This is a genomic window from Planctomonas deserti, from assembly GCF_003067705.1.
In the GTDB taxonomy this organism is placed as follows: domain Bacteria; phylum Actinomycetota; class Actinomycetes; order Actinomycetales; family Microbacteriaceae; genus Planctomonas; species Planctomonas deserti.
This window is the reverse complement of sequence record NZ_QANL01000004.1, coordinates 1-230,686: the sequence shown is the minus strand read 5'-3', so window position 1 is coordinate 230,686 and position 230,686 is coordinate 1. Positions and strand designations below refer to the sequence as shown.

198 protein-coding genes, 2 tRNA genes, 3 pseudogenes and 1 riboswitch (1 of these 204 cut by a window edge) are annotated in these 230,686 nt (G+C 70.8%); of the genes and pseudogenes, 131 read left to right on the top strand and 72 right to left on the bottom strand.

Going from position 1 to position 230,686, the window contains the following annotated elements:
• From carB to DAI20_RS14395, 27 genes are all read left to right on the top strand, one after another.
• On the top strand, positions 1–2,666 hold the 3' portion of the coding sequence (carB, locus tag DAI20_RS14525; RefSeq protein ID WP_108252094.1) for a carbamoyl-phosphate synthase large subunit. The gene continues 628 nt to the left of window position 1, outside the view; 2,666 of the gene's 3,294 nt are visible here — the last part of the coding sequence; the start codon falls outside the window, past its left edge; it ends in the stop codon at positions 2,664–2,666.
• Positions 2,663–3,595, top strand: coding sequence for an orotidine-5'-phosphate decarboxylase (pyrF, locus tag DAI20_RS14520; RefSeq protein WP_438501988.1), 933 nt, complete (start codon positions 2,663–2,665; stop codon positions 3,593–3,595). Before carB ends, pyrF begins: the two co-directional genes overlap by 4 nt.
• A complete protein-coding gene (gene gmk, locus DAI20_RS14515) occupies positions 3,592–4,491 on the top strand; it encodes a guanylate kinase (protein WP_108252092.1) in 900 nt (299 codons plus the stop codon). Before pyrF ends, gmk begins: the two co-directional genes overlap by 4 nt.
• 79 nt (positions 4,492–4,570) lie before the next feature.
• Positions 4,571–4,834 carry a DNA-directed RNA polymerase subunit omega gene (gene rpoZ / locus DAI20_RS14510; protein ID WP_108252090.1) on the top strand — a complete coding sequence of 88 codons (264 nt, stop codon included), beginning with the start codon at positions 4,571–4,573 and terminating at the stop codon, positions 4,832–4,834.
• A gap of 39 nt (positions 4,835–4,873) precedes the next feature.
• Positions 4,874–6,163 carry a bifunctional phosphopantothenoylcysteine decarboxylase/phosphopantothenate synthase gene (locus DAI20_RS14505; protein WP_108252088.1) on the top strand — a complete coding sequence of 430 codons (1,290 nt, stop codon included), beginning with the start codon at positions 4,874–4,876 and terminating at the stop codon, positions 6,161–6,163.
• Between the two features lie 28 nt (positions 6,164–6,191).
• Positions 6,192–7,385, top strand: a complete 1,194-nt coding sequence (gene metK / locus DAI20_RS14500; protein ID WP_108252086.1) for a methionine adenosyltransferase — start codon at positions 6,192–6,194, stop codon at positions 7,383–7,385.
• Complete coding sequence (locus DAI20_RS14495) at positions 7,382–9,550, top strand: primosomal protein N' (protein WP_108252084.1); 2,169 nt, start codon at positions 7,382–7,384, stop codon at positions 9,548–9,550. The genes metK and DAI20_RS14495 overlap by 4 nt, the downstream gene beginning before the upstream one ends.
• 25 nt (positions 9,551–9,575) lie before the next feature.
• On the top strand, positions 9,576–10,496 hold the full coding sequence (gene fmt, locus DAI20_RS14490; protein WP_108252082.1) for a methionyl-tRNA formyltransferase: 921 nt from the start codon (positions 9,576–9,578) through the stop codon (positions 10,494–10,496).
• Positions 10,493–11,881 (top strand): RsmB/NOP family class I SAM-dependent RNA methyltransferase, encoded by a 1,389-nt coding sequence (locus tag DAI20_RS14485; protein WP_240606091.1) that lies wholly within the window; start codon positions 10,493–10,495, stop codon positions 11,879–11,881. The genes fmt and DAI20_RS14485 overlap by 4 nt, the downstream gene beginning before the upstream one ends.
• Before the next feature lie 5 nt (positions 11,882–11,886).
• On the top strand, positions 11,887–12,555 hold the full coding sequence (gene rpe / locus DAI20_RS14480; protein WP_108252080.1) for a ribulose-phosphate 3-epimerase: 669 nt from the start codon (positions 11,887–11,889) through the stop codon (positions 12,553–12,555).
• 110 nt (positions 12,556–12,665) lie between these two features.
• The gene (locus DAI20_RS14475) at positions 12,666–13,040 is read left to right on the top strand and encodes an FKBP-type peptidyl-prolyl cis-trans isomerase (RefSeq protein WP_108252078.1); all 375 of its coding nucleotides are present in this window, start codon (positions 12,666–12,668) and stop codon (positions 13,038–13,040) included.
• Positions 13,041–13,481: 441 nt separating this feature from the next.
• Positions 13,482–13,745 carry a phosphoribosyl-ATP diphosphatase gene (locus DAI20_RS14470; RefSeq protein ID WP_108252076.1) on the top strand — a complete coding sequence of 88 codons (264 nt, stop codon included), beginning with the start codon at positions 13,482–13,484 and terminating at the stop codon, positions 13,743–13,745.
• 63 nt (positions 13,746–13,808) lie between these two features.
• A complete protein-coding gene (hisG, locus tag DAI20_RS14465; RefSeq protein ID WP_108252074.1) occupies positions 13,809–14,666 on the top strand; it encodes an ATP phosphoribosyltransferase in 858 nt (285 codons plus the stop codon).
• A 115-nt stretch (positions 14,667–14,781) separates the two neighbouring features.
• Positions 14,782–15,537, top strand: coding sequence for an imidazole glycerol phosphate synthase subunit HisF (gene hisF / locus DAI20_RS14460; RefSeq protein WP_108252598.1), 756 nt, complete (start codon positions 14,782–14,784; stop codon positions 15,535–15,537).
• 5 nt (positions 15,538–15,542) lie between these two features.
• On the top strand, positions 15,543–15,905 hold the full coding sequence (gene hisI / locus DAI20_RS14455) for a phosphoribosyl-AMP cyclohydrolase (protein WP_168927694.1): 363 nt from the start codon (positions 15,543–15,545) through the stop codon (positions 15,903–15,905).
• Positions 15,902–17,473 (top strand): anthranilate synthase component I, encoded by a 1,572-nt coding sequence (locus DAI20_RS14450; protein ID WP_108252070.1) that lies wholly within the window; start codon positions 15,902–15,904, stop codon positions 17,471–17,473. The genes hisI and DAI20_RS14450 overlap by 4 nt, the downstream gene beginning before the upstream one ends.
• A 2-nt stretch (positions 17,474–17,475) precedes the next feature.
• A complete protein-coding gene (locus DAI20_RS14445; RefSeq protein WP_108252068.1) occupies positions 17,476–18,075 on the top strand; it encodes a Trp biosynthesis-associated membrane protein in 600 nt (199 codons plus the stop codon).
• Between the two features lie 40 nt (positions 18,076–18,115).
• A complete protein-coding gene (locus DAI20_RS14440; protein WP_108252066.1) occupies positions 18,116–18,346 on the top strand; it encodes a DUF6704 family protein in 231 nt (76 codons plus the stop codon).
• Positions 18,347–18,350: 4 nt separating this feature from the next.
• The gene (gene trpC / locus DAI20_RS14435) at positions 18,351–19,121 is read left to right on the top strand and encodes an indole-3-glycerol phosphate synthase TrpC (protein ID WP_108252064.1); all 771 of its coding nucleotides are present in this window, start codon (positions 18,351–18,353) and stop codon (positions 19,119–19,121) included.
• A gap of 1 nt (position 19,122) precedes the next feature.
• Complete coding sequence (gene trpB / locus DAI20_RS14430; protein ID WP_108252062.1) at positions 19,123–20,334, top strand: tryptophan synthase subunit beta; 1,212 nt, start codon at positions 19,123–19,125, stop codon at positions 20,332–20,334.
• Entirely contained in the window at positions 20,331–21,143 is an 813-nt protein-coding gene (gene trpA / locus DAI20_RS14425) for a tryptophan synthase subunit alpha (protein WP_108252060.1), read from the top strand. Before trpB ends, trpA begins: the two co-directional genes overlap by 4 nt.
• 58 nt (positions 21,144–21,201) lie before the next feature.
• A complete protein-coding gene (gene lgt / locus DAI20_RS14420) occupies positions 21,202–22,236 on the top strand; it encodes a prolipoprotein diacylglyceryl transferase (RefSeq protein ID WP_108252058.1) in 1,035 nt (344 codons plus the stop codon).
• 147 nt (positions 22,237–22,383) lie between these two features.
• On the top strand, positions 22,384–26,958 hold the full coding sequence (gltB, locus tag DAI20_RS14415; protein ID WP_108252596.1) for a glutamate synthase large subunit: 4,575 nt from the start codon (positions 22,384–22,386) through the stop codon (positions 26,956–26,958).
• The gene (locus tag DAI20_RS14410) at positions 26,951–28,408 is read left to right on the top strand and encodes a glutamate synthase subunit beta (protein ID WP_108252056.1); all 1,458 of its coding nucleotides are present in this window, start codon (positions 26,951–26,953) and stop codon (positions 28,406–28,408) included. The genes gltB and DAI20_RS14410 overlap by 8 nt, the downstream gene beginning before the upstream one ends.
• An 89-nt stretch (positions 28,409–28,497) precedes the next feature.
• Complete coding sequence (gene pyk, locus DAI20_RS14405; protein WP_108252594.1) at positions 28,498–29,916, top strand: pyruvate kinase; 1,419 nt, start codon at positions 28,498–28,500, stop codon at positions 29,914–29,916.
• 134 nt (positions 29,917–30,050) lie between these two features.
• On the top strand, positions 30,051–32,174 hold the full coding sequence (locus DAI20_RS14400) for an acyltransferase family protein (RefSeq protein WP_159085077.1): 2,124 nt from the start codon (positions 30,051–30,053) through the stop codon (positions 32,172–32,174).
• 87 nt (positions 32,175–32,261) lie between these two features.
• Entirely contained in the window at positions 32,262–33,656 is a 1,395-nt protein-coding gene (locus DAI20_RS14395) for an MFS transporter (RefSeq protein WP_108252053.1), read from the top strand.
• A 115-nt stretch (positions 33,657–33,771) separates the two neighbouring features.
• On the opposite strand, the gene DAI20_RS14390 is transcribed toward DAI20_RS14395, so the two are convergent.
• Positions 33,772–33,857, bottom strand: a tRNA-Leu gene (locus DAI20_RS14390).
• A 39-nt stretch (positions 33,858–33,896) separates the two neighbouring features.
• Here DAI20_RS14390 and DAI20_RS14385 point away from each other — a divergent pair.
• Positions 33,897–34,502: an ANTAR domain-containing response regulator gene (locus tag DAI20_RS14385; protein ID WP_159085076.1), complete on the top strand. Its 606-nt coding sequence runs from the start codon at positions 33,897–33,899 to the stop codon at positions 34,500–34,502.
• 182 nt (positions 34,503–34,684) lie between these two features.
• Here the strand turns inward: DAI20_RS14385 and DAI20_RS14380 are convergent, their stop codons facing one another.
• On the bottom strand, positions 34,685–35,113 hold the full coding sequence (locus tag DAI20_RS14380; protein ID WP_108252048.1) for a PaaI family thioesterase: 429 nt from the start codon (positions 35,111–35,113) through the stop codon (positions 34,685–34,687).
• Between the two features lie 109 nt (positions 35,114–35,222).
• Here DAI20_RS14380 and polA point away from each other — a divergent pair, with 109 nt between their 5' ends.
• From polA to uvrB, 6 genes are all read left to right on the top strand, one after another.
• Positions 35,223–37,907: a DNA polymerase I gene (gene polA, locus DAI20_RS14375; protein WP_108252046.1), complete on the top strand. Its 2,685-nt coding sequence runs from the start codon at positions 35,223–35,225 to the stop codon at positions 37,905–37,907.
• 62 nt (positions 37,908–37,969) lie between these two features.
• Positions 37,970–38,452 carry a PTS mannitol transporter subunit IIA gene (locus tag DAI20_RS14370; RefSeq protein ID WP_240606090.1) on the top strand — a complete coding sequence of 161 codons (483 nt, stop codon included), beginning with the start codon at positions 37,970–37,972 and terminating at the stop codon, positions 38,450–38,452.
• A 128-nt stretch (positions 38,453–38,580) separates the two neighbouring features.
• On the top strand, positions 38,581–40,269 hold the full coding sequence (locus DAI20_RS14365; RefSeq protein ID WP_108252590.1) for a DUF885 domain-containing protein: 1,689 nt from the start codon (positions 38,581–38,583) through the stop codon (positions 40,267–40,269).
• 480 nt (positions 40,270–40,749) lie between these two features.
• Positions 40,750–42,207: a 30S ribosomal protein S1 gene (rpsA, locus tag DAI20_RS14360; protein WP_108252044.1), complete on the top strand. Its 1,458-nt coding sequence runs from the start codon at positions 40,750–40,752 to the stop codon at positions 42,205–42,207.
• Between the two features lie 301 nt (positions 42,208–42,508).
• Positions 42,509–43,111 (top strand): dephospho-CoA kinase, encoded by a 603-nt coding sequence (gene coaE / locus DAI20_RS14355; protein WP_108252042.1) that lies wholly within the window; start codon positions 42,509–42,511, stop codon positions 43,109–43,111.
• 154 nt (positions 43,112–43,265) lie between these two features.
• Positions 43,266–45,332 (top strand): excinuclease ABC subunit UvrB, encoded by a 2,067-nt coding sequence (gene uvrB, locus DAI20_RS14350; RefSeq protein WP_108252040.1) that lies wholly within the window; start codon positions 43,266–43,268, stop codon positions 45,330–45,332.
• 18 nt (positions 45,333–45,350) lie between these two features.
• On the opposite strand, the gene DAI20_RS14345 is transcribed toward uvrB, so the two are convergent.
• On the bottom strand, positions 45,351–46,466 hold the full coding sequence (locus DAI20_RS14345) for a hypothetical protein (protein WP_108252038.1): 1,116 nt from the start codon (positions 46,464–46,466) through the stop codon (positions 45,351–45,353).
• Positions 46,467–46,542: 76 nt separating this feature from the next.
• On the opposite strand from DAI20_RS14345, the gene uvrA reads away from it, so the two are divergent.
• From uvrA to DAI20_RS14295, 10 genes and pseudogenes are all read left to right on the top strand, one after another.
• The gene (gene uvrA / locus DAI20_RS14340) at positions 46,543–49,410 is read left to right on the top strand and encodes an excinuclease ABC subunit UvrA (protein WP_240606089.1); all 2,868 of its coding nucleotides are present in this window, start codon (positions 46,543–46,545) and stop codon (positions 49,408–49,410) included.
• A gap of 3 nt (positions 49,411–49,413) precedes the next feature.
• Positions 49,414–51,318 (top strand): excinuclease ABC subunit UvrC, encoded by a 1,905-nt coding sequence (gene uvrC, locus DAI20_RS14335; RefSeq protein ID WP_108252034.1) that lies wholly within the window; start codon positions 49,414–49,416, stop codon positions 51,316–51,318.
• Between the two features lie 83 nt (positions 51,319–51,401).
• Positions 51,402–52,278, top strand: a pseudogene (gene rapZ / locus DAI20_RS14330) (RNase adapter RapZ).
• Between the two features lie 31 nt (positions 52,279–52,309).
• Positions 52,310–53,287 (top strand): DNA-binding protein WhiA, encoded by a 978-nt coding sequence (gene whiA, locus DAI20_RS14325; protein ID WP_108252032.1) that lies wholly within the window; start codon positions 52,310–52,312, stop codon positions 53,285–53,287.
• A 109-nt stretch (positions 53,288–53,396) separates the two neighbouring features.
• The gene (locus DAI20_RS14320; protein WP_108252030.1) at positions 53,397–54,023 is read left to right on the top strand and encodes a superoxide dismutase; all 627 of its coding nucleotides are present in this window, start codon (positions 53,397–53,399) and stop codon (positions 54,021–54,023) included.
• Positions 54,024–54,113: 90 nt separating this feature from the next.
• On the top strand, positions 54,114–55,121 hold the full coding sequence (gene gap / locus DAI20_RS14315) for a type I glyceraldehyde-3-phosphate dehydrogenase (protein ID WP_108252028.1): 1,008 nt from the start codon (positions 54,114–54,116) through the stop codon (positions 55,119–55,121).
• 21 nt (positions 55,122–55,142) lie between these two features.
• Positions 55,143–56,360 (top strand): phosphoglycerate kinase, encoded by a 1,218-nt coding sequence (locus DAI20_RS14310; protein ID WP_108252026.1) that lies wholly within the window; start codon positions 55,143–55,145, stop codon positions 56,358–56,360.
• On the top strand, positions 56,348–57,142 hold the full coding sequence (tpiA, locus tag DAI20_RS14305; protein ID WP_108252024.1) for a triose-phosphate isomerase: 795 nt from the start codon (positions 56,348–56,350) through the stop codon (positions 57,140–57,142). Before DAI20_RS14310 ends, tpiA begins: the two co-directional genes overlap by 13 nt.
• 131 nt (positions 57,143–57,273) lie before the next feature.
• Complete coding sequence (secG, locus tag DAI20_RS14300) at positions 57,274–57,525, top strand: preprotein translocase subunit SecG (RefSeq protein ID WP_108252022.1); 252 nt, start codon at positions 57,274–57,276, stop codon at positions 57,523–57,525.
• Positions 57,526–57,587: 62 nt separating this feature from the next.
• On the top strand, positions 57,588–57,956 hold the full coding sequence (locus DAI20_RS14295; protein ID WP_108252020.1) for an RNA polymerase-binding protein RbpA: 369 nt from the start codon (positions 57,588–57,590) through the stop codon (positions 57,954–57,956).
• An 82-nt stretch (positions 57,957–58,038) separates the two neighbouring features.
• On the opposite strand, the gene pgl is transcribed toward DAI20_RS14295, so the two are convergent.
• From pgl to tkt, 6 genes and pseudogenes are all read right to left on the bottom strand, one after another.
• Positions 58,039–58,809, bottom strand: a complete 771-nt coding sequence (gene pgl / locus DAI20_RS14290; protein ID WP_108252018.1) for a 6-phosphogluconolactonase — start codon at positions 58,807–58,809, stop codon at positions 58,039–58,041.
• Positions 58,810–58,812: 3 nt separating this feature from the next.
• Positions 58,813–59,803, bottom strand: a pseudogene (locus DAI20_RS14285) (glucose-6-phosphate dehydrogenase assembly protein OpcA).
• Positions 59,800–61,341, bottom strand: a complete 1,542-nt coding sequence (gene zwf / locus DAI20_RS14280; protein ID WP_108252016.1) for a glucose-6-phosphate dehydrogenase — start codon at positions 61,339–61,341, stop codon at positions 59,800–59,802. Before zwf ends, DAI20_RS14285 begins: the two are co-directional and overlap by 4 nt.
• 52 nt (positions 61,342–61,393) lie before the next feature.
• Positions 61,394–62,989 (bottom strand): phosphoglucose isomerase-related protein, encoded by a 1,596-nt coding sequence (locus DAI20_RS14275; protein ID WP_108252014.1) that lies wholly within the window; start codon positions 62,987–62,989, stop codon positions 61,394–61,396.
• On the bottom strand, positions 62,986–64,104 hold the full coding sequence (gene tal, locus DAI20_RS14270) for a transaldolase (protein WP_108252012.1): 1,119 nt from the start codon (positions 64,102–64,104) through the stop codon (positions 62,986–62,988). Before tal ends, DAI20_RS14275 begins: the two co-directional genes overlap by 4 nt.
• A gap of 50 nt (positions 64,105–64,154) precedes the next feature.
• Positions 64,155–66,248 (bottom strand): transketolase, encoded by a 2,094-nt coding sequence (gene tkt, locus DAI20_RS14265; protein ID WP_108252010.1) that lies wholly within the window; start codon positions 66,246–66,248, stop codon positions 64,155–64,157.
• A gap of 252 nt (positions 66,249–66,500) precedes the next feature.
• Between tkt and DAI20_RS14260 the strand changes: the two genes are divergently transcribed.
• Positions 66,501–67,421 (top strand): heme o synthase, encoded by a 921-nt coding sequence (locus DAI20_RS14260; protein WP_108252008.1) that lies wholly within the window; start codon positions 66,501–66,503, stop codon positions 67,419–67,421.
• Between the two features lie 671 nt (positions 67,422–68,092).
• Here the strand turns inward: DAI20_RS14260 and DAI20_RS14255 are convergent.
• The gene (locus tag DAI20_RS14255; protein WP_240606088.1) at positions 68,093–69,100 is read right to left on the bottom strand and encodes a COX15/CtaA family protein; all 1,008 of its coding nucleotides are present in this window, start codon (positions 69,098–69,100) and stop codon (positions 68,093–68,095) included.
• A 293-nt stretch (positions 69,101–69,393) separates the two neighbouring features.
• Here DAI20_RS14255 and sufB point away from each other — a divergent pair, with 293 nt between their 5' ends.
• From sufB to DAI20_RS14230, 5 genes are read left to right on the top strand one after another with little or no spacing between them, the layout of a single operon-like run.
• Positions 69,394–70,812 (top strand): Fe-S cluster assembly protein SufB, encoded by a 1,419-nt coding sequence (gene sufB / locus DAI20_RS14250; RefSeq protein ID WP_108252004.1) that lies wholly within the window; start codon positions 69,394–69,396, stop codon positions 70,810–70,812.
• Between the two features lie 49 nt (positions 70,813–70,861).
• Positions 70,862–72,133, top strand: coding sequence for a Fe-S cluster assembly protein SufD (gene sufD / locus DAI20_RS14245; protein ID WP_108252002.1), 1,272 nt, complete (start codon positions 70,862–70,864; stop codon positions 72,131–72,133).
• Positions 72,133–72,453: a non-heme iron oxygenase ferredoxin subunit gene (locus DAI20_RS14240; protein WP_108252000.1), complete on the top strand. Its 321-nt coding sequence runs from the start codon at positions 72,133–72,135 to the stop codon at positions 72,451–72,453. The genes sufD and DAI20_RS14240 overlap by 1 nt, the downstream gene beginning before the upstream one ends.
• A gap of 9 nt (positions 72,454–72,462) precedes the next feature.
• Positions 72,463–73,227 carry a Fe-S cluster assembly ATPase SufC gene (gene sufC / locus DAI20_RS14235; RefSeq protein ID WP_108251998.1) on the top strand — a complete coding sequence of 255 codons (765 nt, stop codon included), beginning with the start codon at positions 72,463–72,465 and terminating at the stop codon, positions 73,225–73,227.
• 10 nt (positions 73,228–73,237) lie between these two features.
• Positions 73,238–73,567, top strand: coding sequence for a metal-sulfur cluster assembly factor (locus DAI20_RS14230; RefSeq protein WP_108251996.1), 330 nt, complete (start codon positions 73,238–73,240; stop codon positions 73,565–73,567).
• A gap of 68 nt (positions 73,568–73,635) precedes the next feature.
• Here DAI20_RS14230 and DAI20_RS14225 read toward each other — a convergent pair whose 3' ends face one another.
• Both DAI20_RS14225 and DAI20_RS14220 read right to left on the bottom strand, forming a co-directional pair.
• Positions 73,636–74,658: a ScyD/ScyE family protein gene (locus tag DAI20_RS14225; protein ID WP_159085075.1), complete on the bottom strand. Its 1,023-nt coding sequence runs from the start codon at positions 74,656–74,658 to the stop codon at positions 73,636–73,638.
• Between the two features lie 411 nt (positions 74,659–75,069).
• Positions 75,070–75,693: a biotin transporter BioY gene (locus tag DAI20_RS14220; RefSeq protein ID WP_108251993.1), complete on the bottom strand. Its 624-nt coding sequence runs from the start codon at positions 75,691–75,693 to the stop codon at positions 75,070–75,072.
• A 114-nt stretch (positions 75,694–75,807) separates the two neighbouring features.
• Between DAI20_RS14220 and DAI20_RS14215 the strand changes: the two genes are divergently transcribed.
• Positions 75,808–77,406 (top strand): ABC-F family ATP-binding cassette domain-containing protein, encoded by a 1,599-nt coding sequence (locus DAI20_RS14215; RefSeq protein ID WP_108252588.1) that lies wholly within the window; start codon positions 75,808–75,810, stop codon positions 77,404–77,406.
• A gap of 450 nt (positions 77,407–77,856) precedes the next feature.
• On the opposite strand, the gene DAI20_RS14210 is transcribed toward DAI20_RS14215, so the two are convergent.
• Genes DAI20_RS14210 through DAI20_RS14200 form a run of 3 tightly spaced genes read right to left on the bottom strand, consistent with a single transcriptional unit; the run spans position 77,857 to position 79,444 of the window.
• Positions 77,857–78,696 carry an SURF1 family cytochrome oxidase biogenesis protein gene (locus DAI20_RS14210; RefSeq protein WP_108251991.1) on the bottom strand — a complete coding sequence of 280 codons (840 nt, stop codon included), beginning with the start codon at positions 78,694–78,696 and terminating at the stop codon, positions 77,857–77,859.
• Complete coding sequence (locus DAI20_RS14205; RefSeq protein ID WP_108251989.1) at positions 78,693–78,968, bottom strand: hypothetical protein; 276 nt, start codon at positions 78,966–78,968, stop codon at positions 78,693–78,695. Before DAI20_RS14205 ends, DAI20_RS14210 begins: the two co-directional genes overlap by 4 nt.
• Positions 78,965–79,444, bottom strand: a complete 480-nt coding sequence (locus DAI20_RS14200) for a DUF3099 domain-containing protein (RefSeq protein WP_240606087.1) — start codon at positions 79,442–79,444, stop codon at positions 78,965–78,967. Before DAI20_RS14200 ends, DAI20_RS14205 begins: the two co-directional genes overlap by 4 nt.
• A gap of 105 nt (positions 79,445–79,549) precedes the next feature.
• Here DAI20_RS14200 and fabG point away from each other — a divergent pair, with 105 nt between their 5' ends.
• Together fabG and DAI20_RS14190 are read left to right on the top strand one after the other, a co-directional pair.
• Positions 79,550–80,260, top strand: a complete 711-nt coding sequence (gene fabG, locus DAI20_RS14195) for a 3-oxoacyl-ACP reductase FabG (protein ID WP_108251987.1) — start codon at positions 79,550–79,552, stop codon at positions 80,258–80,260.
• Positions 80,261–80,272: 12 nt separating this feature from the next.
• Positions 80,273–81,184 carry a phosphotransferase enzyme family protein gene (locus DAI20_RS14190; protein ID WP_108251985.1) on the top strand — a complete coding sequence of 304 codons (912 nt, stop codon included), beginning with the start codon at positions 80,273–80,275 and terminating at the stop codon, positions 81,182–81,184.
• Positions 81,185–81,297: 113 nt separating this feature from the next.
• On the opposite strand, the gene serB is transcribed toward DAI20_RS14190, so the two are convergent.
• Both serB and DAI20_RS14180 read right to left on the bottom strand, forming a co-directional pair.
• Positions 81,298–81,969, bottom strand: coding sequence for a phosphoserine phosphatase SerB (gene serB, locus DAI20_RS14185; RefSeq protein ID WP_108251983.1), 672 nt, complete (start codon positions 81,967–81,969; stop codon positions 81,298–81,300).
• Positions 81,966–83,207, bottom strand: a complete 1,242-nt coding sequence (locus DAI20_RS14180; RefSeq protein WP_108251981.1) for a glucose-1-phosphate adenylyltransferase — start codon at positions 83,205–83,207, stop codon at positions 81,966–81,968. The genes serB and DAI20_RS14180 overlap by 4 nt, the downstream gene beginning before the upstream one ends.
• A gap of 49 nt (positions 83,208–83,256) precedes the next feature.
• Between DAI20_RS14180 and glgA the strand changes: the two genes are divergently transcribed.
• From glgA to DAI20_RS14160, 4 genes are all read left to right on the top strand, one after another.
• The gene (glgA, locus tag DAI20_RS14175) at positions 83,257–84,441 is read left to right on the top strand and encodes a glycogen synthase (RefSeq protein ID WP_108251979.1); all 1,185 of its coding nucleotides are present in this window, start codon (positions 83,257–83,259) and stop codon (positions 84,439–84,441) included.
• Between the two features lie 48 nt (positions 84,442–84,489).
• Positions 84,490–85,272 (top strand): ABC transporter ATP-binding protein, encoded by a 783-nt coding sequence (locus DAI20_RS14170; protein WP_108251977.1) that lies wholly within the window; start codon positions 84,490–84,492, stop codon positions 85,270–85,272.
• 172 nt (positions 85,273–85,444) lie between these two features.
• On the top strand, positions 85,445–85,696 hold the full coding sequence (locus DAI20_RS14165) for a type B 50S ribosomal protein L31 (protein WP_108251975.1): 252 nt from the start codon (positions 85,445–85,447) through the stop codon (positions 85,694–85,696).
• 214 nt (positions 85,697–85,910) lie between these two features.
• The gene (locus DAI20_RS14160) at positions 85,911–87,068 is read left to right on the top strand and encodes an SLC13 family permease (RefSeq protein WP_108251973.1); all 1,158 of its coding nucleotides are present in this window, start codon (positions 85,911–85,913) and stop codon (positions 87,066–87,068) included.
• Between the two features lie 104 nt (positions 87,069–87,172).
• Here DAI20_RS14160 and treS read toward each other — a convergent pair whose 3' ends face one another.
• Entirely contained in the window at positions 87,173–88,888 is a 1,716-nt protein-coding gene (treS, locus tag DAI20_RS14155; protein WP_108251971.1) for a maltose alpha-D-glucosyltransferase, read from the bottom strand.
• Between the two features lie 133 nt (positions 88,889–89,021).
• On the opposite strand from treS, the gene DAI20_RS14150 reads away from it, so the two are divergent.
• Together DAI20_RS14150 and DAI20_RS14145 are read left to right on the top strand one after the other, a co-directional pair.
• On the top strand, positions 89,022–89,939 hold the full coding sequence (locus tag DAI20_RS14150) for an alpha/beta fold hydrolase (protein ID WP_108251969.1): 918 nt from the start codon (positions 89,022–89,024) through the stop codon (positions 89,937–89,939).
• Positions 89,936–91,006 carry a glycosyltransferase family 4 protein gene (locus tag DAI20_RS14145; RefSeq protein ID WP_108251967.1) on the top strand — a complete coding sequence of 357 codons (1,071 nt, stop codon included), beginning with the start codon at positions 89,936–89,938 and terminating at the stop codon, positions 91,004–91,006. Before DAI20_RS14150 ends, DAI20_RS14145 begins: the two co-directional genes overlap by 4 nt.
• A 504-nt stretch (positions 91,007–91,510) precedes the next feature.
• Here DAI20_RS14145 and DAI20_RS14140 read toward each other — a convergent pair.
• Both DAI20_RS14140 and DAI20_RS14135 read right to left on the bottom strand, forming a co-directional pair.
• Positions 91,511–92,125, bottom strand: a complete 615-nt coding sequence (locus DAI20_RS14140; RefSeq protein WP_108251965.1) for a histidine phosphatase family protein — start codon at positions 92,123–92,125, stop codon at positions 91,511–91,513.
• 32 nt (positions 92,126–92,157) lie between these two features.
• The gene (locus tag DAI20_RS14135; RefSeq protein ID WP_108252584.1) at positions 92,158–92,940 is read right to left on the bottom strand and encodes a Sir2 family NAD-dependent protein deacetylase; all 783 of its coding nucleotides are present in this window, start codon (positions 92,938–92,940) and stop codon (positions 92,158–92,160) included.
• A 178-nt stretch (positions 92,941–93,118) separates the two neighbouring features.
• On the opposite strand from DAI20_RS14135, the gene DAI20_RS14130 reads away from it, so the two are divergent.
• From DAI20_RS14130 to DAI20_RS14120, 3 genes are all read left to right on the top strand, one after another.
• Positions 93,119–93,928: a TrmH family RNA methyltransferase gene (locus tag DAI20_RS14130; protein ID WP_108251963.1), complete on the top strand. Its 810-nt coding sequence runs from the start codon at positions 93,119–93,121 to the stop codon at positions 93,926–93,928.
• 15 nt (positions 93,929–93,943) lie between these two features.
• Positions 93,944–95,176 carry a D-alanyl-D-alanine carboxypeptidase family protein gene (locus tag DAI20_RS14125; RefSeq protein ID WP_108251961.1) on the top strand — a complete coding sequence of 411 codons (1,233 nt, stop codon included), beginning with the start codon at positions 93,944–93,946 and terminating at the stop codon, positions 95,174–95,176.
• Between the two features lie 147 nt (positions 95,177–95,323).
• Complete coding sequence (locus DAI20_RS14120; protein ID WP_438501987.1) at positions 95,324–96,439, top strand: fatty acid desaturase family protein; 1,116 nt, start codon at positions 95,324–95,326, stop codon at positions 96,437–96,439.
• Positions 96,440–96,478: 39 nt separating this feature from the next.
• Here DAI20_RS14120 and DAI20_RS14115 read toward each other — a convergent pair whose 3' ends face one another.
• The gene (locus DAI20_RS14115; protein ID WP_108251959.1) at positions 96,479–97,273 is read right to left on the bottom strand and encodes an SGNH/GDSL hydrolase family protein; all 795 of its coding nucleotides are present in this window, start codon (positions 97,271–97,273) and stop codon (positions 96,479–96,481) included.
• 80 nt (positions 97,274–97,353) lie between these two features.
• Here DAI20_RS14115 and DAI20_RS14110 point away from each other — a divergent pair, with 80 nt between their 5' ends.
• Complete coding sequence (locus tag DAI20_RS14110) at positions 97,354–98,511, top strand: acyl-CoA dehydrogenase family protein (protein ID WP_108251957.1); 1,158 nt, start codon at positions 97,354–97,356, stop codon at positions 98,509–98,511.
• Positions 98,512–98,587: 76 nt separating this feature from the next.
• Here the strand turns inward: DAI20_RS14110 and DAI20_RS14105 are convergent, their stop codons facing one another.
• Complete coding sequence (locus DAI20_RS14105) at positions 98,588–99,151, bottom strand: TIGR03086 family metal-binding protein (protein ID WP_108251955.1); 564 nt, start codon at positions 99,149–99,151, stop codon at positions 98,588–98,590.
• Between the two features lie 118 nt (positions 99,152–99,269).
• Between DAI20_RS14105 and DAI20_RS14100 the strand changes: the two genes are divergently transcribed.
• From DAI20_RS14100 to DAI20_RS14085, 4 genes are all read left to right on the top strand, one after another.
• Positions 99,270–101,093 (top strand): DEAD/DEAH box helicase, encoded by a 1,824-nt coding sequence (locus tag DAI20_RS14100; protein ID WP_108251953.1) that lies wholly within the window; start codon positions 99,270–99,272, stop codon positions 101,091–101,093.
• 58 nt (positions 101,094–101,151) lie between these two features.
• On the top strand, positions 101,152–102,018 hold the full coding sequence (locus DAI20_RS14095) for an MSMEG_6728 family protein (protein ID WP_108251951.1): 867 nt from the start codon (positions 101,152–101,154) through the stop codon (positions 102,016–102,018).
• Between the two features lie 77 nt (positions 102,019–102,095).
• Positions 102,096–102,950, top strand: coding sequence for a DUF3097 domain-containing protein (locus DAI20_RS14090; protein WP_108251950.1), 855 nt, complete (start codon positions 102,096–102,098; stop codon positions 102,948–102,950).
• A 135-nt stretch (positions 102,951–103,085) separates the two neighbouring features.
• On the top strand, positions 103,086–103,751 hold the full coding sequence (locus DAI20_RS14085; RefSeq protein WP_108251948.1) for a hypothetical protein: 666 nt from the start codon (positions 103,086–103,088) through the stop codon (positions 103,749–103,751).
• A 148-nt stretch (positions 103,752–103,899) separates the two neighbouring features.
• Here the strand turns inward: DAI20_RS14085 and DAI20_RS14080 are convergent, their stop codons facing one another.
• From DAI20_RS14080 to DAI20_RS14060, 5 genes are all read right to left on the bottom strand, one after another.
• A complete protein-coding gene (locus DAI20_RS14080) occupies positions 103,900–104,913 on the bottom strand; it encodes an SGNH/GDSL hydrolase family protein (RefSeq protein WP_108251946.1) in 1,014 nt (337 codons plus the stop codon).
• A gap of 69 nt (positions 104,914–104,982) precedes the next feature.
• Entirely contained in the window at positions 104,983–106,692 is a 1,710-nt protein-coding gene (locus DAI20_RS14075) for a glycoside hydrolase family 13 protein (RefSeq protein WP_108251944.1), read from the bottom strand.
• A 4-nt stretch (positions 106,693–106,696) separates the two neighbouring features.
• A complete protein-coding gene (locus DAI20_RS14070; RefSeq protein ID WP_108251942.1) occupies positions 106,697–107,593 on the bottom strand; it encodes a carbohydrate ABC transporter permease in 897 nt (298 codons plus the stop codon).
• Positions 107,593–108,510: a carbohydrate ABC transporter permease gene (locus DAI20_RS14065; RefSeq protein ID WP_108251940.1), complete on the bottom strand. Its 918-nt coding sequence runs from the start codon at positions 108,508–108,510 to the stop codon at positions 107,593–107,595. Before DAI20_RS14065 ends, DAI20_RS14070 begins: the two co-directional genes overlap by 1 nt.
• Before the next feature lie 64 nt (positions 108,511–108,574).
• On the bottom strand, positions 108,575–109,879 hold the full coding sequence (locus DAI20_RS14060) for an ABC transporter substrate-binding protein (protein ID WP_240606086.1): 1,305 nt from the start codon (positions 109,877–109,879) through the stop codon (positions 108,575–108,577).
• Positions 109,880–110,091: 212 nt separating this feature from the next.
• On the opposite strand from DAI20_RS14060, the gene DAI20_RS14055 reads away from it, so the two are divergent.
• Positions 110,092–111,117 (top strand): LacI family DNA-binding transcriptional regulator, encoded by a 1,026-nt coding sequence (locus DAI20_RS14055; protein WP_108252579.1) that lies wholly within the window; start codon positions 110,092–110,094, stop codon positions 111,115–111,117.
• A gap of 92 nt (positions 111,118–111,209) precedes the next feature.
• Here the strand turns inward: DAI20_RS14055 and glgX are convergent, their stop codons facing one another.
• Together glgX and DAI20_RS14045 are read right to left on the bottom strand one after the other, a co-directional pair.
• Entirely contained in the window at positions 111,210–113,351 is a 2,142-nt protein-coding gene (gene glgX, locus DAI20_RS14050; RefSeq protein WP_108251938.1) for a glycogen debranching protein GlgX, read from the bottom strand.
• A 27-nt stretch (positions 113,352–113,378) separates the two neighbouring features.
• The gene (locus DAI20_RS14045) at positions 113,379–114,431 is read right to left on the bottom strand and encodes an NAD(P)-dependent alcohol dehydrogenase (RefSeq protein WP_108251936.1); all 1,053 of its coding nucleotides are present in this window, start codon (positions 114,429–114,431) and stop codon (positions 113,379–113,381) included.
• A 185-nt stretch (positions 114,432–114,616) separates the two neighbouring features.
• On the opposite strand from DAI20_RS14045, the gene DAI20_RS14040 reads away from it, so the two are divergent.
• From DAI20_RS14040 to DAI20_RS14015, 6 genes are all read left to right on the top strand, one after another.
• Complete coding sequence (locus DAI20_RS14040) at positions 114,617–115,717, top strand: LolA family protein (RefSeq protein WP_159085074.1); 1,101 nt, start codon at positions 114,617–114,619, stop codon at positions 115,715–115,717.
• 58 nt (positions 115,718–115,775) lie between these two features.
• Positions 115,776–116,741, top strand: a complete 966-nt coding sequence (locus tag DAI20_RS14035) for an ABC transporter ATP-binding protein (protein ID WP_108252577.1) — start codon at positions 115,776–115,778, stop codon at positions 116,739–116,741.
• On the top strand, positions 116,731–117,558 hold the full coding sequence (locus tag DAI20_RS14030; RefSeq protein ID WP_108251932.1) for an ABC transporter permease: 828 nt from the start codon (positions 116,731–116,733) through the stop codon (positions 117,556–117,558). The genes DAI20_RS14035 and DAI20_RS14030 overlap by 11 nt, the downstream gene beginning before the upstream one ends.
• Before the next feature lie 40 nt (positions 117,559–117,598).
• Positions 117,599–120,046, top strand: coding sequence for a phosphoketolase family protein (locus DAI20_RS14025; protein WP_108251930.1), 2,448 nt, complete (start codon positions 117,599–117,601; stop codon positions 120,044–120,046).
• Positions 120,047–120,179: 133 nt separating this feature from the next.
• Complete coding sequence (locus DAI20_RS14020) at positions 120,180–122,792, top strand: ATP-binding protein (RefSeq protein WP_108251928.1); 2,613 nt, start codon at positions 120,180–120,182, stop codon at positions 122,790–122,792.
• Positions 122,793–122,995: 203 nt separating this feature from the next.
• Positions 122,996–124,405 (top strand): MFS transporter, encoded by a 1,410-nt coding sequence (locus DAI20_RS14015; protein WP_240606085.1) that lies wholly within the window; start codon positions 122,996–122,998, stop codon positions 124,403–124,405.
• A 61-nt stretch (positions 124,406–124,466) separates the two neighbouring features.
• On the opposite strand, the gene DAI20_RS14010 is transcribed toward DAI20_RS14015, so the two are convergent.
• A complete protein-coding gene (locus tag DAI20_RS14010) occupies positions 124,467–124,706 on the bottom strand; it encodes a PLD nuclease N-terminal domain-containing protein (RefSeq protein ID WP_108251925.1) in 240 nt (79 codons plus the stop codon).
• A 111-nt stretch (positions 124,707–124,817) separates the two neighbouring features.
• Between DAI20_RS14010 and DAI20_RS14005 the strand changes: the two genes are divergently transcribed.
• Positions 124,818–125,054 (top strand): hypothetical protein, encoded by a 237-nt coding sequence (locus DAI20_RS14005; RefSeq protein WP_108251923.1) that lies wholly within the window; start codon positions 124,818–124,820, stop codon positions 125,052–125,054.
• Positions 125,055–125,071: 17 nt separating this feature from the next.
• Positions 125,072–125,290 carry a hypothetical protein gene (locus tag DAI20_RS14000; protein WP_108251921.1) on the top strand — a complete coding sequence of 73 codons (219 nt, stop codon included), beginning with the start codon at positions 125,072–125,074 and terminating at the stop codon, positions 125,288–125,290.
• A gap of 35 nt (positions 125,291–125,325) precedes the next feature.
• On the opposite strand, the gene DAI20_RS13995 is transcribed toward DAI20_RS14000, so the two are convergent.
• From DAI20_RS13995 to DAI20_RS13980, 4 genes are all read right to left on the bottom strand, one after another.
• Positions 125,326–125,727, bottom strand: a complete 402-nt coding sequence (locus DAI20_RS13995) for a hypothetical protein (protein ID WP_159085073.1) — start codon at positions 125,725–125,727, stop codon at positions 125,326–125,328.
• A 290-nt stretch (positions 125,728–126,017) separates the two neighbouring features.
• A complete protein-coding gene (locus tag DAI20_RS13990) occupies positions 126,018–127,397 on the bottom strand; it encodes an HNH endonuclease signature motif containing protein (protein WP_108251917.1) in 1,380 nt (459 codons plus the stop codon).
• A gap of 258 nt (positions 127,398–127,655) precedes the next feature.
• A complete protein-coding gene (locus tag DAI20_RS13985; protein ID WP_205781470.1) occupies positions 127,656–129,422 on the bottom strand; it encodes a gamma-glutamyltransferase family protein in 1,767 nt (588 codons plus the stop codon).
• Positions 129,423–129,478: 56 nt separating this feature from the next.
• Positions 129,479–130,276 carry an alpha/beta fold hydrolase gene (locus tag DAI20_RS13980; RefSeq protein ID WP_108251913.1) on the bottom strand — a complete coding sequence of 266 codons (798 nt, stop codon included), beginning with the start codon at positions 130,274–130,276 and terminating at the stop codon, positions 129,479–129,481.
• 250 nt (positions 130,277–130,526) lie between these two features.
• Between DAI20_RS13980 and DAI20_RS13975 the strand changes: the two genes are divergently transcribed.
• The 6 genes from DAI20_RS13975 (at position 130,527) to DAI20_RS13950 (ending at position 138,268) form a co-directional block, all read left to right on the top strand.
• Complete coding sequence (locus tag DAI20_RS13975) at positions 130,527–131,885, top strand: purine-cytosine permease family protein (RefSeq protein ID WP_108251911.1); 1,359 nt, start codon at positions 130,527–130,529, stop codon at positions 131,883–131,885.
• Between the two features lie 101 nt (positions 131,886–131,986).
• On the top strand, positions 131,987–133,534 hold the full coding sequence (locus DAI20_RS13970) for a hydantoinase/oxoprolinase N-terminal domain-containing protein (RefSeq protein ID WP_108251909.1): 1,548 nt from the start codon (positions 131,987–131,989) through the stop codon (positions 133,532–133,534).
• Between the two features lie 2 nt (positions 133,535–133,536).
• On the top strand, positions 133,537–134,616 hold the full coding sequence (locus DAI20_RS13965) for an S-methyl thiohydantoin desulfurase family protein (protein WP_108252573.1): 1,080 nt from the start codon (positions 133,537–133,539) through the stop codon (positions 134,614–134,616).
• The gene (locus DAI20_RS13960; protein WP_108251907.1) at positions 134,613–135,728 is read left to right on the top strand and encodes an S-methyl thiohydantoin desulfurase family protein; all 1,116 of its coding nucleotides are present in this window, start codon (positions 134,613–134,615) and stop codon (positions 135,726–135,728) included. The genes DAI20_RS13965 and DAI20_RS13960 overlap by 4 nt, the downstream gene beginning before the upstream one ends.
• A 9-nt stretch (positions 135,729–135,737) precedes the next feature.
• A complete protein-coding gene (locus DAI20_RS13955; protein WP_108251905.1) occupies positions 135,738–136,775 on the top strand; it encodes an S-methyl thiohydantoin desulfurase domain-containing protein in 1,038 nt (345 codons plus the stop codon).
• The gene (locus DAI20_RS13950) at positions 136,772–138,268 is read left to right on the top strand and encodes a PucR family transcriptional regulator (RefSeq protein WP_108251903.1); all 1,497 of its coding nucleotides are present in this window, start codon (positions 136,772–136,774) and stop codon (positions 138,266–138,268) included. Before DAI20_RS13955 ends, DAI20_RS13950 begins: the two co-directional genes overlap by 4 nt.
• Before the next feature lie 139 nt (positions 138,269–138,407).
• Here DAI20_RS13950 and DAI20_RS13945 read toward each other — a convergent pair whose 3' ends face one another.
• Together DAI20_RS13945 and DAI20_RS13940 are read right to left on the bottom strand one after the other, a co-directional pair.
• Positions 138,408–139,268 carry an Fpg/Nei family DNA glycosylase gene (locus DAI20_RS13945; RefSeq protein ID WP_108251901.1) on the bottom strand — a complete coding sequence of 287 codons (861 nt, stop codon included), beginning with the start codon at positions 139,266–139,268 and terminating at the stop codon, positions 138,408–138,410.
• A gap of 47 nt (positions 139,269–139,315) precedes the next feature.
• Complete coding sequence (locus DAI20_RS13940) at positions 139,316–141,511, bottom strand: S9 family peptidase (RefSeq protein WP_108251899.1); 2,196 nt, start codon at positions 141,509–141,511, stop codon at positions 139,316–139,318.
• 57 nt (positions 141,512–141,568) lie between these two features.
• Here DAI20_RS13940 and DAI20_RS13935 point away from each other — a divergent pair, with 57 nt between their 5' ends.
• Positions 141,569–142,498 carry an aldo/keto reductase gene (locus DAI20_RS13935; RefSeq protein WP_108251897.1) on the top strand — a complete coding sequence of 310 codons (930 nt, stop codon included), beginning with the start codon at positions 141,569–141,571 and terminating at the stop codon, positions 142,496–142,498.
• A 69-nt stretch (positions 142,499–142,567) separates the two neighbouring features.
• Here DAI20_RS13935 and DAI20_RS13930 read toward each other — a convergent pair whose 3' ends face one another.
• The gene (locus DAI20_RS13930; protein WP_108251895.1) at positions 142,568–144,145 is read right to left on the bottom strand and encodes an esterase/lipase family protein; all 1,578 of its coding nucleotides are present in this window, start codon (positions 144,143–144,145) and stop codon (positions 142,568–142,570) included.
• Between the two features lie 291 nt (positions 144,146–144,436).
• Here DAI20_RS13930 and DAI20_RS13925 point away from each other — a divergent pair, with 291 nt between their 5' ends.
• Together DAI20_RS13925 and DAI20_RS13920 are read left to right on the top strand one after the other, a co-directional pair.
• Complete coding sequence (locus DAI20_RS13925; protein ID WP_108251893.1) at positions 144,437–144,904, top strand: GtrA family protein; 468 nt, start codon at positions 144,437–144,439, stop codon at positions 144,902–144,904.
• Between the two features lie 120 nt (positions 144,905–145,024).
• Positions 145,025–145,480, top strand: coding sequence for a VOC family protein (locus DAI20_RS13920; protein ID WP_108251891.1), 456 nt, complete (start codon positions 145,025–145,027; stop codon positions 145,478–145,480).
• A 67-nt stretch (positions 145,481–145,547) separates the two neighbouring features.
• On the opposite strand, the gene DAI20_RS13915 is transcribed toward DAI20_RS13920, so the two are convergent.
• The 3 genes from DAI20_RS13915 to DAI20_RS13905 form a co-directional block, all read right to left on the bottom strand.
• A complete protein-coding gene (locus DAI20_RS13915; RefSeq protein WP_108251889.1) occupies positions 145,548–146,411 on the bottom strand; it encodes a class I SAM-dependent methyltransferase in 864 nt (287 codons plus the stop codon).
• Positions 146,412–146,508: 97 nt separating this feature from the next.
• Positions 146,509–147,495 carry an arginase family protein gene (locus tag DAI20_RS13910; RefSeq protein WP_108252571.1) on the bottom strand — a complete coding sequence of 329 codons (987 nt, stop codon included), beginning with the start codon at positions 147,493–147,495 and terminating at the stop codon, positions 146,509–146,511.
• 241 nt (positions 147,496–147,736) lie between these two features.
• A complete protein-coding gene (locus DAI20_RS13905) occupies positions 147,737–149,131 on the bottom strand; it encodes an HNH endonuclease signature motif containing protein (RefSeq protein WP_108251888.1) in 1,395 nt (464 codons plus the stop codon).
• A gap of 199 nt (positions 149,132–149,330) precedes the next feature.
• Here DAI20_RS13905 and DAI20_RS18590 point away from each other — a divergent pair, with 199 nt between their 5' ends.
• Together DAI20_RS18590 and DAI20_RS13890 are read left to right on the top strand one after the other, a co-directional pair.
• On the top strand, positions 149,331–150,053 hold the full coding sequence (locus tag DAI20_RS18590; RefSeq protein ID WP_159085072.1) for a hypothetical protein: 723 nt from the start codon (positions 149,331–149,333) through the stop codon (positions 150,051–150,053).
• Between the two features lie 121 nt (positions 150,054–150,174).
• Positions 150,175–151,830: a glycoside hydrolase family 31 protein gene (locus DAI20_RS13890; protein ID WP_108251884.1), complete on the top strand. Its 1,656-nt coding sequence runs from the start codon at positions 150,175–150,177 to the stop codon at positions 151,828–151,830.
• Positions 151,831–151,883: 53 nt separating this feature from the next.
• On the opposite strand, the gene DAI20_RS18585 is transcribed toward DAI20_RS13890, so the two are convergent.
• Positions 151,884–152,024 carry a hypothetical protein gene (locus DAI20_RS18585; RefSeq protein ID WP_159085071.1) on the bottom strand — a complete coding sequence of 47 codons (141 nt, stop codon included), beginning with the start codon at positions 152,022–152,024 and terminating at the stop codon, positions 151,884–151,886.
• A 130-nt stretch (positions 152,025–152,154) separates the two neighbouring features.
• Here DAI20_RS18585 and DAI20_RS13885 point away from each other — a divergent pair, with 130 nt between their 5' ends.
• The 3 genes from DAI20_RS13885 to DAI20_RS13875 all read left to right on the top strand — a co-directional run bounded on the left by DAI20_RS13885 (position 152,155) and on the right by DAI20_RS13875 (position 154,522).
• Positions 152,155–152,637, top strand: a complete 483-nt coding sequence (locus tag DAI20_RS13885; RefSeq protein WP_108251882.1) for a hypothetical protein — start codon at positions 152,155–152,157, stop codon at positions 152,635–152,637.
• 134 nt (positions 152,638–152,771) lie between these two features.
• Positions 152,772–153,335: a GIY-YIG nuclease family protein gene (locus DAI20_RS13880; protein WP_205781455.1), complete on the top strand. Its 564-nt coding sequence runs from the start codon at positions 152,772–152,774 to the stop codon at positions 153,333–153,335.
• A 17-nt stretch (positions 153,336–153,352) separates the two neighbouring features.
• On the top strand, positions 153,353–154,522 hold the full coding sequence (locus DAI20_RS13875) for an epoxide hydrolase family protein (RefSeq protein ID WP_108251880.1): 1,170 nt from the start codon (positions 153,353–153,355) through the stop codon (positions 154,520–154,522).
• Positions 154,523–154,626: 104 nt separating this feature from the next.
• Here DAI20_RS13875 and DAI20_RS13870 read toward each other — a convergent pair whose 3' ends face one another.
• Entirely contained in the window at positions 154,627–155,463 is an 837-nt protein-coding gene (locus DAI20_RS13870) for a spherulation-specific family 4 protein (protein WP_108251878.1), read from the bottom strand.
• Between the two features lie 552 nt (positions 155,464–156,015).
• Between DAI20_RS13870 and DAI20_RS13865 the strand changes: the two genes are divergently transcribed.
• Entirely contained in the window at positions 156,016–157,266 is a 1,251-nt protein-coding gene (locus tag DAI20_RS13865; RefSeq protein WP_159085070.1) for a hypothetical protein, read from the top strand.
• A gap of 230 nt (positions 157,267–157,496) precedes the next feature.
• On the opposite strand, the gene DAI20_RS13860 is transcribed toward DAI20_RS13865, so the two are convergent.
• Positions 157,497–158,333 (bottom strand): SDR family NAD(P)-dependent oxidoreductase, encoded by an 837-nt coding sequence (locus DAI20_RS13860; protein ID WP_108251874.1) that lies wholly within the window; start codon positions 158,331–158,333, stop codon positions 157,497–157,499.
• A 193-nt stretch (positions 158,334–158,526) separates the two neighbouring features.
• On the opposite strand from DAI20_RS13860, the gene DAI20_RS13855 reads away from it, so the two are divergent.
• Entirely contained in the window at positions 158,527–158,718 is a 192-nt protein-coding gene (locus tag DAI20_RS13855; RefSeq protein ID WP_108251872.1) for a helix-turn-helix transcriptional regulator, read from the top strand.
• Positions 158,708–159,136, top strand: a complete 429-nt coding sequence (locus tag DAI20_RS13850; protein ID WP_108251870.1) for a hypothetical protein — start codon at positions 158,708–158,710, stop codon at positions 159,134–159,136. Before DAI20_RS13855 ends, DAI20_RS13850 begins: the two co-directional genes overlap by 11 nt.
• Positions 159,137–159,159: 23 nt before the next feature.
• On the opposite strand, the gene DAI20_RS13845 is transcribed toward DAI20_RS13850, so the two are convergent.
• The 3 genes from DAI20_RS13845 to DAI20_RS13835 all read right to left on the bottom strand — a co-directional run bounded on the left by DAI20_RS13845 (position 159,160) and on the right by DAI20_RS13835 (position 162,208).
• Positions 159,160–160,242, bottom strand: coding sequence for a DNA glycosylase AlkZ-like family protein (locus tag DAI20_RS13845; protein WP_108251868.1), 1,083 nt, complete (start codon positions 160,240–160,242; stop codon positions 159,160–159,162).
• Between the two features lie 149 nt (positions 160,243–160,391).
• A complete protein-coding gene (locus tag DAI20_RS13840) occupies positions 160,392–161,222 on the bottom strand; it encodes an ABC transporter permease (RefSeq protein WP_108251866.1) in 831 nt (276 codons plus the stop codon).
• Positions 161,219–162,208, bottom strand: a complete 990-nt coding sequence (locus DAI20_RS13835; RefSeq protein ID WP_108251864.1) for an ABC transporter ATP-binding protein — start codon at positions 162,206–162,208, stop codon at positions 161,219–161,221. Before DAI20_RS13835 ends, DAI20_RS13840 begins: the two co-directional genes overlap by 4 nt.
• A gap of 194 nt (positions 162,209–162,402) precedes the next feature.
• On the opposite strand from DAI20_RS13835, the gene DAI20_RS13830 reads away from it, so the two are divergent.
• Positions 162,403–163,176 carry an aminoglycoside phosphotransferase family protein gene (locus DAI20_RS13830; RefSeq protein ID WP_108251862.1) on the top strand — a complete coding sequence of 258 codons (774 nt, stop codon included), beginning with the start codon at positions 162,403–162,405 and terminating at the stop codon, positions 163,174–163,176.
• A 39-nt stretch (positions 163,177–163,215) separates the two neighbouring features.
• Here the strand turns inward: DAI20_RS13830 and DAI20_RS13825 are convergent, their stop codons facing one another.
• The 3 genes from DAI20_RS13825 to DAI20_RS13815 all read right to left on the bottom strand — a co-directional run bounded on the left by DAI20_RS13825 (position 163,216) and on the right by DAI20_RS13815 (position 165,744).
• Complete coding sequence (locus DAI20_RS13825; RefSeq protein ID WP_159085069.1) at positions 163,216–163,962, bottom strand: class I SAM-dependent methyltransferase; 747 nt, start codon at positions 163,960–163,962, stop codon at positions 163,216–163,218.
• A gap of 44 nt (positions 163,963–164,006) precedes the next feature.
• Complete coding sequence (locus tag DAI20_RS13820; protein WP_108251859.1) at positions 164,007–164,984, bottom strand: glycoside hydrolase family 26 protein; 978 nt, start codon at positions 164,982–164,984, stop codon at positions 164,007–164,009.
• 268 nt (positions 164,985–165,252) lie between these two features.
• Positions 165,253–165,744, bottom strand: coding sequence for an FBP domain-containing protein (locus DAI20_RS13815; RefSeq protein ID WP_108251857.1), 492 nt, complete (start codon positions 165,742–165,744; stop codon positions 165,253–165,255).
• 350 nt (positions 165,745–166,094) lie between these two features.
• Between DAI20_RS13815 and DAI20_RS13810 the strand changes: the two genes are divergently transcribed.
• From DAI20_RS13810 to DAI20_RS13780, 7 genes are all read left to right on the top strand, one after another.
• Positions 166,095–166,856, top strand: a complete 762-nt coding sequence (locus DAI20_RS13810; protein WP_108251855.1) for an HAD family hydrolase — start codon at positions 166,095–166,097, stop codon at positions 166,854–166,856.
• Positions 166,857–167,186: 330 nt separating this feature from the next.
• A complete protein-coding gene (locus DAI20_RS13805) occupies positions 167,187–168,122 on the top strand; it encodes a carbohydrate ABC transporter permease (protein ID WP_159085068.1) in 936 nt (311 codons plus the stop codon).
• 10 nt (positions 168,123–168,132) lie between these two features.
• Positions 168,133–169,068 (top strand): carbohydrate ABC transporter permease, encoded by a 936-nt coding sequence (locus DAI20_RS13800; RefSeq protein WP_159085067.1) that lies wholly within the window; start codon positions 168,133–168,135, stop codon positions 169,066–169,068.
• A gap of 93 nt (positions 169,069–169,161) precedes the next feature.
• Positions 169,162–170,496: an ABC transporter substrate-binding protein gene (locus DAI20_RS13795; RefSeq protein ID WP_108251849.1), complete on the top strand. Its 1,335-nt coding sequence runs from the start codon at positions 169,162–169,164 to the stop codon at positions 170,494–170,496.
• 113 nt (positions 170,497–170,609) lie between these two features.
• Positions 170,610–171,599: a Gfo/Idh/MocA family protein gene (locus tag DAI20_RS13790; protein WP_108251847.1), complete on the top strand. Its 990-nt coding sequence runs from the start codon at positions 170,610–170,612 to the stop codon at positions 171,597–171,599.
• The gene (locus DAI20_RS13785) at positions 171,596–172,636 is read left to right on the top strand and encodes a Gfo/Idh/MocA family protein (protein WP_108251845.1); all 1,041 of its coding nucleotides are present in this window, start codon (positions 171,596–171,598) and stop codon (positions 172,634–172,636) included. The genes DAI20_RS13790 and DAI20_RS13785 overlap by 4 nt, the downstream gene beginning before the upstream one ends.
• Positions 172,633–173,625 carry an ROK family protein gene (locus DAI20_RS13780; RefSeq protein WP_159085066.1) on the top strand — a complete coding sequence of 331 codons (993 nt, stop codon included), beginning with the start codon at positions 172,633–172,635 and terminating at the stop codon, positions 173,623–173,625. Before DAI20_RS13785 ends, DAI20_RS13780 begins: the two co-directional genes overlap by 4 nt.
• A gap of 202 nt (positions 173,626–173,827) precedes the next feature.
• Here the strand turns inward: DAI20_RS13780 and DAI20_RS13775 are convergent, their stop codons facing one another.
• From DAI20_RS13775 to DAI20_RS13765, 3 genes are all read right to left on the bottom strand, one after another.
• Complete coding sequence (locus DAI20_RS13775; RefSeq protein ID WP_108251841.1) at positions 173,828–174,433, bottom strand: GyrI-like domain-containing protein; 606 nt, start codon at positions 174,431–174,433, stop codon at positions 173,828–173,830.
• A gap of 227 nt (positions 174,434–174,660) precedes the next feature.
• Positions 174,661–175,263 carry an NADPH-dependent FMN reductase gene (locus DAI20_RS13770; RefSeq protein WP_108251839.1) on the bottom strand — a complete coding sequence of 201 codons (603 nt, stop codon included), beginning with the start codon at positions 175,261–175,263 and terminating at the stop codon, positions 174,661–174,663.
• Positions 175,264–175,436: 173 nt separating this feature from the next.
• Entirely contained in the window at positions 175,437–176,594 is a 1,158-nt protein-coding gene (locus tag DAI20_RS13765) for an LLM class flavin-dependent oxidoreductase (RefSeq protein WP_108251837.1), read from the bottom strand.
• Between the two features lie 179 nt (positions 176,595–176,773).
• On the opposite strand from DAI20_RS13765, the gene DAI20_RS13760 reads away from it, so the two are divergent.
• Together DAI20_RS13760 and DAI20_RS13755 are read left to right on the top strand one after the other, a co-directional pair.
• A complete protein-coding gene (locus DAI20_RS13760) occupies positions 176,774–178,144 on the top strand; it encodes a MoxR family ATPase (RefSeq protein WP_108251836.1) in 1,371 nt (456 codons plus the stop codon).
• Entirely contained in the window at positions 178,137–180,215 is a 2,079-nt protein-coding gene (locus DAI20_RS13755) for a vWA domain-containing protein (protein ID WP_108251834.1), read from the top strand. Before DAI20_RS13760 ends, DAI20_RS13755 begins: the two co-directional genes overlap by 8 nt.
• Positions 180,216–180,290: 75 nt before the next feature.
• On the opposite strand, the gene DAI20_RS13750 is transcribed toward DAI20_RS13755, so the two are convergent.
• The 3 genes from DAI20_RS13750 to DAI20_RS13740 form a co-directional block, all read right to left on the bottom strand.
• Complete coding sequence (locus DAI20_RS13750) at positions 180,291–181,040, bottom strand: SCO1664 family protein (RefSeq protein WP_205781468.1); 750 nt, start codon at positions 181,038–181,040, stop codon at positions 180,291–180,293.
• A 77-nt stretch (positions 181,041–181,117) separates the two neighbouring features.
• Entirely contained in the window at positions 181,118–181,684 is a 567-nt protein-coding gene (locus DAI20_RS13745; protein WP_108251830.1) for a DUF3090 domain-containing protein, read from the bottom strand.
• Positions 181,685–181,693: 9 nt separating this feature from the next.
• Positions 181,694–182,401, bottom strand: a complete 708-nt coding sequence (locus DAI20_RS13740; protein WP_108251828.1) for a histidine phosphatase family protein — start codon at positions 182,399–182,401, stop codon at positions 181,694–181,696.
• A gap of 164 nt (positions 182,402–182,565) precedes the next feature.
• Here DAI20_RS13740 and DAI20_RS13735 point away from each other — a divergent pair, with 164 nt between their 5' ends.
• Positions 182,566–182,964 carry a (R)-mandelonitrile lyase gene (locus DAI20_RS13735; RefSeq protein WP_240606084.1) on the top strand — a complete coding sequence of 133 codons (399 nt, stop codon included), beginning with the start codon at positions 182,566–182,568 and terminating at the stop codon, positions 182,962–182,964.
• Positions 182,965–183,002: 38 nt separating this feature from the next.
• On the opposite strand, the gene DAI20_RS13730 is transcribed toward DAI20_RS13735, so the two are convergent.
• On the bottom strand, positions 183,003–184,727 hold the full coding sequence (locus DAI20_RS13730) for a SidA/IucD/PvdA family monooxygenase (protein ID WP_108251824.1): 1,725 nt from the start codon (positions 184,725–184,727) through the stop codon (positions 183,003–183,005).
• Positions 184,728–184,802: 75 nt separating this feature from the next.
• Positions 184,803–185,642 carry a helix-turn-helix transcriptional regulator gene (locus tag DAI20_RS13725; RefSeq protein ID WP_108251822.1) on the bottom strand — a complete coding sequence of 280 codons (840 nt, stop codon included), beginning with the start codon at positions 185,640–185,642 and terminating at the stop codon, positions 184,803–184,805.
• A 92-nt stretch (positions 185,643–185,734) separates the two neighbouring features.
• Between DAI20_RS13725 and hxlB the strand changes: the two genes are divergently transcribed.
• Both hxlB and hxlA read left to right on the top strand, forming a co-directional pair.
• The gene (hxlB, locus tag DAI20_RS13720) at positions 185,735–186,316 is read left to right on the top strand and encodes a 6-phospho-3-hexuloisomerase (RefSeq protein WP_108251820.1); all 582 of its coding nucleotides are present in this window, start codon (positions 185,735–185,737) and stop codon (positions 186,314–186,316) included.
• Positions 186,317–186,372: 56 nt separating this feature from the next.
• Positions 186,373–186,996, top strand: coding sequence for a 3-hexulose-6-phosphate synthase (gene hxlA, locus DAI20_RS13715; RefSeq protein WP_108251818.1), 624 nt, complete (start codon positions 186,373–186,375; stop codon positions 186,994–186,996).
• A gap of 363 nt (positions 186,997–187,359) precedes the next feature.
• Here the strand turns inward: hxlA and DAI20_RS13710 are convergent.
• Positions 187,360–187,444 (bottom strand) — tRNA-Leu (locus tag DAI20_RS13710).
• A gap of 134 nt (positions 187,445–187,578) precedes the next feature.
• Between DAI20_RS13710 and DAI20_RS13705 the strand changes: the two genes are divergently transcribed.
• From DAI20_RS13705 to DAI20_RS13690, 4 genes are all read left to right on the top strand, one after another.
• Positions 187,579–188,892, top strand: a complete 1,314-nt coding sequence (locus tag DAI20_RS13705) for a M20/M25/M40 family metallo-hydrolase (RefSeq protein ID WP_108251816.1) — start codon at positions 187,579–187,581, stop codon at positions 188,890–188,892.
• A gap of 33 nt (positions 188,893–188,925) precedes the next feature.
• Positions 188,926–189,753, top strand: coding sequence for an undecaprenyl-diphosphate phosphatase (locus tag DAI20_RS13700; RefSeq protein WP_108251814.1), 828 nt, complete (start codon positions 188,926–188,928; stop codon positions 189,751–189,753).
• A 9-nt stretch (positions 189,754–189,762) separates the two neighbouring features.
• Complete coding sequence (gene mshC / locus DAI20_RS13695) at positions 189,763–191,109, top strand: cysteine--1-D-myo-inosityl 2-amino-2-deoxy-alpha-D-glucopyranoside ligase (RefSeq protein WP_108251812.1); 1,347 nt, start codon at positions 189,763–189,765, stop codon at positions 191,107–191,109.
• Positions 191,110–191,353: 244 nt separating this feature from the next.
• Positions 191,354–192,814: an HNH endonuclease signature motif containing protein gene (locus tag DAI20_RS13690; protein ID WP_159085065.1), complete on the top strand. Its 1,461-nt coding sequence runs from the start codon at positions 191,354–191,356 to the stop codon at positions 192,812–192,814.
• 347 nt (positions 192,815–193,161) lie between these two features.
• Here DAI20_RS13690 and DAI20_RS13685 read toward each other — a convergent pair whose 3' ends face one another.
• Positions 193,162–194,112, bottom strand: a complete 951-nt coding sequence (locus DAI20_RS13685) for a PAC2 family protein (RefSeq protein WP_108251808.1) — start codon at positions 194,110–194,112, stop codon at positions 193,162–193,164.
• Positions 194,113–194,203: 91 nt separating this feature from the next.
• On the opposite strand from DAI20_RS13685, the gene DAI20_RS13680 reads away from it, so the two are divergent.
• The 10 genes from DAI20_RS13680 to lnt all read left to right on the top strand — a co-directional run bounded on the left by DAI20_RS13680 (position 194,204) and on the right by lnt (position 204,696).
• Positions 194,204–194,863: an HAD family hydrolase gene (locus DAI20_RS13680; RefSeq protein ID WP_240606083.1), complete on the top strand. Its 660-nt coding sequence runs from the start codon at positions 194,204–194,206 to the stop codon at positions 194,861–194,863.
• The gene (locus DAI20_RS13675) at positions 194,860–195,918 is read left to right on the top strand and encodes a tRNA (adenine-N1)-methyltransferase (protein WP_108251806.1); all 1,059 of its coding nucleotides are present in this window, start codon (positions 194,860–194,862) and stop codon (positions 195,916–195,918) included. The genes DAI20_RS13680 and DAI20_RS13675 overlap by 4 nt, the downstream gene beginning before the upstream one ends.
• A gap of 134 nt (positions 195,919–196,052) precedes the next feature.
• On the top strand, positions 196,053–197,045 hold the full coding sequence (locus DAI20_RS13670; protein WP_108251804.1) for an FKBP-type peptidyl-prolyl cis-trans isomerase: 993 nt from the start codon (positions 196,053–196,055) through the stop codon (positions 197,043–197,045).
• 80 nt (positions 197,046–197,125) lie between these two features.
• Complete coding sequence (locus DAI20_RS13665) at positions 197,126–198,169, top strand: helix-turn-helix transcriptional regulator (RefSeq protein WP_108251802.1); 1,044 nt, start codon at positions 197,126–197,128, stop codon at positions 198,167–198,169.
• Positions 198,162–199,151 (top strand): helix-turn-helix transcriptional regulator, encoded by a 990-nt coding sequence (locus DAI20_RS13660; RefSeq protein ID WP_108251800.1) that lies wholly within the window; start codon positions 198,162–198,164, stop codon positions 199,149–199,151. The genes DAI20_RS13665 and DAI20_RS13660 overlap by 8 nt, the downstream gene beginning before the upstream one ends.
• Positions 199,152–199,153: 2 nt before the next feature.
• Positions 199,154–199,513 (top strand): hypothetical protein, encoded by a 360-nt coding sequence (locus tag DAI20_RS13655; RefSeq protein ID WP_108251798.1) that lies wholly within the window; start codon positions 199,154–199,156, stop codon positions 199,511–199,513.
• A 2-nt stretch (positions 199,514–199,515) separates the two neighbouring features.
• Positions 199,516–199,812 carry a Sec-independent protein translocase subunit TatA gene (gene tatA / locus DAI20_RS13650; protein ID WP_108251796.1) on the top strand — a complete coding sequence of 99 codons (297 nt, stop codon included), beginning with the start codon at positions 199,516–199,518 and terminating at the stop codon, positions 199,810–199,812.
• A gap of 47 nt (positions 199,813–199,859) precedes the next feature.
• The gene (gene tatC, locus DAI20_RS13645) at positions 199,860–200,615 is read left to right on the top strand and encodes a twin-arginine translocase subunit TatC (RefSeq protein ID WP_108251794.1); all 756 of its coding nucleotides are present in this window, start codon (positions 199,860–199,862) and stop codon (positions 200,613–200,615) included.
• Positions 200,612–203,071, top strand: a complete 2,460-nt coding sequence (locus DAI20_RS13640; RefSeq protein WP_108251792.1) for a DEAD/DEAH box helicase — start codon at positions 200,612–200,614, stop codon at positions 203,069–203,071. The genes tatC and DAI20_RS13640 overlap by 4 nt, the downstream gene beginning before the upstream one ends.
• A complete protein-coding gene (lnt, locus tag DAI20_RS13635) occupies positions 203,071–204,696 on the top strand; it encodes an apolipoprotein N-acyltransferase (protein WP_108251790.1) in 1,626 nt (541 codons plus the stop codon). Before DAI20_RS13640 ends, lnt begins: the two co-directional genes overlap by 1 nt.
• 93 nt (positions 204,697–204,789) lie before the next feature.
• On the opposite strand, the gene DAI20_RS13630 is transcribed toward lnt, so the two are convergent.
• The 4 genes from DAI20_RS13630 to DAI20_RS13615 all read right to left on the bottom strand — a co-directional run bounded on the left by DAI20_RS13630 (position 204,790) and on the right by DAI20_RS13615 (position 207,472).
• Positions 204,790–205,155 (bottom strand): RNA polymerase-binding protein RbpA, encoded by a 366-nt coding sequence (locus DAI20_RS13630; RefSeq protein ID WP_108251788.1) that lies wholly within the window; start codon positions 205,153–205,155, stop codon positions 204,790–204,792.
• Between the two features lie 88 nt (positions 205,156–205,243).
• Complete coding sequence (locus DAI20_RS13625; protein WP_108251786.1) at positions 205,244–206,041, bottom strand: glycerophosphodiester phosphodiesterase family protein; 798 nt, start codon at positions 206,039–206,041, stop codon at positions 205,244–205,246.
• Positions 206,010–206,999 carry an SPFH domain-containing protein gene (locus DAI20_RS13620; RefSeq protein WP_108251784.1) on the bottom strand — a complete coding sequence of 330 codons (990 nt, stop codon included), beginning with the start codon at positions 206,997–206,999 and terminating at the stop codon, positions 206,010–206,012. Before DAI20_RS13620 ends, DAI20_RS13625 begins: the two co-directional genes overlap by 32 nt.
• The gene (locus DAI20_RS13615; RefSeq protein WP_108251782.1) at positions 206,996–207,472 is read right to left on the bottom strand and encodes an NfeD family protein; all 477 of its coding nucleotides are present in this window, start codon (positions 207,470–207,472) and stop codon (positions 206,996–206,998) included. Before DAI20_RS13615 ends, DAI20_RS13620 begins: the two co-directional genes overlap by 4 nt.
• Positions 207,473–207,642: 170 nt before the next feature.
• Between DAI20_RS13615 and DAI20_RS13610 the strand changes: the two genes are divergently transcribed.
• Together DAI20_RS13610 and DAI20_RS13605 are read left to right on the top strand one after the other, a co-directional pair.
• Positions 207,643–208,407, top strand: a complete 765-nt coding sequence (locus DAI20_RS13610) for an SDR family oxidoreductase (RefSeq protein WP_108251780.1) — start codon at positions 207,643–207,645, stop codon at positions 208,405–208,407.
• 7 nt (positions 208,408–208,414) lie between these two features.
• Positions 208,415–208,873, top strand: coding sequence for an NUDIX hydrolase (locus DAI20_RS13605; RefSeq protein ID WP_108251778.1), 459 nt, complete (start codon positions 208,415–208,417; stop codon positions 208,871–208,873).
• 24 nt (positions 208,874–208,897) lie between these two features.
• Here DAI20_RS13605 and DAI20_RS13600 read toward each other — a convergent pair whose 3' ends face one another.
• Genes DAI20_RS13600 through DAI20_RS13585 form a run of 4 tightly spaced genes read right to left on the bottom strand, consistent with a single transcriptional unit; the run spans position 208,898 to position 213,645 of the window.
• The gene (locus DAI20_RS13600; RefSeq protein ID WP_108251776.1) at positions 208,898–210,364 is read right to left on the bottom strand and encodes an NAD(P)/FAD-dependent oxidoreductase; all 1,467 of its coding nucleotides are present in this window, start codon (positions 210,362–210,364) and stop codon (positions 208,898–208,900) included.
• Positions 210,364–211,758: an NAD(P)/FAD-dependent oxidoreductase gene (locus DAI20_RS13595; protein ID WP_240606082.1), complete on the bottom strand. Its 1,395-nt coding sequence runs from the start codon at positions 211,756–211,758 to the stop codon at positions 210,364–210,366. Before DAI20_RS13595 ends, DAI20_RS13600 begins: the two co-directional genes overlap by 1 nt.
• A 4-nt stretch (positions 211,759–211,762) precedes the next feature.
• Positions 211,763–213,178 carry an aspartate aminotransferase family protein gene (locus DAI20_RS13590; RefSeq protein ID WP_108251774.1) on the bottom strand — a complete coding sequence of 472 codons (1,416 nt, stop codon included), beginning with the start codon at positions 213,176–213,178 and terminating at the stop codon, positions 211,763–211,765.
• Between the two features lie 2 nt (positions 213,179–213,180).
• Positions 213,181–213,645, bottom strand: coding sequence for an Lrp/AsnC family transcriptional regulator (locus DAI20_RS13585; RefSeq protein WP_108251772.1), 465 nt, complete (start codon positions 213,643–213,645; stop codon positions 213,181–213,183).
• A gap of 82 nt (positions 213,646–213,727) precedes the next feature.
• Between DAI20_RS13585 and DAI20_RS13580 the strand changes: the two genes are divergently transcribed.
• From DAI20_RS13580 to DAI20_RS13545, 8 genes and pseudogenes are all read left to right on the top strand, one after another.
• Positions 213,728–214,759 (top strand): agmatine deiminase family protein, encoded by a 1,032-nt coding sequence (locus tag DAI20_RS13580; protein ID WP_108251770.1) that lies wholly within the window; start codon positions 213,728–213,730, stop codon positions 214,757–214,759.
• Positions 214,756–216,420 (top strand): annotated as a pseudogene (locus DAI20_RS13575) (amidase); the annotation flags it as partial. The gene DAI20_RS13580 and the pseudogene DAI20_RS13575, both read left to right, overlap by 4 nt.
• Before the next feature lie 487 nt (positions 216,421–216,907).
• Positions 216,908–218,566: an amidohydrolase gene (locus DAI20_RS13570; RefSeq protein ID WP_108251766.1), complete on the top strand. Its 1,659-nt coding sequence runs from the start codon at positions 216,908–216,910 to the stop codon at positions 218,564–218,566.
• A gap of 283 nt (positions 218,567–218,849) precedes the next feature.
• Complete coding sequence (locus tag DAI20_RS13565) at positions 218,850–219,980, top strand: ABC transporter ATP-binding protein (RefSeq protein WP_108252563.1); 1,131 nt, start codon at positions 218,850–218,852, stop codon at positions 219,978–219,980.
• An 82-nt stretch (positions 219,981–220,062) separates the two neighbouring features.
• On the top strand, positions 220,063–221,211 hold the full coding sequence (locus DAI20_RS13560; protein ID WP_108251764.1) for an ABC transporter substrate-binding protein: 1,149 nt from the start codon (positions 220,063–220,065) through the stop codon (positions 221,209–221,211).
• A gap of 17 nt (positions 221,212–221,228) precedes the next feature.
• Complete coding sequence (locus DAI20_RS13555; protein ID WP_240606081.1) at positions 221,229–222,173, top strand: ABC transporter permease; 945 nt, start codon at positions 221,229–221,231, stop codon at positions 222,171–222,173.
• Complete coding sequence (locus tag DAI20_RS13550; RefSeq protein ID WP_240606080.1) at positions 222,170–223,132, top strand: ABC transporter permease; 963 nt, start codon at positions 222,170–222,172, stop codon at positions 223,130–223,132. Before DAI20_RS13555 ends, DAI20_RS13550 begins: the two co-directional genes overlap by 4 nt.
• 70 nt (positions 223,133–223,202) lie before the next feature.
• Positions 223,203–224,630: a gamma-aminobutyraldehyde dehydrogenase gene (locus DAI20_RS13545; RefSeq protein WP_108251760.1), complete on the top strand. Its 1,428-nt coding sequence runs from the start codon at positions 223,203–223,205 to the stop codon at positions 224,628–224,630.
• 35 nt (positions 224,631–224,665) lie between these two features.
• Here the strand turns inward: DAI20_RS13545 and DAI20_RS13540 are convergent, their stop codons facing one another.
• Complete coding sequence (locus DAI20_RS13540; RefSeq protein ID WP_108251758.1) at positions 224,666–225,499, bottom strand: PHP domain-containing protein; 834 nt, start codon at positions 225,497–225,499, stop codon at positions 224,666–224,668.
• A gap of 124 nt (positions 225,500–225,623) precedes the next feature.
• Between DAI20_RS13540 and DAI20_RS13535 the strand changes: the two genes are divergently transcribed.
• Entirely contained in the window at positions 225,624–228,026 is a 2,403-nt protein-coding gene (locus tag DAI20_RS13535; protein ID WP_108251756.1) for an ATP-binding cassette domain-containing protein, read from the top strand.
• 4 nt (positions 228,027–228,030) lie between these two features.
• Here DAI20_RS13535 and DAI20_RS13530 read toward each other — a convergent pair whose 3' ends face one another.
• From DAI20_RS13530 to DAI20_RS13515, 4 genes are all read right to left on the bottom strand, one after another.
• Positions 228,031–228,645, bottom strand: a complete 615-nt coding sequence (locus DAI20_RS13530) for a dihydrofolate reductase family protein (RefSeq protein ID WP_108251754.1) — start codon at positions 228,643–228,645, stop codon at positions 228,031–228,033.
• Positions 228,642–229,019: a DMT family transporter gene (locus DAI20_RS13525; RefSeq protein WP_108251752.1), complete on the bottom strand. Its 378-nt coding sequence runs from the start codon at positions 229,017–229,019 to the stop codon at positions 228,642–228,644. The genes DAI20_RS13530 and DAI20_RS13525 overlap by 4 nt, the downstream gene beginning before the upstream one ends.
• 1 nt (position 229,020) lies before the next feature.
• On the bottom strand, positions 229,021–229,335 hold the full coding sequence (locus DAI20_RS13520; RefSeq protein ID WP_108251750.1) for a DMT family transporter: 315 nt from the start codon (positions 229,333–229,335) through the stop codon (positions 229,021–229,023).
• Positions 229,336–229,344: 9 nt separating this feature from the next.
• A riboswitch (guanidine-III (ykkC-III) riboswitch) is annotated at positions 229,345–229,410 on the bottom strand.
• 585 nt (positions 229,411–229,995) lie between these two features.
• Positions 229,996–230,686 (bottom strand): HNH endonuclease signature motif containing protein (locus DAI20_RS13515; RefSeq protein ID WP_159085064.1); only part of this gene is annotated, 691 nt, incomplete at its 5' end.

The following is a 230,686-nucleotide window of genomic DNA, read 5'->3' as shown; positions in this document are numbered from 1 at the left end:
TCCTCGGCTGGAAGGAGTACGAACTCGAGCTCATGCGCGACACGTCGGACAACACCGTCGTGGTCTGCTCCATCGAGAACGTCGACCCCGTCGGCGTGCACACGGGCGACTCCATCACGGTCGCGCCCGCCCTCACGCTCACCGACCGCGAGTACCAGAACCTGCGCGACATCGGCATCGACATCATCCGCCGCGTCGGCGTCGACACCGGCGGCTGCAACATCCAGTTCGCGATCGACCCGGCCAACGGCCGCGTCATCGTGATCGAGATGAACCCCCGCGTGTCCCGCTCCAGCGCCCTCGCCTCGAAGGCGACGGGCTTCCCGATCGCGAAGATCGCGGCGAAGCTCGCGATCGGCTACCGCCTCGACGAGATCCCCAACGACATCACGGGCGTCACCCCCGCGAGCTTCGAGCCCACGCTCGACTACGTGGTCGTAAAGGTGCCCCGCTTCGCGTTCGAGAAGTTCCCGGCCGCCGACACGACGCTCACCACGACCATGAAGTCGGTCGGCGAGGCCATGGCCATCGGCCGCAACTACTCGACGGCCCTGCAGAAAGCCCTCCGCTCGCTCGAGAAGCGCGGCTCGTCGTTCTCCTGGGGCGACGAGAAGCGCGGCGCCGCCGAGCTGCTCGAGATCGCCAGGCGTCCCACCGACGGCCGCATCGTCACCCTGCAGCAGGCGCTGTGGAAGGGCGCGACGGTCGAGCAGGCGTTCGAGGCGACGGGCATCGACCCGTGGTTCCTCGACCAGATCGTGCTCATCAACGAGGTCGCGGACGAGATCCGCGCGTCCGCCGTGCTCGACGAGGCCGTGCTGCGCGTCGCGAAGGACCACGGCTTCTCCGACGCGCAGATTGCTCAGCTGCGCGGGCTGGACGAGGAGGAGGTGCGCCGCGTCCGGCACGAGGCCGGCGTGCGCCCGGTCTACAAGACCGTCGACACCTGCGCCGGCGAGTTCCCGGCCCTCACCCCGTACCACTACTCGAGCTACGACCTCGAGACCGAGGTCGTGGCGAGCGACCGCCGCAAGGTCGTCATCCTCGGCTCCGGCCCGAACCGCATCGGCCAGGGCATCGAGTTCGACTACTCCTGCGTGCACGCCTCGTTCGCCCTCGCCGAGGCCGGGTACGAGACGATCATGATCAACTGCAACCCCGAGACGGTCTCCACCGACTACGACACGAGCGACCGGCTCTACTTCGAGCCGCTGACGCTCGAGGACGTGCTCGAGGTGCTGCACGCCGAGTCGGCGTCCGGTGAGCTCGTCGGCGTCGTCGTGCAGCTCGGCGGCCAGACGGCCCTCGGCCTCGCCAAGGGCCTGGAGGCGGCGGGGATCCCCATCCTCGGCACGTCGCCCGACGCCATCGACCTCGCGGAGGAGCGCGGCCTGTTCTCCGGCATCCTCGACGCCGCGGGACTCGTCGCGCCGCGCAACGGCACGGCGACCGACGTCGTCGAGGCCGTGCGCATCGCCGAGGAGATCGGCTACCCCGTGCTCGTGCGCCCGTCCTACGTGCTCGGCGGCCGCGGCATGGAGATCGTGTTCGACTCGCCGTCGCTCGAGGACTACTTCGACCGGATGCGCGACTCGGCCATCATCGCGCCGAGCAGCCCCCTGCTCATCGACCGCTTCCTCGACGACGCCATCGAGATCGACGTCGACGCCCTGTACGACGGGCACGAGCTCTACGTCGGCGGCGTCATGGAGCACATCGAGGAGGCGGGCATCCACTCCGGCGACTCGAGCTGCACGCTCCCGCCCGTGACCCTGGGCCGCGCTCAGATCGACCGGGTGCGTGAGGCGACCCTTGCCATCGCCGAGGGGATCGGCGTGCGCGGCCTGATCAACGTGCAGTTCGCCATCGGTGCGGGCGTGCTCTACGTGCTCGAGGCGAACCCGCGCGCGTCGCGCACGGTGCCGTTCGTCTCCAAGGCGCTCGGCATCCCGCTGGCCAAGGCCGCGTCGCTCGTCATGGTCGGCACGACCATCGCGGAGCTGCGCGCGAGCGGGCTGCTGCCCGAGCAGGACGGCTCCATCGTCCCTGCGGACTCTCCCGTGGCGGTCAAGGAGGCGGTGCTGCCGTTCAAGCGCTTCCGCACGACGGCGGGCGACATCGTCGACTCGGTCCTCGGCCCGGAGATGCGCTCGACGGGCGAGGTCATGGGCATCGACAGGGACTTCCCGACCGCGTTCGCGAAGAGCCAGCAGGCGGCGTTCGGCGGGCTCCCGCTCTCCGGCACCGTCTTCGTCTCGGTCGCCGACCGGGACAAGCGCTCGATCATCCTCCCCGTGCTGCGCCTGCAGCAGCTCGGCTTCACGATCCTCGCGACCGCGGGCACGGCGGAGGTGCTGATGCGCAACGGCATCCGCGCGGGCGTCGTGCGCAAGTACAGCGAGGGGGAGGAGAGCGAGGTCGGCTCGCCGTCCATCGTCGAGCTCGTGCACCGCAACGAGGTGGACGTGGTCATCAACACGCCGAGCGGCCGCTCCGCCCGCGCGGACGGCTACGAGATCCGCGCGGCCGCGGTCGCCGCGGACAAGGCGCTGTTCACGACGATCGCGCAGCTCTCCGCCGCGGTGGCGTCCTTCGACGCCATCCGGGCGGGCTTCGACGTGAAGTCGCTGCAGGAGTACGCGCTGGACCGGGCGGCCCGGGCGTGATCTCGGCCGCCGGTTTCGGCTCGCGCCTCTCGGCGGTCTTCGCCGGCAGCGGCCGGCTCTGCGTCGGCATCGACCCGCACGAGTTCCTGCTCGACGCGTGGGGCCTGCCGCGCAGCGCCGAGGGCGTGCGCGAGTTCGGCCTCCGGGTCGTCGACGCGGCGGCCGGGCGCGCCGGGATCGTGAAGCCGCAGGTCGCGTTCTTCGAGCGGTACGGATCGGCGGGGTACGCGGCCCTCGAGGAGGTGCTCACCGCCGCCCGCGCGGCGGGCCTGCTCGTGATCGCGGACGCGAAGCGGGGTGACATCGGCACGAGCGTCGACGCCTACGGCGCCGCCTGGCTGACGCCCGGGGCACCGCTGGAGGCGGACGCGCTCACGGTGAGCCCGTATCTCGGCGTCGGCGCGCTTTCCTCGACGTTCGACCTCGCCCACGCGACCGGCAAGGGTGTCTTCGTGCTCGCGGCCACCTCGAACCCCGAGGCGGCCGCCGTGCAGCGGCTCGGCATCGCCGCCGAGATCGTGGAGGAGGTGGACGAGTGGAACGCGGAGCACCCGCCGCGCTCGCCGCGCTCCACGGGCGGCAGCGGCAGCGGCACCGGATCCCGCTCCGGCACCCGCACTGGCTCGGGCGGTGCGGGGGAGCCCGCGGCGGCACCGATCGGCACGGTCGGGCTCGTGCTCGGCGCCACCGTCGATCTCGCCGGCTACGGCATCCCGCTCACCCCGCTGCCGGGTGCGCCCGTGGCGCCCGTGCTCGCGCCCGGGTTCGGCCACCAGGGCGCACAACTCGCAGATGTGCGCCGCATTTTCGGCGGCCTGGCGGAGGCCACTATTGTGAGCGAATCGCGGAGCATCCTGTCCGCGGGTCCGGCAGGCATCGCTCGGGTCGTCACCGAGCGTGCGCACGAGGTGCGGGAGGCATTCGCATGAGACCCAACCCCCCTGAGGTGGACCGCGTCGCGGCATCCCAGGCGGCGGTCGCCGCACGGCGGGCCCGGGCCGAGGTCAAGCGGGCCATCGTCACGGGCGAGCGCACGCCCCTCGACGTGCTGCACGCGTCGGCCGACCCGGCCAATCGCGCGGAGTTCTCGCTGCGGGTGACCGAGTACATCACGAGCATCCCGAACATCGGGCCGACGAAGCTCGAGCGCATCCTGCACGACCTCGCCATCTCGCCCTCGAAGCGGCTCGGCGGCCTCGGGGTGCACCAGCGCACGTCGCTCGAGCAGTTCATCGATCGCTGGCAGAAGGCCAAGTCGATCGTGCAGCCGTCGCGGCTCGTCGTGCTCGCCGGTCCCACCGCGGTCGGCAAGGGCACCGTCTCCACCTACATCCGGGAGAACTACCCGGAGGTCCTGCTGTCCGTCTCGGCGACGACGCGGCCGCCCCGCCCGGGCGAGGTCGAGGGTGTCAACTACTACTTCGTCGACGACGACGAGTTCGACCGGCTCATCCGCGACGGCGAGCTGCTGGAGTGGGCCACCGTGCACAACGCGTACCGCTACGGCACGCCCCGCGGACCGATCGACGCCGCGCTGGCCCAGGGTCGCAGCGTGCTGCTGGAGATCGACATCCAGGGCGCGCGTCAGGTGCGCGCGGTCATGCCGCAGGCCCGCCTGGTCTTCCTGCTGCCGCCCACCTGGGAGGAGCTCGTGCGCCGGCTCGTCGGTCGCGGCACCGAATCCGCGGAGGAGCAGCAGCGCCGGCTGGAGACCGCGAAGGTCGAGCTGGCGGCGCAGGGGGAGTTCGATCACGCGGTCGTGAACGGCAGCGTGTCCCAGGCCGCCGCGGAGGTCGTAGACTTGATGCAGCTTCGCCGGGCCTGACGGACGTCTTCCAGACCCCGACCGCCCCGCTCGCGGCCGCACCGGCCGCACACACGCTCACCCGAGAAGGAGTTCTCCCATGGCCGAAAAGCTCACCGGAATCATCGACCCGCCGATCGACGAGCTGCTCGAGAAGGTGGACTCGAAGTACGCCCTCGTCATCTTCGCGTCCAAGCGCGCGCGTCAGATCAACGACTACTACGCCGACCTGCACGAGGGCAGCCTGTTCGACAACGTCGGACCGCTCGTCGACTCGAACATCGACGACAAGCCGCTGTCCGTCGCGCTGCACGAGATCAACGAGAACAAGCTCACGGCCAAGGCGTCCCCCTCCTCCGAGTAGCCCCTCCTCAAGGAGAATCGCGTGACCGGGTCCCGCCGTTTGAACGTCGTCGTCGGCATCAGCGGCGGGATCGCCGCGTACAAGGCGGTGAACGTCGTCCGCGCCCTCGTGCTCGAGGGGCACGACGTGCACGTCATCGCGACGGATGCCGCGCTGCGCTTCGTCGGGAAGCCGACGCTCGAGGCCATCAGCCGCAACCCGGTGAACTCCGACCTCTACGAGGGCGTCGCCCAGGTGCGGCACGTGTCCATCGGGCAGGCGGCCGACCTCATCATCATCGCCCCGGCCACGGCGAACACGCTCGCCAAGCTGGCTCACGGCCTGGCCGACGACCTGCTCGGCAACACCGTGCTCGCGAGCACGGCCCCCGTCGTGGTCGCCCCCGCCATGCACACCGAGATGTGGGGCAATCAGGCCACGCGCGCCAACGTGGCCCTGCTCCGGTCCCGCGGCATCACCATCGTCGGGCCTGCCTCCGGCCGGCTCACCGGCGAGGACGTGGGCGCGGGGCGCATGTCCGAGCCGGACGACATCGTGCGCGCTGCCCTCGCCGTCGTCGGGGGCGCCGGGCCGGATGACGCCGCCGCGCCCGCTCCCGCTTCCGGCTCCGCTGCTCCGGACTCTGCAGATCCCGGCTCTGCCGACCCCGGCTCTGGGGACCTCGCCGGACTGCGCGTGCTCATCAGCGCGGGCGGCACCCGTGAGCCCCTCGACCCCGTGCGATTCCTCGGCAACCGCTCGAGCGGGCGGCAGGGCGTCGCCCTCGCGGCCGCCGCGCTCGAGCGCGGGGCGTCCGTCACGCTGCTCGCCGCGCACCTCGAGGTGCCGGTCCCGGAGGGCGTCTCGGTCGTCCACGTGCAGACCGCGGCCGAGCTCGAGGAGGCGGCACGCGTCCACGCGCAGCGCGCGGATCTCGTGATCATGGCCGCCGCGGTCGCGGACTACCGTCCTGCGGCCGTTGCGGAGCAGAAGATCAAGAAGGAGACGGCGGGGGACCGGGTGACCCTCGAGCTCGTGCGCAACCCGGACATCCTCGCGGGCCTCGCCGTCGAGCGTCGCGACGGCCAGGTGGTCGTGGGCTTCGCCGCCGAGACCGCCGCGGACGAGGACGAGCTCGTGCGGGTCGGCCGCGCCAAGCTCGAGCGCAAGGGCTGCGACTATCTCGTCCTGAACAGGGTGGGCTGGTCACTGGGCTTCGCGGCGGAGGACAACGCCGTCGTGGTCGTCCAGCGGGGCGGAGATATAGTGATGGAGGCCTCCGGCAGCAAAGCGACCGTGGCCCATCGCATCCTCGACGCCGTGCACCCGGCCCTTCTGCCCCGGGCCTGACGCGGGCGTCCCCAGCCCTGGAGGTCCTGTGACGGCGCTGCGCCTGTTCACCTCGGAGTCCGTCACCGAAGGTCACCCGGACAAGATCTGCGACCAGATCTCCGACAGCATCCTCGACGCCCTGCTCGAGCAGGACCCGAACAGCCGGGTCGCCGTCGAGACCCTGGTGACGACGGGCCTCGTGCACGTCGCGGGCGAGGTGAACACGTCCGGCTACGCCGACATCCCCGGCATCGTGCGCGACCGCGTGCGCCAGATCGGCTACACCTCCTCCGACATCGGCTTCGACGGCGACAGCTGCGGCGTCTCCGTCTCGATCGGCGCCCAGTCGCCCGACATCGCGCAGGGCGTCGACCGCTCCTACGAGGCGCGCGAGGAGGCCAACGAGGACCCGCGCGACGCGCAGGGCGCCGGCGACCAGGGCATCATGTTCGGCTTCGCCACCCGCGAGACCCCGCAGCTGATGCCGCTGCCCATCTGGCTCGCCCACCGGCTCTCCGAGCGCCTCGCGCAGGTGCGGCGCGAGGGCCTCGTCGGCTACCTGCGCCCCGACGGCAAGACCCAGGTCACGGTCGGCTACGAGGGCTTCGTGCCCCGCACGGTCGAGACCGTCGTGCTGTCGTCCCAGCACGCGCCCGAGGTGGACACGGCGACGCTGCGGGCGGACATCGACGAGCTCGTGATCCGCCCCGTCCTCGCCGCGGCCGGGCTGGACTCCAGCCACACGAACGTGCTCATCAACCCGACCGGGCGGTTCGAGATCGGCGGGCCCAAGGGCGACGCCGGGCTCACCGGCCGCAAGATCATCGTCGACACCTATGGCGGCGCTTCTCGGCACGGCGGCGGCGCGTTCAGCGGCAAGGACCCGAGCAAGGTCGACCGCAGCGCGGCATACGCGATGCGCTGGGTCGCGAAGAACGCCGTCGCCGCCGGCCTCGCCGACCGCCTCGAGGTGCAGGTTGCGTACGCGATCGGCAAGGCCGCGCCCGTTGGCCTGTACGTCGAGACCTTCGGGACGGGCACCGTGCCGGAGGCGAGCATCATCCGGGCGATCCGCGACGTGTTCGACCTCCGCCCCGCCGCCATCATCGAGGAGCTCGACCTGCTGCGGCCCATCTACTCGCAGACCTCGGTCTACGGGCACTTCGGCCGGGAGCTCCCCGACTTCACCTGGGAGAAGCTGAACCGGGTGGAGGAGCTCCGCAGCGCGGCCCGGTTGTGACCCCGGCCGAGCCCGCCCTCCTCCCGACCGGCGGCGAGCGCGCCGTCGCGCGGGTCGTGCTCGACACGCCGCTGCCGCAGCTCGACCGCCTGTTCGACTACGCGATCCCGCCCGAGCTGGCGGATGCCGTTGTGCCGGGCGTCCGCGTGAAGGTGCCGTTCCGCTCCGCGGGCCGGCTCTCCGACGCGTTCGTCGTCGAGGTCGGCACCGTCGGCTCGTACGAGGGCGCGCTCAGCCCGGTCGACTCCGTGGTGTCGCCGATCGTGGTGCTCACCCCCGAGGTGTGGCGGCTCGCCCGCGCGGTGGCCGACCGCGGCGCGGGCAGCGCGATCGACGTGCTGCGCTTCGCCATCCCGGGGCGCCAGGCCCGCGTCGAGAAGGCCCACCTCGCCGCCGCCGCCCCTCCCGCCCCGTCCCCATCCCCACCCCCTGAGGTGCCCACTTCGGTCCCTTCCGAGCCGGAAAGGGGACCGAACTCGGCACCTCACGGCGCGGTCGTCCCCTCCCCATCCCCTGAGGTGCCCACTTCGGTCCCTGAAGGGCCGGAAGAGGGTCCGAAGCGGGCACCTCACGGCGCGGGTGCGGGTGCGGGAGCCGGGGCGAGAGTCGAGGGGTATCCCGCGGGGCGGTGGGAGAGCGCGATCGACGCGCGGGCCCGCTGGGCATCCGCCGCGCTGCCCGGGGTCGTCGAGTGCTCGCCCGGCCGCTGGGTGGGTCGCTGGGCCCTGACGCTGGCGCAGGCCGCAGCGCACACGCTCGCCTCCGGCAGCAGCGCCATCCTCGCCGTGCCCGACTACCGCGACCAGGACCAGCTGCAGGCCGCCCTCGAGTCGCTGCTGCCCGCCGAGGCGATCGCCCGCACGGATGCCCGGCAGTCCAACCCGGACCGCTATCGCGCGTTCCTGTCCTGCCTCGGCGACGAGCCGCGGGTCATCCTGGGCACGCGCTCCGCCGTGTACGCGCCCGCGCGGAAGCTCGGCCTGATCGCCCTCTGGGACGAGGGGGATCCCCTGCACGCGGAGCCGCTCGCCCCGTACGCCCACTCCCGCGACGTCGCGCTGCTGCGCCAGGAGCAGTCGGGCGCGGCGCTCGCCTTCCTGTCGCACTCCCGCAGCACCGAGGTGGAGCGGCTCGTCGAGATCGGCTGGCTGCACGACCTCGCCCCGTCCTCGCCCATCGGCCCGCGGGTGATCCCGACCGTGCAGCAGGCGGCGCAGGACGGCTTCGCCCAGCTCGCCCGCATCCCCTCGACCGCCTGGCGCGCCGCCCGCGAGGCACTGGACTCGGGGCCGGTGCTCGTGCAGGTCGCCCGCCCGGGCTACGCCCCCGTGCTCGCCTGCCAGTCCTGCGGCCAGGCGGCCCGCTGCAATCGCTGCAACGGCCCGCTCGGCAAGTCCTCCGCATCGGCCGTGCCGTCGTGCGGCTGGTGCGGCGCGCTCGCGGCCGACTGGCACTGCACGCACTGCTCCGGTGAGCGGCTGCGCTTCGTCTCCGTCGGCGCCGGCCGCACCGCTGAGGAGCTGGGCCGCGCCTTCCCCGGCGTCCGGGTCGTCGTCGCCGACGGCGAGCGCCCGGTGCAGGAGGTGCCGGCCAAGCCGGCGCTGGTGGTCGCCACCCGCGGGGCCGAGCCCATCACCCCGGGGGGATACGCCGCCGTGCTGCTGCTCGACGGCGAGCGGATGCTGGCGCGGGAGAGCCTGCGCGTCGGCGAGGACTGCCTGCGCTGGTGGTCCAACGCCGCCTCCCTCGCCGCGCCCAAGGCGCCCGTGATGCTCGTCGGCGTCGGCGGCCCCCTGGCCCGAGCCCTGAACACCTGGCGGCAGGCGGACTACGCCAGCGCCGAGCTCGCCGACCGGCGCGCCCTGCGGTTCCCGCCCGCCGTGCGCGCGGGCACGATCGTCGGGGCGGCGGGGCCGGTGGCGGGCGCCGTCGAGGGCATCCGCGAGCTCCCCGGCGTCGACGTGCTCGGCCCGGTGGACGCGGAGCCGGGCCTCGTGCGCGCCATCGTCCGCTTCGACTACGGCTCCGGCGGCGCGGTGGCATCCGCGCTACGATCGGCCGTCGTGCAGAACGCCTCGACCAGGCGCAAAGGCACCCCGGGCAAGGGCGCCCCTCGACCACAGCCGTCCCTTCGCGTGCGGTTCGACGATCCGGAGATCTTCTGATGACACATCGAGTAAGCCCCAGCCGATGAGGGTCGTCTTCGCCGGCACCCCGCAGGCCGCCGTGCCGAGCCTCACCGCGCTCGCCGGCTCCGAGCACGAGCTCGCCGCCGTGCTGACCCGAGCGGATGCGCCGACCGGCCGCAAGCGGGTCCTCACGCCGTCGCCCGTGGCCGCGCTCGCCGAGGAGCGGGGCATCCCCACCATCCGCACGAACCGGCTCGACGACGACGCGACCGAGCGGATCGCCGCGCTGCGGCCCGACCTCGGCGTCATCGTCGCCTACGGCGGCCTCGTCCGCGAGCCGCTGCTCTCCACCCCGACGCACGGCTGGATCAACCTGCACTTCTCGCTTCTGCCGCGCTGGCGAGGTGCCGCGCCGGTGCAGCGGGCGGTGATCGCGGGGGACGAGCTCACCGGTGCCGCGGTGTTCCAGCTCGAGACCGGGCTGGACACCGGCCCCGTCTTCGCGACCCTGTCGCGCCGCATCGGCGTGCGCGACACCGCGGGGGATCTGCTCTCCGCGCTCGCCGAGGAGGGCGCGCAGCTGCTCCTCTCTGTCGTGGACGGCATCGCCGCGGGCACGGCCCGCTCGGAGCCGCAGGAGGGCGAGCCCACGCTCGCGCCGAAGCTCACGCTCGACGACGGCCGGCTCGACTGGACGGAGAGCGCCGTGGCGCTCGACGCCCGCGTCCGGGGCGTCACGCCGGAGCCCGGCGCCTTTACGACCGTCGCCGGCCAGCGCATCAAGGTGCTCGAGGCCCAGCCCGCCGGGGGAGCGGAGTCCCTGCCGCCAGGCACCCTCGACCTCGTCGACCGCCGGGTACTCGCGGGCACCGGATCCTCGCCGCTCGAGCTCGTGACCGTGCAGCCCGCGGGCAAGCGGGCGATGCCCGCCACGGACTGGTGGCGCGGCCTCGGCGCGACAGACGGGCTGGTGGCCGAGTGACCGACCGCAGGCAGGACGTGGTCCAGGCCCCCCGCCGGGTCGCGTTCGACGTGATCCGCGCCGTCCACGAGTCCGAGGCCTACGCGAACCTGCTGCTGCCCGTGCGGCTGCGACGGCACCGGCTGAGCGGGCAGGACGCCGCGCTCGCCACCGAGCTCACCTACGGCACGCTGCGTCGGACCGGCTACTACGACCGCGTGATCGAGCTCGCGGCCGGCCGGGACATCGATCGCATCGACCCGCCCATCCTCGATGTGCTGCGCCTCTCGGTGCACCAGCTGCTCTCCATGCGCGTCGCATCGCACGCGGCCGTGAACGAGGCCGTCGGCCTCGCCCGCTCGGTCGGATCGCAGTCCGCCGCGGGGTTCGTGAACGGCGTGCTGCGCACCGTCTCCCGGTCCACTCCGGAGGAGTGGCGGGAGCGGGCCCTCGGCACCGCCCGCAGCGACGACGAGCGGCTGTCCCTCGAGTCCTCGCACCCGGTCTGGATCCTGCGCGCCTTCCGCCGCGCCCTCGCCCGGGAGGGGCGCGAGCACGAGCTCGAGGCCCTGCTCGCCGCGGACAACGCGGCGCCGTCCGTCACGCTCGCGGCGCTGCCCGGCGTCGCGTCGCCGGACGACGTGCCGGGCGAGGCGGCGCTGTACTCGCCCTTCGCCGTTCACCTCGAGGGCGGTGATCCCGGCGACGTGCCGGCCGTCTCCCGAGGCGAGGTGCGCGTGCAGGACGAGGGCTCGCAGCTCGCCGCTCTCGCCCTCAGCCGTGCGCGCGAGGTGCGCCAGGGCGAGCGCTGGCTCGACCTGTGCGCCGGACCGGGTGGCAAGACCGCGCTGCTCGCGGCCGAGGCGGCCCTGGGCGGCGCAACGGTCACCGCGAACGAGGTCGTGCCCGCGCGCGCGGAGCTCGTGCGCAACGCCCTGGCCGCCGTGCCGGGGGAGACCGAGGTCTGGGAGCGCGACGGGCGCGAGGTCGGCGAGACGGACCCCGAGGGGTTCGACCGCATCCTCATCGACGCACCATGCACGGGCCTCGGCGCGCTTCGGCGCCGACCCGAGGCCCGCTGGCGCAAGTCGCCGCGCGACGTGGCCGGCCTCACGCCGCTGCAGGCCGAGCTGCTCGACTCCGGCATCCGCGCCCTCGCCCCGGGCGGGGTGCTCGCCTACGTCACGTGCTCGCCGCACCTCGCCGAGACGCGCGCGGTCGTCGCGGACGCGCTCCGCCGGCATCCCGAGCTGGAGGCGATCGACACGGCCGCCGTGCTGGCCGGCGTGACGCGGGAGCCGCTCGACCTTCCGGGGGACGACGCCTCCGTGCAGCTCTGGCCGCATCGGCACGGCACGGACGCGATGTTCATCGCCCTGATCGGCAAGCCCGCCTCGGTAGGCTGAAGCGCATGCCCATCCGCATCAACCCCAGCATCCTGTCCGCCGACTTCGCCAATCTCGAGCGCGAGCTCGGGCGCATCTCGACGGCGGATCTCGTGCACGTCGACGTGATGGACAACCACTTCGTGCCCAACCTCACGTTCGGGCAGCAGATGGTACGCCGCCTCGGCGAGATCAGCGCGCTGCCGCTGGACGTGCACCTGATGATCGACGACCCGGACCGCTGGGCGCCGGAGTTCGCCGAGACCGGCGCCTACTCCGTGACCTTCCACGCCGAGGCGGCGGCCGACGCCGTCGCGCTCGCCCGGCGGCTGCGCTCCATCGGCGCGCGCGCCGGCATCGCGCTGAAGCCGGGGACGCCGGCCGAGCCGTTCCTCGAGATCCTCGACGAGTTCGATCAGGTGCTCGTCATGACCGTGGAGCCCGGCTTCGGCGGCCAGGAGTTCATGGAGTCGACGATGCCGAAGCTGCGCGCCCTGCGCGAGCGGGTCTCGGGCGCCGCGCTCGACGTGTGGCTGCAGGTTGACGGCGGCATCAACGAGCGCACCATCGCGATCGCCGCCGACGCCGGTGCGGACACCTTCGTCGCCGGTTCGAGCGTCTTCCTCTCCGACGACCCGCTGGACCGCATCGCGTCCCTGCACGCCGCCGCGTCCGCCTCCGCGCACGCCCACTGAGGCGTCCTTCGGGCGGTCGGCGGTCGTCGTCCTTTCGTCCGGCGTGCGGTGCCGGATGTGGTCTCGGTGCGGTCCGGGTGCGCTCCAAGGATGTCTGGTTGGATGGATGCATGACCGATAACGCACAGACCAAGCCCGAGATCGAGTTCATCGACGGACCCGCGCCCGAGGAGCTCGTCATCACCGACATCCGCGTCGGGGACGGAGCCGAGGCCCAGGCCGGTTCGACCGTGAACGTGCACTACCTCGGCGTCGACTTCGAGACGGGCGAGGAGTTCGACTCGTCCTGGAACCGCGGCCAGTCCATCAACTTCCCCCTCGCGAGCCTCGTCAAGGGCTGGCAGGAGGGCATCCCCGGCATGCGCGTCGGCGGACGCCGCCAGCTCGTCGTCCCGCCGCAGCTCGCCTACGGCCCCGCCGGCGGCGGACACCGCCTGTCGGGTCGCACGCTCATCTTCGTGATCGACCTCCTGGGCGTCCAGTAACCCCGAGCCGCTGAGCCGCGTACGAATCCGGCCGGAAGCGCCCGTCCCGCGACACGCGGGGCGGGCGCTTCGTCGTTCACCCCGGACGACGCAACTCAGCAGATCCCGGACCGCCACCCACGCAATTCAGCAGATCCCGGTTCGCCACCGACGCAACTCAGCAAATCCCGGTTCAGCTCCGCCGCAGTTCAGCAGATCCGGGTTCACCACCGACGCAATTCAGCAGATCCTGGCCGACACGCCGCTCGCGAGCCTCGACGCGCCGACGCGGCGTCGGAATCTGCTGAATTGCGTTGGGAGGCAGGTGCAACGGTCCGGGAGGGGTCGCAACCTCGCCGACGCCGGCCGCCGACTCCCGGACCGCACACCGCAACACCGCGACACCCGGGCCGCGCAGGGCCGCCGTCGGACGGGCGCGCCGCGAACCGGTACCCTTGAGCGGTGAAGACCTTCGATGACCTGTTCATCGAGCTCCGCGAGAAGGCCGAGACCCGCCCCGAGGGCTCAGGCACCGTCCGCGAACTCGATGCCGGTGTGCACGCAATCGGCAAGAAGATCGTCGAAGAGGCCGCCGAGGTGTGGATGGCCGCCGAGTACGAGTCGGACGACCGCACGGCCGAGGAGATCTCCCAGCTCCTCTACCACCTCCAGGTGCTGCTGATCGCGCGCGGGCTCACCCCGGAGGACGTCTACCGACATCTGTGAGGCTCCGGCGCACCGCGCCACACCTCTTCGATGCTCACGACCCCTCCGCCAGAAAAGAGACCCATGCTCCGCGTAGCCGTTCCCAATAAGGGTTCGCTCTCCGAGACCGCCGCCCAGATGCTCGCCGAGGCCGGATACACCGGCCGCCGCGACCCGAAGGAGCTGCGGATCGTCGACGCCAGGAACGACGTCGAGTTCTTCTACCTCCGCCCCCGCGACATCGCGACCTATGTCGGCTCGGGCGCCCTCGACGTCGGCATCACGGGCCGCGATCTGCTGCTCGACTCCGAGTCGGCCGCCGTCGAGACCGCCGTCCTCGGCTTCGCCCGATCCACCTTCCGCTTCGCCGGCCCGGTCGGCGCCTTCTCCGCGTTGCCCGACATAGCCGGCCTGCGCGTCGCCACCAGCTACCCGGGACTCGTCGGCACCTTCCTTCGCGACGCCGGCGTCTCCGTGACGCTCGTCCGCCTGGACGGGGCCGTCGAGTCCGCCATCCAGCTCGGCGTCGCGGATGTGATCGCCGACGTCGTCGAGACCGGCACGACCCTCCGCAAGGCAGGGCTCGAGGTCTTCGGCCCGGTGATCCTCGAGTCCGAGGCCGTGCTCGTCTCCAGCCCGGACGACAAGCAGGACGACCGCGTGCGCCAGGGCTCGTCGGTGCTGCTGCGCCGCCTGCAGGGCGTCCTCGTGGCGAGACAGTTCGTGCTCGTGGACTACGACGTGCCGCTGTCGCTGCTCGACGCGGCCATCGAGCTGACGCCCGGCATCGAGTCGCCCACCATCTCGCCGCTGCGCGATCCCGAGTGGGTCGCGGTGCGCGCCATGGTGCCGCGCGCGGACACCAACCACATCATGGACGCCCTCTACGAGGTCGGGGCGCGTGCCATCCTCGTCAGCGCCATTCACGCGGCGCGGATCTAGGCTGCCGATCGTGACGGACAGCAGCCAGACCAGCCCCACGCCGGCGAACGGCACCCCGGCGAACGGCAGCCCGGCCGACGGCACGCCGTCCGGCGGTCCCGGCGCGTCCGGGTCACTGGCCGTGCGCGTGATCCCGTGCCTCGACGTCGCCGCGGGGCGAGTCGTCAAGGGCGTCAACTTCCTGAACCTGCGCGACGCCGGTGACCCGGTCGAGTTCGCGCGCACCTACTACGAGCAGGGCGCGGACGAGCTCACCTTCCTCGACGTGACCGCGACCGTGGACAACCGCGCGACGACGTACGAGGTCGTGAGCAAGACCGCCGAGCAGGTCTTCATCCCCCTCACCGTCGGCGGCGGCGTGCGCTCACCGGAGGACGTGGGGCGGCTCCTCGCCAGCGGCGCGGACAAGATCGGCGTGAACAGCGCGGCCATCGCCCGGCCCGCCCTCATCGGCGACATCGCCGACCGCTTCGGCGCCCAGGTCGTCGTGCTCTCCCTCGACGTCAAGCGCGGCGGCAACACGGAGTCCGGGTTCATCGTCACGACGCACGGCGGACGCACCGAGACCGACATCGACGCGCTCGAGTGGGCGGCGCGGGCGATCCAGCTCGGCGCGGGCGAGCTTCTCGTGAACTCCATCGACGCCGACGGCACCAAGAACGGCTTCGACACCGAGCTCATCGCCCTCATGCGCGGCATCAGCAGCGTCCCGGTGATCGCCTCGGGCGGCGCCGGCCGGGCAGGCCACTTCCCCGCGGCCATCGAGGCGGGGGCGGATGCGGTGCTCGCCGCGTCCGTGTTCCACAACGGAGAGATGACGATCGGCGACGTGAAGCGCGAGCTGTCCGCCGCCGGGATGGCGGTGCGCTGATGACCATGACGGCGACTGACGTGGATGCGGTGCTCGACCGGGCGAGGTTCGCGTCCGACGGGCTGCTGCCCGCGATCATCCAGCAGCACGACTCGAAGGAGGTGCTGATGCTCGGCTACATGAACCGCGAGGCGCTGCGCCGCACGCTCACGGAGGGGCGCGTGACGTTCTGGTCGCGCTCCCGCAGCGAGTTCTGGCGCAAGGGCGACACCAGCGGGCACGCCCAGTACGTGCGCGGTGCCGCGCTCGACTGCGACGCGGACACGCTGCTCGTGCAGGTGGACCAGGTCGGGGTGGCCTGCCACACCGGCACGCGGACCTGCTTCGACGCGGACGCCCTCGACCCCGTCACGGGGGAGACCCGATGAGCGGCACGGGAACGACCGGCACCGCGCGCGCCGGCGGCACGAGCGGTGCGACCGGCACGACGGCCCGCGAGGAGTTCGACGCCCTGCTCGGCGACCACCGCGTCGTGCCCGTCGCCCGGGAGCTGTTCGCCGACGGCGAGACGCCGGTCGGCGTCTACCGCAAGCTCGCCGGCGGCCGACCGGGCACCTTCCTGCTCGAGTCCGCCGAGCAGGGCGGCATCTGGTCCCGCTACTCCTTCGTGGGCGTCGACTCCTTCGGTGTTCTTACCCAGCGCGGCGGCGCGGCGGAGTGGCTGGACTACGGCCTCGGTGCCGACCGCGCCCTCGGCGACGGCGCGCCCTCGGGCCCGCTCGACGCGCTCGCGGCGCTGTTCGAGCGCTGGGAGACCCCGCGCATCGAAAACCTCCCGCCGCTGACCGGCGGCCTCGTCGGCTTCATCGGCTGGGAGGCCATCCGCCAGCTCGAGCGCCTCCCTGACCAGCCGCCCGCCGACTACGACGTGCCGGGCCAGGCGCTCGCGTTCGTGTCGGAGCTCGCGGTGCTCGACCACCGGCGCGGCACCGTGCAGCTGGTCGCGACCGCGCTGAACGACGGCACCGACGACGCGGACACGCTGTGGGAGGATGCCCAGCGCCGCCTCGACCGCATGCAGGAGCGCCTCGCGGCGCCCGCGGAGGCGTGGCTTGCCGAGGCCGACCTCGGCACCGTCCCCACCCCGACCCGCCGCTCGACGAAGGCGGAGTTCACGGCCGCCATCGAGCGCTCCAAGGAGTACATCCGGCAGGGCGACGTGTTCCAGGTGGTGGTCTCGCAGCGCTTCGACCACGAGGTGACCGCGTCACCGATCGACGTCTATCGGGTCCTGCGCACCCTGAACCCGAGCCCCTACATGTACCTGCTCGCTCTCGAGGACCCGGAGGGGGAGCCGTACTCGATCGTCGGATCCTCACCCGAGGCGCTCGTGAAGGTGCAGCAGGAGCACGTGTACATGCACCCGATCGCCGGCTCCCGGCCCCGGGGGGCGACGCCGGACGAGGACAGCACCTTCGCCGACGACCTGCTCGCCGACCCCAAGGAGCGGGCCGAGCACCTCATGCTCGTCGACCTCGCCCGCAACGACCTGCTCAAGGTCTGCCGAGCCGGCACGGTCGAGGTGACGGAGTTCATGCAGGTGGAGCGGTTCAGCCACATCATGCACCTCGTCTCCTCCGTCGAGGGGCTCCTGCGCCCGGAGGCGACGTCCGTCGACGTCTTCCGGGCCACGTTCCCGGCGGGCACGCTCTCCGGGGCGCCGAAGCCGCGGGCCCTCGAGATCATCGACGAGCTCGAGCCCGCGCAGCGCGGCGTCTACGGGGGAGTGGTCGGCTACTTCGACTTCGCCGGCGACGCCGACCTCGCCATCGCGATCCGCACCACAACGATCGCCGGGGGCGTCGCCCACGTGCAGGCGGGCGCCGGCCTCGTCGCCGACTCCGACCCGGACAGCGAGTACCTGGAGACCCAGAACAAGGCGGCTGCACCGCTGCGGGCCGTCGCCGTGGCGAACTCCCTCCGCCGGGTGCGCTGACGGTGCGCTCCCCGGCGCGACTCAAGTACACCCTCGTGCTCGCGGTCATCGCCGTGAGCGCACTCGTGCTGCTCGCCTGGTCGCGCGACTGGTACGTCTTCACGCTCGCGGGCGACTCCGCCGACCGGGTGGCCGTGCCCGGGTCGGTGGCCGCCCCGGCGCTCAGCGCGCTCGCGCTGGCCGGCATCGCCCTCGCCGCCGCGCTCGCGATCGCCGGACCGGTGTTCCGGGTGATCCTCGGCGTGCTCCAGATCGTGCTCGGCGCCTGCATCGTGCTCTCCGCGTCCCTGGCCGCGGCGGATCCCGTCGCCGCGGGGGCCCGCGCGGTCACCGACAGCACGGGCATCGACGGCGCCGCATCCGTCGCCGCCCTCGTGGCCGGGGTCTCGGGCGGCACCTGGGCCGCCGTCACGCTTGCACTCGGCGTGCTCGCGGCGCTCCTCGGCGTCGCCGTGCTGGTGACGTCCCGCCGGTGGCCCGCGTCCTCGCGCCGGTACTCCGCCGTGCAGTTCGACGAGGCCCCCGCGCGGGGGCGCGACGCGAGCGTCTCCGACTGGGACACCCTGAGCGACGGGCGGGACCCCACAGGGAGCGACCGCTAGACTCGACCGGAACGCGACACCCCCGAGGAGTAGAGAACACATGAGCGCTGAGTCCACCGAGCCCGGCCACGGAAATTCGCCCGCCGCGTGGGTGGCCGTCATCGTCATGCTGCTCGGCTTCGCCGTCGGCACGCTGGGCTTCTGGTTCGTGAGCATGCCCGTGATCATCACCGGCGTCGTGCTCATCGTCCTCGGCCTGATCTCGGGCTACGTGCTCAAGCGCATGGGTTACGGCGTCGGCGGCGCCCGATACAACCCGAAGGCGCACTGACAGCGTGCTCGACGATCTCGTAGCCGGAGCCGTCCTCGACGCTTCGGAGCGTCGCACTGCGCGCCCGCTGTCCGAGGTGGAGGCGGCCGCTCTCGCCCGCCCCGCCGCGCTCGACGCCCTGGCGGCCCTCGCGCCGTCGGAGCGCGTGAAGATCATCGCCGAGGTGAAGCGCGCGAGCCCGTCCCGCGGGTCCCTCGCCGAGATCCGTGATCCCGCGACGCTCGCCGTCTCCTACGAGACGGGCGGCGCAAGCGCCATCAGCGTGCTCACCGAGGGGCGGCGCTTCCTGGGAACGCTCGCCGACCTCGAGGCCGTGCGCGCCGCGGTGCGCGTCCCCGTGCTGCGCAAGGACTTCATCGCCGAGCCGTACCAGGTGTTCGAGGCGCGCGCCGCAGGCGCCGACCTCGTGCTCCTCATCGTTGCCGCGCTCGAGCAGCCCCTGCTCCGCGAGCTGTTCGAGCTCATCGGGCAGCTCGGCATGACGGCGCTGGTCGAGACGCACAGCGCCGACGAGGTGTCCCGCGCGCTCGACATCGGCGCCGGCCTGATCGGCGTCAACGCACGCGACCTCAGCACGTTCGAGCTCGACCAGGACCTCTTCGGCCGGCTGGCCGACTCCATCCCCAGCGGCGTCATCCGGGTCGCCGAGTCTGCGGTCAAGACGGCCGCCGACGTCGCCCACTACCGACGCTCCGGCGCGGACGTCGTGCTGGTGGGCGAGGCCCTCGTCACGAACGATCCCGTCGACACCCTCACAGAATTCCTGGCGGTCTGACATGGCACTGCGCACCCAAACCGGTCCCTACTTCGGCGAGTACGGGGGCCGTTACGTTCCCGAGTCGCTGATCGCGGCCCTCGACGAGCTCGCCGCCGAGTACGAGAGCGCCCGGGACGACCCGGCGTTCCAGGCCGAGCTCGCCGAGCTGCACCGCACCTACACGGGCCGACCCTCGATCATCACCGAGGTGCCGCGCTTCGCGGAGCACGCCGGCGGCGCCCGCGTCATCCTGAAGCGCGAGGACCTGAACCACACCGGGTCGCACAAGATCAACAACGTGCTCGGCCAGGCGCTCGTCGCCAAGCGGCTCGGCAAGACCCGCCTCATCGCCGAGACCGGCGCGGGCCAGCACGGCGTCGCCACCGCGACGGCCGCCGCGCTGTTCGGCATGAGCTGCGTCGTCTACATGGGCGAGGTGGACACCGAGCGCCAGGCGCTCAACGTCGCCCGCATGCGGCTGCTCGGCGCCGAGGTCATCCCCGTCAAGACGGGCTCCCGCACGCTCAAGGACGCCATCAACGACGCCCTCCGCGACTGGGTCGCGAACGTCGACACGACGCACTACCTGCTCGGCACCGTCGCGGGCCCGCACCCGTTCCCGGTCATGGTGCGCGACTTCCACAAGATCATCGGCGAGGAGGCTCGCCAGCAGGTCCTCGACCTCACCGGCGCGCTGCCCACCGCGGTCACCGCCTGCGTCGGCGGAGGCTCGAACGCCATGGGCATCTTCCACGCCTTCCTCGACGACCCGGACGTGCAGCTGTTCGGCTACGAGGCGGCGGGCGAGGGCGCGGACACCCCGCGGCACGCGGCGACGATCACCAAGGGGCGCCCGGGCGTGCTGCACGGCGCCCGCAGCTACATGCTGCAGGACGAGGACGGCCAGACCGTCGAGTCGCACTCCATCTCCGCCGGTCTCGACTACCCGGGCGTCGGCCCGGAGCACGCCTGGCTCTCGGACATTGGCCGCGCCTCGTACCTCCCGGTGACGGATGCCGCGGCCATGGACGCGCTGCGCCTCCTCTCCCGCACCGAGGGCATCATCCCCGCCATCGAGTCTGCGCACGCCCTCGCCGGCACCCTCGAGCTGGGCAGGAAGCTCGGCCCGGACTCCGTGATCCTCGTGAACCTCAGCGGGCGCGGCGACAAGGACATGGAGACCGCCGGCCGCTACTTCGACCTCATCGACGCGGAAGCGGAGCAGGTATGACCGAGACCCAGAGCGGAACGACCGCGAGCCCCGTCGAGCGCGTCATCCGGGCCCGCCGTGAGGCGGGCACCGGCGCGCTCATCGGCTACCTCCCCGTCGGCTTCCCCGACCTCGAGACCAGCGTCGACGCCGCCGTCGCTCTCGCCGAGAACGGCGTCGACGTCATCGAGCTCGGCCTGCCCTACTCCGACCCGGTGATGGACGGACCCGTCATCCAGGCCGCGACCCAGCAGGCGCTCGCGCAGGGCTTCCGCCTGCGCGACGGCTTCGAGGCGGTGCGCCGCATCACGTCGCGCGTTGACGCCCCGGTCGTCCTCATGACCTACTGGAACCCGGTCGTGCAGTACGGCGTCGACCGCTTCGCCGACGACCTCGCCGCCGCCGGGGGAGCGGGCCTCATCACGCCCGACCTGATCCCCGACGAGGCGGGCGAGTGGATCGCCGCCTCCAACCGGACGGGGCTCGACCGCATCTTCCTCGCCGCGCCGTCGTCGACCGCCACCCGCCTGCAGCAGGCCGTGTCGACGAGCCGCGGCTTCGTCTACGCCGTGAGCACGATGGGCATCACGGGCGCCCGGTCCGACGTCGACAACGCCGCCCGCGGACTCGTGGAGCGGCTGCGCGAGGCCGGCTCCGAGAGCGCGTGTGTCGGCCTCGGCATCTCGACCGCCGAGCAGGTGCGCGAGGTCCTGGCCTACGCCGACGGCGCGATCGTCGGCTCCGCCCTCGTGTCCGCGCTCGCCAACGGCGGCGTCGACGAGGTGGCCCGCACGGCGAGGGCCCTCTCCGACGGCACTAGGGTAAGTTAGCCGTCGCTTCGCATCACACCCCCTCTCGTTCGAAGCTTCTTGTGAAAGGAAGCAGCCGTTGTTCCTCCCTGCCAGCATCCCGAGCCCGAGCCCGGATCAGACGCGGTTCGACCTGACCGGGTGGCTCGCCGACTTCGGCATCAACCTGCCCCTGCAGTTCACGATCCACGCCTACGCGCTCGCGATCCTGGCCGGCATCATCGCGGCCACCATGCTGACGTCGCGGCGGCTCACGAAGCGGGGCGCCGAGCCCGGCATCGTGCTCGACATCATCCTGTGGGCCGTGCCGCTCGGCATCGTCGGCGCCCGGGCGTATCACGTGCTCACGCACCCCGGCGACTACTTCTTCGACGGCGCGGACCCGTGGCGGGTCTTCTACATCTGGGAGGGCGGCAACGCCATCTTCGGCTCGCTCCTCGGCGGCGCGGTCGGCGCCTGGATCGGCTGCCGCTTCACGGGCATCCGCTTCTGGTCATTCGCCGACGCGCTCGCCCCCGCGATGCTGCTCGCCCAGGCGCTCGGCCGTCTCGGCAACTACTTCAACGCCGAGCTCTACGGCACGCCGACGGACCTGCCCTGGGGCCTCGAGATCCCGAGCACCAACCCCGCCTACCCGGCGGGCCTGCCCGAGGGCACGCTGTTCCACCCGACCTTCCTGTACGAGATCCTCTGGAACCTCGCCGGCATGGCGCTGATCCTGCTCCTCGAGCGCAAGATCCGCCTGCGCTGGGGCCGCGCCTTCGCCCTGTACCTCATCTGGTACGGCATCGGCCGCACCTGGTTCGAGTCCCTCCGCATCGACCCGAGCGAGGTCTTCTTCGGGCTGCGCACCAACGTCTGGGCCGCCCTCGCGGCCATCGCGATCGGCGTGATCCTGTTCGTCGTGCAGACCCGCAGACACCCCGGCGTCGAGCCGAGCGTGTACGAGCCCGGACGGGAGTGGGCACCGGCTTCCGCTGAGGTAGACTCCGTTTACACTGATTCGGATTTCGAGAGCGGTCGTGCGGACGGCAGCACCGGGATCGGCGAGTCAGGCGCCTCTCAAGCGACCGCCACAAGCGGCTCTCGCGCGACGTCATCGGACGCCGGGTAGATTACTCCTCCCCGCCTCGTCACAGACGAACACCCGCCGCTCTCCTGCAGCGGCGGTACATCGAAATAGTGGGCCAGCGACGTCCCCCTCTACTTCCTGCTACAAGAGGACGGTTACCGCATGTCGGTCGACACCACTTCTGAGAGCATGACGCCTTCGGGCGGCATGCCGTTCAGCACGGCGCCCGCCGCACAGGGCATGTACGACCCCAGGTTCGAGAAGGATGCCTGCGGGCTCGCCATGGTGGCGACGCTGCGCGGCACCGCCGGCCACGACATCATCGTCGCGGCCCTCGACGCGCTGCGGAACCTCGAGCACCGCGGCGCGGTGGGCTCGGACGCGGGCACCGGCGACGGCGCGGGCATCATCACGCAGGTCCCCGACGCGTTCCTGCGCGCCGTAGCCGGCTTCGAGCTGCCCGCCGCCGGCCAGTACGCCGTCGGCCTCAGCTTCCTGCCGACCGACGCCGCCGAGCGCGAGGCCGTCAAGGCGGGCATCGCGACGATCGCCGAGGAGGAGGACCTCCGGGTCCTCGGCTGGCGGGCCGTGCCGGTGAACCCGGGCGAGCTCGGCTCCCTCGCGCGCGGCGCCATGCCCGTGATCGAGCAGCTCTTCGTCTCCAGCGCCCGGTTCGACGACGAGGGCGCGCCGCTGGCCGGCATCGCCCTCGACCGCCAGACGTTCCGCCTGCGCAAGCGCGCCGAGCGCAGCGTCGCCGCGTACTTCCCGTCCCTCTCGTCGCGCACCATGGTCTACAAGGGCATGGTCACGACGCTGCAGCTCGAGCCCTTCTACCCGGACCTCTCCGACGAGCGGTTCGCCTCCAAGCTCGCGCTCGTGCACTCGCGTTACTCCACGAACACCTTCCCGTCGTGGCCGCTCGCCCAGCCGTTCCGGATGATCGCGCACAACGGCGAGATCAACACCGTGCAGGGCAACCGCAACTGGATGCGCGCGCGCCAGTCGCAGCTGCAGTCCGAGCTGCTCGGCGACCTCGCGCCCATCCTGCCCATCGTCACCCCCGGAGCCAGCGACTCCGCCTCGTTCGACGAGGTCGTGGAGCTGCTGTCGCTCAGCGGCCGCACCGTGCCGCACGCGATCATGATGATGGTCCCGGAGGCGTGGGAGAACTCGACCGACATCGACCCCGAGCTCCGGTCCTTCTACGAGTACCACTCCATGCTCATGGAGCCCTGGGACGGCCCCGCCGCCATCGTCTTCACCGACGGCGCCGTCGTGGGCGCGACCCTCGACCGCAACGGGCTGCGCCCCGGCCGCTACCTCGTGACCGACGAGGGCCTCGTCGTGCTCGCGAGCGAGATCGGCGTGCTCGACATCGACCCCGCCCGCGTCGTGCGGAAGGGCCGCCTGCGCCCCGGGAAGATGTTCCTCGTCGACACCGAGGCCGGCCGCCTCATCGAGGACGAGGAGATCAAGAGCACCCTCGCGTCGTCGCAGCCGTGGGGAGAGTGGCTCGAGGAGGGCCGCATCAACCTGCACGACCTGCCCGAGCGCGAGCACATCGTGCACACGCCGGCCTCGGTCGTGCGCCGCCAGCGCACCTTCGGCTACACCACCGAGGAGGTGCGCATCCTGCTCTCGCCCATGGCGCAGACGGGTGCGGAGCCGCTCGGTGCGATGGGCTCGGACACCCCCATCGCGGTGCTGTCCAAGCGTCCGCGCCTGCTCTTCGACTACTTCACGCAGCAGTTCGCGCAGGTGACCAACCCGCCGCTGGACTCCATCCGCGAGGCCGTCGTCACGTCGCTGCGCCTCGGCCTCGGCCCCGAGCGCAACCTGCTCGACGCAACCCCGGAGCACGCGCGCCAGGTCATCCTCGACTTCCCGGTGATCGACAACGACGAGCTGGCGAAGATCCAGCACATCGACCCCACGCCCGGCAGCCGGACCACGACGACCGTCCGCGGTCTCTACCGTGTCGACGACGGGCCGCAGGCGATGGAGCGGCGGATCGCCGCCATGTGCCAGGAGGTCGACGAGGCGATCGAGAAGGGCGCGCTGTTCATCGTGCTCAGCGACCGCGACTCGACCAGCGACCTGGCGCCCATCCCGTCGCTGCTGATGCTCGCGGCCGTGCACCACCACCTCATCCGCACCGAGAACCGCATGCGGGTCGGCATCGTCGTCGAGGCCGGCGACGTGCGCGAGGTGCACCACGTCGCGGCGCTCATGGGCTTCGGCGCGTCCGCGGTGAACCCGTACCTCGCCATGGAGACCTGCGAGAACCTCGTCCGCAGCGGCATGATCGTCGGCATCACGCCGGAGAAGGCCGTCAAGAACGTCATCAAGGCGCTCGGCAAGGGCGTGCTCAAGATCATGTCCAAGATGGGCATCTCCACCGTGTCGTCGTACGCCGCGGCGCAGACGTTCGAGGCGGTGGGGCTCAGCAAGGAGTTCGTCGCCCAGTACTTCACGGGCACCCCGTCGCGGCTCGGCGGCGTCGGCATCGACGTCATCGCGGCCGAGAGCGCCGCCCGGCACGCGGACGCCTACGGCCCGGAGCGGGTCACCGAGGCGCACGAGCACCTGAACACGGGCGGCGAGTACCAGTGGCGCCGCTTCGGCCCGCCGCACCTCTTCAACCCGGACACCGTGTTCCGGCTTCAGCACTCCACCAAGTCGCGCCGGTACGACATCTTCCGCGAGTACTCGCAGATGGTCGACAAGCAGGCCGAGGAGCTCATGACGCTGCGCGGCCTGTTCCGCCTGCAGACGGATGCGCGCCCGTCCATCCCGCTCGACGAGGTCGAGCCGATCAGCGAGATCGTCAAGCGCTTCTCGACCGGTGCGATGAGCTACGGCTCCATCTCCCAGGAGGCGCACGAGACCCTCGCGATCGCGATGAACCGGCTCGGCGCGAAGTCGAACACGGGCGAGGGCGGCGAGGACGTCGACCGGCTGCTCGACCCCGAGCGCCGCAGCGCGATCAAGCAGGTCGCGTCCGGCCGGTTCGGCGTCACGAGCATGTACCTGACGCACGCCGACGACATCCAGATCAAGATGGCGCAGGGCGCGAAGCCCGGCGAGGGCGGCCAGCTGCCGCCCATGAAGGTGTACCCCTGGATCGCGCGCACCCGCAACGCGACCGCGGGCGTCGGCCTCATCTCGCCGCCGCCGCACCACGACATCTACTCCATCGAGGACCTGAAGCAGCTGATCTTCGACCTCAAGCGCGCCAACCCGGGCGCCCGCATCCACGTCAAGCTGGTCAGCCAGTCGGGCATCGGCGCGGTCGCCGCGGGCGTGACGAAGGCCCTGGCCGACGTCGTGCTCGTGTCCGGCCACGACGGCGGAACGGGCGCGAGCCCGCTCAACTCCCTCAAGCACGCGGGCACCCCGTGGGAGATCGGCCTTGCCGAGACCCAGCAGACGCTCATGCTCAACGGCATGCGCGACCGCGTCGTCGTGCAGGTCGACGGTCAGATGAAGACCGGCCGCGACGTCATCGTCGCCGCGCTGCTCGGCGCGGAGGAGTACGGCTTCGCGACCGCGCCGCTCATCGTCTCGGGCTGCATCATGATGCGCGTCTGCCACCTGGACACCTGCCCGGTCGGCGTCGCGACGCAGAACCCGGAGCTTCGCGCCCGCTTCAGCGGCAAGCCGGAGTTCGTGGTGAACTTCTTCGAGTTCCTCGCCCAGGAGGTGCGCGAGTACCTCGCCGAGCTCGGCTTCCGCAGCCTCGACGAGGCCATCGGCCACAGTGAGCTGCTCGACGTCGACGCCGCGATCAAGCACTGGAAGGCCGACGGCCTCGACCTCAGCCCCGTGCTGGTCGGGCCGGAGTTCGCCGAGGACGAGCCGCGCCGCAACCGCGTGCCGCAGAACCACGAGCTCGAGGAGCACTTCGACAACCTGCTGCTGCACCGCAGCCGGGACGCCATCGAGCACGGCACGCCGGTGCGGATCGAGCTGCCCGTGCGCAACACGGCCCGCGCGGTCGGCACGATGCTCGGTCACGAGGTCACCAAGCGGCACGGCGTCAACGGGCTGCCCGCGGGCACCATCGACATCACGCTGCACGGCTCCGCCGGTCAGTCGTTCGGCGCGTTCGTGCCGTCCGGCATCACCCTGCGCCTCGAGGGCGACAGCAACGACTACGTCGGCAAGGGACTCTCGGGCGGAAGCATCGTCGTGCGGCCCGACCGCTCGGCGACGTTCCCCGCTGAGCAGAACGTGATCGCGGGCAACGTGATCGGCTACGGCGCGACCCAGGGCAGCATGTTCCTGCGGGGCATCGTCGGCGAGCGCTTCATGGTGCGCAACTCCGGGGCGACCGCCGTCGCCGAGGGCGTCGGCGACCACGCGCTCGAGTACATGACCGGCGGACTCGCCGTCATCCTGGGCGAGACCGGGCGGAACCTGGGCGCCGGCATGTCCGGCGGCACCGCGTATGTCTATGAGCTCGACCGCGACCGGGTGAACGGCGAGGCGCTCGCGTCCGGGGAGCTCGAGCTGCACCCGCTCGGCAGCGGCGACAGGGAGATCCTGCACGACCTGCTCGAGCAGCACGTCCGCGAGACGGACTCCGCGGTCGCGGAGCGCATGCTCGCCGACTTCGACACCGCCGCGGAGCGCTTCGTGAAGGTGCTGCCGCGGGACTACGCCGCCGTGCTGGCCACCCGCCAGACGGCTGTTGATGAAGGCCTCGATCCCGATGGGGACGTGGTCTGGGGAAGGATTCTGGAGGTGACCGGTGGCTGACCCGAAGGGCTTCCTCAAGGTACGGGAGCGCGAACTCCCGGCACGTCGACCCGTCTCGCTGCGGCTCATGGACTGGAAAGAGGTCTACGAGCAGCAGGAGTCCGGCGAGCTCCGGCGCCAGGCCGGGCGCTGCATGGACTGCGGCATCCCGTTCTGCCACCAGGGCTGCCCGCTCGGGAACCTGATCCCCGAGTGGAACGACCTGATGTGGCGCGGCGAGGGCCGCGAGGCGAGCGAGCGCCTGCACGCGACGAACAACTTCCCGGAGTTCACCGGCCGGCTGTGCCCCGCCCCGTGCGAGAGCTCGTGCGTGCTCGGCATCAACCAGCCGCCCGTGACGATCAAGCAGGTCGAGGTCTCGATCGCCGACCAGGCGTTCGCGAACGGCTGGGTGCAGCCGCACCCGCCCGAGCGGCTCACCGGCAAGACCGTCGCCGTCGTCGGATCCGGCCCCGCCGGGCTCGCGGCCGCTCAGCAGCTCACCCGCGCCGGTCACACCGTCGCGGTGTTCGAGCGTGACGACCGCATCGGGGGGCTGCTGCGCTACGGCATCCCGGACTTCAAGATGGAGAAGAAGCACCTCGACGCGCGCCTCAACCAGATGATGGCCGAGGGCACCCGCTTCCGCGCGGGCGTCAACATCGGCGTGGACATCACCTGGGGCGAGCTGCGTCAGCGTTACGACGCCGTGGTCATCGCCACCGGTGCGCTCGTGCCGCGCGACCTGCCGATCCCCGGACGCGACCTCGACGGCATCCACTTCGCCATGGAGTACCTCACGCAGTCCAACCACGCGACCGCGGGCGACACCGTGGTGAACCAGATCATGGCGGAGGACAAGCACGTCGTGATCCTCGGCGGCGGCGACACCGGTGCGGACTGCATCGGCACCGCCCACCGCCAGCACGCCGCGTCGGTCACCAACCTCGCCATCGGCAAGCAGCCGCCGTCCGAGCGACCCGAGACGCAGCCGTGGCCCATGTCGCCGACGCTGTTCGAGGTGTCGAGCGCGCACGAGGAGGGTGGCGAGCGCCACTACCTGGCGTCGACGGTCGAGTTCCTCGGCAACGACGACGGCACGGTGCGCGCGATCCGCGTCGCCGAGACCGAGTACCGCGACGGCCGCCGCGTGCCGCGGGCCGGCACCGAGCGCGAGATCCCCGCGGACCTCGTGCTTCTGGCCCTCGGCTTCACCGGACCGGAGAGCACGGACCTGTCGTCGCAGCTCGGCGTCCCGTTCGACGAGCGGGGCAACGTGCGCCGCGACGGCGAGTACCAGACCTCCGAGCCCGGCGTCTTCGTGGCCGGCGACGCCGGTCGCGGACAGTCCCTCATCGTCTGGGCCATCGCCGAGGGCCGTGCAGCGGCCTCCGCCGTTGACCGGTACCTTGAGGGTGAGACCGAGCTTCCGTTCCCGGTGCGCCCCACCGATCGGGCCATCTCCGTCTGAGTGGGCCTTCCGCCCCGCACAGCAGCCGTTCCGGCACAGCACAATCCGCACGACGCGCCCGCGGGCGCAGAAACGTGAGCAACCACAGCATGAGTAGACGCGCGAAGATCGTCGCGACCCTGGGGCCGGCGACGTCGTCGCTGGAGAGCATCCGAGCCATCATCGACGCGGGCGTTGACGTCGCCCGCATGAACCTCAGCCACGGCAGCTACGACGTGCACGAGGCGATCTACGCGAAGGTCCGCCAGGCCGCGGAGGACTCCGGCCGCGCGGTGGCCGTGCTTGTCGACCTCCAGGGTCCGAAGATCCGTCTCGGCAAGTTCGCGAACGGGCCGCACGACCTCGCGGTCGGCGACGTCTTCAAGATCACGATCGAGGACATCGAGGGCACGAAGGACATCGCCTCGACGACCTTCAAGGGCCTGCCGAACGACGTCAAGGCGGGCGACCCGCTGCTGATCGACGACGGCCGCGTCACGCTCCGGGTGACCGACACCGACGGCACCGTCGTTACGACGGTCGTCGAGGTGCCCGGCGCCGTGTCGAACAACAAGGGCATCAACCTCCCCGGCGTCGCGGTGAACGTGCCCGCGCTGTCCGAGAAGGATGAGGCCGACTTGCGCTGGGGCCTGCGCCTCGGCGCCGATATGATCGCCCTGTCCTTCGTGCGCAACGCGGCCGACATCGACCGCGTGCACGAGATCATGGCCGAGGAGGGTCGCAAGATCCCCGTCGTCGCCAAGGTCGAGAAGCCGCAGGCGGTCGACGCGCTCGAGGAGATCGTGGACGCGTTCGACGCGATCATGGTCGCCCGTGGCGACCTCGGCGTCGAGCTCCCCCTCGAGGCCGTGCCGATCGTGCAGAAGCGCGCCGTCGAGCTCGCCCGCCGCCGCGCGAAGCCGGTCATCGTCGCCACCCAGATGCTCGAGACCATGATCTCCAGCCCCCGCCCGACCCGCGCCGAGGCGTCCGACTGCGCCAACGCGGTCCTGGACGGCGCGGACGCTCTCATGCTGAGCGGCGAGACGTCGGTCGGCGAGTTCCCGGTCATCACCGTGCAGACCATGGCGCGCATCATCGAGTCGACCGAGGAGCACGGTCTCGACCGCATCCCGGCGCTCGGCACGCGCCCCTTCACCCAGGGCGGCGCGATCACCCTGGCCGCGGCGGAGGTCGCCTCGTTCGTCGAGGCGAAGTACCTCTGCGTGTTCACGGAGTCCGGCGACTCCGTGCGCCGCATGTCGCGCCTGCGCAACGGCATCCCGATCCTCGCGTTCACGCCCGACCCCGCCATCCGCCGGCGCATGGCGCTGAACTGGGGCGTCGAGTCCTTCGTCGTCTCCCGCGTGAAGCACACCGACCAGATGGTCGCCCAGGTGGACGAGGTCCTCACCCGCGAGGGCATGGCGGTGAACGGCGAGAAGGTCGTCATCATCTCCGGGTCCCCTCCCGGAATCCCCGGCACCACCAACGACATCCGCGTGCACCGGGTCGGCGACGTCCTCTAGCCACGCGCGTGTTCCGTGCTGATGCGCGCGAGCCCTCCGGGGCCGCGCGCATCCGCCGTTAACCCGGCTCCCGGGCGGCGCCCCCGTCACGGGGGCGCCCTGCCGCGCGGCGGACGTCTGGTATGGTCTGCCGAATGCTTGCCGACGACACCCGGACGCGCCCCCGCCGCGAGGCCGACGCGCTCCCGCCGCAGCGTCCGCGCCGCGCCGACATCCAGGGACTGCGGGCCATCGCGGTCGTCGCCGTGATCCTCGACCACCTCGTGCGCTGGCCCTCCGGCGGCTTCGTCGGCGTCGACGTCTTCTTCGTGATCAGCGGCTTCCTCATCACCGGTCTCCTCCTGCGCGAGCACGAGACGACGGGCTCGATCTCGCTCCGGTCGTTCTACCTGCGGCGCGCGAAGCGCATCCTGCCCGCGAGCCTGCTCGTCCTCCTCGTCACGGTCACCGCCGCGTTCGCCGTCTTCAACGACTCCCGCGCGGCGGACGTGCTCAACGATGCGTTCTGGGCCGCGCTCTTCTCCGCCAACTGGGACCTCGTGCTCACCGGGACCGACTACTTCCAGGGTGCGGGGCCGGTGTCACCGCTGCAGCACTACTGGTCGCTCGCGGTGGAGGAGCAGTTCTACTTCGTCTGGCCCTGCCTCCTGCTCCTCGTGCTCCTGCTGACCGCCCGCCGGTCGCGCGGGGTCGTCGCGGTCGTGCTCGCCGTGCTCGCCGCCGCGTCCTTCGCGTTCGCGCTCTGGGAGAGCGCGCAGAGCCCCGCCACGGCGTACTTCTCCACCGCGTCGCGCGTCTGGGAGCTTGCGGTCGGCGCCCTGCTCGCCGCCGTCTCGCCCGCGCTGCGCCGCATCCCCGACCGGCTGCGGCCGGTGCTCGCCTGGCTCGGGCTGCTCGGCATCGTGGCCTCCCTGTTCGTCATCACGGACGCGATGCCGTTCCCCGGGCCGTGGGCCGCGCTGCCCGTGCTCGCCACGGCCGTCGTGATCGCCGCGGGCACCGGCGGTCCCGTGCGTCTCCTCGCCCCGCTGACCAACCGGGTGAGCGGGTACGTCGGTGACATCTCGTACTCCCTGTACCTCTGGCACTTCCCGGTGATCGTGCTCGCCACCGCGTTCTTCGCCGAGGGCACCGCCCTGTTCCTCGTGGTGTCGGTCGTGCTGACCGCCGCCCTGTCGGTCGCGTCGTACCACTTCCTCGAGGAGCCGATCCACCGGCTGCCGATAGCCGAGGGGAAGGCGGTCACGAGGTCCGCCCGGGCGGGCCGGATGGGCGACTGGCAGCACAGCTACCTCGCCCGGTTCCGCTTCGGGTCTCTCGGCCTCCTCGGTGTCCTCACCGTCCTGCTCGTCGCCGTCGCGCTCGCCCCGCGCGTCGCCCCGACGGCCTCGGCATCTCCCGCATCCGCGTCGTCGTCCGCGATGACGTCGCAGGAGCTGGCGAACGGCATCGAGACCGCCCTCCAGCAGGACGCCTGGCCCGCGCTGAGCCCGTCGCTCGACGAGGTCATGTCGGGGCCTCAGGTGCCGCAGGACGTCACCGCGTGCGGCGAGGTGAGCGCGGCGCCCGAGGAGGAGTGCTCCTGGGGACCGGCGGACGCGGAGCGCACGATGGTGCTCGTCGGCGACTCGACGTCGCTCGCCTACACCGAGGCGTTCCGGGAGATCGCGGACGCCGAGGGCTGGCGGGTCGTCACGCGGGCCATGTTCGGCTGCCGCTTCCTCGGCCTGACCTTCGCCAACGACAACGCGGCCCTCGAGGCCGCGTGCCCCGGCCGGGTGGATGACGCGGTCGCGGCGATCGACCGCATCAAGCCGGACCTCGTCGTCATCTCGAACAGCTACGCGGGCGGCGACTCCGCCGCGACCGGCAAGGAGGTGACGCTCGACGAGTGGTCGGAGGCCCTGCGCTCGATCCACACGCGCATCTCGTCCGCGGCGTCCGCGGTCGCCGTCGTCACGCCGCCGCCGTCGAGCAAGGACGTCGCGGACTGCTACACGAACCTCAGCACGCCCGCCGACTGCGTCTCGATCGTCTCGGAGGAGTGGACAGACTTCTTCGAGCGGGACAGCGAACTGGGGGAGGAGCTCGGCGTCGCCGTCTACGACTCGCGGCCCTGGTTCTGCTCCGGCGGGATGTGCCCGCCGTTCGTGGGCACGACGCCGATGAAGCTCGACGCGACGCACATCACCGCGGAGTACGCCCGGCTGATCGCGCCGGTGATCCGCAGCGAGCTCGCCCGCGACGAGCTCCTCTGACGCGGTCGGTTCCACACCCCGGGCGTTCCGGACCCCCGGGTTCGGGGGAGAGGTGCGGCCGGGGTGCGGCGCCCCTAACCTGAACGGGTGGACGCGGGCGATCGGACGGGCAGCACGAGCGAGGCCGAGCCCGTAGCCGACGACCGGCCGGTCGGGGGCATCTGGTCGCCGGCCCGGCGGGCGACGACCGTCGGGGCGACGGGGCTCGTGTTCCTCAACGCCTTCGAGTCGCTCGCCGTGACCACCGTGATGCCGCTCGTGAGCCGCGACCTCGGCGGTGGCCCGCTCTATGCGCTCGCGTTCGCGGCGCCGATGGCGGTCGGGATCGTCGGCATGGTGCTCGCGGGCAGCTCAGCCGACCGGCGAGGACCCCTGCGGCCGCTGGTCGCGGCCATCGTCCTGTTCGCAACCGGGCTGCTCTGCGCCGGGCTCGCGCCGACCATGCTCGTGCTGCTCGCGGGTCGCGCGCTCCAGGGCCTCGGCGCCGGCGGGGTGACGGTCGCGCTGTTCGTGCTCGTGGGCAGGGCGTATCCGCCGGACCTGCATCCGCGGATCTTCGGCGCCTTCGCCGCCGCCTGGGTGCTGCCGTCCATCGTCGGTCCGGTGCTCGCCGGCCTCGTGGCCGAGCACACGTCGTGGCGCTGGGTCTTCCTCGGCGTGCTCGCGCTCGTGCCGTTCGTCACGGCCGCTGTCCTCCCGGCCGCCCGGGCCGCGAGCGGACCGATGGACCGCGCGCCCGCCCTGCACCCCGCCCGAGCGTTGCTGGCCGTCGGGGCCGCGGCAGCCGTCCTCGCGGTCGGGTCCCTCGCCCAGGTCTCCTCCCCGGTCGTCGTTCCCGTCGTTGCGCTCCTCGTCGTCGCTCTCGTGTTCAACCTCCGCCCGCTACTGCCGCCCGGCACCTTCCGGGCGCGACGCGGGCTGCCGAGCGTGCTCCTGGCCCGGGCCGGGGTCGCCGCGGCATTCTTCGGTGCGGAGGTCTACATCCCGTATCTCCTCATCGAACGGCACGGCCTCACCCCGTCCCTTGCCGGGATCACCCTCACGGGAGCGGCCATCAGCTGGGCGTCGGCGTCGCAGCTCCAGGCCTGGCTCGGTGCCCGGATCAGCCACGCGGTCGTCGTGCGCATCGGTGTCGCCGTCGTGGGGGCGACCGACGTGCTCGTGCTCACGGCCGCGCTGGCCGACTGGCCGTCGCAGGTCCTGTTCGCCGCCTGGATGCTCGGCGGCGCGGGCATGGGCTTCGCCTTCCCTCGCATCAGCACGCTCGTGCTCTCGCTCGCGCCGGAGTCGCAACGCGGCTTCACCACGTCCGCGATGTCCATCGTCGAGGCGGTGGCGGCGTCCCTCACCCTCGCCGTCTCCGGGCTGGTGTTCGCGGCGCTGGCGCCGGCGGGCGGCGTCGTGCCGTTCGCGGGCAGCTTCGCCCTCGCGACGCTGACGGCGGCCGCGGCGCTGCTGTTCGCGCTGCGCATCCGCCGCTGATCCGCCGCTGATCCGCCGCTGATACGCGCGGAGGATCGCGCGGGCTGCAGCGAGGCGGGACCTCAGAGCCGGTGCGGCGGGTGGGGAACGAGCATCCCGGGCACCGCCGCCGCCGTGGTGCCGGATGTGGGGGTCGAACCCACACGTCCTTCCGGACAAAGCATTTTGAGTGCTCCGCGTCTGCCATTCCGCCAATCCGGCCCAGCACGGCGTGGTTCACAATACCGTAGACTTCTCGGCGTGTCAGACCAAGAGACCTCGCCCTCAGCCCCCCGTCGCGTCGTTGTCGCCGAGGACGAATCCCTGATCCGACTGGATATCGTGGAGACGCTCCGCGACAACGGCTTCGAGGTCGTCGGCGAGGCCGGCGACGGCGAGACCGCCGTCGCGCTGGCCACGGAGCTGCGTCCCGACCTGGTCATCATGGACGTGAAGATGCCCCAGCTCGACGGCATCTCCGCGGCCGAGCGCCTCAGCAAGGGCCACATCGCGCCCGTCGTACTGCTCACGGCATTCAGCCAGAAGGAGCTCGTGGAGCGCGCGAGCGAGGCCGGCGCGCTGGCCTACGTGGTCAAGCCGTTCACCCCGAACGACCTGCTGCCCGCGATCGAGATCGCGCTCGCCCGCTACGCCCAGATCATCACGCTTGAGGCCGAGGTGTCCGATCTCGTGGAGCGCTTCGAGACCCGCAAGCTCGTCGACCGCGCCAAGGGCCTGCTGAACGAGAAGATGGGCCTGACCGAGCCCGAGGCGTTCCGCTGGATCCAGAAGGCGTCGATGGACCGCCGCCTGACCATGCACGACGTGGCCCAGGCCATCATCGAGCAGCTCGCCCCCAAGAAGTAGCACCCGCTCCTCCCTCAACCCCACAGCGCCCTGCCCCGGGTGACGCCACCGTCGGCGCCCTGCCCAGGCAGGGGGATCCTGCCCAGCTTCAAGCTGCGCACGATCCTCCTGCCTGGGCAGGATCCGGTTAAGGGCGGCGCCGGCGACCGACAGAGCGGCGTGTGCCAGGGTGCGGCGGGCCGTTACGGGCGGTCGCGCAGCAGGTTCGTGATGCGCACGGTCGACAGGCGCCTGCCCTGCTCGTCCGTGACGACGATCTCGTGCGTCGTGAGCGTGCCGCCCAGGTGCAGCGCGGTGCACGTGCCGGTCACCGTGCCGCTCGCGACGGAGCGGCTGTGGCTCGCGTTCAGCTCGATGCCCACGGCGATGCGGCCGGGACCGGCGTGCAGGCTTGCCGACATCGACCCGAGCGACTCCGCGAGCACGACGTGCGCCCCGCCGTGCAGGATGCCGTACGGCTGCGTGTTGCCCTCAACGGGCATCGTGGCGACGGAGCGCTCGGCGCTCAGCTCCAGCACCCGGATGCCCATCTTCTGGGCGAGGGGGCCGACGTCTGAGGGCAGCCGGTGCGCGCCCGCGGGCGCCCCCTCCTGCGCGATGCTGTCCTGCATGATCTCCTCGGGGAGGCGGCGGAAGGCGGACGGATCCCGACAGACCCCCGCCGGCCGACGGCCGAGGACGCGCCCGGCGCTGTCAGCGGCTGCTTATAGGCTGGAGCCCGTGCCGAATCCCGAAAAGCCTACCCTTCTGATCGTCGACGGCCACTCGCTGGCATTCCGGGCGTTCTACGCGCTCCCCGTCGACAGCTTCACCACCCGCGACGGCCAGCACACCAACGCCATCCACGGCTTCCTCGCCATGCTGCTGCTCCTGCTGCAGAAGGAGAAGCCGACCCACGTCGCGGTGGCGTTCGACATCTCGCGCTTCTCGTTCCGCACGCGCGAGTACGCGGAGTACAAGGGCACCCGCGGCGCGACGCCGCCCGAGTTCACCGGTCAGGTCCCGCTCCTCCAGGAGGCGCTGAAGACCATGAACATCACCACCATCGCCAAGGAGGACTACGAGGCGGACGACATCCTCGCGACCCTGGCCAAGCAGGGCGCGGAGCAGGGCTTCCGGGTCCTCGTGGTCTCCGGCGACCGGGACACCATCCAGCTCGTGAACGACGACGTCACGCTGCTCTACCCGAACGCCATGGGCGTGAGCCAGCTGGGTCGGTACGACGCCGAGAAGGTGATGGAGAAGTACGGCGTGACGCCGGAGCAGTACCCGGACATCGCGGCGCTCGTGGGCGAGACCAGCGACAACCTGCCCGGGGTCGACAAGGTCGGCCCGAAGACGGCGGCCAAGTGGATCAACCAGTACGGATCCCTCGACGCCGTGCTCGAGAACCGCGAGTCCATCGGCGGCAAGGTGGGCGAGAACCTCCGCGCCCAGGTCGAGAACGTCGTGCGCAACCGCAAGCTCAACCGGCTCCTGACCGACGTCGAACTGCCGGTCGGCCCGGCGGACCTCGAGCGGAAGGGCATCGACGAGCCCGCCCTGCGCGAGCTTTTCGACCGGCTGCAGTTCCGCACGCTGCTCGACCGGATCCTCAAGCTCGAGGCCGACGAGGAGCCGACGTCGAGCGCGAACACGCTCGAGGTCGCCGTCAACGAGGACGTCACGGAGTCGACCCCGCACCCCGAGGCCCAGAACCTGCTCGACGAGGAGCTCGAGAAGTGGCTCGAGCGCTCGTCCGCGGCGACGCCGGGCGGGCTCGGCCTCACGGTCGAGGTGTACGACGGCAGGGTGACCGGCTTCGGCGTCGCCAGTGCGACGGAGTCCGTGACGCTGCCCTGGGTGCCGGACCGGCAGGACTACGCGCCGTTCGAGCGGTGGCTCGCCGGCCCCAGCCCCAAGGTCATGAGCGACGCCAAGTACCAGGTGAAAGCCATGACGCAGTCCGGCCTGGCCTTCGACGGCCTCGCGTTCGACGCGCACGTCGCCGGCTGGCTCCTGCGACCGGGATCCCCGGACAAGACGCTTGCTGCGCTCGTCGCGCGGCACCTGCACGAGGACCTGCCCCAGCCGGATCAGAACCAGCTGGTCCCCGCGGACGACATCCTGACCACCCCGCTCGAGGCCTGGTTCACGCAGCGCCTGTGCACGGCGATGCGGGACGAGCTCGACGCGACGACGCTGTCCGTGCTCGTCGACATCGAGCTGCCGACGCTGCTGGTGCTCGCCCACATGGAGCTGAGCGGCATGACGACGGACCGCGCGACGCTCGGTGAGCTCTCCTCCGCGCTCGGCGAGCGGGTGGCCGCGCTCGCGCAGAGCGCCTACGCGGAGGTGGGCCGCGAGCTCAACCTCGGGTCGCCGAAGCAGCTGCAGGAGGTGCTGTTCGATCAGCTCGGCATGCCGAAGACCCGGGCCAACAAGACCGGCTTCTCCACGGACGCCGGCGCGCTCGCCGATCTGCAGGCGTCCAATCCCCACCCGTTCCTCGACCTCCTGCTGCAGCACCGCGACGCGAGCAAGCTTCGCCAGATCATCGAGACCCTCGAGCGGTCCATCGGGCCGGACGGGCGCATCCACACCTCGTACGTGCAGACGGGCACGAGCACGGGACGCATCTCGTCGACTGACCCGAACCTGCAGAACATCCCCATCCGCACCGAGGAGGGCCGCCGCATCCGCCGGGCCTTCCGCGTTGGCGAGGGATACGACACCCTGCTCACCGCGGACTACTCGCAGATCGAGATGCGCATCATGGCGCACCTCTCCGGGGACCCCGGGCTCATCGAGGCGTTCAACGCGGGGGAGGACCTGCACCGCTTCGTCGGCTCGCGCGTTTTCGGCGTCGGCCCGGGCGACGTCACGTCCGAGATGCGCAGCAAGGTGAAGGCGATGTCCTACGGGCTCGCGTACGGGCTCAGCGCGTTCGGCCTGTCGAAGCAGCTGCGCATCGAGACCGCCGAGGCCAAGCAGCTCATGAGCGACTACTTCTCGCGCTTCGGCTCGGTGCGCGACTACCTGCGCAACGTCGTCGAGCAGGCGCGGGAGGACGGCTACACGGAGACGATCTTCGGCCGCCGCCGGCCCTTCCCCGACCTGAAGAGCCCGAACCGGGTGATCCGCGACAACGCCGAGCGCCAGGCCCTGAACGCGCCCATCCAGGGCTCCGCCGCCGACATCATGAAGTTCGCGATGATCGGCATCGACCGCGACCTCCGCGAGCAGGGGTTGCAGGCGCGCATGCTCATGCAGGTGCACGACGAGCTCGTGTTCGAGGTGCACGACGCGGAGTGGAACGCGCTCGAGTCGATCGTGACCAGCCGCATGGCCGGTGCCGCCTCGCTGTCCGTGCCTCTCGACGTGCAGGTCGGTCGGGGAGAGAATTGGGACGAGGCCGCGCACTAGAGCGGCATCGAGGGCGCCGACGGCGGTGCCTCAGAGGAACCATCAGCGAAAGAAGTACCCCGGTGCCCACGAGCCCCATCGACAGCCCGCCCTCGACGATCGCCGCACTCCTCCTCGAGGGCGGCGTCCTGCTGGAGGCCACGGCCACCGACCGGCTCGACGCCGTCAGCCAGGCGGGAGCGCTGCTCGTGCAGAGCGGCGCGGTCGAGCCGTCCTACGTCGGATCGATGCTGCGCCGCGAGACCTCGGTGTCGACCTACGTCGGCAACGGCGTCGCTCTGCCGCACGGCACCATCGCGGGCAAGCACGCGGTGCACCGCGACGCGCTGAGCCTGCTCCGCTTCCCGGAGGGCGTGGACTGGAACGGCGAGGCCGTGCACCTGGTGATCGGCATCGCCGCCCACGGCGGGGGACACATCGCCATGCTGGCCCGCCTCGCCGACGTGCTGCTCGACCGCTCGACGGTCGACCGGATCCTCTCGGCGACCTCGACCGACGAGGTGCTGGCCGCGTTCTCGACAAGCGAGCCGGTCTCGGGGGAGTAGCCGCCGCGCGGTCCCCTCCGGTGGGCGGTCCGCCCGGTCCTGCGGCGTGGCCGGTCGAGCGGCGCAATAGGCTCGTCGGCATGACGAGCCCCCGCGAGAACGAGACCACCGGCACGGGACAGAGCGCGATGACCGGCACGCCCGGAACGCCGCCCGGAGCGCGCAGGCCCACGGCGGTCGACGCGATCGCGGAGGGCTGGGTCGACACCCTCCTCGAGCTGAGCCCCGAGCTGCACGTGTACCTCGGCCGCCCCGGCCGCGAGGGGCAGTACTCCGACTACTCGCCCGCCGGCCACGAGCGGCGCGCCGAGGCCGCCCGCCGGGTGCTCGCCGCGCTCGACTCGGCCGAGCCCGGGGACGAGGTGGACGTCGTGACGGCGGCCGACCTCCGCCGCGAGCTCGAACTCGACCTCGAGCGGCACGAGGCGAGGCTCCACCTGCGGGACCTGAACGTGATCGCGTCGCCGGCCCAGGAGATCCGCGAGGTGTTCGACCTCATGCCCACCGGCTCCGAGGGCGACTGGGCCACGATCGCGGAGCGGCTGCGCAACGTGCCGGGTGCCGTGTCCGGGTACCGGCAGACGCTCGCCGCGGGCATCGCCGCGGGCGCCGCCCCGGCGAAGCGCCAGGTGCGGGAGGTCGCCGAGCAGGCCGCGGCGCACGCGTCCTCCGACGGCTTCTTCCGCTCCCTCGTCACCGGCGCGTCGGTCGACGGGGCCGAACTGCCGGAGTCGCTCCGCGCCGATCTCGACCGCGCCGCCGGGCAGGCCGCCGAGGCGTACGCCGGCCTCGCCGACTTCCTTCGGACCGAACTCGAGCCCGCGGCGCGGCAGGACGACGCCGCGGGCCGGGAGGAGTACGCGCTGGCGTCCCGCGGCTTCCTCGGCGCGACCATCGACCTCGACGAGACCTACGAGTGGGGCATTGAGGAGTTGGCCCGCATGACGGAGGAGCAGGAGGCCATCGCCCGGGAGATCAAGCCGGGCGCCGGCGTCCTGGAGGCCATCGCCCACCTCGACGCGGACGAGAGCCGCACGCTGCACGGCACGGACGCGTTGCAGCGCTGGATGCAGGAGACGAGCGACCGCGCCGTCGAGGAGCTCTCCCGCTCGCACTTCGACATCCCGGAGGTGATCCGCGAGCTCGAGTGCCGCATCGCGCCGACGAACGAGGGCGGCATCTACTACACGGGCCCGGCCGATGACTTCTCCCGCCCCGGCCGCATGTGGTGGTCCGTTCCTGAGGGGGTCACCGAGTTCGCGACCTGGCGCGAACTCACGACGGTCTACCACGAGGGCGTGCCCGGTCATCACCTGCAGATCGCGCAGGCGACCTACAACAAGGCGAGCCTCAACAGCTGGCGTCGCATCGCCGGCACGTCCGGCCACGCGGAGGGCTGGGCGCTGTACGCGGAGCGGCTCATGGAGGAGCTCGGTTACCTCGACGACCCCGCGGACCGGCTCGGCATGCTCGACGGCCAGCGGATGCGGGCGGCCCGCGTCGTGCTCGACATCGGCGTCCACCTGCGCAAGCCGCGCCTCGACGGGACGGGCACCTGGGACGCGGACTACGCCTTCGAGTTCATGAAGCGCAACGTCAACATGGACGAGAGCTTCGTGCGCTTCGAGGTGAACCGCTACCTCGGCTGGCCAGGTCAGGCGCCGTCCTACAAGGTGGGGCAGCGCATCTGGGAGCAGCTGCGCGACGAGGCCCGCAGGCGCGAGGGCGCGGACTTCGACATCAAGCGCTTCCACCGCCGCGCGCTGGACCTCGGCGGCGTCGGCCTCGACACCCTGCGCGCGGCCCTGCTCGCCTGACCGCCGTCCAGCGGGTCAGCAGTTCACTGGATCGCCGAGTCAGCGGACCGGCTGCCGCGGACCTGAGCGCAATTCAGCAGATCCCGCCCGCCGGTGGACGCAATTCAGCAGATTCCGCCGCCGGTGAGCGCAATTCAGCAAATCCCGGCCGACACGCCGGTGCGGAGCGGCGACATGCCGACGTCGGATGCCTCCCTGCTGAATTGCGTGGCTTGGTTCTCACGAATGGCGCCGCCTGGCGGAGGAGGGTCGCATCGCCCCGCGCTCCCGCATCACCCCGCCGCCCCGCGGCGGCCCGCGCTCCCGCGGCAGCCCGCGGCGGCACGCGGCGCGCGGGGCGTTCCGCGGGCTGGCGTGCCCGTGCTACGGGCGCTAGAATCGAATGTCGCACTCGCGGCACTCCTATTCGCCTGTCACGGCGAGCCAATCGCACCACATCGTCCGTGACCTGAACCATGTCCATTCTGGAGCAACTACTACATGACGATCGCAACGACCGACAAGGCACTGAAGCAGGTAGCCGTAAATGACATCGGCTCCGCAGAAGACTTCCTTGCCGCGGTCGAGAAGACCCTGAAATTCTTCAACGACGGAGACCTCATCGAGGGCACCGTGGTGAAGATCGACCGCGACGAGGTCCTCCTCGACGTCGGTTACAAGACCGAGGGCGTCATTCCCTCCCGCGAACTTTCCATCAAGCACGACGTCGACCCGAGCGAGGTCGTCCAGGTCGGCGACAGCGTCGAGGCTCTTGTTCTCCAGAAGGAGGACAAGGAGGGCCGGCTCATCCTGTCCAAGAAGCGCGCACAGTACGAGCGCGCGTGGGGCGACGTCGAGAAGATCAAGGAGTCCGATGGCGTTGTCACCGGTTCCGTGATCGAGGTCGTCAAGGGTGGCCTCATCGTCGACATCGGCCTCCGTGGCTTCCTCCCGGCGTCGCTCATCGAGCTCCGCCGCGTGCGCGACCTCACGCCGTACCTCGGCCAGGAGATCGAGGCGAAGATCCTCGAGCTCGACAAGAACCGCAACAACGTCGTTCTCTCCCGTCGCGCCCTGCTCGAGCAGACGCAGTCCGAGAGCCGTTCGACCTTCCTCAACAACCTCCACAAGGGTCAGGTCCGCAAGGGCGTCGTCTCCTCGATCGTCAACTTCGGTGCGTTCGTGGACCTCGGCGGCGTCGACGGTCTCGTCCACGTGTCGGAGCTCAGCTGGAAGCACATCGAGCACGCCAGCGAGGTCGTCGAGGTCGGCCAGGAGGTCACCGTCGAGATCCTCGAGGTCGACCTCGAGCGCGAGCGCGTCTCCCTGTCGCTCAAGGCGACGCAGGAGGACCCGTGGCAGGTCTTCGCCCGCACCCACGCCATCGGCCAGGTCGCACCGGGCAAGGTCACCAAGCTCGTTCCGTTCGGTGCGTTCGTGCGCGTCGCGGACGGCATCGAGGGCCTCGTGCACATCTCGGAGCTGTCCGGCAAGCACGTCGAGCTCGCCGAGCAGGTCGTGTCGGTCGGCGAAGAGGTCTTCGTCAAGGTCATCGACATCGACCTCGAGCGTCGCCGCATCTCGCTGAGCCTCAAGCAGGCCAACGAGGGCGTGGACCCCGAGGGCACCGAGTTCGACCCGGCGCTCTACGGCATGCTCACCGAGTACGACGAGCAGGGGAACTACAAGTACCCCGAGGGCTTCGACCCGGAGACGAACGAGTGGAAGGAAGGCTTCGAGGCCCAGCGCGAGAAGTGGGAGCAGGACTACGCTGCCGCCCAGGCTCGCTGGGAGGCCCACAAGAAGCAGGTCGCCGCTGCCGCCGAGGCCGAGGCTTCCGACACCGGCACCACGTCCGTCGGTGGCTCCTCCTTCACGAGCGAGTCGACCGGTGCGGGCACGCTCGCCGATGACGAGTCCCTCGCGGCCCTCCGCGAGAAGCTCTCGAGCAACTCCTAAGCACCACCGCCCGGCAACGGGTGCATCGGGGCGGTTCCTCCTTCGGGAGGGACCGCCCCTTCGCTTTCCCCGGCGCCCGCCGCTTTCCCCCCGGCGCCCTCCCTCCCCCCGGCGCCCGCCCGCCCCCCGCTCCTCCGCCTCCCGGGATCCCCATTCCCCTGAGGTGCCTGCTTCGGACCTTCCCGAGCCGAAAACACGACCGATTCGGGCACCTCACGGGCTCGGAGGCGGGCGGGGACGGGGACGCGGGTGGGACGGGGGAGGCGCGTCAGCGCGTCGCCGACCGGAATAGGGTTGACGGGTGTTCCTGATCGGGTTGACGGGCGGCATCGCCGCGGGGAAGTCGGTCGTGGCCGAGCGCATGGCCGAGCTCGGCGCCGTGCACATCGACGCGGACGCCCTGGCCCGCGAGGTCGTCGAGCCCGGCACGGATGCGCTGCGGCGCATCGAGGAGGAGTTCGGCCCCGGCGTCATCGCACCGGACGGCTCCCTCGACCGCAAGTCGCTCGGCGCGGTCGTGTTCGCCTACCCAGAGAAGCTCGCGCTGCTGAACTCGATCACTCACCCGGCGGTGCGGAAGCGGTCCTCCGAGCTCATCGAGGCGGCCAGGGCCGAGAACCCGCGGGCCGTCGTCGTGTACGACGTGCCGCTGCTCGTCGAGGCCGCCGTCGACCACCCGTTCGACATCGTGGTCGTCGTGAGCGCCACGGAGGAGAACCGGATCCGCCGGCTCACCGAGCTGCGCGGGATGTCGCGCGTCGAGGCGCTGCGCCGGATGGCGTCCCAGGCGCCGGAGTCGGAGCGGCTCGCCATTGCGGACGTGGTGATCGACGCCAACGGCTCGCTCGAGGAGACCCTCGGCCAGGTGGACGCGTTCTGGGGCACCATCCCGCGGGCGGGCTGATCGCGCGGTTCCGCGGAGAGGGCGACCACACTTGGTCGCAGGGTCGGGCACTCCGGCAGGGCGGATCGGCACCGGCAGACCGGCCCCGCGGGAGGCGTTGCGCTCCCAGCGGACACGCCGGACCGATGTCGGTGGTCCCTCTTAAACTTGAGGTATGCAAGCCACCCGTTCCGTGCGCCCCTTCGAGGTCATCAGCGAGTACAAGCCGAGCGGCGACCAGCCGCAGGCCATCGCCGAGCTGGCCGGTCACATCAACGCGGGTGAGACCGACGTCGTGCTGCTCGGCGCGACCGGTACCGGAAAGTCGGCGACCACCGCGTGGCTGGTCGAGGCCGTGCAGCGACCTACGCTCGTGCTCGCCCACAACAAGACCCTCGCGGCGCAGCTCGCCAACGAGTTCCGCGAGCTGATGCCGAACAACGCGGTCGAGTACTTCGTCTCCTATTACGACTACTACCAGCCTGAGGCGTACGTTCCGCAGACGGACACCTTCATCGAGAAGGACTCGTCCATCAACGAGGAGGTGGAGCGCCTCCGGCACTCGACCACGAACTCGCTGCTCAGCCGGCGCGACGTCATCGTCGTCTCCACCGTCTCCTGCATCTACGGCCTCGGCACGCCGGAGCAGTACATCAACGCCATGATCGCGCTGCAGGTCGGCATGCGCATCAACCGCGACGACCTCATCCGCAAGTTCGTCTCCATGCAGTACAACCGCAACGACGTCGACTTCTCGCGCGGCAACTTCCGCGTGCGCGGCGACACCATCGAGATCATCCCGATGTACGAGGAGCTGGCCATCCGCATCGAGATGTTCGGCGACGAGATCGAGGCGCTGTACACGCTGCACCCGCTCACGGGCGACGTCGTGCGCAAGATGGACTCCGTCTCCGTCTTCCCCGGCTCGCACTACGTCGCCGAGCGCGACGTGATGAACCGCGCCATCGGCACCATCCAGATGGAGCTCGAGGAGCGGCTCGCCGTGCTCGAGCGCGAGGGCAAGCTGCTCGAGGCCCAGCGCCTGCGCATGCGCACCAACTTCGACATCGAGATGATGCAGCAGATCGGGTTCTGCTCCGGCATCGAGAACTACTCGCGGCACATCGACGGCCGCGCGCCCGGTGAGGCGCCGCACTGCCTGCTCGACTACTTCCCGGACGACTTCCTCGTCGTGATCGACGAGTCGCACGTGACCGTGCCGCAGATCGGCGCCATGTACGAGGGCGACTCGTCCCGCAAGCGCACGCTCGTCGACCACGGCTTCCGCCTGCCGAGCGCCCTCGACAATCGGCCGCTGCGCTGGAACGAGTTCAAGGACCGGGTCGGCCAGACCGTCTACCTGTCCGCGACCCCCGGACGCTACGAGCTGGGCATCACCGACAGCGTCGTCGAGCAGATCATCCGCCCGACCGGGCTCGTCGACCCGCAGATCGTGGTCAAGCCCACCAAGGGTCAGATCGACGACCTTCTCGAGGAGATCAAGCAGCGCACCGAGAAGGACGAGCGCGTGCTCGTGACGACGCTGACCAAGAAGATGGCCGAGGAGCTGACGGACTTCCTCGCCGAGGCGGGCGTGCGCGTGCGCTACCTGCACTCCGACGTCGACACCCTGCGCCGCGTCGAGCTGCTGTCCGAGCTGCGGAGCGGCGTGTACGACGTGCTCGTCGGCATCAACCTGCTGCGCGAGGGCCTCGACCTGCCGGAGGTGTCGCTCGTCGCGATCCTCGACGCGGACAAGGAGGGCTTCCTGCGCTCGTCGACCTCGCTCATCCAGACCATCGGACGTGCCGCCCGTAACGTCTCGGGCGAGGTGCACATGTACGCCGACGTGATGACCGACTCGATGCAGAAGGCGATCGAGGAGACGGACCGTCGCCGCGCCCGGCAGATCGAGTACAACACGCTGCACGGCATCGACCCGACCCCGCTGCGCAAGAAGATCGCGGACATCACGGACGCGCTCGTGCGCGAGGGCCAGGACACCAAGAAGCTGCTCGAGGGCCGCCAGGCGGGCAAGCGGTCGCCGACGCCGAACCTGCGTCGCGAGGGACTCGCGGCCTCCGGCGCCAACGAGCTGGAGTCGATCATCGCCGACCTCAACGAGCAGATGCTGCAGGCGGCGGGGGAGCTGAAGTTCGAGCTGGCGGCGCGCCTCCGCGACGAGCTCGGCGACCTCAAGCGCGAGCTGCGCCAGATGTCGAAGGCGGGCCACCTGGTCTAGGGGAATCGAGGGCCGCGATCAGGACGCCGTCGGCACCCAGTCGTCGGTGCCCTGCTCGCGCACCCAGCGCTCGCGCGTCGACGGGTCGACGCGCACGTCGGTAAGCCAGAACGTGGCGTCCGGGTCCCACCCGGCGAGCACCGACGCCGCATCGCCCTCGACAGCGATCGCGCGGCCGGCCGTCGACAGGTAGCCCGCCACCGACAGGTGCACCGCGTCGACGCTCCCGCGCACCGCCGACCAGTCGGGGACGACCCATCGCCCGTTCCTGCCGGTCGCGCGATACCAGTCGTGCCGTCGCGAGGACGTGACGTCGAGGGGGAAGCGACGGCACAGCTCCGCCCATGCCTCCGGGCCGTCGATCTCGAGCACGCGGGCGCCGGCCGGGATGTGAGCGCGCCGGGCCGCAGCCGCCTCCCAGCCCAGGCCGTCCTCGACCAGGCGCAGTCCCACGGGTCCCCGCCCCGGCAGCGCCCGCGTCGTCCGGATCAGGTCGGCGGGCGGGCGGGACCACCACGTGCCGCTCCACGGCGCCGCGGGGTCGCTCGGCCGGTCGCGTCGCGCGGCCGCCTCCTCGGCGATCGTGGCCGCTCGCCAGCGCTCGACGACTTCCCGCATCCGCCCGGCGTCCGAGGCGCCGGGGCTCGGCAGTCCGTCGAACGCGACCGTCCACTGCTCCCGAGCGGCGGGCGTCGCCCACCACGCGGAGTGCGGCGAGCCGGCGATCGCGGCCGCGATCCGCGCGAGCGGGGCCCGCAGTTCCGGGGTGGCCGCCAGCACATCCTCGCCGTCGGGCTCCTGCCAGTAGCGGGCGAGGTCGACCGTGTCGGCGAGCGCGAGCAGCAGGCCTCCCTCGTCGGAACCGGCGGTCGGCACCCGATCGAGAAGCGGGGCGACCTCGGCGGGCGACGGCGTCGGCACCGGGCCCGTGTCATCGCGGGGGCCGAACAGGACGACGCCGGACGTTCCCCGCCCCGGGTCGAGAGCGTGCGCGGCGAGGAGGACCGCCTGCCGGAGAAGCTGGGCGTCCTCGCCGGCGGGGACGCCGCCGTCGTCGAGTTCGCGGAGCGCGACGGCGAGGCACAGCCGCCGTCCGCGTGGGCCGGCGAGCAGCACGGTCGGGTCAAGCGTCATGCTTCGTCCCACTTCCGGTTACGCCCTCGGGGAACCCCACAGGGGAGTGTCGGTGGCAGCGCCTAAAATATCTAGAGTGTCAATTTCCGAGGTGGACGTCTCCGCCAAGCTCAGCGTCCGTGGTGCACGCGTCCACAATCTCCACAACGTAGACCTCGACATCCCCCGGGACTCCCTGGTCGTCTTCACGGGACTCTCGGGCTCGGGCAAGTCGTCCCTCGCCTTTGACACCATCTTCGCGGAGGGACAGCGCCGCTACGTCGAGTCGCTCTCCGCCTACGCCCGCCAGTTCCTCGGCCAGGTCGACCGGCCGGACGTGGACTTCATCGAGGGCCTGAGCCCCGCGGTCTCGATCGACCAGAAGTCCACCAACCGCAACCCGCGCTCGACGGTCGGCACCATCACCGAGATCTACGACTACATGCGCCTGCTCTGGGCGCGCATCGGCGTGCCGCACTGCCCCATCTGCGGCGAGCAGATCTCCCGCCAGACGGTGCAGCAGATCGCGGACCACCTCATGGAGCTCGAGCCGGGCACCCGCTACCAGGTGCTGAGCCCGGTGGTGTCGCAGAAGAAGGGCGAGTTCGTCGACCTCTTCAAAGAGCTCGCGTCCACCGGCTACTCGCGCGCCGTCGTCGACGGGGAGCGCGTGTCGCTGAGCGAACCGCCCACGCTGAAGAAGCAGTTCAAGCACGACATCTCCGTCGTCGTCGACCGCCTGGTCGCCGGACCGGACATCCTCGGCAGGCTCACCGACTCCCTCGAGACCGCGCTGCGCCTCACCGACGGCACCGTCGCCATCGACTTCGTGGACGTCGACGGCCCGGGCGGCCTCCGTTCGTTCTCCGAGAAGCTCTCCTGCCCGAACGACCACCCGCTGCAGCTCACCGAGATCGAGCCGCGCACGTTCTCGTTCAACGCCCCGTTCGGCGCCTGCCCCGAGTGCTCCGGCCTCGGCACGCGCATGTCCGTCGACCAGGAGCTGCTCATCGGTGACGAGAGCCTGAGCATCAAGAACGGCGTGATCCTGCCCTGGACGACCCAGGGCAAGGGGCTGTTCAACTACTACGAGAAGCTGCTCGCCGGCCTCGCCCGCGACCTCAAGTTCTCGCTCTCGACGCCGTGGAAGAAGCTCGACCCGAAGGTCAAGGAGGCGGTGCTGCGCGGCGACAACTTCGAGGTGCAGGTGCGCTGGAAGAACCGCTTCGGCCGCGAGATGACCTACTCCTCCGGCTTCGAGGGCGTCATCCCCTACATCGAGCGGCAGTACGCCCAGGCCGAGACGGACACCCAGCGTGCGCGCTGGGCCGAATACCTGCGCGAGATCCCGTGCCCGGTCTGCGACGGCCGCCGGCTCAAGCCCGAGGTGCTCGCCGTGCTCGTGCACGGCTCGAACATCGCCGACGTCGCGGAGCTCAGCCTCTCCGACGCCCAGGCGTTCATGGCCCAGCTGAAGCTCACCGATAGGGAGGCGCACATCGCCGCCCAGGTGCTGCGCGAGATCCGGGTGCGCCTCGACTTCCTCATCGAGGTCGGCCTCAACTACCTGAACCTCTCCCGCGCCGCCGCGACGCTGTCCGGCGGCGAGGCCCAGCGCATCCGCCTCGCGACGCAGATCGGCTCCGGCCTCACCGGGGTGCTCTACGTGCTCGATGAGCCGAGCATCGGCCTGCACCAGCGGGACAACCGCAGGCTCATCGAGACGCTGGTCAAGCTCCGCGACCTCGGCAACACCCTGATCGTTGTGGAGCACGACGAGGACACCATCCGCACCGCGGACTGGGTGGTCGACATCGGCCCGGGCGCTGGCGTCAACGGCGGCACGGTCGTGCACTCCGGCTCGTACGAGGAGCTCATCCGCAACGAGGAGTCGCTCACCGGTGACTACCTCGCCGGGCGCAAGGCCATCGACGTGCCGAAGAAGCGCAGGCCGATCGACAGGTCACGCCAGATCCAGGTCGTCGGGGCGCGCGCCAACAACCTGAAGGATGTCACGGCGGCGTTCCCGCTGGGGACGCTCATCTCCGTGACCGGCGTGAGCGGCTCCGGCAAGTCCTCGCTCGTGAACGACATCCTGTACCGGGTGCTCGCCAACCGGCTCAACGGCGCCCGCAAGGTGCCCGGCAAGCACAGCCGCGTGACCGGCCTGGAGAACCTCGACAAGGTCGTGCACGTCGACCAGAACCCGATCGGCCGCACCCCGCGCTCGAACCCCGCGACCTACACCGGCGTGTTCGACAAGATCCGCAACCTCTTCTCCGAGACGGCGGAGGCGAAGGCACGCGGCTACCTGCCCGGCCGGTTCAGCTTCAACGTCAAGGGCGGCCGCTGCGAGGCGTGCTCGGGCGACGGCACCATCAAGATCGAGATGAACTTCCTGCCCGACGTGTACGTCGCGTGCGAGGTGTGCGGGGGAGCGCGGTACAACCGCGAGACCCTCGGCATCCACTACAAGGGCAAGAACATCGCCGAGGTGCTGGACATGCCGATCGCCGAGGCGGCGGACTTCTTCGAGCCCATCGCGTCGATCCACCGCTTCATGAAGACCCTCGTCGACGTCGGCCTCGGCTACGTGCGCCTCGGTCAGAGCGCCACGACCCTGTCCGGCGGCGAGGCGCAGCGCGTGAAGCTCGCGACCGAGCTGCAGCGCCGGTCGAACGGCCGCAGCGTGTACGTGCTCGACGAGCCGACGACGGGCCTGCACTTCGAGGACGTCCGGAAGCTCCTCATGGTGCTGAACGGTCTCGTCGACAAGGGCAACACGGTCATCGTCATCGAGCACAACCTCGACGTCATCAAGTCCTCGGACTGGCTCATCGACCTCGGGCCGGAGGGCGGGGCCGGGGGCGGCACGATCATCGCGACCGGCACCCCGGAGCAGCTGGCGAAGGTGGAGGCGAGCCACACGGGCTTCTTCCTGCGCGAAGTGCTCGGCGACGACTAGGCGATGTCGAACGCCCTTCCCTACCGCCCGCGCACGGGCGAGATCCCGACCGATCCCGGCGTCTACCGGTTCCGCGACGAGAACGGCCGCGTGCTCTACGTCGGCAAGGCGAAGAACCTGCGGGCCAGGCTCAGCAACTACTTCGCCCCGCTGCCGAGCCTGCACGAGCGCACCCGGCGCATGGTCACGACCGCCAACAGCGTCGAGTGGACCGTCGTGGCCAGCGAGTTCGAGGCGCTCCAGCTCGAGTTCACCTGGATCAAGGAGTTCAACCCGCCGTTCAACGTGCAGTTCCGGGACGACAAGTCGTACCCGTACCTCGCCGTGACGCTCGGCGAGGAGATCCCGCGGGTGCTCGTCACCCGCAATCGCAAGATCAAGGGCGCCCGCTACTTCGGGCCCTACACGAAGGCCTGGGCGATCCGCGACACCGTGGACCACATGCTCAAGGTCTTCCCGATGCGCAGCTGCACGGACACGATCTACCGGCGCGCCCAGCAGACGAACCGCCCCTGCCTGCTCGGCGACATCGGCCGCTGCGCCGCGCCCTGCGTCGCCCGCGTGACGGCGGAGGAGCACCGCGTCATCGCCGACGACTTCGTGAGCTTCATGGGCGGCAACGACTCGCGCTACATCGCCCAGCTGAACCGGGAGATGAAGGCCGCCGCCGCCGAGATGGACTACGAGTCGGCCGCGCGGTACCGCGACAGCATCGGCGCGCTCGAGGCGGCGCTCAGCAAGACCGCGGTCGTGTTCGGCGACCGGGTCGACGCCGACGTCTTCGGCATCGCCGCGGACGAGCTCGCCGCGTCCGTGCACCAGTTCATCGTGCGCGGCGGCCGCATCCGCGGAACGCGCAGCTGGGTCGTGGACAAGGAGCTCGACATCGGGATCGGCGAGCTCGTCGAGACCGTGCTGCACAACGCGTACGAGGACGACATCTACCCGCCCCGCGAGGTCTTCGTGCCCGAGCTCCCCGAGGACGCCGCGGAGCTCGAGCTCTGGCTCGGCGAGCGGCGCCGCGAGGGCCTGCGGGAGGAGGCGCCCGGTCCCGGGCGCGTGTCCGCGGGCAACGTCGACCTGAAGGTCGCGCAGCGCGGGGACAAGAAGGCCCTTGCGGAGACGGCGGAGACGAACGCCCGTCAGTCGCTTCTGCTCTACAAGACCAGGCGCAGCTCCGACTTCGTCGCGCGGTCCCAGGCGCTCACCGACATCCAGGAGGCGCTCGGCATGCCGGACGCGCCCCTGCGGATGGAGTGCTTCGACGTCTCGCACCTCAGCGGCACCAACATCGTCGCCTCGATGGTGGTGTTCGAGGACGGCCTGCCGCGGAAGGACCAGTACCGGCGCTTCAGCATCCCCGAGTCGACGGACGACACGGAGTCGATCTACCAGGTGCTGACCCGGCGGCTGGCGTACCTGGGGGAGGAGCCGAAGAGGAGCGAGGAGGACGCCGAGATCAAGAAGTTCTCCTACAGCCCGAACCTGCTGCTCGTCGACGGCGGCCAGCCGCAGGTCCAGGCCGCCGCACGGGCGCTCGCCGAGTCCGGCGTCACGGGCATCCAGCTCGCCGGCATCGCGAAGCGGCTCGAGGAGATCTGGCTCCCGGACAGCGACTACCCGGTCATCCTGCCGCGCAACAGCGACGCCCTGTTCCTCATCCAGCGCATCCGCGACGAGGCCCACCGCTTCGCGATCACGTACCAGCGCAGCAAGCGCAAGCGCGACATCACGTCGCAGCTGAGCGAGATCCGCGGGCTCGGCCCGTCCCGCGTGCAGCGCCTGCTCAAGCACTTCGGCTCCGTCTCCCGGCTCAAGGCCGCCGACGTCGACGAGATCGCCTCCGTGCGCACCATCGGCCCGACCCTCGCGCAGGTGGTCTTCGACGCCCTGCACCCCGCAGAGTGATCGGGCCGCTCGGCGCGGGCCGGCTCGACCCGGGGTTAGGCTTGATCGGGTCAATAGACCCAAGAGCAGGAAGCGTAGGTTCGATGACCGACGAATCCGACCAGCACCAGGTGCTCATCGTCACGGGGATGTCCGGGGCCGGCCGCTCCACGGTGGCGAACGCGCTCGAGGACCTCGGCTGGTACGTGGTCGACAACCTGCCCCCGCAGATGCTGAAGCCGCTCGTCGACCTCAGCAGCCGTGCCGGCGACAAGCTGCCGAAGATCGCGGCCGTCGTCGACGTGCGCGGCGGCGAGTTCTTCCTCGACCTGCGCGACATCGTGCAGAACCTCCGTGGCGGCCGCGAGCTGCGCATGCTCTTCCTCGAGGCCACGGACGCCGCCCTGGTGCGCCGCTTCGAGCAGGTGCGCCGGCCGCACCCGCTGCAGGGCGACGGCACGCTGCTCGACGGCATCACGGCCGAGCGCGGGCGCATGGTCGAGATCCGCGAGGCCAGCGACATCATCATCGACACCTCCGAGCTCAACATCCACCAGCTCGCCACCAAGGTGACGGAGGAGTTCAGCGCGACTGACGCGCCCGGCGTGCGGGTCACGCTGATGAGCTTCGGGTTCAAGTACGGCCTGCCGACCGACGTCGACATGGTCGCCGACATGCGCTTCCTGCCCAACCCGTTCTGGTCGCCCGAGCTGCGGCCGTTCAACGGCAAGGACCGCGTCGTCAGCGACTACGTCCTCGCCCAGGAGGGCGCCGCCGAGTTCGTCGAGCAGTACGCCCGCGCGCTGGCGCCCGTGCTCGCCGGCTATCAGCGGGAGAACAAGAGACACGCTACGATCGCCATCGGCTGCACGGGGGGGAATGCACCGGTCGGTCGCCGTCGCCGAGGAGCTCGCCGAGCGCCTCCGCCACCTTCCCGGCGTCGCCGTGAACGTGAAGCACCGCGACCTCGGACGCGAGTGAACAGCCGAGACTCGCAAGGGAGAACACTGGATTGGCTCTGACAGCCGACGTCAAAGAGGAGCTGGCCCGGATCGAGGTCAGCAAGACCACGGTCCGAGCCGCAGAGCTCGCGACCATTCTGCGGTTCTCGGGGGGACTGCACCTGATCTCCGGCCGCATCGCGGTCGAGTCCGAGCTGGACACCGCCCAGCTCGCGCGCCGGGTGCGCAAGGACCTCGCCGAGCTGTACGGCGTGCGCAGCGACATCTCCGTGATCTCCGCATCCGGGCTGCGCCGCACCAACCACTACCTGGTCCGCGTGCTCGACGGCGAGACGCTCGCCCGTCAGACGGGCCTGCTCGACGCCCGCCGCCGGCCCATCCGGGGCCTGCCGAACCGGCTCACCACCGGATCGCGCGAGGAGCTCGGCGCCGTCTGGCGCGGGGCGTTCCTCGCACAGGGCTCGCTGACGGACCCGGGCCGGTCCGCCGCGCTCGAGATCACCTGCCCCGGCAACGAGGCGGCCATGGCGCTCGTCGGCGCCGCCGGACGACTCGGCGTCGCCGCCAAGGCGCGCGAGGTGCGCGGCGTGCACCGCGTCGTGCTGCGCGAGGGCGAGGCCATCAGCGCCATGCTCGTCCTCATGGGGGCGACCGCGTCGGTCGCGGCGTGGGAGGAGATGCGCCAGCGCCGCGAGGTGCGCGCCACCGCCAACAGGCTCGTGAACTTCGACGACGCGAACCTGCGCCGCTCCGCCCAGGCCGCCGTCGCGGCGTGCGCGCGCGTCGACCGGGCCATGGAGATCCTCGGGCCGGACATCCCCGAGCACCTGCGCTACGCCGGCGAGCTGCGCCTGAAGCACCGCGACGCGAGCCTCGACGAGCTCGGTCACCACGCCGACCCGCCCATGACGAAGGACGCCGTCGCGGGCCGGATCCGCCGCCTCCTGGCCATGGCGGACAAGAAGGCCGCCGACGAGGGGATCCCGGGAACGGACGCGAATCTGCCGCCCGATCTCGAGGACGTGTGAGCCGTTTCCCCGGCCCTCCAGCACCTGATCACGCGGGACTAGACTCGAAAACGTCGCCCGCGCACCGGCCGTCCGCCTGTGCCTGACGGGCTCGATAGAGGAGATATCAATGGCTGATTACGCACTGCCCGAACTGCCCTACGACTACTCGGCCCTCGCGCCGCACATCAGCGGTCGCATCATGGAGCTCCACCACGACAAGCACCACAAGACCTACGTCGACGGCGCGAACACGGCCCTCGTGAAGCTGGCCGAGGCCCGCGACAAGGACGACCTGACCTATGTCAACAAGCTGCAGAAGGACCTGGCGTTCAACCTCGCCGGTCACGTCAACCACACGGTCTTCTGGAACAACCTCTCCCCGGACGGCGGCGACAAGCCGACCGGCGAGCTCGCCGCGGCGATCGACGAGTTCTTCGGCTCGTTCGACAAGTTCCGTGCGCACTTCACCGCCTCCGCGCTCGGCATCCAGGGCTCCGGCTGGTCGATCCTGGCCTGGGACTCGCTCGGCCAGAAGCTCATCATCGAGCAGCTGTACGACCACCAGGGCAACCTCGCCGCGGCGACCATCCCGCTGCTCATGCTCGACATGTGGGAGCACGCCTTCTACCTCGACTACGTGAACGTTAAGGCCGACTACGTCAAGGCGTTCTGGAACATCACCAACTGGGCCGACGTGCAGGCGCGCTTCCTCGTCGCCCGCGAGAAGACGAACGGCCTGCTGCTACTGTCGTAGCGCACCGGGGGTCCCTTTACGGGGGCCCCCGCTCTCTCTCGTCACCCACACCACCGCGTCCGTGCGGACGCCAGAAGTAACTGGAGCACTGTGTCAGTCAAGATCGGAATCAACGGCTTCGGCCGCATCGGCCGCAACTACTTCCGGGCCGCGCTGGCCAAGGGGAGCGACCTCGAGATCGTCGCGGTCAACGACCTCACCGACAACAAGGCGCTCGCGCACCTCCTCAAGTACGACTCCATCACCGGACGCCTCGACGCGACCGTCGAGCTCGAGGGCGACTCGATCATCGTCAACGGCAAGCCGATCAAGGTGCTCGAGGAGCGCGACCCCGCCAACCTCCCCTGGGGCGAGCTGGGCGTCGACATCGTCATCGAGTCGACCGGCCGCTTCACCAAGTCCGTCGACGCGCGCAAGCACATCGAGGCCGGCGCCAAGAAGGTCCTCGTCTCCGCTCCCGCTTCCGGCGACGACGTCGCGACGCTCGTGCTCGGTGTGAACGAGGGCACCTACGACCCCGCCACCCACGACGTGATCTCGAACGCGTCCTGCACGACCAACTGCCTCGCGCCGCTCGCCAAGGTCTTCCTCGACGAGTTCGGCATCGAGCGCGGCCTCATGACGACGGTGCACGCCTACACCGCGGACCAGAACCTCCAGGACGGCCCCCACAGCGACCTGCGTCGCGCCCGCGCCGCCGCCCTCAACATCATCCCGACGTCGACCGGTGCCGCCAAGGCGCTCGGCCTCGTCATCCCCGAGCTCGTCGGCAAGCTCGACGGCTACGCCCTCCGCGTGCCGGTGCCGACCGGCTCCATCACCGACCTCACCATCGAGACGAGCGCGTCCGTCACGGTCGAGCAGGTCAACGCCGCGTACAAGGCCGCCGCCGAGGGCCCGCTCAAGGGCATCCTCAAGTACACCGAGGACCCGATCGTCTCGAGCGACATCCAGGGCGACCCGCACTCCTGCATCTTCGACGCCGGCCTGACCAAGGTCATCGGCACGCAGGTCAAGGTCGGTGGCTGGTACGACAACGAGTGGGGCTACTCCAACCGTCTCGTCGACCTCACCGAGTACGTCGCCGAGCGTCTTTAGACCCCGGAGGACACCGAGCCCGTGGCGCTTCGCACTCTCGAGTCCCTCGGGTCGCTCGGCGGCAGGCGCGTCCTGCTCCGCTGTGACCTGAACGTCCCGCTGAAGGACGGCGCGATCACCGACGACGGTCGGGTCCGCGCCTCCCTCGGCACCATCAACACGCTGGTCAACGCGGGCGCGCGCGTCATCGTCGTGTCGCACCTCGGTCGCCCCGACGGTGCGCCGGACGCCAAGTACAGCCTCGCGCCGGTCGCACAGCGGCTGTCCGAGCTGCTGGGCGCCCCGGTGGCGTTCGCCGAGGACACCGTGGGCGAGGCGGCCGCGAGTGCGGTCGAGAAGCTGACGGACGGCTCGGTGCTCGTGCTGGAGAACCTCCGGTTCAACCCGGAGGAGACCAGCAAGGACGAGGCGGAGCGCCGCTCCTTCGCGGAGAAGCTCGCGGCGTTCGCCGACGCCTTCGTGTCCGACGGCTTCGGCGTCGTGCACCGCAAGCAGGCGAGCGTGTACGAGCTGGCCTCGCTGCTGCCGAGCGCCGCGGGCTCGCTCATCGCATCCGAGCTCGAGGTGCTCGACCGGCTCACCGAGTCGCCCGAGCGTCCGTACGCCGTCGTGCTCGGCGGCTCGAAGGTGTCCGACAAGCTCGGCGTCATCGAGCACCTCCTGCCCCGCGTCGACACGCTCCTGATCGGCGGCGGAATGGTGTTCACCTTCCTCGCCGCCCAGGGGCACAGCGTCGGCAAGAGCCTGCTCGAGGCCGACCAGCTCGACACGGTCCGCGGCTACCTCGACGACGCCGAGAAGCGCGGCGTGCGCATCGTGCTGCCGACGGACATCGTCGTGGCGGAAAAGTTCGGCGCGGACGCGGAGCACGTCGTGCAGCCCGCCGACGCAATCGAGGACTCCCCGTTCGGAGCCTCCGGGCTGGGGCTCGACATCGGACCGGAGACCGGGAGGGCTTTCGCCGCGGAGATCCGCGACGCGAAGACCGTGTTCTGGAACGGTCCGATGGGCGTGTTCGAGCTCGAGGCGTTCGCCGAGGGGACGCGTGCCGTCGCGCAGGCACTCACCGAGGTCGACGGGCTCAGCGTCGTCGGCGGTGGCGACTCCGCAGCGGCCGTCCGCGCCCTCGGCTTCGCGGACGACGCGTTCGGGCACATCTCGACCGGAGGCGGCGCGAGCCTCGAATTCTTGGAGGGCAAACGGTTGCCCGGTCTGGAGGTGCTCGGATGGCAGCGTTGAACGGCAGGCTCCCGCTGATCGCGGGCAACTGGAAGATGAACCTCGACCACCTGCAGGCGATCGCGTTCGTGCAGAAGCTGGCCTGGAGCCTCAAGGACGCCAGGCACGACTTCACGACGGTCGAGGTGGCGGTGTTCCCGCCCTTCACCGATCTGCGCAGCGTGCAGACACTCATCGCGGCCGACAAGCTGCCGATCGTGTTCGGCGGGCAGGACGTCTCGGCGCACGACTCCGGCGCCTACACCGGCGAGATCTCCGGCGCCTTCCTGTCCGCGCTCGAGTGCAGCTACGTCATCATCGGCCACTCCGAGCGGCGCACCCTGCACAACGAGACGGACGAGCAGGTCGCCGCCAAGGTGTCCGCCGCGCTGAAGCACAACCTCGTGCCGATCATCTGCGTCGGCGAGACCGCGGAGGACCTCGAGAAGCACGGACCCAGCGCGGTACCGGTCGCCCAGCTGCGCGCCGCCCTTGCGGGCGTCGACACGGCGGCCGACATCGTGGTGGCATACGAGCCCGTCTGGGCCATCGGCTCCGGACAGGCGGCGACCCCCGAGCAGGCGGAGCAGGTCGCGGCCCAGCTGAGGTCGGTCCTCGCCGAGCTCCTCGGCCAGGACGTCGCAGGCAAGACGCGCATCCTCTACGGCGGATCCGTCAAGGCGAACAACATCGCCGGCTTCATGCGCGAGCCGAACGTGGACGGCGCGCTCGTCGGCGGGGCGAGCCTCGACCTCACCGAGTTCGCCAACATCGTGCGGTACCAGAAGCACGTGGGCGTCTGACCCGGAGGCGCTCCGGGCAGGCGTTCCGCCCCCGATCGGTGCGGCGCACCGGTCGGGGGCACCGCTTTGTTATGATCGTCTGTGGCCCCTCGCGGCCGCACGACTTATTCTCGCGTCTCGAAAGGCTCTGAGTGGAAATCCTCCAGGTCATCTTGCAGGTGCTGCTCGGTATCACGAGCCTCCTGCTCACCATGCTCATCCTGCTGCACCGCGGTCGCGGCGGCGGGCTCTCCGACATGTTCGGCGGTGGTGTGACCTCCAACCTCGGTGCGTCGGGCGTCGCCGAGCGGAACCTGAATCGCATCACGGTGATCCTGGGTCTCGTCTGGATCACCTGCATCGTCGTTCTCGGTCTCATCACCAAGTTCGACGCCGGCGTCTAGGCCGTACCCGGGCGCCGGAGGGCGCCCACCGAGAAACCCGACACCCGACGAATAGAGGACACATGGCATCAGGAGGAAGCGCGATCCGAGGATCGCGAGTGGGCGCAGGCCCCATGGGCGAACAGGACCGCGGTTTCCACGCGGAGCGCGTCGCCGTCTCGTACTGGGACGCGCTCGGCAACGAGACCGTCCGTTACTTCGCCGCTAACCTTCCGGACGAGGAGATCCCCGAGACGATCGACTCCCCGCAGTCCGGACTCCCCGCAGGACGGGACAAGGACAACCCGCCGTCGGTCGCCAAGCTCGAGCCTTACAAGACCCACCTCGCGTACGTAAAGGAGCGTCGCAGCGAGGAGGAGGCCGCCCAGCTTCTCGAGGAGGCGCTGCAGCAGCTGCGCGCCCGTCGCGGGAAGCTCAGCGCTCAGAACTGACGCCCGAACAGGCACGAAGAAAGCCCCGGCCGAGAGGCCGGGGCTTTCTTCGTCGTTCGGGGGAGTCGCGTCCCCCCCGCCGTCAGTAGGCGCTCAGGAAGAGGTTCTCCGGCACGTCGCGGGCCGCGTCGCGGTCGACGAAGAACACGGTGCGCTTGCGCCCCTTGACCCCCGCGACGGGCACCTCGGCGAGCTCGGCACCCGCGAGGGCGAGGCCGAGGGCCGACGCCTTGTCGGGGCCCGCGAGCACCATCCACACGCGCTTCGACGCGTTGATGACCGGAAGCGTGAGGGACAGGCGCTCGGGCGGCGGCTTGGGGGAGTTGCGCACCGGGATGACGACGCGGTCGCGCACGAGCACGCCCGACTTGTCCGGGAACAGCGAGGCGATGTGCCCGTCGGGGCCGACGCCGAGGAAGGTGATGTCGAACGGCGGGTACGGCAGGTCCTCCCAGGAGTGCTCGGCGAGCTCGGCCGCATAGGCCTCGGCCGCCGCGTCGAGGTCGTCGTAGTCGTCCGTCGACGGCATCGGGTGGATGTTCTCCTCCGGCACCTCGATCAGGTCGAGCAGGGCCGCACGCGCCTGGCCCTCGTTGCGCTCCTCGGAGGCCCGGGGCACGAAGCGCTCGTCGCTCCACCAGAAGTGCACGCGGGTCCAGTCGACCCCGGCCTTCGACGGCGACGACGCGATGCTCTGCAGCACGCGCGTGCCGACGGTGCCGCCGGTCAGCGAGATGTGCGCGATGTCCTGGTCGTCGAGGATGTCCGTGAGCTTCGTGTAGAACCGCGCCGCCGCCGACCACGCGAGCGCGTCGATGGTGTCGTGGACGAGTACCCGTCGTTCGTTAGTCACAGATCAAGACGCCTTCGTGTCGGCGGACTCCGCCTCGACCACGGGGATGTTCCCCGTGGTCAGCTGCTCGAGCCCGTGTCGGATAACTTCACCGTACAGGGGGTCGGGCGCGAGCCGGCGCAGCTCCTCGGCGAGGCAGTCGCGGAGGCTGCGGCGCGGCAGGCTCACGTCGTGCGTCGGCTGGTTCGGCTGCACCAGGGTCGCGATGTTCGCCACCGGCCGCTCGAGCTCGATGGCCCCGGACGCGCGGATGAGGCGCACGCCGTGGATGCCGCTCGAGCCGGTCGCCCGCGTCGTGATGGCGTGGTCGACCGGGACCTGGAGCTGCAGGCCCAGCCACGCGGCGAGCAGGACGGTGGAGGGGGAGTCGCTCGCGCCGTGCACCTCGACGGACGTGACGGGCTCGTACGGCGGCTGGTCGAGCACCGCGGCCAGCAGCGCACGCCACAGCGTGAGCCGGGTCCAGGCGAAGTCGGTGTCGCCGGGCGCGTAGGTGTGCGCGAGGTGCTGCAGCATCTCCCGCGGGTTGCGCGGTCGAGGCGTCCGTGATGCGGCGGGTGGCGATGCGGCCGAGCGGCGACGTGGACACGACGGCGGGCGCGACGCCCGGCCACCAGGCCACGACGGGGGCGTCGGGGAGCAGCAGGCCCGTGACGAGGCCCTCCTCGTCGCTCGCCGCGGCGCCGTAGGCGCGGAGCAGGATGACCTCGCTCGCGCCCGCGTCACCGCCGACGCGGATCTCCGCGTCGAGGCGGGCGTTCGCGTCGGGGTCGCTCTGCGATCCGTCCATGTCGGTCGACACGACGATCACGCGCATCGGGTGCTCGCGCGACGCGTCGTTGGCGGCCTCGATGGCCTCCTCCTCGGCGCCGAGCGTGGTCGAGATCACGAGCGTGAGCACGCGGCCGAGGGCGACGGCGCCGCCCTCCTCGCGGATCTTGACGAGCGTCTTCGAGATCTTGGCTGTAGTGGTGTTGGGCAGATCGACTCTCATGGCCGCCTCCAGGTCCTTCCGTCGCGGGCAAGCAGTTCATCGGCCGAGTCCGGCCCCCAGGTTCCGGGGCGGTACTGGTCCGGCTGGCCCTGCGTGGCCCAGAACTCCTCGATCGGGTCGAGGATCTGCCACGAGAGCTCCACCTCGCGGTGACGGGGGAACAGCGGCGGGTCGCCGAGCAGCACGTCGAGGATGAGCCGCTCGTACGCCTCGGGGCTGGCCTCCGTGAAGGCGTGGCCGTAGCCGAAGTCCATGGTCACGTCGCGCACCTGCATGCCGGCACCGGGGACCTTGGAGCCGAAGCGGATCGTCACGCCCTCGTCGGGCTGGACACGGATGACGAGCGCGTTCTGACCGAGGAGCGCCGTCTGGCTCTCCACGAACAGGTGCTGGGGCGCGCGCTTGAACACGACCGCGATCTCGGTGACGCGGCGGCCGAGGCGCTTGCCCGCGCGCAGGTAGAACGGCACGCCCGCCCAGCGACGGGTACCGATGTCGAGGCGCATGGCCGCGAACGTCTCCGTCGTCGACTCGGGGTTCATCCCCTCCTCGTCCAGGAAGCCGATGACCTTCTCGCCACCCTGCCAGCCGGAGGAGTACTGACCGCGGGCCGTTGCCGTGGACAGGTCCTTCGGCAGCCGGACGGCGGAGAGCACCTTCTCCTTCTCGTCACGCAGGGCCTCCGCGTTGAACGCGACCGGCTCCTCCATGGCGGTGAGGGCGAGCAGCTGCAGCAGGTGGTTCTGGATGACGTCCCGGGCCGCGCCGATGCCGTCGTAGTAGCCCGCGCGACCACCGACGCCGATGTCCTCGGCCATCGTGATCTGCACGTGGTCCACGTAGTTGGCGTTCCAGAGCGGCTCGAAGAGCTGGTTGGCGAAGCGCAGAGCGAGGATGTTCTGCACCGTCTCCTTGCCCAGGTAGTGGTCGATGCGGAACACCGCGTCGGCCGGGAAGACCGACTCGACGACGTCGTTCAGCTCGCGCGCCGTCTTCAGGTCGCTGCCGAACGGCTTCTCGATGACCACGCGACGCCAGGCGTCGTCCCTCTGGTCGGCGAGCCCCGACTTGCGCAACTGCTCGGTGACCAGGGGGAACGACTTCGGCGGGATCGAGAGGTAGAACGCGTGGTTCCCCATCGTGCCCCGCTCGCGGTCGAGCTCCTCGGTCACGAGCTTCAGCTGCTCGAACGCCTCGTCGTCATCGAACGTGCCCTGCACGAAGCGGATGCCCTGGGCGAGCTGGTGCCACACGTCCTCGTCGAACGGCGTCCGCGAGTACTGCTTCACCGCCTCGTAGACGACCTTCTCGAAGTCCTGGTCCTCCCACTCGCGGCGAGCGAACCCGATGAGCGCGAAGCCCGGGGGCAGCAGGCCGCGGTTGGCCAGGTCGTAGACCGCGGGCATCAGCTTCTTGCGCGCGAGGTCGCCCGTCACCCCGAAGATGATGAGGCTGCTCGGTCCGGCGATGCGATTGAGACGGCGGTCTGACGGAAGGCGCAGCGGGTTGAACTCCGGGGTGATTTCCACCGGCGACATGTAACTCCTTTATCGACGTGCCGGATCGCCGGCACTGTCCTGAAATGTGCTGCTAGCGCAGGGCGCTGCTGAGCGCGGCGGCGTCCGCATCCGGGTCGGTCAGGTGCAGGCGCACGACCGGACGGCCGTGGTCCTCGAGCACCGTCGCGTCGCCCTGCGCCTGGGCGGCGATGAGCTGCCCGAAGGTGAAGGGGCGGTCGGGGACCTCGAGGTCCGTCGACGTCGCCGTGGTGATCTGCAGGAACACGCCCTCGGCGGGGCCGCCCTTGTGGTACTGACCGGTGGAGTGCAGGAAGCGGGGACCCCAGCCGAACGTGACCGGACGCTTCGAGCGCGCCGCGAGCAGGTCCCGCAGCTCGGCGAGCTGCGGGTGCGCGATGCGGTTCGTGTAGGCCTGGACGGACACGTAGCCCGTCGCGGGCAGCTGCGCGAGCAGCGCGTCGACCACGCCGGCGAGCGTCGTGGCGTTCGCGACGACCGACTCGGTGCCGCGCACCTCGATGCCGTCGGAGACGAAGGCCGGCTCGGTCGGGGCGGGGCGCTCGTCCAGCAGACCGCGCGCCGCGACCTTGGCGGACTCGACGTCCGGCTGGTCGAACGGGTTGATGCCGAGGAGGCGGCCGGCGACGGCGATCGCGTACTCCCAGACGAGCATCTGCCCGCCGAGGCTGCCGCTGATCAGGATCTCGCCCGAGTGCTCCGGTGCGATCGACGCGTCAGCCACCAGGCGCACGATCTGCAGGTCGGCGATGTCGGCGGTCAGCTCGGGCGCGTTCGTGTCGAGGACGACAGGCAGGATGCCCGTGCCGTTCTTGCCCGTCGACTCCGCGATGAGCTGCTCAGCCCAGTCGGCGAAGCCGACGATGGGCGTGCCGTCTGCGACGATGCCCAGCTTGTCGCGGCGGGGGGACGTCGCGGAGATGGCCGCGCCGAGCACGAGCCCGGGGTTGTCCTCGGTGTCCGCCTCGAGCTGGGGCTGCACGGCCGCGGCCTCGTCCAGCAGCTGCTGGATGTCGACGCCCGCGAGACCGGACGGCACGAGGCCGAAGGCGGTGAGAGCCGAGAAGCGGCCACCGACCGTGGGGTCCGCCGTGAAGAAGCGGTAGCCGAGGTCCTTGGCGAGCTGCTCGAACGGCGATCCGGGGTCGGTGACCACGATGATCCGCTCGCGCGGGTCGATGCCGGCGTCGGTGAACGCCTTCTCATAGGCGCGACGCTGGCTGTCGGTCTCGACGGTGCCGCCGGACTTCGAGGAGACCACGATGGCGCTGGTCTCGAGCCGGTCGGCGAGGGCGGCGGAGACCTGCTCCGGGTCCGTCGAGTCGAGCACGGTGAGCTCGACGCCCGCCGTGCGCGTGATGACCTCGGGGGCGAGCGAGGATCCGCCCATGCCGCCGAGCACGATGTGGTCGACGCCCTTGGCGCGGAGCTCGTCGCGCAGGGCGACGATCTCCGCGACGAGCGGGGCGGAGACCGAGACGGCCTCCGTCCAGCCCAGGCGCTTGGCGGACTCCTCCTCGGCCTCCGGACCCCACAGGGTGGCGTCGTGGGCGGCGATGAGGGACGCGACGCGGTCGCCGACGAGCGTCGGGACGACGCGGGTGACCGCCTCCTCGGCGTCCCCGCTTACGCGGATCTCGATGGTCACTTGGCGCCGTCCAGCGCCGTCTTGACCGTCTCGAGCAGCTCGTTCCAGGAGACGACGAACTTCTCGACGCCCTCCTTCTCGAGCAGCTGGGTCACCTCGTCGTAGGAGATGCCCTGGGCGGCCACGGCGTCGAGGATCGCGTTGGCGTCCTCGTAGTTGCCGGTGACCTGGTCGCCCTCGATGACGCCGTGGTCGAAGGTCGCCTCGAGCGTCTTCTCCGGCATGGTGTTGACCGTGTGAGCGACCGCGAGGCCCGTGACGTACAGGGTGTCGGGGAGCGACGGGTCCTTGACGCCGGTCGAGGCCCACAGCGGGCGCTGGATGTTGGCGCCCGCGGCGAGCAGGCCCTTGGCGCGCTCGCTCGCGAAGGACTCCTCGAAGACCTGGTAGGCGAGGCGGGCGTTGGCGACGCCGGCCTTGCTCTTCAGGGCGAGGGCCTCCTCGGTGCCGACGGCGGTGAGGCGCTTGTCGATCTCGGTGTCGACGCGCGACACGAAGAAGGACGCGACCGAGTGGATGGTCGACAGGTCGATGCCGGCCTCCTTGGCCTGCTCGAGGCCGGTGAGGTAGGCGTTGATGACCTGGCGGTAGCGCTCGAGGCTGAAGATCAGCGTGACGTTGACGCTCGTGCCGACCGAGATCGCCGCGGTGATGGCCTCGAGGCCCTCGACCGTCGCCGGGATCTTGATCATGACGTTCGGCTTCTGGATGCGCTCCCAGAGGCGCTTCGCCTCGTCGATCGTCGCCTGGGCGTCGTGCGCCGCGGTGGGCGACACCTCGATCGACACGCGGCCGTCGAAGCCGTCGGTCGAGTCGTAGACCGGGCGGAAGATGTCGGCCGCCTGGCCGACGTCCGCCGTGGTGATCTCGAAGACGGCACGGTCGACGTCGGCGCCGTCGGCGGCGAGCTCGCGCACCTGCTGGTCGTACGCCTCACCCTTGGAGAGGGCACTCGCGAAGATCGTGGGGTTCGTCGTGATGCCCACGACGTTCTTCTCCTCGATCAGCTTCTGCAGGCCGCCGGAGTTGATGCGCTCGCGTGACAGGTCGTCGAGCCAGATGCTCACCCCGAGCGCGGACAGCTGGGCGGTGGGGGTGGTTGTGGTGTCGGTCATGTTCTGTTGTCTCCTTCTTGTCGCTTGTCGTCCTCGGCGCGGATGGCGCTCTAGAGGGACGCGATCGATTCCTTGGCGGCCGAGACGACGGCCTCGGTGGTGAGGCCGAACTCCTTGTACAGACGCTCGTACTCGGCGGACGCGCCGAAGTGCTCGATGGACACGCTGCGGCCGGCGTCGCCGATGTAGGGGTACCAGCTGAGCTTGATGCCGGCCTCGACGGACACGCGGGCCCGCACGCCGGACGGCAGCACCGACTCGCGGTACTCGTCGCTCTGCTCGGCGAACCACTCGAGGCTCGGCGCGCTGACGACGCGGGCGTTGACGCCCTCCTCGCGCAGTGCGGCGCGGGCGTCGACGGCGATCTGCACCTCGGAGCCGGTGGCGATGAGGATCACGTCGGGCGTTCCGCCCGGGGCCTCGGCCAGCACGTACGCACCCTTGGCGACGTTCTTCGCCGAGGCGAAGGTGTCACCCTCTGCGTCGCCCTCGCCGCGCTCGAACACGGGGAGGTTCTGGCGGGAGAGCGCGATGCCTGCGGGTCCGCGGCGGCGGGCCAGCATGTTCAGCCACGCGTACGCGACCTCGTTGGCGTCCGCGGGGCGGATGACGTCGAGTCCCGGGATCGCGCGGAGGGCGGTCAGCTGCTCCACCGGCTGGTGGGTGGGGCCGTCCGCGCCGAGCGCGACGGAGTCGTGCGTCCAGACGAAGATCGACGGCGCCTGCATGAGGGCCGCGAGGCGGACCGCCGCGCGCATGTAGTCGCTGAAGATGAGGAACGTGCCGCCGAAGGGGCGCGTGTTGCCGTGCAGCACGATGCCGTTCAGGATGGCGGCCATGGCGTGCTCGCGGATGCCGAAGTGCAGGACGCGACCCTGCTCGTTGCCGCTCCACGCTCCGGTCGAGCGGTGGGCGGGCACGAAGGACGCGGCGCTCTCGATGGTCGTGTTGTTCGACTCGGCGAGGTCGGCGGATCCGCCCCACAGCTCGGGGACCAGGTCGGCGATCGCGTTGATGACCTTGCCGCTCGCGGCGCGGGTGGAGACGTCCTTGCCTGCGGGGAACTGGGGGAGCGCGTCCTCGATGCCCTCGGGGAGGTCGCCCGACTGAACGCGGTCGAACAGCGCCTTCTTCTCGGGGTTGGCCGTGGCCCACGCCTCGAACTGCTCGTTCCACTCGGCGTGCTGGGCCTGACCGCGGGTCACGGCCTCACGGGTGTGAGCGAGGACGTCCTCGTCGACCTGGAAGGTGCGCTCGGGGTCGAAGCCGACGACCTCCTTCACGGCTGCGAGCTCCTCGGCGCCGAGGGCGGAGCCGTGGATCTTGCCGGTGTTCTGCTTCTTCGGGCTGGGCCAACCGATGATGGTCTTCAGGACGATGAGCGACGGCTTGCCGGTCTCGGTCTTGGCCGCCTCGACGGCGGCGTGCAGCTCCTGGATGTCCTCGACGTAGTCGCCGGTCTTCTTCCAGTCGACCGTCTGGACGTGCCAGTTGAGCGCGTCGAACCGCTTGGCGACGTCCTCGGTGAACGCGATGTCGGTGTCGTCCTCGATGGAGATCTGGTTGGCGTCGTAGATGACGACGAGGTTGCCGAGCTCCTGGTGGCCGGCGAGCGACGCGGCCTCGTTGGTGATGCCCTCCTGCATGTCGCCGTCGCTGGCGATCACGTAGATGAAGTGGTCGAAGGGGCTCTCGCCCGCGGGGGTCTCCGGGTCGAACAGGCCGCGCTCGTAGCGGGCGGCGTAGGCGAAGCCGACGGAGGACGCGAAGCCCTGACCGAGCGGGCCGGTGGTGATCTCCACGCCGTCGGTGTGGCCGTACTCGGGGTGGCCGGGGGTCTTGGAGCCCCACGTGCGGAGGGCCTGCAGGTCCTCGATCTCGAGGCCGTAGCCGCCGAGGAAGAACTGCGTGTACTGGGTGAGCGAGCTGTGCCCCGCGGAGAGGATGAAGCGGTCGCGCCCGATCCAGGTCGCGTCGGAGGGGTCACGGCGCATGACCTTCTGGAAGAGCAGGTACGCAGCGGGCGCGAGGCTCATCGCCGTACCGGGGTGTCCGTTCCCCACCTTCTCCACGGCGTCTGCCGCCAGAATTCTTGCGGTGTCCACGGCCCGGTCGTCGACGGAATCCCACTGCAAATCTGCCACTGGTTATTGCCCTTCTGCGAAGCGAAATACAGGCCCAGACGGACCCCATCCAGTATAGGTACCCTGCGCCAGGCGGTGCGGGCACCCCGCGCGGGGCTTGCCGTGGCGGGGGAGCGCGGGTACGCCGTTCGGGTTCGAATCATCGGGGGGCGGCTCGGACGGACACCGGGGCCGTGATCCGGTGCCGGGTTGGCGCGCAGGCACAATGACCTAGAATCGTTTGTCGGTACATCAGCCAAGAACGAGGTGCAATTGGACGTCGCCATCGAGAGCCGGGTCGACGAGCAGCGGATCGGAATCGCACGCAAGGCCAAGGCATATCTCGCCCTGACGAAGCCTCGCGTGATCGAGCTGCTCCTTGTGACGACCGCTCCCGTCATGGTCCTCGCGGCCGGCGGCATCCCCAACGGATGGCTGATCCTCGGCACCCTCATCGGCGGCGCTCTGAGCGCGGGCTCGGCCAACGCCTTCAACTGCTACATCGACCGCGACATCGACCGCGTCATGAAGCGCACGCAGCGCCGCCCCCTGGTGACGGGGGAGCTGAGCGACCGCGAGGCGCTGGTGTTCGCGTGGATCATCGGCGCGGCGTCGATCGTGCTGCTCGGGGCCATCTCGAACTGGCTCGCGGCGGCGCTCTCGCTCGCGGCGATCCTCTTCTACGTCTTCGTCTACACGCTGTGGCTGAAGCGTCGCACCCCGCAGAACATCATCTGGGGCGGCGCGGCGGGCTGCATGCCCGTGCTCATCGGCTGGGCCGCCGTCACCGGCGAGATCACGTGGGCTCCGGTCATCCTGTTCGCGATCGTGTTCCTCTGGACGCCGCCGCACTACTGGCCGCTCTCCATGAAGTACCGCGAGGACTACGCGTCGGTGAACGTCCCGATGCTCGCGGTCGTCCGCGGCCGGGCGCTCGTCGGCCTGCAGACGGTCCTCTACGCGTGGGCCACCATCGCGTGCTCGCTGCTGCTGATCCCGGTCGCCGAGATGGGCCTCGTCTACACGATCACCGCGCTGGTCGCGGGCGGCTGGTTCATCTACGAGTCGCACCGCCTCTACGACATGGCCGTGCGCCACGAGCAGGTGAAGCCGATGCGCGTCTTCCACGCCTCGATCACCTACCTCTCGCTCCTCTTCCTCGCGGTCGGCATCGACCCCCTCCTCCCCTTCTAGGGTTCGGAGCGGGGTTGGGGAGCCGGGCTCTCGTGGCGCCGCTCGCCGGGTGGAGCGGACGCCGTTACGGTCTCTGAGCCTGTCGAAGGGACGCAACTCGGCAGATCGGGCTGCCGCACGACGCAACTCAGCAGATCTCGCCCGACACACCGCGTGACCGTTGGGCTGGACGGCGTGTCGCGTCGAATTTGCTGAATCGCGTTCTGGCACTGCCGTAGCAACGGGCGCGCGCATGGTCCTCATCCCGTGCAGCCGACGCCGACACGGTCCCTGAGCCCGTCGAAGGGACGCAACTCAGCAGATCCGGCTGCCTCAATGACGCCACTCAGCAGATCCCGAGTGCCACAGGACCCAACTCAGCAGATCCCGCTCGACACGCCCGAAAGAGGTGCCGCTGAATGGCGTGTCGCGCCGGATCTGCTGAACTGCGTCGAGGGACCTCCGGGCGTCAAGCGCGCTTTCTTCCGCGATGCCCGTGGGATCCCTACGTCGCTTCGACAGGCTCAGCGACCGTGTTCGACCGCACTCCGTCCCGGAGCGGATCCCTACGTCGCTTCGACAGGCTCAGCGACCGTGTTGGACCGCACCCCCACCTCCGGCCGGTTCCCTACGTCGCTTCGACAGGCTCAGCGACCCCGTGCCGTGCGTGCGCCCACCAAGCTCCGCGGCACCTACCGTGCGGCGAGGGCCGGCTCCGACGGGCTGCGCAGGGTCTCGGTGGCGGGGGCGCCCTTGAGGCTGAGCACGACCGCGGTCATCGCCGAGGCGAGCACGCAGGCGAGCACCATGTGCAGGCCCACGAGGATCTCCGGCAGGCCGAGGCGCGACTGGGTGATGCCCACGACGATCTGCAGCACCTCGACGACGAGCAGCAGGGTGACGAAGCTCAGCATCCGCGGCAGGCGCAGGCGCCGCGCGGACGCCCAGAGCACGACCGTGAGGGCGAGCACGATGTAGGCGGGCCAGCTGTGCACGTGCTGCAGGAACTCGGAGTCGAGCCCGTTGCGAGCCGCTCCGGCGTCCCCGGCGTGCGGGCCGGATCCCGTGGTCACGATCCCCACCAGGATCGTGACGGCCACGAAGAAGGAGGTTGCGTGCGCGGCCCCGGCCAGCCAGCCGGGCGTGAGCCGGATCCTCTGCTCGCGGGGGTAGCGGGTGCGCCACACCAGCACGGTCGACAGGGCGACGAGCACGATGGACACGACGAAGTGCAGACCGACGACGTAGGGGTTCAGCTGCATCCGCACGGAGATGCCACCGATCACGGCCTGCGCGGGGATGCCGCAGGCGATCGCGACGGCGAGCGAGAAGAGCCCGTAGCCGCGGCGCCTCAGGCGCAGCACGGCGAGGAACGTGAGGATCGCGACCACCACGAGCACGAAGGTGAGCAGGCGGTTGCCGAACTCGATGACGCCGTGAATGCCCATTTCCGGCGTGTTGACGAAGGAGCCGTCCGTGCAGCGCGGCCAGGTGGGGCAGCCGAGCCCGGATCCGGTGAGCCGGACGGCGCCGCCGGTGCCCACGAGCAGCGTCTGGGAGATCAGCGTCGCCCACGCCATGACCCGCACCCGACGGTCGACGTCGTCCGGGAGCCAGGCCCGGAAACGGGCCCACAGCAGGGTCACCTGACCGAGGAATCCGCCGCTGGGAGATCGCCCCGTATCGAGACTGTTGGACACGCGTCGCCTTTCGGATGGATGGCGGTCTGACATAGAATTGGGAGGTTGACGACGCTGTTGCCGCGGGACCGGCGAGCGTGCGCAGAGCAGGACGCCGATCGTGCGGAAACCGTGCCGATGCACCAGTCTAAGAAGTGTCTGTCGGCGTGATTGTCAACACACTGTGAACGCCCCATCCAGGAGCGGTTCACCCTGCGCCGGATCGAGCGCGGGAACGGCACCCATGCCGGTGAATCGGGAATGACCATAAGGCGCTGAACGTTGAGATGGTCAGGAAAAGAGGTACTACTTACATGTCAGACGTCCTGATCGACCGACCCGAACTCGCGAGCCTCGGCCAGTACGAATTCGGCTGGGCAGACTCCGACGTAGCCGGAGCGTCCGCCCGCCGCGGCATCTCGCCCGAGGTCGTCGCCGACATCTCCCAGCTCAAGAACGAGCCGGACTGGATGCTGCAGCGCCGCCTCAAGGGCTACCAGCTCTTCGGCAAGAAGCCCATGCCGACCTGGGGCGCAGACCTCACCGGCATCGACTTCGACAACATCAAGTACTTCGTGCGCTCCACGGAGAAGCAGGCCCAGACCTGGGACGACCTGCCCGACGACATCAAGAACACCTACGAGCGCCTGGGCATCCCCGAGGCGGAGCGCCAGCGCCTTGTCTCCGGTGTCGCCGCCCAGTACGAGTCCGAGGTCGTGTTCCACTCGATCCAGAAGGATCTCGAGGAGCAGGGCGTCATCTTCATGGACACCGACACGGCGCTCAAGGAGCACCCGGAGTTCTTCGAGGAGTACTTCGGCTCCGTCATCCCCGCCGGGGACAACAAGTTCGCCGCGCTGAACACGGCCGTCTGGTCGGGTGGATCCTTCGTCTACGTCCCCAAGGGCGTCCACGTCGAGATCCCGCTGCAGGCCTACTTCCGCATCAACACGGAGAACATGGGCCAGTTCGAGCGCACGCTCATCATCGCCGACGAGGGCAGCTACGTGCACTACATCGAGGGCTGCACGGCTCCCATCTACAAGTCGGACTCCCTGCACTCCGCCGTGGTCGAGATCATCGTCAAGAAGAACGCCCGCGTGCGCTACACGACCATCCAGAACTGGTCGAACAACGTCTACAACCTGGTCACCAAGCGTGCGGTCGCGCACGAGGGCGCGACCATGGAGTGGATCGACGGCAACATCGGCTCCAAGGTGACGATGAAGTACCCGTCGATCTACCTGATGGGCGAGCACGCCAAGGGCGAGACCCTGTCCGTCGCGTTCGCCGGCCCCGGCCAGCACCAGGACGCCGGCGCGAAGATGATCCACATGGCGCCGTACACGCAGTCGTCGATCGTCTCGAAGTCGATCGCCCGCGGCGGCGGCCGCGCCGGCTACCGCGGCGAGGTGCGGGTGGACGCCGCGGCGCACCACTCCGCCAACACCGTGCGCTGCGACGCGCTGCTGGTCGACACGATCTCCCGGTCGGACACCTACCCGGCCATCGACATCCGCGTCGACGACGTGCAGCTCGGCCACGAGGCGACGGTGTCGCGCGTCAGCGAGGAGCAGCTCTTCTACCTGATGTCCCGCGGCATGCCCGAGGACGAGGCCATGGCCATGATCGTCCGCGGGTTCATCGAACCCATCGCCCGCGAGCTCCCCATGGAGTACGCGCTCGAACTCAACAAGCTCATCGAGATGGGCATGGAAGGCAGCGTGGGCTGACCTCGCCAGCTCCGCCTCCTTCCCAATCTCGAAAGGAACCATCGGCTAGATGACGATCCCCATCGCCACCACAACCGGCACGAACGCGGCCCCCACCGCGCAGCACGGCCTGAAGGCTCACTCGGACGGGGGATGGGCGACCGTCCCCGTCCAGACCCGCTCCGAGCGCTTCGCGTCGTTCGACGTCGCGGACTTCCCGGCCGTCACCGGCCGGGAGGCCGTGTGGAAGTACACCCCGGTCGCGAAGCTCGCCGACCTCATCTCCGGGAGCCTCGACGGCTCCCCCTACGAGGTGCAGTCGTCGGCGACGCCGGACGTCACGGTCGAGTGGATCGACCGGAACGATGCCCGGATCGGCTCCGTGGGCAAGCCCGAGGAGCGCGCGTCCGCGAACGCGTGGAGCTCGTTCGAGAAGGCTCTGGCCGTGACCGTGTCCGGCGAGGACGAGAAGCAGGTCGTGATCACGCGGTCCCTTCTCGGCTCGGCACCACGCGCCGCCCACACGGTGATCACCGCGAAGCCGTTCAGCCGCGCCATCGTCATCCTCGAGAACACCGGTGCCGCGAAGCTCACCGAGAACGTCGAGTTCGTCATCGGCGAGTCGGCGCAGATCACGATAGTCAGCCTGCAGGAGTGGGACGACGACGCGGTTCACCTCGCGAGCCACTTCGTCGAGGTCGGCCGCGACGCCGTGCTCAAGCACGTCGTCGTGAGCCTCGGCGGCTCGATCGTCCGGGTGAACCCGTCGGCCCACCTGGGCAGCGAAGGCGGCGACGTCGAGCTGCTCGGCCTGTACTTCTCCGACTCGGGGCAGCACCTCGAGCAGCAGGTGTACGTGTTCCACGACGCTCCGCACACCAAGAGCCGCGTCAACTACAAGGGCGCCCTGCAGGGCGAGGGCGCGCGGTCCGTGTGGATCGGCGATGTGCTCATCGGTCACAGCGCGCCGGGCACCGACAGCTACGAGCAGAACCGCAACCTCGTGCTCACCGAGGGCACCCGCGCGGACTCCGTGCCGAACCTCGAGATCGAGACCGGCGACATCCTCGGCGCCGGCCACGCGAGCGCGACCGGACGCTTCGACGACGAGCAGCTGTTCTACCTGCAGGCCCGCGGCATCCGCGAGGACGAGGCCCGGCGTCTCGTCGTGCGCGGCTTCCTCGTGGAGATCGTGCAGAAGATCGGCTCGTCCGAGCTGCAGGAGCGCCTCCAGCGCGCGATCGAGGCCGAGCTCGCCGGTGGCCAGGCCACCGAGACATCCCAGGTACCCGAGGCGCCGCAGGTGACCGGGACCGCCCAGCAGAACGGGATGGCGCTCTGATGGCCGCGATCAAGATCCTGCCCGAGGCCGACCTCGAGCCGAACCAGGCCCTGCGCATCACGATCGACGACAAGGCGATCGCGCTCGTCAAGGACTCCGCCGGCGTGTGCCACGCCATCGGCGACACCTGCACCCACGGCGACATCTCCCTCTCCGAGGGGTTCGTCGAGGACGACACGCTCGAGTGCTGGGCGCACGGGTCGAAGTTCGACCTGAAGAGCGGCAAGCCGCTCACGCTGCCCGCCTACGAGCCGGTGCCCGTCTACCCCGTGACCATCGTGGATGGCGACATCTACATCGACCCCACCCCCACAGCTTAGGAACGAACCATGTCCGTACTTGACATCCGCGACCTGCACGTCAGCGTCGAGACCGACCAGGGCACCAAGCAGATCCTGCGCGGTGTCGACCTCACCATCAACGAGGGCGAGATCCACGCGATCATGGGCCCGAACGGCTCCGGCAAGTCCACCCTCGCCTACACGATCGCCGGCCACCCGAAGTACCACGTCGAGAGCGGCTCCATCCTGCTCGACGGCCAGGAGGTGCTCGAGATGAGCGTCGACGAGCGCGCCCGCGCCGGCCTCTTCCTCGCCATGCAGTACCCGGTCGAGATCCCCGGCGTCACCGTCTCCAACTTCCTCCGCACCGCCAAGACCGCGATCGACGGCGAGGCGCCGGCGATCCGCGGCTGGATCAAGGACGTGCGCGACTCGATGAGCAACCTGCGCATGGACCCCGTGTTCGCCGAGCGCAACGTCAACGAGGGCTTCTCCGGCGGCGAGAAGAAGCGCAACGAGATCCTGCAACTCGAGCTGCTCAAGCCGAAGTTCGCCGTGCTCGACGAGACCGACTCCGGCCTCGACGTGGACGCGCTGAAGATCGTCTCGGAGGGCGTCAACCGCGCCAAGGCGAACACCGGCCTCGGCATCCTGCTGATCACGCACTACACGCGCATCCTGCGCTACATCCAGCCCGACTTCGTGCACGTGTTCGTTGCCGGCCGCGTGGCCGAGCAGGGCGGACGCGAGCTCGCGGACCGGCTCGAGGACGAGGGCTACGACCGCTACCTCGCGGGCGCGCCCCTCAGCTAGGAGGACTGTCATGGTCACAACGCTTGCACCCGAGAAGTTCGACGAGATCGAGGAGGCGCTGAAGGACGTCGTCGACCCCGAGCTCGGCGTCAACATCGTCGACCTCGGCCTGATCTACGACCTGGGCTGGGACGACGAGAACGACGCGCTGGTGATCGGCATGACGCTCACGTCGGCCGGCTGCCCGCTCACCGACGTGATCGAGGAGCAGACCGCCGAGGCGCTCGACGGGCACGTGGAGGCGTTCCGCATCAACTGGGTGTGGATGCCGCCGTGGGGCCCGGAGCGGATCACCGACGACGGGCGCGACATGATGCGCGCCCTCGGCTTCGCGATCTGACCGCAGCACCGAACGACCGAAGCGGCCGGCCCCGTCCTGGGGTCGGCCGCTTCGTGCATCCCGTGGCGTCAGTGGTGGTGTCCGCCCCCGCAGCCGTGCCGGTGACCGTAGCCCTGGAGCTGGGCCGGATCCGGCTCCTCATCCAGCGCCACGTCGTCCGACGCTTTGTGGTCCGACGCTTCATGGTGCGACCGGTCGCCGTGGGACACGTTGCGGATCCTCAGGACCTCGCCGGTCAGCGTGACCACGTAGGCCGTGTCGCGAACGAAGTCCACCGAGGTCGGCAGGTCGAGGCCTTCGGCGACGACGCTCAACGTGCCGTCGTGCTCGACCCTCAGCAGTTCGCCGGAGTCCGGCAGAGCGGGTGACCCCGCAGGCACCGCGCCGGGGGAGTCGCCCTGCGAGAGCGCGTAGAGGCCGCACCGGTTGCGCTCCACATCGACGAGGAGGCTGTAGCCCGACGCGATGTCGCGAGCCTGACCATCCCGGCGGCTGAGCGCGACGATCCGGCCGTCCTCCGGGGTGTGCGGCACGGGACCGGCCAGAGCGATGTGGATCCGGCCACGGAACACCTCGATGCCCGTCGGCACGACGTTCGGGAAGTCGATGACCTCCCTGATCTCACCGCCCGTGCCGACGTACAGCACCCGGTTGAGGTGGCCGTCGGTGACCAGGAAGCCGCCGCGGACGGTCTCGAGCGCATACTGGACCCCCCGCTCGACCTCGATATCGAAGTCGAACGTCGGCGGGTTGTCGACGGCGTGCTGGCCGATGTCGGCGATCACCGTGAAGCTGTCGGCATCGTCCATCCGGTAGATGCCGTCGATAGCGTTCCCCCCGACGTCCGGCCCCACGACGGTGACGAGCACGTAGGCGGTGTCGCCGCGGAAGGCGACGTCGATCGCGCCACCCAGTCCCTCGATCACACGCTCGGGAAGGCCCGTCGCGTAGGTCGACGTCGCGCCGGTGCGTCTGTCGACCCGCGTGATCTCACCGGTGATCCCCTCCGCGACATAGAGGGCGCCATCCGGGCCGATCGTGCCCCCGGATGTGCCCTGTAGGCCGCTCGCGATGACCTCGGGGGTGCTCACGGACCGACCGGTCGATACCTCACTGGGTTCGCCGACTGGCGCGTTCGGTGTCGCGTTCGCGATCGTCGGCCCGACCAGGGAGGCGGCCATCAGCGAGAGAAGTGCGGCCGCGCTGACGAGCGGCCTCGAGTGATTCATGATTCGTCCGTCCACAACGTGCGACGCGGTGGACGATCACGTCGCGGGAGGGGTGGCCGAACCGTCGATCGCACGCCCTGATGTTCGACCACGTATGCGGTGAGAGTGCGTCGGTGTTGTCGCGATCATCCTTCTCGTCCCGCTTCCGGGCGGTCAAGGGGTTCTCGCCGGTGGGCGAGGAGTCCGCTCGCCGTTCGGAAGCAACCGACCCGGAAACACGAAACGCCGCACCCTTTGGAGGATGCGGCGTACGCGGTGGAACGAGCTTGGAAGTTACTCCGCGGCGTTCGGGCGGCGGTCGGCGCGGCCGAGGGCCTTCCAGGCGAAGGGCAGCAGCCCGGCCGCGAGCAGCGCCTTCAGCGCGTCGCCGACGACGAACGGGAGGAGGCCGCCGGAGATGGTGGTGCCGAGCACGTCCGGCACGCCCATCGCGCCGAGCGTGACCGCGAGCCAGGGCAGGCCGAACGCGTAGATGGTGACGGTGCCGGCGGCGAAGGTGGCGAGGGTGCCGAGCACGCGGCGGTCCCAGGCGCGCTGCGCGAGCCATCCGCTCACGGCGGCGGCGGCCACGAAGCCGACGATGTAGCCACCGGTCGTGCCTCCGAGCACCGCGAGGCCCGAGGAGCCGTCGGTGTAGACGGGCAGGCCCACGAGGCCGAGGAGGGCGTACAGGACCATGGACAGGGCACCACGGGAAGCGCCGAGGGCGGTTCCGACGAGCAGCACGGCGAACGTCTGGCCGCTGATCGGCACCGGCCACATGGGCACGTAGAGCTGCGCCGCGGCGGCGACGAGGGCTGCGCCGGTGGCGACGAGCACGAGGTCCGTGGCCAGGGAGCGCGGGAGCACCCGGTCGGCGATGGTGGGGCGGCCGACGGCCAGCGACAGGTTCGACATACGCAATCTCCTTCGAGTGGCCGGGGAATTCGCCCAGGCAGCACGATTTATACTATTTGGTCGATCCCCCTCCTCCCTGTTGTCGGTAGACAACCAAAGAATTGGATGCTGCCTGTGCTCGCTGTACATGACCTCGAGTTGCGTGTTGGCGCGCGACTCCTCATGGAGGACGTGAACTTCCGGGTGACGGCGGGGGACAAGATCGGACTCGTCGGCCGCAACGGTGCCGGCAAGACCACGCTCACCAAAGTCCTCGCCAACGACCTGCAGCCGAGCGGCGGGCGCATCGAGCGCTCCGGCGAGATCGGCTACCTGCCGCAGGACCCGCGCTCCGGGAACCCGGACGACCTCGCCCGCACCCGCATCCTCGACGCCCGCGGGCTCGGCACGCTCGGCCTCAAGATGCAGCAGGCGATGCTCGAGATGGCGTCGACCGACGACAAGGTCAGCGCCGCGGCCATGAAGACCTACGGGCGGCTCGAGGAGCGCTTCACCGCCCTCGGCGGGTACGCCGCCGAGGCGGAGGCCGCGTCCATTGCAAGCAATCTCAGCCTGCCGGACCGCATCCTCGATCAGCCGCTCAAGACCCTGTCCGGTGGTCAGCGCCGCCGTATCGAGCTCGCGCGCATCCTCTTCTCCGGTGCCGACACGATGCTGCTCGACGAGCCGACCAACCACCTCGACGCCGACTCGGTCGTCTGGCTGCGCGAGTTCCTCAAGAACTACTCGGGCGGCCTCATCGTGATCAGCCACGACGTGGAGCTCGTCGGCGAGACGGTGAACCGCGTCTTCTACCTCGACGCGAACCGTCAGGTCATCGACATCTACAACATGAACTGGAAGAACTACCAGCGCCAGCGTGCCGCGGACGAGGAGCGCCGCAAGAAGGAGCGCGCCAACATCGAGAAGAAGGCTGGTGTGCTCCAGCAGCAGGCCGCCCGCTTCGGTGCCAAGGCGTCGAAGGCCGCCGCCGCCCACCAGATGGTGCGCCGCGCCGAGAAGATGCTGTCCGGGCTCGAGGAGGTGCGCGCGGTCGACCGCGTCGCCAAGCTGCGCTTCCCGGAGCCCGCGGCCTGCGGCCGCACGCCGCTCATGGCGAGCGACCTCAGCAAGAACTACGGCTCGCTGGAGATCTTCACCGCCGTCGACCTCGCGATCGACCGCGGTTCGAAGGTCGTCATCCTGGGGTTCAACGGCGCGGGCAAGACGACGCTGCTGCGCATCCTCGCGGGCGTCGACCAGCCCGACACCGGCAGGATCGAGCCGGGCCACGGACTGCGGATCGGCTACTACGCGCAGGAGCACGAGACCATCGACGTCAAGCGCTCCGTGCTCGAGAACATGGTGTCGTCGTCGCCCAACCTCACCGAGATGGAGGCGCGGCGCGTGCTCGGCTCGTTCCTCTTCACGGGCGATGACTCCAGCAAGCCGGCCGGCGTGCTCTCCGGCGGCGAGAAGACCCGCCTCGCGCTCGCGATGATCGTGGTATCCGGCGCGAACGTGCTGCTGCTCGACGAGCCGACCAACAACCTGGACCCCGCGAGCCGCGAGGAGATCCTGGGTGCGCTCGCGAGCTACTCGGGCGCCGTTGTGCTGGTGAGCCACGACGAGGGCGCCGTGGAGGCGCTCAACCCCGAGCGCGTCCTCATCATGCCGGACGGCACCGAGGATCACTGGAACCCGGAGTACTTCGACCTCATCTCCCTGGAGTAGCGCGCGGCGAGTGCGCCACTGCACGCCGACCGGGGGACCACACTGTCCCTTTCGGCTCCGCCGGGCCTTCCCGGATGCGCCGCGCGACGCAATTCAGCAGTCGGGCGACGACACGCCGTCCAGCGGCCCCGCCCATCGGCGTGTCGGCTCGGACTTGCTGAGTTGCGTGGGATTGGTGGCTGGATCTGCTGAGTTGCGTGGGGTTGATAGGCGGATCTGCTGAGTTGCGTGGAGTTGACGGGCGGATCTGCTGAGTTGCGTCGGGTTGACGGGCGGATCTGCTGAGTTGCGTCGGGGTGACGGGCGGATCTGCTGAGTTGCGCAGGGTCGCCGGGTAGATCTGCTGAGTTGCGTCGGGGTGACGGGCGGATCTGCTGAGTTGCGCAGGGTGAGCGGGCGGATGTGCTGCGACGCACCATCCGCCGCTGTTGCGACCCCGGTTGCGGCGGGTCAGCGGTTGTCGAGGATGCTGTCCTCGATGTCCGCGTCCGTCGGCGTGCGGGCCGCGCGGCGGCGCTCCCGCTCCCGGGCGCGCTCCTGCTCCTGCGGGTCGTCCGCGTTCCAGATGCGGTACTCGTTGCGGATGGCGTAGCCGAGTCCGATGAAGCCCAGCACGCCGAACGCGATCCACTGCAGCGCGTACGAGAGGTGCGAGCCCTCGTCCTCCGCGGGCCGCGGGGCGGCCACGGGACGCGTCGCAGGCGCCGGGTCCTCGGACGCCATGAGCCCGTACGCGCCCGTGTATGTCGGCGCGCCGAGGCGATCGGCGATGTCCGGCAGGTGCACGGTCGCGATCTGGCCCTCGCCCGCGCTGCGCCCCGGGATGATCGGCTCGCCCGCCTTCAGTCGCGCCACGACCGTGACCTCGCCGGCGGGCGGCTCGGGCACGTCGTCCGGCAGATCCTGCTCGTTGCCGACGGACAGCCAGCCGCGGTCGACGACGAACACCGTGCCGTCCTCGAGCCGCAGCGGCGTGAGCACCTCGAATCCGGGGCGGCCGTTCAGCGGACGGTTGCGGGCGAGCAGCTGCTCGTCCTCCAGGTAGCGCCCGCGCAGCGTCACGGGCGTCCACTTCTGGCCCTCCTCGAACGAGTCGAGCTCGGGCAGCGCCTGCTCGAGCGGCACCGGCTCGCGGTCCCAGTTCGCGACGATGCGGTTGATCTCCGTGACCGCCTCCTCGCGGCGGTGGAACTGCCAGTTGCTAAGCAGACCGCAGGCGACCGCGAACAGCACGGTCACCGCGAGGTAGCCCGCCCAGCGGCGGTGGAGCACGAAGCGCCAGTTCTTCACGCCGGCGCCCCCTGGCCGCGATCCGCCTCGCTCACGGCGCCGTCGAGGGCGCCGGAGGCCACCTCGTCCGCGGCGACGACCCGGAGGGGGAACTCGCGCGCCGCGAGGAACCCACGCAGGTAGTCGACGTGCTCGTCGCACGCCAGCCACACCTTCACCCGGTCCTCGGTGTGGATCTTTGGGTTGCGCCACTCGACGCGCCATGTCGCGCGCTCCAGGCAACCGGCGCGCGAACAGGTCAGTCGCTCGGGTGCCTGGCCGGCACCGATCACGCCTGACCCTCGGTGGAACGGTCGGCGGGCCGGTCGGGCTCGTATGGGAAGGCGCGGCCGCCCTGCGGGAACTCGGAGGGGAAGTGCCAGCCCCGGGCCTGATCGTCGGCCTGAGGGGCGCGATCGTCGCCGGAGCGCGGGAACGACTGCTCGGCCGGGTGCGGGATCGGCTGCTCGGCGGCGGGCGTCACAATGATCGGCGCCTGCGGGTTGCGGATCATGACCTCGCGGCCGGTCGGGGCCTCGACGGCGCCGCCGGTCTGCGTGCCCACGTTCGCGAGCACGACCGCGATGTACGGCAGCACAATCGCGCCGATGCCCATGACGACGAGCCACCAGCCCTGCACGAACAGCAGACTCAGGATGCACACCATCCTGATCCCCATCGCAAGGGAGTACTTGATCATGCGCGCCCGGCGGTCCTCTTCTGGTGACCGGGGGAGCGAGGTGATCGACTGGTTCTTCACAGTGTCCACGCCGTCTCGCAGGGGGTACTGGCCCTGTCCCGTCAAGCCTACGACTAGGCTGACTTCCGGCTCTCAGGAGCCTCACATACCGTTGCACCCAAGGAGAACACACAGATGACGACACCCCGGACCGTCCTCGTCACCGGAGGAAATCGGGGGATCGGCTACGCGATAGCCGAGCGCTTCGTCGCCGCCGGACACCGGGTGGCCGTGACGGCGCGCTCGGGCGAGGGCCCGGAGGGCAGCCTCACCGTCCGCGCCGACGTCACGGACTCGGCGTCCGTCGACCGCGCTTTCGGCGAGGTGGAGGCGGCCCTCGGGCCCGTGGAGGTGCTGATCGCCAACGCGGGCATCACCCGCGACACCCTCGTGCTGCGGATGACCGAGGAGGACTTCACGTCGGTCATCGACACCAACCTGAGCGGCGCCTTCCGCGTCGTGAAGCGCGCGTCGAAGGGCATGCTGAAGGCCCGCTTCGGCCGCATCGTGCTCGTCTCCAGCGTCGTCGGACTCTACGGCTCGGCGGGACAGGTCAACTACGCCGCCTCGAAGAGCGGCCTCATCGGCCTCGCCCGGTCGCTCACCCGCGAGCTCGGCGCCCGCGGCATCACCGCGAACGTCGTCGCCCCCGGCTTCATCGAGACCGACATGACCGCGGAGCTGCCCGAGGCCACCCAGGCCGAGTACCGCAAGGCCATCCCCGCCGCGCGTTACGGAACCGCGGACGAGGTGGCGCAGGTCATCGAGTGGCTGTCCGGCGATTCCGCGGCGTACGTCTCCGGTGCCGTCATCCCCGTGGATGGCGGCCTCGGCATGGGTCACTAGCGGGCCGGGGACGTGTCGACCACCTGGGAACAGGCGGTCGACGACCTGGCCTCGGCCTGGTCGATCGGTCCGCACACGCTGCACCGTCTCGGTGCCAGCCAGAACCACGCCTATCGGGTGGACGCCCCCGGGGAGTCCTCCTACCTCCTGCGCATGCACGTCGCCCATCGCACCGCTGAGCAGATCGACGCCGAGCTGGCCTGGCTCGAGCTCCTCGCGGCCGACGGCGACGTCGTGGTGCCGGAGCCCGTGCGCACGAGGCACGGCGCGTGGACGAGCGAGTCGATGCTCGACGGGCGCCTCCGAAGGCTGTCGCTGCTGCGCTGGATCGACGGGACGATGCTCAGCGCCCTCCCGCCGCACGCCGACGTGACCCCGTTCGCGCGGTCGCTCGCGGCCCTGCACCTGCGGGGGCAGCGGGAGGACGCGCGGGACCTCGGCCGCGCACGACGCCGATACGACGCGGACTACGCCCGGGCCCGGATGACGCTGATCCAGGCCGGGTGCTCCTCAGAGCTCGACCGCGGCACGACCCGGGCCGACCTGGAGCACGGCATGCGCGTGCTTGAGGCGGTCCTCGGGGGCGCCGACGAGCCGATCATGATCCACGGCGACTACCACCCGGGCAACCTCGTGCTCACCGGTGATCGTCCCGCCGTCATCGACTTCGACCGCGCCGGTCTCGGACCCTCCGCGCTGGACGTCGCGAGCGCCATCCTCTACCTGCTGCCCCGGCAGCGCGTGCGCTTCCACGCCGCCTACGCGGACGCAGGCGGCCCGGCTCGCGTGGAGCCCGACACCTTCGGCGCGTACCTCTTCTTCGCCTACCTCGACAACGTCGCGCATCTCTCGAAGGTCGCGACGGAGTCGGCCGGGATGCCGGGCAACATCGCGCAGCTCGCCGCGTTCGGCCGCGCGCTGTAGAGGGATCCGCGTCCCTTCGACGGGCTCAGGGACCGTGAGGTGGTGTGCCGCGGGAGTGTTGCGTCCCTTCGACGGGCTCAGGGACCGTGAGGTGGTGTGCCGCGGGGTAGTGCTCAGCCGCGCAGGCCGAGGAGCGGCAGCACCTGGCTGAGGTCGCACACGTCGATCACGACGTCGGCGTGCGAGCGCACGAGCGGTTTCGCGTTGAAGGCGACCGAGAGTCCGGCGGCGTCCATCATCCGGAGGTCGTTCGCGCCGTCGCCCACCGCGACGACGCGGTCGTGCGGTACGCCGCAGGCGGCGGCCCACTCCTCGAGCGCATGCCGCTTGCCGAGCGCGTCGATGATCGGCCCCACGAGACCGCCGGTCAGCCGGCCGTCCACGACCTCGAGCCGGTTCGCCCGCCAGTAGTCCAGGTGCAGCTCCTCCGCGAACGGGTCCAGCACCTCATGGAAGCCGCCGGAGACGACGGCGACCCGGGAGCCGGTGTCGTGCAGGACCTCGATGAGGTGCCGGGCGCCCGGCGTCAGCCGCACGTGCTCGGCGACCTCGTCGAAGGCGGCGACGGGCAACCCGGCGAGCGTGCGGACGCGCTCGCGCAGGCTGTGCTCGAAGTCGAGCTCGCCGGCCATCGCGCGCTCCGTCACCGCGGCGACCGCGGCAAGGCTGCCCGCCGCGTCAGCGAGGAGCTCGATGACCTCGTTCTCGATGAGGGTCGAGTCGACGTCCATCACCACGAGGAACTGGGTATCGGCACCGGAGATCGTTCCAGTGCCGATGCTCATGGGACTACGCGCTCGCCCTTTCCGACGACAGTGATGCCGCTCTCCGTCACGACGTAGCCGCGGGCCCGGTCGTGATCGTGGTCGACGCCGACGGATGCGCCGGCTTCGACGACCACGTCCTTATCGAGGATAGCGCGGACCACGGTCGCGTTCGGCGACACCCGCACCTTGTCGAACACGATGGAGTTGACGACGCGCGCGGCCGACTCGACGGTGACCCAGGGGCCGAGCACGCTCCGCTCGATGTGCGCGCCCGAGAACAGGGAGCCGAGCGACACGATCGAGTCGATGAGCGTTCCCGTGTTGCCGTGTGCGTCGCGAACGAACTTGGCGGGCGGGGCGTTCAGCTGCTGGCTGAAGATCGGCCAGTGCTGGTTGTACAGGTTGAACACCGGCAGGGCCGCGATGAGGTCCTGGTGGGCGTCGTAGAAGGACTCGATCGTCCCGACGTCGCGCCAGTAGTAGCGGTCACGGTCCGTCGCCCCGGGCACCTCGTTGCGGTTGAGGTCGTACACGCCCGCGTTGCCCTGGGACACGAACCACGGCACGATGTCGCCGCCCATGTCGTGCTTGGAGTCCGGCAGGTCGCCGTCCTGGATGACCGCGTCGATGAGCTGGTCCGCGTCGAAGACGTAGTTGCCCATGGAGGCGAGCACCTCGTTGGGGGAGTCGTCGAGGCCCACCGGGTTCTTGGGCTTCTCGAGGAAGGCGCGGATCTTCGTCGGGTTGCTCGGCTCCACGTCGATGACGCCGAACTGGTCCGCGAGCGAGATGGGCTGACGGATGGCGGCGACCGTGGCGCCGAGGCCGGACGCGATGTGCGCGTCGATCATCTGGCTGAAGTCCATGCGGTACACGTGGTCCGCTCCGACCACGACCACGATGTCGGGCTTCTCGTCACGGATGAGGTTGAGGCTCTGCAGGATCGCGTCGGCCGATCCGCTGAACCAGCGCTTGCCCAGCCGCTGCTGCGCGGGGACGGACGCGATGTAGGAGTTCAGCATCGTGCTGAGGCGCCAGGTCTGCGACACGTGCCTGTCGAGGCTGTGCGACTTGTACTGGGTCAGCACGACGATCTGGTTCAGCCCCGAGTTGATGAGGTTCGAGAGGGCGAAGTCGATCAGCCGGTAATGACCACCAAAGGGAACCGCGGGTTTCGCTCTGTCGGCGGTAAGGGGCATGAGGCGCTTGCCCTCCCCACCCGCGAGGACGATGGCGAAGATCTTCTTTGATGACATGGTCTTCAGCGTAGAGGCACAGAGGGACCGCGTGCACTAGCGTTTCATCGTGCGCGTAGATGTGATCACGAAAGAGTATCCGCCGGAGATCTACGGGGGCGCTGGTGTCCACGTGACCGAGCTGGTCAAGGCCCTGAGGCGCGACACCGAGGTCGTGGTGCGGGCGTTCGGCAAGCCGAGGGACGAGGCGGACACCTTCTCCTACGGCGTTCCGCAGGAGCTGTCCGGCGCGAACGCGACCCTGCAGACCCTCGGTGTCGACCTGCAGATCGCGCAGGACGTGGCGGGCGCCGACATCGTGCACTCGCACACCTGGTACGCGAACGGCGCGGGCCACTACGCCAAGCTGCTGCACGGCGTGCCCCACGTCGTGACGGCGCACAGCCTCGAGCCGCTGCGCCCCTGGAAGGCGGAGCAGCTGGGCGGCGGGTACCGCGTGTCGAGCTGGATCGAGCGCAACGCGTTCGCCGAGGCCGACGCCGTGATCGCCGTGAGCGACGGCATGCGCCGCGACATCCTGCGCTCGTACCCGTTCCTGGACGAGTCGCGCGTGTCCACCGTCTACAACGGCATCGACCTCGAGAAGTGGAAGCCCCTGCGCGACGACGCGCTCGTCCGCTCCCTGGGCATCGACCCCGACCGTCCGTCCGTCGTGTTCGTCGGCCGGATCACCCGTCAGAAGGGGCTGCCCTACCTGCTCCGCGCGGCGCGGCTGCTACCGAAGGACGTGCAGCTCGTGCTCGCGGCCGGCGCGCCGGACACCCCCGGCATCCTCGCCGAGGTGACCGAGGGCGTGCGCGCGCTCCAGGAGGAGCGGACGGGCGTCGTGTGGCTGGACCGCCTGCTGAGCCTGGAGGAGCTGTCCGCCTCGCTGACGGCCGCCACCGTGTTCGTCTGTCCGTCGGTGTACGAGCCGCTCGGCATCGTGAACCTTGAGGCCATGGCCTGCGGCGCCGCCGTCGTGGGCACCGCGACCGGCGGCATCCCCGAGGTCATCGTCGACGGCGAGACGGGCCGCCTCGTGCCCATCGAGCAGGCCGACGACGGCACCGGAACGCCGCTCGATCCCGACCGCTTCGTGAAGGACCTGGCCGACACGCTCACCGAGGTGCTGAGCGACCCGCAGGCCGCGAACCGCATGGGGGAGGCCGGCCGCGCGCGGGCCGAGACCCACTTCAGCTGGGGCACCATCGCGGAGCAGACGCAGGCCATCTACCGGTCACTCGTCTCATAGCGCTGCTGCCCGCCACTCGTCTCCTGGCGCTTCGGTAGGCTTCACAGCATGACGACCGTGCTTGAGCTGACCGACGTATCCATTGTCCGCAACGGGAACAGGATCCTCGATCAGATCAGCTGGACGGTCGACAGCGACGACCGCTGGGTGATCCTCGGGCCGAACGGTGCGGGCAAGACCACCCTGCTGCAGGTCGCCGCCGCGTTCATGCACCCCTCGAGTGGTACCGCGCAGATTCTGGACGAGACGATGGGCCGCGTCGACGTGTTCGAGCTGCGGCCGCGCATCGGCTTCGCCTCGACCGCCATGGCCAAGCGCGTGCCCGCGGAGGAGAAGGTCGTCGACGTCGTCCTGACGGCGGCGTACTCCGTGACCGGACGCTGGCACGAGGACTACGAGACCCTCGACCTCGACCGCGCGAAGCAGGTGCTCGCCGAGTGGAAGCTCTCCCACCTCGAGGACCGCCGATTCGGCGACCTGAGCGACGGCGAGCAGAAGCGCGTGCAGATCGCCCGCTCGGTGATGACCGACCCGGAACTGCTCCTGCTGGACGAGCCGGCCGCGAGCCTCGACCTCGGCGCGCGCGAGGAGCTCCTGCAGCTGCTCAGCGGCTACGCCAACGCCCCGTACGCGCCCGGGATCGTCATGGTCACCCACCACGTCGAGGAGATCCCGCGCGGCTTCACCCACGCCCTCCTGCTGAAGGAGGGGCGCGCGGCGGCCGCCGGTCCGATCGAGGAGGTGCTCGTGTCCGAGACGCTGAGCGACGTCTTCGGCCTCGACCTCGCCGTCACGAACCAGGACGGGCGCTACGCCGCCCGGGCGGCCTGACCGCCGCCCCCGTCGTCCCGCCGGGGATCCGGCGGCGCGCCCTGAACGCGGGGTGTGCCGCGGGGGTCCTTCGCGGGGTTGTCTGGTAGGCTATCTAGCTGGCCCCAGGGCCTCACATGCTTTGCTCCACGGCAGCCCACACCACTCAACGCACCCACTAGGAAGCAACACCATGAAGACTGACATCCACCCCACCTACGCCCCCGTGGTCTTCCGCGACCTCGCCTCGGGCGCGACGTTCCTCACCCGCTCGACGGTGAGCAGCGCGAAGACCATCGAGTGGGAGGACGGGAACACCTACCCCGTCATCGACGTCGAGATCTCCTCCGAGTCGCACCCCTTCTACACGGGCAAGCAGCGCATCCTCGACTCCGCCGGCCGTGTGGAGAAGTTCAACACCCGCTACAAGGGCTTCGGCGCCTAAGCACCACCACTTCGCGCGTCAGGGCGATCGGCTTCGGCCGGTCGCCCTGACGCGTTCCCCTGTCGCGATCGGTCTCGCGCGTCCCATCGGGCGCGTTCCCCTGGCGCGACTCGTTCAGCGCGTTGGATCGAACGCGTGCCCGTCCACCCATTCCCTCTCCGCTCGGCGTTCCTCGACGGCCACCGGAGGGGCGTGAGCCGAGAGGTACCGCCGCGTGCGCACCGCCCTCATCGGCCTCGCCCTGCTCGTGCTGGGCGCCGTGGCGGTCGGATCGGGCGTGCTGCCGGGCGCCGAGGCGCTGGCCCTGGCCGACCGCATCTGGCCGATCCTGCTCTTCGTCGTCGCCATCACCGTGGTCACCGAGCTGGCCGCGGAGGCGGGCGTCTTCCGCTACCTCGCCGAGCGCGCCGCCGACTGGGGACGCGGCAGGACGATCGTGCTCTGGCTGCTCGTCGTCGCGTTCGCCACGGCGAGCACGGTGTTCCTCTCCCTCGACACCACGGCGGTGCTGCTCACGCCGGTCGTCGTCGTGCTGGCGCGGCATGTGGGCGTGAGCCCGCTGCCGTTCGCGCTCACCACCGTGTGGCTCGCGAACACCGCATCGCTTCTGCTCCCGGTGTCGAACCTCACGAACCTGCTCGCGGAGCACGCACTGGGCTCCGCCGGTCCCGGCGCCTTCGTCGCCCTGACCTGGCTCCCCGCGCTGGTGGCCGTGCTCGTGCCGTCCGCGCTGCTCCTGCTCGTCTACCGGCGGCAGTTGTTCGGCCGCTATGCGCCGGAGCATCCCCAGCCTGTGGAGGACCGCGTGCTCTTCGGCTGCAGCGCCGCCGTGCTCGCGATGCTCATCCCGGCCCTCGTCTCCGGGCTGCCCGTCTGGCTGCCGGCATCGGTGGCCGCCGTCGTGCTCGTCGGCGTGTTCCTGGCCCGGCGGCCGCGGCTGCTGTCACCGTCGCTCGTGCCGTGGTCCCTCGTACTGCTCGCCTCCGGGCTGTTCCTCACCATGGAGTCAGCACACGCGCTGGGTCTCGGCGACCTGCTCGCGGGATTCGTCGGCGGCGGGAACGACGCCGCCGCGCTGCTGCGCATGTCCGCCGTCGGCGCCCTCGGCGCGAACGCGGTCGACAACCTACCGGCGTACCTGGCACTCGAGCCCGCAGCCGGATCGCCCGACCGGGTGATCGCCCTGCTCATCGGCGTGAACGCCGGCCCCCTGATCACCCCGTGGGCGTCGCTGGCGACGCTCCTCTGGCACCAACGGCTGACCCGCACGGGCGTGGAAATCTCCTGGGGCCGCTACGCCCTGCTCGGCCTGATCGCCGCGCCGCTGACGGTCGTCGCCGCGACCCTCGCCCTCGCCGTCCGCCCCGGCTGACCCGCGGGTCCAGGGACCGAGGGGCTGACAGCCGGGCTCAGGGCGCACGCGAACGGGCCGCCGCGGCGACGCCGCGACGGCCCGTTCCGGCCTCAAGTCCCGCTCTAACGGCGGTAGCCGCCCTCGCCGATGTGCAGCCAGTAGAAGCTCTGCGTCGCGAGCGTGAGGGTCAGCGTGCCGTCCTCGTTCACGGTCGGGAACACGCCGCCGCCGAACAGGTCGTACAGCGCCGAACCCGCGTACTCGCTCATGTCGATCGTCACCGCGACCGGGTTGTGGGCGAAGCTGAACACGCAGAGCACGTCCTCCGGCTGGTCGCCGAAGTGGGTACCGCTGCCCTCGTAGGAGCGCACGAAGGCGAGCACCGACTCGTGGTTCGTCTGCAGCACCGTCATGTCGCCCATGCCGAAGACCGGGTGGGCCTTGCGCACGTGAATGACGTTGCGGATCCAGTGCAGCAGCGACCGCGACTGCGCGAGCTGGGACTCCACGTTGATCTGCGAGTAGTTGTAGACCAGCGACTGCACCACGGGCAGGTACAGCTTGCCCGGGTCGGCCGTGGAGAAGCCCGCGTTGCGGTCGGGCGTCCACTGCATCGGCGTGCGGGACGCGTCGCGGTCGTTCAGCCAGATGTTGTCGCCCATGCCGATCTCGTCCCCGTAGTAGAGGAACGGGCTGCCGGGGAGGGAGAAGAGGATCGCATGAGCGAGCTCGAGCTCCGCGCGGGAGTTGTCGAGCAGGGGCGCGAGCCGGCGACGGATGCCGATGTTGGAGCGCATGCGGGGGTCGTAGGCGTACCAGCCGTACATCGCCTGCCGGTACTCCTCGGACACCATCTCGAGCGTGAGCTCGTCGTGGTTGCGCAGGAACACGCCCCAGCCGGCGTCCGACGGGATGTCCGTGGTCTCACTGAGGATGCGGACCAGCTCGTCCGCCTGCTGCGAGCGGAGGGAGTAGAAGATGCGGGGCATCACCGGGAAGTCGAAGGCCATGTGGCACTCCGGCTCCTCCTCGGTGCCGAAGAACGCGGCCACCTCGCGGGGCCACTGGTTGGCCTCGGCGACGAGGATGCGGCCGGGGTAGTCCCGGTCCACCATGGCGCGCAGCTCCTTGATGAAGTCGTGCGTCGGCGGCTCCCCCTCGCCGTTGCCCTCCTCGGACTCGAAGAGGTAGGGGATGGCGTCGAGGCGCAGCCCGTCGACGCCGAGGTCGAGCCAGAAGCGCACGATGTTGAAGACCTCTTCGCGCACGGCCGGGTTCTCGAAGTTCAGGTCGGGCTGGTGCGAGAAGAAGCGGTGGAAGAAGAACTGGCGGCGCACCGGGTCGAACGTCCAGTTCGACTCCTCCGTGTCCACGAAGATGATGCGGATGTCCTTGTACTTGTCGTCGGTGTCGCTCCACACGTAGTAGTCGCCGTACGGCCCGTCGGGGTCGCTGCGGGACTGCTGGAACCACTCGTGCTGGTCCGACGTGTGGTTGAGCGGGTAGTCCATGACGATGCGCATGTTGCGCTCATGGGCCTTGGTGACGAGCTCCTTGAACTCGTCGATGGTGCCGAACTCGGGCAGGACCGCCCGGAAGTCGGACACGTCGTAGCCGCCGTCGCGCAGCGGCGATCGGTAGAAGGGCGGGAGCCACAGGGCGTCGACGCCAAGCCACTGCAGGTAGTCGAGCTTCGAGATCAGTCCGGCGAGGTCGCCGGTGCCGTCCCCGTTGCTGTCGACGAACGACCGGATCATCACCTCGTAGAAGACGGAGCGCTTGTACCAGTTCAGGTCGAGCGTGAGTCCGGGGAGGGTGATGGGTGCAGTGAAGCTCAAGGTGCTCCTTTCGACCGGCAGGCCGGCGTGGCAGACGTTCGTAAAGTCTAAGAGGGGGAGGGGAGGGCGTGCGGGCGCCCCGCGGGGTGGCGACGGCGCATTTCCCGCCAGGGGGATACCTAGACTGGATCCGATGACGGCCGTGCCCAACCCCTACGCCGAGCGACTGGCTCGCGTGCCTGCGACCGACCGCACCGTGAGGGTGCTGGGCAGCGACACCCGGTACTGGGAGTACGGCGCCCGCGGGGACGGGCCGACCCTCGTGCTCGTGCACGGATTCCGCGGCGACCACCACGGGCTGGAGCCCGTCGTGGCGTTCCTTCCCGGCGTCCACATCGTCTCGCCCGACCTGCCCGGCTTCGGTTCGTCGACCCCGCTCGGGGAGGTGCGCCACGACATCGACGGCTACGGCCGGTGGCTCGCAGCTTTCGTGGCCGCGATCGGCGCGGAACGGCCCGTGATCGTCGGCCACTCGTTTGGCTCGATCGTCGTCTCGGGCGCCGTCGCGGCGGGCCTCGACGCCGACGGCGTCGTGCTCATCAACCCCATCGCGGCCCCCGCCCTCGCTGGCCCGCGTGGGGTCCTCACCCGCCTCGCGGTCTTCTACTACTGGCTCGCCGCCGCCCTGCCCGAGGGACTTGGCTTCGCGCTGCTGCGCAACCGCATGATCGTGCGGATCATGAGCCTCGCCATGGTCAAGACCCGGCGCCGGTCGCTGCGCCGGTTCGTGCACGACCAGCACGACCGCTACTTCAGCGCCTTCGCCGATCGACGGGTCGTGCTCGAGGCGTTCCGCGCGTCGGTGAGCGAGGACGTGAGCGAGTTCGCGGCGCGCATCCCGCAGCAGACCCTGCTCGTCGCCGCTGACCGCGACGACATCACGCCCGTGCTCGCGCAGGTGCGGCTGCAGCACCTCTTCCCGCACGCGTCGCTGAAGATCATCGCCGGCGTGGGGCACCTGATCCACTACGAGAAGCCGCGCGAGGCCGCCGGGCACATCGCCCGCTTCCTCGGGCTCGACGCGGGCACGCAACTGGGGGAGTCGCAGTGAAGATCGTGTTCGACTGCCGCTACACGCGGGTCGGCCGGCATGACGGCATCAGCAGGTACACCGCGAGCCTCGTCGAGGCGCTCGGCCGCCGGCACGAGGTCACGATGCTGATCAGCGACCACCGGCAGCTCGAGATGCTGCCCGCGCTGCCGTGGGAGCGGGTGTCGGCGCCGACGAGCATCCGCGAGCCGTTCGTCGCCCGACAGGTGAACCGCATCCGCCCCGACGTGGTGTTCAGCCCCATGCAGACCATGGGCACGTTCGGCCGCGCCTACAGGGTCGTGCTCACCATCCACGACGTCATCTACTACTCCCACCGCACCCCGCCGCTGAACCTGCCCGCACCGATCCGGCTGCTCTGGCGCCTGTACCACCTCACCTGGTGGCCCCAGCGGTTCCTCCTGAACCGGGCGGACGCCGTCGTGACGGTTTCCGAGACGACGGCGCGGATCATCCGCGCGCGACGCCTCACGCGGCGGCCGGTCACGATCGTGCGGAACGCGGCCGACCTCGCGGTCGATCGGATCGTGCCCGTGGAGGAACGTGAGCGCTCGCTCGTCTACATGGGCTCGTACATGCCGTACAAGAACGTCGAGACCCTCGCGCGGGCTCTGCACGCGCTCCCGGGTTACACGTTGCACCTGATGAGCCGCGAGTCGCCCGAGGACCGCGCCCGGCTGACCGCGCTCGCGCCCGAGGGTGCCCTCGTCTTCCACGGCGGGGCGTCGGACGAGGAGTACCGCGAGGTGCTGTCCCGGGCGACGGCACTCGTGTCCGCCTCGCGGGATGAGGGCTTCGGCATCCCGCTCGTCGAGGCGATGAGCGTCGGCACCCCGGTGGTGGCCAGCGACATCCCGATCTTCCGCGAGATCGGCGGCGACGCGGCCCTGTACTTTGATCCCTCGAGTCCCGAGGACGTCGCGTCCGCGGTGCACATGCTCGAGGACCCGTCCGAACTGCAGAGGCGATCCGCCGCGGCGTTCGACCGCCACTCCGAGTTCAGCTGGGAGTCCTCGGCGGACGCCCTGCTCGACCTGCTCCTCCGTGTGGGTGAGGGGCGCCCGTAGGGGTGCGGGTGTGGGGGGGTGCGGGGTGCGGGCCGGGCAGTACGTTCCCTGAGCTGTCTGCGAAGGTGTCCCCGACGGTCCCTGAGCCTGTCGAAGGGACGAAACCCGACTCAATTCAGCAAATCCGAGCGACACGGCGGGGAAGAGGCTGCGACTCGCCGACCGGTCGCGCAGATCTGCTGAGTTGCGTTCAGTGCAGTCCGCGATCTGCTGAGTTGCGTCGGGTGCTGTTTGGGATGTGCTGAACTGCGTCGAGCGCGAGTTTCAATACAGGCCCGGCGCCCCCAATACAGGCCCTGGTGACGCGTTGGCGCGGTTGGTCGGCGGCGTTGTCGGTCCGAGGGTGTGAGCGAGCCTGTGTTGCGGATCAGCGAGCCTGCACTGGGAGTCAGATAGGTGTCTTGCGTCGCTTCGACAGGCTCAGCGACCGTATGGTGCTCAGCAACCGTATGGTGCGACGCGGAGCCCCCGAATCGCCGTGAGCGCGACCCTCAGGCCCCCGCGTCAGCGGGAGACGGGGATGCGGTCGTCCGGGTCGCCGACCATGTCGAGGTCCTCGTCGGCGCCCACGAAGTCGACGAGCGCCAGCGAGCCGTCGCGGTGCTCGAACATGTGGGCCGAGCCGTTGAGGATGAGCATGCCGGGCGCGGGCAGCCGCTCGTCGCTGAGCCAGCGGACGAGCGCGCCGATCACGCCGCCGTGCGAGACCACCACGATCCCGTCGTCGGAGTGCCGCTCGGCGAGGTCGTCCAGCGCGGCGAGCGCCCGCGCGAGCACGGACTCCGTCGACTCCCGGCCAGGCACAGGGGCACCGGCGAAGCGCTCGCGCACCTCGCTGCCGGTGAGGCCCTCGGCCTGCCCGTAGGTGCGCTCGGCGAGCCCCTCGATCGCGACGGGATCGGGCAGACCCAGGCGTGCGGCGATGATCGATCCCGTCTCGGCGGCTCGGGAGAGCGGGCTCGAGTACACTGCGCCCCAGTCGCCGCCCGCGAGCGCGTCCGCGGCGTCCCTGGCCTGCCTGCGCCCCACGTCGTTGAGCGGGATGTCGGTCGCCCCCTGAATGCGACGGGACCGGTTCCAGTCGGTCTGGCCATGGCGGACGAGGGCGATGCGGGTCACAGGTGTGGCGTCTCTTTCGGTCGGGTGCGGCGTCAGACCCCGAGCAGGGGGGCGATGCGGGCGAGCGTCTCGGACGCCCCGCCGTCGATCTTGACCGTAGCGCGCGGGTCGCCCTTCGTCACGCCGCGGTTGACGATGATCACCGGCAGTCGGCGGCGCAGCGCCTGCTCGAGCAGCCGGATGCCGGAGTTCACGACGAGGGACGACCCGGCGATCAGCAGGGCGTCGGCCGTGTGCACGATCCCGGCCGCCTCCTCGAATTTCTCGGTGGGGATCAGCTCGCCGAAGTAGACGATGTCGGGCTTCAGCATGCCCCCGCACACGGTGCAGTCGGGCACGACGAACTCGTCGGCTCTGGCGATCTCGGCGTCGCCGTCCGGGTTCATCACCACGGACTCGGGCTGCTCGAGCCACGGGTTGTCGGCCGCGATGCGCTCGGCGATGCTCGACCGGGCGAAGGTCTGCCCGCACACGAGGCAGACGACGCGGTGCATGGAGCCGTGCAGGTCCACGACCCGGCGGGAGCCCGCCTTCAGGTGCAGACCGTCGACGTTCTGGGTGACGATGCCGTTGACGTGCCCGTCCTCCTCGAGGCGAGCGAGCATCCGGTGCCCGTCGTTGGGCTCGGCCGCGTCGAACATGCGCCAGCCCACGTGGCTGCCGGCCCAGTACCGCCTTCGGAACGCCGCGTCGCCGCGGAACTGCTGGAATGTCATCGGGGTGCGCTTCGGCGCGCCCTGCCCGCGATAGTCCGGGATCCCGGAGTCCGTGCTGATGCCGGCGCCCGTCAGCACCGCCGTCGTGCCGCGGCGCATGATCTCGGCCGCGGCCTCGATGTGCTTGACGGTCGCGGCTGCGACGGACTCGGCCGGTGCGGCTGATGCAGCCAAACAAGCCTCCCGACTCGACGCGTTACTGTTTCCAGAAGTCTAAACAGCGAGTGCGCCGCGGTTGTTCCCAGCCCCGCCCGCCGGTCGAAGGGCAGCAATCTCCGTGCAGATCATCCGCATAACGGACCTCGACGTCCCCGAACTCGCCGACTACTCGCGGCTCACCGACGTGGCGCTGCGCCGGGTGAGCGAGCCAGCCGGCGGCCTCTATATCGCGGAGTCGACCAAGGTGATCGGGCGCGCGATCGGTGCGGGGCACCGGCCGCGGTCCGTGCTGCTGCAGGAGCAGTGGCTGCCCGACGTCGAGCCGCTGCTCGCCGCGTTCCCCGACGTGCCGGTCTACGTCGGCGACGCGGACGTGCTCCGGACCCTCACCGGCTACCACCTGCATCGCGGTGCGCTCGCCGCGATGCATCGCCCCGAGCTCCCGTCCGTGGAGTCCGTCGTCTCGTCCGCCCGCCGGATCGTGGTGCTCGAGGACATCGTGGACCACACCAACGTCGGCGCAATCTTCCGCGCGGTGGCCGGGATCGGGGCGGACGCCGTGCTCGTGACGCCGCGCTGCGCGGACCCGCTCTACCGCCGCAGCGTGCGGGTCAGCATGGGAACGGTGCTGCAGGTGCCGTGGACGAGGCTGCCCGAGTGGCGGGAGGCGGCGCCGCTGCTGAAGGGGCTCGGGTTCCACCTGGCCGCCCTCGCCCTGACCGAGGACGCCGTGTCGCTCGACGACTTCGCCGCCGTGGCCCCCGAACGCATCGCGCTCGTGCTCGGCGCCGAGGGCGACGGGCTCAGCCGCACGGCGCTGTCCGTGGCCGACTCCACCGTGATCATCCCGATGCTGCACGGGGTGGACTCGCTGAACGTCGCGGCCGCGAGCGCGGTGGCGCTGTACACGCTTCGCCCGAGGCCGTAGCCCTAGAATTCCCTGGTGCAGACGAGCCGACGACACTTCCGCCGCCGCCGGATCGCCGCCGCGATCGGCGGGGTGCTCGTGCTCGCCGCCGGCGTCTACACGCCCACCGCTCTGCTTGCCCCGGCGCCCGCCGCCGTCGCCTCGGTCGCCCCCGCCGCGCCTGCAACGCCGGCGCCCGCGACCCTCACCTGGCCCTCCTACGGCGAGAACGCCATCGGTGCCGTCGGCTTCGACGGGCTGCTGGCCACGAGCGGCCTGCAGGAGCAGGTGCCCATCGCGAGCCTCACCAAGGTCATCACGGCGCTCGTCGTGCTCGACGCGAAGCCGCTGTCCGGGAGCGAGGACGGCCCCATGGTCGCGTTCACCGAGGAGGACGAGGCGATGCGCAGGGAGATCGTCGCGCAGCTCGGCCTCGTGCAGCCCGCGGTTCCCGGAACGGAGCTGTCCGAGCGCGACCTGCTCGAGGGCGCACTCGTCGCGTCGGCCAACAACTATGCGGCGGTGCTCGGGCGGTGGGCCTTCGGTGGCCACGACGAGTACCTGACCGCGGCCAACGCCTGGCTCGCGGAGCAGGGGCTCGGCGGCACGGTCGTCGCGGATGCGATGGGGCTGTCCCCGCTCTCCGTGAGCACCCCCGAGGACATGATCGCCATCGGCGAGCTCGCCCTCGCGCAGCCGCTGATCTCCGAGATCGTCTCCTCGGCGACCGTGGACGTGGCCGGCATCGGCGCCCTCGCCAACCGCAACCTCCTGATCGGTGCCGACGGATACCGGGGGATCAAGACCGGGACGCTCGACGCGGCGGGCAAGTGCCTCCTCTGGGCCGTCGACGTGCCCGTCGGATCCTCGACCGTCACCGTGGTCGGCGTCTTCCTCGGCGGGGTCGGCAGCCCGGATCACCCGCAGCTCGCGGCCGACGTGCGGACGCTCGTCGCCGGGATCCGGGAGAGCTTCCACGAGGTTCCCCTCGCGACGAAGGGCCAGGAGTTCGGCACGCTCCGCACCGAGTGGGGGAGCGACGCCTCGGTCGTCGCAACCGAGGACGCCTCGGTCGTCGTCTGGGCCGACACGCCCATCGACGCGGCCGTGAACGTGCCACGCGTGGACGAGGGCGATCCCGGTGACGCCTCGGGCACGGCCACCTTCACGGTGGACGGCGACGAGATCGTCGTTCCGCTCGAGCTCGGCGACGCGCTCGAGCCGGCCGACGGCTGGTGGAAGCTGACCCATCCGGAGTCGATCTTCTGACCCCGGCGCGGCGGAGCCGTCATAGTCCTCCGCCACGCCCGCTGCAACCCGGGGCGCTTTCTCAGCGATCGGCTCTAGGCTGCCGACTAACGTACGAGCGATCGCTCACAACCTGGCTGGCGAGTCAATGAACAACCCAGGGGTCCCGTGAGCTCTCCGACCGTAACCGTTTCGTCCCCCGCCGTCCGCATCGTGCGCACCCGGCCGGGCGGCGGCAACGGCTCCAATCCCACCACCGAGTACTCCGCGCTCCTGCACACCGTGCGGGAGGCCGGCCTCCTCGGTCGACGTCGTGGCTTCTACATCACGATGTTCTCGATCATCACCCTGCTGACCGCGGCCGCCTTCGTCGCCTTCGCTCTGCTCGGCGACAGCTGGTACCAGCTGATCGTCGCCGCCGGACTCGGCGTGCTGTTCACGCAGTTCGCCTTCCTCGCCCACGAGGCGTCGCACCGACAGGTGTTCACCTCGGGCAAGGCCAACGACGTGACCGGCCGGCTGCTCGCCAACGTCTTCGTGGGCATCAGCTACTCCTGGTGGATGACGAAGCACAGCCGCCACCACGCGAACCCCAACGTGGTCGGCAAGGACCCGGACATCTCGCCGGACTTCATCCGCTTCCGCGAGGAGGACGCCGCCGACGTCAAGAACCGCGTCGTCGCGTTCGTCGTGCGCAAGCAGGGCTACCTGTTCTTCCCGCTGCTGCTGCTCGAGGGCCTCAACCTGCACATCACGAGCCTCCGCACCGTCTTCGGCCGCGGCAAGGTCGACAAGCGGGCGCTCGAGATCAGCATGCTCAGCGTGCGCATCATCGGCTACCTCGCCGTGGTCTTCTACTTCCTCCCGCTCGGCATGGCGTTCGCGTTCGTCGGCGTGCAGCTCGCCGTCTTCGGCCTGTACATGGGCGCATCGTTCGCCCCGAACCACAAGGGCATGCCGCAGCTGCCCAAGGAGAGCAAGGTGGACTTCCTCCGCCGTCAGGTGCTCACCTCGCGCAACATCCGCGGCGGCGGCTTCATGGACACGTTCATGGGCGGGCTCAACTACCAGGTCGAGCACCACCTCTTCCCGAACATGCCCAGGCCCCACCTGCGCCGGGCCCAGGCGATCGTGCGCGAGTACTGCGCGAAGCACAACATCCTCTACACGGAGACGTCGCTGCGCGAGTCGTACAGCATCGTGATCGCCTACCTCAACCGGGTCGGCCTCGCCGCCCGCGACCCGTTCGACTGCCCGATGACCGCGAGCTTCCGCACGCGCTAGATCGGCGGCACCGCACCTCTCACCGGCAGCCCGGACGCGTCACGCGTCCGGGCTGCCGACGTGTGCGTAGGGGTTGGCCTCGGGCCGCTTGGGCGAACGGCCGTCTCCGGAGGACTGGTGGCGGATGCGGCGCAGCACCCACGGCACGAAGTACTCCCGCGCCCAGACGAAGTCCTCCGACCGGGCCTGACGCCAGCTTCGCGCAGGAAGGGGCTCCGGCTTCAGCGGCTGCAGCGCGTTCGGGACGTTGAGCGACGCCAGCACCATGCGGGCGATCGTGTGGTGGCCGAGGGGCGCGAAGTGCAGCCGGTCGACGTCCCACATCCGGGCGTCGCGCACCTCGGTGAGCGCCCACATGTCGGCGACGACGCAGTCGTGCCGGGCGGCGATGGCACGGAGGTTCTCGTTGTAGATCGCGATCTTTCCGCGGATGCGCCCGAAGACCGGTGACCAGCCGGTGTCGGAACCGGTGAAGATGACCACCGTCGCCCCCTGCGAGCGCAGGCGCTCCACCATGCCCTCGAACTTGGCAGCCATGTCGTCCGGGTCCGCTCCGGGGCGGATGAGGTCGTTCCCGCCGGCCGACACGCTGATGAGGTCCGGCCGCAGCTCGAGCGCGGCCTCGACCTGCTCGTCGATGATCTGCTGCAGCAGCCTTCCGCGGATGGCGAGATTGGCGTAGGCGAAGTCCTCGGTCCCCGCCGCGAGCACCTCGGCGACGCGATCGGCCCAGCCGCGGTGGCCGCCGGGGCTGCTCGGCTCGGGGTCGCCGATGCCCTCCGTGAACGAGTCGCCGATCGCGACGTACCGCCGCCACGGATGCTGCTCGGTCATGAGACTCCCTCCCGTTCCCGGCGGCCCGCACCGCCTCCGACAAACAGTCCATTATCCTCCTGGTGCTGTTGACTGAGGGCATGGCCGACTCCCTGCTCGACGAGGCGCTCCTCGCCCGCATCCGCGACCGCGCCGCGGACTACGACCGCCGCAACGCCTTCTTCGCCGAAGACCTCGACGAGCTGCGCGCCGCGGGCTATCTCGCGATGATGGTGCCCGCCGACCTCGGCGGTGCGGGCTTCCCCGTCGCCGCCGCCGTGCGGGAGCAGGCGCGGCTGGCCGAGGCGGCACCCGCGACGGCGCTCGCGGTGAACATGCACATCCTGTGGACGGCCGTCGCCGCGCTGCTGCGCTCCCGCGGCGACGAGAGCCTGGAGTGGGTCCTGCGCGACGCCGCTGCCGGCGAGGTCTTCGCCTTCGGCATTAGCGAGCCCGGCAACGACGAGGTGCTCGCCGACTCCTTCACCCGGGCCGTGCCCGAGGAGGACGGCGGCTACCGCTACTTCGGCACCAAGGTGTTCGGCTCGCTCGCGCCCGCGTGGACGCGCCTCGGCGTGTTCGGTCGCGACGACAGCGACCCGGATGCGCCCATGCTCGTCCACGGCTTCCTCGACCGCGGGTCGGAGGGCTACCGCATCCTCGAGGACTGGGACACCCTCGGCATGCGGGCGACGCAGAGCCACACGACCGTGCTGGAGGGAGCGCGGGTGGAACCCGCCCGCGTCTCGCGGATCCTCCCGGTGGGCCCGAGCGCGGACCCGTTCACGTTCGCGATCTTCGCCGCGTTCGAGCTCCTCGTGTCGTCGGTCTACGTCGGCATCGGCGAGCGTGCGGTGCAGCTGGCGGCGGAGTCCGCCCTCACGCGCACCTCTGCACGGCTCGGCGGGCGCACACTCGCCGAGGACCCCGACGTGCGGTCGGCCCTCGCCGAGGCGGCCATCGCTCAGGACGGACAGCTGCCGCCGATCCTCGAGCTGGCCCGGGACGTGGACGCCGGCGTCGACCACGGCCGCGCGTGGTTGCCGCGGCTCGTCGGCGCGAAGGTGCGCGCGACGCGCACGGCGCGCACGGTGGTCGACGGGGCCATGGGCGTCGCGGGCGGCGGCGCGTATCGCTCGGTGAGCGAACTGGCGCGGCTTTACCGCGACGTCACCGCGGGGCAGTTCCACCCGTCGAGCGAGCGCGCCGCCCGGCGCGCGGTCGCCAACGCGCTCCTCGGTCCGCTGCCCGACGCCTGATTGGGACGCCGGACGCCCGGACCCGGACTACCGAATCCCCGCGCCTCGACCGCACGCCCTCGGCGGCCGCCGCGCGTCAGGCCGTCGCGTCGCGGCCGGTGAGGGCGAGCAGGCGCACCTGCAGCGGCGCGTCCTCCGGCACGGGGACGGCCGACGCGTACAGGCCGCTCGCCTCGAGCGTCGCCTTCTGCGGCTCGAAGATGCTCCACGCCGCCTCGACGAGGTCGGGGTGCAGGGTCTCGTCGCTGCCCGTGGCCCTGGCGAGGTCCCAGGCGTGGATCGCGACGTCCGACACCTGCTCGCGGAGGTAGTCCTCGAGGGTCAGGGTGTCGCGCAGGAGGCGCACGGTGCCGGTCGCGGGGGCGTCGTCCCAGGCCGCGAGTGCGGCGGGGGAGTAGCGCTCCCACTCGGCCCGGAGGTCGTCGTCATCGATGGGATCCACCGCCCGGCGGGCCTCCTCCAGCGGAACGCCGGAGAGCAGGTGCGGCACGACCTGCTGCTCCTCGACGACGTGCCGCACGAGCGCGCGGGTGTCCCACTCGCTGTCGGGCGTCGGCGCCGACCAGTCGGTGACTGCGGCGAGGCGCCGGCCGAACTCCTCGTGCGAGCGGCGGTGCAGTTCGAGCCAGTTGAAGGTCACGCGATTCTCCCGTCGGATGCTGTGCTCTGGGGTCAACGACCGTCCCCGCGCTTTTCTTCCGGGGGGTCCCCGCGGCGGTCGATGTCTGAGGATGACGGTATCGTTTAGTCAAGTGAGCATGCCCTCGTACGACCCTCAGCCGTCCAGGCCGAGCAGCGAGCACCTGGGCACCCGCGCCGCCGAGCACCTCTCCCCGGCGTTTCCCGAGCGCGCCGCCTGGGGCACCGGAAGCAAGCTCCGGGCCTGGCAGGAGGAGGCGCTCACCACCTACTTCCAGAACGAGCCGCGCGACTTCCTCGCCGCGGCGACGCCGGGCGCCGGCAAGACGACATTCGCCCTCCGCCTCGCCTCGGAGCTGCTCGCGCGACGCTCGATCGACCGGATCACCGTCGTCGCGCCGACCGACCACCTGAAGCGGCAGTGGGCCGACGCGGCCGCCCGCGTCGGCATCCGCCTCGACCCGCGCTTCAGCAACGCCGACGGCGCTCAGGCCAGGCACTACCACGGCGTCGCCGTGACCTACGCGCAGGTCGCCGTGAAGCCCGGGCTGCACAAGACGCTCACCGAGTCGGGACGCACGCTCGTGATCCTCGACGAGGTGCACCACGGCGGCGACGCCCTCAGCTGGGGCGACGCCATCCGCGAGGCGTTCGAGAAGGCGACCCGCCGGCTATCGCTCACCGGGACGCCGTTCCGCTCGGACACCGCCCCCATCCCCTTCGTGTCCTACCTGCGCGACCACCGCGGCGTTCGCGTGTCGCAGACGGACTACAACTACGGCTACGGCCGGGCCCTGAAGGACGGCGTCGTCCGTCCCGTCCTCTTCCTCGCCTACGCGGGCAACATGCGCTGGCGGAACAAGATGGGCGACGAGATGGAGGCGCAGCTCGCCGAGGGCAACACGAAGGACATCACGTCGCAGGCCTGGCGCACGGCCCTAGACCCCGAGGGGGAGTGGATCCCGCAGGTGCTCGCGGCGGCCGACCGCCGGCTCACCGAGGTGCGGCACTCGGTGCCGGACGCCGGCGGGCTCGTCATCGCGACCGACCACGTCACCGCACGAGCGTACGCGGCCATCCTGCAGGGGCTGACCGGGTCGCCCGTCACCATCGTCCTGTCCGACGACAAGGCGGCGAGCGATCGGATCGACTCCTTCTCGCAGGGCAGCAGCCGCTGGATGGTCGCGGTCCGCATGGTGTCGGAGGGCGTGGACGTGCCCCGGCTCGCCGTGGGCGTGTACGCGACGAGCGCATCGACCCCGCTGTTCTTCGCGCAGGCCATCGGACGCTTCGTGCGCGCCAGGCGCCGCGGGGAGACGGCGTCGATCTTCCTGCCCAGCGTGCCGAACCTGCTGGTGCTCGCCAACGAGCTCGAGCGTGAGCGCGACCACGCGCTGGACCGGGAGAGCAGCGGCGAGGACGGGCTGTTCGCGCCGGAGGACGCCATGGTGGCAGAGGCGAACCGGGACGACAAGGCGTCGGACACGCTGATCAGCGAGTTCACCTTCGAGCCGCTCGGCTCCCAGGCGACCTTCGACCACGTGTTGTTCGACGGCACCGAGTTCGGCTCGATGGCCGAGGTGGGCAGCCTCGAGGAGGAGGACTTCATCGGCCTGCCCGGCATCCTCGAGCCCGAGCAGGTGAGCGAGCTGCTCAAGCAGAGGCATGCGCGGCAGCAGCGACGGGCATCCGAGCGCGACCGGAAGGCCCCGCCGCCCGGACCGGACGACGAGCCGAAGAACGTGCCGCTCTACCGCACGCTCAAGGAGCAGCGCGCGTTGCTCAACAGCCTCGTCGGGATGCGCGCCAAGCTGTCCGGCGAGGGGCACGGGATGATCCACGCGGAGCTGCGACGCTCCTGCGGGGGCCCGGCGGTGGCGCAGGCCAGCGTCACCCAGCTGCAGGCGCGCATCGACCTCCTCCGGCGGTGGATGCGCAGCTGAGGGCGGCGTCCGGCGGCCCCTCGGCGCATCCACACGCCGGCTCTGGGAAACTGGGGGCATGCAGACGTTCCTTCCCTACGAGGACTTCGTGCAGAGCGCGCGCGTCCTCGACGCCCCCCGGCTCGGCAAGCAGAGGGTGGAGACGCTGCAGATCCTGCGGGCGCTCGTGCTGCCGAGCTACGGCTGGCAGACGCACCCCGTCGTCGACATGTGGCGCGGCTATGTGCCCGCGCTCACCCGGTACGGGCTCGACATGGTCGCGGTCTGGGCCGAGCGCGGCCACGCGGACTCCACCGCACCGCAGATGCTCGAGTTCGCCCCCGAGGTCGGCGACATGACCCAGGCCGACCTCACGGCAGCGGGCCTCATGCCGTCCTGGGTCGGCAACGAGGAGCTGCACCGAAGCCACCGCTCCAACCTGCTGCGCAAGGCGCCCGAGCTCTACACCCCGCACTTCCCGGGCGAGCCGGACGACCTCCCCTACCTGTGGCCCGGCGCGGACCCCGGCGTGCAGCCGGCCCCGCCGCCGACCGACGCGCGGCCGCTGTGGATCCTTCGCGTGCACGACGAGGCCGAGCTCGAGCGGTGGCGCGCCGAGAGCGTCGTCACCATCCCCGCGGTCAACCCCAGCGGGCGCGTGCCACCCAAGTGGCGCAAGCAGCTGGACGCGTTCGCGGAGGAGATGCGTCCAGGCGACCGCTTCGGCGTGCTCGCGGGACCGGGTCTCTCGCTGCCCACGGGCGTGCTGCTCGGCGCGCCCCGGAGCGGCACGGATGAGGACGGCCGGCCGCACCTGTCGCGCTCCGTCTCCTTCGACGCGTCGGAGCTGGCGCGGTCCGCCGTGCCGTACCCGGCCGTGCTGCAGGATCCGCGGGTGCTGTTCTCCATCACGGACGTCGGAGGCGGCGATCTCGACGGGGAGTGACGGGCGCGGCTCGCGGTCGCGGACTTCCCAGCGTGCCTCCGCCGACGCGGCCGACGCTGCCGGTACGGTCGATGCCGATGAACGACGACCGCTACGGATTCGACGTGCTCGCCACCGACTGGCGGAAGCGCGGTGCCGTGACCGTGCCCAAGCACGAGGCGAAGCGGGACCTCGTCGTCGAGGAGGTGGCGTCCGGCTTCTGCGGCGCCGTCGTGCGTGTGGAGGGCCGGCTCGTGCAGCTCGAGGACCGGCACGGCGCCGTGCGCGCCTTCCCGCTCGGCAAGGGCTTCCTCATCGATGGCGCCCCCGTCGAGCTCGTGGTGCCGCGAAGGGCTCCCGCCGCCGGCCCGGGGGGAGTCGCCCCCGGACGCACGGCGTCCGGATCCGTCGCCGTCGAGAACGCGAAGGCCCGCGTCGCGCGGGCGAGCCGCATCTTCGTCGAGGGCAGGCACGACGCCGAGTTGGTCGAGAAGGTGTGGGGCGACGACCTCCGGATCGAGGGCGTCGTCGTGGAGTACCTCGAGGGCGTGGACGACCTCGCCGCCCTCATCGAGGAGTTCTCGCCCGGTCCGGGCCGACGGGTCGGCGTGCTCGTCGACCACCTCGTGCCGGGCTCCAAGGAGAGCCGGATCGCCGACGCCGTGCGCCGGGGCAGGCACGGGGCGAACGTGCTCGTGGTCGGTCACCCCTACGTCGACGTGTGGCAGGCCGTTAAGCCCCGGCGCCTCGGGCTCGGGGAGTGGCCTACCGTGCCGCGCTCGGTCGAGTGGAAGCACGGCATCTGCGAGGCCCTCGGCTGGCCGCACGAGTCCCAGGCGGACATCGCGCGCGCGTGGAAGCGCATCCTGGGTCGCGTGAACAGCTTCGCGGACCTGGAGCCGCAACTGCTCGGCCGGGTCGAGGAGCTCATCGACTTCGTCACCGCGCCCTGAAACGGGGGCGTGAACGGCACTCATCCCGGAGCCGTCCTGAAATGCAACCCCCTAACCGGGGGACATGTCCGTGTGTTGGCTTGGTATCGCACTCCCGCCAAGTGGGGTCACCATGAACACGGAAGGCACACAGCCATGTCTAACCAATCCAACGACGATCGCCTCGGCGGCGACTCGTCGGCCCGCCCCATCGGTCGCGACGACGCGGCGACGACGACCTCGTCCGTCAGCGCCAGCGACCGCCACGCCGTGGTCCAGCGCGAGAAGGACCAGTTCGGCGGCATCAAGTTCGGTTCCGCCTTCTTCGGCTGGCTGACCGCCACCGGAATGGCCGTCATCCTCACCGCGCTGCTCGCGGGACTCGGCGCGGCTGTGGGGCTCGGCAACAACGTCGACCCCCAGCAGGCGGCCGAGGACGCGTCCGCGAACGCTGAGACCGTCGGTCTTATCGGAGCGATCGTGCTCATCGTCATCATGTTCCTCGCCTACTACTGCGGCGGCTACGTCGCCGGCCGCATGGCGCGGTTCAGTGGCGCCAAGCAGGGCTTCGCGGTCTGGCTCTGGGCGATCGTGATCGCGATCGTCTTCGCCATCATCGGCGGCATCGCGGGCAGCAACCTCAACATCCTCGCCAACCTGAACAGCTTCCCCCGCATCCCGATCAACGAGGGCGACCTGACCGCCGGCAGCATCATCACCGCCGTCGTCCTCGTCGCCGTCGCGCTGGTCGGGGCGATCCTGGGCGGCCTCGCCGGCATGCGCTACCACCGCAAGGTGGACCGCGCGGGACTGGGCGCCTAACCGCGTCACCCGCACCGACCCGCACCACACAGGGGCCCCGACTTCGGACGGGGCCCCTGTCGCATGGCCGACGTCGCGAGGGCCCCGCCTGCCTCTCGAATGTGGCGTGTCCGACGGGGCGAGTGTGGTCGCGCGAGCTTCGACCCGCTCAGTCGAGCGCGGCGCGGACGGCATCCGCATAGGCGACGTAGCCGACCGCCTTCGGGTGGAAGACGTCCGGGCCGGTGGAAAGGATCCACTCGTCCGAGCCGCCGACCCCGTGACCGGCGAACGCCTCCGAGACGTCGGCGTAGGCGATGTCCGAGCCGGCCCGTCTCTCCGCGAGCACGGCGGCCTGGATGCCCGCGTTGAGCGATCGGGTCGCGCCCTGGAGCGTGGTGATCAGTGCCTCGCCGTCGGGCCCGCTGCCGCCGCTCCCCGTGCCGAACGCCGAGGCTTCGAAAAGGTCGGGGTAGCCGGTGGCGATGATGCGGGCGGTCGGCGCCTCGGCCCGCACCCGGGCGAAGGTCGTGCGCAGGCGCTGCTCCAGTTCGCCCCCGGGCTCGAGGAGGGTGAGGGCGGCCGTCAGCATCGTGCGGCAGTCGGCTGAGGACGGGGAGACTGAGCAGACCGCGGCGACCCGGATCGCGCCGAGGTCGTTGGCGCCGATCGTGACGGTGACGAGGCGGGTGTCTTCGCTCAGGGCGCCGAGCTGCTCGGCGAGCAGGTCGGCCGTCGTGTCACCGCTGCAGCTGGCGTCCGCGACGAGCCGGATGCCAGACTCCGTGTCGAGGAGGGCGGGGTAGCCGGCGGAGCTGCGCAGACATCTGCCGTCGCTGTAGTCCCCGGCGCCCTGTCCGGAGGCGTAGGAGTCGCCCAGGGCGACGTAGGCCATCGTGTCCCGTTGGGAGTCGTCAGCGGAGTCTCCGTCGGCGCCCGGCGCGGGATGCGGCTCGGTGGACCGCGCCTCACCCGCGCTCGCGCCCGCGCCGACGGCCGACGGGTCGTCGGTCGCCTGCGCCGAGGGCGAGGCCGTGGGCGAGTCACCGGGCACCGAGGCGACGGAGGAGCTGCCGTCGGAGACCGCGACGGCGACCGCACCGACGCCCGTGCAGAGCGCGAGCACGGCGGCGACCACGAGCGTCCGCGCCCGCCCGCGCCCGTTCCCCGATCCACCGGTCATGTCGACAGAACCTACACCGGCCCCCGCAGAGTCCCCCTGCGAACCCGGGGTGCCGACGCCCGTCCCGGACTAGGGCACGCGCAGCCAGGCCGTCGCGTCGGCCGGGAGGACGCCGTCGGACACCGGCGCGCTCGCCAGGAGCAGCTCGCCCTCCGGCAGCGTCACATCGCCCGGCCCGAAGTTCATCACCGCGCGCCAGCCTCCCGGCCGCTCGAAGGCGAGCACCGGACGCTGACCCGCGTCCAGCCAGTGCAGCTGCTCCGGCCCCTGAAGGCGCCGGCGGAGGGCGAGCGCGCGCCGGTAGAGGGCGAGGGTGGACGCGTCGTCCCGCTCCTCGGCCTCGACGGACACGGCGCCGAACCAGGTCGGCTGCGGGAGGTGCGCGCCATCGGTGCCGAAGCCGAAGGAGCTGCCGCCGCGCGTCCAGGGGATCGGCACCCGGCACCCGTCGCGGCCGATCTCGACGCCGGCGTTGCGGAAGAACGTCGGATCCTGGCGGTCCTCGTCCGGGATCTCGATCACCTCGTGCAGGCCGAGCTCCTCGCCCTGGTACAGGTAGGCGGAGCCGGGGAGCGCCAGCATCAGGAGCGTCGCCGCCCGGGCGCGGCGCAGCCCGCCCTCCCGATCGAGCACCGGCTCCGTCCCGCCGGAGAGCAGCCACTCCCGGCCCTTCTGCGGGCCGCCGTCGGCGGGCACGGGCAGGCCGTACCGCGTCGCGTGCCGCACGACGTCGTGGTTCGAGAACACCCAGGTGGTGGACGAGCCCGACTCCCGGGCGAACGCGAGGTTGTCGGTGATGATGCGCCGGAATCCGTCGGCGTCGTAGTTCGCCTCGAGCAGGTCGAAGCTGAAGGCCTGGCCGAGGCCCTCCGGGTGCGCGTATCGGGCCCGCCGGTCGGGCTCGACCCAGGCCTCGGCCACGGCGGTTCGCGGCGGGTCGTACTCCTGGAAGACGCGCCGCCACTCGGCGTAGATGTCGTGCACCTCGTCCCGGTCCCACAGCGGGTGCGCCCCCGGGCCGAAGCCGGCCATCTCCTCGGTAGAGGGCAGCGGATCGGTCAGGCGCTTCGCGAGGCCGTGCGCCACGTCGACGCGGAACCCGTCGACACCCCGGTCGGACCAGAACCGGAGCGTCCGCACGAAGTCGGCCCGCACCTCCGGGTTGTCCCAGTTGAGGTCGGGCTGCTGGGGCGCGAAGAGGTGAAGGTAGTACTGCCCGTCGGGCACACGATGCCAGGCCGGCCCGCCGAAGATGGACTGCCAGTCGCTCGGCGGAAGGGCACCGTCCGGTCCGCGGCCGTCGCGGAAGATGTACCGCGCCCGCTCCGGGGACCCGGGCGCGGAGGCCAGGGCCGCCCGGAACCACTCGTGCCGATCCGACGAGTGGTTCGGCACCAGGTCGGCGACGAGCCGGATGCCCGCGGCGTGCAGCGCCCTGATCATCCGGTCGAAGTCGTCGAGAGTGCCGAGCCGGGGGTCGACGTTCCGGTAGTCGTCTACGTCGTAGCCGCCGTCGGCGAGGGCCGACGGGTAGAAGGGGCTGAGCCACACCGCGTCGACACCGAGGGAGGCGAGGTAGGGGATCCTCGAGGTGATGCCCGCGAGGTCACCGATCCCGTCGCCGTCCGCATCCGCGAAGCTGCGCGGGTAGATCTGGTAGACCACGGCCTGCCGCCACCAGTCCGCGCCCTTCGGCTCCGCCCCGTCGCGCTCGACATCGCCGTCGCCCTCGGCCCGCCGGTCCGGCGCGGCGTCCGCGCCGGCGCCCGCGCCCGCCACGGGGCTACTTGATCGCGCCGCGGGTGACGCCCGAGAGCACCCACCGCTGGGCGAAGATGTAGACGAGGATGGTCGGCGCCATCGCCATGAGGTAGGACGCGAAGGCGACGTTGTACTCCGTGTTGAACTGCTGCTGGAAGATGTTCTGCACCACGGGCAGCGTCTGCAGCCGACTGTCCGCCGTGATCAGTGACGGCATCATGAAGTCGTTCCACGAGGCGAGGAAGGCGAAGATGCCGACCGTCGCGTTCATCGGGGCGAGCAGCGGGAAGATGAGCTTCCAGAACACCTGCCAGGTCGTCGCGCCGTCGATGCGGGCGCTCTCCTCGAGCTCGTGCGGGATGGAGCGCAGGAACGCGGAGTAGAGCAGCACGCTGAAGGACAGCTGGAACATGATGTGCAGCAGCGCGACGCCGAGCGGGTTGTCGAGGTTGACCGCGGCCGTCAGCTTGATCTGCGGCAGCGCGATGACCGGGAACGGGATGAACATCGCGGCGAGCAGGTAGAAGTACGAGTAGCGGAACCCGCGGTGGTCCCAGTTCCGCGCGATCGCGTACGAGGCGAGCGAGCTGAGCACGATGGCACCCGCAACGCTGACCACCGAGATGAGCAGCGAGATGATGAACGCCCGCGGGAAGTCGGTGAGCGTCCAGGCCTCGGCGAAGTTGCCGAACTGCATGGGCCACGGCCAGCTCAGCCCTGTTCCGCTCGCGGCCTCGGCGGCCGTCTTCAGGGACATGGCGATCGCGAAGTACAGCGGGATGAGCACCGTGAGGGAGGCGAGGATCAGCAGGATCGTCGTCGTCCAGTTCGGCCGGTAGGACTCCTTGGGGTCCTTCTGGCGGCGCGCGCGCTCGGGCGTGACGGCCGAGACGGTGGCGGGATCGATGGCGACGGACATTAGAGCGACACTCCTCGACGTCGGATGAGCTGCAGCTGGAGGATCGAGACGACCACGGTCACGATGAAGAAGATCACGGCGTTGGCCATCTGGTAGGCGTAGTCGCCGCTGGTGAAGCCGGTGAAGATCGTCATGGCCACGCTGAACGTCGCCGTGCCCGGACCGCCGTTCGTGAGGCCGATGATGATCTCGTAGGCGTTCAGGAAGCCCTTGAAGCCGAGCACCGTGTTGATGACCACGTAGCCGGCGACCAGGGGGAGCGTGATCGAGGTGAACTGCCGCCAGCCGGTCGCGCCGTCCAGGGAGCCCGCCTCGTAGACCTCCTCCGGGATGGCCAGCAGCCCGGCGAGGTAGATGATGATCGCGCTCGGGATCGACTGCCACGCGGTGACGATCACGATGGACAGCCAGGCGAGGTTCGGGTCGACCAGGATCGAGCCGGTGCCCGTGAGCGTCGGGAGCGTGTTGGAGAACAGGTAGTTGAAGACGTAGGCGATGACGATGCCCGAAATGACCATCGGAATGAAGAAGATCCCGCGCAGCGCCGTCTTGAACTTGATCTTCGAGTTCAGGCCGATGGCGAGCGCCAGGGCGATCGCGTTGACCGCGATGACGGTGACCAGCGAGAACCCCATGGTGAACCCGTAGGAGCTGAGGATGCGCGGATCGGTGAACAGGGCGGCGTAGTTGCCGAAGCCGATGAAGTCGTACTCCCCGAAGCCCACGTAGTCCGTGACGCTGTAGAACATGCCGATCAGCGCCGGCAGTGTGATCGCGAGCGAGAAGAGCGCGATCGCCGGGAACAGGAACGCGTAGAAGATCGGCTCGACTCTGGGCTTGCCGGTGCGGCCGGCGCGCGCCGGTGTGTCCGCCGACGGGGCGCGTCGCTGCGTCCCGCGGGAGGCTGTGGCCGTCATCTGGGTTCTCCTCGTCGTGTTCGGTATCCGGGCCGGCGTCGGTCGGAAGCGGGCGTGCGGTGCATCAGAGGTCGGTGCGCTGGGACAGACGCGCCCAGTCGGTGTCGAGCTTCGCGAGGAACGGCTGGGCCTCGCGGTCGATCACGAACTCCTGCAGGTAGTTCTGCAGCGGGATCGTGTTGGGGAGGTAGGTCCCGGCGCCCTGGTAGAACCGCCCCTCGGTGTACGCCTCCTGCAGGCCCTGGATGCGCGGGTCCGTGACGGGCGGCGCGTTCTCGAGCGTCGAGTAGGCCAGGTTCTCCTGGTTGTACGTGTTGAGCACCTCGGGCGACATGAGGTACTGCAGGAAGGTCACCGACTGGTCCCGGTGGGCGACACCGTTGGGGATCCAGACCGCGAGGTCGAGGTTCACCCGCGCGCGGGTCTGCTCAGGGTCCTCGGTCATGGGCAGCGGGAAGGTGCCGACGTTCACGTCCTCGTTGATGACGTTGACCTCGCCGATGGCCCACGGCCCCTGCAGGTACATGGCGGCCTCGCCGTTCGCGAAGGCCGCGTTGCCGTCGGGATAGGCCCGGGTCAGCGCGTTCTCCTGGGAGAAGTCGAACAGCTCGGACATGCGCTCCGCGACCTTGGCGAAGTCCTTCTGGAACGACGTCTCGGAGTTCGGGCCGACGCTCGGGCCCTCGTCGCGCAGTCGGTCATAGAAGTCGGCGACGTCCAGCAGGCCGCCCGCGGCGTAGTCGAAGTGACCCTGGCTGACCGTCCACATGTCGCGGAAGGTGCCGTAGATCGGGATGATGCCGGCGTCGCGGAACACGCCGCACGCCGCGGTGAACTCGCTCCAGGTGGTCGGCACCTCCACGTTGTTCTGGTCGAACAGGTCCCGGTTGTAGACGACCCCGGCCGCCGTGATGGAGAACGGCAGCACGTTCGTCTGGTCCTTGTACTGCGCGTACTGGGTGACCAGGTCCTGCACGCTCGCCTGCACGGTCGCCGCCTCGGGCAGGTCCGAGAGGTCGGAGAGCATGCCGCGACCGAGGAAGGTCGACGCCTCGAGGTTGTAGTTGTAGCAGGCCACATCCGGGTAGGAGCCGCGCACCATCTGGGCCACGAGACTCACGGGGGAGTCGTCGTGGCGCACGAGGATCTCCGACTGCGACTCGTTGAAGCGGTCGACGAGGTCGCTGAAGTAGCCGATCACCTCGCGCTTGTTCTGCACGAACCGGATGGCCGTGCGGCTGGACCCCTGCGGTGCGCAGCCGGTGAGCCCCAGGGTCATGCCGGCCGCACCGAGGCCGAGCCCGGTGAGCAGGACGCGGCGGCTGAACGGACGGCTGCCGGGAACGGTGATCAGTGGAACCTCGGGCACGTCTTCGTCTCCCTCGACTCGAGAAGCGCGTGTCCAGACCCCGATGTCGGAAGCGCTTCCGAACCGCCACTATCGACCCGGCGGAGCAGCGCCGTCAACCCCTTGTCGGCCGCGGCACCGTGACGGTTGACTACGGTTCGTCTGTCCCTGCACCACCGGCCGTGCTTAGATGCCGCCAGCCCGTACCCCCGAAACTCGAGACAGTGGAACCCGTGCTCAGGTCGCCCGACAGAGTCACCCTCGCCGACATCGCGGCGCGCGCCGGGGTCTCCCTCGCCACCGCGTCACGGGCGCTCAGCGACTCGTACGGGGTCTCGCCGGGCACGCGGGACAGGGTCCGCTCCGTCGCGGACCAGCTGTCCTTCGTCGTGTCACCGGAGGCGTCCCGGCTGGCGGGAGGGCGGACGGGCCGGGTCGCGGTCGTGGTGCCGCACCTGTCGCGCTGGTTCTTCGCGGAGATGCTCGCGGGCGTCGAGGAGGTGCTGCGCGAGGCGGGAATCGACCTGCTGCTCTACAACGTCGACACGCTGGACCACCGCAGGCACTTCTTCGAGCGGCTGCCGGCGAGGCGCAAGGTCGACGCGGTCGTGGTGCTCGCGTTCCCGGTCACGGAGGAGGAGCGCCAGCGGCTCGACCTCCTCGGCGTCGGCATCGTGGCGGCCGGCGGGCAGAGCGCCCGCTATCCCTTCGTCTGCATCGACGACCGCGCCGCAGGCGCCCAGGCCATGGACCACCTGCTCTCGCTCGGTCACGAACGCATCGCGATGATCGCGGCGGAGACGCCGCTGGCGCCGGGCTGGCCCGCGGTCAACCGCCGCTCCCTGGCGTATCACGAGGCGCTCGCCGCCGCGGGGATCCCCGCGGACCCCGCTCTCGTTCGGGACGGGGACTGGGGCGGCGAGGAGGGTGCGGCGGCGATGGCGGACCTGCTCGCGTCCGGGCCGCCGCCGACGGCGGTGTACGCGCACAGCGACGAGGTCGCCCTCGGCGCTCTACGCACCCTGCGTCGCGAGGGGTTGCGAGTGCCGGAGGACGTGTCCGTGATCGGCATCGACGATCACCCGCTCGCCGCGCTCTCGGATCTCACGACCGTGCATCAGGGGGTGCGGGAGCAGGGAAGGACAGCAGGGCAGATGGTGCTCGGACTGATCTCGCAGGACCCGACCGCCGCCCGCGCCGCGGTCGTGCCCACGAGGCTCGTCGTCCGCGGCACGACCGGTCCGCCCCGGCGCGGCTGACGGATCCGGCCGATCAGACCCCGATCAGACCGCGGGGATCAGGCGGCCAGCATCCGGCCGCGGGGTCAGACCGCGAGGATGAGATGAGCGGCTTAGACCGCGGGGATCAGGCGCAGCACCCGCATCGCGTGCCCGGCCACGGCAACACGCGCACCGCCCGGGAGGTCCGCGTCGGCGTCCGTCTCGCACTCCGCGCCTCCGAGCGGACCCGCCGGCGCCGGCAGGGCCGTGTCGAGCCCCGGGCGCCAGCGCGCGGGACCGGCCGGGTCACCGGGCAGCACGAACTCGACGTCCTCGGAGTGCGCGTTGAACAGCAGCAGGAAGCTGTCGTCCCGCACCCGCTGGCCCCGCGGGCCGGGGTCGGGCAGCTCCTCGCCGTTCAGAAACACGCCGAGGGTCTTGGCGAAGCCCACCGCCCAGTCGTCGTGCGTCATCTCCTCGCCGTCCGGCCGGATCCAGGCGATGTCGGACATCTCTGTGCCGAAGATCGGGCGGCCGGCGAAAAAGCGCCGCCGCCGGAAGACCGGATGCTCCCGGCGGAACGCGATGAGCTCGGCGCAGAACCGCAGGAACTCCTCGTCCGCGGACTCCCAGTCCAGCCAGGAGATCTCGTTGTCCTGGCAGTAGGCGTTGTTGTTGCCGCCCTGGGTGCGGCCGATCTCGTCGCCGCCGCAGATCATGGGCACGCCCTGGGACAGCAGGAGGGTCGCCATCAGGCTGCGCCGCCGCCGCTCCCGGAGCGCGACTACCGCGGCGTCGTCCGTCGGACCCTCAGCGCCCGAGTTCCATGACCGGTTGTCGTCGTGGCCGTCGCGGTTCCCCTCCCCGTTCGCCTCGTTGTGCTTCTCGTTGTAGCTGACCAGGTCGGTCAGCGTGAAGCCGTCGTGCGCCGTGACGAAGTTGAGGCTCGCGTACGGGCGGCGGCCGGTCGGCCCGTACAGGTCGGAGCTGCCGGTGAGGCGGTAGGCGAAGTCCGCGAGCGTGCGGTCGGCGCCGCGCCAGTAGTCCCGCACGGTGTCACGGTACTTGCCGTTCCATTCCGACCACAGGGTCGGGAAGTTGCCGACCTGGTAGCCGCCCTCGCCCAGGTCCCACGGTTCGGCGATGAGCTTCACCTGGCTGAGCACGGGATCGATCTGGATCAGGTCGAAGAACGCGGAGAGGTTGTCCACCTCGTGGAACTGCCGAGCGAGGCTCGCCGCGAGGTCGAAGCGGAAACCGTCGACGTGCATCTCGGTCACCCAGTAGCGCAGCGAGTCGATGATGAGCTGCAGCACGTGCGGGTGCCGCATGTTGAGGGTGTTCCCCGTGCCCGTCGTGTCGAAGTAGTACCGCCCGTAGCCGCTCGTGCGGTAGTAGGCGCGGTTGTCGATCCCCTTGAGGGAGAGCACGGGCCCGAGGTGGTTGCCCTCGGCCGTGTGGTTGTAGACGACGTCGAGGATCACCTCGATGCCCGCCGCGTGCAGGGTCTTGACCATGTACCGGAACTCGGCCGCGACCTGGTCGACGCCCCAGGCGGAGTAGTCGCTGTGCGGCGCGAGGAAACCGATCGAGTTGTAGCCCCAATAGTTGCGGAGACCGCGGTCGGCGAGCACGTGGTCGTGCACGAAGTGGTGCACGGGCATGAGCTCGACTGCCGTGACCCCCAGGCGCGTCAGGTGGGCGATCGCCGCGGGGTGGGCCATGCCGGCGTAGGTGCCGCGCAGCTCCTCCGGGATGTCGGGATGGCGCATGGTGAAACCGCGCACGTGCGCCTCGTAGACCACGGTCTGGTGCCATGGGGTCCGCAGCAGGCGGTCGTCGCCCCAGTCGAACCAGGGGTTGGTGACGACGGACCGGGGCATGACGGCCGCGCTGTCGGCGTCGTCCCGGGCGAGGTCGTCACCGCCGAGCGGGTAGCCGTAGGCCTCCTGGCCCCAGCGCACCTGCCCGTCGATCGCCTTCGCATACGGGTCGAGGAGCAGTTTCGCCGGATTGCAGCGGAGCCCGGTCGCCGGGTCGTACGGGCCGTGCACCCGATAGCCGTACCGCTGCCCCGGACCGATGCCGGGCAGGAAGCAGTGCCACACGTAGCCGTCGACCTCGGTCATCCGGACCCTGCGCTCCTCCCCGCCGTCGGCGGGGAAGAGGCAGAGCTCGACGAGGTCGGCGGCCTCGCTGAACAGCGTGAAGTTGGTGCCGACCCCGTCGTACGTCGCCCCGAGCGGATACGGCTGCCCCGGCCAGATCTCCATCGGCGTCCTCCCGGCAGGTGCTGCCCGCTAGGAGGCGGGGATCGTCGCCGTGTCGATCACGAAGCGGTAGCGCACGTCGCTGCGGACGACGCGGTCGTACGCCTCGTTCACGTGCGACGCGTCGATGAGCTCGATCTCCGCCGCGATGCCGTGCTCGGCGCAGAAGTCGAGCATCTCCTGGGTCTCCCGGATACCGCCGATGTTGGAACCGGCGATGCTCCGGCGGCCGCCGATGACGGAGCCGACCCGGAAGGTCTGGGCGTCCTCGGGCAGGCCGACGAACACGAGGGAGCCGTTGCGGCGGAGCGTGCCCAGGTAGGCGTCGACGTCCACGTCGGCCGAGACGGTGTTGATGATGAGGTCGAAGGACCCGCGCAGCCGGGAGAAGGTCTCCGGGTCGCTGGTCGCGTAGTACTCGTCCGCTCCGAGCCGCATGCCGTCCTCGCGCTTGGAGAGCGTCTGGGAGAGCACGGTGACGTGCGCCCCGAGCGCGTGCGCGATCTGCACCCCCATGTGGCCGAGGCCGCCCATGCCGACGACGGCCACGCGGGTGCCAGGGCCGGCGCCCCAGTGCTTGAGCGGCGAGTACGTGGTGATGCCGGCGCAGAGCAGCGGGGCTGCGGCGTCGAGCGCGAGCCCCTCGGGGATCCCGAGCACGTAGTTCTCGTCGACGACGACGCGCCGGCTGTAGCCGCCGTACGTCGGCTCCCCGCTGTACTGGCGGCCGTTGTAGGTGGGCACGTTGCCCTTCAGGCAGAACTGCTCCTCACCGGCGAGGCAGTTCTCGCACTCGCGGCAGGAGTCGACGAAGCAGCCGACGCCGACCCGGTCGCCCACGGCGTAGCGTGTGACGCCGTCACCGATCGCGGACACGATGCCCGCGATCTCGTGGCCCGGCACCATCGGGAAGAGGGCGGGTCCCCACTCCTCGCGGACCTGGTGGATGTCGGAGTGGCAGATGCCCGCGTAGGCGACGTCGATCTGCACGTCGTGAGCGCCGACGTCCCGCACCTCGACGGTCGAAGCCTCGAAGGGGGCGCTGGCGGACGGGGTGACGAGGGCGGGGACTGTGCTGGTCATGGGGCCTTCCGGGACAGGAAAATGCCGGAACGCTTCCGTCCCGGCATCGGTGATCATTCCCACGCTACGCCAGCCGCGAGGGCGTCGCCTGCGGCGTTCCGGGAGGGGTGCGCTCTCCCTGGTGGCACGCAGGAGTCGGGCGTATCGTGTCGCATACCGATGCGGGCGAAGACGGGCGGTGCGGCATGACTACGCGACGATGGCAGCGCTGGATTCCTGCCGCGGTGATACCGGTCGTGGTGGTCGGCGGGGCGCTCGCCCTCCCGCTCCGCGCCGGGGCCGAGGTTCCGCTTCCCGAGCGCTCGCCGCAGGAGGTCCTCGCCCTCCTCGCCGAGAGCGACGTCGACACGTTCTCCGGCACCGTCGAGCAGACCTCCGACCTCGGCCTCCCGTCGCTTCCCTCGCTGTCCGGCGAGGAGATGGGCCTCGGCGCCGGCCTCGAGGTCCTGACCGCCGACCACGAGGTGCGCGTCTACGCGGACGGACCCGACCGCTTCCGCCTGCAGGTGCTCGACGAAAGAGGCGAGCGCCAGTTGGTGCTCAACGGCGCCGAGGCGTGGACCTACGACTTCCGCGAGAACGAGGCCATGCGCGTCACCCTCCCGGACGGCGCGAAGGAGCGCATCGAGAGCCGCCTGAACGAGCTGAAGTCCGAGCAGACCATGACCCCCTCGGCCATCGCCGAGCGCGCGCTCGCCGCCATCGATCCGAGCACCGAGGTGACCACGCGGGACAACGTGCGCGTCGCCGGCCGGTCGGCGTACGAGCTCGTGCTGAGCCCCCGCTACGAGGACACCCTCGTGGGGTCCGTCGCGATCGCGGTCGACGCGGAGACCGGCATGCCGCTCCGCGCCTCCATCACCGCCCGCGGTGAGACGGCACCCGCCGCTAGCGTCGCCTTCACCCGGCTCTCCCTGGACGCCCCCGAGGAGAGCCTGTTCACCTTCTCGCCGCCCGCGGGCGCCGCCGTCACCGAGAAGACGCTGTCCGAGAGGACGCCGTCCGGCGACTCGGCCGGAGTCGAGGCGCGATCGGGCGAGCACCACGTCACCCACGAGGAGCCGACGGTCGTCGGTTCCGGCTGGTCCGCCGTCGCGGCCCTCCCCGCGGGATCCGTCCCGGCCGAGGTGTCGTCGAACCCGCTCCTGCTCGAGGCGACCACCCCGGTCGCCGGTGGTCGCGCTCTGTCGACCGCCCTGTTCTCCGTCCTGCTGACGGACGCCGGAGGGGCGTTCGCCGGGGCGGTGCCCGTCGAGCAGCTGCAGGCGGCGGCCGCGGCCCGGTGAGCGCGGCGCCGTGAGCATCGGTCCCGGCGCACGGCCGCTCGACGCGCAGTCCCCCGAGGTGCAGTCCTCCGGAGTTGGATCCCCGGGCACGCAGTCCCTCGCCATCGAGACGCGCGGCCTGACCAAGACCTTCGGACGTCAGGTGGCGGTGGACTCCGTTGACCTCGCGGTGCCGAGAGGCTCGGTCTTCGGCTTCCTCGGACCGAACGGCTCGGGCAAGACCACCACCATCCGCATCCTCCTCGGCCTCGCCGCTCCGACGCGGGGATCGGTGAGCCTCCTCGGGCGGCCGCTCCCCGCTGGTCTCTCGGCGACCCTGCCCCGCGTCGGTGCGCTTGTCGAGGGCCCGGCGTTCTACCCCTACCTGTCCGGCGAGGCCAATCTGCGCCGGTTCGACGCGGCCAACCCGGTCGGCCATCCGTCGACGAGGGCCGCACGGGTGGCGACAGCACTCGAGCGGGTCGGCCTCGCCGCCGCCGCCCGGAAGCGGGTGCACGCATACTCCCTCGGCATGAAGCAGCGGCTCGGCATCGCGTCCGCCCTGCTCGTGCCCCGTGAGCTCCTGGTGCTCGACGAGCCCACGAACGGCCTCGACCCCCAGGGCACGCGGGAGGTGCGCTCGCTCGTCCGCTCGCTGGCCGCGGAGGGCGTGACCGTGTTCGTCTCCAGCCATCTGCTCGCCGAGATCGAGCAGATGTGCACCCACGCGGCCGTGATGAGCGCGGGGCGCCTCGTCGCCCAGGCGCCGCTCGAGGAGCTGCGCGCGGCGGGATGCGCGTCCGTCACGCTGCGCACGCCAGACCCCGAGCGGGCGGCGGCGGTCTTCGCCAATCTCGGGCTGCGGATGCTGCCCGCGCTCGACGACGAGCTGACGGCCACCATGCCGGTGGGGATGGAGCCGGATCAGGTGGTTGCGGCCCTCGTGGCGGCCGGCGTGCGGGTCCGCGGGTTCGGCGTCACCGAGCAGAGCCTCGAGGACCGATTCGTCGCCCTGACCGGGGAGGGGTTCGACGTTGCCCGCTAGGCCGATCACCGGGGCGCTCCTCGCCTCCGAGCTCGCGTTGCAGTTCCGTCGCAGACGCACCTGGGCCATGCTCCTCGCCCTGGCGGCCGTGCCCGTGCTCGTCGCCGTCGCCGTGCGCGTCTCGTCCGGCCCGCCAAGCGGCCGGGGACCGGTGTTCCTCGACAGGGTCGCCTCCAACGGGCTGTTCGTGGCCATCGCCGGCCTCTCGCTGTCGATCCCGCTGTTCCTTCCCCTGACCGTCGGCGTCGTCTCCGGAGACTCGATCGCGGGGGAGGCGAGCCAGGGGACCCTGCGCTACCTCCTCATCGCGCCGGCCGGGCGCGTGCGGGTGCTGCTCGTCAAGTACGCGGCGTCCGTGGCGTTCTGCCTCGCCGCGGTGTTCGTCAGCGCGCTGGCGGGCGTCCTGATCGGCGCCCTGCTGTTCCCGATCGGGCCCGTGACGCTGATCTCGGGCACCGAGATCAGCCCGCCGGCCGCGCTCGGGCGCCTCGCGCTGGTCGCCGCCTACGTGTCGGTGTCGTTGCTCGGCTTCGCCGCGATCGGGCTGTTCATCTCCACGCTCACCGACGTGCCGGTCGGCGCGATGGCCGCGGCGGTCGTGCTCTCCATCACGGCGCAGGTGCTCGACTCGCTGCCGCAACTGGAGTGGCTGCACCCGTGGCTGTTCACGCACCACTGGCTCGGGTTCATCGACCTCCTCCGCGAACCCGTGTCCTGGGACAGCTTCGGCGACAACGCCCTCGTGCAGGCCTGCTACGTGGTCGTCTTCGGCGCGCTCGCCTACGGGCGCTTCCTCACCCGGGACGTCCTCTCCTAGAGGCCCGGAAACGCTTTCTCCCGAGGGAAGGAGCAACACGATGACCGAATCGTCCGGAAGCTACCTGAGCGTCGTCGACGCGTGGTGGCGGGCGGCCAACTACCTGTCGGTCGGCCAGATCCACCTGATGGACGATCCGCTGCTCGAGCGCCCGCTGACCGCCGCGGACATCAAGCCGCGGCTGCTCGGCCACTGGGGCACGACGCCCGTGCTCAACCTCGTCTACGCCCACCTCAACCGCTTCATCGTCGAGCGCGACCTCAGCGTGCTGTTCGTCGCCGGACCGGGACACGGCGGGGCCGCCGTCGTCGCGAACTCCTGGCTGGACGGCACCTACTCCGAGCTCTATCCCGACGTGCCGCAGGACTCGACCGGCATGCGACGCCTGTTCCGCCAGTTCTCCTTCCCCGGCGGCGTCCCGTCGCACGCGTCCCCGGAGACGCCGGGATCGATCCACGAGGGCGGGGAGCTCGGCTACTCGCTCGTGCACGCGTTCGGTGCCGCGCTCGACAACCCCGAGCTGGTCGTCGCCTGCGTCATCGGCGACGGCGAGGCCGAGACGGCGACCCTCTCGGCGAGCTGGCAGCTCACCATGTTCCTCAATCCGGAGACCGACGGCGCCGTGCTGCCGATCCTCAACCTCAACGGGTACAAGATCGCGAACCCTACGGTGCTCGCCCGCATCCCCGAGGAGCAGCTGCTGCAGCTGTTCCGCGGGCACGGCTACGCCCCCCGCATCGTGACGGGCGGCTTCGACGGCGAGGATCCGTTGCGCGTGCACGAGCGCCTCGCCGAGGCGATGGGCGCGGCGCTCGACGAGATCGCCGCCATCCAGGCCAAGGCGCGGACCACGGGCATGGAGGGACGCCCCGCCTGGCCGATGCTCATCCTGCGCACCCCCAAGGGCTGGACGGGTCCGCGTGTCGTCGACGGCCTGCCGATGGAGGGCACCTGGCGACCGCACCTCGTGCCGCTGACGCGCGTGCGGGAGGATTCCGGACAGCGCGCGCAGCTCGAGGAGTGGCTGCGCGGCTACCGGCCGGAGCAGCTGTTCGGCCGGGACGGGGCGCCGACTCCCGCGCTGGCGCCCAACCGGCCGAGCGGCGACCGCAGGATGAGCGCGAACCCGCACGGCAACGGCGGCCTGCTGCGGAACGCGCTCTCGCTCCCCGCGCTCGAGCGGTACGCCGTCGAGCTCGGCGGGGGACGCGGTCCGCTCGCCGAGCCGACCCGCGTGCTCGGCTCCTGGCTGCGCGACGTCATCGTGGCCAATCCGCGCACGTTCCGCATCTTCGGTCCCGACGAGATGATGTCCAACCGGCTCGAGGACGTGTACGCGGCAACGGCGAAGGCCTGGCAGGGGGAGACGCTGCCGACGGACGAGCACCTCGCGCGGGAGGGGCGGGTCATCGAGGTGCTCAGCGAGAACCTGACCCAGGGGCTTCTCGAGGCCTACGTGCTCACCGGCCGGCACGGCATCTTCACCTCGTACGAGGCGTTCATCCACGTCATCGACTCGATGTTCAACCAGTACGCGAAGTGGCTGGAGCTCGCCGAGCAGGTGCCGTGGCGGCGCTCGGTGTCGTCGTTCACCTACCTGCTCTCCTCGCACGTGTGGCGGCAGGACTACAACGGCTTCTCGCACCAGGACCCCGGCTTCCTCGACCACGTCGTCAACAAGCAGGCGAGCATCGTGCGCGTGTACCTGCCGGTCGACGCGAACTCGCTCCTCGTCACCATGGAGCACTGCCTCGCCTCGCGCGACTACGTGAACGTGGTGGTGGCGGGAAAGCAGCCGACGCCGACGCTGCTCACCCTGGACGAGGCACGGGTGCACGGCGCGCGCGGGGTGAGCATCTGGGACTGGGCGGGCACCGAGGTGCTGGGGGAGGAGCCGGACGTCGTCGTCGCGGCCGCGGGCGACGTGCCGACCCTGGAGGCGATGGCCGCCGTGCAGATCCTGAAGGACGCCATCCCCACCCTGCGCGTGCGGTTCGTCAACGTCGTCGACCTGATGCGTTTGCAGAGCAGCACCGAGCATCCGCACGGGCTCACCGACGAGGAGTTCGACGCGATCTTCACTCACGACAGACCGGTCGTCTTCGCGTTCCACGGCTATCCCTCGCTCGTGCACCAGCTGACCTACCGGCGCGCCAACCACCGGAACATCCACGTGCGCGGGTACAAGGAGCGCGGCACGACGACGACGCCGTTCGCGATGCTGATGATGAACGACCTGGACCGCTTCCGGCTCGTCATGGACGTGGTGCGTCGGGTGCCGGGGCTGGCCGTGCCGCACGCCCCGCTGACCCAGCGAATGGACGACGAGCGCATGGCGCACCGCGAACGGGCCCACCGCTTCGGTGAGGACGGGCCGGACGTGTCGGGCCTGCTGGGGCTGCCGTTCGCCCGCCCGGCGGTGCCGCCCGCCTCGCCGAGCGACAGTGACGCGATGTGGGGCACGATCACGCCGCGCCCCGATCGCTGATCCGCCGGCGGCGATCGAGCGGGCACGGGCGGCCCGCGCTCCGAGTAGCTCTGAGGCCGGTGATGGCGCCCCGCGCGGCGGCCCGCGCGATTTCCCCTAGACCCGGCGGGCCGCTCTGGCGCAGAATCGTGCCATGACCCCCGCGCCGGGCGGTATCCGAACGCCCGATCAACGGCTCCGCGTCTTCGTCAGCTCGACGCTCAAAGAGCTGGCGCCGGAGCGCGCCGCCGCACGCCTCGCCATCGAGCGCCTGCACCTGGCCCCGGTGATGTTCGAGCTCGGGGCCAGGCCGCACCCGCCCCGCGAGCTCTACCGCGCCTACCTGCGGCAGAGCGACGTGTTCGTCGGGCTCTACGCCGAGCGTTACGGCTGGGTCGCCCCCGGCGAGACCGTCTCCGGCCTGGAGGACGAGTACAACCTCGCGGGATCGCTGCCGAAGCTCATCTACATCAAGGAGCCGGCGCCCGCCCGCGAGCCCCGCCTCACCGAGCTGCTCGCCCGGGTGCGCGACGACGACACGACGTCGTTCAAGTACTACTCGACGCCCCGCGAACTGCGCGCGCTGCTCGAGGTGGACCTCGCCATCCTGCTCGCCGACCGGTTCGACCAGAGCAAGCCGGTGGCCGTCGAGCCGGCGATCGCGGAGAAGGGGCCGCACGACCTGCTCGACCGCGACGTCGCCGTGCTCCCCGCCCCGCTCACCGCGCTGCTCGGTCGCGAGCGCGAGATGGCCGAGGTGGAGCGCCTGCTCGCCAGCCCGTCCGTGCGACTCGTGACGCTGCTCGGCTCCGGCGGCATCGGCAAGAGCCGGCTGGCCGTCGAGGTGGCGTCCCGGGCGCGGGCGCGCGGAGACGTCGAGGTCGCATTCGTCGACCTGACCCCGGTGCAGCACGCCGCCCTCGTGCCCAACGTGATCGCGGAGGCGCTCGGCGTGCTCGACACCGGCGACCAGCCCCTCGAGCACAAGCTGAAGACCGCGCTGCGCTCGCGCCGGATGCTCGTGGTCGTGGACAACTTCGAGCAGGTGCTCGACGCCGCCCCCGTGCTCACCACGCTGCTCGCCGCCGCGCCGGAGGTGATGTTCCTGGTCACGAGCCGCACCCTGCTGCGGGTGTCCGGGGAGCACGCCGTCGAGGTGGGACCGCTCGAGCTGCCCGGCGCATCCCGCACCCTCACCCCCGAGCAGGCCGTCGAGTCCCCGTCCGTCGCGCTCTTCGTGGAGCGGGCCCGCGCGGTGAAGCCCGACTTCGCGGTGACGGCAGACAACGCCGCCGCGCTCGCCGCCATCAGCGTCGCCCTCGACGGGGTGCCGCTCGCGCTCGAGCTCGCCGCCGCCCGGGTGCGGATGCTCCCGCCCGCCGCCATCCTCGCGCGCCTGGACCGCGGCCTTGCACTTCTCGCCGGCGGCCCGCGCGACCTGCCCGCCCGCCAGCAGACCCTGCGCAGCACCATCGAGTGGAGCACGCAGCTGCTGGACGAGCCGGAGCGACGGCTGCTCGCCGAGCTCGGCGTGTTCGCGGGCGGCTTCTCGCTCGAGGCCGTCGAGGCGGTGGCCGAGGGCGTGCCGAGCGTGAGCGGCGACCCGGTGCTCGGCCTGGGCATCCTCGTGGACAACTCGCTCGTGCGGGAGCAGGACCGCGCGGGACGGCCGATCTACTCGCTGCTCGCGACCGTGCGCGAGTACGCGCTCGAGCAGCTGGCCGAGCGCGGGGAGCTCGAGACCGCCCGGGAAGCTCACGCCCGCTACTTCGTGAACCTCGCTCGCTCGGTCGACGCCCGGCTGAAGGATGCGGATCAGCGCGAGGCCATCGGACTGCTGAACGACGAGCGCGACAACCTTCGGGCGGCGGCCCGGTATCTGCTCGACGAGGGCAGGCATGCCGAGATCGCGGAGTTCGCCTGGCACCTCATCGTCTACTGGTGGGTGGGCGGACTGCTCGGCGAGGTGCGCGCCTGGATGGACGAGGTGCTGAGCGCGACGAACGGCTCGTCAGATCGCGTGCGCGCCATCGCGCTGTACTTCACGCGGTCGATCACGCTCTGGCAGGGGCCCAACGAGTGGGTCGTCCCCGGCCTCAGCGAGAGCGTCGAGCTCTTCCGGCGCGAGGGCGACTCCTCGGGCGAGGGACTCGCGCTGCTCTTCCTCGCGCTCGCGCTCCTCGCCGGCTCGTCGCCGGACCTCGACCGTGCGGAGGAGTGCCTCGAGCGCAGCGTATCGGTGCTCCGCGACTCCGGCGACGGATGGGGCGAGGCGATGGCGCTCGTCACGCTCGGCCGGGTCTCGCTGCTGAAGAAGGCGGTGGGGCGCGCCGTCGAGCGCTTCGACACGGCGCTCGGCCTGGCGCGCGGCCGGCGGGACGACCTCGGGATCACCATCGCGCTGCAGCATCTTGGCTGGGCGAAGCTCGTGTCCGGCAGGGTGGACGAGGCGCGTGCCTCGTTCGAGGAGAGCCTCGCCGTCGCCGCGCAGCTCGGCCACACGGAGGGGGTCGCGTTCGGGCTGGAGGGCCTCACCGCGATCGCGGCCGAGGAACGGGATGTTCCCCGGGCGGGACGCCTGCTCGGCGCATCCGAGGCTCTGCGGCGGCAGTCCGGGCTGGCCAACGCCACCTCGTTCTCCTTCCACCAGCACTACCTCGCGCCCCTGCTCGGCGGGGAGGAGTCGCCCGACCTGGAGCGGGTGCGCAGCGAGGGCGAGGAGCTCTCGATCGACGAGGCGGTCGTGTTCGCGCTCGAGGGCCGCTGACCGGATCCGCGTCGCGCGGGTCTCCGTCGGGCGGTTTCGCGTCGGGCGGATGCGGTCGGGCGGATTCTCGTCGGGCGGGTCTCCGTCGGGCGGCCGGATGGGCGGAACGGCCGGAGCGCCGGCCGTGTCATCGATCGATCGGACGCTGCCCGCGGTGGCGGTAATCTGTCCCGAGTGACGGCAGCGGTGCGGGACGACGGAGCGTGAGCGGGGAGACCCGGGCGAGGGCGACGGCGGTGCTCGTGGCCGCTGCCCTCTTCATGGAGCTGCTGGACGGCACGATCCTCGTCACGGCGGCGCCGCGCATCGCGGCCGACTTCGGGGTGCAGTCCGCCGACGTGAACGTGGTCATGACCGCGTACCTGATCGCGGTCGCCTGCTCGATCCCGCTGGGCGGCTGGCTGGCGTCCCGGCTGGGCGCCCGCGTCGTCTTCTGCACGTCGGTCGCGGTATTCACGGTCGCGTCGCTGCTCTGCGCGCTGAGCGGAGACCTGCTCAGCCTGACCCTCGCGCGCGTGCTCCAGGGCCTAGCCGGCGGCATGATGGTACCGGTGGGCCGCCTCGTGGTGCTGCGCAACACGGACAAGGCGGGACTCGTGCGCGCGATCGCCGTGCTGACCTGGCCGTCGCTGCTCGCGCCCGTCATCGCCCCCGTGATCGGCGGATTCCTCACGACGCTCGCGGGTTGGCAGTCGATCTTCTTCGTCAACCTGCCCATCGGGGTCGCCCTCCTCGTCGCCGCCCTGCTTGTGGTGCGCGACGTGAACGCGCCGCCCGCGCGGCGCCTCGACCTCCCCGGCCTCGCCCTGTGCACCCTCACGGTGCTCGTGCTCCTCGTGGCACTCGAGCTCGCCCATTCGGGCGACCCCGTCCTCCCCGTGCTGCTCGTGGTCGTCGGTCTCGCGCTCGGGGCGGCATCCGTAGCCTGGCTGCTGCGGCGACCGAACCCGCTGCTCGACCTCCGGATCTTCCGCGTGCCGACGTTCCGGGTGACGAACTCGGGCGGGTTCGTCTTCCGCCTCGTGATCAGCGCCGTGCCGTTCGTGCTCCCGCTGCTGTTCCAGGACGGGTTCGGCTGGTCGCCCATCGAGGCGGGCGTCGCGGTGACGGCGCTGTTCCTCGGCAACGTCACGGTGAAGCCCATCACCACGCCGCTCATGCGGCGGTTCGGCTTCCGCGCCGTGCTGATCGGCGCCGTGTCGGGCAGCATCCTCGCGCTGGCGCTGTTCGGGCTGCTCGGACCCGCGCTGCCGGTGCCGCTCATCTGGGCGCTCGCCTATGCGAGCGGGGCGGCGCGGTCGATCGGCTTCAGCGCGTACAACTCGATCCAGTTCGCCGACGTGCACGCCGAGGACCTGACGAACGCCAACACCCTGTCGGCGACGCTCTCCGAGCTGTCCGCCGCGCTCGGCATAGCGATCGCGGCCACCTCGCTGCGCTTCCTGGCCGGTCCGGGGGAGGCGGCGGGAAATCCGCTCCTCGCCTACCACGGCACGTTCCTGGCGCTCGCGGTGCTGCTCGTGATGAGCCTGGTGAGCGCGGTCCGCCTCCCGGCCGACGCCGGGGACCACGTGAGCCGCGCGCCCCGCCCGGTCTCGCGCAGCGGATCCTGAACTCGCACCGTCCCTAACCGGTGTGAGTGCGCGTGCCGCTGCTCCGCAGCCGCGCCCGGAGCTACCCGGCCGATCTCGGTTCAGCGGAGCGGCGTCCGATGAACAGCCACGCCAGCGGCCCGAGCACCGGGATGAGGATCGCGACGAGCGTCCAGGCCAGCGACTGCGTCGGGGTCAGATTCCTCGCCGTGCGGGCCAGCGACACCAGGGCGACCACCAGCAGCAGAAGAACGATTACTGCCGATGCCGTCCAGGCAACGTCGAAACCGGCGGGGATCAGAGGGTTGCTCGGCTCGGGCATGCCTCACCCTAGTGCGACCGGCGGGAGTGCCGCGGGTGCTCGCCCTCGGCTCCCGCGCCTCACTTTTGTGAGACACGGGGCTGAGCGGCGCCGATAGGCCAGAATGAGCCCATGTCGGGTCTCAGGCGCGTTCCGCGAGGCTACTGGGCGATGCTGGTGTTCCTCGTCGTGGCGCTCGGCCTTCACGTCGCCAACCGGGTGCTCGAATGGGATCTCGCCTGGCTGCAGCTGGTGCTCTCGGTGGTGCCGTTCGTGGTGAGCGTCTACGTCCTCCGCGTGCTCTGGAAGCAGAGCGATCATCCGGCGTTCCACGGCCGCGACGGCGAGCGTTCTCGGCGCGGGAAGTAGCTGATGAGGCTCGAGGTGTGGTCCGACTCATGAGGCGCTGGTACGCGGTGCTGACTGCGGATCCGGCACGGCGGGAGCAGGGCATCGTCCTGATCTCGGTATTCCTCATCATGGTGGGATTCGCGATCAGTCTCTCCGGTCAGTGGATGGGCAAGATACTGATGGTCGTCGGAGTGCTCGACCTCGTCGTCGCGGTGATGCTCCTACGAAAGAAGCGACGCTCGCGCTTCGAGTGAGTCTGAAGGTGACCCGAGGTCACTCGTCGGATCCCCTAGCGATTCAGGAGGTCGGTCTCCGCGATGAGGTCGAGGCGGCTCAGGAGGACGTCCCCGGCGTTCGCGAGTATCTCTGAGGCGTACAGGACCACGACCGCGACGATGACGGCGAACAGGATGACCTGCAGCCGATACTCGGAGGCAGAGGTGACCCGCCTTCGCGCCACCGTGACCGCAAGCGCAGCGAGCGCGCTGAGGATGGCGACGGTCTGGCCGGCGACCGTGGCGAACGCCATGCGAACGGCACTCTCCTCCGTCAACGGACCGTAACTGTTGAACGCCATCAGGAGCACGAGCGGAACGCCGAAGACCCCCGCCAAAAGGATCCCCCGGCGACTGAGCCGAAGCTCGCGGCTGCGGGGTGCCGTCTGCTGCACGTGCGATGTGGGCGCTCTCATGTCGTGACACTAGGGCCGGACGCGGCGTCGCGTCCATCACCGGCGCACAACCGCGTGACGCACGCCCGCAGGACCCGGCCCCACGGTCGCTGAGCTAGTCGAAGCGACGTAACGCACCTCGACGACCTAACCGGGAGTCCCTTCGACAAGCTCAGAGACCGTAAGGGGTGCGGAGCGCGCGGGACCGGCGCCACGGTCGCTGAGCTCGTCGAAGCGACGGGACGTTCCTCGATCGGCGGTGCCGCTGTCCCGGGACTCCCTCGATCGCGGGGGTCCGGTCCCCGGACTCCCTAGAACGGCGGTTCCTCCGGGATCACCGCCTTGGCTCGGGCCGCTCGTCGCTCCGGCTTCGGGGTTGTGATGTGCGTTGCCGGTTCGGTCTCGTACTCGTGTCCGCTGGGCGCGAGCCAGCGCACCCTCCCGCCGCCGGCGGAGGTCGAGGACCAGCCGGTGTGGTGCTTCACCCGGTGGTGGGACCGGCACAGGTGGACGAGGTTCCCGTAGTCGGTGCCGCCGCCGTACTGCCAGTCGGTGACGTGGTCGACGTCGGCTTGGCCGGCGTTCCGATTGCAGCCCGGGAAGCGGCAGGTCTCGTCGCGTACCCGCAGCCAGGTGCGGAGGTCCTTGGGCACGGCGTACCGGTTGCGGCCGACCGAGAGCACGGCGCCGGTCTCCGGGTGGGTGAGGATGCGGGTGAAGCTCGGCGCCCGCGCCGCAATCCTTCTCGCGGTGTCCGCGTCGATCGGCCCATAGCCCTCAAGAGTGCCGGGCTCCTCGGAGCGGCCGAGGAGCGTCAGCACCGGCACCGTCACGAGCACTCGGGGACGGATGCCCACTCCGACCGGCACGTCGATGCGGCGGGTTGACTTCTCCCCAACAGGGTCCCCGGCCTTTGTACCTGGTGCAGTCGTGGTGCCGTCTCTGAGGAGGTCGGTGAACGCGTCCGCCACGAGCTGCGTCCGCGTCCTCTCCTCCCCAGGTTCGCCCTTGAGCTGCTCGGCGATGTCCCACAGCCGGTTGGCAATGCCCAGGACCTCCGTTGCGGGTAGATAGGCGTTCAGCCAGGCCATGCCGTCCGTTGCCGGGCAGGTCTCGATGTGCCGGTCCGCCACCGACGCGGTGTGCCGCTCCCGGATCGACTCCGGGTGCAGACGCTCGCGCAGCTCCCGGGTCGCCTTGTCCAGCTTCGGCACCGTCAGCGACTCCGCCCGAGGCAACACGGCCTCCTCCACCGCGGCCACTCCGGCCGGCGGGAGGGTGGCGGTGTGGTCGATGAGGACCTGCGCGTGCCGATAGCCGATCCGGCCACTGCGGAGGGCCTCCTGGGTCGCGGGCAGGTCGTGCAGCAGGGCCTCGCTTTCGGCGATGAGCCGCTCCGCGGCCCGCTCGGAAATGCGCAGGGCAGCGGCGACCTCGGTCGTCAGCACGCGGCGGCCGGCGATCTGCGGTGACCACCGCGGCCCGCCCGTGGCCGGGACGGAGAGATCCGTGGCTTCCGTCCAGAGGCGGGCGCGATTGATCGCCTCGGCGCGGAGGGAGTGGCCGAGTCGGATGATGCGCTCGGCGGCGGTGACGGCGTCGATCATCGCCAGGAACGTTTCGGTTGCCACCTGCTGCAGTGGCAGTCCGTCGGGTGGGATCGGGTCGGGTGGAGCGGTTGCTTCGGTCATGCGTCCAGGAAAAACCCGGCCACCGACACCGACCTTCACGCTCCTGTGGACAATGTGGAGAAATAGCGCCGCGCGTCCCTTGCGTCCCTTCGACAGGCTCAGGGACCGTAAGGGGACCGCCGGATCAGCGCACCTTGCGTCCCTTCGACAGGGTCAGGGACCGTATGGATGGCACCCGAATCAGCGCACCTCGCCTCCCTTCGAAGGGCTCAGCGACCCGTGTGGCGGCCGCCCGGAGCGACCCAGGCGCGCACGGCGTCAGCGGCCCGCCGCGTAGCCCTGGTTGCCGCGCGGGTTCGCCGCCGCGCCGAGGAGGCCCGTCTCCGGGTCCCTCGTCACGGAGGACAGGCGACCGAGGGTCCAGTCGCCCGCGCGCGTGACCCGGTGCCCGCGCCGCTCGAGGTCCGCCAGCACGTCCTCGCCGATCCGGTCCTCTATGACGGCACCGCCCGGCGTCCAGGTGCGCGGCCAGAACGATCCCGGGAAGGAGGTCGTGTGCAGGGACGGGGCATCGATGGCCTGCTGCGGCGTGTACCCGCCGACGATGGTGCGGAGCAGGTAGAGCAGCTGCCACTGGTCCTGCTGGTCGCCGCCAGGGGACCCCAGTGCGACCACCGGCTCGCCGTCCCTCAGCACGAGGGTCGGCGTGAGCGTCGTGCGCGGGCGCTTGCCCGGCGTGAGCGTGGACGCAGCACCCGGCTCGAGCCACGTCATCTGCAGACGCGAGCCGAGGCAGAAGCCGAGCTCGGGCACGGTGGGGGAGGACTGGAGCCAGCCGCCCGACGGGGTCGCCGAGATCATGTTGCCCCAGCGGTCGACGACGTCGATGTGGCAGGTGTCGCCCCGCATGTCGCCGGTCGAGTCGACCGTCGGCTCGCCCACGCCGGCCAGCGAGCCGCCGCCGGCATCGGCTAAGGCCGGGGGCAGGTACTCCTCGCGCAGGGGCGGCCGGAACGGCACGACGCCGTCCACGGTGCCCGGCCGCACCTCGTGCGAGGCGTCGTCGGTGATGAGCGTGCGGCGCTCCTTCGCGTACCCCTCGGAGAGCAGGAGCTCCAGCGGCACATCGGCGTCGCCGTAGTAGGCGTCGCGGTCCGCCATGGCCAGCTTCTCGGCCTCGAGGATGGTGTGCGCGCCGAGCGCGGTGGAGGGGTCGAGGCGCTCGTCGTCGAAGCCGTCGAGGATGCGGAGCATCTGCAGCAGCACGGGTCCCTGTCCCCAGGCGCCGCTCTTGGCGACGGTGTTCCCACGGAACGTCACCGTGGTCGCCGGCTCGTACGTGGCCTCGAAGCCAGCCACATCCTCGCGGCTCAGCACACCCGCGTGATCGGTGCCGGAGGAGTGCCGGTGCGGTGTCCGCAGGAACTCGACCATGGCCTCGGCGACGAAGCCCTCGCGCCACTCCCGGCGGGCGGCGTCGATGCGCTCCTCGCGGGACGTCGCTGCGGCACCGTCTGCGGTACCCGCGGCCACGAGCCGATCGAGGGTGCGCGCGTAGGCCTCGTTGCGGACGATCTCGCCGCCCCGGGGCGGGCGGCCCTCCGGCATCCACTGCTCGGCGGACGTCGGCCAGTGCTCCGTGAACAGCGTCGAGACGCTGCCGATGGCAGCACCGACCCGCTCAAGCACCGGATGGCCATCGCGGGCGTAGCCGATGGCGAAGGCGAGCACGTCGGCGAGCTCCCACGTGCCGTGGTCGCGCAGCAGGAGCAGCCACGCGTCCACCGCGCCGGGCACGGCCGCGGCGAGGCCACCGGACCCCGGCACGAGCTCCAGTCCCTCCGCCACGTAGTGCTCCACGGTGGCACCGGCGGGTGCCGGACCCTGCCCCACGAGCACGGTCGGCTCGCCCGGATTCTCAGCGGTGACGAACACGCCCACCATGTCGCCGCCCGGACCGTTCAGGTGCGGCTCGACGATGTGCAGCACGAAGGCCCCGGCCACCGCGGCGTCGAACGCGTTGCCACCGCGCTCGAGCACGGACTGCGCACTCGCCGTGGCGATCCAGTGCGTTGACGCGCTCATGCCGAACGTGCCGGAGAGGTCGGGGCGGGTGGTGAAGGCGGATGCGGGGGTGTAGGTCACGGTGTCGTCTCCGGCTGGTGGTCGCGGAAGAAGGCGATCGCCGCCTCCCGGAACGCGCGCGAGGTGGGCGCGTTGAAGTGGTTGCGGCCCGGGATCTCGAAGAAGCCGCCCTGCGGTGCGACCGCGGCGAGCGCGCGGGACGCCTCGAGGATGTGGTCCTCACTCCCCGTCGCGAAGAGCAGCGGCTGCGGCGGGGCGTTGTCCGGGCCGGGCTGAGGGCTCCCGCGCATCCCCTCGACGAGCGCGACGAGTGCCTCGAGGTCGTTGCCGGGCACCCTCCGCGCCATCGTGAGGTACGCGCCCGTGAGCCTGTCGCCCACCTCGGTGCCGCTCTCGATGTGCCGCTTGGCCTCGCCCACCTGGAACCGCTTGAGCGGGTCCCCGTCGGGGATGCCGCCGAGCACCGTGCGGCTGATCCGGTCCGGATGCTCGCCCGCCGCGTGCCAGCCGACGCGCGCGCCGAGGGAGTAGCCGGCGTAGACGACCTCGTCGAGCAGGTAGGCGTCGAGCACCTGGAGCACGTCGTCGACGAGCGTCGCCATGGAGTAGGCGGACGGGTTGTGCGGCTTGTCGCTCGCGCCGTGGCCGCGCTGGTCGATCAAGAGCACGCGGTAGCCGGCGCGCGTGAGGTCCCGGGTCCAGCCCGTCGAGTGCCAGTTCGCCAGGGCGGACGAGGCGAATCCGTGCACCGCGAGCACGGTGGGCGCGCCGGGGTCACCGAAGTCGTAGGTGGCGATCTTCATCCCGTCGGGGGAGTAGACCATGCGGGGCGGCGGCGTGCTGGGAGTGGGCATCGAGCACCATTTGACCACGGCTCCCCACCGGCGACCGGTCGCCGACGCGCCGGGACGAGCGGAAAGGAGCGCGCGGGGCCGCCCTTCGCCTAGCGCCCCTGGTCTGCGTCTCCTCCTAAGCGCGGTCCGACCCGCCCCTGTGCACAGTGCACATCGCGGAGGCCGATGAGGGCGATACGCCCATTGTGGGGCGCGGGCAGGCTCTCCTAGCGTGAGGCGACCCCCATCGGCCACTCCCCTAGGAGCCCCCATGTCGCAACGAACGGCGTCATCGCGCACGGCGCATGCAGACGACTTCGCCCTCTCCCGCGTGCCGACCTCGGCCCGGCGCCCCTGGTTCGGCATCGCGGTCCAGCGCTTCGGCCAGGTCTCCGCGCTCTCCCAGTTCCTGCTCGGCGCCACCCTCGGCTACAGCATGACCTTCGGGGAGGCGGTGCTCGCCTTCCTCTTCGGCTCGATCATCCTCGAGGTGATCATGTGCGTCGTCGGCATCATCGGCCAGCGCGAGGGCCTGAACACCGCGCTCCTCGCGCGCTGGACCGGATTCGGCGAGGTGGGCGCCTCGCTCGTCGGGCTCGCCATCGGCATCAGCCTGATCGGCTGGTTCGGCATCCAGAGCGCCATCTCCGCGGAGTCGCTCGAGTCGCTCATGCCCGGTGCGCTGCCGGTGTGGGCGTGGTGCCTCATCTTCGGCCTCATCGTCACGGCGATCGTCGCGGTCGGCTTCGGCGGCATGCAGTGGCTCGCCAACATCACGGTTCCGCTGTTCCTCGTGCTCGTGGGCTGGTCCATCTCGATCGAGCTCAGCCAGCACTCGATCGGTGAGCTCCTCACCTCGCCGGCCCCCGGCCCCACCATCTCGGTCGGCCAGGGCACGGGCATCGTGGCGGGCGGCCTGATCGTCGGCGCCATCATCACGGCCGACATGACCCGCTTCAACCGCTCGGGCGCGGACGTTGTGAAGCAGACCGTTCTCGGCGTCTCGCTCGGCGAATTCGTGATCGGCCTCGCGGGAGTCCTCCTGGCGCACGCCGCCGGATCGGGCAACATCGTTGCCATCGTGACGTCGTCCATCGGCTTCGTCGGCCTGCTCATCGTGCTCACCGGCACCCTGAAGATCAACGACTGGAACCTCTACTCGTCGACCCTCGGCCTGGTGAACTTCATCTCCACGGCCTTCAACCGTAACCTGCACCGCGTGTCCACGACGATCGTGCTCGGCATCGTGGGCTCGATCCTCGCCGCCGCCGGCATCCTCGCCCGCTTCACCGACTTCCTCATCGTGCTCGGCGTCGCCTTCCCGCCCATCGCGGGCATCATGGTGGCCGAGTACTTCATCGTGAAGCGCTGGCGCCGGGAGCTCGACGAGTCCCGCGCCGCCGGGACCCTGCCGGAGACCGCCCCGCGCGTGGTGCCGGCGACGATCGTGATCTGGCTCGTCTCGGGCCTGTTCGGCTACTTCGTCACGTGGGGCGTCCCGGCGATCAGCTCGCTGCTGCTCTCCATGGTGCTCTACGTTGTCGCGGGCAAGCTCGGCCTCGTGCGGGGCATCGGCTCCGCCACGACCCTGCAGAGCACGCCTCCCCTGGAGACCGCCGCGGCGCGCTGAACCGACGCCACCGCCCTTTAGGCACTGACCCGTACGACAGTCGGGGCGGGTCCGCGGAAGCGTGCCCGCCCCACCACACCCCCAACGCAACAAGGAGCAGTATGCACATCGGCATCGATGTCGGAGGTACGAACACGGACGCCGTTCTGATGGACGGCACCGCGGTTCTCGCGGGCGTCAAGCAGTCCACGACGCCGGACGTGACGAGCGGCATCGTGAGTGCCATCGAGGAGCTCCGGCGCGGGCACCCCTTCGAGGGCGCGCAGGTGACGGCCGTGATGATCGGCACCACGCACTTCATCAACGCGCTCGTGCAGGCCCGCCGCCTCGCCCCGACCGCGGCGCTCCGGCTCGGGCTGCCGGCCACCCGCGCCCTGCCGCCGCTCATCGACTGGCCGCAGCCGCTGCGCGAGGCCATCCGGGCGCGCAGCTATCTCGCGCACGGCGGATACGAGTTCGACGGGCGCCCGATCTCGCCGCTCGACCCCGAAGAGCTGAAGCGGCACGCGGTCGACATGGCCGCGAACGGCGTGCGCTCGGTCGCGATCTCGTCCGTCTTCAGCCCGGTCAACCACGACCTCGAGGTCGAGGCCGCGGCCATCGTGGCCGGTGAGCTCGGGCCGGACGTCGCGATCTCCCTGTCGCACGAGATCGGCCGCATCGGCCTGCTCGAGCGGGAGAACGCGACGATCATCAACGCGGCGCTGCGCGAGCTCGCGTCCGAGATCGTTGACGGTCTCACCTCGGCCGTGCGCAGCCACGGCATCGACGCGCCGATCTTCCTCAGCCAGAACGACGGCACGCTCATGGACGAGGACTACGTGCGCCTCTACCCGGTCGCGACGTTCGCCTCCGGGCCCACGAACTCGATGCGCGGGGCCGCCGTGACGAGCGGGCTCGAGACCTGCGCCGTCGTCGATGTCGGCGGCACGACCGCGGACATCGGCCTGCTCGTCAACGGGTTCCCCCGCGAGACGACGACCGAGGTCACGGTCGCGGGCATCCGCACCAACTTCCGCATGCCCGACGTGCTCTCCATCGGCATCGGCGGTGGCAGCCTCGTCGATACCGCGACGAACGAGGTCGGACCGGAGTCGGTGGGGTACCGGCTCACGAGCGACGCCCTGGTGTTCGGCGGCTCGACCCTGACCGCGACGGACATCGCGGTCGCCGCCGGCCGCGCGGACATCGGCGACGCGGACCTCGTGCGCCACCTCGACCGCGCCATGGTGGGCGCCGTGCTCGACCGCATCGCGGAGCGGATCTCGGAGGCCGTCGACCGCATGCGCACCTCCGCCGCGCCGATCCCCGTCGTCGCCGTGGGCGGCGGCTCGATCCTGCTGCCCGACGAGCTGCCGATCTTCGGCGCCGTGCACCGCCCGGAGAACTACGCCGTGGCCAACGCGATCGGTGCGTCCATCGCCCAGGTCGGCGGCGAGATCGACAAGATCTACGCGGTCGAGCCCGGCCGTCGCGACGCCATCCTCGACGAGGTGCGCCAGGAGGCCGTGGACAAGGCCATCGCCGCGGGCGCGAAGCCGCGCTCCGTCTCCATCGTCGACTTCGACGAGGTGCCCATCCCGTACCTGCCCGGCAACGCGACGCGCATCCGCGCGAAGGCCGTCGGCGACCTCGACATGGGGCAGTGACCGTGAGCTGGACGATCGACGAGTCCACTATCACGGACCTCGCCCGCGGCGCCGCCGTGCTCGGCACGGGCGGCGGCGGTGACCCGTACATCGGCGCGCTCCTCGCCACCCAGGCACTCCGGGAGCACGGCCCCGTCACGGTGGTCTCGCCGGACGAGGTGCCGGACGACGCCCTCGCCCTCACCGTGGCCATGATGGGCGCGCCCACGGTCATGGTGGAGAAGCTGCCGAACCTGGACGAGGTCATCGCGCCGGTGACCGCGCTCGCCGCCTCCCTGGGCCGGCCGGTCACGCACATCGCCTGCGCCGAGGTCGGCGGGGTCAACTCCACCATCCCGGTCGCGGCCGCCGCGGCGCTCGGCCTGCCCCTCCTCGACGCGGACGGCATGGGCCGCGCCTTCCCCGAGCTGCAGATGGTGCTGCCGACCCTGTACGGGATCACGGCCTCGCCCCTCGCCTTCGCGGATGAGAAGGGCAACACCGGCGTCCTGCGCACGATCGACAACACCTGGACCGAGCGCATCGCGCGCGTGGCGGCCGTGGAGATGGGCTGCTCGATCATGATCGCCGGGTTCCCCATGACCGGCGCCCAGGCCCGTGAGGCCCTGGTGCCGCACACCCTGAGCGCGAGCGTACGCATCGGCCAGGGGATCCTGGCCGCCCGGCGCGAGAACGAGGACCCGGTCACCCGCGTCGCCGAACTGCTGGGCGGGCGCGAGCTGTTCTCCGGCAAGGTCGTGGACGTGGAGCGGGCGACCACCACGGGATTCGCGCGCGGCCGGGCCAGGATCGACGGCGCCGACGGATCCCTCACCCTGCTGTTCCAGAACGAGCACCTGCTCGCCGAGCTCGACGGCCGGGTGCTCGTCACGACCCCCGACCTCATCATGGTGCTCGAGCACGAGTCGGGGGAGCCGATCACGACCGAAGGCCTGCGCTACGGGCAGCGGGTGCGCGTGCTCGCCGCGCCCAGCGACGAGCGCTGGCACAGCCCCGAGGCCCTCGCCATGGTGGGACCCGGGTACTTCGGCTACGACACCGCGTCGCACCGATTCGACGGACGAGAGGAGGGCGCTCGATGAGCTGGACCCTGACCGCTGCTGACCTGCCCGACCTCGCGCGCGGCGCGACCCTGCTCGGCACGGGCGGCGGCGGCGACCCGTACATCGGCCGCATGCTCGTCGAGCGCGTGCTCGGCGACCGCGGCATCACGATCCTCGACCCGGACGAGATCGCGGACGACCTGTTCGTCATCCCGACCGCCCAGATGGGCGCGCCGACCGTGATGATCGAGAAGATCCCCGCGGGCACCGAGCCGACGCTCGCGCTGCGCACGCTCGAGGAGCACCTCGGCCGCACCGCCGACGCGACGATGCCCATCGAGTGCGGCGGCATCAACTCGATGATCCCGCTCGTCGTCGCAGCCGAGACGGGGCTGCCCGTTGTGGACGCGGACGGCATGGGCCGGGCGTTCCCCGAGCTGTCCATGGAGACGTTCGCCGTCTACGGCGTGCACGGCTCGCCGCTCGCCCTCGCCGGCGAGCGGGGGGAGCGCGTGATCATCGACACCGGAGACGACGACCGGCAGATGGAGTGGCTCGCCCGCGGCATCACGATCCGGCTCGGCGGGGTCGGACACATCGCGGAGTACGCGATGACGGGCGCCGACGTGCGGCGCACGGCCATCCCGCGCACGCTCTCGATGGCGCTGGAGCTCGGCCGGGCCATCCGGCTGGCCCGCGAGCGCAAAACCTCGCCGTTCGACGCCATCGCCGAGACGCTCAGCACGACGCTCTACTCCCACCTGCGCGAGCTGTTCGTGGGCAAGGTCAGCGACGTCGAGCGGCGCACCACCGAGGGGTTCGCGAAGGGCCGCGCCGTGATCTCGCCGCTCGATCCCGCGAGCGGCGACACGTTCGAGCTGCAGTTCCAGAACGAGAACCTCATCGCGCTACGCAACGGCGCCTGCGTCGCGATCGTGCCGGACCTCATCTGCGTCGTCGACGAGGAGACCGCAGAGCCCATCACCACGGAGGGTCTGCGCTACGGGCAGCGCGTGCGCGTGCTCGGCATCTCGACCCCGGACATGATGCGCACGCCGGAGGCGCTCGCGGCGTTCGGTCCAGGGGCGTTCGGCCTGAGCGAGGAGTTCGTCCCCGTGGAGCACGTCGACCGCGCCGACGTTCCCGCTTAAGCTGGCCCGATGCCGCGAACCCTCGAGCGAGACGCCCTCCCGGCGCTCGCCCGGGGGTTCGCGCTCCTGGGCTCCGGCGGTGGCGGATCCCCCTGGATCCTCGACCTCGCCCTGCGGGAGTCGCCGGTCTGGCCCGTCGTGCTCCACGACGTCGCCGACCTCGACCCGGCGACGCCGTGCATGGCGCTCGCCTACGCCGGAGCGACGATGCTGCTCGACGAGCGGCTGCCGGATGAGGCCCCGTTCGCGCCGGCGATCGCCGCCCTCGAGCGCTGGCTCGGCCACCGCGTGCCCGCGATCTGCTCGCTCGAGGCGGGCGGCATGAACGGCCTCGCCTGCTTGCCGCTCGCCCGCGACCGCCAGTGGGTGGATGCCGACCTCATGGGGCGTGCGCTGCCCGACTTCGACCAGCTCTCGCTCGCCGTCGACGGCGTTCCGGGACTCGTCGCGGTCGGCCCCACCGGCGCGGGCGGCGTGGCCGTCATCGACGGCGCCCGGGCCGACGACGTCGAGGCCGTGCTGCGCGCGGCCATCACGTGCGCCGGGGGATCCGCCGCCGTCGTGGTCGGCGGGTTCACCGTCGGAAACCTGGTCGAGCACGGGCTGCCCGGGACGCACGCGCGCGCCCAGACCCTGGGGGAGCGCTACCTGGCGGAGCCGGACGCGGGGATCGCCTCGCGGGCCGACGCGATCGGTGCCCGGGTGCTCGGCGCGGGTCGCATCACCGAGGTTCTGCCGGATCCGCTCGACCTGCGCGTCACCGCGATCGAGGTGCGCACCGCGGAGGGGGACACGGTGCGGCTGGTCGCCCGGTCCGAGCTCCTGGCCTGCATGCGGAACGGCGTGGTCGAGGCGGCGAGCCCGACCATCGTCCTCGCCGTCGACGAGCGCACGCACGACGTGCTGCAGGTGCACGAGCTCACCGCGGGGCGTCACATCGCCGTGCTGTCGTTGCCCGGCCCGGACTGGTGGTACGCGACCGCGGAGCGGCACGCCCGGGTGTCCCCGAGCCACTACGGCCTGTCCGCGCTCGAGGAGCGGCGGTGAACGCGGACCTCCGGCTGTCGTCCCTGCTCGAGCACCCGGACAACGGCGGCGTCACGCTCGTGACCGGGCGGGACGCGGTGTGGCTCGACGCGGTCGTCGGCTCGACCGAGGGCGACCTGCCCGCCGACGCGGCCGACTCGCTCGCCGTGCTCACCGTGGCGCCTCCCGTCACGCCCTGGCAGATCGACGCTCTGCTGCGCCGGGTGCGGGACCGCGGCTTCACCGGGCTCGCCATCCCGGGGTCCGCCTCCGTGGGAGAGGGCAGCCTCGCCGTCGCGGAGCGCATCGGCCTCACGCTGCTGCGGGTCGAGCGCCCGATGGCGCTCGCCCGCGCGTGCTGGCAGCTGCTCGAGGGCCGGGACGCGCTCACGCTCTCCTACGTGCGGAAGGTGGCCCGCACCATCGAGTACCACGCGGACGGGCTCACCGATCAGCTGCGCTACCTGTCGTCGAGCGTGGGACACGCCGTCGCCCTCGTCGACTCCGAGGGCGTGCTCCAGTCGGCGGGCGAGCCGCTGCCGCCGTCGGTGCTGGGCGCGATCGACTTCGGCCGGTGGAGCGACATCGCGGTCACCACCGACGGCGCCGCCGCATCCGTGCGGGTGGACAGTCCGAGTCGAGAGGGCCTGCGGCTCGTGATCCACGGGCGCGCGCTCGGGCAGACCCAGCTGACCGCACTCGTGACGACGGCCGAGGTGGCGATGCCGGCCGTCGCGGCCCGCATCCTCATCGACGAGGTGGACGCCGTGAGCGACGTGACCCGCTCGTCCGGCCTCCTCGGCGACTTCCTCGAGTCGCGCGGGCGGCCGGACGTCGACATCGACCGGCGCATGCTCGACCGCGGCTGGCGCACCACCGGCTACCACCTGGGCTTCCGCATGGTGGGCCGCACCCGCGGAGAGCCGCTCGAGCTGCTGCGGTTCGTCGCACGGGAGCTCAGCGGGTTCCCGGTGAGCACGCACGTCACGACCCGGGGTCGCGGCGTCACCGGCTGGCTCACCTTCCCGAAGCACCCGAGCGCGGAGGAGCTCGAGCAGCACGTGACCCGGCTGCGGACGCTGCACACGTCCGCGCAGGCCTCGTTCCCCATCGCGACGGGCATCGGCTCGCTCGGCGAGGGCGGCGCCGGGCTGTTCGCGACCCTCAGCGAGGCGGCGGACGCCGCGAAGCTCGCGGGCAACCGGGTCGCAACGGGCTGGTTCCTGCACATCGACCGCCTGGGCCTTGAACAGCTGCTGCTTGCCTGGGCGGGCAACGACACCTTCGTGCCCGCGGCGCAGTCGCTGCTCGCCCCGCTCGATCCCGAGCTGCTGCAGACACTCGCCGCCTACCTCGACAACGAGTCGACCCTCGCCGCGACCGCCGCCGCTCTCGGGCTGCACCGCAACACGGTCGCCGGCCGCATCACGCGCATCCAGGAGCTGCTGGGCGTCGACCTCGACGACCCGGACGTGCGCCTCGCGGTCCATCTGGCCTGCCGCGCGGTGCGCTAGGAGAGCCCCGACCGGTCCCCGAGGTTTGCCGCGAGGGTCCCGGAGGCTGGTCCCTACGGTCCCTGAGCCTGTCGAAGGGACGGGAGCTGCCTCGGTTGCATCCCTTCGACGAGCTCAGGGACCGTGAGGGCTCGCGTCCCTACTTCACCAGTCGCGAGAGCACGCGGTCGGCCAGGGGCTTGCCGCCCGTCTGGCAGGTCGGGCAGTACTGGAACGTCGAGTCGGAGTAGATGACCTGGCGCACCGTGTCGCCGCACACCGGGCAGGGCTGGCCGGTGCGACCGTGCACCTGCAGGCCCGACTTCTTCTCCTTCTTGAGCTCGGATGCGGCGAGCCCGTCGGCGCGGGAGATCGCCTCCCGGAGCGTCGTCTGCATCGCGTCGAAGAGCCGGTTCGCCTCGTCCTCGGTCATCGATGCGGGCTTGAACGGCGACATGCGCGCCGAGTGCAGGATCTCGTCCGAGTACGCGTTGCCGATCCCGGCGATCACCGACTGGTTGCGCAGCACGCCCTTGATCTGCGAGCGCCCCGCCTTCGCAAGGATGCCGCGGAAGACCTCCGGGGTGAACTCCTCGGTGAGCGGGTCCGGACCGAGGTTCGCGATGCCGGGCACCTCGGACGGCTGCCGTACGAGGTAGATCGCGAGGCTCTTCTTGGTGCCCGCCTCGGTGACGTCGAAGCCCTCGCCGCCCTCGAGGGCGAGACGCGCCGCGAGCGGTCCCTTCCCGGGGCGGCCGCCCTGCACGCGCGGAGTCTCCCACCAGCGGATCCAGCCCGCTCGGGCCAGGTGCATGATGAGGTGCAGGTCCGCCACGGCGATGTCGAGGAACTTGCCGTGCCGGGTGACCTCGCCGATCTCGAGCCCGCTGAGGGCCGACACGGGCGGGTCGAAGGTCTTCAGGGCGGCGAAGGACACGACGTCGAAGCGGGCGATCGCGCGGCCCTCGAGTCGCCCGCCGAGGTCGGCGGCCATAGCGTGGATCTCCGGAAGTTCTGGCACGGCCCCAGTCTCCGCTCGCGGCACCGCCTCGTCCAGTGCCGAGGAAATCAAGCGCGGCCGAGCACCTCGAGGAGCCAGGCGTAGTCGAACGCGACCTCCTTCCAGCGGGCGTAGCGCCCGCTGACCCCACCGTGGCCCGCGGACATCTCGGTCTTGAGCAGCGCATCCGCCCCGACCGCCCGCAGCCGGGCGACCCACTTCGCGGGCTCGACGTACAGCACCCGCGTGTCGTTCAGCGAGGTCACCGCGAGGATGCGGGGGTACGCGACGCCCTCCCGCACGTTCTCGTACGGCGAGTACGACTTCATGTACTCGTACACCTGCGGGTCGTGCAGCGGGTCGCCCCACTCGTCCCACTCGATGACGGTGAGCGGCAGCGAGGGATCGAGGATCGTGGTGAGCGCGTCGACGAATGGGACGCCCGCGAGGATGCCCGCGAAGGTCTCGGGCGCGAGGTTCGCGACGGCGCCCATGAGCAGGCCACCCGCGCTGCGCCCCTCGGCGGTCAGCGCCGACGGCTCCGTGTAGCCCTCGGCGATCAGGTGGCGGGCGACGTCCACGAAGTCCGTGAACGTGTTCCGCTTCGTGAGCGTCTTCCCGTCCTCGTACCAGGCGCGGCCCATCTCCCCGCCGCCGCGCACGTGCGCGACCGCGAAGACGACGCCACGGTCGAGCAGCGACAGCCGGGGGATGGAGAAGTACGGGTCGATGCTCACCTCGTAGGATCCGTACCCGTAGAGGTGCAGCGGTGCCGGTGAGGAGAAGCCGGCGGGCACCGCATCGCGGCGCCACACCATCGATACCGGGATGCGGGTGCCGTCCGCGGCGGTCGCCCACTCGCGCCGCTGCTCGTAGTCGGCGGGGTCGTACCCGCCGAGCACGGGCTGGCGCTTCAGGACGCGGAGCTCGCCGGACGCGACGTCGAGGTCGTAGACGGCGGAGGGCGTGACCATGGACGTGTAGCCGAGCCGCACCGTCGGCTGGGTCCACTCGGGATTGCCGCCGGGGGAGACGTCGAAGAGCTCCTCGTCGAAGCCGATCTCGCTCGGCTCGCCGATGCCGTCGGTCGTTAGGGGCAGGACCGCGACCCGGCTCAGGGCGTCGCGGCGGAAGGAGAGCACGAGGTGCGTGGCGAATGCGCCGACGCTCTCGTACCGGGTGTCCTCGCGGGCGGGCAGCACGACCCGGCGGCCGTCCGCACCGGCGGGGTCGGCGAGCGGCACGTCGAGCAGCTCGAAGCCGGGCGCGCCCTCGTTGTGCAGGATCAACAGGCGGTCCTCGCCCGCGACGACGGCGTGCTCGACCTCGTACTCGACGCCCTCGCGGCGCGGCCACACCACGCGGAACTCGCCCGTCGGATCGTCCGCAGCGAGGAGGTGCGCCTCGCTCGTGATCTTGGATCCGACGCTGATCTCCAGGAACCGCCGGCTGCGGGTCAGGCCAACGCCGATCCAGTACCGCTCGTCGGGCTCGGTGAAGACGGCGACGTCGGCGGCCGGATCGCCCGTGGCGCCGCGGGGCGCCGGCGCGTCGCCGACCCGGTGCCGCCAGATGGTGTCGGGCCGCCAGGCGTCGTCGACCGTGGGATAGAAGAGGTAGGCCGCGTCGGGGGAGAAGACCGCCCCGGGGAACGTCTCCGGGATCTCGTCGACGAGGTCGGCGCCGGTCACGAGATCCCGCACGCGCAGGGTGTACCGCTCGTCGCCGACGGTGTCCACGGCCCACGCCAGGAGGCGGCCGTCCGTGCTCACGTCGAAGCTGCCGAGCGAGAAGAAGTCGTGGCCCTCCGCCTCGACGTTGCCGTCGAGCAGCACGACCTCGCCCGGGATCGGCTCGTCGCCGATGGTGGGCGGCCTCCAGTCGCCCGGCTCGGCGGGCACCCGGCAGTGCCGGGCGTACTGCTGGCCCTCGATCGTGCGGCTGAAGTACCACCAGTCGCCCTCGCGCACCGGCACCGAGAGGTCCGTCTCCTGGGTGCGGGCGCTGATCTCGTCGTAGATGCGCGAGCGCAGCGGCGCGAGCGACGCCGTCCGCGCGTCGGTATACGCGTTCTCCGCCTCGAGGTGGGCGATCACCTCGGGATCCTCCTTCGCCCGCAGCCACTCGTAGTCGTCCACGAACACGTCGCCGTGGTGCACGCGCTCGCTGGGGACGCGTCGCGCGACGGGAGCGGAGGGTGCGGCGGCGGGGGAGTCGGTGATGCGATCTGCGGCGGAATCGGTGGTGAGCTGCTCGGAGGCCATGCGCTTCAGCCTAGGACGAGCCGCGCACGGCTCCGGTGAGCGGCGTAAGGAGGAACCATGAAGACTCTCTCCCTCCCCGGCGTCGACCTGCCCGCGTCGAACATCATCCTCGGCCTCATGCGCATCCAGGAGCTGAGCGATGACGAGATCCGCGACCTCGTCGCCGCAGCGCGGGACTCCGGCATCAACTTCTTCGACCACGCGGACATCTACGGCTCGAGCCGCCACGGCTGCGAGACCCGCTTCGGCAAGGCGATCACGTTCTCGGGCTCCGAGCGCGAGCAGGTGTACATCCAGAGCAAGGTCGGCATCCGCGACGGCTACTTCGACTTCTCGAAGGAGCACATCCTCTCCTCCGTCGACGAGTCCCTCTCCGCGCTGAACACCGACTACCTCGACATCCTGCTGCTGCACCGCCCCGACACCCTCATGGAGCCCGACGAGGTCGCCGAGGCGTTCGACCAGCTCGAGTCGGCCGGCAAGGTGCGGCACTTCGGGGTCTCGAACCAGACGCCCGGGCAGATCGAGCTGCTGAAGCGGTCGGTGAAGCAGCCGCTGCTCGTGAACCAGGTGCAGCTCAGCATCACGCACGCCCCGCTCATCGCCCAGGGGATCGGCATCAACATGGCCGCGCTCGACCAGTCAATCGACCGCGACAACGGGCTCCTCGACTACTCGCGGCTGAACGACATGACCCTGCAGGCGTGGTCGCCCTTCCAGAAGGGCTTCTTCGACGGCGTGTTCGTGGGCGACCGCGAGAACCTGCCCGAGCTCAACGACCTCCTCGACCAGCTCGCGGAGAAGTACGACGTGACGCCGATCGGCATCGCGGTCGCCTGGATCACGCGACACCCCGCGAACATCCAGGTCGTGCTCGGCACGACGAAGCCCGAACGCGTGCGCGAGTCCGCGGCCGGTTCCGAGATCCCGCTCACCCGGGAGGAGTGGTACGGGCTCTTCCGCGCGGCGGGTCACACCGTTCCGTAGGGCCCGCTCAGTCCTCGGCGGTCAGTGATCAGCGATCAGTGGTCAGCGTTCACTGGTGGCTGCCACCGGTCACTGGTCGCTGCTGCGCGGCGTCACCGTGATGCGCAGACGGGCGTCCTCGCCCATCAGGGGGCGGGCCACCGGGGGCACGCGGATCTCGCCGCACCAGCGCTGGCGGGTCTCGTCGAGATCCGCCAGCGCGTCCTGCTCGGTCGGGGTCCAGCTGCGGACCGCGCCGCTGACCGTGCTGGACCACGCGGCCCAGGCGCGAGGCAGCCGGTCGTCGTCGCCGGGCTCGATGTCGACGAGGAGCACGTCGTGCCAGTCCTCGGTCTGCTCCAGGTGGTCGGCGAACAGGAAGCGCCCGTTCACGTCGCGGATCGACAGCAGCCGCAGCCGTAGCGCGTGCCGGAGCGTGGGGCACGGCTCGCCCGCCGTCATCGGCCGCGGCGCCGACGACGAGAGGAACGTCGTGAAGAGCGGCTTCGGCGTGTCCACGCTGTCGTGCTGCACGCGGCGCTCGACGAGCACGGGGCAATAATGCTCGGCGCTCTGCTCGTGCACGAGCACCGGGAGGCCCCGGATCGCGAGTCCGACGTCCAGTTGGAACTCGACCTCCTCTTCCTCGTCCCGTCCGACGTCAAGGCCGAGAATCTCCACCCGCACCTCGAGGTCGCCGAATAGGAAACGCTGCAGGTTCTGGTAGCCCTCCTCCGAGTTGACGATGCCGTAGCGGCCGCCGTGGCTGCGGTGCACCACGGCGCGGTGGGCATCCTTCACGGAAGCGCACTCGATCTGCACGAGCCCGTCGCTGCGGGCGCCCACCGCCTTCGCCGGGATGCCGAAGCCGATGTCGAAGTCGCGGGAGTTCGATCCGACGAGGCAGAACAGGCGCCGGGTGGGGAAGCTGTCGGCGGGGATCACCGTCGGGTCGAAGTCGTCCGGCGCGCGCGACTCGCGGGATGCGCCGGGGGTGAGGTACTGGTACATCCGGTCGTGCCCGAAGACGTCCGCCCCCTGGAACCCCGTCAGGTCGCGCAGGTGCTCGAGCAGGCCGTAGCCCACGGCGAACGCGATGCCGCCGTGCGGCGAGGCGTAGGTGAAGATGCGGGAGACGTAGCGGGTGGCGGCCGCCGGGTCGAGCCAGCCCTCCTCCTCTGCCACCCGCTCGGGCAGCACCCGTTGCACGGCGCAGCGCGCGATGAGCCCGCCCATCGAGTGCGCGACGAGGAACACCCGCGGAGCACCGGTGCGGTCCAGCACGAGCCGGATCAGCGTCACGAGATCGCCGGCGGCGCGCTCGAGCGAGAACGCGGCCGGATCCTCGGCCAGGGTCGTCGCGGCGATGTCGTAGAAGCGGTGGATCCACACCGTCGCGGCAGCAACGGAGCCCGACGGGGCGCTCTCGAGGTAGAGCCGCTGGTCCCCGTACACCGGCACCTGATACCGGTGGTCGCTCATCAGCCGCAGCAGCGGGGACTCGAACTGGTGGAAGCGCGGCTCGCCGTGGCCGTCCGCGCGCACGTGCACCGAGCCCGAGCTGAACCCGTAGAACGGGTCGTCGACCGCCTCGTTGATGGCGTGCGCGCCCGCCGCGAATCCGCGAACGTAGATGATCGGCAGCCGGCCGTCGCCCTGATACGTCATCGCTGCATCCGTCCCCGGATCAGGTGCCGCGTCACCGCTTCGTGTCGCGCGTCGCCCTGTGGTCGCGAGGTGCCTGTATCTCGAGGTGCCGGACCGGCCCCGGTCGGGCGAGCGGGGTGAGGAACGCAACGGTAGCGCCCGCTCGTGTCCCGCGGCAATGGGCGGCGGTCGCGAGCGCCACGCGCCGTTCCGCCCGCGTTCAGGAGCGGCGGCTAAGGTGATTCGTCGCGTCCGGTCGCGGCGCAGGATTTTCGGGGTCGCACGGCTCCGACCGAGCCCCGGGGGACACCCATGGACGAGCAGACGAGAGCGGGCGTTCCCGGCGAGGAGCCCCGCAGGCCGGGGATCCTGCTCCGCCTCATCCGCGACGAGCGCATCGCGTTCCTGCTCGTCGGTGCCTTCAACACCGTCGTCGGCACGGCCTGGTTCGCCCTGTTCTACCTGCTCTGGGGCGACTCGATCCCGTACCCGGCCGTGCTCGTGATCGCGTGGGCCGTGCAGATGCCCATCTCCTTCACGCTGCACCGCAAGGCGGTGTTCAAGGTGAGCGGCAACGTGTGGCCGGATCTCGGCAGGTACACGCTGGTGAACCTGACCCCGCTCTTCGCCAACCTGATCCTGCTGCCGCTCGTCGTGGAGACGTCCGGGCTCGACCCGATCGTGTCGCAGATCCTCGTGACGATCGTGATCACCATCGCGACCTACGTCGGGCACAAGACGTTCTCCTTCCGGCGGCCCCGCCCGGAGGCCTCCCGCTAAGGGTTCGCGTCGCCGGCCCGCGCGCTGGTACTTGCGTTGGTGCTTGACCGCGCCGCGCGCCCCTCGCCACCATGGGGAGGGCCGCGCCGACGCGGCCCTTCTCAGGATGCGAGGACACCGATGTCTGCACCGTCGCCGCTGCGCGGGATCGCACAGCTCAACATCTCGGCCGACGACGTGGGGGAGGCCCGCGACTGGTACGCGCGGTTCCTCGGCGTCGACCCGTACTTCCAGCGGCCGGACGCGGAGAACCCCGCCTACGTCGAGTTCCGGCTGGGCGACCATGGCGACGAGTTCGGGATCATCGACCGCAGCTACCTCCCCTCGACCTCGCCGATCGAGCCGGGCGGGGCGATCGCCCGCTGGCACGTGGACGACATCGTGGCGACGGTCGACCGCCTGAAGGAGCTCGGCGCGCGCGAGTACGAGCCGGTGATGGAGCGCGGCGAGGGCTTCGTGACGGCCTCCGTCGTCGATCCCTTCGGCAACGTCCTCGGGCTCATCCACAGCCCGCACTACCTGGAGTCGCTGGCGGCGGCGACCCGCCGGGCGCCTGAGCACGGAACAGCGCTGTAGCGCGCGACCGCCGTCCCGTGCTGCGGCACCCCGACCACCGCCAAGTGCTGCAGTGCTCGACCGCCGTCTATCGAGGCTTGCGCCACACGTCGGCGTCGACGGGCCGCATCTCCTCGGCGAAGACGCCGCCGGGACTCGTCTCGGCGAGCAGGGTGCGCAGGGCCGCGGTGAACGCCGGAAGCCCGTCGCCGAACAGGTGCGGAGCGGAGCTGGACAGCGAGAGGACCGCGGCAACGATGTCGTCCGCGCCGCGTTCGATGATGCGGCCCGGCGCGGTCACGCGCGTCACGTCGAGGAACCCGGCCGCCCGGTAGACCGTTTCCTCGTCCCCTCCCGCGGTTCCCGTGGGCAGGAAGCCGCGCCCCGCCCGTCGCACGGGTCCAAGGTGGCGGCGCACCAGGTCCGCTATCGCCTCCCAGGGCGGGCGAGGATGCGCGAGTGCCGCGTCGCCCTCGACGCCCATGTGCGTCGTCGCGTGAACGTGCACGAGCGCGCCGTCGTCGTCGAGCATCCCGTGGGCGAGGGCGGCGACCCGGGGACGGTCCATCCAGTGGAACGACTGGGCGAGGGTGACGGTGCGTACGGGACGGAAGTTTTCGGGTGTCAGGTCCTCGGCGCGAGCGTGCCGCCACTCGGCGTTCTCGACGCCCGCGTTGCGGGCGATCCTGGCGGCCTCGGCCAGCATGTCGGCGTCGGCATCCACACCGATCACCCGGGCGAAGTGGGGCGCGAGGGGGAGCGTGAGGGAGCCGGGCCCACAGCCGATGTCGACGAGGAGCCCGGACCCGTTGAGGCCGAGCTCAGCGGCCAGCGCGGCGATGAGCTCGGGCGGGTAGGCGGCCCGACCGGTCGCGTAGTAGGCCGCGCTACCGGCGTAGAGCGACGGATCCCAGGACCAGCCGGCCGCGGTCTCGCCCGGTCGTGGGGACATCAGCGGGCCTCCTCCGGTCGGGTCGACGGGAGCCTACGCCGGGCTCAGCCGCGTGGTGCAAGCGCGGTGGGGCGGCAGGGCGTTGGGGGCGGCAGCTCTAATGGTCGACCTCTGTGCCCAACTTCTGTAGGCCCTCCGCGAGCACCCGCGCGAGCAGTGCCGCATGGCGGCCGTCCGGGTCGAGGTCCGGATCGAAGACCGTCACGGATGCGCCGACGGCCCCGGGCGCGAGCGCGGCGAGGAGGTCGACGAGCTGATCCGGGTCAAGGCCGCCGGGATCGGGGCTGTCGACGGCGGGCATCCACACCGGGTCCAGGATGTCGACGTCCAGCTGAAGCCAGTAGCCGCGGTTGCCTGCGCTGTCTGCGCTGTCTGCGCTGTCCGCCGCGGCTGCGCCGTCTGCCGCGGCTGCGCCAGCTGCGCCGGTTGCTGTCGCGACAGCGGCGACGTCAGCCGCCGCCGACCGCATGCCTCGGCGCACCGCCTCGCGCGCCGGCACGACGAGTCCAAGCACCGATGATGCCTCGGCCAGCTCCTCGTCGTCCTCCCTGCAGCCGAGGTGGGCGACCCGCGGGGCGGGGAAGTACGGGCCGAGGCCATCGATGTCGGCGATCGCCGGCCAGTGCAGACCGATGGCGGCGGCGAGGTCTTCGCCGGCGACGCTCGCGCACCTGTCGCTGTTGCCCGGATGGCGGAAGTCGGTATGCCCGTCCAGGTGCACGAGCCCCGCACGCGGAACCGTGCCGGTGAGCGCGACGCCGACGCCGAGGAGCAGGCTGCAATCGCCGCCCAGCACGAGAGGCGCATCGCCCCGATCGAGGATCGCCCGGACCCGCGCCGCGAGTCGTCGGGTGTGGTCGATTATCGCGACCTCGTTGCGCACGTGACCCGCCGCGCGCGTTGCGTCGTCGTCCACGTATCGGCCGGGGAGCACGACGCCCGCGTCCGTCGCTCCCGTCGCCGCGAGCAAGTCGTAGAGCCCCGCGGCCCGAAGCGCCTCGGGCGCCTTCGAGGTGCCGGGCACCCCGCCGGGCTCGGGCGGCCGCAACCCAAGGTTCGTCGGCGCGGACACGATCGCGATCACCACCCCAGCCTGACACCGACCCCCGACGGGTGGAGCGGTGACGTAGCGACAGGCCTACCCACACGGTCCCTGAGCCGGTCGGAGGGGCGGGCCCGTCGGTCCCTGAACCTGTCGAAGGAATCAGCTCACACGGTTCGCGCGCCCGTCGAAGGGACGAGCCCACACGGTCCCTGAGCCTGTCGAAGGGACGTGACCGAACCGGCTTGTGTCCCTTCGACAAGCTCAGGGACCGTGGTGGACCTCAGCGACCGTGATGGTGGTGGCCGCTCACTCGGGTGGCGAGTGCGGTTCGGCTCTTCGTCGCGGGGCGCCATCGGCGGGTGTGGTCGAGCCAGGGCGGCGCTTGTACCTCGGGTGCTCCGGCGCGCATGCGGATCGCCCAGCCCGAGGTGTCGATGGTGCGGTGGTGGAACCAGCACAGGAGGACGCCGTTGTCCGGATGGGTTGGTCCACCCTCCGCGGCGGGGATCACGTGGTGGACCTCGCACCAGCCTGCGGGGATCGAGCAACCGGGGATCAGGCAGCCGCCGTCACGGGCGGTGATCGCCCGGCGCTGCGGTGCGGTGAAGCATCGCTCCGCCGAGCCCAGCTTGAGGATCCGCCCGTTCTTGCCGATCAGTACCTTCTGCGTGCCCCCGCTGCACACCAGCTGCTGCACCGTGGTGGGCGACAGGGGCGACTCGACCCCGTCCGCGTATCCGGCGCCGCCGCTGTCCAAGTCCTCCGCGCGCACCGTCACGAGCACGGTCGGTGCGGCGCCACCGACGGTCGGCGTGTCGCCGCTGCGGGCCATGGCGTCGAGGACGCCGATCAGGATGTCGTGCCTCTGCTGATCCTTTGACCGGGGATCTTTGACCGCGTCCTTGTCAACGAGTTCCTCGTCATTGAGGAAGGCGGGCGCCGTGGTCGGGGTGAGGTACGCGTCGAAGAGCCGCTTCACCCGACCCGCCGCCTCCGGCAGCAACCCGCCCGAGACGGGTACCAGCCCGTTGCGCTCGGGGCCGAGGCGGAAGCCGCGCTTGGCCATCGCGTGGGCCTCGTCGGGCTCGAGTCCGTCGGGGTCGAGCGTGGCGCGCCAGACCGATGCTTGGATGCGTATCTCGTCCGCCGACGCGGGAACGCTGCTGTCCGGGCTCGTCCCGGTCGCCGCGGCCACGAGCTCCATCTCCGCGGCGTCAAGGGCGTCCGGGTGCACCCGGTCCTGCAGCGGCGCAAGGTTCTTGGTGAGGGCGACCGCGGCGTCGATGCCGAGCTCGCCAGTCTCGAGGGCGGCGCGGACGTGGTCGAACGTGGCCGGCATCCGTGCACCCGAGATGGACGTGCCGCGTCGCGTCAGTGCGGCCAGCCCGATGCGGGATGCGCCCGTGGCGCCAGAGATCTGGGTGAGCCGCTGCAGGAGTTCGTTCGCCGAGCGGCAGCCCTTCCGGGCGGCGAGACCGGCCGGTCCGTCCTCCGTGCGGGACCGCGCTGCGATCTCCCCCGCAGCAGTCACGCGGAGCGCGTCGGCGTATCGCCCGAGCGCCTCGATCTGCCGGGTAAGACCGAGCAGAGTCTCGTCGTTGAACCCGCCCAGCGACACCACGGGAACCGCGGTCGAGACCGCCTCCGTTAGCTCCGCCAAGGTCGGGCTGTTCATGCGTCTATGGTCTCACCGACCACCGACATTCCAATGCTGACCTGGACATTTGTGGATAAGTAGCGTGAGAAGGATGGTGTGGAGGGGGGCCGTCACGAGGCGCTGTTACGCCCCTTCGACAGGCTCAGGGACCGTATGTGTTGCGTCCCTGCAACGAGCTCCGGGACCGCGGGGAGAGGCGCCCCGATAGTGTTCGTCCATGAGGGACTTCCGACTCCTACTGGCGGTGAGCGCGGCCGCGATTCTGGTCGCGGTGGCCGGTTGTGCTTCCCCCGCAGGATCAGGGGACGGCATCACCCCGCAGGCCGCGCCGGCGCAGCCCGACACGCGCACCGATCCCGACCCCGTCGACACGGCGGACGGTGAGGACGAGCCAGCCGATTCCGGATGCGATTGGCTGTCATCCGAGCAGATCGAGGCGGGGGACCAGGCGGCGGCGAGCGGCGAGTTCGTCGACTGGGTGGACTACCAGACGCGATTCGGCGCCTTCGCCGAATCCCTGCGCGTGGCCTATCCAGACGACTACTCGACGGCGCGGGTCGAGCCCGCCTGCCTCCGCGGCTTCATCTCGTTCAAGGACGAGATACCGCTCGAACTGCTGGGAGGCGACATCGCCGTGGAGGACGTCACCTTCACCGGCAACGTCGGCCTCTCGGAGAAGGACATCGAGAATCGCATGTCGCAGATCTCGGACATCGCCCAGGCGGAGCTGTCCAACGGATTGAGCACCGGCGGCTACGACCACGGGGCCAACGCGTTCCAACTGGATTACGTCAACCGGGTGGGCGGACCTCCGCCGCCAACGGAGGCGCAGCTCGACGCGCTGCGGGCTCGGTTGGCCGAGGAGGTCGACCTGCCGGACGGGATCCGCGTCCTGGTGAACTACGACCCGACCCCTACCGAGGCGACCATCGAGTTCTGACCCGGCACCGCCTGCCCTCGATCGGCTCCCGCACGTGCCGCGACCCCGATCGTCCCGGCGCTTCGGGATCCGTAAGATCCGGAAGACTCGGGGGAGGCCTCCGGTCAGCAAGGACATGCGCATGAGTTCTTCCGTATCCAGCACCGCATCCGCGCCTCAGTGGCGGCAGGAGGCGGCGGCAGACGTGCTCGAGGTCGCACTCCTGCCCGAGGAGCGGTGGTGGGGAGGAGCGGTGGACGACGGCGTTCACATGCCGTTCGGCGAGCGCCCCTTCACCCGCGCTCTCGGCGCCGGAAGTCTCGACACCCCGGACGCTCCGGATGCCGAAGCCGCCCGCCGAGCGCTCTCGAGCAACCAGAGCGCTCCGCTTCTCCTGTCGAACGCAGGTCGCATCGTCTGGTCGGACGAGGCATTCACGTTCTCCTTCGACGACGGGATGCTGCGGGTAAGGGGACGCCACGTCGTCCTCGGCCGCGGCGGAACCTCGCTCCGCGATGCGTTCCGCTCCGCATCCGCCCGGTTTTTTCCCCCCTCCGGCCGCACCCCCGCCCACGAGCTCTTCGCCGGCCCGCAGTACAACACGTGGATCGAGCAGCCCTACACGCCGACTCAGGACGGGGTGCTGCGTTACGTCCGCGGCCTGCTCGACGCCGGCCTTCCGCCTGGCGTGGTGATGATCGACGACGCGTGGTCGCCGGACTACGGCACCTGGCGCTTCGACGAGTCGCGCTTCCCCGACCCCGCGGCCATGGCGGCGCAACTGCACGAGTGGGGGTGCTCGCTGATGCTGTGGCTGGTTCCGTTCGTCAGCCCGGACTCCGCGGCGTTCCGGGAACTCGAGTCGCGCGGCCTCCTCCTGCGGGACCGGACGGGTGACACCGCCATCCGGCGCTGGTGGAACGGATTCAGCGCGGTCCTCGACCTGTCGAATCCCGACGCCATCGAGTGGCTGACCACTGAACTCGACCTCCTCGTCACGGAGGCAGGCGTCGACGGGTTCAAGTTCGACGGCGCCGACCTACGCGACTTCCGGGATGACGACCGAACGGCCCGCCCCCTCTCACCGGGAGAGATGAGCGAGCAGTGGGCCAGGCTCGGACTCCGGTACCCCTTCAACGAGTTCCGCGCCTGCTGGCGGATGGGTGGACAGCCGCTCGCCCAGCGGCTGCACGACAAGCGCCCGGACTGGAGCCGCTCGGGGATCGAGAGCCTCATTCCCGAGATGATCGCGCAGGGCCTCATCGGGCACGCGTTCGGCTGCCCGGACATGATCGGTGGCGGAGAGATCGACGCGATGCGGGGCACGGCCGCCATCGACCAGGAGTTCTTCGTGCGGTATGCACAGGTCGCCGCGCTCGCACCGATGATGCAGTTCTCGGTCTCGCCGTCGCGGGTCCTGGACGAAGCGCACCTCGCCGCGGTGCTCGACGCGCTGGAGGTGCGCCGGAGTCTCCTCCCGCGCATCCTCGCTCTGGTCGGGGAAGCCGCACGGACGGGCGAGCCAGTCCTGCGCCCCATGGCGTACCACGCGGGCGGTGCCGACGACGTGATCGACCAGTTCTTCCTGGGACACGACCTCGTCGTCGCGCCGGTCGTCACGAGGGGTGCCACGGAGCGCAGCGTCGTCCTGCCACCGGGTACGTGGCGGGCGGATGACGGGACCCTCTTCACGGGGCCGGGCGTGGTCACCGTCAAGTGCGGCCTCAGCCGCATCCCGCGGTTCGAGCGCATTGACGATCACGTCACGGCTGATGCGGGCGCCGAAACCGGGGTGTGACTCGAGGCCTGCGGCAGCGTCGTTGGGCGGGTGCCTAGGGCTTGGGCATTCGGTCAGCCCTGGACGCCGGACGAGTCGATGCCGTTCTGACCGCCGACGTACAGGGTCGGCCCGGCGGAAGCGATCATCCCCTGAGCGAAGGCGGCACTGCGAGGGAGCGCCGGGGGATCCACCGGTGTCGGTCGCGTGCTCATGTGCTCATCCCTTCCGTCGTCTGCTGCAGCGAGTATCGCCGACCACCCCGTTCTGGGGAGGGGGCCGGCGGACCTTCTGCGGCTACGGTCGTCGCGTGAGGCGAGGGATGGGATGCGAGGGTCAGGGCGGATGAAGACGGACCTGCAGCGCCGGCAGCTGGCCTGGTATCCGCCCACCTGCTGCGCCGCGGTCGGCTGGGGCTCGGTCACCGGCGGCGTCGTCACGATCGTGCTCTGGGCGACGTGGTTCAGCGGCTTCTCCTCGATCGACGGGGCGATGTTCCTCCTCCTGCTCTCACTGGTGGGCAGCCTTATCGGCATGGTGGTGGGCCTTCTCGCTGTCACCGTCGCGACGGCGATTCGCGCGATCGTCCGGCGCTGGGCAGCGAATCGCGCTGTCCAGGCGGCCGCCGGCGCGATCGCCCTCCTCTTCAGCGCCCTCGCCGGGGGCGTGATCGTTCTGCTGCCCTTCGCCTCCGACGGCGCCGGAGTTGCGCACGGGGTGGTCGTGTTCATGTCGCTGCTGGGTGCAGTGGGGTACTACCTCCGTGTCACGGAGCGAATTCCCTGGTGGTCCCGTCCGATCGCGGATCTCGATCGGCCGCCCCGCTGAACAGTCGGCCATCCGCACGACCAGCAGCCGCATACCTCCCGTCCGTCGCCGTTCACGAAGGTGGAACAGGAAGCACGGAGGTGGCGGCGGGGTGACGCGGGCGGGTGTCGGTGGCGGGCGGTAGCGTGCCCCGCATGAGGGCATCCTGCGGCATCGTCTCGGACGGCGGCGCGTCGTGCGCCGAGCCCGTTGATGCCGACGCGCCGCTCAACCTCTGCACGACGCATCTCCTCGCGGCCCACGACGCGGTCGCGGCCGAGGTCGGCGTCACCGACGTGCTGCCGTCGCCGTGCCTCGCCTGCGGCTCCCGGCTGGGAGTGCGGTACCCGTCCGGCTGGCTGTGCGGCATCTGCGAGTGGAAGGTCGGCGACGTCCCGGACGACGACCTGTCCTGCCGGCGCGTCGACGTCGTGTACTACATCCGGTACGGCGACAGGATCAAGATCGGCACCTCCGGCAACCCGCGGTCCCGGCTCGGGAGCCAGCGGTTCCATGAACTGCTGGCGTTCGAGCGCGGTGATCGACTCGTCGAGCAACGCCGTCACGCACAGTTCGCGGCCTACCGCATCCTGCGCACCGAGTGGTTCGAGGCCCACGACGAACTCCTGCGACACATCGAGGTGCTCAGCGCCGGCGTCGACGACCCGTGGGCCCGGTACGCCCGCTGGGTCAGCGAGCAGCTCGCCCTTCGCGGCTAGGCGGTAGCCTGACGGCCATGTCGGATGACGCGATCCGCCCCGAACCGTTCGCCCCGCGTGCGACGCGCGCCGAGCTCGAGGATCTCCGCGCGCGACTGCGTGCGACCCGCTGGCCGGACGCCCCGGACGATGCCGGCTGGTCGCTCGGCGTCGACACGGACTACCTCCGCGAACTCGTGACGTACTGGGCGGACGGGTTCGACTGGTCCGCACAGGAGGAGGCCCTCAACAGCATGCCCCGCTTCAGGCTCCCGATCCGCGGGCTGGGCATCCACTTCGTGCACGCGCGTGCCGCTTCCCGGGGAGCATCCGCCCCTCTGCCGCTCGTGCTCTCCCACGGCTGGCCGGACTCGTTCTGGCGCTACTCGAAAGTGCTGCCGCTCCTCACCGATCCCGGGGCGCACGGTGCGGATCCGGCCGACGCCTTCGATGTGGTCGTGCCGGACATGCCCGGGTACGGCTACTCCGACCGGCCCGCGGGCCAGCCGCTCGACTCGATCGCGGTCGCGTCGATGTGGGCGGAGCTCATGTGCGCGCTCGGCTACGAGCGGTTCGGCGCCGCGGGCGGGGACATCGGCAGCCACGTCAGCCGCTACCTGGCTCTGAACTCGCCGGATCGGGTGGTGGCCGTCCATCGCACGGATGCCGGGGTGCCGGTGTTCGGCGGCGACCGGGCGGAGTTGACGCCCGAGGAGCGGGACTGGATGGACGGAGCCGCAGGCTGGGGGGCCAGGGAGGGTGCCTATGCGGCCATGCACCGCACCAAGCCCCAGACCGCCGCGGTCGGACTCACCGACTCCCCGGCCGGGCTGGCGGCGTGGATCGTCGAGAAGATGCGCGCCTGGAGCGACTGCGACGGCGACATCGAGCGGTCGTTCACGAAGGACGAGATCCTTACGAACGTGACGATCTACTGGCTCACCGGAACGATCGGGTCGTCGATGCGCATGTACAACGCCAACGGCGCCATCCCCGCCGATCAGCTCGCTCGACGCGTCGAGGTGCCGTCCGGATTCGCGCTGTTCCCGGCCGACATCGTGCGCCCGCCCCGCGCGTGGCTCGACCGCACGGCCAACACGGTGCACCTGACGGAGCCCGCGCGCGGTGGTCACTTCGCCGCGTTCGAGGAGCCCGAGCTCTATGCGGAGGAGCTGCGCGAGTTCTTCCGTCCCTATCGCGACTCCTGACGGTCGCTACTCCTGACGGTCGCGAGTCCCGCTTCCGCGGACCTGACGGGCATGGCGCCGGCGGGGCGCCGCCGCCCCGGCGCCCAGTAGTAGCCCCGTGGCCGCTACTTCAGCCGCCAGGACCTGGGCACCTCGTTCCACAGCTGGTCCGGGCTGCTGCCCGTCTCGTCGGTGATGTAGACGTAGCCCGCGTGGCGTGCCCGGCTCGCCTCCGCCACCTCCCGCTCGTTCGTCACCCCGTGCACGAGGTGCGCGATGCGGTAGGCGTGCGCACGGTTCGTGCCGGGGTAGACCCAGTCGGGCGGGGTCCAGGACAGGTACCGGCTCTCCCCGGCCTCCTGCACCACGAGCACATCCACCGCGTCGAACGCCCAATCGCCGTGGGACCCGGACACGTCGCGCGGGTTGCCCACGATCGTCTGCTGCGTCCTCTTCCGCACCTCGGCCTTGATCCCCGCGTGGTACTGCTCGACCGTCGTGTAGTGGGTGAAGAAGCCGCGACGCTCGACGGCTCGGTCCTGCGCGTCGAGGTTCATCTCGTCGAGGAACACCCCGGCCATCTTCGGGTACCACGACCGGTAGGCGTCGATCTGCTCGACGACGTTCTTCGTGCGCCGGCCCAGCATCCACGCGTAGGTCGGACGCAGCGGAACGGTGCCCCTCCGCGTCCGGATGTAGCCGATGACCTTGAGACCGCGCGCTCGGCAGTCGTCGATCGCGTGCACGTAGTTGACGTCCCGCCCGCTGCCGGGGCCGGAGTTGGGGTTGATGACGATGAGGGAATCCGGCCGCGCGTTGTCCACCATGCGCTGCCACCGGCTGTTCTGGTGGGTGAAGTCCGGGTAGAAGAACGCGGGGATGAGATTCCGCTGCTCCGTTTCGGCGAGCGGCGGGATCGGATCCGCGCCCTGCAGTCGTTCACGTTGGCCGGAGTCGACCATGACGTCCTCCCATGCTTCGGATGTTGGCGCTATCGGTACGGGCGGCCGGACGCACCGAGAGGTGCGCGACCGCCGCGAGGGTGCGGGTCACGAGCGCGGGCGCCGGGACCCTGGGGGCGGGCATGCGGGCCGCGCGCGGACGCGGGACCGTCCCGGAGGGAAGAAGCGCCATCGCTCACCGCCTCGCTCTGGGACCCGCTTCCGCGCGGGCCACGGCCGCCCTGCGACCACTCGCGGCTCGACGATGCGTCCCTGCACCTCGACGCCTGCGGTGGCTGTCCTTCCTTTCTAGAACATCCCGCGCCGATCAGCGGCTGCGATCACACCGGCTTTCGGGGCTCGGGCGCGACGAAACGCCGAGGACGGTACTGAGGCGTGCTCGGCCGCGTACTGGCGCCGGTCGACCGATCCGCACCATAGACCGAGGAAAAGCTGAGCGCTAGTCATGTTTTTCCGGGCCGGTGTTGTTTAGCATTGCCGGAAATCGGGGCCGTCAGGGGGAACGGCCCGCGATCGACCTAGTAACGCGACGGAGCGAAACAGGAGACACCCGTGACATCCCTCAGGAATGCGACCGGCATGGCGGCGATAGCCGCCCTGCTCATCGGCGGATCGATCGCCGGCCCTGCCTCACCCGCCTTTGCGGACCACACCCGCCAGCACACCTGTGATCAGGCGGGTGGTGTTTACACGGCCGGGGCGACGCCCGGCGCGGATCGGTGCGTCGTCACGACGTCAACCTCGGTGACCGGCCCGTTCGGTGCGCCGACCACCACCTTCAGCGAGCCGGTGCCGGACGGCACCTCTCCATTCTTTGTCGACACGCCGTCGATGCCGGTCGGTGCGCCGACCGTGGAGGAGGAGACGCGCGATGTGGGTGAGCCGGTGGTCGTGGAGACCGCCCGCGTGGGCACTCCCGTCGTGGAGTCCGAGGAGCGGGATGCCGGCGAAGCGGTGGCTGTTCCCGTGGTGGTCCCCGGCACGCCCGTCGTCACGACCCGAACCGAGGAAGGGACGCCAACGTCGACGCAGGCCCCCGGCTACCGGAACTGCAAGCCCGTGAACAGCGGAAAGGGCGACGGCAAGGGTGACAAGGGATCACCGAAGGTCGAGCGGTGCGAGCGAACCGTCGTCACGACCACGACGACGCCGACCACGGAGGTCACGACCGTCACCACCCCGCAGGAGCGCGTGACCACCACGACCCAGCCGCGGGAGACCGTCACCACGACCACGACGCCCAGCACCGAGGTGTTCACGTCGACCCAGCAGCAGGAGAGCTGCGTCACCACGACCCAGGCGACCCAGTTCACCCGGACGACGACGCAGAACACGACGCAGACGCGTTCCGTGTCGTACCGCCAGCGGACGATCACCACGACGACGACCAGCACGTACCGGTACATGGGCAACGGCCAGTTGGTCCTCGTGGTCTTCCCCGTGGCGGACAACCCGAGGGTGACGACCCGTACGACGGAGGCTGAGCCGCTCGTGACCAACTTCCAGCAGGCCGGTCCGCCCATTGTGACCGTCGAGACCCGTGCCGGCGACAGCATCGTGAACACCGTCTGCACGCCGATTGCTCCGGAGATCACGGTGACGGAGGGGGAGACGACCTTCGCCGAGGAGGTCGTGGTCACGCCGGCACCCCCGCAGGTCACCGAGACCCGCGAGACGCTCGACCCGATCGTCACCGAGTCCCGCGCTCCCGGCGAGCCCGTCGTCACGACGAGCACGCGTGGCACCGGCAAGACCTGCTACAACAACCCGTCGACCTCGGACCAGCGCAAGAACCGCTGCTAGGACGACGCAAGCGCTGAGGGGGTGGAGGATCTGGGCCTCCGCCCCCTCGTTCGGCGTCCGTGGTTCCCAGCCCCTGTAGTCCCTGCCCCTGTGGTCGCTGCCTCCGATCCGCTCCTGCCCAGGCAGGAGGATTGTGCCCAGCTTGAAGCTGCGCAGGATCCTTCTGCCTGGGCAGGGGAGTCGGTGAGCGGGCGGCAGCCGAGGGCGGACATTCCGTTCGAACCAGTTTCCTAGGGCCGCGTCACGCGGGGGAAGTACCTCGCGAAGACGTCCTGGTAGCGCGAGCCGGCGATCTTGGCGAAGGTGTGCAGGACGTGCGCGTCGGCCCCGACGAGAACGCGGGCGCGATTGCGCTGGACGCCGCGGATGATGATGCGCGCGGCCCGCTCCGGGCTGGTCCTCGCCAGCTTCTCGTCGAAGTGCCGGTTCGCCGCCTGGATCTCCTCGGCGGTCCTCCCGCCCGTGTTCCTGGCACTCCGGGCGATCCCGGTGCGGACGCCGCCCGGATGCACGACCGTCACGCCGACCGGAAGGTGCGCGACGAGCATCTCCTGCCGAAGGGCCTCGCTGAGCCCGCGAACCGCATACTTCGACGCGTTGTACAGGCTCTGGTTCGGCACGGACAGCAGGCCGAAGAGCGATGAGATGTTCACGAGGTGGCCGTCGCCCGAGGCGATGAGATGGGGGAGGAACGCCTTGGTCCCGTGCACGACCCCCCAGAAGTTCACGCCCATGATCCACTCCATGTCGTCGTACCCGACGTCGGCGAACGACCCGTCGAGGGCGACGCCGGCGTTGTTGATGACGACGTTCACCCGCCCGAAGCGCGCCGCGATCGACTCGGCGTAGCGCCCGACCGCCTCCCGATCGCTCACATCGAGCAGCTCGCTCTGCACCGCCGGGGCACCCGCGCTCCTGGCGCGGTGCGTCGTCTCAGCGAGACCCGCCTCGACCACGTCGGAGAGCGCGAGGATGGAGCCCCTCGCCGCGAGATCGAGCGCAAGCGCGCGCCCGATGCCGGATCCCGCGCCCGTGATGACGACGACCTTGTTCGCGAGGTTCTTCATCTACACGTCCTAGCACGCCCGGCCTCCCTGAGGACGGAGGGAGCGAGGAGAGCCTGGGCGAGGCTGCGCCGACACGGCGGGCAAAGGGCGTGTTCGTGTGGTCATTGTCAAGCACCCTTGACTACGCACGGCCCGTCAAGCATGCTTGACGATGACAAGCACGCTTGACTATGCGCGAGCTCCGGGAGGCGGCATGAGGAACGACCTCCGCGACCTGCGGGTCGCCGCCGGCCTGTCGCAGAGGGAGCTCGGCGAGCGGCTCGACGTCTCGCGACAGACGGTCAATTCCATCGAGACGGGGCGGTACGACCCGTCCCTGCCGCTCGCCATCGCCATCGCCCGCCACTTCGATCGATCCGTCGAGGAGATCTTCCATGTCGACTGACCAGCACACCGCCAAGCAGAAAGCCCTTCTGCTCGGCGTCGCCCTCACCCTCCTCGCGGTGATGGCCGCCACCGGCCTGCTGCTGCGGGAGTATGCGCCTGGGAACATGGGCAACGGTTTCCTAGCCGGCGCGGCCGTGACCCTCCTGGCCGCGGGAGTCACGGTGTGGCGCACCGCCCGGCGACCCGCACGCGCCACCACGTTCGAGCGGGCCTGGACGCAGACCGGCGACGAGCGCGACGACGCGGTGCTGACGCGGGCCCTCGCGGTGGTCGGGCTGCTTTCGGTCCCGCTCACCGGCGCGGCGACCATCACCATCGCTCTGGGTGCCTCCGTCGAGATGGTGCTCGCGCTGCTGCTCGCGGCCGAGATCCTGGCGGGCGCCGTGGCCTTCGCGGTAATCAACAGGAGGAGCTGAGGCCGCCGCAACCCACCGCGCCCCTAGTCGGCGGGGAACGCGACCTCGAGCCCGAGCCAGGCAGCGAGATCGGAGATCTCGGCGCGCACGGCGGACTCCATCTCCCCGCTGAACGGGACGTCTCGGTGCAGGGCGGAGACCTTAAGGACGCCGGTCTTGCGATCGGCCGTCGCGTCGAGCTTGCCCACGAGCCGATCCTCGTGCAGCACCGGGAGCGCGAAGTACCCCCAGCGACGCTTGGCCGCGGGCTTGTACATCTCGAGGATGTACTCGAAGCCGAAGAGCTGCTCGGCCCGCACCCTGTCGTGGATGAGGCGGTCGAACGGCGAGAGCAGGGCGGTGCGCCCCTCGAACGGACGGTCGAGGTAGGCCGAATGCACGCGCCAGAGCCCGGGGACGCCCTCCACCTCGGCCTCTTCGCCGGCATCTCCGACGTACGGCGACTCCCCGGGGATCACGGGACCCGTCGATCGCGCGATTCCGAGCGCGGCCAGTCGACGCTCGTTGCGGTACGCGATGGCGGAGGCGGCGTCGAGGGTGGGGGCGGCCGAGGGGTACACGCGTCCCGGGAGGTCCCAGTAACGCTCACGCCCTTTGCGGCCGGAGATCGCGACCTGCCCGCGGTGGGCGAGCAGCTCGAGCATCTTCGTGATGTTGCGGTTGTTCGTCCATCCAGCCGACGGCCACGGTTCGACGCTCGTGTCGGGGATGTCCCGCGACAGGAGCGGGCCTCGCTCCTCGAGCAGGGCGAGGATGTCGCGCCGGAACGAGTCGTTCGCCTCCAGCCACCGCGTCGAGGATGGGTGCGCCGGCGCATCGAGCAGCACGGCGGGCACATCCCGCACCGGCCGGATGTAGGCGACCGTCTCGACCAGGGTCCGGTCGCGCTCGAGGGCGGCCACGAGGTCGGCGGGCCGGTAGCGGGAACCGAGCCGGCTCCACAGCACAAGGTCGGCGCTGGGCGCGATGGCCGACGTCGGATCGATCTGCAGGATGGTCAGCCGGTCGACCACCTCGACGATGCCGGTCGGCCGCGGCAGATCCAGTGCCTGCGCGTGCACCGCGATGCGCCGGGCCGCGTCGAGGCTGAGTCGGTGAGCCGCCATGCCGCCGACCCTAGCGGGAGCGGCGGACGCACCGAAGCCCGGGGGCGGTCTGGGCCGCCCCCGGGCTTCGTCACGGGGTGAAAGGGTGCTTAGTCGATCCGTCGGCCGTGCCGGTCGGCGTCCTCGTTCGTGTCTCCGTCAGCGTGCGGTCAGGCGTCCCGGCGCTTCAGCAGCAGGGCACCGCCGACGAGCGACACGGCTACCCAGGCGAGCACCACGAGCGTGTTCTGGCCCTGATCGAGGCCCTCGCCGCCCAGGCTCGGCGTGTACATCCCGGTGCCGGCGTTGGCGAACAAGTACGGCATCAGGTCGTTGGCCCACTCGGCCTGGGTGAGCGCCGCGATGAGGCTGACGATGGTCGGAAGGAGCAGGATCGTGCCGAGCGACGCCGCGATGCCGCCCGCGCTGCTGCGCAGAATGGTGCCGAGGCCGAGGGCGAACACCGCGACGAGCGCGAGATACAGCGCCGCGAGCAGGAGATTGCCGATCAGTGCGCCGTCGCCGTAGTCCGCCTCGACGCCGCTGGCGGCGAGGAGCGGCGACGCGATCAGCAGGGAGCCGAAGACGCTGATCAGACCCACGACGAACGTCGTGACGAACAGCACCAGGGCTTTGGCGGCCAGGGCGGGGAGGCGCTTCGGCACCGCGGTGAGCGTCGAGCGGATCATGCCCGTCGAGTACTCGCCGCTGATGGTCAGCACCCCGAGCACGCCGACGATGAGCTGACCGAAGTAGATCCCGAACGTCGACGCCTGCAGCACGATGCTCGTCTGCATCTCGGCCGGCGGGGCGGCACCGTCGAAGTCGATGGTCGCCGCGAGCAGCAGGGCGATCGCGAAGGACACGACCACGATGATCGCGTACGACCACACGGTCGATCGCACGCTGCGCAGCTTGATCCACTCCGAGCGGAGGATGCCGACGGCGGAGAGGCGGGGCAGGGACGCGGCGGACGGGCGGGCGGTCATCGTGGCGCTCATCGGGCGACCTCCTGGTACTCGGTGGTGCCGGTTCCGGTCGCGGCCGCGGGATCGGAACCCGCCGCTCGTCCCGTCGGCCCCGCTCCTCCGGCGTGGTACTCGACGTCGTCCTGGGTGAGCTCCATGTAGGCCTCCTCCAGCGACGCGGCGACGGGCGTGAGTTCGTGCAGCGGGATGCCCGCGCCCGCCGCGGCGTCGCCGATGTCGGCGGCCGTGAGGCCGGTGACGCTGAGGGCGCCCTGCTCCGTCGGGGTGACGGTCACGTCCGGTCCGCGCAGCAGCGCGGCGAGCCGGTCGGCCTGCGGGCTGCGCAGGCGGACCGACGTGCGGGTCGAGGCGGCGAGGATCTCCGCGACGGGGGCGTCGGCGAGGATCCGGCCGCGGCCGAGCACGATGAGGTGGTCGGCCGTGAGCGCCATCTCGCTCATCAGGTGACTGGAGAGGAAAATCGTGCGGCCCTCGCTCGCCAGGTGGCGTGCCAGGTTGCGCACCCACATGACGCCCTCGGGGTCGAGGCCGTTGACGGGCTCGTCGAGGATGAGCGTCGCCGGGTCGCCGAGCAGGGCGGCCGCGATGCCGAGGCGCTGGCCCATGCCGAGGGAGAACCCGCCCACGCGCTTGTTCGCGACGGACTCGAGCCCCGTGAGGGCGATGACCTCCCGGACGCGGGCCTTGCCGATGCCGTGCGTTGCCCCCATGGCGAGCAGGCGGTTGTAGGCGCTGCGGCCGGTGTGGATCGCCTTCGCGTCGAGAAGCGCGCCCACCTCCCGGAGCGGGGCGGCGTGCTGCGCGTAGGCGCGCCCGTTCACGGTGACCGTGCCCGCGCTCGGCCGGTCGAGTCCGACGATCATGCGCATCGTCGTCGACTTCCCCGCACCGTTCGGCCCGAGGAAGCCCGTCACCACCCCCGGTCTCACGGTGAATGTGATGTCGTCGACGGCGATCTTGCTGCCGTAACGCTTGGCTAGTCCCTCTGCCCGGATCATAGTTCGAGCCTAGGGAGCGGCCCCGGAGGGCGAATCCGCCGAAGGGATGAACAATGCGGCGCCCGCCTCATCCCTCCGGCGGGTGGCGCCGTACGTCGACGCGCCATGCCGCGCCCGTTCGATCCCTCCGGCCGTCCACCCCTCCTCCGACATCCCTATCCCTCCTGCGTCGGCCGCCGTGACACACTCGGGGTGTGTCCGCACCAGACGAGCCGAGCCGCGTCGAGCGTGTCGGCGACACCGTGCGGCGGCCGCGGCAGCGCTGGACGCCGGCGGTGCACGCGGCCCTGCGGCACCTCCGGGCCGCGGGCCTGGTCGAGGCGCCGCTGCCCCTCGGCGTCGATGAGCAGGGGCGCGAGGTGCTCGAGTGGATTCCGGGCGACCCCGGCCCCGGCTGGGCGAACGTCGTGCCGCACTCCGGGCTGGAGGCGATGGCGCGGCTGCTCAGGCGCGTGCACGACGCGGGACGCGGATTCGTGCTGCCGGAGTCGATGACTTGGGCCGACCTCGAGGCGCCGCGGTCGGGCGAGGTCATCTGCCACGGCGACTTCGGGCCGTGGAATCTCGCCTGGCGCGACGGGTCGCCGGTCGGCGTGTTCGACTGGGACCTCGCCTACACCGGTGATCCGATCGACGACGTCGCGTACGCGCTCGACTACGTCGCCCCCTTCCGCACCGACGAGCTGGCGATGGAGTGGCTGGCGTATCCGGGTCCGCCGGACCGCGCGGCGCGCATCCGCGTGTTCTGGGCGGCGTACTCCGGCTCGCAGGCGACACCCGAGATCGTCGAGGGGCTCGTCGATGCGGTGCTCGCCCGGCAGCGCCGCACGCGGGCTCTCGCGACGCGGCTCGCCGAGGAGGGCATTGAGCCGCAGGCGACGTGGCTGCGCGAGGGGCGCGAACGGGTCTGGGACGAGCAGGAGGAGTGGGTCCTGGCTAATCGGGCCGCGATCCTCGCAGGCGCCTGACCGCGATCGATCCTTCGACCGCGTGTCCGGCGGCTCGGGTCAGACCGCGCGGGCCACGAGGATGATCTCGGCCGAGTCCGCCTGGAGGGGCCGCCGGTCCCACCCGCCGAAGGTCTCGGCGATCGCGAAGCCGGCGTCGGTGACGCTCGCCTCCAGCTCGCCGAGAGTGCGGAAGCGAAGGCGGTTCGCCGCCGCGAGCTCCACACCGGTGTCGAGGAAGCGGTAGTGGAGCGTGCAGGAGACGACGCCGTCGTCCACGTCGTCCACCCCGGTCCAGGTCTCGATCCGGCCCGCGACGGGGTCGACGCTCACGCGCCGCGTGCCGTCCGCCCAGGCCTCCCACTCCCGCATCGCGGGGTTGCGCGTCTCGAAGGCGAGGGTGCCGCCCGTCCGCAGCGCCCGGCGGAGGTCGGTCAGTGCCTGCCGCCAGCTCTCGTCGGTCAGGAAGAACTGCGCGACGTGACCGGAGAGGAACGCGAGGTCGATGCCCGCGGCGCCGAGCAGCGCGGTGTCGCCGGCGAGGAACGTGGCCCGGTCCTCGCCGATCCTTCGTCGGGCGACGGCGATCATCTCCGTCGACGGCTCGAGCGCGGTGACGGCGTACCCGCGGTCCACGAACTCCCGCGTGATGAGGCCGGTTCCGCATCCCACGTCGATGACCGATCGCGCCCCGAGGTCCTCGGCGAGGCGGAGATAGAACGCGGGTTGCGTGCCCGAGTCGTACGCGTTGAGGGTGTCGTAGACGGCGACGAGCCGGGGGTCGGTGAACTCGGCGGAGAGCGGCACCACCACATCGTAGGACCGCGGACCAAGGCGGGCTGCTGCGAGCGCTAGTCTGCCGCCGGCCGTCGCGCGGCCAGCGCCTCCCGGAGCGCCGCCTCCGACTCGGTCGAGCTGTCGAAGCGCCAGTCGACCTCCTTGTCGGCGTTGAACCAGACGACCGCCTCGACGTCGAGCTGCGATGACAGGTAGGGGATGAGGGTCCTGATCCACGCAGCCTTGTCGCCACCCACCTCCGCCGACGCGGTCTCCGCGATGAGGATGGGCTTGCCCGGCGCCACGGAACGCAGGGTCTCGAGCGGCTTCCCGAACAGCTCCGCCGGCTCCTCCCAGGAGGTCCACGACGACGACGTGCCCCAGTTGTAGCCGTCGAGCGCGACGACGTCGACGTAGGAGGATCCCGGATACAGGGTCTCCATCGGCGGCATGTCGTCGGTGGGAACCGACGGCGACCACACCCACCGCACGTTGGTCGCTCCCGCGCCCTCGACGAGGTCGTGCACGTGCCGCCACGCGGCGACGTAGTCCCCGCGGCGGTTGCCGTTCACCCCGTCCGTCCACGGGTACCAGGGGCCGTTCATCTCGTGTCCGTAGCGCAGCAGCACCGGCTCGCCCCACTCGGCGAGCGCCTGGCCCCACGCCGCGATCATTCCGTCGTGGTCGCCCGCGACGATCCGGTCGCTTGCGAAGCGCGGCTGATCGACCCCCTCGCCCCAGGCCCAGGGTTCCCAGGTGATCAACGGGGTCGCGCCCCGCGCCGCCGTCGCCTGGAGCGAGGCGATCGGCGGGGGCTGCGCGAAGTCCTCGTACCACATGAGGATCGACGGGTGCTCGCCGAGCGCCGCGGCTGCGGCGTCGAGCTCGTCGCTCGCGGTGGGGCCGCCCGGTGTCATCAGACCGAGGCGAAGGGGCGGCCGGTTCGCGATCCTCGCCTCCGCGACCTCGATCAGGGCCGCTGCTGTGACGGCCGACCCGCACAGCACGAGCAGGATCACGAGAAGGGCTGCACGGACGCGTCTCCCCGTCATCTGTTACCCACGCATCCGATTCTGCCGGGGCCCGGCACCGCGCGCATGTCGCGTTGCGGGGATGTCGCGGATCCTGCCGGCTCAGGCGGCTCACCCCTGCCCAGGCACGCGGATCCTGCCCATTCAGGCGGCTCGCCCCTGCCCAGGCACGCGAATCCTGCCCAGGTAAAAGCTGGGCAGGATTCTTCTGCCTGGGCAGGGGCCCGGTGAAGGCGAGTACGCGGGGCCGGACGCCCGGTCACGCGACGCCGGGTCACCAGGCGCCGGGTCAGGCCCCGTCGCGCACGTTGCGGACGAAGTTGGTGACGTTCGTGCGCAGGGCCTCGATTCGGCGCAGCCGCTCGGCCTCGAGATCGAAGCCGACGTACGCGAGCGTGGGACGCCGCCGGACGTTCACCGAGCATTCGAAGTTCGCGCACACGAGGGTGCCGACGGTGTTGCCGCTGCGGCCCGCCTCGCCGGCGCGCTTCGCGCCGAAGAAGGTGACCGGGCTGGGCAGCTGCACGTCCTCACACCACGAGCACTGCGCTCGTCCGCGCGGGGCCTGCTGCGCCTGCCGCAGCAGCACGCCCACCGGCTCGCCGTCTATCTCGGCGAGGACGTAGCCCAGGAGGGGCAGCTTCGGGTCGCGCCAGCCGAGGTAGTCGAGGTCCTGCCACGGAACGGCGTCGAGATTGGCGGGAAGCACGAGCGCCTTGCGCTCGCGCAGGGATGCGTTGACGAAGGACGCGCGAATGCGGTCCTCGGAAAAGAGGTTCATGAAGAGATATGCCTGTCTGCTCGCCCGCGCTCGGAAGGGCGCGGGTCGGGAAAGAGATCGGAAGGGTCCGTCGCCGGTGCTCGGGCTTCACCCCGCGGCGTTACCTCGGCTATGGCCTGCGGTTCCGCTCAGGGCCGGCACGCGGCGGATGAATCGCGTGGGAACGCGGGTAACGATCGGCCGACGGCTATCTCGGGTCGGCGCAGGGCGCGCCGACGACCTCCTTGCGCCCGATGGGCAGACGAGGGGAGGGACGATTCACCCGAGCGAGTGTAGTCGACCGCGCCGAACGCGCCACCTCGGAATCGTGTTCCCTCGGTTAGCGGTGAAGCAACCGCTACGGTGGCGGCATGGCAGGGGTCTCCGCGGTCGCTTTCGACCTCGACGGCACGCTCCTCGACCACCGGGCCGCGTCCGCGAGCGCCTTCACGCAACTCGTGCGTGAGCTGGGCGGCACGGCGACGCCAGGCCTGCAGCAGGCCTGGTGGGACGCCGAGGACCGGCACTTCGAGGCCTGGCGGCAGGGCCGGATCAGCTTCGATGAGCAGCGCCGCCGCCGCCTGCGAGAGGTGCTGCCCCTGGTCGAGAGCGCGAGCGCGAGCGGAGGCGGGCTCGGCGACCGTGGGCTCCACGACGGCGTCCTCGGCGGCCGAGAGATGAGCGACGAGCGGCTGGACCGGATCTTCGACGTCTACCGGGCTGCCTACGAGTCGGCCTGGTGCGTGTTCCCGGAGGTGGTCGCCGTGCTCGACGCCGTGCGCTCGGCCGGGATGTCCGTCGGACTGCTGACGAACGGTTCCGAGCGGCAGCAGGAGGAGAAGCTCGCTCGCACGGGGATCCGCGACCGGTTCGACGTCGTGTGCACGTCGGAGAGCGTCGGCCTGGCCAAGCCGGACCCGGGAGCCTTCGCCGCCCTCTGCTCGCGGCTGGGCGTGCCGCCCGCCGATGTGCTGTTCGTGGGTGACGACTATCGCGCGGACATCCTCGGGGCGCGGGCGGCCGGGCTGCGCACCTACTTCGTCGACCGCTCCGGCGCCCGCCGGGGAGACGACGGCGAGAGAGACGGGGCCTCGCACCCTGACCTGCTCGGCATCCTTCCGCTTCTGGCCTGACCCGAACTCGTATCCGCCCCCGCACGCTCCCCTTCCGCCCCTGCCCAGGCAGGAGCATCCTGCCCAGGGCGAAGCTGGGCACGATGCCTCTGCCTGGGCAGGGGCGAGGGGACAGGGGACAGGGGCAGGGGCGAAGGGGGTCGCAACTGGACGGGAAGCCGCATCACGTTGGCGAAGCTTGGAAAAGTTTTTTCGGAAATCGAATTGAAACGGCCGAGAAACATCCATAGGCTTCCATCAGTCGCATGGATGATGCGGCGGAGACGTACGGGCCAACGACGAAGTTGAACCTCCTCGGAGCGCTGTCGCAGGCCGGAAGGTGGTGTGACCGTGGCAATCGCCGTTGATCGTGTCCCGCGGAGCGGCACCGTGGCGCGCTCGCCGCTGGAGCGTCGCGAGGGCCGGGCGGGCTACGTGCTCATCGCGCCGACGACGATCCTGCTCATGGTCTTCTACCTGTTCCCGCTGGCGCAGACCGTCGTCTACAGCTTCACGGACTGGAACCCGGGCACCGGCACCATCGGGAACGTGGTGGGCGCGCAGAACTTCGTCGACGTGCTCACGAACGCCGAGTTCCTCCGGGCCGCGGGCAACACGGCGCTCTACGTCGTCGTCGTCGTGCCCTGCTCGCTCGCGCTCGGGCTGTTCTTCGCGGCCCTCCTGGCAACGCCGTTCCGGGGGCGCGGCCTCTATCGCACCCTCATCTTCACGCCGTACATCGCACCGATCGTCGGAAGCGCGCTGATCTTCAGCTACCTGCTCACCCCGCTCGGCGGGCTGGTGAACAACGGGCTCGGTCTGTTCGGCTTCCAGCCCATCGCGTTCCTCACCTCCGAACCGTGGGCCATGGTGTCGGTGATCGTCTTCTCGATCTGGCAGCTCGTGGGCTACACGATGATCATCTACTCCGCCGCGCTGTCGAACGTGCCGCCCAGCTACTACGAGGCGGCGACGATCGACGGCGCCGGCCCGGTGCGCCGCTTCTTCTCGATCTCGCTGCCCCTGGTCGCCCCCACGAGCGGCTTCCTCGCCATCACCGGCCTGATCGGATCACTGCAGGTCTTCACGCAGGTCTACGTGCTCACCGGCGGCGGCCCGCTCGGCTCGACGGAGACGCTCCTCTACTGGATCTACCAGCAGGGCTTCGTGTTCTTCCAGGGCGGACCCGCCAGCGCGGGCGCCGTCATCCTGCTCGCGGTCGGCATCCTCGTCTCGGTCATCCAGCTCAAGGTGCTCGCTCGGCGCGACAGCGTCGAGCTGGCGTGAAAGGCATCTCGTGACTCACGCTGTCGCTTCGGCCCCTCTCGCCGAGAACGCGCCCGCCGGCTCGACCCGGGGACCGGGCACCGGCGGAGGCCGGGATCACCGCCGCCATCGTCCGCTCGGGGTGCGGGCGCGCAAGCTCGCCCCGGCGATCGCCCGGCACGCCATCCTCATCGTCGCGTCCCTCATCTTCTTCGGGCCGTTCGTGTGGATGCTGCTGACGAGCGTCAAGTCCTCCAGCGAGGCGCTCTCGTTCCCCCCGACGTTCCTGCCGCGCGAGTGGCACTTCGAGAACTACAGCGACCTCTTCGACGTGGCGCCGTTCGGGATGTACTACCTCAACAGCGCGGTCGTGACGGTGTTCACGACGCTCGGTCAGGTGCTCACCAGCCTGGCCGCCGGGTACGCGTTCGCCCGGCTCAAGTTCCGCGGCAGCAACGTCATCTTCGTCGTGCTGCTCGCGGCTCTCCTCGTGCCGTTCGAGGTCGTGTTCACGCCGCTGATCAGCCTGCTGTCGTCGCTCGGCTGGCTGAACACCTACCAGGGCCTGATCGTGCCGAACGTGCCGTCGATCCTCGGCGTCTTCCTCTTCCGCCAGTTCTTCTCGTCGTTCCCCACCGAGATCGAGGACGCCAGTCGCATGGACGGCGCGGGGGTGTGGCGGCGGTTCCGCTCGATCATGGCACCCATGGCGACGCCGATGATCGGGTCCTTCGCGATCCTGTCCTTCGTCTACAACTGGAACAACTTCTTCTTCCAGTTCCTCGCGGTCAACCGCACGGAGTTCTTCACCGTGCCGATCGGCCTCGCGCAGCTGCAGTCTTCCCAGGCCGCCACCAGCTTCAACCTGCTCATGGCGGGGTCGACGCTCGCGATCCTTCCGGTCTTCCTGGTCTTCCTCCTCTTCCAGCGCCAGATCGTCACGGCCATGTCCGGGGGCCTGCGCTAGCCGCGTCCCCCCGCACCGCACCTCGCTTCTCCCCTCCCTTCCCTTTCGGTCCCTTCCAGCAGATCCAGTGATTCACGACAGGAGAGTCTCCCCATGACCCCATCCCACCGGCGCAACGCGCCCCGCCTCGCCCGAGGCGGCACCCTTCTCGCGGCCGCGTCCGCCGTGGGCCTCGTGCTCACCGGCTGCGCGGGCGGATCCGTCACCGGCAACAGCGCGGGAACGGGCGGCGACGGCGCCCCCGAGATCCTCGTCTGGACCCAGTACACCGGCGACGCGAGCAAGACCGTCGAGAAGATCGCGGACGAGTACAACGAGTCCCAGGACGAGTACAAGGTGCGCATCCAGTTCGGCGGCGAGGGCGACCAGTTCACGCCCAAGCTGCTCAACGCGGTGAAGAACGGGCAGGGGCCGAACCTCGTGCTCGGTGACAGCACGCCGCAAAAGCTGAGCCAAGTGGTCGAGACCGGCAAGGTGCTTCCGCTCGAGGACCTCCTCTCGTCGCCCGACTCCGAGATCACGGCGGACAACTTCACCGAGGGCATGCTCTCCACCGGGATCATCGACGGGACGATCTACTCGCTCCCGTCCGACGGCGGCGACTACGGGCTCATCTACAACAAGGCGATGTTCGAGGAGGCCGGCATCGACGCGCCGCCGGCGACCTGGGACGAGGTCGCCCAGGATGCGACGAAGCTGACGAAGGACGGCAAGTACGGCATCTACCTGCCCATCGGCACGGGCGAGTGGCCCGTCTTCACCTGGCAGTCGATGCTCTGGGGAGCGGGCGGCGACTTCCTCAACGAGGACAACACCGAGATCGCCTTCGACTCGCCCGAGGGCGTCGAGGCGCTCACCGTGTGGACCGACCTGGTCAAGAACGGGCAGGCCTACCCGCAGAGCCTCGCGACCGGCAGCGACAACCAGGGCATGGCCGCGTTCAGCACCGGCAAGGTCGCGATGATCATCACGGGCGCCTACAACCTGGGCCTGCTCGCCGACGGCGTCGGCGAGGAGAACATCGGCGTCGCGCCGTTCCCCACCCTGAAGGAGCCGGCGATGAACATCGGCACCGACAACTCCTACCTGCTCGACGGAACCGAGGAGCAGGAGGCCGGGGCGTGGGACTTCCTGCAGTACACGCTCTCGCCCGAGGTTCAGGCCGAGTGGGACATCGCCACCGGGTACCTGCCGACGAACAAGGAGACGACCGGAACGGAGACGTACCAGGCGTACCTCGAGGAGAACCCGCACATCGAGGTGTTCGTGAAGCAGCTCGAGTACGCGAAGGCCCGGCCGTCGATCCTCGCCTACGACCAGATCAGCAGTGCCCTCGCGACCGAGATCGAGAAGGCTCTGCTCGGCAAGGTGACGCCGGAGCAGGCACTGAAGACGGCCGCTGAGAACGGCCAGAAGGCGCTCGGCTGACGCCGGCCTGATTTGCTGGGGGAGGGGACGCACCGCGGACCCTCCCTCGGCCCCAGCATCATCGGGGCGCCGCCGCTCGGCGCGAGAACGTTGCAAGGAAGGACATCCGCCTCATGGGCAACTACACGGTCGGCCTCGTGGGGGCCGGCGGCATCGCCAACTCCCACCTCCCCGCATGGCTCGCGTTGGGGGTGGATGTCGTGGTTTTCTCCATCGACGGCGCGGCACCGGCGCTCGTCGAGCGCCACGGCGGCGGCCGGGTGGTGGAGTCCTACGAGGAGCTGCTCGCGGCGAGTGACGCGGTCGACATCTGCACCCCGACCTTCACGCACAGGGACCTCGTGATCGAGGCCGCCGAGGCGGGCAAGAACATCGTCTGCGAGAAGCCGCTCGCGCTCAGCGAGGCCGACACCGCCGAGATGATCGAGGCGTGCGACCGGGCGGGAGTTCAGCTCTACCCGGCGCACGTCGTGCGCTACTTCCCGGAGTACGTCGCAATGCACGACGCGATCGCCGACGGCGGCATCGGCACGCTCGCGGTGCAGCGGTTCCTGCGCGCCGGCTCCGCGCCCGCGGCCCCGTGGTTCTCGCAGAAGGAGCTGTCGGGCGGCCTCGTGATGGACCAGATGATCCACGACCTCGACTTCGCCCGCTGGAACGCCGGCGAGGTGACCCAGGTCTACGCGACCGAGTCGCCGTCGCTCCGCGAGGACGGCGCGCCGGAGCCCCTGACCGCGCAGGTCATCCTCACGCACGAGTCCGGCACCGTGAGCTATGTCACCGGCGTGTGGAGCCGCAGGCCCATCGCCTTCCAGACCCGGTTCGAGGTCGCGGGCGACGCGGGGCTCCTGCAGCACGACTCGCTCGGCAACCCGCCGATCGCCTTCAACGGCAGCACGGACGAGGTGTCCGGCTATCAGCCCACCACCCGGTTCAGCGAGAGCCCGTACCTGACCGAGATCCGCGAGTTCCACCAGGCCTTCCTCGGTGGACCGACCCCGCGCGTCGACGCGGCGGACGGACTCGCCGCCGTGGCCCTCGCGGCCGCCGCGCTCAAGTCGATCGAGACCTCCGCCCCCGTCACCATGGCCACGAACCGATGAAAGCCGAGCCCATGAAGATCGCCGTGATGTCCTTCGCCCACACCCACGCGGCCAGCTACGTGCGGCTGCTCGCCGGCATGCCGGGCATCGAGCTCCGCGCCTCCGACCCCGACCACGGCGACCGGCCGGCGGGGGAGAGCGGGGGAGCATCGCTCGCGGCCGAGCTCGGCGTCGACTACGTCGACAGCTACGAGGAGCTGCTCGCCTGGCAGCCGGATGCCGTGGTCGTCTGCTCCGAGAACACGAAGCACCGCGACGACGTGCTGCTCGCCGCAGCGGCAGGCGCTCACGTGCTCTGCGAGAAGCCGTTGGCCACGACGTCCGAGGATGCCGAGGCCATGGTGCAGGCCTGCGAGGACGCGGGGGTGAACCTCATGGTGGCCTTCCCCGTGCGGTTCTCGCCGGCGTTCCTGGCTCTGAAGGAGCAGTACGACAGGGGGCTCCTCGGCAACATCTACGGCGTGTCCGGCACGAACAACGGCAAGATCCCCGGCGAGCGCGCCTGGTTCACCGATCCGGCCCTCGCGGGCGGCGGCGCCCTCACGGACCACGTCGTGCACATCGCGGACATGTTGGACGCCCTCTTCGGCGGCGCGCCCGCCACGAGGGTGTACGCCACGGCGAACGACTTCTTCGGCGGCGACCCGCGGGTGGAGACCGGCGGCCTCGTGTCCATCACCTACGAGAACGGGGTCTCCGCGGTCATCGACTGCAGCTGGTCCCGCCCCGCGTCCTACCCCGTCTGGGGCGGTCTGACCCTGCACCTGGTCACGGATGCCGGGCTGGTGGACGTCAACCCGTTCGCCCAGCGCGTCGACGGCTTCTCCCAGTCCGCGAAGAACGCGCTGTGGCTCGGCTACGGCACCAACTCCGACGAGCTGATGCTCACCGAGTTCCTCTCCGCCATCCGGGAGGGCCGCCGCCCGCAGCCCGACGGTCAGCTCGGCTGCCGCACCGTGCGCCTCGTCGAGGCCGCATATCGGTCGGTCGACACGGGCGGTGTTGTGGAGACAACCCGGGACAGCGCCCGAGCGTGAGCGGGGACACGGGGGCCACGGCACCGACGCTCCCGGCGGGAGGCGCGAGCGGCACCGGTGCGCGAGGCGCGCGGGGGGCCATCTCCCTGGGCATCGACGTCGGCGGTACGAAGATCCACGCGGTGGCCATCGACCAGCACCGGCGCGTGCGGGCCGAGTACCAGCAGCCGTCGGGACAGGGGGACGCCGCGCTGCTGGAGAGCCTCGTGCACACGGTCGACGTCCTCGTGCAGCACGTGGGCATCGGCGTAAATGACGTCGAGTCGATCGGCATCGGGGTGCCGGGCCTCGTCGACCGTGCGACGGGGCGCGTGCGCAACGCCGTGAATCTCGGCGTCACCGACCTGGCGCTCGGTCCCCTGCTGTCCGAGCGGCTGCGGCTGCCCGTGACGCTCGAGAACGACGTGAACGTCGCCGCGATCGGCGCCTCCCTCGTCCGCACGCCCGCGGTCGGCTCGCTGGCCTACCTCAACGTCGGCACGGGCATCGCCGCCGGCCTCGTGCTCGGCGGGCGCGTGTGGCCGGGCGCCCGCGGCTTCGCCGGAGAGATCGGGCACGTGCCGCTGGACCACGACGGCCTGCTCTGCCCGTGTGGGCAGCGGGGCTGCATCGAGACCATCGCCTCGGGCTCGGGCATCGCGCGCGCCTGGCCCACCGTCCATCCGGTCCCCGTGCTCGACCTGCTCGACGCGGTCGCGGCGGGCGATCCCCGGGCGGTCGAGGTGTGGGGCAGGTTCACCCGCACGCTCGGGCGGGCGGTCCAGATGCTCGCCGCCGCCTACGACCCCGAGGCCATCGTGCTCGGCGGGGGGATCAGCCGCGTCGGCGCCCCGCTGCTCGACGCGGTCCGTGCCGCGCTACGCGAGCAGGCGACGCGGTCGGCATTCCTCACCGCCCTCGGCAGCGCGGACCGGCTGAGCCTGCTCGAGGACGCGGACCACGTCGCCCCGATCGGCGCGGCCGTGGTCGGAGCGACCCCCGCCGCCTGAGCCGCGGCTCCTGCGCGCGAGTGGGGGTCCTGCCCGGGCACGCACGTCCTGCCCAGGCACGGGGATCCCGCCCTTGCTGCGCCTGCCCAGGCAGGAGGATCGTGCCCAGCTTTTAGCTGCGCACGATCCTTCTGCCTGGGCAGGGGCGCGACGACGGTGGGGTGATCCTTCTGCCCGGGCAGGGGCGCGAAGCCAGGGGGCGCTACCGCAGACGGCGGACGGGCTGGCGCAGGATGGTCCGGAGCTTTTCTGAGGCGACCCTGCGGGGATCGCTCAGGTAGATCTCGTGGTGGTCGCCGGTCTCCTCAAGCCCCTCCGCGGGTAGGAACTCGTCGTGCAGCCGCGCGATCGTCGGGGCCTCCGCGTCGTACCCGCCGAGGTGGAGAGTCTGCACGCTGAGGCCCTCCTCGTAGTCGTCGACCCTGAGGTCGACCGCGCCGTGGCCCTTCGCGGCCGCCCGCTGCACGGCCTCCTCGAGTAGCCCCGCGTCCAGCCAGTCCGGCTGCCGGATCATCATGGTCCACGCCCAGCCGCCGCGGTGGGAGAAGTCGTGATCCTCGGACCGCCACAGCCCCTCGAGCGGGAGCACGACGTAGTCGCGACCCAGCTGTCCCCGACTGAGGAACTTCGCCGCGTAGCTGGCGGCGTAGAGCGCGGCCACCGCTGCCGAGTACTCGGGCACGGTGTTCGGATCACCCCGCCCGTCGGTCGCCAGGAACCGGAACGCCGGCACCTCGACGATCATGAAGACGCCCGGCTTCGGCGCGTACAGTTCGCGGCGCTCGGCGCGCAGGTTCACCTTGTCCATGCGTCGTCCCTCCCTTGAGCGCTCACCAGCCCAGCGGGAGCCCGAGGCGTCATTCGCGGGGGCGTCGACCCCGCCCGCGATCGCGCCCCGGACCGCCCAACCGACCGGTCAGCCGGCCGGTCAGTCGACGGAGGAGAGCAGCGCCGCGCGCGCCGACTCCCACGACCGGCTCATCACAGCCCAACCGGGTGAGGGCACCCGCCGGACCCGTCGCCCGGCGGGCGCGATCACTTCTTCGAGGCCGGGTCGTTGTCGCCGATGTGACCGGGGGCGTTCACGGACAGGACCCGCTGCACGAAGGCGCAGTACTCGTCCATGTAGTGCGCCAGGAAGGCCCTCGTGTCCTCGTTCTTGATCTCCCCGTCCTCGCCGAACGACTCCGAGTCGAAGCGGATGTACGCCTCGGGGGAGTTGAGCTGCGGCGCATCCAGGAAGCTCAGCACGCTGCGCATCGACGACTGCATCACGGCGGTCCCGATGCCGCCCGGGGAGGCGCCGATGATGCCCGTCGGCTTGCGGGCGAAGGAGTTCGTGCCCCAGGGCCGCGATCCCCAGTCGATGGCGTTCTTGAGCGCGCCGGGGATCGACCGGTTGTACTCGGGCGAGATGAACAGGATGCCGTCGGACGCCGCAATCGCGTCCTTCAGCGCCCGTCCCTCCGGCGGGAAGTCGGCGTCGAAGTCGGAGTTGTAGAGCGGCAGGTCCCGGATGGGGATCTCCGTGAAGTCGAGCTCCTCGGGAGCGACGCTGATGAGCGCCTTCGAGAGTGTGCGGTTGATCGAGTTGCTGGCGAGACTTCCGACGAAATAACCGATCCTGTACGCGGCCATGACCCTGATCCTTCCGAGCGTGGGCGGGGTGCCGCCTCGGGAGCGGCACCCCGCACCGGATGATGTGCTGTCCTGGCCCGGTCTAGCACCGGGCGGGCGGTCGCGCTAGGACGATCGAGGAGTCCGTCCGGCTCGCGTCCGTGGCTCCCGTGCGGCCGGTCCTCACGCTCGCACTACCGAGCCGACACCGCCTCGGCGGTGTGTCCGGTCCAGCTGTCCTCGCCCGCGACGTGCTCCGCGGTGGCGGCGCCCTCGGCGCGAGCCCGGGCGACGCGCTCGGCGTGCGACGGCGGGTTGCTCGGGACGCCCGCGGGGCGCTTGGACTCGTTCTCGCGGCGAAGGGCGGGCACGATCTCCTCGGCGAGGATGTCGATCTGCTCGAGCACCGTCTTCAGGGGCAGGCCGGCGTGGTCGATGAGGAACAGCTGGCGCTGGTAGTCGCCGACGTGGTCGCGCATGGCCGCGTAGCGGTCGATGACCTCCTGCGGCGATCCCACGGTGAGCGGCGTCTGCGCGGTGAAGTCCTCCATCGACGGGCCGTGCCCGTAGACGGGCGCGTTGTCGAAGTAAGGGCGGAACTCGTCCTTCGCCGCCTGCGAGTTCTTGCGGGCGAAGAATTGCCCGCCGAGACCGACGATGGCGGAGCTCGCCGGGCCGTGCCCGTAGTGCTCGAAGCGCTGGCGGTAGAGCCCCACCATCTGCTTCGTGTGCTCGACCGGCCAGAAGATGTTGTTGTGGAAGAAGCCGTCGCCGTAGTAGGCGGCCTGCTCGGCGATCTCGGGGCTGCGGATGCTGCCGTGCCAGACGAACGGCGGCACGCCGTCGAGGGGGCGCGGGGTGGCGGTGAAGCCCTGCAGCGGCGTGCGGAACGAGCCTTGCCAGTCCACGACCTCTTCGTCCCAGAGGCGGCGCAGCAGGGCATAGTTCTCGACCGCCAGGTTCAGGCCCTGCCGGATGTCCTTGCCGAACCAGGGGTAGACCGGACCGGTGTTGCCGCGGCCCATCATGAGGTCCATGCGGCCGTTCGAGATCACCTGCAGCATCGCGTAGTCCTCGGCGATCTTCACCGGGTCGTTCGTCGTGATGAGCGTGGTCGAGGTGGAGAGGACGATGTCCTTCGTGGTGCCCGCGAGGTAGCCCAGCATCGTGGTGGGGGACGAGGCGACGAACGGCGGGTTGTGGTGCTCGCCCGTGGCGAAGACGTCGAGCCCGGCCTGGTCCGCGTGCTGCGCGATCGTGAGGATCGCCCGCGTGCGCTCCGTGTCGTTCGGCGTGCGGCCGGTTGTGGGGTCGGTCGTCACGTCGCTGACGGTGAAGATTCCGAACTGCATTTCGCTACTCCTCGTTTCGATGCGTTTGCATACACCCACGCTAACCGGAGTCCCGGCGGAAGTATTCCCCCTCTTCGAGGCTCTGCCGAGGGCGACTGCCGGAGCCGGAGGCGGCCACGAAAGTCCTAGGCCGGCTGACGGCGACGCGGACTAACATCGCTGAGGTGATGCGCCCAGCTATGGCAACCGTCGGCGAACTCCGGGCCTCTGGCCACGTTCAGAAGAGCCTCCGCGCCGAGATCCGCGACAACCTCCTCTCCGCCCTCCGCGACGGCCGAGACCCGTGGCCGGGGCTGCACGGCTTCGAGTCCACCGTCATCCCGCAGCTCGAGCGGGCCCTGATCGCCGGGCATGACATCGTGCTGCTCGGCGAGCGCGGCCAGGGCAAGACCCGGCTGCTGCGCACGCTGCTCGGCCTGCTCGACGAGTGGTCCCCCGTCATCGCGGGCTCGGAGCTGGGCGAGCATCCCTTCGAGCCCATCACGACGGCCAGCATCCGCCGCGCCGAGGAGTTGGGCGACGCCCTGCCGATCGACTGGCGCCACCGCGACGCCCGGTACTCGGAGAAGCTCGCCACGCCGGACACGAGCGTCGCCGACCTCATCGGTGACGTCGACCCGATGAAGGTGGCCGAGGGGCGCAGCCTCGGCGACCCCGAGACCATTCACTTCGGGCTCATCCCGCGCAGTCACCGCGGCATCGTGGCCATCAACGAGCTGCCCGACCTCGCAGAGCGCATCCAGGTCGCCATGCTCAACGTGATGGAGGAGCGCGACATCCAGATCCGCGGCTACGTGCTGCGCCTCCCGCTCGACGTGCTCGTCGTGGCGAGCGCCAACCCCGAGGACTACACCAACCGCGGGCGCATCATCACCCCGCTGAAGGACCGGTTCGGCGCCGAGATCCGCACGCACTACCCAACGGAGCTCGTCGACGAGGTCGCGATCATCCGCCAGGAGGCGGACCTCGTCGCGGAGGTGCCGGACCACCTCGTCGAGATCCTGGCCCGCTTCACCCGGGCGCTGCGCGAGTCCGCCGCCGTCGACCAGCGCAGCGGCGTGAGCGCGCGCTTCGCCATCGCGGGCGCCGAGACGATCGCCGCGGCGGCCATCCACCGTGCGACCCGCCAGGGCGAGGATCACGCCGTCGCCCGTCCCGTCGACCTGGAGACCGCGGTCGACGTGCTCGGCGGCAAGATCGAGTTCGAGTCGGGCGAGGAGGGCCGCGAGGACGAGATCCTCGATCACCTGCTCCGCACCGCGACCGCCGAGACCGTGCGCGCCCACTTCCGCGGCATCGACTTCGGCGTGCTCGTCGAGGCCATCGAGAGCGGGGTCATGGTCACGACCGGCGAGCAGGTCACCGCCCGCGACTTCCTGGCCGGGCTGCCGGCGCTCGGCGAGTCCGACCTGTACGACCGCATCTGCGACGCCCTCGGTGCCCGGAACGACGGTCAGCGGGCCGGCGCCATCGAGCTGGCCCTCGAGGGCCTCTACCTCATGCGCAAGATCAGCAAGGAGAGCGGCGGGGGCGAAACCATCTATGGCTAGAGCCAACCGCCGGCTCACCCGCGCGGCCCGCTACGGCAGGTACACCGGCGGGCCGGATCCGCTCGCTCCGCCCGTCGACCTGTCCGAGGCGCTCGACGCCATCGGCGAGGACGTGATGGCCGGCTACTCGCCCGAGCGGGCGATGCGCGAGTTCCTGCGCCGGGGCGGCCGCGACCAGTCGGGCCTGGACGATCTCGCGCGCCGGGTGGCCGAGCGCCGGCGCGAGCTGACCCGCAAGCACAACCTCGACGGCACGCTGAAGGAGATCACGGAGCTCCTCGAGAAGGCGGTCCGGGCCGAGCGCGGGCAGCTGGCCCGGGACGTGGACATGGACGACGGCGACCGCATGCTGGCGGAGATGCAGCTCGCCAACCTGCCCGCCTCCCCGGCGGCGGCGGTCAGCGAGCTGAGCGGATATGACTGGCGCAGCCGCGAGGCCCGCGAGAACTACGAGAAGATCAAGGACCTGCTGGGCCGGGAGATGCTCGACCAGCGCTTCGCCGGCATGAAGCAGGCGCTCGAGAGCGCGACGGACGCCGACCGGGCCGCCATCAATGACATGCTCGGCGACCTCAACGAGCTGCTCGAGGCGCACAGGCGCGGCGAGGACAGCCAGGAGCAGTTCGACGAGTTCATGGACAAGCACGGCCACTTCTTCCCGGAGGGGCCGCTGAACATCGACGAGCTGCTCGACTCGCTCGCCCAGCGCGCCGCGGCCGCCCAACGGATGCGCAACTCGATGACGCAGGAGCAGCGCGACGAGCTCGACGCGCTCGCGCAGCAGGCCTTCGGGTCGCCGGAGCTCATGCAGTCCCTCGCTCAGCTCGACGGGAACCTGCGGTCGCTGCGCCCGGGCGAGAACTGGGGTGGCTCGGAGCGCATGGACGGCGGCGAGGGTCTCGGGCTCGGTGACGGCACGGGCGTGTTCCAGGACATCGCCGACCTCGACGAGCTTGCCGACCAGCTTTCCCAGTCGTACAACGGCTCTCAGCTCGACGACCTCGACCTGGACAAGCTGTCCCGCCAGCTCGGTGACGACGCGGCCGTCGACGCCCGCACCCTGCAGCAGCTGGAGCGGGCGCTGCGGGACTCCGGCACGCTGAAGCGCGGCACGGATGGGCAGCTCAAGCTGACCCCGAAGGCCATGCGCCAGCTCGGCAAGGCGCTGCTGCGGGACGTCGCGAAGCGGATGTCGGGGCGGCAGGGCAACCGCGATCTCCGTCAGGCAGGGGCGGCCGGCGAGGGCTCCGGCGCGACCCGCGAGTGGGCCTTCGGGGACACCGAGCCCTGGGACGTGCCGCGCACGATCTCGAACGCCGTGACCCGCAGCGCCGGCGAGGGCCGCCCGCTCGGTGGGGGAGTGCGGATCGAGATCGGCGACGTCGAGGTGCAGGAGACCGAAGCCCGCACCCAGGCCTGCGTCGTGCTGCTCGTGGACACGTCGTTCTCGATGGCGATGGACGGCCGCTGGGTGCCCATGAAGCGCACGGCGCTCGCCCTGCACACGCTCATCAAGAGCCGCTTCCGCGGCGACGATCTGCAGCTCATCGCTTTCGGGCGGCACGCCGAGGTCATGGACATCGAGCAGCTGACCGGCCTCGAGGCGCAGTACGAGAAGGGCACGAACCTCCACCACGCCCTCCTGCTGGCCAACCGCCACTTCCGCAAGCACCCGAGCGCGCAGCCGGTGCTGCTGATCGTCACCGACGGCGAGCCGACCTCCCACCTCGAGACGAGCGGCGAGGTCTTCTTCAGCTATCCGCCGCACCCCGTGACGGTCGCCTACGCGGTGCGGGAGCTCGACAACTCGATGCGGCTGGGCGCGCACACGACGTTCTTCCGGCTCGGCGAGGATCCGGGCCTGGCCCGCTTCATCGACGCCATGGCCAAGCGCGTGGACGGGACCGTGGTCTCGCCCGAGCTGGACGACCTCGGCGCGGCGGTGGTCGGTTCCTACCTCGGGTCACGGCGGGGCGACGACGGCTACGGAGGCTGGGGCGGCCGAGGCTGGGGCGGCGGGGCCGGCGGGCTGGGCGACGGCCTCTACCCGGGCCGCAGCGGCTGGTACTGAGCGGCGGCGATCACCAGGCGACGGCCTCATCCGGGCCGCCGCGGCCGGTTCTCACCGGCCATGATCACCGGTGGGTCAGAACAGCGGCCAGGGCACCGCGGGCATCCCGCCGGAGGGTGCGGGAAAGCGTCTTCTCGACCGGAGCCGGTCGCACCGGGCGGCGAGCGCGGCGATCTCGCCGTCGGTGATCAGGTCGGCCAGTGCCGCGCCCAGGTCGCCGGCGAGCCGAGCCGACACGCGCTCGACGCCGGCGAGCTCCTCCGCGGTCAACTCCTCGCCCAGCCAGCCCCACAGCACCGTGCGCAGCTTGTGCTCGACGTGGAAGGTGAGGCCGTGGTCGACGCCGTGGCGGTGGCCACCGGGCATCGCGAGCACGTGCGCCCCCTTGCGGTCGGCGTTGTTCACGACCACGTCGAACACGGCCATGCGGCGGAGGGCCGCGGAGTCCTCGTGGATGAGGGCGACCGTGCGGTCCTCCTCGTCGCTGCCCTCGAGCACCTGGCGCCAGCCGGCCTCCGGAACCTCGTCGACGAGCACCAGATCCACCGGATCCTGCTCCGGGTCGATCTCCTGCCAGAGCTGCACCATGCCGATGCCGAGCGGTCCCTCCCGCAGCCAGGTGCGGGGCACGATGTCCCAGCCGAAGGCCTCGGAGACGAGGTAGGCCGCGGCCTCGCGACCGGCGAGGGTGCCGTCGGGGAAGTCCCACAGCGGACGCTCGCCTCTGACCGGCTTGTACACCACCGCCACGGCGCCGATGCTGCCGAGGAACGTCGCGTTGGACGCCGTCGTGATTCGACCCCGGAGCTCGAGCTCGCCGCCCATCAGGTCGACGCCGTCCGCGTTGCCACCGGCATCGGCGCCGGAAGCGGCACCGAGGTCGGACGCCGGGTCGGGCTCCATCATCCGAGGTCGCCGGGCTGCGGGCAGACGTGCCCCTCCGGATCCATGGGGTAGCCGCACCGCGGGCAGCTGGGCCGCCCCGCGCCGACCACCTCGAGGGTGCGCTTCGCGAACGCGCGGGCCGTGCCGACCGGGATCCGCACCAGCAGCGCCTCCGGCGGCTCGACCTCGATGGGCTCGGAGTCGAACTCGTCGAGGTCGACGTCGTCCAGGTCGGCCATGGCGTAGGCCTCGATCACGATCTGGGCGGTCGTCGGATCCCAGCCGAGCCCCATGGCCGCCGTGCGAAACTGCGTGTCGAGCGGCTGCTCGAGCGGGTCGTTGTCGACGAGCTCGACGGGCGTCGAGTTCGGCACGCTGAAGGGGTTGCCCTCGGTGGCCCTCAGCTCGTCGAGCACCTCGTCGATCTTCTTGGCGAGCTGGGCGGACTGCTCCTTCTCGAGGGCGACGGTGACGATTCGGGACCGGGTGCGGGCCTGCAGGTAGAACTCGCGGGCCCCCGGTCGCCCCACGGTGCCGACCACGAGTCGATCCGGCCAGGCGAACTCATGGACGATTGTGGGCATGGGGATATTTTAGGAGCCCGGCTCGTCCGGTGCCTGGGCGCCGGCCCCACCGCCCACCGGTGCGTCGCCCTCGGCGGGGCGCGCGCGGAGCCAGGAGAGATCCCCGGAGTCCGTGTTGGTGGCGAGAACGCTCGGCCGGGCGGGTCCGTAGCGGATGATCGAGACCGACGCGGGACCGACGTCGATGCGCTGGAACAGGTCGAGGTGCATCCCGAGCGCGTCGGCCAGGATCGACTTGATGATGTCGCCGTGGCTCACCGCAGCCCACACGGCGCCGGGGCCGTGCTCGGCCTCGAAGGCCGCATCATGGCGGCGGATCGCGGCCACCGACCGCGCCTGCATGGCGGCGAGGGACTCCCCGCCCGGGAACACTGCGGCGGACGGCTGCGTCTGCACGACCGACCAGAGGGCCTCGGAGGCGAGCTCCTTGAGGGTGCGGCCCTGCCACTCGCCGTAGTCGCACTCGGTGATGGCCTTCTCGAGCGGCGTCACCGGCGACCCGGACTGCCGGTCGAGGATCACCCGCGCCGTCTGCCGGCAGCGCTCGAGAGGACTCGAGACGACCCCGACCAGCGGCACCGCGGCCAGGCGCTCCGCGGTGCGCAGCGCCTGCTTCCGGCCGTGCTCGTCGAGCCGGACCCCCGCGGTGCGGCCGGCCAGCACGCCGGAGGCATTGGCGGTGGTGCGGCCGTGCCGCACGAGGAGAACAGTAGCCATGCCGATCAGCCTAGGCAGGCGCGGCGCGCTGCAGAGCCACGGGTACGGCTCGCCGGAACCGCTGGCCGACGAGCCGGGCCTGGACAGGGCGGCGGATCGCCACCAGCATGAGCAGGTACGGCTACCGACCGACTCGATGATGAGAGCGAGAACCGATGGAACGCATGGCCACGGCCCCGACCGGCAAGGCACCCGCCGCGGTATTCACCGGCGACGTGTACATGACCCCGATCACCGTCCCGACGCCACCGTCGCGCCTCTTCGCGAGTCTGGTGCGATTCACGCCCGGCGCGCGCACCCACTGGCACTCGCACGCTGTCGGCCAGACCCTGTACGTCACCGAGGGCGTCGGCATCGTCGGCACCCGCGACGGGGGGTTGATCCGCATCCACCCCGGCGATACCGTCTGGTCGCCCGCAGGTGAGGAGCACTGGCACGGGGCCACCGCGACGAACCTTCTGTGCCACCTCGCGATGCTGGAGTGGAAGGAGGACGGCAGCGATCCCACCACCTGGCTCGAGGCGGTGAGCGAGGACGACTACCGCGCGGCGAACCAGCAGTAGCTCGGGAGGCGATGCCTGCTACTCCGACAGGTCGCAGACTAGGTGGATAGGTCGCGGGCGGGCGGCCGCGGCCCTGCCTCGTTACCGGAAGCTGTCCTGCTACCGGAAGCTGGGGGAGCGTAGCGCCGGGGCAGGATATTGAAGGCGAGCGGCGTCTCCTTCGCCAGGACGAACACCTCGATCGCGTGCTTGAGGAACGACTCGACCGGGGTGATCCCCTGCAGCATCAGGTCGATGTGGAAGTAGACCCACTGCTGCAGCCAGCAGGAATCCTTCGCCCAGATGAACGAGTGGATGATGCTGTTGCTGCTCAGCTGGCGCCGGGCGGCGCGTTCCATCCGGCGTTCGCTCCGCTCCTTCCGCACGCTGAGGTGATAGACAGCCAGGTCTGCCGAGTTGGTCGCCCGCATCGGTCCGAACGTCGTCCACAGAGCCGTCGACGACGCCAGGACCGGCAGAGCCGGCACGATGAAGTGGTTGTACAGCTTCGCGCGGGGGTTGAGGACGAACGGCCGGCCGTCCTTGGTCAGGGTGAGGGTGTCGATCCCGCTCCTGTTCCCGGTCGCCCAGATGACGACGTCGGCCGGAAGGCTGCCGCCGTCCGCGAGCACGACGGTATTCTCGTCGAATCGCACCGGGTTCCCGACGGTGAAGGGAACCTCCCGGAGCTCCCGGCGCTGCGTCGCGCACAGCAGACCGCCGTGGAAGTGCGTGAAGTCCGTGTGCGGCTGCCCCACGGTGTGCAGGTAACCGGACGACCAGTGCAGCACGGCGCCCAGCCGCTGCGAGACGCCGGTGTAGAGAACGGTCGCCAGGTAGGTGATGCCGCGGACACGGTTCATCGGTGATGCGTCGTGCAGCAACGACTCGAACCGGTAGAAGAGGTAGGGCTTCCGCATCACCCATGTGACGTTCTCGTAGCCTGCCCGGCGCAGGCCGAGCACGACGTCGCAGGACGCCTTGCCGCCCCCGATCACGACAACCCGTCGCTCGTTGCGCACGATGTCCTCGAGTTCCGCGGTCGAGAACTCGGTCGTGTGCAGCTGTCTGCCCCGGAACACGTCGGAGCCGGGAAGGTGCGGCACGTTCCCGAAGGCCGCCATCGACGCCCAGATGACCAGGTCGGACGGGTCGGACGTCGAGGTCGTCCCCGTGCGGGTGTCGGTGAGCGTCAGGGAGCCGGTGCGTGCGGACGATCGGTAGTCGAGCGCGTCGACGTTCGTGGAGAACCGGCAGCGCGAGCGCAGGTCGTTGGCGTCAGCGAATCGGTGGATGTAGCGTTCCACCTCCTCGGCCATGACCTTGCCGCCCTGGATGTCCGGGTCGTCGCTGTACGGGAAGCCGTCGAAGGAGGTGACCGTCATGCTGCCGTGGATCTGGAGGCCGTGATAGCGCAGCGCGGGGGACCACGTGCCCCCGAGGTCGTCGTATCGCTCGTACACGTCGACGTTCGTCACCCCGAGCTTCGTGAACCGCTGCAGGCACTGAAGACCGCTCCAACCCGCGCCCACGATCGCGATGCGCAGCTCGCGCGGATCCCGCCGGTACCGAAGGCCGCGTGCCCACAGCCGGCGGATGACGATCCACAGAAGGATCACCGGGGACAGGGCCACCATGACGGCGTAGAACAGCGTCGTGGAGACGGCGACGAGGATCCAGCCGGCGGGGGACCACCACGGGCGTCGCTCGGTGGGGACCCCCAGCTTCGAGTACGGCGTGATGAGGGGCGGCTGTCCGAACAACGGCTCCGTCTCGAGTGCCATCGTCTCCGCCTTCCCGGCCGTAGCTCAGATGCTACAAGCGCGATCCCCTGGGCGATAGGGAGAAGTGAGCGGGTCTCACGTAGACGCGGCTCTGTGCAGCGCCAGCAGCTCCGTGCGGCTGGACACCCCGGTCTTGCGGAGCACGTTCGACACGTGGAACTTCACGGTGTTGGCGCTCACGCCGAGCGCCTCGGCGATCGCGGCGTTCCGCTCCCCGGCGAGCAGCAGCGCCGCCACCTCGCGTTCCCGGGCGCTCAGCTGCACGTCCTCGACGATCGGCTCCGGCGGCAGAGGCGCGTCGAGCGGAATCGTGATCGACAGGTTCGACCCCCAGCCGGCCGTCGACTCGACCTGCAGTACGCCGTTGAGCGACGTCACCCGCTCCATGATCGGGCGGAGCGCGTCGTCGTGCCTGGTCACCTCGCCGCGGCCGTCGTCGCGCATCCGGATGAGGAGGTTCAGCCCGTCGCAGTCCCACTGGATGCGCACGCGTCGCGCCTCGCCCGCGTCGACGAGCGCGAGCACGGCGGTGCGCACGATGGCCCGCGCGGCGTTCGCGACGTCACCGGGCAGCGCGCGCCCGGTGGGCGGCGGCTCGACGAACTGCAGGTCGAGGTCCCCGTACCGCACGAGCGGCCTGAGGTCGGCGGTGAGCCGCGCGAACGCGCCGACGACCGGCTCCACGACCGAGTCGCGGGTCTCCTGGCCCCGCGTCCGCGCGGCGACGAGCGCCGAGGCGGCGGTATCGATCGCGGTGGTGCGGGCCGCGCGGTCGTCGAGGCGCCGTGACCGGAGCACGGCGAGGAGCGACTCGAGCACGACGGCGTGCCGGTCGGCCTGCTCCGCGAGATCCCGCGCGTGCGTTTCGAGGAGGGCCCGCGTCGCGGGAGACGGAATGGGCAGCGGATCGGTCACGAGAGCCCACCCTACCCGCGCGCCACCCCTACCCGGCCGGGTAGGTCGCCTGGTCGATCGGGGCGCGGCGGGCGGCAGGCATCCCGTCGAGGATGGAGCGTGTGACGCATTCCGACAGCCCCCGCACCGCGGACGCCCTTTTCCTCATTCGTGACGAGCTCGACGCGCTGATCGCCGGCGCCGCCGAGCGGGACCTCGATGCGGTGACAGACCTCGTCGGGACCGCGGACCGGGTGTTCGTGCACGGGGCCGGTCGGTCCGGCCTCGCGCTGCGGATGACCGCGATGCGCCTCATGCATCTCGGTCTCGCCGTGCACGTGGTCGGCGACGTGACCACTCCGGCGATCGCCGCCGGCGACGTTCTCCTGACCGCGAGCGGATCCGGCACGACGGCCGGAATCGTCCGCGCCGCCGAGGCGGCCACCGCCGCCGGGGCCCGCGTCACGGCGATCACGACCGCAGGGGACTCGCCGCTCGCGCGGCTGGCGTCGGCCTGCGTCGTGCTGCCCGCGGCCGAGAAGCTCGACCGATCCGGCACCGCGTCCGCGCAGTACGCGGGCGGGCTGTTCGAGCAGGCGGTCGTGCTGCTGGGCGACGCGCTCTTCCACGCGCTGTGGCAGCGCGGCGGGCAGAGCGCGGACGACCTCTGGCCGCGCCACGCGAATCTCGAATGAGCCAGGAATCTCGAATGACCCACGAACCACCAACCCACCGGAAAGACAGGACCATCGTGAAGCTCCAGTTCGCCATTGACGCCCTCAGCACCAAGGACGCCCTCGACCTCGCAGCCCAGGCCGCGCCGCACGTCGACATCCTCGAGCTCGGCACCCCGCTCATCAAGAGCGAGGGCCTCTCGGTCATCACCGCCATGAAGGAGGCGCACCCCGACAAGATCGTGTTCGGCGACCTCAAGACCATGGACGCCGGCGCGCTCGAGGCCGACATCGCCTTCGCCGCGGGCGCAGACCTCGTGACCGTGCTCGGCGTTGCCGACGACTCGACCATCGCGGGCGCCATCTCCGCGGGCAGGAAGCACGGCAAGGGTGTCGTCGTGGACCTCATCGGCGTGAGCGACAAGGTCGCCCGTGCCCGCGAGGTCGTGGCCCTCGGCGCCGAGTTCGTCGAGATGCACTCCGGCCTCGACGAGCAGGCCCTCGAGGGCTACTCGCTCGACGGGCTGCTCCGTGCGGGCGAGGAGGCCGGCGTGCCGTTCTCCGTCGCGGGCGGCGTGAACGCGAGCTCCATCGCGGCCGTGCAGGCGTCGGGCGCCCAGGTCGCCGTCGCGGGCGGCGCCATCTACAGCGCCGACAACCCCGGCGAGGCCGCTCAGGCCCTCCGCGCCGCGATCAACTAGGCGACGTCACTGCGACTGCGACTGCGGCTGCGGCTGCGGCTGCGGCTGCACTCACCCCCGCACCAACTCGCTCCTGCCCAGGCAGGAGGATCCTGCCCAGCTTTTAGCTGCGCACGATCCTTCTGCCTGGGCAGAGGCGTGTGCGGGGCGGCATGGAGGCAGAGAAGCACGACCCTTCTGCCTGGGCAGAGGCATGTGTGGGGCGGCGCGGTGGCGAGGAAGCACGATCGTTCCACCTGGGGCAGAGGCATGTGTGGAGCGGCGCGGAGACAGCACAAGCGGGCAACAAAAAAGGCCAGTTGGCTTCCTACGCCTACCGACCCTCTTGCGGTGATCTCTCACCTTCACTGTCTCAACACAGTGTGTCCGAAGGGGGACTTGAACCCCCACGCCCTATACGGGCACTAGCACCTCAAGCTAGCGCGTCTGCCATTTCCGCCATCCGGACCGATGGGCCTCAAGGACCCAACGACGTACGAGATTAGCACGGAATTCGAGGGCCTCTGAACGCCCGGTCCGCGGCACGGATCCGCGCCTCGCGCCTCCGGTCCCGTCCGCCGCTCCTCGGGTACCGTGAGGGGAATGAGCGCGAATACGGAGCCCGCAGACCTCGACGCCACGGCCGTGATCGCCCGCGATCTCATCCGGTTCGACACCACGAACTACGGCGAGGGCCGCTCCAACGGCGAGACCGAGGCCGCCGAGTACATGGAGGCGCACCTCCGCGCGGCGGGACTCGAGCCGCGGCTCTTCGAGGGCGCGCCGGGCCGCACCAGCGTCGTCGCCCGGGTGAAGGGGCGCGACTCCAGCAAGGGTGCGCTCGTCGTGCACGGGCACCTCGACGTGGTGCCGGCGGACCCCGCGAACTGGAGCGTCGACCCGTTCGGCGGCGTCATCAAGGACGGGCTGCTCTGGGGCCGCGGCGCCGTCGACATGAAGAACATGGACGCCATGATCATGGCGTCGCTGCAGGAGATCCTCGGCTCCGGCCGCGAGCCCGCGCGCGACCTCGTCGTGGCGTTCCTCGCCGACGAGGAGGCGGGCGGCATCGAGGGCTCGCACTACCTCGTGCAGAACCACCCCGAGCTCTTCGAGGGGGCGACCGAGGCCATCAGCGAGGTGGGCGGCTACTCCATCGACCTCGACGGCACCCGCGCCTACCTGCTGCAGACGGGGGAGAAGGCCCTCATCTGGGTCAAGCTCATCGCGCGCGGCACGGCCGGACACGGTTCCCAGATCAACCGCGACAACGCCGTCACCCGGCTTGCGGGCGCGGTCGCGCGGATCGGCAGCCAGGACTGGCCGGTGCACCTCACCGACACGACGAGCGCGCTGCTCGAGCGCGTCGCCGGCATCCTCGGCAAGGACCAGCAGCGCTTCAGCCCGGACGAGATCGCGATCGCCACGGGCACCGCGTCCAAGTTCATCGCGGCGACACTGCGCACCACCACGAACCCGACGCTGCTGCAGGCCGGGTACAAGCACAACGTCATCCCGGACACGGCGGAGGCGCTCGTCGACATCCGCGTGCTGCCCGGTCACGAGGACGAGGTGCTCGAGCGGGTGCGCGAGCTCGCGGGAGAGGGCGTCGAGGTCGTGGTCATGCACCAGGACGTCGGGCTCGAGAACGCGTTCGGCGGGCCGCTCGTGGACGCCATGGTCGACAAGCTGCGCATCCACGACCCGGAGGCGGAGGTGCTGCCGTACCTCCTCTCCGGCGGCACCGACAACAAGGCCCTCAGCCTGCTCGGGATCACGGGTTACGGGTTCGCGCCGCTGCAGCTGCCGACCAGTCTCGACTTCCCGGCGATGTTCCACGGCGTTGACGAGAGGGTGCCGCTCGACGCGTTAGTCTTTGGCAAGCGGGTCCTGACGGACCTGCTCCTGGATTACTGATCGCTCCAGCGGTCACCACAGCTGGAGCGTTAATTGGGTTTCATCGAGGCGATCATCCTCGGCCTGGTACAGGGCCTCACCGAGTTTCTCCCCATCTCTTCGAGCGCGCATCTGCGCATCGTCGGCCTCTTCTTCGAGGGGGCGGAGGACCCGGGCGCGACCTTCACCGCGATCACCCAGCTCGGCACGGAGCTCGCGGTGCTCGTGTTCTTCCGGCACTCGATCGCCCGCATCATCACGCGCTGGTTCCAGTCGCTCCGCGGTTCCGTTCCGCGTAACGACCCGGATGCGCGGATGGGCTGGCTCATCATCCTGGGCAGCCTCCCGATCGCCGTGCTCGGCTACCTGCTGCAGGACACCATCCGCAGCACGTTCCGCTCGCTCTGGCTCATCGCGATCGTGCTGATCGTCTTCGGCATCATTCTCGGCGTCGCGGACTACATGGGCCGCCGCACCCGGGAGCTGAAGGACCTCACCTACGGGCACGGCATCATCTTCGGCTTCGCGCAGGCGCTCGCCCTGATCCCCGGCGTCTCGCGGTCCGGTGCCACAACCACCGCCGGACTCGCCATGGGCTACTCCCGCCCCGCGGCGGCGCAGTACGCGTTCCTCCTCGCCGTTCCGGCCGTCTTCGGCAGCGGGTTCTACGAGCTCCTGGCGAGCTTCGACGAGGCGCCCGGCATCTACGGCGCGGGCGAGACCTTCGTGGCCACCGTCGTCGCGTTCATCGTCGGCCTCGCGGTCATCGCGTTCCTGATGAACTACATCAAGACGAAGAGCTTCGCCCCCTTCGTCGTCTACCGCGTTGTGCTTGGCGTCGTACTGCTCGTGCTGCTTGCCACGGGCGTCATCGCCGGTTAGGAGAACGTCGTGCGTTCCTGGTCGTCCCCATCCGTTCCGGAGCTGCCGGGAACCGGCCCGGTGCCGCGCATCCACGACACCGCATCCCAGGGTCTCGCGAACGCGGTCGGCCACCAGGAGGGGCGCGTCGGCGTCTACGTGTGCGGCATCACGCCGTACGACGCGACGCACATGGGTCACGCGGCGACCTACGTTGCGTTCGACACCCTCCAGCGCGTGTGGCGGGATGCGGGCTTCGAGGTCCGCTACGTGCAGAACGTCACGGATGTCGACGATCCGCTGCTCGAGCGTGCGGACGCGACCGGCGTCGAGTGGCGGGAGCTCGCTGAAGAGCAGACGAACCTGTTCCGCTGGGACATGGAGAGCCTCGGCGTGCTGCCCCCGGATGAGTTCATCGCCGTCAGCGAGGTCATCGACGAGGTCGCCGCCGCCGTGAACACGCTGCTGGAGTCCGGCTTCGCGTACCGTGTCCCGGCGCCGAACGCCATCGAGGACGGCGCGACGGACGTGTACTTCGACGTGCAGCGGGCGGGGGAGCAGACCCCGTGGACGCTGGGCGAGGAGAGCAACTACGACCGCCCCACCATGCTGTCGCTCTTCGCCGAGCGCGGCGGGGATCCCGACCGCGAGGGCAAGCGCAACCCGCTCGACCCGCTGCTCTGGCTCTCCGCGCGCGAGGGCGAGCCCGCCTGGGACACGGCCGTCGGCCGCGGACGACCCGGCTGGCACATCGAGTGCGCCGTGATCGCGCTGCAGCACCTCGACGACGTGACCGTGCAGGGCGGCGGCTCGGACCTCATCTTCCCGCACCACGAGATGTCGGCCGGGCACGCATCCGCCCTGACCGGCAAGGACTTCGCGTGCCTGTATTCTCACGCCGGCATGGTCGCGTACGAGGGCGAGAAGATGAGCAAGTCGCTCGGCAACCTCGTGCTCGTATCAAAGCTCCGCGCGAAGGGCGTCGACCCCCGCGCCATCCGCCTCGCCCTGCTGTCCAACCACTACCGCTCCGACTGGGAATGGACCGCGGAGACCCTCAGCACCGCGGAGCAGCGGTTGCAGCGCTGGCTGCCCCTCGCGGGCGTCGCTGGTGCTGGTGCGGAGGCGGGTGCGGGTGCGGGTGCTCAGGGGGGTGCCGGCGTGAGTGAGCCGGTCGCGGCGACGGATCTGCGGGATCGGGTGCGCGAGCACTTGGCGAACGACCTGGACGCGCCTTCGGCCCTCGTGGCGATCGACGAGTGGGTCGCCAGCCATGCGGGCGCTCAATCCCCGGAGGCGGTGGCCGTGATCAACGCGCTGCTGGGAGTGGACCTCACGGCGGACCCGGACGCCCGCCCGCCGCACCACCACTCCTGACCAGAGGCGACGGCGGTCGCCGACTGCCGCCTGGGGTAACGAGCGGACTCATCCCGATCCCTGAGCTCGTCGAAGGGACGCTAGCGGACGCCTCGGCAACAGGACCTCCTGGTCCCTGACGCGCCGCACGGTCCCTGAGCTCGTCGAAGGGACGCTGACCACTCCGACGAGCGGGCTCACAGAAGTTCTCTACAGGGCCAAAGTTCATTGTCGAAGAAACTTTCGACGTGGTAGAATGTGTGCTATGGGAACCCCGGCAGCGACGCTCCTCCGCACAGCGGACACCGTCGCACGCCTGGGCTCCTCGCCCGCCGGATTCACGCTGCTGCCAAAGCAGGATCTGCTGAACGCGCTGCACGCTATCGCTGACCTGCGACAGTGCTGCGATACTTTCTCGGCCTGGATCGCAGGTGAGCTGAACCGCCGCTCGGTGCCTGACCTCGGTTCGGCTGGCCTGGCGCAGCAGGAGGGCTACCGCACGCCCCAAGCCATGGTGGAAGCCATCACCGGAACGACCAAGGGCGGTGCCGTCTCGATCGTGGAGGTGGGCAAGATGCTCGCCGAGACCGATGCGGTGGAAACCCTGAAGCGCGAGCACCCCGAGTTGCCAGCCCCGCCCACCCCTTGGCAGGCGCCGATCGCGCACGCGGTCACCGACGGACGGATCTCCATCACTCAGGCAGACGCCATCCGCGCCGGTCTCGGCTTGCCTACCGAATCCGTGCCGCCGGTAGCGCTGGCGGAGGCGGCACGAGAACTCATCGAAGACGCGGCGACCCTCACGGCAGGGCAGCTGCACCGCCGAGCACGCCAACTGCGCGACGACCTGGACGACACCGAGGTCGCCAAACGCGAAAAGGCCCAGCTCGAGCAACAGCACCTCAAGGCATGGAAGCGCCCGGACGGCATGGTTGAGGGCAAGTTCCTCTACGCCCCCGAACCCGGCGCGTTCCTCCTCTCCGTCCTCGACGAGCTGACGAACCCGCGTCGCGGGGGCCCACGGTTCGTGAAGGAAGAGGATCGGGCGCGGATCGACGCGATCGTCAACGACCCACGACCGACGGATCGGTTGGCCGCGGACGGGTTCCTGGAACTGCTTCGTATCGGCGCAGACGCCGACCCGGGACAGGTGTACGGGTCCAGGCGACCCGCGGTGAGGGTGATCGTGACCAAGGAGAGCCTCGTTTCCGGCCAGGGCCACGGCTCGATCCAGGACACGGGTGAGGCCGTGAGCATCGCGACCGTCCGCCGAGAGGTCTGCTCCACCGGCACGGTCGCCGTGGTCCTCGACGACGACGGGCAATGCGTCAACGTCGGACGGGAACAGCGGCTCTTCACCGCCCGGCAGCGCACTGGCCTCGCCGTAAGGGATGGCGGGTGCATGTGGCCCGGATGCGACCGACCACCATCCTGGTGCGAGGCCCACCACGTCAACCAGTGGAAGCGGGATCACGGCAAGACCGACATCGCCGACGGGGTCCTGCTCTGCAAGCATCACCACCTGCTCCTGCACAACCACGGCTGGGACATCCGCCGGACCGGTGGGCACTACACACTGCTCCCGCCGAGGTCGATCAGCCCGACCCGCGAACCCCGGCACCTGGCAACGAACAGCCGAGCGGTCCAGGACTGGAACGCCCGCCGACACCGCCTCCGGCCCCGGGACTCTGTCCACTCGCTCGAGCCGACCCCACCCGACGACTGACCTTGCATGCCCTGGTTCGGTGTTCCGTCCCCACGGTCCCTGAGCTTGTCGAAGAGACACGGCGCACCTCACGTCGCTTCGACAAGCTCAGCGACCGTATACGGAACATCAATCCGCATGGGCGGCGGCACCGTTCACATGCCGTCGCTGCTCGCGAAGCCCTTGAGAACGGTCAGCGCGGACCGGCAGCACCCTCTCGGTCCCTGAGTCTGTCGGAGGGACGCGAGGTCGCCCTCGGTCGCTTCGACAAGCTCAGCGACCGTATTCCTCAGCGACCGTATTCCTCAGCGCTCGTGATGGTCAGCGACCGCGATGGGACCGTGCTTCCCAGGGACCGTGCCGCGGGGTCAGTCGCGGGGGCGGCGGGGGTCCTCCGGCGGGCGGCCGTCGGCCTTGCCCTCACGACCCTCTCGACCGTCGCCGCGGCGCAGGTAGCGCTCGAACTCCTGGGCGATCGCCTCGCCGCTCGCCTCGGGCGAGTCGACGGTGTCGCGGGCCTGCTCGAGCTGCTCGATGTAGGCCGCCATCTCCTCATCCTCGCCGGCGAGCGCGTCGATGCCCGCCTCCCAGGCGGCCGCCTCGTCCACCATGTCGCTGCGCGGGATGGTCACGTCGACCATCTCCTCGAGGCGGTCGATGAGGGCGAGCGTCGCCTTCGGGGAGGGCGCGCTGTGCACGTAGTGCGGCACGGACGCCCACACGGACACCGTGGGGATTCCGATCGCGTCGGCGGCCTCCGCGATGACGGAGAGGATGCCGACCGGTCCCTCGTACGTGCTGCGCTCGATGCCCAGCTCCTTGCGCACGGCGGCGCTCTCGCTCGTCGCGAAGACGGAGATGGGGCGGGTGTGCGGAACATCCGCCAGCAGGGCGCCCAGCATCACGATGCCCTGCACGCCGGCCTGTCGGGCGGTGTCGAGGATCTCCGCCGTGAACGCCTTCCAGTTGCGGGACGGCTCCGTGCCGAGCAGCAGGAAGACGTTGCCGCCGTTGTCACCGCTCACCGACAGGTGGGCGTCCTCGGCGAGCGGCGCGCCGGCGCTGCGCGGCTCGCGCGGTCCGTAGATCGTCGCGCCGGGCCACTCGATGAGGCGGTGCCCCTCCTCGTCCTGCACGACCTGCGGCCGGTTGAACTGGAAGTCGAAGTACTCCTGCGGGTCCACCTGGGCGATCGGCACGAGATCGAGCAGCTCCTTGAGGGCGCGCACGGCGCCACTCGCGGCCTCGCCCGCATCGTTCCAGCCTTCGAACGCAACGACGAGCAGTCGTCCGCTCGAGAAGCTCGTGCCATCTGTCACTGAGGCTCCCTCACCTGTGGACCCGGTCGGCCCGCCGTCGACGGGCCCGTGTCAAGGATAGGCGCAGCCCGCGCCGATAGACTCAGACCCCGTGACCATCGAGATCCCCGCTGCCGTCCTCTGGGACATGGACGGAACCATCGTCGACACCGAGCCCTACTGGCAGCAGTGCCAGCAGGACCTCGTCGAGTCCTTCGGGGGAGTGTGGACGAAGGAGGACGGCCTCCGCAACGTCGGCATGGGCCTCTGGGACTCCGCGCGGATGCTGCAGGATGCGGGCGTCGACCTGCCCGCCGACGACATCGTCGCGCGACTCACCGACGAGGTGCTCGAGCTCACCCTCCAGGCGCCGCCGTGGCGTCCGGGCGCGGTCGAGCTGCTGCGCTCCGTGCGCGAGGCCGGCATCCCGACCGCCCTCGTGACCATGTCGATCGAGAAGATGGCGCGCGCCATCGCCGACGCCCTGCCGTTCCCCGCCTTCGACGTCGTCGTCGCCGGCGACCTCGTGACGCACCCCAAGCCGCACCCCGAGGCGTACCTCCTCGCCGCATCCCGGCTCGGCGTTGAGCCGGCGCTGTGCGTCGCGATCGAGGACTCGGCGCCCGGCCTCGCCGCCGCCGTCGCGGCCGGCACCTCGGCCATCGGCGTGCCGCACGTCACCCAGCTGCCCCCGAGCGCCGAGTACACCCTCTGGGACACCCTCGAGCACCGCACCGTCGACGACCTCGTGCTGGTGGTGCAGCCCGCATGACCGACGCGTCCCGCTTCAGCGGCCCCTTCCAGGCGGGCGACCGCGTGCAGCTCACCGGCCCCAAGGGCCGGATGAACACGATCTTCCTCGAGCCCGGCAAGGTGTTCCACACCCACCGCGGCGCCATCGAGCATGACGCGATTATCGGCCTGCCCGACGGCTCCGTCGTGGAGAACGGCGTCGGCGTCGAGCACCTCGCGCTCCGCCCGCTGCTCACCGACATCGTGATGTCGATGCCCCGCGGCGCGGCCATCATCTACCCGAAGGACGCGGCGCAGATCCTCGCGCTTGCCGACGTGTTCCCCGGCGCGACGGTGGCGGAGGCGGGCGTCGGGTCCGGCGCCCTGTCGATGTGGCTCCTGCGCGCGCTCGGGCCCGACGGCCGGCTGCTCTCCTTCGAGCGTCGCGAGGAGTTCGCCGACGTCGCCCGGGGCAACGTGACCAGCTACTTCGGCTCCGAGCCCGAGAACTGGTCGATCACCCTCGGCGACCTCACCGAGGCTCTGCCGACCGTGACCGAGCCGGGCTCCGTCGACCGGGTCGTGCTCGACATGCTCGCGCCCTGGGAGTGCGTCGACGCCGTATCCGAGGCGCTCAAGCCCGGCGGCGTGCTGCTCTGCTACATCGCCACCGTCACCCAGCTCTCCCGCGTGACCGAGGCGATCCGGGCGAGCGGCAACTTCACCAATCCGGACGCCTCCGAGACGATGATTCGCGGCTGGCACGTCGAGGGACTGGCGGTGCGCCCCGACCACCGGATGATCGGCCACACCGGCTTCCTGCTTACCGCGCGCCGGCTCGCCCCCGGCGCCGTGCTGCCGCAGCTCAAGCGGCGCGCATCGAAGTCGGAGTTCTCCGACGAGGACGTCGAGGCGTGGACGCCCGGCGCCCTCGGTGAGCGCAACGTCAGCGACAAGAGCCTCCGCCGCCGCGTGCGTGCGGCGACGGCTGGTGCCGACTACGCCACCCACCGCGGCGAGGACCAGCACGACGGCGAGGACAGCGACGCGGCCGGGGACCCCCGCCCGGAAAGCTCCCCCGAGTCGACCCCGTAAGCGTCGGTCCCGTGGCGCACACCACGTAGCGCTCACCTTGAGGCGCCCACCCCATACCTCGGGCGGACAGACCCCGGTGCCGCACTCAGTAGAATTGTGGCTCGATAAACCCCCCCTTCACGAAACGAGGATCCGTGCAGAAGACTGCCGCGCTCGTCCTGAGCGCCGGATTGCTGCTCACCCTGTCGGCGTGCAGCAGCCCCGCGCCGACCCAGGCGGAGGCCTGCGGCGTGCCGTCGGGCAACTCGTCGAAGGCCATCAAGGCGGCCGGTGCCGTGGGCGCCGAGCCGGACGAGGTCACGTTCCCGACGCCGCTCATCGCGTCGCGCACCGAGGTGACGACGCTCGACGAGGGGGAGGGCGACCGGATCGGCCTCAAGACCCCCGTCCTGCTCAACTTCGCGGTCTACAACGGCGCCACCGGCGACGCCATCAACCCGTACAGCCCGGTCAGCGTGAGTCAGTCGACGGGCGAGCCGCAGATCGTCACGCTGCAGTCGCTGAGCGCGCTGCCCGGCTTCCAGGACGCCATGCAGTGCGCGACCGAGGGCTCCCGTGTCGCCGTCGCGCTGCCCGCGAAGGAGGGCTTCGGCGCCGACGGCAACGCTCAGCTCGGCCTCGGCGAGAACGACACGCTCGTCTTCGTCGCCGACGTCGTCGAGGCGTACCCGACCCGTGCCACCGGCGACCCCCAGCCCGCGAGGAACGGCTTCCCGTCGGTCGTGACCGACCCGGACGGCGTCCCCGGCATCACCATCCCGGCCTCCGACGCCCCCACCGAGTACCGCGAGACCCTGCTGCGCAAGGGCTCCGGTGACAAAGTCGCAAAGGGCGACACCGTCACCCTGAACTACACCGGCGTCCTCTGGGACACCGGCGAGGTCTTCGACTCGAGCTGGGAGAACGGCACGCCCGTGCAGTTCCCCGCCCAGGAGGGCAGCGCGGACCAGCCCGGCGTCGTCAAGGGGTTCGCGGACGCCCTCGTCGGCGCCCGCGTCGGCGACCAGGTGCTCGCGGTGCTGCCGCCCGACGTCGCCTACGGCGAGGAGGGCAGCGGCGCCATCCCGGCGAACTCCACCCTCGTCTTCGTCATCGACGTTCTCGGGGTCGACAAGTCCGACGATTAGTCCTCACCGGACCGGTATCGAAGATTTGTTCGATATACTGGGTCCGGTGTGGGGGATTTCCGAGTCAATAGGATACGAACGTGGCTGAGCCGAAGAACGCTCCGCGCGTTCCCGTCGAGGAGCGCCTGTTCAGCCTTGTCCTGGCGCTGCTCGCGACCGAGTCCGGCCTGACGAAGAACGAGATCCTGTCGACGGTGCAGGGCTACCGTCAGCGCTACCGCACCGGCGGCGACAACGTGAACCTCGAGCGGCAGTTCGAGCGAGATAAGGACGACATCCGCGACCTCGGGGTGCCGCTCGAGACCACCGAGGCGCCGGACCAGCCCGGCAACAACCACTCGCTCCGCTACCGCATCCCGCGGGGCAGCTACGAGCTGCCGGCCGACATCACGTTCTCCAACGAGGAGACGACGCTGCTGAACCTCGCCGCCATGGTGTGGCGGGAGGGCTCCCTGAGCGGCGAGTCGCGGCGGGCGCTCATGAAGCTGCGGTCCCTCGGCGTCGAGTCCGACGAGCCCGTGCTCGGCTACGCGCCGCGCCTGCGCTCCCGGGAGTCGGCGTTCGACCCGCTGAGTGTCGCTCTGGAGCGGCACAGCATCGTGCGCTTCCGCTACCTGAAGCCCGGCGAGTCGGAGGCGCGCGTGCGCACCCTCGCGCCGCTCGCCCTCGTGCAGCACCAGGGGCGCTGGCACGTGCACGGCATCGACCAGGACGTGGCCGAGAAGCGCACCTTCCTGCTGTCGCGCATCGTGGGATCGGTGCAGCCGACGGGGGAGAGCTTCGCCGACGACGGCGGCGACCACGCCGCCAACGCCCTCGCCGAGCTCGACGCCATCTGGGCCAACGGCGTCGGCGTGCTCGAGGTCACGCCGGGCACGGATGCGGCCGCGAGGCTCGCGCGCCGCAAGGGCAGCGCAATCACGGCGGAGAACCAGCTGACGCTGCACTACTCGGACATGAACCTGCTCGCCGACGAGCTCGCGGGGTACGGACCCGAGGTGCTCGTGCTCTCGCCGCCGTGGCTGCGGGACGCGGTGCTCGCGCGGCTCGAGCAAACCGCCGCGGCCCACGGGCGACCGGTCCGAGGCACCGACGAGCGGCACGGGGAGGCCGACCATGGTTGACCGGCCGGCACCTTTGCAGGCGCAGGACAAGCTCGCGTTCCTCCTCGCCCTCGTGCCGTACCTCATGGACCACGGCAGGGTCAGCGTCGCCGAGGCGGCCGCGCACTTCCGGGTGAAGCCCGAGGCCCTGCGCCGTGCGGTGCGCCTGATCGCGGTGTCCGGCGTTCCCGGTGCCACGAGCTCCTACCAGCACGGCGACCTGTTCGACATCGCCTGGGACGACTTCGAGGACAACGACCAGATCGTCCTGACCCACATGGTGGCCATCGACGACTCGCCGCGGTTCTCCGCGCGCGAGGCGGCCGCGCTCATCGCCGGGCTGCAGTACCTGTCCGCCCTGCCGGAGAACATCGACCGGGACGCCATCGGCGCCCTCATGGCGAAGCTCGCCCGCGGATCGTCGGCCAGCCCGACCCAGGTCGCCGTCTCCGGTTCGGACAGCGACGAGATGCTCGGCCGCATCCGGCAGGCCGTCGAGGCGGGCCGGCGGGTCGAGTTCGACTACCGCACCTCTCGCGGCGACAGCGAGCGGCGCCGGGTGGACCCGCTCCGCATCGAGTCCGTCGACCAGGACTGGTACGTGCGGGGCTGGGACGCGGGACGCGGCGCGGTCCGCACCTTCCGTCTCGACCGGATGAGCGACCTCGCGGTGACCGACGACGCCATCGTGCGGCACCCGGGCGACGTCGCGCTCCCGGACGCCCTGTTCGAGCCGTCGGACGAGGACCTGACCGTGCGGATCGAGGTGGCGGAGGCCGCGCTGCCCCTGCTCGGCGACTATCTCACCGAGGACGCGCCGACGCGTCCGAGCGCGACGCGCCCGGGCTGGATCGAGACGTCGCTGCGCGTGGCGCACTTCCACGGGCTGAAGCGGCTCGCGGCCGGCATGCCCGGTGTGCTCACCGTGCTCGAGCCGGAGGCCGCGCGCGACGCGGTGGCGGAGTGGGCCGCGGCCGGCGCGGCTCGGTACCGTACCCTGTAGCCATGCCGTGGTGGTCGTGGATCCTCATCTGGGGCGGGCTCGTGCTCGCCCTCCTCGCCATGCTCGCGCTGATGGCCTGGTGGCTCTTCCGCAAGGCCGTCGCGGTCATGGACGAGCTGGGCCGGCTGGCGGAGAAGACCGAGGCCCTCAGCCGGATGTCGGCGACGCTCGCGGGAGACGACACGGCCGATTTCGTGCCCGCGGTGCTGCGGGAGCGACGCGAGGTCGTCGCCGCGCATTCCGCTCGCGCCCGGGAACGCCAAGAGCGTCGGCTGATGCGCAGGGAGAACAGGATCCTGCGCGGTAGAATGCTGACCCGCGCCGACTATCGGGACGCGGCCGTGCGGATCAAAGGAGTCTGAACATGCTTGGAAATCTCCAGGGCTGGCATTTCATCATTCTGGTGGTCGTCATCCTGCTGCTGTTCGGAGCGCCGAAGCTCCCCGGCCTCGCGAAGAGCCTCGGTCAGTCGATGCGCATCTTCAAGGGCGAGATGAAGACCATGAAGGACGAGAACAACACCGGTGCGACGCGCCGTGGTGGCGACGACGCCACCACCCGCCTCGACGACACCTCGGCGCCGGTCTACCCGCCCGCGGACGGCCGGAGCTACTCCGACCCGGTGACGCGACCGTCGGGTGACCCGCAGAACAAGCCCTAGTCTTCGTGGCCTCCCGTTCCCAGAAGCAGAGGAACGCAGAGGGGAGGATGTCCCTCGGGCAGCACCTCCTCGAGTTGCGCAAGCGACTGTTCATCGCCGGAATCGCGGTGGTGCTTGCGGCCATCGTCGGCTGGTTCCTCTCTGACTACATCCTGAATGCCCTGCGCAACCCCATCCTCGAGGTGGGGCAGGACCAGGGGCGTAACGCGACCCTCAACTACCAGACGGTCACGAGCGCGTTCGACCTGAAGCTGCAGATCTCGCTGTACGCGGGCATCATCATCTCCAGCCCCGTCTGGCTGTACCAGGTCTTCGCGTTCCTGGTGCCCGGCCTCACGCGCAAGGAGAAGCGCTACACCTTCGGCTTCTTCTTCTCCGCGGTGCCGCTGTTCCTGGCCGGCTGCGTCGCCGGCTGGTGGGTGCTGCCGCACATCGTCGAGCTCCTCACCCGGTTCGCCGGCGCGCAGGACTCCTCGCTCATCACGGCGAAGGACTACTTCGACTTCGTGCTGAAGCTCGTGCTCGCCGTGGGCGTCGCGTTCGTGCTCCCGGCGTTCCTCGTGCTGTTCAACGCCATGGGCATCCTCAGCGGCTCGTCGATCATCCGCTCCTGGCGCATGGCGATCCTCGCGATCACCGTGTTCACCGCGATCGCGACCCCGGCGGCCGACGTCATGTCGATGTTCCTGCTGGCCGTCCCGATGGTCCTGCTGTACCTGCTCGCCGCGGGCATCGCGCTGCTCAACGACAAGCGTCGCGCCCGGAAGGTGAAGTCCTTCGAGGCGGAGTACGGTCTCTCATGACGACCTACCAGCAGAGCCCCGCCGAGCGGTATGCCGCCTCTCGCAGCAGGGCCTCCCGGCCGCAGCTCGACGCCTTCCGTGATCGGCAGCGGTTCGACCTCGACCCGTTCCAGATCCGCGCCTGCGAGGCGCTCGAGGACGGCCGGAGCGTGCTGGTCGCCGCGCCAACGGGCGCGGGCAAGACGATCGTGGCGGAGTTCGCGGTCTACCTCGCCATGCAGCAGCCGCGGGACAAGATCTTCTACACCGCGCCGATGAAGGCGCTGAGCAATCAGAAGTTCTCCGAGTTCGTGCGCGAGTACGGCCCGGACGAGGTCGGTCTGCTCACCGGCGACACGAACATCAACTCCGGCGCCCGCATCGTGGTCATGACCACCGAGGTGCTGCGCAACATGCTCTACGCCGACTCCGACCTGCTGACCGACCTCGCGTTCGTGGTGATGGACGAGGTGCACTACCTCGCCGACCGGTTCCGCGGCGCGGTGTGGGAGGAGGTCATCATCCACCTCCCGCAGACCGTGCGACTCGTGTCGCTCAGCGCGACCGTGTCGAACGCCGAGGAGTTCGGCGACTGGCTGCAGGCCGTGCGCGGTGAGACCGACGTGATCGTGAGCGAGGAGCGCCCGGTCCCGCTCGACCAGCACGTGCTGATGCGGCACAAGATGCTCGACCTCTTCGACTCCTCCGGGCTCGCCGCGACGCACCGCGTGAACCCCGAGCTGGCCCGGCTGGCGAGCATGGGCGGCCGCGATCCGCGGGCGTACCGCCGCGGTGGCGGCGGCGGCGGCGCGGGCGGGGGAGGCGGCCGGGGCAGGGGTCGGCCCGGCCCGGACCAGGGCAAGATGCTGCGGCCGGACGTCGTGGAGCTGCTGCGGACGAAGCACCTGCTGCCCGCGATCTTCTTCATCTTCAGCCGCGCCGGCTGCGACGCCGCGGTGCAGCAGGTGCTGCGGGGCGGCGTCAACCTCACCAAGCAGCACGAGCGTGACGAGATCCGGGAGATCGTGGAGGAGCGTTGCCGCACCCTCCTCGACGCGGACCTCGCCGTCCTCGGCTACTACGAGTGGCTCGAGGGGCTGCAGCGCGGCGTCGCCGCCCACCACGCGGGACTCCTCCCCGCGTTCAAGGAGGTCGTCGAGGAGCTGTTCCAGAAGAAGCTGGTCAAGGTCGTCTTCGCCACCGAGACCCTGTCCCTCGGCATCAACATGCCTGCGCGCACGGTCGTGCTCGAGCAGCTCGAGAAGTTCAACGGCGAGGCGCGCGTTCCGCTCACGCCCGGGGAGTACACCCAGCTGACCGGCCGCGCCGGCCGCCGCGGCATCGACGTCGAGGGTCACGCGGTCATCCAGTGGAAGGACGGGCTCGACCCGCAGGCCGTCGCGTCCCTCGCCTCGCGCCGCACCTACCCGCTCAACTCGAGCTTCCGGCCCACCTACAACATGGCCGTGAACCTGATCGACCAGTTCGGGCGCGAGCGCACCCGCGACATCCTGGAGTCCTCGTTCGCGCAGTTCCAGGCGGACCGCGCGGTCGTCGACCTCGCCCGCAAGGTGCGTCAGCAGGAGGAGTCACTCGCCGGCTACGACAAAGCCATGCAGTGCGAGTACGGCGACTTCGGCGAGTACTTCGCCATCCGCCGGGAGATCGGCGAGGTGGAGCGCCGCGGCGCCGCCCGCGCGGACACCTCGAGCAAGGGCGAGCGCGACAGCCGGCAGCAGGAGCTCACCGAGCTGCGCCGGCAGATGAAGGCCCACCCCTGCCACCGCTGCAAGGACCGGGAGCAGCACGCCCGCTGGGGCGAGCGCTGGTGGCGGCTCAAGAAGCAGACCGACGCCCTGAACGCGCAGATCCGCAGCCGCACCGGTGCCGTGGCGAAGGTGTTCGACCGGGTGACCGAGCTGCTGCTCGGGCTCGGCTACCTGAAGCGCGACGAGAGCGGCGCCGTCGTGTCCACGCCGAACGGGCGGATGCTGAAGCGCATCTACGGCGAGCGCGACCTCCTGGTGGCCGAGTGCCTGCGGCACGGGGTCTGGACCGAGCTCGACGCGGCCAGCCTCGCCGCCATGGCCACCGCGCTGGTCTACGAGCCCCGGCGCGACGAGGGCAACCCGTCCGAGCGCTACCTGCCCCGCGGGGCGTTCCGGCCGGCGCTCGAGCGCACGGAGGAGATCTGGGCGCGGCTCGACGACCTGGAGCACGAGCGGCGGCTGCCCACGACGGGGGGCATCGCCACCGGCCTCAGCTCGGCGATGCACCGGTGGGCGCGCGGCGGGAACCTCGACGAGGTGCTGTACGACGCCGACCTCGCCGCGGGCGACTTCGTGCGCTGGGCGAAGCAGACCATCGACCTGCTCGACCAGCTCTCCGTCGTGGCCGACGGCAAGGTGTCCCGCAACGCCCGCGCCGCCCTCGATCTGGTGCGACGGGGGATCGTCGCGTACTCGAGCGTGTCCTGATGGCCCTGAGCACGTCCCCGCGGGCGGTGCCCGCGCCGCCGGCGGCCGGGCGCTCGCGACCCCACGTCCGCGATCGGGGTCAGCGGCTACCCCTGACCGGCGTTGACCGGGTAGATGGCGGGCGCGCGTCCGTGCCGCTCTGGCTGTCCCTGCTGCTCGCCGTCGCGTCCGGGCCGATCTCGGCCGCCGGCTTCCCCGACCAGGGCGTCTGGCCGCTGACGCTCGTCGGCGTCGGCGCGTTCCTCGCCGCGCTGGTGGGACGGGCGGGCTGGTCGGCGGCCGCCGTCGGACTCGTGGGCGGGCTCGCCTTCTACCTCACGCACATCTCCTGGCTCACCGTGTACCTCGGACCCGTGCCGTGGGCCGCGCTCTCCGGGCTGGAGTCGCTGTTCTGGGCGGCCTTCGCGGTGCCGATCGCGGTGGTGCTGAACCGGGGTCCCCGGCTCTGGACGGGTGCCGTCTCCCGTCACCTCGTTCTCCCGGCGGCCGTCGCGGCCCTGTGGACCGCCCGCGAGGCCGTCACGAGCACGTGGCCGTACGGCGGGTTCGCCTGGGGGCGGGTGGCCCTCTCGCAGAGCGAGAGCCCGTTCGCGCCGCTCGTGGCCTGGGTGGGCGTGTCCGGCCTGAGCTTCCTCCTCGTCGCCCTCGTTGCGCTCGTGCTGCAGCTGGCGCGCCAGGCCGGGCGTCCGGTCCTGCCGCGCCTCACCGCGGGCGTCGCGGCCCTCGCGGTGCTGCTCCTCGTACCCGCCTGGCCGGCCCCGACCACGGGATCGACGACGGTCGCCGCCGTGCAGGGCAACACGAACTCCGGGCTGCTGGCGGAGTACCTGCCCGGCGAGAACCTGCAGAAGCACCTCGACGCCACCGCGCCGCTGGTCGGCCAGGACGTCGACATGGTCGTGTGGCCGGAGAACGGCTCGGACCTCGACCCCTCGCGCTCGGCGGCGGTCGCGCGGGCCGTCGACCGCATCAGCTCCGCCATGGATGCACCGCTCGTGCTCGGCACGGTGACCCAGGCGGGGGAGGACACCTACAACTCGTCCCTGCTGTGGCTACCGGGGCAGGGGGTCGGGGACCAGTACGACAAGAAGCACCCGGTGCCGTTCGCCGAGTACGCCCCCGACCGGGAGTTCTGGCGCGCGTTCGCGCCGGACCTGATCGACATGGTGCCGCGCGGCTACTCGAAGGGCACCCGCGACACCGTGCTCGACGTGGGCGGCGTGATCGCGGGCATCTCGATCTGCTTCGACATCACCGACGACGCCCTGGTGCGGGAGATGACCGGCGACGGAGCGGAGATCATCCTCGCTCAGACCAACAACGCGGACTTCGGCCAGACCGAGGAGAACGTGCAGCAGCTCGCGATCGCCCGGCTGCGCGCGATCGAGATCGGCCGTTCCGTGGTGAACATCTCCACGGTGGGCACGAGTGCCATCATCGCGCCGGACGGCTCGACGATCTCCCGGCTCACGCCCTACGAGCCCGGCTCCATGGTGGAGTCGGTGCCGCTCGCGACCGCGGTCACCCCGGCGAGCCTCGTGGGCGCCGGGCTCGAGCTCGCGATCAGCGGCTTCGGCATCGCCGCCCTGCTGGCCGTCCTGCTGTTCGGCCGTCGCCGCGCCTGACCCCTCGGGTGGGGCGGCTATGGGCGGGAGCAGAAAGAACGCCCCCACCGCCTAAGGGGCGATGAGGGCGTGAGTGGGAAGCGTCGACCGGGCCTAGGCGCCGATCTTGTGCTCGCCCCGACGGGCGCGGAGGTACTGGAGCCGCTCTTCGAGCAGCTCCTCGAGCTCGGCGCGCGTGCGCCGCTCGAGCAGCATGTCCCAGTGCGTGCGGGGCGCCTTCGTCTCGACGGCCTCCGGCTGCACGAGTGCACCGGCGTCATCGATCAGACGACCCTCCTGGCCGCTCTTGGGCGACTCCCACACCTCGGGCACCTCGGCGTCGGCTGAGAACACGACGTCGAACGTCGTGCCGTCCGCTGCGCGGTACGTCCTCTTCTGTCGCGGTGAGAAGGTCACGCCCTCTTCACTCTGCAGGCTCTGCGCGCCGAGCCTCATTCCACGCAAGCTACGATCTGCCATCGTTCGGTCTCCTTCCGCAAAGCGTTCACACAATGCAACGCCGCGCTGTGGATAACCTTTCCTGTTCCGTCCCCTTCCCAGGTCTTTCTCAGGGGCGATGGTGCAGGGCGGCGCGCGCCTCGTCGGAGCGGTCGGTGACGACACCGTCGACTCCAGCGTCGATGAGCGCGCGCATGGCGAGCGGATCGTTGATCGTCCAGACGTGCACCTCGCGGACGGCGCGATGCAGGCGACGCACCATCCGGGGCGTCGTGGTGCGCACGCGCAGCACCCGGTCGGGCATCTGCACCGCGTCGATGCCGCGCAGGGCGACCCGGGCGATCGGGATCAGCCCGAGACGGCAGGCGAGCACCGCGAGGGCGAGCCGGGGCGCGGACGCGGACGTGGCCACGCCCGGAAGGGCGCGCACGGCACGCGCCCGTCGGCGCTCCGAGAACGAGGCGAGGAGGACCCGGTGCTCCGCCCCCAGGGCGGCGATGACCGCGACGCTGCCGTCCGCCGCGTCGAGGGACTTCACGTCGATGTTGAAGCGCGCATCGGGGAAGGCCTCGAGCGCCTCGCGCAGTGTGGCGACGCGCTGACGGGAGCCGAGGTCGATGGACCGCAGCTGGGCCAGGTCGAGGTCGGCGATCCGGGCGGAGGACCCGCCGAGCCGCTCCACGGTCCTGTCGTGCCACAGCACCGGCGTCCCGTCCCGCGTCGCGCGCACGTCCGTCTCGAGGTGGGTGACACCGAGCGCGAGCGCGTTCTCGAACGCCAGCAGGGTGTTCTCCGGAGCGTCGACGGCGAACCCGCGGTGCGCGATCACCCGCGGCATCTCGGCCGGGGTGAAGTACGCGGAGCGGACGGGCGCGCTAGGAGTCGGCCTGCGTCGGCCGCGCGTCATGGCTGGGGGCTGCGGCCGGCGCGGCACTGTGCGCTGCGCCCGTCGCGCTACCCGGGATCAGCGGGGAGCCGCCGGGGCCGAAGCCCGCGCCGACCGTCTTCAGCGCCTCGGTGAGCTCGCTCGGGATGATCCACAGCTTGTTCGACGGCCCCTCGGCCAGCTTCGGCAGCGTCTGCAGGTACTGGTACGCCAGCAGCTTCTCGTCCGGGTTGCCCGCGTGGATCGCGCCGAACACGGTCTGGATGGCCTGCGCCTCGCCCTCGGCACGCAGCACCTGCGCCCGGGCGTCGCCCTCCGCGGAGAGGATCGCGGCCTGCCGCGCGCCCTCGGCGGTGAGGATGGCGGACTGCTTCGTGCCCTCCGCGGTGAGGATCAGCGCGCGGCGGTCGCGCTCGGCGCGCATCTGCTTCTCCATGGAGTCCTGGATCGAGGCGGGCGGGTCGATGGCCTTGAGCTCGACGCGGCCCACGCGCACGCCCCACTTGCCCGTCGCCTCGTCGAGCACGATGCGCAGCTGCCCGTTGATGTTGTCGCGGCTGGTCAGCGCCTCCTCGAGGTTGAGGCTGCCGACGACGTTGCGGAGCGTCGTCGTGGTCAGCTGCTCGACGGCGCCGAGGTAGTTGGCGATCTCGTAGGTCGCGGCCCGGGCGTCCGTCACCTGGAAGTAGACGACCGTGTCGATGGAGACGACGAGGTTGTCCTCGGTGATGACCGGCTGGGGCGGGAAGGACACCACCTGCTCGCGCATGTCGATGAGCGGCCGCACCCGGTCGATGAACGGCACGAGGAGGTTGAGCCCCGGCATGAGGGTCTTGTGGTAGCGGCCGAGGCGCTCGACGACGCCCGCGTTGGCCTGCGGGATGATGCGGATCGAGCGGAAGAGGATCACCAGGATGAAGATGACGACGACCGCGAGCACGGCCCAGAGCACGATGGCGCCCACCGAATCGGATGTCATGAATTGGAGATCCTTTCTGCAGGGGCGACGTAGGCGGTGGCGCCGTCGATCGCCGTGACGAGGACCCGCTGGCCCTCGACGAGTTCGGGGAGGTCGACCGTGGGGGCGACCCGCGCCGTCCAGGTCTCGCCGTTCGACAGCTTCACGTGTCCGCCGAACTCACCGACGGTCGTGACCACGAGGCCGCTCATCCCGAGCAGTGCGTCGACGTTGCTGAGCGCCGGGTCACCGCCGCGCTTCAGCGCGCGCAGGAGCGGGGGCTTGAGGCCGAAGAGGAGCAGCACGGACACCAGGGCCGCGACGATGATCTGCAGCCACAGCGGAGCGCCGAGCAGGCCGGCGAGGAGACCGCCCAGGCTGCCGATGCCGAGCATCAGGAAGGTGAGCTCGAGGCTCAGCATCTCGACGATGATGAACAGCAGGATGAGCGCGAGCCAGAGGATCCAGGCGTACTCGGTCAGGAACTCGGTCATCGCCGCCCCTCTCCCTCGCGGATTCGTCTTCGTCGAACGCTATCAGTAGCCGCTGACCGTTCGGCCAGGGCCGCGCGGCACCGGGCCGGTCCGGCGGGCGCCCGTGGGATACGCTCGAATGCTGGTGGCCCGGCCCCGGGCCCGCAGGCAGAGCAGTCGAGGAGACACCCGTGACGGAACCCTTCGCCCCCGGAGCACTGGACGGAAAGCGAGCCCTGGTAACGGGATCCTCGCGCGGCATCGGCGCCGACACGGTGACCTACTTCTCGAAGGCCGGCGCGTCCGTCGTCGTCAACTACCGCAACAAGAAGGCCCGCGCGGAGAAGCTCGTCGGCCAGCTGACGGAGCAGGGCGGCACGGCCATCGCGGTCGGCGCCGACCTGACCGACCCCGACTCGGTGCGGCAGATGTTCGAGACGGTGCGCGAGGAGTTCGGCGGGCTCGACATCCTCGTGCTCAACGCCTCGGGCGGCATGGAGACGGGCATGGCGGCCGACTACGCGATGACGCTGAACCGCGACGCCCAGGTGAACGTGCTGACCGCGGCCCTGCCGCTGCTGCAGGAGGGCGCCCGCGTCGTCTTCGTGACGAGCCACCAGGCGCACTTCATCAACACGACCGAGACCATGCCGGAGTACGAGCCCGTCGCCCACAGCAAGCGGGCCGGCGAGGACGCGCTGCGCTCGATGATCCCCGAGCTGGAGGCGAAGGGCGTCGAGTTCGTCGTCGTGTCCGGCGACATGATCGAGGGCACCATCACCGCGACGCTGCTGGAGCGCGCGAACCCGGGCGCGATCAGCGCGCGCAAGGAGGCGGCGGGCAAGCTGTACAACGTGTCCGAGTTCGCGGCGGAGGTCGCGCTGGCCGCCGTCGAGCCGGTCCCCGCCGACCACACGAAGTACGTGGGCGACACGTCCGGCTTCGCCGGCGCCTGACCCCGGGATGACCGAGCGTCACGTCCGCAACACCGCCCGCGTCCTCCTCTACGACGCCCGGGGCCGCGTGCTGCTGTTCCTCACCAACTACTCGGAGAACATCGACCGGCCGCCGCGCTGGATCACGCCGGGCGGGGGCATCGATCCCGGCGAGACGCCGGAGGTCGCGGCCAGGCGCGAGCTGTTCGAGGAGACCGGTCTGTCGGTCGACGGCGTCGGCCCGACGGTGTGGGAGCACGACTTCGAGCGGCGGCGGATCGACGGCGCCCTCGACGTCGGCCACTCCACGTTCTTCGCGGTGCGCACGGACGAGTTCGCGCCGCTGTCGGACAACTGGATGCCCGAGGAGTTCGACGACATCCACGCGCACCGCTGGTGGAGCGCCGAGGAGCTCGAGGCCGAGGCCGCGCCCTTCGAGCCCGCCGAGCTGCCCGAGCTGATCCGCCGCTACTCGCCTTCCGCCTGATCGCGCCGTCGGGCGCGGCTCGGCTCAGGAGTCGAAGCCGACGCCGAGCGCGTCCAGGGAGCGCAGCAGCAGGCCGTCCTTCCCGCCGCGAGCATCCGACCGGGCGACCGCCCGTCGGGTCAGCGTGATGGCGGGGTAGCGCACGGGCTCCGGCGGGATCGGGATGGGCAGGGAGCCGACGGCGCGGAGCTCCGTCAACTCGGTGGGCTTTCCGGCGAGCAGGTCGAGCATGACCTTCGCGCCGAACCGCGTGGCCGCCACCCCGAGCCCGGTGTACCCGGCGCTGTACGCGACCCTGCCGTGCCACGCCGTACCGTGGAAGGCCATGAGACGGGACGACATGTCGATCATGCCGCCCCACGCGTGGCTGAACCGCACGTCGGCGAGCGGCGGGAAGGTGCGGAAGAAGTGGTCGGCGAGCAGGCGGAACGTCTGCTCGCGCCGGTCCTGAGCGGGGCGGATGCGCCCGCCGCGGTGGTAGACGGCGTCGTAGCCGCCCCAGAGGATGCGGTTGTCCGCCGAGAGCCGGTAGTAGTGGAACTGCCGCGAGGAGTCCGTGACCCCCTGCCGGCCGGTCCAGCCGATGCTCGTGAGCTGGTCGGCGGTGAGCGGTTCGGTCATGAGGGCGTAGTCGTACACGGGAACTGTGAGCAGGCGGGTGCGCCGGATCAGCGAGGGGAAGCCGTTCGTGGCCAGGGCGACGCTCCGGGCGCGCACCCGGCCGGCACGGGTCCGCACCGCGACGCCGTCGCCGTCCCGATCCAGCCCGACGACGGGGGAGCGCTCGTGGATGCGGACGCCGAGCTCGAGGCAGGCCCGGCGCAGTCCCCACGCCAGCTTGGCGGGGTGCACGAGGGCGACCCCCTCCGTCTCGAGCAGGCCCGCCCGGTACAGCGGGGAGTCGACGACGGACCGGACGCGGTCGGCGTCCAGGAAGGTGTAGTGCCCGGCCGGGGCCGTCTCGGCGAGCGCGCGGAGGCCGGGCACCTGGTGCGGCTCGGTCGCGACGGTGAGCCCGCCCGGCGTCTCGAACTCCGCGTCGATGCTGTGGCGCACGAGCGTCTCGCGGAACTCGGCGAAGTTCTCCAGTCCGAGCCGGTCCAGCTGCCGCCGCTCGTCCGGGAAGTGACGGTCGCCGTTCTCCGCCCCGTGGGTCAGCGTGCTCTCGCAGAAGCCCCCGTTGCGTCCGCTCGCCGCCCAGGCGATCTCCCGGGCCTCGAGGAGGACGACGTCGCGCTCCGGCTCCCGCTCCTTCGCGAGGAGCGCGGTCCACAGGCCGCAGTAGCCCCCGCCGACCACGACGAGGTCCGCGGTCGCGGCACCCGCGAGTGCCGGTTCCGGCGTCGGCCGTGCCGGGGAGTCGAGCCAGAACGGCACCGGGGACGCGGGCCGGAGGGCGGCGTCGATGCCCGCGGCGTCGCCGACGGCCCGCGGCCCGTACGCCGGTTCCGGCACGGCGGTCGGGCGGGTGGAGCGCCCCGCCACAAGCATCAGTGCCGCCCGGCGACGACGTCGGCGATGCGCGCGATCGCCGCCGTGCGCGGCCGGCCCGCGCGCTCGATGCGGTCCGCTGCCCCGTAGGCGGCGTAGATGCCCTGCACGGCGAGCCAGCGCAGCGGCTCCGGCTCCCACTTCCGCGCGACGTGCCCGACCCACGGAAGTCGGGTCAGCGCGGAGTCGTGGCCGAGGATGAGGTCCGCGAGCGTGCGGCCCGCCACGTTCGTGGTCGTGACGCCGGTGCCGACGTAGCCGCCCGCCCAGGCGATGCCGGTCGCGGGGTCGAGTCCCATGGTCGCCGCCCAGTCGCGCGGCACCCCGAGCACGCCGGACCAGGCGTGCTCGATCGCTGTATCAGCGGCGGACGGGAAGAAGTCGGTGAGGATCGCCCGGAGCTTCCGGATGGTCGCCTCCTGGGTGACGCCGTCGCTGTCCGTGCGCGATCCGAACCGGTAGGGCACGCCGCGGCCGCCGATCGCGATGCGGTCATCCGCGGTCCGCTGCGCATACATGTACACGTGGGCGAAGTCGCCGAGCAGCTCCCTGCCGCGCCAGCCGATCTCGTCCCGCACGTCGTCACCGAGCGGTTCAGTCACGATGAGCGAGGAGTTCATCGGCAGCCAGGTGCGGTGCTGGCCCTTGAGATTGGCCGTGAAGCCCTCGGTGGCGCGCACGACGACGTCCGCCGTCACCGTGCCGCGGTCGGTCACGGCGGCGTGCGGGCGGATCTCCCGGACCGGCGTCTGCTCGTGGATGCGCACGCCGAGCGCCTCGACGGCGCGGGCCAGCCCGCTCACCAGCTGCGCCGGGTTGACCCGCGCGCAGTGCGGGTGCCACACGGCGCCGACCGCGCCGCGCACCGCGACGCGCTCGGTCGCCGCCTCGGCGGACAGGACCTCGAGGTCCGTGGCCGGCCACGCCGCCTCCGCCTTCGCGAACGCCCGGAGCCGGCCGAGCTGGGCGGGAGACGTGGCGACCGTGAGCTCGCCGCCCTTCACGATGCCCGCGTCGATGCCCTCAGCCCGCGTCACGCGGATCACCTCGTCCACCGCGTCGTTGAGGACGCGCTGCATCTCGGCGATCTCGCCGCGGCTGCGGGAGGCCAGGTAGCGGTCCCGGCCGCCCGTGATGGTGTTGGTGAGCCAGCCGCCGTTGCGTCCCGACGCGCCGAAGCCGGCGAACTCCGACTCGAGCACCACGACATCGAGGTGCGGGGCCGCGCGCTTCAGGTAGTACGCCGTCCACAGGCCGGTGAAGCCCGCGCCGACGATGCAGACGTCGGCGCCGATCGAGCCGGGAAGCGGCGCCCGGGCGGCGGGCAGGCCGAGCTGCGTCCACCAGAACGACACGTTGCCGTTCCGGGTCCCGCCCTCCGCCACGCCGGTCACCCGCCTAGAGCCGCGCCCACGCCTCGGTGAGCACCCCGCGCAGGATGCCCTCGATCTCGTCGAACTCCTTCTGCCCCACCGTGAGCGGCGGAGCGAGCTGGATGACGGGGTCGCCGCGGTCGTCGGCCCGGCAGTACAGCCCGGCGTCGAAGAGCGCCGTCGACAGGAAGCCGCGTAGGAGGCGCTCGGACTCGTCGTCGTCGAACGTGAGCTTCGTCGACTTGTCCTTCACCAGCTCGATGCCGAAGAAGTACCCGTCGCCGCGCACGTCACCGACGATGGGGAGGTCGAGCAGCTTCTCGAGCGTCGCCCGGAAAGCCGGCGAGTTCTCTCGCACGTTCTGGTTGAGCCGCTCCTCCTCGAAGATGTCGAGATTCGCGAGCGCCACGGCCGCCGACACGGGGTGCCCGCCGAAGGTGTAGCCGTGCGGGAAGGACGCGTTGCCGTGCTTGAAGGGCTCGTAGATCCGGTCGCTGACGATGGTCGCGCCGATGGGGGAGTACCCGCTCGTCATGCCCTTCGCGCAGGTGATCATGTCCGGCACGAATCCGTAGGTGTCGCAGGCGAAGAACTCGCCGATTCGGCCGAACGCGCAGATCACCTCGTCGCTCACGAGCAGCACGTCGTACTTGTCGCAGATCTCCCGCACCCGCTGGAAGTAGCCGGGCGGAGGCGGGAAGCAACCGCCGCTGTTCTGCACGGGCTCGAGGAAGACCGCGGCGACCGTCTCGGGCCCCTCGAACTCGATCATCTCCTCGATGCGGTTGGCCGACCACTGCCCGAAGGCCTCGAGGTCGTCCGCGTGCTCGGGGGCGCGGTAGAAGTTCGTGTTCGGCACGCGGAAGCCGCCCGGGGTCACGGGCTCGAACATCTGCTTCATCGCGGGGATGCCCGTGATGGCCAGGGCGCCCTGCGTCGTGCCGTGGTAGGCGACGGAGCGCGAGATGACCTTGTGCTTCGTCGGGCGGCCCTGCAGCTTCCAGTAGTACTTGGCGAGCTTGAACGCCGTCTCCACCGCCTCGCCGCCGCCGCTCGAGAAGAAGACGCGGTTGAGGTCGCCCGGCGCGTAGGAGGCGAGGCGCTCGGCCAGCTCGATCGCCGACGGGTGCGCGTAGGACCAGAGCGGGAAGAACGCGAGCTCCTCGGCCTGCTTCGCCGCGACCTCGGCGAGCCGCCGGCGCCCGTGGCCCGCGTTGACCACGAACAGGCCGCTCAGCCCGTCGAAGTACTTCCGGCCCCGGCTGTCCCAGATGTGGTGCCCGTCGCCCTTCACGATGATGGGCACCCCGTCGCCGTCCTCCATCACCGACTGGCGGGAGAAGTGCATCCACAGGTGGTCCTTGGCCGCGCTGCGCAGCCGGGCGTCACGGGCCGACGCGGGGTCGTCGTGAACGGATACGGGAGTCTCGGTCGTGGTCATGGTTATCTCGTTCCCCAGTTGTAGAACTGCTTCTGAAGTTTCAGGTAGACGAACGTCTCGGTGGACCGGACGCCCTCGATGGCGCGGATCTCCTTGTTCAGGAGGGTGATGAGCTGGTCGTCGTTCTCGCACACGACCTCGGCCAGGATGTCGAAGCTGCCCGCCGTGAGCACGACGTAGTCGACCGCGGACATGGCGCTGAGCGCCGCGGCCACCTCGGTGGTGTCACCCGACACGGTGATGCCGATCATCGCCTGGCGGAAGAAGCCGAGCTGCATGGGGTCCGTCACGGCGACGATCTGCATGACGCCGGACTCCGTGAGCTTCTGCACGCGTTGGCGCACGGCCGCCTCGCTCAGCCCGACGGCTTTGCCGATCTCCGCGTAGGAGCGGCGTCCGTCGTGCTGCAACTGCTCGACGATGGCCCGGGAGATGTCGTCGAGCTGGGTGCGGGTCTCCCTGCTCATTGCTCGATAATGTCAGTGTCACCGCCCTTCGGCAAGCGAATCAGTGGTGGAAACGGTGGTAGAGCGACGAAAGGAGCAGCCGATGACCTGGCGCATGCCCGCCGAGACGGCCCCGCAGGACCGCGTCTGGGTGGCGTTCCCCCGCGAGGGCGACACGCTCGGCGCCGACCCCGCCTCCGCGACCGAGGCCTATGCGGCGTGGTCGGCGGTCGCGAACGCCACGGCCGAGTTCACCCCGGTGACCATGGTGGTCGACCCCTCGGAGCGGGACCGCGCTGCGCGGTTGCTCTCCGCCGCCGTCGAGGTGCTGATCGCCCCGCTCGACGACTTCTGGATGCGTGACATCGGTCCCACCTTCGTCCTCGGCGGGGACGGCGCGCTCGCCGCGGTGGACTGGACGTTCAACGGCTGGGGCGCCACGAACTGGCGCGCCTGGGAGAACGACCGCCGCATCGGGCGGGTCGTCGCGGAGGCCGCGGGCGTGCCGGTTCTCCCGTCGCTCCTGGTGAACGAGGGCGGCGGCATCCACGTGGACGGGGAGGGCACGGTGCTGCTCACGGAGACGGTTCAGCTGGACCCCCTGCGGAACCCGTTCACCGACCGGGCCGGTGTCGAGGCGGAGCTCGCGCGAACGATCGGGGCCGACACGTTCGTCTGGCTCCCGCGCGGCCTGCACCGCGACTACGAGGAGCTTGGCACCCGCGGGCACGTCGACATGGTCGCCACCATCCCGTCCCCCGGCCGCATCCTCCTGCACGCGCAGGAGGATGCGTCCCACCCGGACTTCGCGCTGACCCGGGGGCTCAGGGAGGTGCTCTCCGCCTCCCGCGACGCCGCGGGGCGTTCGTGGGAGATCGTCGACCTGCCGGCGCCCGAGACGTTGCGCGACGCGCACGGGTTCGTGGACTGGAGCTACGTGAACCACCTGGTCACCAACGGCGGCGTGATCGCCTGCGGGTACGGCGAGGAGCGCGCCGACGCCAGGGCGCGGGCGATCCTCGCCGACGCGTATCCGGGGCGGACCGTCGTCACCGTCGACGCCCGCCCGATCCTGGAGCGCGGTGGCGGCATCCACTGCATAACCCAGCAGCAGCCGACGGCGGGTGCGCGATGACCGGGCCGGCGCTCACCCTCGTCGAGGCCACCATCGCCGACCTTCGGGGCGCGCTGGAGTCCGGCACCGTCACGAGCGTCGAGCTTGTTGCGGCGTACCTCGACCGGATCGGCCGGTACGACCGGCACGGCATCGCGCTGAACGCGGTGCCGGTGCTGAACCCCCGCATGTTCGACGAGGCCCGCGCGTCGGACGAGCGACGCGGGTCGGGAGCCATCCTCGGACCGCTGGACGGCATCCCGTACACCGCGAAGGACAGCTACCTGGCCGAGGGTCTCACGGTTGCGGCGGGCTCGCCGGCGTTCGAGCACCTGGTCGCGCGGGCGGACGCCTTCGCCATCGAGCGGCTCCGGGCGGCGGGGGCGGTGCTGATCGGGCTCACGAACATGCCCCCGATGGCCAACGGCGGCATGCAGCGCGGCCTCTACGGCCGCGCCGAGAGCCCCTACAACCCGGACTACCTGACGGCAGCGTTCGGCTCGGGCTCGTCGAACGGGTCGGGCACCGCGACGGCGGCGAGCTTCGCCGCCTTCGGCCTGGCGGAGGAGACGTGGTCGTCGGGCCGAGCCCCGGCGTCCAACAACGCCCTCGTCGCGTACACCCCGTCGCGCGGCCTCATCTCGGTGCGCGGCAACTGGCCGCTCGTGCCCACCATGGACGTCGTCGTGCCGCACACGCGCACGATGCAGGACCTCCTCGAACTGCTCGACGTGCTCGTGGTGGACGATCCCGACCCGCGCGGGGACTTCTGGCGGCGGCAGCCCTGGGTTCCGATCCCCGCGCCGTCCTCGGTGCGCCCGCCCCGGTTCGCGGACTGCCTGCGTCCCGGCGCGCTGCGGGGGAGGCGTTTCGGCGTCCCCCGGATGTACGTGAACGCCGACCCGGACGCCGCACGCCCGATCGAGACGCGGGACTCGGTGCTCCGGCTGTGGCGGGCAGCGGCGGCCGACCTGCGGCAGCAGGGCGCCGAGGTCGTCGAGGTCGACTTCCCCGCGCTGTCGAACTACGAGCGCGATCGACCCGGCGCCCGCTCCATGGTCGAGCGCGGCATCGTGCCCGACGGCTTCGCCGACCGCGAGCTGTGGGACCTGTCGATCTGGGCCTGGGACGACTTCCTCCGCGCGAACGGCGACCCCGCCATCCCGGACCTGACCGCCGTCGACGGCCCGAGGATCTTCCCGGCGCCTCCGGGCGCGCTCACCGACCGGTACGGGCCGGACGACATCGACCTGGCCGAGTACGTGACCCGGGCCCGGGCGGGCGTGTTGCCGCTCGAGGAGATCCCCGACATCGCGGACGGCATCCGTGGCCTCGAGGAGACCCGCCGCGTCGACTTCGAGCACTGGCTCGACGACGTGGGACTCGACGGCATCGTGCTGCCCGCGGTCGCGGACGTCGGGCCGGCGGACGCCGACGTCGATGAGACGTCGGCTCGGCTGGCCTGGCGCAACGGCACCTGGGTCGCGAACGGCAACCTCGTGTTCCGGCACCTCGGCATCCCCACGGTCACGGTGCCGATGGGCACCATGGACGACATCGGGATGCCGGTCGGGCTGACCTTCGCCGGCCGCGCCTACCGCGACGCCGACCTGCTGACGTTCGCCGCCGGGTTCGAGGCCGTCCGCCCGCGCCGCACGCCGCCGCCGCGCACCCCCGCCCTGCCGGGCGACGTCTTCCCCGGGGGGCGCCGGCCCGGATTCCGTTCGTCCGGAACCCGGATCCCGACCGGAACCTCGACCGAGATCCCTTCCGGAGCCGCCACCGCGGATCTCGCGAGCGGCCGGCTCGAGCTGCGGGCCGAGGTCCACCCGGTCGCCGGGGAGCCCGGGCAGGACGAGGTCGTGGTGGCGCTCGAGCTGCGCGGCGCGCCGATGCGCCCGGCGAGCGCGCGCATCGCGGTCAACGGCGAGGCCGTGCCGGTCGCGGTCGACGGGGACTCCGTCACCGCGCGGGTGAGGGTCTCGGCGGACACCCACCGCCGCGTGCACAGCCCGTGGCGCGATCCCTACGGCTCGGTGATCACGGCCGTCGTCACCCTGCGGGGGGGCGCCGTCCTGGGGGCGTACACCGTCGCGGGCGGCGTCGCGTGACCCGCCGAGCGGAGGCGCGTGCCGCCATCCCGCGCCGGGTCGCCGCTACGGTGTCGCCATGACCGTCGACCTCGTCCTCCATTCCGGCCGCGTCTTCACCGGCACCGCGCTCTCCCCGACCGCGACGGCGGTCGCGGTGACGGCCGGGAGGATCGTCGGGGTGGGCACCGAAGCCGAGGTCCGTGCGCTCGGCCGGGCCGCGGAGACCATCGACGCGCGCGGCGGGCTCATCGCCCCCTCGTTCATCGACGCGCACATCCATCCGCTCCAGGGCGGCCACGAGCGCCTGCACTGCGACCTCACCGATGCCACCGACGCCGCGTCGACCCTGGACATCATCGGCGCGTACGCGGCCGCCCACCCCGAGGACGACTGGGTCGTCGGGGGCGGCTGGCACCTTCCGCACTTCCCGGGCGGGCGGCCGGATGCCGAGTCGCTCGAGCGCGTGGCGCCCGGGCGGAAGATCTACCTCGTCAACGCCGACCATCACGGCGCGTGGGTGTCGCCGGCCGCGCTCCGGGCGGCGGGTGTCGACCGCGACACCCCCGACCCCGCGGGCGGGCACTTCGACCGGGATGCCGGCGGCCGCCCCACCGGCACCGCCCAGGAGGCGGCGATGGAGGTGTTCGCGCCCTTCCTGCCCGTGCCCGACGTCGACGACTACGTCGAGGCCGTCGGCGAGGCGCAGCGCTACCTGCAGTCGTTCGGCATCACCGGCTGGCAGGACGCGATCATCGGCGACTACGCCGGCTTCGGCGACAGCACGGAGGCGTACCTCCGCGTCGTCGCCTCCGGCGAGCTCGTGTCCCGGGTGACCGGGGCGCTGTGGCTGCCGCGCGGGCTGACCCTGGACACGATCGACGACACCGTCCAGCGGCTCGTCGCCGCCCGGGACGCCGTGGGCGACCGCGGGAACGAGCTCGGCGGGTCCTTCCGCGCGACGACGGTGAAGATCATGCAGGACGGGGTGCCGGAGAGCCAGACGGCGGCCATGAAGGAGCCCTACCTCGACGCCTGCGGGCACCCGACCGGCGTGCGGGGGGAGTCCCACTTCCCGCCGGACGTGCTGAACGCCGCCGCGGTCGCGCTCACCCGGGCCGGCTTCCAGCTCCACATCCACGCCATCGGCGACCGCGCCGTCGCGGAGAGCCTCGACGCCCTGCGCGCCGCCCGGGCGGCCGGGGACGACAACCGCATGCGGCACCACCTGGCGCACCTGCAGCAGGTGGACCTCGCCGACATCCCCGCTATGGCGGAGCTCGGCGTCACCGCCAACATTCAGGCGCTGTGGGCCGCCGCGAGCGAGCAGATGGTCGACCTCAACCGCTCCATCGTCGGGCAGAAGCGCTTCTCCGAGCAGTACCCCTTCGCCAGCATGGCCGCGGCGGGTGTTCCGCTCGCCATGGGGTCCGACTGGCCCGTGTCGACCCCCGACCCGTGGCAGGCCATCGCCGTCGCGGTGACCCGCGTCGAACCGGGCAGCGGGGCGGAGCCGCTGGGCGTCGGGGAGGAGCTCGAGCTCGGGCAGGCCATCGCCGCCTACACCTCGGGATCCGCTCGCGTCGCCCATCACGACGACGCGGGCACGCTGCGCGTCGGCGGGGTCGCGGACATCGCCGTGAGCGACGTCGATCCGTTCTCGCTGCCCGCCGACGCCCTGCACACCGTGCGGACGGCGGCGACGCTGGCATCGGGTCGCGTGGTCTTCTCCCGCTGACGGCACCGTGCCACCGGCGGCGCCGGCGGCACGCGTGCCCCCGCACACGGTTCGAAGGCCCTTCTGCGGAATCAGTTGTCGATCGAGCCCGTTGCGGGCGTTCTTCGAGCGAAAACCGCGTGGGAGTGACTGTTTCGACGGTGTAAAACCTCGACGGAATCCGTGTCGTGCATTGCGTTCGGCTCGCTCCAGCGCATAGTTTGTGGACACCGCAGCGGACGGAGGCCTGCACCGGATGCAGCGGCGGCCGAGGAGAACCGACTCACGAAGGGGCATGGGCGAGATGACGATGACCCTGAACAGCACCGACGCGGACACGATGGCCGCGGGTCAGCCCGGACGAGTCGTCCTGAGCGGCGTCTCGAAGGTCTACGGCAAGGCCTACGCGGTGGAGAACCTCGATCTGGACGTGCGGGCGGGGGAGTTCATCTCCCTGCTCGGCCCGAGCGGCTGCGGCAAGACGACCACGCTGCGCATGATCGGCGGCTTCGAGTTCCCGGACGCCGGCACCATCTCCATCTCGGGGCGGGCCGTGCACGCGTTGCCGCCGCACCGGCGCCCCGTCAACACGGTCTTCCAGGCCTACGCGCTGTTCCCGCACATGTCGGTCGCCCGCAACGTGGCCTACGGGCTCACCTACGGGTCCGTGCCGAAGGCCGAGATCGGTCCCCGGGTGCGCGACGCGCTCGCCATGGTCCGCATGTCCCACCTGGCCGACCGCATGCCCGCCCAGCTCTCCGGCGGCCAGCAGCAGCGCATCGCGCTCGCACGCGCCCTCGTCAACCGCCCGGCGGTCCTCCTGCTCGACGAGCCGATGTCCGCGCTCGACCGCAAGCTCCGCGAGGAGATGCAGATCGAGCTCAAGCTCCTGCAGCAGCAGCTCGGCACCACCTTCGTCTTCGTCACCCATGACCAGGAGGAGGCGATGACGATGAGCGACCGGATCGCGGTGATGAACCACGGCCGGATCGAACAGGTCGGCACGCCGTCCGCGGTGTACGACGCCCCCGAGTCCGCCTACGTCGCCGGCTTCATCGGGCAGCAGAACTTCTTCTCCGGCACCATCGACCGCGCGGACGGGGGAGCCGTCGGCATCGCCGTCGAGGGGTCCCGCGTCGCCACCAGCCGTCCCTCCGGCCTGGCCGTGGGTTCCGAGGCCACGTTCGCGGTGCGGCCCGAGCACGTGACCGTCAGCGCGACCGCCGACACGGGGGTCAACGTGATCCCCGCGACCCTGATGGGCGTCAGCCAGCTGGGCTCGGCCCTCCAGCTCGTCCTGCTCACCGCGGGCGGTCTCAAGATCACGGCCCGGGCCAGCCGGTCCGTCGAGGTCCCGTCGACCATCGGCAGCACGGTCTGGTGCCGCTGGGATGCCGCCTCCGTGCACGTCTTCCCGGGATCGGTCGCCGCGTGACCCGCCGCGGCACTCTCCCCCATCCGCTGCGTTCCCGCCGCGCGCTTCGCACCCCCTGCCCCCGACAGAAGGACCTGTAGCCATGCCCGAGAAGAGTGACGTCCGCCTGCTCCTGCCCGCCTCGATGACCGGGCACGTGTCGAGGCGGTTGTTCCTCGGCGGGCTCCTCGGGGCCGGCGCGACCGCGGCGCTCGCCGCCTGCTCCACCGGGTCCGGCTCAGGGGGCTCGGGCGGATCCGGCGAGCTCAACATCTACACCTGGGGCGAGTACGACGACCCCGACGTGCTGAGCGCCTTCACCAAGGAGGCCGGGCCGAAGATCACGATCGACAGCTACGGCTCCAACCAGGAGATGATCGCGAAGCTCGTCGCGGCCGCGGGCACCAGCGGCTACGACATCTGCCTGCCGACCCACCAGTACATCCCGCAGATGGCCGCCAGCGACCTGCTCGAGGAGCTCGACCTCGACAAGATCCCCAACTTCTCGAACGTCGACCCCGCCTACATCGACCAGTCGTTCGACCCCGGCAACAAGTACTCCGTGCCGAAGGCGTGGGGCTCCACCGGGTACGCCTACGACACCACGGCCATCCCGCGGGAGCTCACCAGCTGGGCCGACTTCTGGGAGGTCGCGCAGAACGAGGCGAGCGGAAGCCTCTCGCTGCTCGAGGACCCGGGCGAGCTCGCCTACGCGTACTTCTTCGCGAACGGCATCGACCCGCTCACGACCGACGAGGGGCACCTGGAGGAGTACCGGAAGTTCATCGTCGAGAAGATCGCCCCGCACGTGCAGACGTTCGAGTCCTACCCGGGCGCATCGATCACCGGAAACGCGCGCATCCTCGCCATGGCGTTCAACGGCGACGCGCGCGCCGGGATCCTCGAGAACGAGGACCCCGACCGCTGGCGCTACGTCACCCCGTCGGAGGGCGGGAACCTCTGGCAGGACAACTGGGTCATCGTCAAGGGCGCGCCCAACGTCGATGCGGCGCACGAGTTCATCAACTACGTGCTCGACCCCGAGGTGTCGCTCAAGGAGCTGCTCTACATCGGCTACCACACGGGCATCAAGGACATCGAGCAGGCCGCGATCGATGCCGGCGCGGAGCTGCCCGAGCTCATCTTCTTCACGCCGGAGCAGACCGAGAAGCTGGTGTTCGCCGAGCTCAACGAAGCCGAGCAGGCCTACGTCGACATCTACGACGAGCTGACGGCCTCGGCCGGTCAGTGATGGCGGTGGACGCGGCGGTGCGGACCGCACCCGCGGCACGCACCGGTGGTCGCCGGCTCCGCTGGTCCATCGGCATGCTCGCCCTGCCGATCAGCGTGTGGCTCGTCTTCTTCTTCATCGTGCCGTTCGGGCTGATCCTCTGGTACAGCTTCGGCGACAAGCCCAGCCTCTACGTCACGCACTCGAACGACGTCCTGAGCCTCGACCGCTACGTCGAGGCGGTCAGCCCTGCCTTCCTGCAGACCTTCGGCCGCACCCTCGAGATCTCCGTCGTCGGCACGATCCTGTGCCTGCTCATCGCGTTCCCGATGGCGTACTGGATGGCGACCAAACTCTCGCCGCGCCGCCAGGGGCTCGTGCTCGCGCTCGTGCTCATCCCGTACTGGACGAACTTCCTCGTCCGCACCATCGGCTGGCAGATCACGCTCAGCCCGGAGGGGTTCCTCTCCGAGGGGCTGCAGGCGCTCGGCCTGCGCGATGGACCGCTCGAGGTGCTGTACACGATGCCGGCCGTGCAGCTCGGCGTCGTCTACAACTACCTGCCGCTCATGATCCTGCCGCTCTACGTCGCGCTGGAGCGGATGGACCACCGGCTGCTCGAGGCGAGCCGCGACCTCGGCGCGAACGCGTTCGAGAGCTTCCGCCGGGTCACCCTTCCGCTCGCCCTGCCCGGCATCGCCGCGGGCATGCTGCTCGTCTTCGTGCCGCTCATGGGCGACTACATCACCCCCAGCGTCCTCGGCGGTGCGCAGGGCGGCATGGTCGGCCAGATGGTCGCCGGCCAGTTCAACCGGGCGCAGAACTGGGCGCTCGGGTCCGCGATGGCGGTCATCCTCATGCTCGCGATCCTCGCGACGGTCGTGATCTTCGCGCTCGTCGCCCGGCTGGTGGGCTCGGTGCTCGGCCGGGTGCAGCGCGTCGACCTGTCCGCCGCACTGCCGCAGCAGGGAGGAGCACGATGACCGGTGTGCGCACGGACACGGGGACGACCGGCGCGATGGCCACGGCCGCCTCGGCGGACCGGATTGCGACCCCCGCGACCGCGGCCGCCGCGCCCACCGCGCGAAAGCGACGCCGCTCCCTGACCGACGTGCTCATCGCGGCCTGGGGCGTGCTCGGCCTGCTCTTCCTCTTCTTCCCGGTGATCGTGATCATCGTCTACTCGTTCAACACCGGGCGTCAGCTGCGGTCCTGGGACGGCTTCGGCTTCTCCTCGTACGAGAACGCGCTGAGCAATCCGACCATCGTCGCGACGATCCAGGTGTCGATCCTCGCGGCCGCAGGCTCCGCCGTGGTGTCCACGATCCTCGGCTCGCTGGCCGGCGTCGCCCTGGCCAGGCGGCCGTCCGCGCGCTGGGTCGGCTGGCTCACGCTGCTCCTCGGGCTCATCATGGTGACCCCGGAGATCGTGAACGCGGTGTCGCTCCTGCCCTGGTTCGTCGACCTCAGCAACACCTGGAACCTCAGCATCTTCTCCATCGGGCAGGTGCGCCTGATCGTGGCCCACTCGCTCTTCTCCTGTGCCGTGGTCACGTTCATCGTCCGCGCCCGCATGGCCGGCGTCGACGAGTCCCTGGAGGAGGCGGCGGCCGACCTCGGCGCCCCGCCGCTCAGGCGCTTCCTCGACATCACGTTCCCGCTCATGCGGCCCGCGGTGATCTCGGGTGCGCTGCTCGCTTTCACGCTGAGCCTCGACAACACGGTGCTGTCGAGCTTCGTCTCCGTGGCCGGGTCGACCCCGTGGCCCGTCTACGTGTTCGCGTCACTGCGCGCGACCCTGCGCCCCGAGATCGCGGCGGTCTCCACCCTCATGCTCGGCCTGACCCTCATCGCGCTCGCGCTCGTCGGACTCGTCCTGCGGCGGGCGAGCAAGACGACGGGCGACACGAACGGCGGTCTCGCTGCCACCCTCGTCGGCTGATCCGAACACCCCACTTCATGACGCACGACATCCGCACCACACCCGCACACAGGACCAACGAAGGACCCCGATGCCCACTCCGACCCTGCAGAACTTCATCGACGGACGCTTCGTCGACCCGACCGGCACGACGACGCTCGACGTCGTCAACCCGGTGACGGGGGAGACCGTCGCCCTCGCCCCGGTGTCCACGCCCGACGACGTCGACACCGCGATGCGCGCCGCGAAGGCCGCGTTCCGGCCGTGGTCGCGCCTCACCCCGAGCGCCCGGCAGCTCGCGCTGCTCAAGCTGGCCGACGCGATCGACGCGAACGCCGCCGAGATCGTGGAGGCGCAGCACCGCAACACCGGTCAGCCGCGCGCGACCATCGCGGAGGACGAGGTCGCCGCGGGCGCCGACCAGATCCGCTTCTTCGCGGGCGCCGCCCGGCTGCTCGAGGGCCGGTCCGCCGGTGAGTACATCGAGGGCACGACGTCATACGTGCGCAGGGAGCCCATCGGCGTCGTCGGCCAGGTGACCCCCTGGAACTTCCCGTTCCTCATGGCGGTCTGGAAGATCGGACCCGCGCTCGCCGCCGGCAACACCGTCGTGCTCAAGCCGAGCGACACGACGCCCGAGTCCACCCTCGTGCTCGCCCGGATCAGTCAGGGCATCCTGCCGGACGGCGTGCTCAACGTCGTGCTCGGCAACGCCGAGACAGGAGAGGCGATCGTCGAGCATCCGGTGCCGGGGCTCATCTCGATCACCGGCTCCGTGCGGGCCGGCACGGCCGTGGCCGGCGCGGCCGCGAAGACGCTCAAGCGCGCGCACCTCGAGCTCGGCGGGAAGGCGCCCGCCATCGTGTTCGCGGACGTCGACGTCGCCGGGACCGCATCCTCGATCGCGGACTTCTCCTTCTACAACGCCGGCCAGGACTGCACGGCCATCACCCGCGTGCTCGTCCACGACTCGATCCACGACGCCCTCGTGGAGTCGCTCGTGACGGAGGCCGAGGCCAGGGCCACCGGCGGTGACGAAGCCGAGAACTACTTCGGACCGCTGAACAACGCGACCCACTTCGAGAAGGTGTCCGGCGCGGTCGAGGGACTGCCGGAGCACGCGGTCGTCGCCACCGGCGGGCACCGGGTGGGGGAGAAGGGGTTCTTCTACGCGCCCACCGTCATCACCGGCGTGAAGCAGACGGACGACATCGTGCAGGAGGAGACGTTCGGTCCGGTCATCACGGTGCAGTCGTTCGAGACGGAGGACGAGGCGATCGAGCTGGCGAACGACGTGCGCTACGCACTCGCCTCGAGCGTGTGGACCAGGGATCACGGCACGGCGATGCGGGTGTCGCGCGACCTCGACTTCGGCGCGGTGTGGATCAACACGCACATCCTGCTCACCGCCGAGATGCCCCACGGCGGCTTCAAGTACTCCGGCTACGGCAAGGACCTCTCGGTGTACGGGGTCGAGGACTACACGCGCATCAAGCACGTGATGTCGTCGCACGAGTAGCGGGCGCGTTCGGCGGGTCGGGCGCGTTCTGCGCGTCAGGCGCGGGCGCCGAGGAGCCACGGATCCTCGGGCCGGCTCGTCGGACCGAACCCCTGCGACGCGGCCATCACGGCGACCCGCTCCAGGCCGCGGCCCACGGTCTCGGGCTCGTGGCCGTCGCTCCCGAACGTCACCCGGCGGCCCCCCTCCTCCCGCCACCAGGCGAGGATGCGGGGGTCGAGCGGGAGCTTGGCGTTGACCTCGAGCACCCGGTCCGCGTCCGCGACGGCGCGCAGGGCGGTGCGGAACTCCTCCTCGAAGTCCTCAGGATCGAACGGGCCGGCGTCCTCCGGCCACGAGCGGACCGGGTAGTCGATGTGGCTGACGACCTCGAACAGGTCGGAGCCCGCAACCATCCGCGGGAGCTCGGCGAGGTACTCGCGCATCACCGTCGGCGCGTCGCGGTGCGGGAACAGGGCGAAGGGCTCCGCGAAGGCGTCGCCGTCCGGAAGGCAGTGCAGCGAGCCGAGCACGCGATCGAACCGGCCGCGGGCGAGCACGTCCGCGACCTCCCGGCCGTGGTGGTGCGGCTGCCCCACCTCGAGCCCAGTGAGGATGCGGAGCCCCGGGTACCGGGCGCGGCACGCGTCGACGGCGGAGAGGTAGCCGTCCACGTCGAACGGGGGAGCGTGCAGGATGCCGTCGACGACGAGGTGACCGTAGCCCTCGACCAGGTGTCCGGCCCGGAACGGCGTGAAGTCGAGGTGCTCCGTGAACGCGATGGCCGGCATCCCGAGCGCCACCGCCCGCGCGCACGAGCGGTCCAGCGAGCCGGAGAGCGCGTCCCAGGACCATTCGCTGTGCGCGTGGCTGTCCGCGGGGAGCTGCATGGCGCCAGTATCCGCCGAAATCGCACCCCACGGGGACCGGTCGTCTCGGTACCGTGTTCATGCGCCGAGCGCCGCCGCCGACGGGCCGACGCCGACTCGCCGCAGACCCGAGAACGGAGACAGCATGAGCACAGTTACGGGTACGGATCCACGGACGCCGGCGCTCGCCGCGGCCGACAGCCATGACCTGATCCGGGTGCAGGGCGCGCGCGAGAACAACCTGAGGGACGTCAGCGTCGAGATCCCGAAGCGCCGGCTCACGGTGTTCACGGGGGTGTCCGGGTCCGGCAAGAGCTCCCTCGTGTTCAGCACGATCGCCGCGGAGTCGCAGCGGATGATCAACGAGACCTACAGCGCGTTCCTGCAGGGCTTCATGCCGTCGCTCGCCCGTCCCGACGTCGACGTGCTCGAGGGGCTCACGACCGCCATCATCGTCGACCAGGAGCGGATGGGCGCGAACGCCCGGTCGACGGTGGGCACCGCAACGGACGCGAACGCCATGCTGCGCATCCTGTTCAGCCGGCTCGGGGAGCCGCACATCGGCTCGCCGCAGGCGTTCTCCTTCAACGTGGCGTCGGCCCACGGCGCCGGCGCGGTCACGGTGGAGCGCGCCGGACGGACGGCGACGAAGGCCAGCTTCTCGGTGACCGGCGGCATGTGCCCGCGCTGCGAGGGCATGGGGTCGGTCACCGACCTTGACCTCACGGCGCTGTACGACGACAGCAAGTCGCTGAACGAGGGCGCCCTCACCATCCCCGGCTACACCATGGACGGCTGGTACGGCCGCATCTTCCGCGGCGTCGGCTACTTCGACCCGGACAAGCCCATCCGCGACTACTCGAAGCGGGAGCTGCACGACCTGCTGCACCGGGAGCCGACGAAGGTCAAGATCGAGGGCCTCAACCTCACGTACTCGGGGCTGATCCCGTCGATCCAGAAGTCGTACCTCTCGAAGGACGTCGACGCGCTGCAGCCGCACATCCGCGCGTTCGTGGAGCGTGCCGTGACGTTCTCGGCCTGCCCGGAGTGCGGGGGGACGCGACTGAACGAGGGTGCTCGTTCGTCCCGTATCCGCGGCGTGAACATCGCCGAGGTGTGCGCCATGCAGATCAGCGACCTCGCCTCGTGGGTGCGTGATCTCGACGAGCCGTCCGTCGCGCCGCTCCTGGCGGCCCTGCGGCACGCGATGGACTCGTTCGTCGAGATCGGGTTGGGGTACCTCTCTCTCGACCGGCCCTCCGGCACGCTGTCCGGCGGCGAGGCGCAGCGCACGAAGATCATCCGTCACCTCGGGTCGTCCCTCACCGACGTCACGTACGTGTTCGACGAACCGACCATCGGACTGCACCCGCACGACATCCAGCGCATGAACGAGTTGCTGCTGCGGCTGCGCGACAAGGGGAACACCGTGCTCGTCGTCGAGCACAAGCCCGAGATGATCCAGATCGCCGACCACGTGGTCGACCTCGGCCCCGGCGCGGGCACGGCGGGCGGCACGGTTTGCTTCGAGGGCACGGTCGAGGAGCTCCGCCGCAGCGACACCCTGACCGGCCGGCACATCGACTACCGGGCCGCCCTGAAGCCGGCCGTCCGCACCCCGACGGGCGCGCTGGAGATCCGTGGGGCGAGCGCTCACAACCTGAAGGACGTGGACGTCGACGTGCCGCTCGGCGTGCTCGTCGTGGTGACCGGCGTCGCGGGGTCGGGGAAGAGCACGCTCATCCACGGCTCGCTGTCCGGCAGGGACGGGGTGGTGTCGATCGACCAGGGCGCCATCCGGGGATCGCGCCGCAGCAATCCCGCAACCTACACGGGCATGCTCGAGCCGATCCGGAAGGCGTTTGCGAAGGCGAACGGCGTGAAGCCGGCCCTGTTCAGCTCGAACTCCGAGGGTGCCTGCCCGAACTGCAACGGTGCGGGCGTGATCTTCACCGACCTGGGGATGATGGCGGGCGTCTCGACGACGTGCGAGGTGTGCGAGGGCAGGCGCTTCGACGCGTCGGTGCTCGAGTACCACCTGGGTGGTCGCGACATCAGCGAGGTGCTCGCGATGTCGGTCGTCGAGGCGCGGGAGTACTTCGGCACCGGGGAGTCGCGCATTCCTGCGGCGCTCGCGATCGTCGAGCGGCTCGCGGACGTCGGGCTGGGCTACCTCAGCCTCGGACAGCCGCTGTCGACGCTGTCCGGCGGCGAGCGGCAGCGGCTCAAGCTGGCCAGCCACCTCGGTGAGAAGGGCGGCGTCTACGTGCTCGACGAGCCCACGAGCGGCCTGCACCTCGCCGACGTCGAGCAGTTGCTCGCCCTGCTCGACCGCCTCGTCGACTCCGGCAAGTCGGTCGTCGTCATCGAGCACCACCAGGCGGTGATGGCGCACGCCGACTGGATCATCGACCTCGGGCCCGGGGCCGGGCACGACGGCGGCCGCATCGTCTTCGAGGGTGCCCCGGCGGACCTCGTCGCCGCGCGGTCGACGCTCACCGGACAGCACCTTGCGCAATACGTGGGTGCCGCGCCCGTCGAGCGGTAAGGGGTCAGGTGACGTCGTAGACCAGGTGCGTCGCCGTCGATGTCGCCAGGACGCTCCGTTGCACGAGCGCTCGCCGTGTCCCTGCGGGGAACAGGGGCGTGCCGCCGCCAAGCAGCACGGGGGAGAGGTGGATCGAGAGCGAGTCAACGAGCCCGGCGGCCACCGCGGAGCCGACCGTTGCGCCGCCGCCCATGAGCACGACGTCGAGATCCGCGCCGCTGGGTGAGGACGCCGCCTCCGCGCGCTGCCGAGCAGCGGCAACGGCGTCGGCGAGCCCGGTGGTGACGAAGGTCCAGTCGAGGTCGGTGAGGCGCACCGCGGCGGGCGGCGAGCTCGTCACGACGACGAAGGGCGGCCGGCCGACCTCGCCGGCGCCGTAACCGACCTCGTCGTTCCAGCCGTCCGGCGCGTCGACGATGTCGAAGAGCCGGCGGCCGAGGACCACCGCGCCCGACCGTTCGGTCGCCTCGCGCACCAGCCGTTGGTCGTCCGGGTCATTCGAGAAGGCCCAGGTGTGCAGGGCCTCGCCGCCGTCGCCCAGCCTGTTGCCGGGGCCGGCGTTGGGTCCGGTGACGAAGCCGTCGAGGGACATCGAGATGTCCGCGACGATGCGAGTCATGCGGATGAGTCTGGCACCGTCGCCGGGTCGGCCGACAGGGGCTCGCGCGTCGGCTTACGCGACGGCACCAGCTTCAGGCCGATGACCGCGCAGATGATGCCGGCGATGAACACGGCCTTCCAGACGGAGAAGGCCTCGTCTCCGGTCGCCATCGCGTAGGCGACGGTCAGCGCGGCGCCGACACCCACCCACACCGCGTAGGCGGTGCCGATGGGGATGCGGCGCGTCGCCCAGCCGAGGCCCGCCATGCTCGCGACGAGCCCGATCAGGAAGACGACCGTGGGCGCGATCGCCGTGAAGCCCTCGGAGCGGCCGAGCGCGGTGGCCCAGGCCGCCTCGAAGACGGCGCTGATCAGCAGCACTACCCAGGCCACGTCAGCTCACCGCCTTGAGTCCGGCGACGCAGGCCACCAGGAGGAGCAGCAGCAGGATCCGCGCGGTGGACGCGCGCTCCTGTCGGGTGATCATCGCCCACGCGACGGTCAGCGTCGCGCCGATGCCCACCCACACCGCGTAGGCGGTACCGGTGGGGAGCTGGGTCATCGCGTACGCGAGACCCGCCATGCTGGCGACCATCGAGACGGCGAACAGCCCCACGGGGCCGGGACGCCGGAAGCCGCGCGACGCGGCCAGGGCCGAGGCCCACACCGCCTCGAGCACGCCGGACAGGATCAGGATCAACCACGCCATGACAGACCTTCCGAGTCAGTCTTGTCGTGATGCGGGTACTGCTCCCTCGTCCGCGAACCGCCGTTGGGGTCCCGTGACCACGCTACCCACCCCGCCCGAGCACCCCCTGTGCACAGTCGGCGGGCCCGAGCGCTCGCCGCGATCAGCTGAGCCCTTCACGCCAGCCGCCCGGCAACCAGGGACGCAATGCGGGTGATGCGGACATCGATGCGCGACCGTTCAGTACACGGTCGCTGAGCTTGTCGAAGCGACGCTACGTGCCTCGTGTCGGTCGCGTCCCTTCAACAGGCTCAGGGACCGAGGGGGTGCGGTAGGTGTGCCGTGGTCGTTGTCGAGAGCTTTGCGAGCAGGGGCGGGATGCAGGCGGTGCGGTCACCGAGGTGCGCGAGCGTTCCGTAGACGGTCGCTGAGCTTGTCGAAGCGACGCAGGTGAGGTCGCGTCCCTTCGACGGGCTCAGGGACCGGAGTGGTGCTGCCGGTCCGCGCTGGCCGTTGTCGAGAGCTTCGCGAGCAGCGACGGAATATAGGCGGTGCGGCCATGGAGGTGCGCGAGCGTTCCGTACACGGTCGCTGAGCTTGTCGAAGCGACGCAGGTGACGTCGCGTCCCTTCGACAGGCTCAGCGACCGTGGAACTGGGCGCCGGATCAGGATTGGCACGGTCAACCGCCGGGCGGCGTCGGTTTGGGGGAGCGGTCTCGGTCGTGCGGCCGGAGGCGGTGTCGGCGGGCGTTCCAGTCCTGGACCGCTCTGCTCTTCGTCGCCAGGTGCCGGCCCTCCCGGTCCGGGCTGATCGACCTCGGCGGAATCAGCATGTAGTGCCCGCCGGTTCTGGTGATGTCCCAGTAGTTGTTGTGGAGGAGCAGGTGGTGGTGCTTGCAGAGCAGCACCCCGTCGGCGATGTCCGTCTTGCCGTGGTCTCGCTTCCACTGGTTGATGTGGTGGGCTTCGCACCAGGACGGTGGTCGGTCGCAGCCGGGCCACATGCACCCGCCGTCCCGGACCGCGAGTCCGATGCGCTGGCGTGCGGTGAAAAGGCGCTGTTCCCGTCCGACGTTGACGCATTGGCCGTCGTCGTCGAGGACCACCGCTACGGTTCCCATGTTGCAGACCTCTCGCCGGATGGCGCCGATGCTCACTGCTTCGCCAGTGTCCTGGATCGAGCCGTGGCCGTCGCCGGATTCCAGCGTCTCCTTGGTCACGATCACCCGCACCGCAGGTCGCCGCGAGCCGAACACCTGGCCCGGGTCGGCGTCCGCGCCGATCCGCAGCAGCTCCAGGAACCCGTCGGCCGCGAGGCGGTCGGTCGGCCGTGGGTCGTTGACGATCGCATCGATCCGGGCGCGGTCCTCT

Excerpts from the sequence above, each read along its gene's own strand:
- DAI20_RS13785 (WP_108251845.1), top strand. The coding sequence starts at position 171,596 with ATGAAAGCCGAGCCCATGAAGATCGCCGTGATGTCCTTCGCCCACACC.
- DAI20_RS13835 (WP_108251864.1), bottom strand. The coding sequence starts at position 162,208 with ATGATCCGGGCAGAGGGACTAGCCAAGCGTTACGGCAGCAAGATCGCC.
- lnt (WP_108251790.1), top strand. The coding sequence starts at position 203,071 with ATGGCCCTGAGCACGTCCCCGCGGGCGGTGCCCGCGCCGCCGGCGGCC.
- hxlB (WP_108251820.1), top strand. The coding sequence starts at position 185,735 with ATGGAGCGTGTGACGCATTCCGACAGCCCCCGCACCGCGGACGCCCTT.
- DAI20_RS13840 (WP_108251866.1), bottom strand. The coding sequence starts at position 161,222 with ATGAGCGCCACGATGACCGCCCGCCCGTCCGCCGCGTCCCTGCCCCGC.
- DAI20_RS13605 (WP_108251778.1), top strand. The coding sequence starts at position 208,415 with ATGACCGAGCGTCACGTCCGCAACACCGCCCGCGTCCTCCTCTACGAC.
- glgX (WP_108251938.1), bottom strand. The coding sequence starts at position 113,351 with ATGGAGATCTGGCCGGGGCAGCCGTATCCGCTCGGGGCGACGTACGAC.
- DAI20_RS13615 (WP_108251782.1), bottom strand. The coding sequence starts at position 207,472 with ATGACCGAGTTCCTGACCGAGTACGCCTGGATCCTCTGGCTCGCGCTC.
- DAI20_RS13550 (WP_240606080.1), top strand. The coding sequence starts at position 222,170 with ATGACCGGTGTGCGCACGGACACGGGGACGACCGGCGCGATGGCCACG.
- serB (WP_108251983.1), bottom strand. The coding sequence starts at position 81,969 with ATGAGCATCGGCACTGGAACGATCTCCGGTGCCGATACCCAGTTCCTC.
- DAI20_RS13545 (WP_108251760.1), top strand. The coding sequence starts at position 223,203 with ATGCCCACTCCGACCCTGCAGAACTTCATCGACGGACGCTTCGTCGAC.
- pyk (WP_108252594.1), top strand. The coding sequence starts at position 28,498 with ATGAGTAGACGCGCGAAGATCGTCGCGACCCTGGGGCCGGCGACGTCG.
- DAI20_RS13995 (WP_159085073.1), bottom strand. The coding sequence starts at position 125,727 with ATGAGAGCGCCCACATCGCACGTGCAGCAGACGGCACCCCGCAGCCGC.
- DAI20_RS13955 (WP_108251905.1), top strand. The coding sequence starts at position 135,738 with ATGCCGCGAACCCTCGAGCGAGACGCCCTCCCGGCGCTCGCCCGGGGG.
- DAI20_RS13535 (WP_108251756.1), top strand. The coding sequence starts at position 225,624 with ATGAGCACAGTTACGGGTACGGATCCACGGACGCCGGCGCTCGCCGCG.
- DAI20_RS13755 (WP_108251834.1), top strand. The coding sequence starts at position 178,137 with ATGGCTAGAGCCAACCGCCGGCTCACCCGCGCGGCCCGCTACGGCAGG.
- DAI20_RS13600 (WP_108251776.1), bottom strand. The coding sequence starts at position 210,364 with ATGCTTGTGGCGGGGCGCTCCACCCGCCCGACCGCCGTGCCGGAACCG.
- fabG (WP_108251987.1), top strand. The coding sequence starts at position 79,550 with ATGACGACACCCCGGACCGTCCTCGTCACCGGAGGAAATCGGGGGATC.
- trpA (WP_108252060.1), top strand. The coding sequence starts at position 20,331 with ATGACCGAGACCCAGAGCGGAACGACCGCGAGCCCCGTCGAGCGCGTC.
- DAI20_RS14045 (WP_108251936.1), bottom strand. The coding sequence starts at position 114,431 with ATGACCAGCACAGTCCCCGCCCTCGTCACCCCGTCCGCCAGCGCCCCC.
- DAI20_RS13565 (WP_108252563.1), top strand. The coding sequence starts at position 218,850 with ATGACGATGACCCTGAACAGCACCGACGCGGACACGATGGCCGCGGGT.
- sufC (WP_108251998.1), top strand. The coding sequence starts at position 72,463 with ATGTCCGTACTTGACATCCGCGACCTGCACGTCAGCGTCGAGACCGAC.
- DAI20_RS14400 (WP_159085077.1), top strand. The coding sequence starts at position 30,051 with ATGCTTGCCGACGACACCCGGACGCGCCCCCGCCGCGAGGCCGACGCG.
- zwf (WP_108252016.1), bottom strand. The coding sequence starts at position 61,341 with ATGTCGCCGGTGGAAATCACCCCGGAGTTCAACCCGCTGCGCCTTCCG.
- DAI20_RS13540 (WP_108251758.1), bottom strand. The coding sequence starts at position 225,499 with ATGCAGCTCCCCGCGGACAGCCACGCGCACAGCGAATGGTCCTGGGAC.
- DAI20_RS14170 (WP_108251977.1), top strand. The coding sequence starts at position 84,490 with ATGACGACCGTGCTTGAGCTGACCGACGTATCCATTGTCCGCAACGGG.
- DAI20_RS13705 (WP_108251816.1), top strand. The coding sequence starts at position 187,579 with ATGAGCGCGAATACGGAGCCCGCAGACCTCGACGCCACGGCCGTGATC.
- DAI20_RS13730 (WP_108251824.1), bottom strand. The coding sequence starts at position 184,727 with ATGGCACTCGAGACGGAGCCGTTGTTCGGACAGCCGCCCCTCATCACG.
- DAI20_RS13870 (WP_108251878.1), bottom strand. The coding sequence starts at position 155,463 with ATGGTCGACTCCGGCCAACGTGAACGACTGCAGGGCGCGGATCCGATC.
- DAI20_RS13795 (WP_108251849.1), top strand. The coding sequence starts at position 169,162 with ATGACCCCATCCCACCGGCGCAACGCGCCCCGCCTCGCCCGAGGCGGC.
- DAI20_RS13820 (WP_108251859.1), bottom strand. The coding sequence starts at position 164,984 with ATGACGGGGAGACGCGTCCGTGCAGCCCTTCTCGTGATCCTGCTCGTG.
- tatA (WP_108251796.1), top strand. The coding sequence starts at position 199,516 with ATGCTTGGAAATCTCCAGGGCTGGCATTTCATCATTCTGGTGGTCGTC.
- DAI20_RS13580 (WP_108251770.1), top strand. The coding sequence starts at position 213,728 with ATGACCTGGCGCATGCCCGCCGAGACGGCCCCGCAGGACCGCGTCTGG.
- DAI20_RS14165 (WP_108251975.1), top strand. The coding sequence starts at position 85,445 with ATGAAGACTGACATCCACCCCACCTACGCCCCCGTGGTCTTCCGCGAC.
- DAI20_RS13920 (WP_108251891.1), top strand. The coding sequence starts at position 145,025 with ATGTCTGCACCGTCGCCGCTGCGCGGGATCGCACAGCTCAACATCTCG.
- DAI20_RS13735 (WP_240606084.1), top strand. The coding sequence starts at position 182,566 with ATGGCCACGGCCCCGACCGGCAAGGCACCCGCCGCGGTATTCACCGGC.
- DAI20_RS14365 (WP_108252590.1), top strand. The coding sequence starts at position 38,581 with ATGACCGGCACGCCCGGAACGCCGCCCGGAGCGCGCAGGCCCACGGCG.
- DAI20_RS14085 (WP_108251948.1), top strand. The coding sequence starts at position 103,086 with ATGTCTAACCAATCCAACGACGATCGCCTCGGCGGCGACTCGTCGGCC.
- DAI20_RS13845 (WP_108251868.1), bottom strand. The coding sequence starts at position 160,242 with ATGGCGGCTCACCGACTCAGCCTCGACGCGGCCCGGCGCATCGCGGTG.
- DAI20_RS13855 (WP_108251872.1), top strand. The coding sequence starts at position 158,527 with ATGAGGAACGACCTCCGCGACCTGCGGGTCGCCGCCGGCCTGTCGCAG.
- tatC (WP_108251794.1), top strand. The coding sequence starts at position 199,860 with ATGTCCCTCGGGCAGCACCTCCTCGAGTTGCGCAAGCGACTGTTCATC.
- DAI20_RS14080 (WP_108251946.1), bottom strand. The coding sequence starts at position 104,913 with ATGACCGGTGGATCGGGGAACGGGCGCGGGCGGGCGCGGACGCTCGTG.
- rpsA (WP_108252044.1), top strand. The coding sequence starts at position 40,750 with ATGACGATCGCAACGACCGACAAGGCACTGAAGCAGGTAGCCGTAAAT.
- DAI20_RS13815 (WP_108251857.1), bottom strand. The coding sequence starts at position 165,744 with ATGAACCTCTTTTCCGAGGACCGCATTCGCGCGTCCTTCGTCAACGCA.
- tal (WP_108252012.1), bottom strand. The coding sequence starts at position 64,104 with ATGACCGACACCACAACCACCCCCACCGCCCAGCTGTCCGCGCTCGGG.
- DAI20_RS13570 (WP_108251766.1), top strand. The coding sequence starts at position 216,908 with ATGACCGTCGACCTCGTCCTCCATTCCGGCCGCGTCTTCACCGGCACC.
- rpe (WP_108252080.1), top strand. The coding sequence starts at position 11,887 with ATGCCCATCCGCATCAACCCCAGCATCCTGTCCGCCGACTTCGCCAAT.
- DAI20_RS13675 (WP_108251806.1), top strand. The coding sequence starts at position 194,860 with ATGACCGACGCGTCCCGCTTCAGCGGCCCCTTCCAGGCGGGCGACCGC.
- DAI20_RS13775 (WP_108251841.1), bottom strand. The coding sequence starts at position 174,433 with ATGGACAAGGTGAACCTGCGCGCCGAGCGCCGCGAACTGTACGCGCCG.
- DAI20_RS14010 (WP_108251925.1), bottom strand. The coding sequence starts at position 124,706 with ATGCCCGAGCCGAGCAACCCTCTGATCCCCGCCGGTTTCGACGTTGCC.
- DAI20_RS13960 (WP_108251907.1), top strand. The coding sequence starts at position 134,613 with ATGAGCTGGACCCTGACCGCTGCTGACCTGCCCGACCTCGCGCGCGGC.
- DAI20_RS18590 (WP_159085072.1), top strand. The coding sequence starts at position 149,331 with ATGAGGGACTTCCGACTCCTACTGGCGGTGAGCGCGGCCGCGATTCTG.
- DAI20_RS14345 (WP_108252038.1), bottom strand. The coding sequence starts at position 46,466 with ATGACGCTTGACCCGACCGTGCTGCTCGCCGGCCCACGCGGACGGCGG.
- tpiA (WP_108252024.1), top strand. The coding sequence starts at position 56,348 with ATGGCAGCGTTGAACGGCAGGCTCCCGCTGATCGCGGGCAACTGGAAG.
- DAI20_RS14005 (WP_108251923.1), top strand. The coding sequence starts at position 124,818 with ATGTCGGGTCTCAGGCGCGTTCCGCGAGGCTACTGGGCGATGCTGGTG.
- DAI20_RS18585 (WP_159085071.1), bottom strand. The coding sequence starts at position 152,024 with ATGAGCACGCGACCGACACCGGTGGATCCCCCGGCGCTCCCTCGCAGT.
- DAI20_RS14095 (WP_108251951.1), top strand. The coding sequence starts at position 101,152 with ATGCAGACGTTCCTTCCCTACGAGGACTTCGTGCAGAGCGCGCGCGTC.
- DAI20_RS14065 (WP_108251940.1), bottom strand. The coding sequence starts at position 108,510 with ATGACGGCCACAGCCTCCCGCGGGACGCAGCGACGCGCCCCGTCGGCG.
- DAI20_RS14070 (WP_108251942.1), bottom strand. The coding sequence starts at position 107,593 with ATGTCCGTCGCCATCGATCCCGCCACCGTCTCGGCCGTCACGCCCGAG.
- DAI20_RS14440 (WP_108252066.1), top strand. The coding sequence starts at position 18,116 with ATGAGCGCTGAGTCCACCGAGCCCGGCCACGGAAATTCGCCCGCCGCG.
- DAI20_RS13620 (WP_108251784.1), bottom strand. The coding sequence starts at position 206,999 with ATGACATCCGATTCGGTGGGCGCCATCGTGCTCTGGGCCGTGCTCGCG.
- DAI20_RS13760 (WP_108251836.1), top strand. The coding sequence starts at position 176,774 with ATGGCAACCGTCGGCGAACTCCGGGCCTCTGGCCACGTTCAGAAGAGC.
- DAI20_RS13530 (WP_108251754.1), bottom strand. The coding sequence starts at position 228,645 with ATGACTCGCATCGTCGCGGACATCTCGATGTCCCTCGACGGCTTCGTC.
- DAI20_RS13890 (WP_108251884.1), top strand. The coding sequence starts at position 150,175 with ATGAGTTCTTCCGTATCCAGCACCGCATCCGCGCCTCAGTGGCGGCAG.
- DAI20_RS14320 (WP_108252030.1), top strand. The coding sequence starts at position 53,397 with ATGGCTGATTACGCACTGCCCGAACTGCCCTACGACTACTCGGCCCTC.
- DAI20_RS13860 (WP_108251874.1), bottom strand. The coding sequence starts at position 158,333 with ATGAAGAACCTCGCGAACAAGGTCGTCGTCATCACGGGCGCGGGATCC.
- DAI20_RS14025 (WP_108251930.1), top strand. The coding sequence starts at position 117,599 with ATGACCGAATCGTCCGGAAGCTACCTGAGCGTCGTCGACGCGTGGTGG.
- DAI20_RS13915 (WP_108251889.1), bottom strand. The coding sequence starts at position 146,411 with ATGTCCCCACGACCGGGCGAGACCGCGGCCGGCTGGTCCTGGGATCCG.
- DAI20_RS13640 (WP_108251792.1), top strand. The coding sequence starts at position 200,612 with ATGACGACCTACCAGCAGAGCCCCGCCGAGCGGTATGCCGCCTCTCGC.
- DAI20_RS13790 (WP_108251847.1), top strand. The coding sequence starts at position 170,610 with ATGGGCAACTACACGGTCGGCCTCGTGGGGGCCGGCGGCATCGCCAAC.
- DAI20_RS13930 (WP_108251895.1), bottom strand. The coding sequence starts at position 144,145 with ATGACGTATCAGGGCGACGGCCGGCTGCCGATCATCTACGTTCGCGGA.
- DAI20_RS14380 (WP_108252048.1), bottom strand. The coding sequence starts at position 35,113 with ATGCAGGACAGCATCGCGCAGGAGGGGGCGCCCGCGGGCGCGCACCGG.
- hisG (WP_108252074.1), top strand. The coding sequence starts at position 13,809 with ATGCTCCGCGTAGCCGTTCCCAATAAGGGTTCGCTCTCCGAGACCGCC.
- DAI20_RS13630 (WP_108251788.1), bottom strand. The coding sequence starts at position 205,155 with ATGGCAGATCGTAGCTTGCGTGGAATGAGGCTCGGCGCGCAGAGCCTG.
- DAI20_RS14110 (WP_108251957.1), top strand. The coding sequence starts at position 97,354 with ATGGCCGACTCCCTGCTCGACGAGGCGCTCCTCGCCCGCATCCGCGAC.
- gltB (WP_108252596.1), top strand. The coding sequence starts at position 22,384 with ATGACGCCTTCGGGCGGCATGCCGTTCAGCACGGCGCCCGCCGCACAG.
- DAI20_RS14150 (WP_108251969.1), top strand. The coding sequence starts at position 89,022 with ATGACGGCCGTGCCCAACCCCTACGCCGAGCGACTGGCTCGCGTGCCT.
- DAI20_RS13520 (WP_108251750.1), bottom strand. The coding sequence starts at position 229,335 with ATGGCGTGGTTGATCCTGATCCTGTCCGGCGTGCTCGAGGCGGTGTGG.
- sufD (WP_108252002.1), top strand. The coding sequence starts at position 70,862 with ATGACGATCCCCATCGCCACCACAACCGGCACGAACGCGGCCCCCACC.
- DAI20_RS13560 (WP_108251764.1), top strand. The coding sequence starts at position 220,063 with ATGCCCGAGAAGAGTGACGTCCGCCTGCTCCTGCCCGCCTCGATGACC.
- DAI20_RS13740 (WP_108251828.1), bottom strand. The coding sequence starts at position 182,401 with ATGGCTACTGTTCTCCTCGTGCGGCACGGCCGCACCACCGCCAATGCC.
- DAI20_RS13905 (WP_108251888.1), bottom strand. The coding sequence starts at position 149,131 with ATGAACAGCCCGACCTTGGCGGAGCTAACGGAGGCGGTCTCGACCGCG.
- DAI20_RS13770 (WP_108251839.1), bottom strand. The coding sequence starts at position 175,263 with ATGGCCGCGTACAGGATCGGTTATTTCGTCGGAAGTCTCGCCAGCAAC.
- rpoZ (WP_108252090.1), top strand. The coding sequence starts at position 4,571 with ATGGCCGAAAAGCTCACCGGAATCATCGACCCGCCGATCGACGAGCTG.
- DAI20_RS13970 (WP_108251909.1), top strand. The coding sequence starts at position 131,987 with ATGCACATCGGCATCGATGTCGGAGGTACGAACACGGACGCCGTTCTG.
- DAI20_RS14450 (WP_108252070.1), top strand. The coding sequence starts at position 15,902 with ATGAGCGGCACGGGAACGACCGGCACCGCGCGCGCCGGCGGCACGAGC.
- DAI20_RS13990 (WP_108251917.1), bottom strand. The coding sequence starts at position 127,397 with ATGACCGAAGCAACCGCTCCACCCGACCCGATCCCACCCGACGGACTG.
- trpB (WP_108252062.1), top strand. The coding sequence starts at position 19,123 with ATGGCACTGCGCACCCAAACCGGTCCCTACTTCGGCGAGTACGGGGGC.
- DAI20_RS13750 (WP_205781468.1), bottom strand. The coding sequence starts at position 181,040 with ATGGGCGGCGAGCTCGAGCTCCGGGGTCGAATCACGACGGCGTCCAAC.
- DAI20_RS14240 (WP_108252000.1), top strand. The coding sequence starts at position 72,133 with ATGGCCGCGATCAAGATCCTGCCCGAGGCCGACCTCGAGCCGAACCAG.
- DAI20_RS13975 (WP_108251911.1), top strand. The coding sequence starts at position 130,527 with ATGTCGCAACGAACGGCGTCATCGCGCACGGCGCATGCAGACGACTTC.
- fmt (WP_108252082.1), top strand. The coding sequence starts at position 9,576 with ATGAGGGTCGTCTTCGCCGGCACCCCGCAGGCCGCCGTGCCGAGCCTC.
- DAI20_RS14475 (WP_108252078.1), top strand. The coding sequence starts at position 12,666 with ATGACCGATAACGCACAGACCAAGCCCGAGATCGAGTTCATCGACGGA.
- DAI20_RS13980 (WP_108251913.1), bottom strand. The coding sequence starts at position 130,276 with ATGCCCACTCCCAGCACGCCGCCGCCCCGCATGGTCTACTCCCCCGAC.
- DAI20_RS13590 (WP_108251774.1), bottom strand. The coding sequence starts at position 213,178 with ATGACCACGACCGAGACTCCCGTATCCGTTCACGACGACCCCGCGTCG.
- DAI20_RS13885 (WP_108251882.1), top strand. The coding sequence starts at position 152,155 with ATGAAGACGGACCTGCAGCGCCGGCAGCTGGCCTGGTATCCGCCCACC.
- DAI20_RS13925 (WP_108251893.1), top strand. The coding sequence starts at position 144,437 with ATGGACGAGCAGACGAGAGCGGGCGTTCCCGGCGAGGAGCCCCGCAGG.
- DAI20_RS13985 (WP_205781470.1), bottom strand. The coding sequence starts at position 129,422 with ATGAGCGCGTCAACGCACTGGATCGCCACGGCGAGTGCGCAGTCCGTG.
- uvrC (WP_108252034.1), top strand. The coding sequence starts at position 49,414 with ATGTCGAACGCCCTTCCCTACCGCCCGCGCACGGGCGAGATCCCGACC.
- DAI20_RS14020 (WP_108251928.1), top strand. The coding sequence starts at position 120,180 with ATGACCCCCGCGCCGGGCGGTATCCGAACGCCCGATCAACGGCTCCGC.
- DAI20_RS14135 (WP_108252584.1), bottom strand. The coding sequence starts at position 92,940 with ATGCGCCGCGGCACGACGGCGGTGCTGACGGGCGCCGGCATCAGCACG.
- DAI20_RS13745 (WP_108251830.1), bottom strand. The coding sequence starts at position 181,684 with ATGCCCACAATCGTCCATGAGTTCGCCTGGCCGGATCGACTCGTGGTC.
- DAI20_RS13660 (WP_108251800.1), top strand. The coding sequence starts at position 198,162 with ATGGTTGACCGGCCGGCACCTTTGCAGGCGCAGGACAAGCTCGCGTTC.
- DAI20_RS13765 (WP_108251837.1), bottom strand. The coding sequence starts at position 176,594 with ATGCAGTTCGGAATCTTCACCGTCAGCGACGTGACGACCGACCCCACA.
- sufB (WP_108252004.1), top strand. The coding sequence starts at position 69,394 with ATGTCAGACGTCCTGATCGACCGACCCGAACTCGCGAGCCTCGGCCAG.
- uvrB (WP_108252040.1), top strand. The coding sequence starts at position 43,266 with ATGCAAGCCACCCGTTCCGTGCGCCCCTTCGAGGTCATCAGCGAGTAC.
- DAI20_RS14295 (WP_108252020.1), top strand. The coding sequence starts at position 57,588 with ATGGCATCAGGAGGAAGCGCGATCCGAGGATCGCGAGTGGGCGCAGGC.
- DAI20_RS13625 (WP_108251786.1), bottom strand. The coding sequence starts at position 206,041 with ATGACGCGCGGCCGACGCAGGCCGACTCCTAGCGCGCCCGTCCGCTCC.
- DAI20_RS14230 (WP_108251996.1), top strand. The coding sequence starts at position 73,238 with ATGGTCACAACGCTTGCACCCGAGAAGTTCGACGAGATCGAGGAGGCG.
- DAI20_RS13880 (WP_205781455.1), top strand. The coding sequence starts at position 152,772 with ATGAGGGCATCCTGCGGCATCGTCTCGGACGGCGGCGCGTCGTGCGCC.
- DAI20_RS14040 (WP_159085074.1), top strand. The coding sequence starts at position 114,617 with ATGACTACGCGACGATGGCAGCGCTGGATTCCTGCCGCGGTGATACCG.
- DAI20_RS14220 (WP_108251993.1), bottom strand. The coding sequence starts at position 75,693 with ATGTCGAACCTGTCGCTGGCCGTCGGCCGCCCCACCATCGCCGACCGG.
- DAI20_RS13850 (WP_108251870.1), top strand. The coding sequence starts at position 158,708 with ATGTCGACTGACCAGCACACCGCCAAGCAGAAAGCCCTTCTGCTCGGC.
- DAI20_RS13875 (WP_108251880.1), top strand. The coding sequence starts at position 153,353 with ATGTCGGATGACGCGATCCGCCCCGAACCGTTCGCCCCGCGTGCGACG.
- DAI20_RS14115 (WP_108251959.1), bottom strand. The coding sequence starts at position 97,273 with ATGACCGAGCAGCATCCGTGGCGGCGGTACGTCGCGATCGGCGACTCG.
- DAI20_RS14090 (WP_108251950.1), top strand. The coding sequence starts at position 102,096 with ATGAACGACGACCGCTACGGATTCGACGTGCTCGCCACCGACTGGCGG.
- DAI20_RS13810 (WP_108251855.1), top strand. The coding sequence starts at position 166,095 with ATGGCAGGGGTCTCCGCGGTCGCTTTCGACCTCGACGGCACGCTCCTC.
- DAI20_RS14100 (WP_108251953.1), top strand. The coding sequence starts at position 99,270 with ATGCCCTCGTACGACCCTCAGCCGTCCAGGCCGAGCAGCGAGCACCTG.
- gmk (WP_108252092.1), top strand. The coding sequence starts at position 3,592 with ATGAGACCCAACCCCCCTGAGGTGGACCGCGTCGCGGCATCCCAGGCG.
- DAI20_RS13940 (WP_108251899.1), bottom strand. The coding sequence starts at position 141,511 with ATGGCCTCCGAGCAGCTCACCACCGATTCCGCCGCAGATCGCATCACC.
- DAI20_RS13655 (WP_108251798.1), top strand. The coding sequence starts at position 199,154 with ATGCCGTGGTGGTCGTGGATCCTCATCTGGGGCGGGCTCGTGCTCGCC.
- DAI20_RS14180 (WP_108251981.1), bottom strand. The coding sequence starts at position 83,207 with ATGTCATCAAAGAAGATCTTCGCCATCGTCCTCGCGGGTGGGGAGGGC.
- hisI (WP_168927694.1), top strand. The coding sequence starts at position 15,543 with ATGACGGCGACTGACGTGGATGCGGTGCTCGACCGGGCGAGGTTCGCG.
- DAI20_RS13585 (WP_108251772.1), bottom strand. The coding sequence starts at position 213,645 with ATGAGCAGGGAGACCCGCACCCAGCTCGACGACATCTCCCGGGCCATC.
- DAI20_RS13690 (WP_159085065.1), top strand. The coding sequence starts at position 191,354 with ATGGGAACCCCGGCAGCGACGCTCCTCCGCACAGCGGACACCGTCGCA.
- DAI20_RS13935 (WP_108251897.1), top strand. The coding sequence starts at position 141,569 with ATGAAGACTCTCTCCCTCCCCGGCGTCGACCTGCCCGCGTCGAACATC.